This window comes from Paraprevotella xylaniphila YIT 11841, assembly GCF_900683745.1.
Classification (GTDB): Bacteria; Bacteroidota; Bacteroidia; order Bacteroidales; family Bacteroidaceae; genus Paraprevotella; species Paraprevotella xylaniphila.
The window spans coordinates 1,435,675-1,666,360 of sequence record NZ_LR215980.1 but is presented as its reverse complement, the minus strand read 5'-3'; the positions used below and the strand labels follow the sequence as shown (position 1 = coordinate 1,666,360).

The window sequence follows — 230,686 nt, the reverse complement described above, 5'->3', positions numbered from 1 at the left end:
AAGAACCAGCCTTTCACATTGTAGTCCAGTCCGAGACTGTAGGCAGAGAGCGGAGTTCCGCTTTCTTTCATTCCGTCGATATACACGACATCTTGCGTAGTCTCGCTTTCGTTTTCGTAAGTCAGATTGGCGTTCGGGTTGTTCACATATTCGGCGTTATTGAATGTGCCCAACGCTTTCAGGGTCAGGTTTGACGTGAGTTTTACGCTGGCAGCCAGTTCTACTCCCATATATTCTTTCTCGACTCCGGTCATCGACAGGTAAGTGTAGCGCGACTCCTGGTCGTTGTAGAACTGGTCGAGTTCGGTCACATTGTTGAAACGCGTGTAGTAGCCGCTGACTTTGAAAGCGAAGATGGGACCGTTGAACGCATAGCTGGCTTCGGCTGTCATTACTTCTTCGTTGGTGAGGTCCGTGGCGAAGTCGTTCTTCAAACGGGGGGCGATGAATGCATTGTAAGGCAACGGTGCATTTTCTTCATATCCAAGCCCGACGTTGAACACGTGTTTGCCTCCGATACGGAACGTTGCCCCGGCCTTGGCTCCGCTTTCCAAGAATTTGGCTGTGCCGCTCTTGCCTTTTGAGTTGTTGGCCGCACGGCCGTTGCGCATCAAACCTTCGCGTTCCATGGTCGTTCCGCCCAAACGTCCAGCAAAGAACAAGCTGTAGAAACTCTTGTCGAATTGGTAGTTGGCCCAGACGTTGGCTTTGTTGACGAATATATTATAGTCGTAGCCGAACTTGTCGTCTTCACCAATCAGGCGGTTAGGATTGTCCAAATCGTTTTGAATCATGCTGGAGTTGTAGCCATAGTCGCGCACGGAGAATTTGTCTACGTCCGTGTATTTGTTGGCACCCAACAAATCTTTCATGGTTTTGTAGTGCATGCCCTTGGTGGTACTGACATTTACGCCGGCTGTGATATTGCCGTACTTTTCCATGTCGCGTTTCAGGGTGGAACCGAAGTTGAAGGCCATTTGGTCGTTATGACGGTTTTCTACGTAGTATAAGGCTTCGCCCCCTAACGTGTTTTGCTGGGCGTTGGCAAAGTACATGGCATCCCAATCGAGTTGGCGGTGGGACTTTGCGCTCGTCCAATAATTGTATGCGTTCTGCCAAGTTTCCACATCCTCGTCGCTCAACGGTTGGTTGAATACGTTGCCGCTGATTTGTCCGCTCGGTAACTTTTTGTAGTAATCCGGACGCGGGTCGGCGGCATTTCCGCTCCATCCCAAAGCGCTGCTGGCGTACATGCTGTATTTTCCGGAGAACGATGTAGACAGCTTGGTTCGTTCGTTGATGTCGAAATCCCAAGTGACAATCGCCGTCGGTTCGAAAGAATTTACCACACGTGCATTACGCTTTTCACCGTTTTGGTAACCCCAGTTGGGGTTGTAGTAATGGTCGTTGGCCAACCAGTAAGCTTCTTCTGTGGAAGAACCCTGTTGGGCGCGTTCAGTGGGAGAACCCCAGGTCGTGAAACTCAAACTATGCCGGTCGTTGAAGCGTTTCTCGAACCCTAACAAGTAACTGAACGAATTGTAGAACGTGCCTTCTACGAATCCTTCATTAGCCCAACGGTAACCGATAGAACCCGTGAAGGCCCATCCGTTGCTCATCAGCCCCGAAGAGTAGGTGTACATGCCTCGTGCACGATAGTTCCGATTGGTTCCGGACAAAGATAATTTGTGGCCTGCGGCGTATTGTCCGGCCCGTACATTAATATTATCCGCTCCTCCCACCGACGTATAGCCGAATTGGTTCATTAGGAAAAACGGGGAGCCTTCACGATTACGGGTCGCGTCGTTCAGTCCTCCGATAGAACTGTAACTGAATACGCCTCGCTCGGCATCATTGAACTGGATGCCGTTGATGAACATGTCGTTGTTGGAGTTCTGATAGGCCCGCAGGCGGAAACGCATGGGGCTGAATAGATAGCCCACTTCAGACAAATACAGGTCGTTGCCGACCCCTGTGATGGCCGAGACGGTCTGGCCCGCATCGTCATCTTCATTGAGTTGCGATTCTGTGAACGAAAAGTCCGCATTCTCGTTCTGTGCCCGTTGTTGGAGCACGGCCAGAGTATCTGCCTGTTGTGCGTGGAGCAAGGCCGACACGAAGAATGCCGATAGAATCAAAGTTGTCTTTTTCCCCATATCTCGTAGATTTATTGTATTGTTGTTACAAAGAAACACATAATTTTCAAATTAAAGCCATCCCGGACTAACTTTTTGCCATTTTTTTTTGGCTCGGTTGCCGAAAAAAGCCATATTTGTAATAGAGAATTAACAAAACGTTAAAAAAACATCTTATGAAACGAATGTTTATGGTTATGGGCTTGTTCGTGTTGCTGTTTACGGCAGCTCGTGCCCAAGAGAAGAAATTCGGCATGTATGCGGTTGGGTTTTATAATCAGGAAAATCTTTTCGACACCATTCATGACGAGGGGAAAAATGATTTCGAGTATCTGCCGGACGGGGCTATGAAATGGAACGGAATGAAGTATTTCTCCAAATTAAAGAACATGGCCACGGTGTTGTCGGAGATGGGGACGGACAAGTTGCCCAATGTCGGTGCATCTGTCATCGGAGTGTCTGAGGTTGAGAATAGCCGTGTGATGCAGGATTTGGTGGAACAACCGCCTTTGAAGGCACGTGGAATGAAGTTCGTCCATATCGAGGGACCGGACCGACGTGGCGTAGATTGTGCGCTGATATACAATCCCCGTTTCTTTACACCGGAAAAGTCGTTCCTGCAACCTTATATATATGAGGCAAAGGACAGTGCCTATCATACGCGTGGATTCCTGACCGTACAAGGAAAACTGGCGGGAGATGACGTGGCCTTTATCGTATGCCATTGGCCTAGCCGTGCTGCGGTTTCATATTATAGGGAGCGTGCCGGGAAACAGGTCCGTATGTTGAAAGACAGTATCAGCAAGGCAAACCCGGGAATGAAAATCATTGTGATGGGGGATATGAACGACGATCCTTTCAGTCCGAGTATGGCGAAAGCTTTGGGAGCCAAACGCGAAATGAAAGATGTGGGCGAGTCCGATTTGTATAATCCTTGGTGGAATGTGCTAACTAAAGAAGGACGGGGCACGTTGATGTACGACGGCAAGTGGAATCTTTTCGACCAAATCGTAATGACTCCCAATTTATTGAATTTGGACGGCAAGAAGGATTATTCGACCTTGAAGTTCTTTAAGCATGAGATATTCTCGCGTAATTACCTGTTCCAAACCGAAGGGCGATACAAAGGCAATACCAAGCGTACGCATGCCGGTGGAGTGTGGTTGAACGGTTATAGCGACCACCTTCCGGTTGTGGTATATTTGGTGAAAGAGATGAAATGACACTGCAAGCACTCCCTCGAAACGGTAAAATACGCTTCGGGGGATTTTTTTTGCTTAAAAGATACAGGCGGTAGGTATGGATTTGAAGAAAAATGTCTATCTTTGCCCTACCAAAAAGAGTGAAATGAATTGTTCTTTTTATAAATTATAAAGATATGGTTAATTACAAAGACTTAGGCTTGGTGAACACCAGAGAGATGTTCAAAAAAGCCATTAATGGCGGTTATGCCATTCCTGCTTTCAACTTCAACAACATGGAGCAGATGCAGGCTATCATTCAAGCAGCCGTAGAGACCAAGTCTCCGGTGATCCTTCAGGTTTCTAAGGGTGCCCGTCAGTATGCCAACGCTACATTGTTGCGCTATATGGCCCAGGGTGCTGTTGAATATGCAAAGGAATTGGGTTGCGCCAATCCCCAAATCGTGTTGCACCTTGACCACGGTGATTCTTTCGAGACTTGCAAGAGCTGTATCGATTCAGGTTTCTCTTCTGTGATGATCGACGGTTCTCACCTTCCGTATGACGAGAACGTGGCTTTGACGAAGAAAGTTGTTGAATATGCCCATCAGTTCGACGTAACTGTAGAAGGTGAGTTGGGCGTGTTGGCCGGAGTAGAAGACGACGTTGTGGCTGAACATCACACTTACACTCGTCCTGAAGAAGTGGTTGACTTCGTAACCAAGACCGGTTGCGATTCTTTGGCTATTTCTATCGGTACTTCTCACGGTGCATATAAGTTCAAACCCGAACAGTGCCACGTTGACCCCGCTACAGGCCGTTTGGTTCCTCCTCCTTTGGCATTCGATGTATTGGACGGTGTAATGAAGGAACTTCCGGGCTTCCCCATTGTTCTGCACGGTTCTTCATCTGTTCCTCAGGAAGAAGTAGATACCATCAACAAATACGGTGGCAAGTTGGAAGCAGCTATCGGTATCCCCGAAGACGAATTGCGTAAGGCTGCCAAGAGTGCGGTTTGCAAGATCAATATCGACTCAGACTCTCGTCTGGCTATGACGGCTGCCGTTCGCAAGGTATTTGCTGAGAAGCCGGCAGAGTTCGACCCGCGTAAATATTTGGGTCCGGCTCGCGACAACATGAAGAAATTGTACGAGCACAAGATTGTCAACGTTTTGGGTTCTGACAACAAATTGTAATCCGGTCGTACGGCGTATAAAAGTTAAAGGGCTGCTTTCGGGCAGCCCTTTTTCATGTTTATTGCATGTTTAGTAGGTTTTCAATTTTCCTCGCCGTTGTCCGTCAGTTGTTTGATAGCTCCGTTGCTGGGGTAGAAAGTGACTTGTGTGGTGGTCTTTTTGTCGAAGAGCACATTGCTCAGGATTTCTACATTGCCGAATTGGCCCATGGGGAACTCTCCTTTGCAGAACTCTCTGGAAGCATTGAATACGCTGACCGCCACTCGTTCAGGTACATTATAATATACTCCTTCTTCCATCTTACCTTTCTTTTTGGCAGCCTTTTCGTCCACGACGGGTTGGGGGAGGGTATTCATGTTTTTCAAAGAGAGGTAGACCGGTTCTCCGGATAAATCGTCATTGTCCACTACGCCCAGTTTTTCCGAGAAACGGAACAGCACCATACGGTCTGTGAATTCCGCAGGTGTGAGTTCTATGGTGAAAACCTCCGTACTGGTGTCCACTGTGCCTTTGAACAGTTGTGTAAGAGCGGTTTCCTGCATCGTCAATTGGTCGAGCATCAATTTGAGTTGGGCGCCGTCCTTCGGCATGTTGTCCGCTTCGCCCTTAATCAATGCCGTGCGGCTGTCCCGGATATCGTAGATTTCTTCGGCCGTCAGCTCGGCTATTTTGGCATTGCTTCCGGCTGAAAGGATTTCCTGGTTCATGTAATCTCTGGGATTGAGTCTTTTAGGGGCATCATTTCCTTTCGGTATGGCCGGCAACGGTTCCTCTTCCCCGTCGGTATTGATGGACAGGAGGATGCCTTCGGAAGTGAGGCCTACCAACGGGGCTACGGTTCTCTTTTTAAGCTGTATGCTGTAAACTTTTTGAGGATCGGGTACTCCGTAAGGTACCATATCTATACTTTTTATACTCCACTTCGTGTAAGGTTCCTGAATTATTTGGGATAAACGGAGATAGCGGTCAGCATATTTGCTGAATTCTCCGGGGGTATAGACTTGCTTTTCAGCCACGACGACCAAACGAAGGGCTGTACGGGGCAAGTAATAGGTTACGCCCTCCACCGTGGCACCGGGTACGTACGGGCTTACTTCGGTTTGTGCGACGGCACCGAGTGTGCAAAGCGCCAGTCCGCATAACAGGGTTCTTGCTTTCATAAACTTTATTTTTATCAGTGTTTATTCTTTTAATTTCTTAAAGGCTTCGGGGAGTGCGTCGATGATGTCGCTAGCAATCATGCTTTCTTCGCCTAACCTTTCGCGTGCGATGTCGCCGGCCATGCCGTGGAGATAGGTACCCAACTGGCAAGCTTCATTGGCCGTATATCCCCGTGCCAGTAAAGCCGTAAGGATACCGGTCAGCACATCACCGCTTCCGGCCGTGGCCATGCCTGCGTTGCCCGTGGGATTGATGATAACGCGTCCCGTCGGTGTACAAATCATGCTGTTGTGTCCTTTCACGATGACATATAACTGCATTTTGATGGATAGCTCGCGGGCTTTAGCCATACGGTCGTAACTGTCGGTACATGCTCCCACGAGGTTTTCCAATTCTTTTGGATGCGGAGTGAGAATCGTGTCTTGTGGGATTTCCGGAATCCATTCCGGATGGTTGCCTAAGATGTTGAGTGCGTCTGCGTCGAGTACCATTTCGCCCGGATGGTTACGGATGAAAGTACGCAGCGCTTCTGCCGTTTCTTCGTGTGTGCCCAGTCCGGGACCGATGGCCAGAGCGTTGTAGTCGTAGGTACTTATGGCTTTCGACACCCGGATGTCGGACAAATCATGGCTGAGTATGGCTTCGGGCACACTGCATTGCAAGATGTTGTTGTTCATGTCCGGCGTGTGGACGGTCAGTTTGCCCACTCCACTTCTCAGGCAAGCCTTTGCCGCGAGGATGGTTGCGCCTCCCATGCCGTACTGTCCGCTGACGAGCAGGGCATGCCCCATGCTGCCTTTGTGGGCGAAAGGGTTACGCGGTTTGAGTATCTTTTTCACCTCTCCCGGCTCTATTACCGTAATACTACAGTCCATAGCCGCCAATCCCTCGGCGGAAAGCCCGATGTCCACGGGCTTCACTTCACCGAGATATTTCTGGTTCTCGCCGAAAAAGAAGGCCAGTTTAGGAAGCTGGATGGTCAGGGTCAGGTCCGCACGGACGATGGCCGACGGATTATTGTATGTGTTGTCTTCGCTCATCAAGCCGGATGGGATGTCGATGCTCACCACTTTGGCCGGACTGGCGTTGATTCTTTTCACGAGACCGGCATAGCCCCCGTCCAAAGGCTTGTTCAATCCGGTACCGAACAGTCCGTCTATGATGACATCTTTTGCGTCCACTTCAGGGAAGGAGAATTGGGAAGATACTTCGGTGAACATCAGTCCGGCCAGGTTTTCCAGTCTTTTCTTGTTGTTCAGGCAATCGTCGCTGAGACGTCCCGTGATGTTGAACAGATACGTCTGTACCGTATACCCGGCGTTGCAGAGCAGGCGGGATACCGCCAAGGCATCACCGCCGTTGTTACCCGGACCGGCAAACACGATAAAGCGGGTAGCGGTGGTCCAACGGCTTTTCAGTTCGGCTGCAATCGCTTTTGCGGCACGTTCCATCAAATCGATGGATGAGACGGGTTCGTGCCCGATGGTGTATTTATCTAATTCTTTAAACTGGGTCGAGGTGAGTATCTTCATGACAAATAAAACTTCGTTTTCTTTCGTATTCTCTTGGTTTTGCACTATATTTGCACAAAATTAGCAAAAAGATATGGAAACACTTCAGATAAAGGATAAAAAATTTGCCGTATCGATACCTGAATCCGAGATATTGAAACAGGTGAAGCGGGTGGCAGGGGAAATCAACCGTGATCTTGCCGGGACAGAGCCTGTTTTTCTGGCCATATTGAACGGTTCTTTTATCTTTGCGGCCGATTTGATGAGGGAAATCAGGCTTGCTGCACAGATATCGTTTGTCAAGTTGGCTTCTTACGTGGGTACGTCTTCAACCGGTTCCGTCTGTGAGATGATAGGGTTGAATGCCGATATCGCCGGACGGGATGTCGTGGTTGTGGAGGATATAGTGGATTCCGGATTGACGATGAAATACGTGACAGAAATGTTGGCGAAGTACAATCCCCGTTCCATTTCCATTTGCACCTTGTTGCTCAAGCCCGGTAATTTGAAAGTGGATTTGGATATTCCGTACAAGTGTTTCTCCATTCCCAACGATTTCATTTTGGGATATGGGTTGGATTATGACGGTTACGGGAGGAACACCCGTGACATTTACACCGTCGTGGAATAAGTTGGCAGTATCTATTGCCGGGAAAGGAGGAGAAAGATTGTTTCAACCAAATACAAAATAAGAACGATGAAGAATATTATTATTTTCGGTGCCCCGGGATCAGGCAAGGGCACTTACAGTGACGAGATTGTGGCAAAATACGGCATGGGGCACATTTCTACCGGTGACGTGTTGCGCGGAGAAATCAAGAACGGTACGGAGCTAGGCAAGATTGCCAAGGGATATATTGACAACGGCCAGCTTATTCCGGATGAGCTGATGATTGACATCTTGGCTAAGACATACGATGCACAGACGAAAGGCCAAGGGGTGATATTCGACGGTTTCCCCCGTACCATCGCGCAGGCCGAGGCTTTGAAGAAGATGCTGGCCGACCGCAAGGACGACATGGGCATGATGATAGAGTTGGTGGTGGACGAAGAGACGTTGATGGCGCGTTTGCTGAACCGTGCCATCGAACAGGGACGCGCCGACGACAATGAAGAAACCATCAAGAAGCGTTTTGAAGTGTACCGTAACCAGACGGCTCCTTTGGCCGAATGGTTCGAAAAAGAAGGTTTGCGCCATACTTTCAACTGGAAAGGTTCAAAAGAACAGATGTTGGCGGAAATCTTTGAAGCGATAGACGCTGCAAACAAATAATTTATATGGCAGAATCCAATTTTGTAGACTATGTGAAGATATACTGCCGTTCGGGCAAGGGGGGACGCGGTTCGGCTCACATGCGCCGGGCCAAGTACGTGCCCAATGGCGGACCGGACGGTGGAAACGGCGGCCGTGGGGGTAATGTTTACCTTCGCGGCAACCGCAACTATTGGACGTTGCTCCATCTGCGTTATGACCGGCATGTCTTTGCCGGCCATGGCGGGAATGGCTCCAAAGCCCGGTCGTCGGGCAAGGACGGCGAGGACAAGTATATAGACGTGCCGTGCGGAACGGTGGTCTATAATGCCGAGACGGGAGAATACCTTTGCGACGTGACGGAGGACGGACAGGTCGTGTTGTTGCTGAAAGGAGGCCGGGGCGGTTTGGGCAACTGGAATTTCCGTACGGCCACCAATCAGGCGCCCCGGTATGCCCAACCCGGGGAGCCGATGCAGGAGATGATGGTCATCATGGAATTGAAGCTGTTGGCCGATGTCGGTTTGGTGGGGTTTCCCAACGCCGGGAAATCCACTTTGCTCAGTGCCGTGTCATCCGCCCGTCCCAAGATAGCCAATTATCCCTTTACGACGCTCGAACCCAGTTTGGGCATCGTGTCCTACCGCGACAACCAGTCGTTCGTGATGGCCGATATTCCCGGCATCATTGAGGGTGCCAGTGAAGGGAAAGGATTGGGCTTACGTTTCCTGCGTCATATCGAGCGCAACTCTTTGTTGTTGTTCATGGTGCCCGGCGACACGGAGGACATCCGGAAAGAATATGAGATACTGTTGAACGAACTGGCCACATTCAACCCCGAAATGCTCGACAAACAGCGGGTGTTGGCCATTACGAAGAGCGATTTGCTGGACGATGAGCTCATACAGATGCTTTCCGAGAACCTGCCCGACGTGCCCCATGTGTTTATCTCTTCGGTCACGGGGACGGGCATAGCCGAGTTGAAAGACTTGTTATGGAAAGAGCTGAACAGCGAAAGCAATAAACTTCAGGCCATTACCGGCCAAAGCAAGATTGTGCATAAGAACAAGGATTTGAAATTCCTGCAGAATGAGCTGAAAGCCATGGGCGAGGATGAAGATATCCAGTTTGTGGACGAGGAGGAGATAGAAGACCTTGACGATTTCGAATACGAAGAGGATTGGGACGACGAACCTCAAAAATAGTTCCGGAAGATGCGTGGACCGGAATTGCTGACATACGATTTGGGACAGGGCGTCTGTGCTTTTAGTACGAAGCGTCGCGGAGGTTATAGCGAGGGAGCATACGCTTCTTTCAATGCCAATGCCTATTGCGGGGACGACGAACGCATGGTGCGGCTCAACCGTGATTTGTTGTGCGAGTCTTTAGGTTTGGAGGCATCCCGTTTGATTATACCTCATCAGATACATGGCGCACGGGTGCGTCGTATCGATGAGGCTTTTTTTATGCAGGCCGATGCCGTCAAGGCGGCTACGCTCGAAGGAGTGGATGCCGTGATGACGGACGTGCCGAAGGTGTGCGTGTCGGTGTCTACCGCCGATTGCATACCTATATTAATATACGACCGGGTGCATCATGCCGTAGCCGCCGTGCACGCCGGTTGGCGGGGCACGGTGTTGCGCATTGTGGAAGCCGTCCTGCATGCGATGTCAGGCGCGTATGGTACCCGTCCGCAGGATGTGGAGGCGGCCATCGGTCCTGGCATATCCTTGGAAGCTTTCGAGGTGGGTGACGAGGTGTATGAAGCTTTCCGCACGGCCGGTTTCCCGATGGAGGAGATGGCGAGGCGATATCTTGTCGCCGGAGACGGGAGTGACATGATGGAAAAATGGCACCTTGATTTGTGGCAAGCCAACCGGGGCTTGTTGGAGGATTGTGGTGTGCCCTCTGCACGGATTCATTTGGCCGGAGTGTGCACTTACCTCCATTCCGAACGTTTCTTCTCCGCACGCCGCTTGGGCATCCGTTCGGGGCGCATCCTGAACGGTATTTTTCTGACGGACTGATTAAAAATATGGATATATGGTGAAGCGTGTTTCTATTTTGTGCCTCGCTTTGTTGCTGGCACTTTTGTATTCCTTTACGGGCAGCCGCAAGGAGCGGGTGGATTTCTCGCGCGTGGAACGGCGTATGCTTCATATCCCGACAGCCGGATTGTTCGACGGCACCGATTATTTCACCGTGACTTCGGCCGACATGGAACGCGACGGTTGGAGTTTTCCGGTGGAGGGCGGAGTGTTGTTTACTCCCGATTTTCGTCATGAACCCATCGGTTGGTATATCATGTCACTTGAGGTAAAGCACGAAGTCAGGGCGGCCATGCAGGGCGTGGTGCGCTTGGTGCGTAAAACGGATTTAGGAAAGACGGTCGTGGTGCTCCATCCCAACGGGATGGAAACGGTGTATGCCCATCACGCCAAGACGTTGGTGGAGTCCGGCGATTATGTTTCTGCCGGGCAGGCTATCGCATTAGCCGGTGCGGACCATGGCGTGGTCTATACCTATTTCGCCCTGATGGTGAACGGCGTGCCGATGAGCCCGTCCACGTTGGCTCGTCCCGATGGTAGTTTGAAGTTCGATGCCATGCAGTTTCGTCTGGATGAGTCCGGTTATGTCCGTGCTTCTTTCTACCGAACGGGCGAGATTGAAGAACGTCCTCCCCGTTTCGACTGGTTTCGGGTGTCGGAATTGGTGGACTTGGATCGTCCTTTTTCAGCCATGGAAAGGCAACATGTAGGTGTGGCTACACCTGGGTTGTTTGACGGGTTTTCTTCGTTCACGATAGACTTGTCCCGGATAGGGAAGTGGAGTTATCCGCTGCTTGGTGCCAAGGTGATCAGTCCCTACGGTGGGGCACGTAAGAACCATACAGGAACGGATCTGAAGACGAAACCGCACGACAAGATACGGGCGGTGTTCGACGGGATAGTCCGCTTCTCCGGAAAGTACTCTGCATACGGGAATATGGTGGTAGTGCGCCATGCCAACGGTCTGGAGACTTGTTACAGTCATAATGCCAGGAATTTGGTTCGTGTAGGTGATCGGGTGAAAGCCGGTGACGTGATAGCCACCGTGGGGCGCACCGGTAGGGCTACGACGGAGCATTGTCATTTTGAAGTCCGGGTGAATGGCGTGCCGTTTAATAGTGATTACATTTTCGATCACGGGCGGCATGCGTTGAGGAAAGACAAACTCACCTTTACCCGAAAAACGAACGGAACTATCTCTGTACGGAAAAATTAAGTACCTTTTTCCCTCCTTTTGGAAAGCAGAAAATCATCTTGCAGAAAGACTTAAATCGTTTAGCGTTCTCTAAGGGATGAAAAAAAGACCGTAGGGTGATGCCTGCGGTCTTCTCTTTTGAATGAGAAAATATATTACTTTTTATGCCGGTTGGCTCTGCGGCGGCGGATTTCAGCCTTCATTTTTGCCGACCCGGAACCATGCGCTCCCGTGATGTAAGCTTTCTTTTTGGCTTTGGTTTTCACTTTGTTTTTTGAGTTTCCGGAAGTCTTTTTAGCGCCCCCTGAAAACACGATTCCTCCCGTGATTACCTTGTCGATGTCATCTCCTCCAAAGTTTGCCATAAGTGTGCCGTGGGATTAATGGTGGAACAGGCGGACGCCGGTGAAAGCCATCGTGATGCCATACTTGTCGCAAGTCTCGATTACATGGTCGTCGCGTACGCTACCGCCGGCTTGTGCCACGAACTGTACGCCGCTCTTGTGCGCCCGTTCGATGTTGTCGCCGAAGGGGAAGAATGCGTCCGACCCTAAGGCCACTCCGGTGTTTTGTGCAATCCAGGCTCGTTTTTCCTCGCGTGTGAGCGGTTCCGGCTTTTCGGAGAAGAATTTCTGCCATTCTCCGTCGGCCAACACGTCCATATAGTCGTCGCTGATATAAATATCGATGGTATTATCTCGGTCTGCACGGCGGATTTTCTCCACGAACGGCAGGTTCATCACCTTCGGATGTTGGCGCAACCACCAGATGTCGGCCTTGTTGCCCGCCAGACGCGTACAGTGGATACGGCTTTGTTGTCCGGCTCCGATACCGATGGCCTGTCCGTCTTTCACGTAGCATACGGAGTTGCTTTGCGTGTACTTCAGGGTGATGAGGGCGATCATCAAGTCGCGTTTAGCCTCGTCGGTAAACGTCTTGCAGGCCGTGGGGATGTTCTCGAACAAAGCCGGGTCGTTCAATTTGATTTCATTGCGTCCTTGCTCGAATGTGATGCCGAACACCTGTTTATGTTCTATCGGTTCGGGAACATAGTCCGGGTCTATCTTGATGACGTTGTAAGTGCCTTTGCGTTTCTCGCGCAGGATTTGGAGTGCTTCTTCCGTGTAGTCCGGAGCAATCACTCCGTCGCTGACTTCGCGTTTGATGAGGGTGGCGGTAGCGGCATCGCAAGTGTCGCTCAGTGCGATGAAGTCACCGTAGCTTGACATACGGTCGGCACCGCGTGCACGGGCGTATGCGCAAGCGATTGGAGTGAGGGGAATTTGCACGTCATCCACAAAGTATATTCTTTTTAACGTGTCGCTCAACGGGAGGCCGATGGCTGCCCCGGCAGGAGACACGTGTTTGAAAGACGTGGCGGCAGGCATGCCGGTGGCTTCTTTCAGTTCCTTGACCAGTTGCCAACCGTTGAGGGCATCCAAGAAGTTGATATACCCCGGACGGCCGTTGAGTACTTCAATCGGCAGTTCGCCCTCGGTCATGTAAATGCGCGAGGGTTTCTGATTCGGATTGCATCCGTACTTTAAAGCTAATTCTTTCATATCGAGTGATTAATACAGAAGCAGCCCGACACGCATACTGCATGACGGGCTGCTTTCAAATTTGTGGAGCTGGAGGGAATCGAACCCTCGTCCAAACAGGGAAACCATACGCTTTCTACACGCTTATCCCGGCCTTCGGTTTTCGTGCGCAAACAAGACCCGAGCCACCCATTTACGCCTTATCCTTTAAGATTTCACCGTCCGTGCAAGGCCACGGACGACTATCTCCGATTTAGCTGCACCACTTTTCCGGAATGCTTCGGAGCCACAGCTTCCGAGTGATGTCTCGTTTCAGCACCTGGTGCCGAAATAAAGGTAATCTACTATACTTCGATCACGCAGCGAGAGCGTAGTTGTTTTCGCCAGATAAATTCTTGGTAACTGAGATTATAGAGGAAATCACCGACCCTCTGCGTGCTTACGTACCATTCCATCCTGCTGTCAAATCCATGTCAACCCCGGATGTTTGAATTGCAAAGATAAGATATTCTTTTGAATAAAGGCATAAACATGCTGTTATTTTTTCTCCGGTTCTTTATTTTTTCTACACGGTTAAGTCATTACTTGTGAGAGAAAAAAAAATATCGTTATTTTGCAATAATTTCACTCTTGTGGAGTTTTATACTTAGATAAATTAGATTTAATGAATTGGAAAATGAGTCAGATGTCTGTCAATATGGAGATTTGTGATGGGATGAATTGGGTGGAACGAGCCATTAAAAAAGGTCTTGATACCATATTTGCTTTGTTGGGTTTGATAGTGTTGTCTCCAGTTTTTTTATTAGTTTATTTTTTATTAAAAAGGCAAGGTGATGGACCTGTATTGTTTAGACAGGAACGAATAGGGTACAAGGGAAAACCTTTTTATATATTGAAATTCCGGACAATGAGAGTTGATTCAGAGAAGGACGGGAAACCTTGTTTGGCGAAGAAAGGGGATGATAGGTTAACTCCTGTAGGTAGATTTTTGCGTGAACATCATTTGGATGAATTACCTCAGTTGTGGAATGTTTTTCGGGGGGATATGGCGTTTGTGGGTCCTCGTCCTGAACGGCGTTACTTTATTGATTTGATTAGAAAGGAGAATCCTGATTATGATTATATTTATTTGATGCGTCCGGGATTGACTTCCATGGCTACTTTATATAATGGATATACGGATTCGATGCAAAAAATGCTGATTCGTTTGCAAATGGATTTAGAATATTTGCAACAGCGTTCGTTGTTTTTAGATATAAAAATTATTTTGACCACTGTCGTTTTTATTTTAAAAGGAAAGAAATTTTGATGTATATGGCAAGGAGGATATTGCTAGCCTGTTTGGCGTTTTTTTGGTTTCAATTTATTTTTTCTCAATCCATGTCGGACGATCAGGTGGTACGTTATGTCATGGAACAGCAGGAGAAAGGGAAAGACCAACAATATATTGTTTCCCAATTGCTTCAAAAAGGTGTAACGGTAGATCAGTTGCGGCGTATTCGTAAAAAATATGAGGCAGAACAAAAGCAGCCCGGAGCTTTGGACTTGACCGGAACGACACAACCCAAAAGTGGAACGTCCCGCTTGAGGACTAACAAAGAAAAGACACGGGATGAACGCCAGAAACAGAATGGTTATATGGTTCGTTCGCGACGTGAAATAAAGGATGGAGAGGATAAAACGCTGAAGGGCCAACAACTCAACGAAGAGATAGGGTTTATGGATATAGACTCATTGATTTATTATCGTAATTATTTCAAGGAAGACGACCGTCAAGTCTTTGGCCGTAATATCTTCAATAATGAAATGCTGACTTTTGAGCCGAGCATGAATATACCGACTCCGGCAAACTATCGCCTGGGAGCCGGTGATGCTGTAATTATAGACGTATGGGGGGCTTCACAGACTACTTTCGAGGGGACGGTGTCGCCCGACGGAACTGTGACAATAGAGGGGGTTGGGCCTTTGGCATTAGCCGGAATGACTGTAAAAGAGGCTAACGACTATGTTAAAAAGCAATTAGGTCGTTTTTATGCGAATTCCAACATAACCTTGACCGTTGGGGAGACACGATCTATACAAGTACAGGTGATGGGTGAGGTGATGGTACCGGGGACTTATACGTTGAGTGCCTTATCTTCTGCTTTCAATGCGTTGTATGCGGCCGGGGGAATCAGTGAGATCGGGACGTTACGCGATATAAAAGTATTCCGTCAGGGACGTGTGGTTTCAACCATCGATGTCTATGATTACATTCTGAACGGGAATACAAAGGGGGATATCCGTTTGGCGGATAACGATGTGATTGTGGTAGGGCCGTACGAATGCTTGGTGAATATACGGGGCAAGGTGAAGCGTCCTATGTTTTATGAAATGAAAGAAAACGAAAGCGTCTCCCGTATTTTGGATTATGCCGGAGGGTTTGCCGGGGACGCTTATACGGATAATGTGCGTCTGATACGTAAAAGCGGACGAGAGTATTCCGTGTATACGGTGGATGAGTTTGAAATGAACGGTTTTTTATTGAAAGACGGAGATTCTTTATATGTCGATTCGGTTATTCCTCGTTTTTCCAATATGGCAGAAATACGCGGAGCTGTGTTCCATCCCGGACAATATCAGATGGATGGGAGCATCAAGACTGTACGCCAGTTGATTAAAGCGGCCGATGGGTTGCGTGAAGATGCTTTTCTTAAACGGGCTGTAATGCACCGTCAAAAGGAAGACCTGACGATGGAAGCTTTATCCGTGGATGTGGAAGGTATTATGGACGGGACGGTAGCCGATATCCCTTTGCGTAAGAATGATATTTTGTTTATTCCAAGTTCGTTGGATATGAAAGGGGAGCGGACATTGACAATTGATGGTGAGGTTAATTTTCCAGGTATCTATCAGTATGCGGACAATACGACGATAGAAGACCTTGTACTTCAGGCCGGAGGGTTTACGGAGGCAGCCTCCATGGCGAAAGTCGATGTGTTCCGCCGTATCAAGAATCCGGATGCGGTGACCGATGATGAGAAACTGTCAGAGACTTATAGCTTTTCTCTCCGTGACGGCTTGGTGATGGGTGACGGTCAGGACTTTCATCTCCAACCGTACGATGAGGTTTTTGTGCGTAAAAGTCCGGCTTATTCGGAACAGCGCAATGTGAAAGTGAGTGGTGCCGTGAACTTTTCCGGAAGTTATGCCATGGATAATAAAGATTATCGTTTGAGTGATTTGGTAAAGGCGGCTGGAGGCTTGTCTTCTTTGGCTTATGCAAAAGGAGCCCGTCTGCAACGTTTGTTGACAGAAGAAGAAAAAAAGCAACGTGAAAGTGCTATGAAGGCTTCCCAAATACAAGTTTATGAAGAAAGCTTGCGTTCGGAAAAAGAATTTAATATGGCGCAAGCAGATTCAATTTTGAATTTGAAGTTGGATTTGGGGGATACTTATCCTGTTGCCATTAATTTAGAGAAGGCGATGAAGAATCCGGGAAGTTTGGACGATGTGCGTTTGCGTGAAGGGGATGAGTTGGTGGTACCTCAATTTTCGAATACGGTAAAGATCAGTGGGGAAGTGATGTATCCTATTTCCATTAATTATGAGAAAGGAAAACCGCTCAGCTACTATATTAAACGCGCTGGAGGTTATGCCGACCGTGCGCATAAGTCCCGTGTGTATACCATTTATATGAATGGTTCTGTAGAGCAGTTAGGACGTCGTTCAAGCAAATCCATCCAGCCTGGGTGTGAAATTGTGGTTCCGACTAAACCACAGCGTAATAAGATGACACCACAGGAGATGATGACGATAGGGACCTCTACGGCTTCAATTGCTACAATGATTGCAACGTTAGTGAATATACTTAAATAATGCATTATGGACCCAAAAAAGGAACCTCAGCCAATAGATTTGGTAGAAATTTTTCAAGTATTATTCAAACAAAGATTATGTATTGCTAAGATTTGTGGCATAGTCTCAGTTGTGGCTGTTATATATGTATGTAGTATACCACGTGGATATAACGCCACCGTGACTTTGGCACCGGAAATATCGTCGGGTGCATCCTTGTCTGGTAATATAGGCTCTTTAGCGAGTATGGTTGGACTGAATTTGGGTAGTAGTATGAATGGAGATGCTCTTTATCCCGAGATTTATCCAGACGTGTTGAATTCTACGGATTTCCTTGTGTCGCTGTTTGATGTGAAAGTTCAAACAGCGGACGGAGAGATAAAGACTACATTATATGATTATTTTGCTGTGCATCAAGAACGCCCGTGGTGGAGTGCCGGTTTTTCTTATATAAATTCTTTTATTAAGAGTATTTTCCCCAAAAAAGAAGAGCAAGTTAATTCAGAAGGAACAGATTCTTTTTGGTTGACGGAGGATGAATCTAATATCTGTAAAATGATTTCAGATAATATATCTTGTTCTGTAGACAAAAAAACAAGCGTAATCACAATAGGTTTTACGGCACAAGATGCCCTTGTGGCTGCGACGATGACAGATTCGGTCAAACAGAGATTACAAGATTTTATTATTGAGTATAAGACGAGCAAAGCACGTAATGATCTTGTTTATTTTGAAAAAATGCTTAATGAGAGCCAAAAGGATTACGAAGCAGCTCAACGTGTATATTCTGAATATTGTGATACGCATAAGGGTGCCGTATTACAGTCTTACATGTCTCAGCAAGATTTCTTGGAGAATCAATTGCAATTGTCGTATACTTCCTATAGCCAATGGGTCCAGCAAGTTCAAATCGCTAAAGCCAAACTGCAGGAAAAAACTCCATCTTTTACGGTCGTGAATTCTGTGACAGTGCCTTTGCGTCCTTCCTCTCCTAAACGTATGTTAATTGTTGTGGGTTGTGTATTCTTTGCTTTTTTATGTTCCTCTTTATATGTATATGGAAGAGAACAGATGTTAAAGAAAAAAGAATTGAAGATGCCGGAATAAAATGATTTTCATAATACTTTTCCTATTTTGTTTTATAATGTCAGTGGCTTTTATAGAAGAAAGACTCGATTCTTCTATTAAGTTGCTTTTATTGATTTTAATAGGAGGGGGAATGGCTCTTGTGGCAGGATTTCGGCCGAGTGATATAGACCATGATTATTCTAATTATGTGAATCTCTATAACAGTAGTTATGATATTACAACAGAAATATCGTTCGTCTTGTTGTCTTATCTGGTCTATTATGTGTTTGATAATGTCGTCTTTTTATTTCTGATTTATGCTATATTGGCGTTGTCACTTCAGATTCTATCCATAAGAAGATTGACCGATTTATGTTTTCTGTCTCTTTTGGTTTACTTGAGTAATTATTATTTGCTCCATGGTATGAATCAGATAAGGGTAGGGGTTGCGTCTGGTTTCTTTTTATTTGCACTTCAATATTTGAGGACCGGAGACCGATTTAGGTATTTGTTATGCATTTTTTGTGCAACTTGTTTTCATTATACTGCCGGAATTCTTGTGTGTTTTGTTTTTTTTTCTAATGAGATTTTTAAAAAGTGGCAATATATATTTTATGCATCAATCATACCTTTTTGCTATCTGATATATTTTTTGAAGATGGATTTTTTATTGATGCTTCCTATTCCTTATATAGAAGAAAAAATGGAGATTTACCGTTCTTTACAGGAACAAGGATTATGGGATGAGATAAATGTTTTTAATTTAGTCTTTTTGGTAAAAATAGTTATCACTTATTTTTTGCTTTGGAAGTGTGAGTTGATTGCTCGTTTTAATCCGTTTGTGGTTATTCTTCTGAAAGTTGAGATTTTGTCTTTGGCTGCGTTTATACTTTTTTATAATCTGCCTGTTTTTGCATTTCGTTTGAGTGAGTTGTTGGGAGTGGTAGAAGTGATACTATTTCCTCTTTTATATTATACTATAAAACCGGATTATGCATCGAAAGCAATTGTCGGTGTAATTGCTTTAGTGTTTTTGTTTATCGGGGTTTTCTATAATCAAGTCATATACATTTAAATATAGTGCTTTTTGTCAGTGCGGTATGTTTCTAAAGGGTTGGAAATGGTTTTTCTTGAAATCAGATGTTGATAATCAATACTTTTTCGTAACTTTGCCAAAAAGGAGGAAAAAATGGAAGGTGGCAGAGGGTGCTAAGATGAAGGAAATATGTACTTGTGTGTAGCTTCCTTAATGATTATTTATGGATACTAATAAAGAGGCTCAGAATAGTAAACGCATCGCCAAAAACACATTGATGCTTTATATACGCACATTCTTTATCATGATTGTGAATTTATACACTTCCAGGGTAACATTGGATGCCCTTGGGGTAGACGATTTTGGAATCTATAATATAGTCGGTGGCGTAGTAATAATGTTTTCAATCATATCAGCTTCATTATCTAATGCTATTACAAGATATTTGACTTTTGAAATAGGCAATCATAATAAGGCAAAATTAGGGCTTGTTTTTTCTACAAGTGTCAATATACAATTTCTTCTCTCGTTTTTGGTCGTACTTTTGACAGAATTATTAGGGGGATGGTTCTTGTTTAATCGGATGCAGATACCTCCAGAACGTTTGAATGTGGCTTTTTGGGTATTGCAATTCTCATTGTTGACTTTTGTTGTTCAGTTGATAAGTTTACCTTATAACGCCATTATAATAGCTCACGAGAGAATGAATGTTTTTGCCTATGTGGGTATCATTGAGGCTCTACTCAGATTGTCTGCTGCATATGCTATTGTGATTTCATCGTTTGATAAGCTTTTTTTCTATGCCTTATTAGTTGCATTGTCTGCAATAATAGTGAGGTTTATATACGGCTGTTATTGTTCTAAGCATTTTACGGAATGCAAATACCGTTTTGGCATAGATAAAAAATTGCTGAAAGAAATGTTTGGTTTTGCCGGATGGAATTTTCTCGGTACAGGAGCATATATACTCAATACCCAGGGAGTTAATATTGTATCTAATATGTTTTTCGGGGTCGTTGTCAATGCTGCGAGGGGAATTGCAGGGCAGGCGGAGAATGGGGTCAAGCAGTTTATAGGAAATTTTACCACGGCTTTGAATCCTCAAATTATAAAGACCTATGCGGAGAATGATCTTGTAACGTGTTTTAAGATTGTGAGACAGGGGGCGAAGTATTCATATATTTTAATGTTATTCTTTTTTATCCCATTTGTGCTTGAGGCTGATTTTGTGCTTGGAGTTTGGTTGAAGGAGGTACCGGAATATGCTGTGTTATTTTGGCAATTGGCTATGTTGGGGGTCTTGGTAGATTTGCCAGGGGCACCATTGACGACGCTTGCGCAGGCCACCGGAAATATAAAGAAATTCTATATTTATGTCGGTGGGTTAGGATGTGCTGTACTTCCCGCAAGTTATGGATTATTTGAACTCGGATTTCCGCCTGTTGCTGCATACATTACTTATGTTGTAGTTTATACCTATTTGGTTTATGTACGTCTTTTTTTATTGAAAAGACAGATTGGTTTTCCTATACGTCCATTTGTGGTACAGGTTGTAGGAAGAGGGGTTATAGTGACAATTGTTTCGTTTGTTTTGCCTCTTGTTTTGGCTAATACGCTTCAGGAGGGAGGAGAACGGTTTATATATGTTTTTGTCTCAAGTTGTATATCGGTTTGTGTTTCAACTTGGATTATTGGAATGGGCAATAGCGAACGAAAAAAGGTGATTTCATTCGTCAAAAATAAATGTGTTTTATGGATAAGAAAATAAAAATAGCATTAGTGACTTGGCTAGGAACAGGTAATTTTGGTACAAGTTTGCAATCTTATGCTCTACATAAAAAGTTGGAGGATTTGGGCTATGACGTATGTATCCTGCATCCATTTGTTTTTATGAATGGGACATCTTTCTCTTTTTTCCGTTGGTTACTGTATCAGATTAGGAGATATGGCTTGTCGTTGAAGAGAATGTTCCGTGCTCGTACTGTCAAGCAGCAAAAATTGGATGTTTTTAATAAAGAGAATTATAATCATAGGATTGTTCATAATTTATCTGATTACCGCTGTTTGTTGTCAGAAGTAGATGTTTTTATGACGGGAAGTGATCAAATATGGAATTGTTGCCATCGTTTTGATTCTTTTATGTTTTTGGATTTTGTAGGGGGCGGGAAGCGGGTTGCTTATGCTTCAAGTATAGGGACAAATTGTGTTCCCGAAAAATATGAAGACCGGGTGAAAGAATTATTGTTCTCATTCCAACATATTGGAGTCAGGGAAGGGTATACGGCTCGATATCTTTCATCTTTATTGGGGAAGAATGTTTCACGGGTTTTGGATCCTACTTTTTTACTTTCATCTCAACAGTGGTTGGATTTTTCCCGGAAAGCTGATATTCCTTTTCGACTTCCATCAAAATATATTCTATGTTACTTTGTGGGGAATAGAAAAGAATACTTGTCTCAAGTCGTAAAAGTACAAAAAACATTGGGTGTACGAGACATTATTCTTTTACCGTCTTTGGAGAGTGGGAGTTTGGAATTGTACCATGCAATGGTGGATGAAAGTGCAGGACCTTATGAGTTTGTACGGTATGTGGCGGAAGCTGAGGTTGTATGTACAGATTCATTTCATGCTTGTGCCCTGTCTGTTAATTTATCAAAGGACTTTGTGGTGTTTAAAAGATTTAAGGATACAGAGCAAGGCTCTCAGAATGGTAGAATTCACGATTTTCTTGATTTGTTCGGGCTTACAGGACGGCTATATGATGATACGGGTATGGATTGGGCTAAGCCTGTAAATTATGGATTGGTACAAGATCTTTTGCAAAAGGAACGGAAAAAGTCTATGGATTATCTTATTCATTCAATAGAGAAATAATATGGTACGTTGGAAAAAATATCTCAAAAGGTTAGGGCGCTTTCTTATCGGTGGATTTCCTGTTCATCATGTGACCGTAGTTACCTTATCTCCAAATGAACTTCTTGAGGGACGTTGTGCTTTGATTACAGGAGGTGCAAGTGGTATTGGATTGGCTATAACAAAGGCTTTTCTGCAGGCTGGGGCATACGTGGTCATGACCGGTCGTGATGAAAGAAAGCTTAAAAAATGCTTTGAGGAATTGGATGGAAGATTTCCCAATAGGGTTTATTTTTATCGTATGGATAATTTGGATGTAAGCTCTTTTGAAGACAGTTTAAGGGAGATACTCACTTTGTTATCAGGAAAAAAGATAGATATACTGGTGAATAACGCCGGTGTGGAAAGCACGGCTATGCCCCATGTAACGGAAAGTGATTTTGATAAAGTTGTTGATACGAATTTGAAAGGAACATTTTTTCTATCCCAATTGTTCGGGAGATATATGGTTGATAATGAAATAGAAGGAAATATTCTGAATATCTCATCTTCTTCCAGTCTCAGACCGGCTAATTCTCCTTATATTTTGAGTAAATGGGGGATAAGGGCATTAACCATGGGGTTGGCTAAATCTCTGGCACCGCATGGAATTGTGGTGAACAGTATCGCGCCAGGGCCTACGCAAACATCTATGTCGAATTTAGATGACGATTCCGACATTACATTGGTTTCCAGTCCTATCGGACGTTATGCCAAACCTGAAGAAGTGGCACAGATGGCTGTAGTCTTAGTGAGTGGGATGGGACGAACGGTCGTCGGAGATACTGTTTTTATGACCGGGGGATTGGGGAATCTTACAGTAGATGATTATAGTCGACGTTATTCTTTTGAATAATGTGGAATGAAAAAAAGTATAAGAAATATGGAAACTTATTATTCTAGTGAAAAGGGTATACAGATACTTGTCAAGCTGTTAAAAGCTCATCATATAAAGAAGGTGGTGACCTCTCCTGGAGGGACTAATATGATGTTGAATGCTTCATTGATGTATGATGGAGGATTTGAAATGTATTCATCGGTGGACGAAAGATCGGCTGCTTATATGGCTTGCGGAATGGCAGAGGAGAGTGGTGAACCTGTTGTACTTACATGTACCGGTGCCACGGCGGCTCGTAATTATATGCCGGGATTAACAGAAGCCTTTTATAGGAAGTTGCCCGTGTTGGTAATCACCGGTACACAAGACTTGAGACGGTTAGGAAATTTGTACGACCAGGTTACGGATCGTAGTGTACATGCCAAGGATATTCTGACTTTTAGTACTTATATCCCGTCAGTACGTGATACGAAGGATGCGGAAAATGCGGCATTGCGCATTAATCAGGCGATTTCGGCTTTGACACTTCATGGCGGAGGACCGGCTCATGTGAATTTGGAAACTACATATAGCCGGGATTTGTCGGTTAAGCAATTGCCGTATGTTAAAGTTGTCAGACGAATTGATTATGATGGGGATTTCCCTCCTTTGCCCCAGGGTAAGATAGCTATATTTATTGGGGCACATCGTCCATTCACAGCAAGAGAGACGGGTTTGATTGATGCTTTTTGTGAAAATAACAATGCTGTGTGTTTTTGTGACCATACAAGTGGTTATAAGGGGAATTTTAGGCAGGTGGATGCTTTATTGACAGTACAAAATGCACCATGTTTACAGGATATTCGTTTGACGATACATCTGGGGGAAGTTTCTGGTGATCATTTTAATATGGGGGGGAAGGCACAAGAAGTGTGGCGCGTGAATAGGGATGGACAATTGCGTGACAGATATGGTAAGCTTACTTATTTGTTCGACATGGACGAATCCCATTTCTTTGAGAAGTATGGCCAAAAGCGAAATGTAGGCAAGGGTACACTTTCTTTTTTGAAATCATGTAGAAATGATTATGTCAGATGTTATGAGAAAATTCCGGATTTGCCATTTTCAAATATATGGATGGCTAAACAGTTGTCTTGCAGACTTCCAGAGGGGTGTGCCATACATTTCGGTATTCTAACGTCTTTAAGATCGTGGGATTTTTTTGAGATTCCAAAATCCGTGAATTCTGCATGCAATGTGGGAGGTTTCGGTACGGATGGGACTCTTTCCTCTCTTTTGGGGGCAGCTTTGGTTCATCCTGATAAGTTGTATTTTGGAGTTTTGGGAGACTTGGCCTTTTTTTATGATATGAATGCTTTAGGTAACCGGCATTGGGGGAAAAATATCAGAGTTTTATTGGTAAATAACGGTAAAGGTTGTGAGTTTACTCATTATCTGAATCCTGGTCATATATTTAAAGAAGGTGTGAATCCATATATTGCGGCTGCTGGACATTATGGCAATCAGTCGCGTACATTAGTAAGGGATTATGCCAAAAATCTTGGTATAAATTATTTATCTGCTTCTTCTAAAGAGGATTTTTTAGAAAACATGGGTACTTTTCTATCTACTGAAATTAATAAGTCATACCTTTTTGAGGTGTTTACGCGTGATACAGACGAAAATGAGGCTTTACGTTTGATTACAAGTACCGGATTGGTTGGAGACGTCAAGCAAGTTTTGAAAGAAAAAGTAGGGAATGTAATTGGAGAAAAAGGGATGGAGTTTGTAAAACGTATACTGAAATGATTTGTAATGTCTGAAGAAAATAGTGTGGATATTGTTGTTTGGATGACGGTAATAGAGCCAATTAAAAAGGGGAAATGAAAAAGGTATTGGTTTTAATGTCTACTTATAATGGACAAATGTATTTGAAGGAGCAATTGGTTTCTATTTATGCTCAAAAAGGAGTAGATTGTACTTTGTTGGTACGCGATGACGGGTCTTCGGATTGCACAAAACAGATCTTGGCTGAAGAGGAAAAGAACGGTAACTTACGATGGTATGAAGGGCGAAATGTAGGGCCGGCACGGAGTTTTTGGGATTTGTTGTTAAATGCTCCCAAATGTGAATGGTATGCCTTTTCGGATCAAGATGATGTATGGCATGAAGATAAATTGAAGGCCGCATTAGAACAATTTGGAAATTGTGTGGACAGACCTGCTTTGTATTTTGGACAAACTCAGTTGGTTGATGAAAATTTGTGTCCAATGGATAGTGTAAAGATTCATCCTTTGTTGACTTATGGTGAAGCACTCATGTATCAGTTCGTAGGAGGGTGTACGATGGTATTTAACGATAAACTTAGAAATGAGTTACTGAAGTATACTCCTCGCTATATGAGAATGCACGATGTATGGATTTATGATGTTGCAATGGCATTGGGTGCATGGGTTTGTTTTGATGATAAGCCTTATATCCTATATCGCCAACATTCTCGAAATGCGGTTGGACAAGTGAACTCTTCATTATTCCGGTGGAGAGAAAGAATTGGAAGGTTACGGAAAAATGAAAGGATACGTTCTTCTATTGCCAGAGAATTATGGAATGGTTATGCTGAATTGATGGTGGAAGAACACAAGGAGTTAACGTTTAAGGTGATAAACTATAAAAAATGTTTCAACAAAGTTTCTTTGATTTGCGGACATGAACTTGATTGTGCAAACCATTTTGTGTCCATTTTTGGGAGATTGTCTATTCTTTTTAATTTATTTTGAAAATTTAAATTATGAAATATCCTGTAATTTCTGTCGTTACTATATGTTATAATAGTGTGAATACTTTGGAGGAAACGATAAAGAGTGTGGTGGAGCAGAAGTACCCATATATAGATTATGTAATTATAGATGGAGGGTCAACAGATGGGACTTTGGATATTATAGAACAGTACAAAGAACATTTGGGGTATTTCTGTTCCGAGCCAGACAAAGGCATAAGTGATGCGTTCAATAAAGGTATCTTTCATGCTAAAGGAGATTTGATTGTAATCATTAATAGTGATGATATTTTGCTGCCTAATGCATTGGAGGTGGTTGCAAAGTTTTATGAACCGGATGTGGATGTTTACAGGGGAAACGTGATTATCCGCAACAAAGATACGGGATTTACCGGGCGTGACATCCCCTCTATGAAGTTCCCGTTAATGCCGTTTTTTGTGAATGTAGACCATCAGGGTACTTTTGTAACGGCTGCAGCTTATCGCCGTTGGGGAGGATACGATTTGAAATTCCGTTATATGATGGATCATGATTTTTTAACACGGGCTTATCAGGGAGGGGCACGTTTTAAATACATTCCGGCTGATTTGGCAGAATTTAGATTGGGAGGAGTCTCAGTGGCTCCTATATCTGCAAAGAGATATGATATTGAGCACATTGTGTTGAATAATGGGGGAGGAAGGTGGTTAGCCAAGTTCTGTTATTTTTATTTTTGGGCTTTTGATTGCGTAAAAAGATTAATTATTTGTATCTTTGGCATAGATATGCTGAAACGCATGCATTACGCCAAAACAAATAAGGGGTAAGTGTGTATTTATGAATGATTAAGTATGAAAGTTTATTTTATAAACCCGCCTTTTAAGGCAGAATATGGTAAATTCTCAAGGGAATCTAGAAGTCCGGCAATAACAAAAAGTGGTGCTTTATATTATCCGTTATGGCTGATATACGCTGCTGCTTATGTAGAGAAGAATGGGCATGAAGTATATTTTTTGGATGCACCGGCAAAACCTTTAAATGAGGAAGTAACGTTGACCTTGCTTGCGAATAAGGCGGATGATAATACTTTGTTTGTCTTAGATACCAGTACACCTTCCATAAAAAGTGACGTGAGTTTTGCAGGACGTATCAAGCAAATGTATCCACATTCCTTTCTTGTTCTGGTTGGAACCCATCCTTCTGCATGTGCGGAGGAAACATTAGGATATTCCAAGGCGGTAGATGCGGTGGCGATAGGAGAGTATGATGAAACTATAAAAGAATTGGCTGACGCCATTGAGAACCGGGAAGAGCTTCTGCAAGTAAGGGGATTGTGCTTGAGGCAAGGGGAGACTTTTATACGTACGGGGATTATGCCTTCCATAAAGAATTTGGATGAAATCCCGTTTGCTTCCACTTTTATTAAAAACAACCTGAACGAAAGGGATTATTTCTTTGCGGCGGCTACTTATCCTTCTATCCAGATTTTTACGGGAAGGGGATGTCCGTTCCATTGTAATTTTTGTGTGTATCCGCAAACCATGCATGGACATATATTCAGGGCACGTTCTGCAGAGAATGTAGTGAATGAGTTTGAGTATATTGCGGAGAATTTTCCGGATGTCAAAGAAGTCGTGATAGAGGATGATACTTTCACGGTTAATAAAAAACGGGTTCTGGAAATCTGTAATTTATTGATAAACAAAGGGCTTAATAAACGTTTGAAGTGGCTTTGCAATGCACGGGTAAATTTGGACTATGAAACCATGTGTGCGATGAAAAAGGCGGGTTGTCGGTTGATTATTCCCGGAATCGAATCCGGGAGTCAGCAAATATTAGACAATATAAAGAAGGGAACGAAAGTGGAGCAATTCTATCGCTATGTTTCTGATGCAAAAAAGGCAGGTCTGCTTATTCATGCTTGTTACATGGTGGGTAATTGCGGAGAAACGAGAGAAACGATGAACGAGACTTTGAATTTGGCTTTGAAATTGAATACGGATACGGCACAGTTTTTTCCTTTAATACCTTATCCGGGAACAGAGGCATATACATGGGCTAAATCAAATGGTTATATAGAGTTGGACTATGCAAAATATTGTTTAGCAGATGGTACCCATAATACAGTGCTTTCTTTGCCGGGACTTTCGGCACAAGACATGGTGGATTTCTGTAACAAGGCTCGTAAGAAATATTATTTGCGCTTTAGCTATATCCTTCATAGGTTGAGGGTCGGGTTGGCGTATCCTTCTGATTTGAAGAGGTCTATAAAAGCATTTGGTAAGTTAAAACATTACTTGTTTTCTAAGTAACGTGTCTATGGCGATGGATATGGTATCTGTAATCATGCCGGTTTATAATTCCGGGCGTTTTATAGAAGATTCTATACTTTCTGTGATTTCACAGACTTATTCGTGTTGGGAATTGATTGTCGTGGATGATGGTTCAACAGACAATTCCAAAGATATTGTAGAACAATATGTGAAAAAGGACTCCCGTATACATCTGTTGCAGAACTATAAGCCTTTAGGCATTCCTGCTATTCCAAGGAATATAGGAATACAGCAGGCTAAGGGACGCTTCATCGCTTTTTTGGATAGTGATGATATTTGGTTCCCTACTAAATTGGAGCAACAGGTTCGGTTGTTTAATCATAAAAAAACGGCCATTGTTTTTTCTAATTATGAAAAGATGAATGAAGAGGGGTTTCGGGCAGGTCGAATTATAAAGGCTCCGGATACGGCTTCTTATGAATGTTTGCTTAAAGGTAATGTGATTGGAAACCTGACAGGTATTTATGATGTTGCGAAAGTGGGGAAGGTGCTGTTCAGGCCGATTCATCATGAAGACTACGCTTTATGGTTATCTATTTTAAAGAAAGGCTTTATAGCTCGTAATACGAATACGGTAACCGCTTTATACCGTGTGCGGAAAGCTTCCGTGTCTTCACGGAAGTTAGCCGTGCTCTCTTGGCAATGGAATATTTATATGAATGTGGAAAAAATAGGGATTATAAAGTCTGCATATTATTATATTAATTATGCATGTAGGGCTTTGCATAAGAAATTAATTTGATTTCTTATGCAAAGCTTGTTGGTTGGGAAATAGGATTTTCCGCAAATCGGTAAGGTAGGGAAAATATTGTTGGATAATCAAGTTTATCCCTGTTGCAGCCAGTAGGGCAATGGAAGTTACGGTTAAAGTAAGGGCGTATGAGGCATCGGGAGCGAATAGCGAAATGATGCTGCCGAATAAAGCTGGCATTACTCCGGAGAAGAAGTAAAATATAATGGAGTTCTTTCCAATGTATTCCAACCATTTTACCTGAGGGAGCAGGTGTGAGAGGGTAATGATACAAATAATACTGCATAGGATGGTCAGATATTCCCATAAATGCATGTAGATGTCCGGTATTGTTTTTTGAAGATGTGCGGGATTTGTAATCATGATACTGTAAAGGTATACGAAAGCTGCTACTCCGAAAACGTAGGGTTTTGATATTATTTTGTTAATTCGGGATTCGTATCTCAAATATATACCGCCCAAGCTCATCAATAAGGTAGAAGCCATTCCTGTTTGATAGTACCAAGGAAAAGAGGAGGGGAAGATACCTCGGAGGTGTATTCCCAAAAGGGACAAAAGAGTGCATGCGACTACATAGAACGCCATATGACTGCGTTGGCTCAGTAACAAAACTGCCAATAAGATTTGTGCGACGGATAAAGCGGAAGTAAACCAATAACTGGTTCCTCCCCATACATCATGAAGGTATTGCCCGAAAGATAGGGGATTCCCGTGGAATATCATTTTGGGGATGTAGATTAAGGTCGAAAAGGCGAGGGTGGGGATGACTAACCTGAAAATCACGTTGGCTATCAGCTTATGATATTCCTTTTTGGGAAAACAGATTGTTTCGGGAACTTTCATATATTTTTTGAAAAGCAGGTAGCCGCTAATAAAAAAGAATGTGTTGACATAGAACGGTGTCAGAACATAACCGTATGAAAAACCTGCATCTCCATAGTAGAATTCACTATGGAGCAAGTAAACGGAAATCATGCAGAGTGCGCGGGCTGTATTGATCCATTTGATATTTTTGCTTTGCATCCTTTTAAATTCATGCCTGTTTGATAAGTTTCTTTATTCTCATCTTCGCTTCCCAAGGTAGGGCTTGTACAATGAATTGTACGGAATTATAAAAAGTATATTTTAACGAAGATTTCAAAGTATAGCTTATTTTTAATTTACCGGCCACTTCCATGAGTGCGTGGCATATTTGCATGCGGTCATGACCTGAAAGATATTCTTCCGATGGTATTTCGGATAGTTTTTTTATTATGGCTATTATATGTCCGTTTTCGTGGCGGGTTACGGTTATGTCTGCGTGTGCACCAAGTAAACCTTGAATGATAGACCTTTCCGTTTTGTTCCAGATGACGAGTTTGCCATTCTCTTCGTCAATGTTATACTGGTGAAAACCTTTATATTGTTCCGTTTCAGCTTCGTTAGGATGATGGTTGAGATATAATATGCCCCCGGTCTTCAGTGTGGAGAAGGCTTCCTGTATGCCTTTTATGGGCATGGCAGAGTGGTCGAGTGCATTTTGGATGATAATCAGGTCTGCGTCGTGGCGGGGAAAGAAGTCCGACAAGTATTCCACCATGCCGAATTCTATGTCCGGTAGGTTACGGTGGTACCTTTTCTTAATGTCATTGAACACATCCGCCAATGGGTCTACGTAATGGAGGTCAAGTGCCGTTTTAGTACCATTAATCTCTATATAGTTACCGGTTGCATAGCTTAATCCGCATCCCACGTCCAAAACTTTAGGTTTGCAGGAAGTGCAGGATGAGAGGAAACGGTTTGCGTCAAAACATTCCAAATCGATGATTCCGCCATAGTTTGACCATTGCATCATTCCGTTGAATGTCTGTTTCCAACGATACACATTGTTCCAAAAAGCCTTTTCATAAGGGATTCCGTCAATCCATTGGCTTATGCCCTTTATATATTTTTCCATGTCCGGCTTTGAATAAATATGCCTTTCCCCTCGTGGTGAAAGGAAAGGCATCATGTTCATGAAATATTCTCTTATTTCGCATAACTTACCGAGCGGGTTTCTCGGATAACCGTGATCTTTACCTGTCCCGGATAGGTCATTTCATCTTGGATTTTCTTGGCAATCTCTCCGCTCAGGCTTTCCGTTTGCTTGTCGTCAATCTTGTCCGCACCCACTATGACGCGCAACTCGCGTCCGGCTTGGATAGCGTAGGTTTTCGTGACACCCGGATAACTCATGGCGATGTTTTCAAGGTCGTTCAGCCGCTTGATGTAGGCTTCCACGATTTCGCGGCGTGCTCCCGGGCGTGCTCCACTGATGGCATCGCACACTTGTACGATGGGAGCGAGCAATGAAGTCATTTCCATTTCGTCGTGGTGGGCACCGATGGCATTGCAGATATCTGGTTTCTCTTTATATTTCTCGGCCAATTTGGCACCGTAGATGGCGTGCGGCAATTCCGGTTCCTCGTCGGGCACCTTGCCGATGTCGTGCAACAGACCGGCACGCTTGGCTTTTTTCGGATTCAGTCCCAGCTCCGAAGCCATTACGGCACAGAGATTAGCTGTTTCACGGGCATGCTGCAACAGGTTCTGTCCGTAGCTGCTGCGGTATTTCATCTTACCCACGATGCGTACCAGTTCCGGATGCAGGCCGTGGATACCCAAGTCGATGGCCGTACGTTTTCCCGTTTCGATGATTTCTTCTTCCACTTGCTTGGTCACTTTGGCTACCACTTCTTCGATACGTGCCGGATGGATACGTCCGTCGGCTACGAGCTGATGCAGGGCCAGGCGGCAGATTTCCCGACGTACGGGGTCGAATGCCGAAATGACGATGGCTTCGGGAGTGTCGTCCACGACGATTTCCACGCCCGTGGCAGCTTCCAATGCACGGATGTTGCGTCCTTCACGGCCGATGATACGTCCTTTTACTTCATCGTTGTCGATGTGGAATACGGTCACGCTGTTTTCGATGGCCGTTTCCGTCGCTACGCGCTGTATGCTTTGTATGACGATGCGTTTGGCTTCCTTGTTGGCCGTCAACTTGGCTTCATCCATGATTTCGTTGATGTAGCTTGCGGCGTTGGTCTTGGCTTCGTCTTTCAGGGATTCTACCAAACGTTCGCGTGCCTCGTCGGCACTCAGCCCGCTCAGGGCTTCCAGTTTTTCGCGCTCTTTGGCCTCCATCGCTTTCAAGTCTTCTTCGCGGCGTGCCAATCCTTGCTGTTGGTTTTCCAACCGTTTACGGTCGGTTTCTATTTCGCCCTTTTTGCGGTTCAGGTCGTCCTGACGTTGGTTCAGGCTCAGTTCGCGTTGTTTCAGGCGGTTTTCGTGCTGCTGTATTTGTTGGTTGCGTTGCTGCACTTCCTTTTCCAGTTCCGACTTCTTGTTCAGGAACTTTTCTTTCACTTCGAGCAGTTTTTTCTCTTTGATGACTTCGGCTTCTTTGCTCGCTTCTTCGATGATTTGCCGATATTTACCCGTTGCCACATAGCGGAACAAAGCGAATCCTGCTATACATCCGACGATGAGGCAAGCTACGGAGATTATAAATACCATATCTTTTTTTGTTTATAATGAATAATATAAAAATCACGCACCGCTCACCCCGTCCGCATGGTGCGGAGAAAGGGAAACAGTGCGTGTGGTTTTTCCTGTAGAATGAATGTTTTTATTGTGCTTTCGTCCCTAAGGTTTCATCCAAAGTGTCCAACATGCGTTTCATGCTGTCGACGAATGGCTGTGTGTCGTTACGGAATTCGTTTTTTTTCAACGAGAGCGCAATGCTCAACGCTGCCATGCACAAATAAATTTCATTGCCCTGATCCGGATACTGGGCTGCGTAGCTGTTGTATCGTTGGTTAATCAGCTTTTCGGCTGCCCGGTAGGCTTCCTCGTCTTTCCGCCGTATGGTGATGGACAAAGGTTGCTGTCCTAATCTCAGGGTTATGGTAAAGTCCTCGCTTACTTCCATGATGTTTTACACATTTAAAAGTGCGATACACTTGTCTACTTCACGCACTAACTTTGATAATCTCGACTTAGCGTTTTTCATGTCTTCGCTACTGATGTCGATCATCTTGGCCGTTTTCAAGTTGGCATAATCTGTTTGCAGGCGGTCGACTTGCGAATGTAGCGCGGCTATGGTGGCGTTTTTTTCTTCCATGATGCGCGACAACGCGGCATAACGATCTTTCAAGGCTTTGTATTCCAACGCCATTTGAGTGACGCGAGCCTCTAATGTCCGTAATAATGCATCTTCTTCTGCTGTCATTTCTGCCTTCTCGTTACAAAATTAAGAAAAAACGTTTAACGTCCCAAGCGTTTTTTATTTTTTCTCGTCCATGTCTTTGGGTTTAGGCTCTTTCTTGGCCAAAAGGACGATGCGGTGGACATATTCGGTCATCCATGCTTCGCTGTACCCTAAACGCATTTGGTATTGGCGGATGTTGACGCAAGTGCGTCGTATGTTGTCATCGCGCCAGTCGTTCTTGGTCATAATCTGATGTACGGTTTTGGCTGTCATGCCTCGCAGTGCCTTGTGGAACATCGAAGGCATGCGGAATTTCCATTGCATCAGGTTGCCCATGAGCATCATCAGGTCTTGGCTGAATCCCTGGAACATAAGCAGATAGTTCTTGATGTCGTTCACATTGCGGCAGTTACGCTTGATGCTGGCATCTATCTCCTTGAAAAAGTTTTCTTCCATGCCGTAGACATCCATCAGCATGGTGCGGCAACGTTTCCTCTCGCCGATGCCTAGCTTGTTGTTTACCGTGGGGACGTGCAGCGTTTGTTTAAAGATGCGCAGGTCCGGTAGTACGGCCAGATTGCTGATTCCCATTTGCATGGCCATTACGGCTTGGTAATATACACGGATGAGGGTCATGAAGTCCTCCATTCCTCCCACTCGCGAGGTTTCTTCTTGGGGAGCTTTGCCCAATAATTTTGCTATTATACCCATTGTATTTTTTATTCGGTTAAATTCAGGGTACAAATATACAAAAAGGTAGGTGCAGAGGCAAGCGAAAACTCAGTTTTCTGTCATCAGTTTATTCTTGCTCGAAAACCTCCTCGCTCAGTCGCATAAGGTATTGTCCGTATTGGTTCTTCAGCATGGGCTGTGCCACTTCACGCAATTTCTCCGCGCTGATCCAACCCTGACGGTAGGCGATACCTTCCAGGCAGGCCACTTTCAGCCCTTGCCGCTTTTCGATGACTTCGATGAAAGTAGAGGCTTCGGAGAGGCTGTCGTGTGTGCCGGTGTCCAACCAGGCGAATCCCCTTCCGAGGGTTTTTACTTTCAGTTTCCTTTCATTCAGGTAGACTTGGTTCACCGTGGTGATTTCCAGTTCGCCCCGGGCCGATGGTTTGATATGTGCCGCTACGTCCACCACACTGTTGGGGTAGAAATACAAGCCCACCACGGCATAGTTGCTCTTCGGCAAAGCCGGTTTTTCCTCTATGCTCAGACAGTTGCCGGCCTTGTCGAATTCGGCCACGCCGTAGCGTTCCGGGTCGTTCACCCAATAACCGAATACGGTGGCTTTTCCTTCGCGTTCGGCATTGGCCACGGCTTCACGCAGCATACCGGTGAATCCCGCTCCATGGAAAATATTGTCACCCAATACCAGGCAGACACTGTCGCTTCCAATGAACTCGCGGCCGATGAGGAAAGCCTGAGCCAGTCCGTCGGGAGAGGGCTGTTCTGCATACTCGAAGCGTACGCCAAAGTCGCTGCCGTCTCCCAACAGCCGACGGAATCCCGGCAGGTCGTGAGGTGTGGATATGATCAATATGTCGCGGATGCCGGCCAACATCAAGACCGATACGGGATAATAAATCATCGGTTTGTCGAAAATGGGAAGCATTTGTTTGCTTACGCCTTTTGTGATGGGGTAGAGGCGTGTGCCCGACCCGCCGGCTAATACGATACCTTTCATAATATTATATGTATATGTGATTAATAAGCATTTTCCTCATTGTGCTTCAACATGTTCACGAGCGTGCGCCACATGATGCGCAGGTCGAGGCCGAAACTCCAGTTTTCCACGTACCAGATGTCAGCTTTCACCCGGTTCTCCATCTGGTCCAATGTCTTCGTTTCGCCACGGAAACCTTGCACTTGCGCCCATCCCGTGATGCCGGGTTTCACTAAATGGCGCACCATGTAACGTCGGATCAGGCGCGAGTACTCCTGCGTGTGGAGCAGCATGTGCGGGCGCGGTCCTACGAGGCTCATGTCGCCTTTGAACACATTGATGAATTGCGGCAACTCGTCGATGTTGGTTTTGCGCATCAGGTTACCGAATTTGAATTTGCGTGGGTCGTCCTTGGTGGCTTGTAGGCGGTCGCTGTCTTTGTTGACGTGCATGCTTCTGAACTTCAGGCAATAGAACTCCTTTCCGTCCAGTCCGTTCCGTTTTTGTTTGAAGAGAATAGGCCCCGGGCTTTGTATTTTGATGATGATACCCGCAATGAGGTACACAATAGGGAAGACGGTAAATAGGAACACCCCGGACGTCAAAATATCAAAAAGCCGTTTCACTCCACGGTTCACCGGGTCTTGCAGCGGCTCGTTTCGCACGCTCAGTAGCATGGTGCTGCCTAAGTGCGACAATTCCATACGTTTGGTCAGGAACTCCATGAATACGGGCAGGGCGTAGAAACGAATCATGTGGTCTTCGCAGTAACGGAATATCTCGTCCGTTTCTGCCGTATAGTCGGTGTCGGGCACCATGTATAAGTCTGTCACTTCTTGGTGTTGGCGCAAGTAACTCATTACCATCCGCCGGTCTCCCAAATTTTTCAGGTGCATGTCTTCCGGAAGTTCTTTACGGGTGAAGATACCTAAAATCTTGAATCCAAGACTATGGTCGTTCAGTGTATGGTAAATGTCCTCTAAGTTCCACGGATGTCCCACCAATACGACGTAGCGTAAGTTATGCCCTTTCGAACGGCTGTGTTTCAGGATATTGTGCACGATAGTCCGCTCTGCATACAGCAGGCAGAAGAAAAAAGAAGCCCCTATGAGGAGTTCTTCGCCGGCCACGTTCATCCGCCGTATCAGACTGATAGCCGCTATCATGAACAGCGTTTGCAGGCATACGGTGTAAACTGAACGTCCCAAGATGTCATTGCCGTACACCATGTGTTTCAGGAATACGGGTGGGGCTATGTAAAAAGTAGGGAAAATGGTCAGTGCGCCGATGAGCAGTTCTGTTTTCAGGGCGTATGGAAAGCTGAAAGCCAGTGCGAAGCTGTGGGTCAGCGCAAAGGCTAACCAATAACTGGCCATCAGCAATATGATATCGTTGCAGATGATGGCGGATTTTACAATGCCGGATTCTTCCAGATTCTTAATTTTCATATTTTATCTCTTCGAAAGGTTGGTTACGTGACTGCGAATGTATATATTTTTATGGAATCCTACAATAATATATTGTTTTTAAATTGATTGAAAATTAAAAAAGCTCGAAATAAAGAACTATTTCGTTTATTTATTTGGAATGTATGTCAAAGATTTCTAATTTTGTGGCTTGAATGGAAATAATCAGAGAATAATTAAGAATAATATGCCCAACAAAACTTTTCAAACAAACGATGCTGTAGAAGAACAAAGTTCCGATTTTAATTATCGTGAGATATTGGATGCGGTCATTTTGCATTGGCATTGGTTTGCCATATCCATTATCGGTTGTCTTTTCGTCGCTTTTTTATATTTAAGGTACAAGGCTCCGGTTTATTCGACTGGAGCTGAGGTCTTGATTAAGGAAGAAGACCCCTATAAAAGCAGGATGCAAGGGAATGCTTTGGCCGACTTTTCTCAGTTGGGAATCTTGACGAACAGCAACGGTTTCGATAACGAAGTGGAAATTTTGAGCAGTAAGACGTTGGCGCGGCGCGCTGTGACTAACCTGAAGCTTTATGTCCGTTATGCGTTTGACGGTACGGTGCGCGACGAGGAACTTTACCGTACATCTCCCATTTTGGCCGACATGTCTTCGGTGGACTTGGACACGTTGGCCATGCCGGTATTTTTGGAAATCAAACCTTTGCAGGAGGGGGGCTATCACATAGAAGGCGAGGCGTTGGAGGAGCGTTTTGAAGCCAATGTCAAGACGCTTCCGGTAAGGGTGAAGACCTTGTCCGGATGGGTGTCTTTGCGGCCTAACCCCGATCCTACCTGTGTGTTTGATGACCGTTCACTGAAGGTTTACATTTATCGTCCGACGCTTATGGCAGAGGCTTTTCTGGAGGCTACTTCCATTGAACCCATTAGCAAGATGACGACAATAGCCCGTATCACGAAGAACGATACGCAACGTCAGCGGGCGGAAGATTATATGAACGAGTTGATTCGCGTGTATAATGAGGATGCCAATGAGGTGAAGAATGAGGTGGCTCTCAAGACGGAAGCCTTTGTCAACAAACGTATCAAGATTATAGATGCGGAACTGGGTACGACCGAGTCGGATTTGGAAATGTATAAAAAGAGGAACCAGTTGGTAGACTTGATGTCGGATGCCGAGGCTGCCTATAAAGGTATAGAAAACTATCAGACGCGGCAGATAGAGTTGCAGACGCAGATGCTTTTAGTGAAATCCTTGAAAGAGTATGTGGATAATCCGGCCAATAATATGGAGATTATTCCGGCAAACCTTGGCCTGACAGATCAGGGCTTGAATAACATTATTGCCGAGTATAACGCCAAGGTTGTGGAGCGTAAACGTTTGCTGAAAACGGCACCTGAGTCCTCGCCCGTTGTGGTATCGGCGACGAATGCCATTGCTTCCCTTTATCCGGGCATCCGCCATTCTCTTTCTACTGTGTATGACAACTTGCGGGTGCAGAAACGGAATGTGGATGAACAGTACGACTTGTTCGTCGGACGGCTTTCCAATGCGCCTACGCAGGAGCGTGTGCTTTCCGATATAGGCCGTCAGCAGTCTGTAAAGGCGGCACTTTATCAGATATTGTTGCAGAAGCGCGAGGAGAACGCCATTTCTTTGGCCTCCACGGTGGACAAGGCGCAGGTTATCGACGCGCCGGAAAGTACTATCCGTCCTATTTCTCCGAAAAAGAAACTGGTGGCGCTTATCGCTTTGGTGATAGGGATAGCCATTCCGGCCGGACTGATATACTTGCTGAACTTGTTGCGTTATCGCATCGAAGGACGTAATGATATTGAAAAGCTGACCGATTTGGCCGTCTTGAGCGATATTTTCGTGGCCGGGGAATTGAAGGACGGAAAAAGGGCGATTGTCGTGCGGGAGAATACCAACGACATGATGGAGGAAACGTTCCGTAGCCTGCGTACCAATTTAGGCTTTGTCATGAAGAAGAGCGAAAAGGTACTCTTGTGCACGTCGGTGATACCTGGTGAAGGAAAGACTTTCGTGTCAACCAATCTGGCCATGAGTATGGCTTTGATGGGGCGCAAAGTCTTGGTGGTCGGATTGGATATCCGTAAGCCGCGATTGGCCAAGTTGTTCGGTCTGGTCACGGGGCATCATGGGCTGACGACTTATTTGGCCGGGGAAGACAGTTCGGACGGATTTTTGCGTGAGCAGATATTCAATTCCGGCATGCATGCCAATCTGGACGTATTGCCTGCGGGTTTGATTCCGCCTAATCCCGGCGAACTGATTACTTCGGAACGTTTGGATGATGCTTTTGCACGTTTCCGCGAATGGTATGACATGGTGATTGTCGATACTCCGCCTGTCGGTCTGGTGAGCGATACCTTATTGTTAGGGCGTTTGGCTGATGCAACTCTTATTGTGTGCCGGTGTGATTATTCTCTCAAACGTAATTTCAATATCGTGAATACGATTCATCAGGAAGGAAAATTGCCGAAGATGAACTTGGTGCTTAACGGGGTAGACTTGCAACAGCGCAAGTATGGTTATTACTACGGTTACGGTAATTATGGCCGTTACGGCCGTTACGGTTCTTATGGCAGCTATGGCGGTTATGGTTCTTATGGCAGCTATGGCGGTTATGGTAATTATGGCGGTTACGGTAAGGAGTCACACGCTAGTAAATCAAAATCCCGGCACGGAAGCAGTCGTTATCTCCGTGAGGACCATTTTGATGATAAGGATTGATACCTTTTTTATATATAGGGTACGGAAAGAAAAAGGGATGGAGGTTAAAACCACCATCTCTTTTTCTTCTTTTGTGCCACGGGTTGGTCTTCTTCCCATTCTTCCTGTAACAGTTGCGCCATGCTTTTCTTTTCTTTGATCATCCGGTAGATGGTACCCCAGTCCGGAAGTCCGCCCAAGTTGCGGTCGTCGATGAACAAGTCTGCTTTCAGCTTGCGGCTGTAATGTCGGTTTTTGTCGGTGTCCTCTTCCGGAAAGTCCTTGTTTACGGCATAAAACTCTACTCCTCTTTGGCGGCACCATTCTACGGCCTCGTCCAACAAACGCCCTTCCCGTACGCTCCATAAGATGAGTTGGTGGCGGTCTTCGATGAGCTTTTTCAATGTTTCTACTGCAAAGGGAATCTCACGTCCGATTTCAGGGTAACGGTGTTCTACGATGGTTCCGTCGAAGTCTACGGCTATGATCATATTCGTCAATTTAAATTGTTTTTGGTGGCAAAGATAGTTTTTTTCCGGGTAAAACGAAAAAAAGTTTCTTCCCTTTGTGCTTTTTCGCGCCTTTGTTCGTAAACCGTGTAAAGAGTCAAAGGAAGACTATACATTAATCTTTAAAAACGTAGAGAAATGAAGAACAGAATCCTTGCAGCCATGGCATTGTGCTGCGCTACTTCTTCAACGATGCCTCTGTGGGCCGCCGAGTATGGCGACCCCACGATTGTTACAGTGGAACCCAATCTTGCAACCGACGGGACGGGAGGGGGAAAGTATTACATCTATCATGTGGCTACCCGGAAGTTTATTGCAGCCGGTAATGCTTCCGGCACGCAACTGAGCGTGGATTCCATCGGGCAGGAAATAACCATGGCTTACGGGGAAGAACGTCCTCCGTTATTGGTACAGGAACCGAAGGTGCCGGGCAAAGGTTGGATTTTTAACATGTTGGACGGGCCGTCCAACGGCAACCGTTTTCATGAGATTTATGTGACCGGTACTGCAAGTGCATACGTGGATTGCGGGTCGGACGGCCATACCTTGTGGCAAATCCAAAAGCAGGAAAATGGTTATTATGCGATAAAGATTGTGGACCAGGATCCCGATTTCGGGACGGTTTCCGGCAATGCGGTGACGATGAACGGCGTGTGGGGCGTGAATCCCGGTAGCACGGTGGTGTATCCTTTTGCTGATAAGGAACAGGGCGGTTTTGATAAGGTAGAGACCGATTGGGCGTTTGTTACGCCCGAAGCTTATTTTGTTTATCAGGCTAAAAAGGCTTTGCAGGCCCAATTGGAGTTTGCCGGCGAGAACGGTTATACGGATGTGGCAGGATATGTGGCGCTTTACGAAAAAACAGATGCCACAGCTGAAGAGTTGGAAAGTGCGGCGGATGAACTGCAACAGGCCGTGACCGACCGGTTGGGGGCCGGAGCCTCGGAAGAACAGCCCAAATTTACCGATTTGTTGGCCAATCCTTCGTTTGATGCGGGCAATGGAGGTTGGATTGAAGATGGTGGTTCTCCAGCATTAGGGCATCAGAAGAATGACAAATACCAGGACCCGGATGATGAATCTGTGGTAATGGACCAGTTCTGCGAGAAGTGGACCAAACCGGGAGGAACCAGTGCCATACATCTTTATCAGAGGTTTGGGAACATGCCTTCCGGCCGTTACCGTTTGTCGGCCGTGACTTTGGGTTACAATCAAAGTAATTTGAACGATATCCCCCGGGGGCTGTATCTCTTTGCTGATGCGTCGAAATATGACGAGAAGTTCAGGGCCGAGGCGCATACGGTGAAATTTTATGGTATAAAGAATGGTGCACCGGGCGGTGCCGACGTGCCTGCACCGCGTAAGGTCGTATTGGAGTTTTATTCCCGGGGCGGCGATTTGACGCTTGGCTTTATGACCGAAAACACCAATTGTAACTGGTTTGGTATAGACAATGTGAAGCTCGAATATATGGGTAACGAAGGCGGGCTGGCTGCCGAATTGGCCCGTACGGTAAAAAATGCCGAGGCTTATTTGCAAGAACAGACAGGAGCTAATGCGCACTTCTCGGCATCGGGCAAGGCGAAGTATGAAGAAGTCTTGGCCTGCGCCAAGGAAGCTGCGGGAAATGCAGGGTTGGCGGATGACGATTGGGCTGCCGCAATCCGGATGGTGAATGCCCGGAAGGATTCCTTGGCTGTGGATATTGCCGCTTATAAGAAACTGAACGACGTGGTGATTCCTATGTTGGAGGCCAGACTTGACGACAGTCCTTACAGTGAGGTCGGCTTGCCTTCTTATGAGGATTACTTGGACAAACTCTACCGGGCCTATGACGACGGTTCGATGGCTCCGGCGGAGATAGACGGGGCAGAGGCATACGCCGAAGAACTGTTTAGGCAGGACGTGGCCGACATGATGGAGAGCGGGGCTACTGACAATGTGACAGGTCTGTTGGCCAACCCGAGCTTTGCAAAGAGCAATGACGGATGGATCAAGACCGGGAACGGCGACTTTAAGAACGAAGGTACGGAAATTACCGAAGTTTGGAATGGCCGGGATTGGGAAGTTTATCAGGACGTGGCCGGTTTGCCCGAAGGTTTCTATAAAATCACCGTGCAAGGATTCTATAGCCCGAGTTCTCCGACCACGTCCGTATGGCATGAGACTTGGGGACTTGAAGGAGACGAAGTGAACAAGGTGATGGCCTCCGTGTTTGGAAACGAAGCCTCTGCCCCGGTCCACCATATCGCAGATTTGCCGTATGACAATAAGATGGAAGTCGGAGGATGGGAGCAAGTGTCCGGTACGGCAGACGAAAACCTGAACGGGAAATGGCTTCCTACAGACAAGGCGTCATCGCAGGAAGTGTTTAAATCCAATCCGGGGAATTATCTCAACACCGTGACTTGTTACGTGGGCGAAGACGGCAAACTCCGGGTCGGCATGAGGCTTGCCGGTGTGACGCGTAATGAGTCGTGGGTGGCTTTCGATAACTTCCAGGTCATTTATCAGGGGCTTGACAACCAGGAAGGCGCAGTGGCAGCCTTGCAGGCGAAAATCAATGAAGCCAAACAGGTGGGCTCTGACGGGAGCCAGATGCCGTTGGACGTGCAGGAACTTTTGCAGGCTACTGTTTTGGAAGCGGAAGAAGTGGTTAAGGGTGAAGTTTCAGCCCGGTTGTTCAAGGAAACCATGGCTGCGTTGTCAGCCGCCATAGAACAAGGCCGCACATCCATTGAATTGCTGAAGGAAATGGACCGTCAAGTGGTCCGGCATGATCAGGCATATAATGAAGGTTCTTATGATTCGTATGGCCAGGATGATGTAGACGCGCTTTTGAATGTTGTTTATGAAGTCATGGACGTCATCGACGGCGGTTCATTCGAGAGCGTGGGGATGGTTGAACAATACATTGCAGATATGAACAATGCTTACGGCAAGATGAAACAGAGTGCCATCGACTTTTCTGCCGCTTCCAAGGACGAACCGTTGGATGTCACCGTACTGTTGGAGAACCCATCTTTCCAACAGGAAGATGAAGAAGGGAATGTGGTGTTCAATTATGACGGTTGGGACGTGGAGTCGGATGCAGAGGTTACTACAGCTGCCGACTCGGTCTTTGAATTCTTCAATTCCACGAAAGCCGATATCCATCAGGGCTTGTATAATATGAAGCAGGGCTATTACCGCATTCGTCTCAAAGGGTGTTATCGTTACGGGGATAATATTCAGGCCGCGACGGCTCATAGGGACGGAACGGAGAATTTACTGGCTTATGTTTATGCCCAAACGGAAAGTGCGGATTTTAAAGGCGTTCTTCCAAGTTTCATGGAGTGCGTGCATGACGGTTTGCTTTCTCCCAATGATGCAGTGCTGCCTGATTCTTTGTTCCCCGGTTCCGAACGTACATACCATTGTGTGGCCAATGACCGATTGGGTATGCGTGCTGCCATGACATGGGGATATTACGATGCGGATAAGCCTTTCTATGTGAAAAAGGGAGAATCAGTGAAAATCGGTGTGCGCAAGGATGAAGGGGTAGCGGCAGACTGGGTTTGCATCGACGACTTTTCCCTTGAATATCTGGGTGACGGTGATGGCAATAGACCGGACGATTTCGTGGATAATATTGGTGAGGTACTTGTTGGTGGAACGGCTACGGTGGTTGCTTCCGCATGGTACACCGTCAACGGGGTGCGTGTAGCCGAACCGAAGCAGCGCGGCATTTATATCCGTCGGGACAAGATGAGCGACGGAACAGTAAAGGCCGTGAAGGTCATGATGAAGTGATTTGAATCAATAGGATGCTTTATTTGTGTCCCCGCACATTTTTTTGGCTGTGTGGGGACACAAAACTGTTAAAAAATGGAGCTTTTCTGCTTTTTTCTTCCTGAATTATTTTTTTAATTAAATACTTCTTGTAATTTTGCTGTCGTAATAAGTATAGCAAAACATTATAATTAACTTAATTTTCGAGAAGCATGAAAAACAAATTACTTGCTTTGATGGCGCTTTGCGGCGCGACTTCATCTACCATGCCCTTGTGGGCATCCGAGAATTGGCCGGATCCGGTCTTGTCTTTCACCGATCCTAATCTGACGCAGGACGAGACGGGCGGTGGCGTGTATTACATCTACCACGTGGCTACCCAGAAGTTCATGGTGAATGGAAATTGGAAAAATAATTGGGGTACGGAGCTTGTCGTGGGCGACGATGGGCAGGAAGTAACTTTGAGTTATGGTGAAGATTACGAGTTGGCTCGTCGTCCCGAGGGAGATCCGGACAGGACTACAGCCAAAGGATGGCGCCTGAGTATGATGAACGCACCTTCGAATGGTGGTTATCATGAACTTTTCATCCGCGAGGCTTCCATGGCTATTTGTGTGGATCATAATAAGACGGGGCATATCTTGTGGAAAATCGTGCCGCAAGGGAACAGTATGTACCGCATCAAGATTCTTGACGAAGACACTAAGTTCGGTGTGAATGCCAACGGTGGCTTGTATAAGAATGCTTATATGGGCGTGAACGAAGGCGAAACGGGTGTGAATCCTGTACTCGATACGAATATGGCCGGATTTGAGAACGGACAACAGGACTGGAAGTTCGTCACCCCGGACGTTTACGATGCGTTTAATGCCAAGAAGAAGTTGCAGGAACAGTTGGATGCGGCTGACGTGGCCGGATATACGGAGCTTTCGGAATATGCGGCACTCTATAACGACAACGATGCCAAGGCTGAAGACATATTGGAAGCTGTGGAAAAGTTGAAGGCCGCCATCTTGGAATTTAAATACAATTCGGCTACGGCCGACAATCCAATTCCGGTGACGGAATATATTTCCCAACCTTCATTTAATGAAAGTACGGATGGATGGGTAACGAAGAGAGAAGGGTCAAGCGGTAATTTCGTTCGTAAGACGGGCGATAAGATGGTAGCCAGTGATGGTAAGGAATGTGAGAACTTCTTTGAGTATTGGATTGATCCGAAAGAAGGCAACCAACCGAATTGGTCCATTACGCAAGAATTACAGGGGTTGCCGGATGGAAAGTATCGCTTGGGGGCTTATATCATGACCAACGTGTTGGCTCAAGGCGATGTGGCAGGGCCTAAAGGCCGTTTCCTGATGGCCAAGACATTGGCTGGCGAGGTGCGCAAGGAAGCTGACAAACCGGCAATAGAGAATCCAGACAAGGCGAATGGCTATTTTGCCCCGTATACGGTGGACTTCTCCGTCATTGGCGGGACGGCCACAATCGGTATGGTGGTAGAAAACGCAAACTCCAACTGGACGGCAGTGGATAATTTCACGTTGGAATATCTTGGTAAGGCCGATGCCCTTACGGTTCGTGACATGTTGGAGCAGAACATAAAGGATGCGGAAGCCAAATATGCGGAATATACAGGGGCTAATGAGCGTTTCAGTTTGTCCGGCCAACAGAAGTACGAAGAAACCATAAAGGCTGCCAAGGATGCGGTGGCCAATGAACAGTTGGATGACGAGGCTTTGATGGGCCTTATTACTACGGTCCAACTTCGTATGGATTCCTTGGCTATGGATATTTCTGCATATAAGACTTTGGCACAAAAATCCGCAGAACTGGAAGACGCTTACGCCGGAACAGAGTATGAGGAAGCGGGGTTGCTTTTGTATGAGGATTATTTGGATCAGTTAGCTGAAGGGCTTGCGCAACGCACTTTCAATCCCAACGAAGTGGACAGCATCCAACCTCGTGCAGACCGGATTCTGAAACAGGCCGTGTTGGAGTCTTTGCAATCGGAAGACGGTTTGCGTACAGTGACAGGCCTGTTCACCAACATGGACTTCTCGAATGGCATGAATGGTTGGACGAAGGAAGGCAGTGGAGACTTCAAGCATAGTTCTACTGGTGTTTGTGAGCTTTGGAATGCCCGACAGACGGATGGCGAGGTGTATCAGGAAATAAGCAACCTGCCTTCCGGTTCGTATAAGATAACAATGCAGGGGTACTACTCGCCGAGTTCGAGCAACGCTAATTCTTGGCAACAGAATTGGGGGATGGAAGGCGATCAGACTAATGACATATTGGGATATCTTAAGGCTAATGATGCCTCTGCGAAACTTCATCACATAATGGATTATCCGTTGACGGAAGACGAAAAGGGAACGGCAGACCGTTATGAGCAGATTACCTTTACGGATGATCCGCAATATAAAGACAAGTGGTTGGTTCGTTCTGTAGCTGCCGCAGCCGAGACCTTTGGGAATTTTCCGGACCGTTATGTCAATGAGGTGGTTTGCTATGTGGGCGAGGATGGCAAACTCCGTGTGGGGATTAAAGCCGCTATGGCATCTCACGACTGGTTAGGTGCATGGATTGTGATGGACAATTTCAAGGTGGAATACCTCGGAGCCGATGATATGACCGGTGCTACGACTTCCATCAATGCTTTGATTGCGACAGCTACGGACATGATGAATAAGGAAGGGGTTCTCACTACGCAGGAAGCCAAGGAAGGTCTGAATGCAGCTATCGAATCGGCAAACAAGGCCGTGTCCGAAGGCTTGACGTTGGAAGTATACAACGAGCAAGTGGAAGTTTTGAATGCCGCCATCAAGGCCGGTCAGGAAGCCATTGATGCGGCTACCGCATTGGAAAAGAGAAACGACAACCATAATGACAAGCTAACCTCTACGGGTGAAGAAAGTTATGACGCTTATGTTGATACGGACGGTTTTGCGGAACTTGAAGAGGTCGTTTTGGAAATCGAAGGTAAGATAAGCGGTGAGGGCATCTTTGCTTCCATGGCAGAAATCGAAGACTATAATGCCAAGCTTGACAAAGCTTATACCAAGATGGTGAGCGGTATCATTGATTTCTCAGCTGCGACCAAGGATGCACCGGTGGATGCCACAGGTCTGATTATCAATCCGAGTTTCCAGACTCGTAACTATGATGAAAAAACAGGGACGTGGAAAGATGCTTCGTCTGCAGATGGTTGGACGGCTACCGGTGGTACGGCTACGAGTGGATTGAATTATGAAATCTTTAATGATACCACTGGAATTCGCCAGAAGCTTTACAACATGCCCGCTGGTTACTACCGCGTGGTTTACAATGGCTTCTACCGTGCGGGGGATATCACTCCTGCGGCTTTGTCCCGTCGTGACGGTGTGGAACCTTTGAACGCCCAAGTCTATTTGGACGGAAAAGAATCCAAGTGGAACAAAAAACTGGTTTCCCTCTTTGAGAACATAAGCGAATATAAATACACGACAGGCGATAAGATTGTGCCCGATACATTGTTGACTCCAGAAGAAGAAGGCATGTTGTACCACTTCATTATCAATGGCGTAGACGGTGCAAAAACCGTTTTTGAAGAAGGTATATACGAGGACAATTTCAGTTTCCGTGTGGAGGTTGGCGAAGAGCCTGTATTGGGTGTACGCAAGACCGCTAAGATCCAGAACGACTGGACTTGCTTCGATAACTTCCGTCTGTATTATTTGGGAGACGGTGATGCCAACAAGCCGGACGACATCGACGATGCTTTGGATACAAATATAGATGAAGTCGTAACTGACGGTAAGGCAATCGTGGTAAGTTCCGCATGGTACACCATCAACGGCGTGCGTGTGGCTGAACCGAAGCAGCGCGGCATCTACATCCGTCAGGACAAGATGAGCGACGGCACGACTAGGTCCTTGAAAGTAATGGTGCGTTAAACCACCGTTATGATATATCAATAAAAATAGGTTCATAGATTAGATTGGAAGGGGGGACGAAGCGATTTCGTCCTCCCTTTTTCTCTGCTTCCCCCGTGAAATGGGCAAAACACCATTCATCCTTCAGAATATATGTTAAGCCTTTCATAATGTTTGCGTTATAAGCTGAAGGATGTTTCAGGCATCTTTCAGCAAAGTTTCATTTCGTTGAGGAAAGGATGGAAAAGCATTCGGTTGAGAATGAAAAATCAATTGGCGCAGAACGGAAAATCGTTCGGCTGAGAACGGAAAATCATTTGGCGCAGAAATTTTTGTCGCTTTCTGCAAAGAAAGGGGGCTGAAAGATGACCCTTCTATCCTTCATGCCGTAATGTGTTGTATGATAATGGTTTATTGTATAACCTGAAGGATGAAGGGGTATTTTGCAAACTTCTTGGGTGATGGGGGCAGCCGCATGTTCCGGTAGGCACGCTTGTTTTTTTATGGATGTTTTGTCAGGCAAAAAGGCTTGCCATTGAGGTGAAGAATGGCTTAATTACGTTAAAAAACGGCTTGTTTTGGTTTTTTTCTTTCATTTTATTCTTTTTATTGAATACTTGTTGTACCTTTACGGCCATAATAATCCTATTAAAAGCGAAACATTATATTAGTATTAACTTAATTTTCAAGAAACATGAAAAACAGGTTACTTGCAGTGATGGCACTCTGTGGTGCGACTTCATCTACTTTGCCTTTATGGGCAGCAGAGTGGGAGAATCCGATTCCGAATTTTGTAGAACCCAATTTGGCTACCGATGGGACGGGCGGGGGCGTGTATTACGTTTATCACGTGGCTACCCAAAAGTTCATAACGTGTGGCAATTATAATAAAACTTGGGGAACGGAAGTGGTTGTAGCGGATGAAGGAAAGAAGTTGGACCTGACTTATGATACCGATTACGAGCTGAGCAACCGCCCTGAGACAGATAAAGAGTATTCCAATGCCAAAGGATGGCGTTTCACCATGTGGGACGGGAAAAGCAATACAGGCCGTCATGAGCTTTATTATAGCCCGTCGGACAATGCCTTCTGTGTGGACCATAACAAGCAGGGACACATGTTGTGGAAAATATCTCCAGTGGGTGACGGGAATTACCGTATCAAAATCAGTGACGAAGACCCGACTTATGGTTTGAATTCCGAACACGCGGAGGAGTATGTGGGGTTGGTGGATGAGACCCGTACGGGAGTAGATGCCTTTATCAATCCGGAAATGGCCGGGAATGAAAAAGCCCAGTTGGATTGGAGGTTTGTGACTCCCGAGGCTTACGAAGTCCTTTTGGCAAAGCGTGTGTTGAAAAAGTGGTTAGTGAGTGCGGATGAGGCCGGATATAAGGGATATGAAGAATATGAAAAGGTATATTTGGATGCGGCTGCTACTTTGGAGGACGTGGAAGCGGCTTCTGCGGGATTGAAAAAGGCCGTGTTCGACTTTAAGTTCTCCGGGGCTTCGGAAGAACATCCGGCTGATGTGACTGACGTGATAGAGAATCCGGCTTTCGACAATGGGGAAAATGGATGGACTTTGCAACGCGATGCCATCAGTGGGCAAGATAATTTTGGGGTACAGTCTTCTTCTCAAACTACTTCCGACGGAACTGAGTTCAAAGGTTTCTTTGAGCGTTGGACTGCCACTTTTCCGCAAACGAGTTGGTCCATTATGCAGGAAATCAATGATATACCAGATGGGCGTTACCGCCTGAGCGCATATATCCTGACGAATGTGAAGGAGGATAACGGCGGACCGAAAGGACGCTACCTCTATGCCAAGTCGAAGGGGGGAGAAGTGAAGTTGCAGGCCACTGTGCCGTCGCCCGACGGAGGAGGTTATGCCGCACCCTATACGCTTGAGTTTTCTGTCATAGGCGGTTCTGCCACAGTGGGTTTGAAAGTGGAAAATCCTAATTCCGAGTGGACGGGTGTGGACAATTTCAAATTGGAGTATTTGGGAGAGGAAGGTGCCATGACGATGCAGGATTATTTAAAGGAGCACATTGCTGATGCAGAAAAGACCTACGAAGCTTACAAGTCTGCCAATAAAAAAATGAGCCAAAAAGGTGAAGAAGCTTATACGAAGCTTATCGGGCATGCCAAAGAAGTGGCTGCAGATGCGAGCGTGGACATTGAAACCGTGTCGGCTCTGATTGAGACCTTGCAGAAGCAAATGGACGAGATGGCCAAAGACGTGGCTGCGTATGACAAACTGGAACAGTTGTTGGTTGAGGCAGAAAATAAATATTGGGCATCTCCATACGAAGATATGTCGTGGCCTACGTTGGAGGACTATATCGACAACACGCTTAAGGTGGAGCAGGGAGATTGCAGTTTCGACCCGGCTTTGATAGACAGCGTCCAACCGCGTATGGACCGCTATTACATGGAGGACTTCAGGGCTGCCGCCTTAAGCGGGGAAATCGAGGACTTCACGCCCTTGTTGGTCAATGCGGATTTCACCAACAATGCCGACGGATGGCAGGGTGGTTCCGGGCAAGGTGTGGAAACGGGTGAAATGTATGATAAACAGACATTTGATGTCTATCAGGAAATAGAGGGCTTGCCCGAAGGTTCTTATGAGGTCTCCCTGCAAGGATTCCAACGCCCTACGTGGCACGATGCTTGCCAGGCAGCTTGGGGCACGGATGCCAAGGAGGCGCAGGTTACTGCGTATGCTTACGGTAACGACGGTTCCGTAAAGCTCCACCATTGTTACGATGAGGTGTTTGATGAACCGATGCAGGCAGAAGGTTGGGGCAAAGATGTGCAATTGTCATTGCCGAACGATGAGTTGAGGAATGGCAAGTATGCCTTGGATGCTTTGACAGGAACGCATAAGGCTTTTGAAGAAGGTCATTTCGAGAACAAATTCGTTTGTTATGTGAAGGCTGACGGCAAATTACGCGTGGGCGTGCGGATGACTGAGGATGCAGGTCTTTCCGGGGACTGGACTACTTATGACAATTTCAGGTTGAAATATTTGGGCGCGGAGGATATGACCGGGGCCGTTTCTGCATTGGAGGCCCGGATTGCCGATGCGAAGGTACTGCTTGACGATGTGGAAACGCTTACCACCAAGGCCGCGAAAGATGCCTTGCAGAAAGCCATTGCCGATGCTACTGCGGCTTTGGAGGCAGAATTGACCCAGGAGTCGTATGCCGTCAATTCGGAGGCATTGAATGCGGCCATGGAGCTTGAAACCGAATCACGTGCGGCAGCAGCCAAGTTAGAGGCGACGGCTACAGGCCATGACAATAAGTTCAATGGTGCAGGAGGTACTGCCGAGTATGACAAATATGCCGGTACAGACGAATATGACGTTTTGTTGGAACTCGTGTCGGATGAAGTGTTGTTGGCCATCGACGAACGTTCGCTTGTCGATTTGGCCCAGATTGAAAGTTTTATGCAGCGCATGAATGAGGCTTATTGCAAGATGGTGGCCACGCAAGTGGATTTCAAGGGAGCGTCGAAGGATACTCCGCTCGATGTCACGGGCATGATTACCAATCCGAGCTTTGAGGAAATGGATGCCGAGACGCAGGAGAAAGTAAGCTCTAATGCCGGATGGGAATGTAACAAGGTGCATAATGACTTGAAGGCGCAAGATTTGGTTTATGAGATGTTCAATATCGAGGATGTCAAGCTTTACCAGACCGTGTATGCGTTACCTAAGGGGTTCTATCGGATCACTTACAATGGCTTCTATCGTGCCGGGGATGCCGAGCCAGCTGCTTTGGCGCGCCGTGACAATAAGGAAGAGGCACTGAACGTGGATGTGTATGTTGAAACCGCTTCCGAAAAGTTGTCCGTTCCATTGGCTTCCATTTTCGATAATGTGACGCTTTACAGTTACGACAGTTCGGATAAGGTTTTGCCCGATTCTTTGTTCCCTGACATGCCCGATATGATGTATCATACAGTCGTGAATGGCAGGGTCGGTGCCCGCAAGGCTTTTGAGGACAATGCTTACGAAGGGGCATTCAGCTTCGAGGTGAAGGAAGATGGCGAAGGTGTGACCATCGGGGTTGAAAAGGGCGCGGTTATCACCAATGACTGGACGTGTTTCGACAACTTCCACCTGTACTATTTGGGGGCCGGCGAGGCCAATCGTCCAGACGACATCCCGAATGGCGTGGAAGATACTGTGGCCGACGGTAAGGCTACGGTGGTAAGTTCTGCATGGTACACCATCAACGGCGTGCGCGTGGCCGAACCGAAGCAGCGCGGCATTTACGTCCGTCAGGATAAGATGAGCGACGGTACGACTAGGTCCGTGAAAGTAATGGTGCGTTAAACCACCGTTATGATATATCAATAAAATAGGTTCATAGATTAGATTGGAGGGGAGGACGAAGTGATTTCGTCTTCTCCTTTTTGCTTTTGCTGCCTTTGTGTTAAAAATAGGGGCTTATCTTCTTTTTTTTATCCGGATTATTTTTTAGATTGAGTATTTATTGTAAATTTGCCACTTATAAGAAATCCTATTAAAAAGCGAAACATTAGTATTAACTTAATTTCTGTAAGAAGATGAAAAACAGATTACTTGCATTGATGGCTTTGTGCACAGCCACATCGTCCACATTGCCTTTATGGGCGGCCGATTGGGCGGATCCGAAGTTGACATTCGTAGAACCCGACTTGGAGGGAATCAAGGGTGGACAAAAGGAGGTGTATTACGTTTATCATGTGGCCAGTGAGAAGTTCATGTCCAATGGTGCGGATTTTAATACCACTTTCATCGTTTCAAATACGGGGCAAGAAGTGACATTGAGTTATGGACCCGATTACGAGCTGATTACCCATGCGAAAGATGCCAACGATTATTCGGCTGCCGAATCTTATCGTTTGTCGCTGATGAATGCACCGAGTAACGGTGGTTTCCATGAAGTGTTTTTGGATCCCGGTGTAAAATGTTACGTAGACCACAATAAGCAAGGACACATCTTGTGGGATATTGTATCTCAGGGGAACGGCCTTTACCGTATCCGTGTGAATGCGGACGATCCTACTTACGGTACCAATAAAACCGAAAATGCCGCTTATAAGAATACGTGGATGGGAGTAAATCCCAATACGGATGGTACGTGGAATGAGGTTATCAATCCTTTGATAGTGCCCGGAACAAGCGGTTATGAAAAAGCTGAGTTCGACTGGAAGTTCGTAGAGCCGGAAGTGTACGAAGTATATGCTGCCAAGAAGAACGTGCTGAAACCGCAATTGGAAGCTGCCGATGAGGCCGGATATACGGATTATGCGAAGTACAAGGAATTGTATGAGAGTGCTGATGCTACGGTGGAACAGATAGAAGAGGCTGCAGAGGAACTGAAGGATGCCGTGTTGGAATTCAAATACAGTTCGGCTTCAGAGGCTACTCCCGCAGATTTGACGGCTAAGATTACGAACGCTTCGTTTGGCGATGGTTCCAATGGGTGGACTTCTTGGCGGGCCAACAACAATAATAATTTTGGTGTCGTGACAAAGAAAGAGGGGGAGATTGGAACGTCAGACGGTTTCGATTTCCGTACTTTCTTTGAAAGATGGATAGCCACACCTCCTACGGGAGATTATTATATAGAGCAGTCTTTGAGTGAACTGCCTGACGGAAAATATCGTTTGAAGGCTTACATCATGACGCAGCAGACGGCTGAGAACGGTGGTCCGAAAGGTCTTTTCTTGTATGCCAAGACGGTGGCCGGCGAAAGCAAGAAAGAGGCTGATGTACCGTCACCGGACGGCACGCCTTATGCAGCACCTTATACTGTAGACTTTTCTGTAATCGGCGGCACGGCTACTGTCGGTATGCGTTCCGAGGGCAGTAAGGACGGTTGGTCGGCTGTAGGTTATTTCACATTGCAATATATGGGTAAGGCGGGTGCTATTACGATGCGCGATGCTTTGAACCAAAATATCACAGAGGCCGAGAAGCAATATAAGGAAGAAATAAGCCTCAAGAAGCATAGTAAGGAAGGTGATAAGAAATATGAGGAGATGATAGCCTTGGCAAAGGCGGCTGTGGCTAATGACGAGGTCAAAGACGATTCTTTGCAATCCATTGCCAAATCTTTGCAGCTTCGTATGGATAGTTTGGTATCAGATGTTGCTGCTTATCAGACATTGACGACAAAGACAAACGACTTGTCTGTGGCATGGGATGAATCCATATATGCAGACCAAGATTTTCTTGATTATGAGGAGTACTTGGTTGGTTTGGAAGAAGCTTATAACCAAGGTACTTTTGACCCGACGGAAGTAGACAGTATCCAACCGCGTGCCGACCGGATTTGGAAAGCTTGTATTTTGGATGCTTTGGAAACAGGCGATACGGATAACGTAACCGGCCTGTTGACGAATCCGAACTTTACAGGTAATACCAATGGATGGACTTACGAGAAGTTGGGCGGACCAAACAACGATGGTTTGAAATACGGGAACAACGTGGCCGAATGCTACGAGCAGGCTTTCGATGTGTACCAGGAAGTTAACGGCTTGCCGGCGGGTACTTACGAGGTCAGTGTGCAGGGTTTCTATCGTCCGGCGGGAAATGCCACTTGGTCGGCTGCCTGGGGCGTAGAAGGAGATGCCACCAACGACGTGTTGGCATACGTGTATGGAAACGACGGAATGGCCAAGCTTCCGCATGTGGCCGACGGTTTGCAAGATGAAAACATCGGTGAGGATTGTGCACAGTTGACAGCCGGAGGTGCGGACTTGGAAGGCAAATATGTCTGCAACGGCAAGAAGAGTGCTGAGCTGATTATGGCCGATGGTACGAGCTATCTGATGACTGTGAAGTGTTATGTGGGTGAAGACGGAAAACTGCGTTTCGGTGTGAAGATGCCGACGGCTCCGGAGTCTTTGACCGCATATTGGACGTTGTTTGATAACTTCCAGGTTACTTATTTGGGTGCAGATGACATGAGCGGTGCGAAGTCTGCCATGGAAGCTTTGATCGGAAATGCTCAAGAACTGTTGAATAAGGAAGCGTTGACCACCCAAGAAGCCAAGGATGGTTTGAATAAAGCTATCGAGGCGGCTACGGCTGTAGTAGATAACCTGACTCCTGAAACTTATAAGGAACATAGCGAAGCTTTGAATGCGGCTATGGAAGCTGGTCAGGAAGCCATTGATGCAGCTACTGCATTGGAAACGAAAAACGATAATCATGCGGATAAGTTGGGTTCTTCAGGAGAAGGAAGTTATGAAGACTATGCCGATACGGAAGGTTATGCAGAACTTGATGATGTAGTATTGGAAATAGACGAGAAGATAAGTGGTGACGGTATTTTTGCTTCCATGGAAGAAATAGCCGACTATAATGTCAAGCTTGACAAGGCTTATACCAAGATGATGAGTGGTAAGGTTAATTTCTCTGAAGCAACTAAGGATAAGCCGGTGGATGCCACTAACTTGATTATGTGCCCGAGCTTCCAAAGCAAGAAGTTCAATGCCGATAAGAATGAATGGGAAGACGTGCGTGCCGCAGACGGTTGGGTCAATGCAAGTATTGAGGACGGACCTTCCAGCAAGGTGACCAGTGCATTGAATTACGAAATGTTCAATGACAGTAGTGAAATCCACCAGACGCTTTACAACATGCCTGCCGGTTACTACCGTGTGGTTTACAATGGCTTCTATCGTGCGGGCGGCTATATAGATGCAGCAGTGGCTCGCCGGGACAATGAGAGCGAAACGTTGAATGCCGAGGTTTATTTGAAAGGAAAAGAGACCAATTGGACGAATAAGTTGGCTTCTATTTTCGATAATGTAAAGGAATATAAGTACGACAGCGGCGATGTAGTGCTGCCGGATTCTCTGTTCCCGGATATGACGGACTTGCTGTACCATTGCATCGTGAACGGTGTGAACGGCGCAAAGGCAGCCTTTGAAGACGGGGCCTATGAAGGCAACTTCAGCTTCCGTGTAGAGGAGGGCGAGGAGCCTGTATTGGGCGTACGCAAGACCGGTAAGATAACGAATGACTGGACTTGTTTCGATAACTTCAAGCTGTTGTACTATGGTGATGGCGATGCCAACAAGCCGGATGATTTCGTATCTTCTGTAGAAGAGACTGTGGCCGACGGCAAGGCAACCGTGGTAAGTTCCGCATGGTACACCATCAACGGCGTGCGTGTGGCTGAACCGAAGCAGCGCGGCATCTACATCCGTCAGGATAAGATGAGCGACGGCACGACTAAATCCGTGAAAGTAATGGTGCGTTGAGCCACCGTTATGATATATCAATAAAAATAGGTTCATAGATTAGATTGGAAGGGAGGACGAAGTGATTTCGTCTTCCCTTTTTGGTCATTCAGGCTGTACGTTACATCGCCGACCCGCCGATGGCGCCAAGGATGGCACTGGCCACGGCAATGATTACATTAAGCAAGGTGTTCCAAACTGTTTTGTTCATAGGCATTGATGTTTTAGAAGTTAAACTATTGCGGTCAGTCCGTGCCCATATAGAGCGACCAACCTTCTTTTATCTGGCTCATGGAGGGCTTCACCCCGCATTCCACCCGGCTCATGGCCGCCACCAACGGTGCCATGTGCGAAGGGTCGTACGGATTGAGGCATTTGTCCGGAGGGAAGCCGGTCAGCGCACATACCTTACGGGCGTAGTTTTCCGTGTCGTTACCGTCTTCGGGCGGTGCCCATCGGGCAATGATGTCGCGTACCGTGCGCAGGCCGTATTTGTGGCAATAGGTGCGCAGCACGATGAAGGCCGCACGGTATCCCCACGGCATGCTCCTGAACGTGAAGAACTCCGGGTCGGGTTGCCGTTCGGCCAGGCCTTGCCACAGGTCTGCCGTGCGTCGGATATTGAGAGGGTTGCAGTTGCGCAACCCTCTTTGCTTGTTCAGCTTTTCCATTCCTTTACGGATTTAGATGCCGCCTTCTTCCTCGTCGCTGTCCTCTTCGGTCGCGAAGTCCACCCGTTCGAGCGTGAAAGCCTTGTTGTCGAGCGACATGGCTTTTTTGAGCTTGGCGTTAGGCGTGAAGCAGACGCGGAGCTTGGTAATATAGGCCGAGTCGTACTTTTCAGCTGTGTCGCTACCCAAACCGTTGGCCACGGTACGGAAGCTGCCGATGTCGCCCAAATGGACACGCTTGCCTTCTTGCAAGGCATAGATGATCTGTTCCTGCAAGGCCGACAGTACGGCCAGGCAATCGTGCCGCGTGACGGTACAGGAGCTGCTGATGCGTGTGGCAATCTCCTCGATTCCGATTTTGGAGAGGTTGACGATGAAACCGTAATACTTGCCCGGTGCTTCCGGGTTGCGCGGGTCTTTGCGTTCGATGACTTTGTAATTCATAATGTTTTTGTTTTTAAAAGTTTGTTTTTTGATTTTGTAACTCTCTTGTCATCCGGATGACAATGCAAAGGTAGGTATCCCCGAAAACAGGGGTGTGCATTATTGCACGTTCGTGCACGTTTCCGTCGGTTTCCGCTTGAAAATGTGCATTTTCGCCTGTTTTCCAAGGTGCTTCCTGCCTATGGATGGCCGGCCTATTCGTGCGGCCACTCGCGGAAGTCGTCGTCCGTCTCCTCCGGTTTGCCGAGGATGTCGATGACCATTTCGTATTGGCGGGGTGTAAAGCTCCGTTGCCAGACACCGAAGTGCAGTGCCGTGAGGCGTGCCCACAGGTCGCGTTCGGCCCGTAATACTTTGAACAACCTCCGTCTCGCGTTCCGTTCGGTGGAGTCGGGAAAATACAAAGTTGCCAGTCTCGTCACGTCGTACAAATTCTTTTTCATGATACATTTGTATTTGTTAGTTAATAAAATGGTTGTAAAATCCGGCTTGGGAGGCCGGATGTATTTCATGTTTCCGGTTAATGTGTCACTTGCCAGTACGCAAGGCTGAATTTTAAATATTCCTTTTTATTTGCTCGTGTTGTGTGAATTTCGTAATTTTGGACGATTTTTTACAGTTAAGGCATGGAAAATAAATTGTTCCGTTTTACGGATATATTCAAGGAAACCTTGTGGGGAGGGCATCGCATACTCCCGTTCAAGGGCTTGGAGGCCGATGGACGGCTGATAGGAGAGAGTTGGGAACTGTCCGGCATTCCGGGGAACGAGTCGGTGGTGGCAGGAGGTGCGTACGGCGGGTTGACCCTTACGCAGTTGGCCGAAAGAGGCGGGAGCGCTTTGTTGGGCGAGGAGAACTTCAAGCGTTTCGGCACACGTTTTCCCTTGCTCGTCAAATTTATAGATGCGGCCCAACCCCTTTCCGTGCAGGTGCATCCGGATGACGAGTTGGCGCAGCGTCGCCACGGCTGTCCGGGTAAGACGGAGATGTGGTATGTGGTGGACGGGGCACCGGGAGCTTACCTGTTGGATGGGTTCAGCCGGCAGGTGACAGCAGACGAATACGCCGCGAGGGTGGCCGACCAGACCTTGCCCGAAGTGCTCCGGCGCTATGACGTGCGTCCGGGAGACGTGTATTATCTGCCGGCCGGGCGGGTACACAGTATCGGTACGGGCTGTTTTATCTGCGAGATACAGCAAAGCAGCGACGTGACTTACCGGATTTATGATTTCGGACGTGTGGACAGCGAAGGACGGCCGCGCCAACTTCATGTGGAAGAAGCCAAAGAAGCGATAGACTATGCCGTGACGGAGCCTGAGGTGCGCCGCGAAATAGAAGCCAATGTGCCGGCCGAACTGGTAAGAAGCCCGTTTTTCACGACCGGTGCTTACCGGTTGACCGAACCGATGACGTGCGATTACGCCGACTTGGACAGTTTTGTCATCTTGATTTGTACGGAGGGAGCCTGCCGTGTGGCCTGCGGTGAAGAAGAAGTGAAACTCGCGGCCGGGCATACGCTTTTGGTGTCGGCCGAAGCGGAGAGTGTGACGCTTGAGCCTGAAGGCGAGGCTACGATATTGGAATCATACGTGTAATTCAAAACCATTTCTATCTTATATGAATAAAATCAGCATGAAAATTTTCACGGTGTGGGCCGTGGCGGTGGTATGGCTTGCCACATCTTGTACTTCTTATAAGACCGTGCCTTACATGATCAACAGTGCGGAGGCCGACCTCGATTCGAGTGCCGTGCTTTATGAGGCGCGTGTCATGCCTAAGGACGAACTGACTATCACGGTGAATTGTCCGGAAGACGCTGAAGCGGTCATTCCTTTTAACCTGACGGCTACGCCGGCTGTGGGACAGGGACGCGGGACGTTGACTTCCCAACCGACTTTGCAGACTTTCTTGGTGACTAATGACGGTACTATCAACTATCCTATCCTCGGTACCCTGAAAGTTGGGGGTATGACGGTGAACCAGGTGGAAGACCTGATTGCTTCCAAAATCGAGGGTACTTATCTGAAGACCCGGCCGGTGGTGACGGTGCGGTTGAGCAATTACAAGATTTCGGTATTGGGTGAAGTGACCAGTCCGGGTACTTACACCGTGCCTTCCGAGAAGGTTTCGATTTACGGGGCTTTGGCCTTGGCCAAGGACATGACCGTTTACGGACGCCGCGACAATGTGAAACTCATCCGCGAGGATGCCACGGGCAAGAAGACCATCCATGAGTTGGATTTGAACGATGCCAATATCATCAAGTCACCGTACTTCTATTTGCAGCAGAACGACGTTTTGTATGTGACGCCCAATAAGACGAAAGCCAAGAACTCCGATATTGGTTCGAGCACGAGCTATTGGGTAAGCTCCATCAGTATCTTGGTGTCTATCGCCTCGTTGGTGACCAATATTTTGCGATAGCCTTATGTTAGGATAAAATTCGGACACTCTAAAGTCCGTTTTTTAATCTGTGCAGAACTGTGAATCAATCTGCGCCAAATGAAAAATCAATCTCAGGCGAACGATTTTTCGTTTGGCGCAGATTGATTTTTCATTTTGAGGGAATTGTTTAACTGTTTGTTATCAGGCATTTCCATTCTTGTTTTTTTTGATTTTTCGTATGTTGGTACTTGATTTTTTTATAACTTTGCAACATTCACACTAAACACTATAACATTATTTGAATTATCATGAGAAAAGTAGCATTGATTACCGGTATCACGGGGCAGGACGGCTCCTATTTGGCCGAGTTTCTGATTGAAAAGGGATATGAAGTGCATGGCATCATGCGCCGTTCTTCTTCCTTTAACACCGCACGTATCGAACATCTGTATCTGGACGAATGGGTGCGCGACATGAAGAAGAGCCGTCTGGTGAACCTGCATTGGGGCGACATGACGGACAGCAGTTCGCTGATTCGGATTATCAGCGACATCCATCCGACGGAGATTTACAACCTGGCCGCGCAGAGCCACGTGAAGGTGTCGTTCGACGTGCCGGAATACACGGCCGAGGCTGATGCCGTGGGCACGCTCCGCCTCTTGGAGGCCGTGCGCATCTGCGGGTTAGAGAAGACTTGCCGTATCTATCAGGCTTCTACTTCGGAACTCTTCGGTAAGGTGCAGGAAGTGCCGCAACGGGAAACCACGCCTTTCTATCCGCGTTCTCCCTATGGCGTGGCCAAGCAATACGGTTTCTGGATTACGAAAAACTACCGCGAGAGCTACGGCATGTTTGCCGTGAACGGTATCTTGTTCAACCATGAGAGCGAACGTCGGGGCGAGACTTTCGTAACGCGCAAGATTACGTTGGCTGCCGCCCGTATCGTACAGGGTTTCCAGGACAAACTGTATTTGGGTAATCTGGATGCGCGCCGCGACTGGGGATATGCCAAAGATTATGTGGAGTGCATGTGGCTGATTCTGCAACATGAGACACCGGAAGATTTCGTCATCGCCACAGGCGAGATGCACACCGTGCGCGAGTTCTGTACGTTGGCGTTCCAGAACTTGGGTGTGGAACTGAAATGGGAAGGCAGCGGCGTGGACGAAAAAGGTATCGATGCAGCTACGGGCAAGGTGCTCGTGGAAGTCGACCCGAAATATTTCCGTCCGTGCGAGGTGGAACAGCTCCTCGGCGACCCGACGAAGGCCAAGACCCTTTTGGGTTGGAATCCCACGAAGACGACATTCCCCGAACTGGTACGCATCATGGTGGAGCACGACATGAAGTTCGTGAAGAAACTGCACTTGAAAGCTCAGTTGGATAAAGAATAAGACGGCTATGTTGGACAAGAATGCTAAGATATATGTGGCGGGACATCACGGATTGGTGGGTTCCGCCATTTGGAATAACCTGAAGCAGAGAGGCTACACCAATCTGGTGGGCCGTTCGCACCGGGAATTGGATTTGTTGGACGGGGCGGCTGTGAAGGCTTTTTTCGACGAAGAACAGCCGGACGCCGTGGTGTTGGCAGCCGCCCACGTGGGAGGCATCATGGCCAATTTGCAATATCGTGCGGATTTCATCTACCAGAACTTGCAGATACAGCAGAACGTCATCGGCGAGAGTTTCCGCCACGGGGTGAAGAAGTTGCTCTTTTTGGGCAGCACATGCATTTATCCGCGCGAGGCTCCGCAGCCGATGAAAGAAGAGGTGTTGCTCACGTCGCCGTTGGAATATACCAATGAGCCGTATGCCATCGCCAAGATAGCGGGGCTGAAGATGTGTGAGAGTTTCAACCTGCAATACGGGACGAACTACATCGCCGTGATGCCGACAAACCTTTACGGGCCGAACGACAATTTCCATTTGGAGAACAGCCATGTGTTGCCGGCCATGATCCGTAAGGTCCATTTGGCCAAGTGCCTGAACGAAGGGGACTGGGAGGCTGTGCGCAAGGACATCGGCCTGCGTCCCGTGAGCGTGGTGCGCGACGGTGTGAAGCGAGTGGTGGATGCCGCTTCCACAGAAGCGGATATCCTCGACGTGTTGGCGCATTACGGCATCACGCCGGAGGCCGTGACGTTGTGGGGCACCGGCAAACCGTTGCGCGAATTCCTTTGGAGCGAAGAGATGGCGGATGCCAGCGTGCACGTGCTGTTGAACGTGGATTTCAAGGACACGTATGCGCCGGGCGAACGGGACATCCGCAACTGCCACATCAACGTGGGGACGGGCAAGGAACTGACCATCCGCGAAGTGGCAGAGAAGATTATGGCCGAAATCGGTTTCAAGGGTGAGTTGCGTTGGGATGCCTCCAAGCCGGACGGCACGATGCGCAAGCTGACGGACGTGACGAAGCTCCACCGCCTCGGTTGGCACCACACGGTGGAGATAGACGAAGGGGTGCACCGTTTGTATGAATGGTACCTGAAAGGAATCTGTATCAATCATCAGGGACACTAATATATATAATAAGGTATAGGATATGAAAAAGTTGTTGTCGCTTCCGCCGAATCTGGTGGAGTGTTTCCACGAGGTAGAGCGAGCCGACCGGAAAGAGTGGTTTTGTACGTCCGACCCCATCGGGCATAAGTTAGGTTCGGGGGGAGGAACGGCGTGGCTGTTGCAGGCCTGCAAGGCGTCCGAGACGGATGAAGGAGAAACATTTGCTGCATGGCTGTCGCGTGAGAAACGCATCCTGCTGCATGCCGGAGGGCAGAGCCGGCGTTTGCCGGCTTACGCGCCTTCGGGGAAAATACTGACTCCGGTACCGGTGTTCCGGTGGAAGCGGGGACAGCGTCTGGATCAAAACCTTTTGTCGCTTCAGTTGCCCCTTTACGAGCAGGTTATGGAGCGTGCGCCGCAGTCGTTGCACACGTTGGTGGCCAGTGGCGACGTGTATATCCGTACCGACCGGCCTTTGCAGGACATCCCCGAGGCCGACGTGGTGTGCTACGGGCTGTGGGTAGACCCGAGCCTGGCTCAAAACCATGGGGTGTTCGTATCGGACCGCCGGTCGCCGGAGAGGTTGGCTTTCATGTTGCAGAAACCCAGTGTGGCCGAGTTGGGCGCACTGATGAGCAAGCATTTGTTCCTGATGGACATCGGGATTTGGTTGCTGAGCGACCGGGCGGTGGAACTGATGGTGAAGCGTTCTTACCGTGACGGGCAGTTGTCGTTTTACGACATGTACTCCGAGTTCGGTCTGGCACTGGGAGACCGTCCTACGTTGGACGACCCGGAGTTGAACAGCCTGACGGTGGCCATCTTGCCTTTGGAAGGGGGGAACTTCTACCATTACGGGACGAGCCGCGAGATGATTTCTTCCACGTTGGCCGTGCAGAACATCGTGACGGACCAACGGGAAATCATGCACCGCAAGGCTAAGCCCCATCCGGCCATGTTCGTGCAGAATGCCGAAGTGGAAGTGCCTCTGGAGGCCGCGAACTCTGAACTTTGGATAGAGAACAGCTTCGTGGGGCGCGACTGGACATTGGCGTGCCGCAACATCATTACAGGGGTGCCTGAAAACCGTTGGCCGCTGAAGTTGGCCGCCGGTTTGTGCATCGACGTGGTGCCGGTGGGCGAGGAGGATTTTGCCGCCCGTCCTTACGGTTTCAACGATGCCTTCAAGGGCTGCCTGTCGGACAGGGCGGTCCTGTATCAGGGCATGCCTGTGACGGAGTGGTTGGCCGAGCGCGGCCTGAAACCGGAAGACATAGAGGAGAACCATGATTTGCAGGCGGCCCGTTTGTTTCCTTTGTGCGGCAATGTGGAGGACTTGGGATTGGCTATGCGTTGGATGACGACCGAGCCTGAATTGGAGGATGGACGTAAGGTATGGTTCTCGGCCCGCAAAATGTCGGCCGATGAATTGTCGGCATACGCCAACCTGCACCGCCTGACGTGCCAACGTGAGGCGTTCCGGACGAAGAACCTGCCTTTATTGGCAGCCCATTACGAACGTAGCGTGTTCTACCAGTTGAACTTGGATGACGTGGCCCATGAATATGCGGAGGAGGATTTGCCTTTACCGGACGCATTGCCGGAGATGGCGGATGGGTTGACACGTATCAGCGATGCGATGTTCCGTGCCCGTGTGGCCGGCCTGAAAGGTGAAGACGGACGGAAATATGAAGAACAGGCTTTCGGATTGATGCGTAAGATGCTGACCGGCACGGCCTGTGCGGCCCGGCAGTCTCCCCGCTTGTCGGTTTATGCAGACCAGATCGTGTGGGGGCGCAGTCCGGTGCGTATCGACTTGGCCGGAGGATGGACGGACACGCCGCCCTACAGCCTGATGGAGGGAGGGAATGTGGTGAACCTCTCCATCGAACTGAACGGGCAGCCCCCGTTGCAGGTGTACGTGAAGCCTTGCCGGGAACGTCATATCGTGATGCGTTCCATTGACTTGGGCGCGATGGAGGTGGTGCGTACATACGACGAACTTGCGGCCTTCAATAAGGTCGGCTCTCCTTTTTCCATTCCGAAGGCAGCGTTGGTGTTGGCCGGTTTCCATCCGGATTTCTGTGCGGAAGCCCATGCGTCGTTAGAGGCGCAGTTGGAGGCTTTCGGTGCGGGTATCGAAATTACATTGCTGTCTGCCATTCCGGCCGGTTCCGGGTTGGGGACAAGTTCAATCTTAGCTTCTACCGTGCTGGGGGCCGTCAATGACTTCTGCGGGTTGGGATGGGACCGTTATGAGGTGGGCAACCGTACGCTCGTGTTGGAGCAGTTGCTGACCACGGGCGGAGGATGGCAAGACCAATACGGCGGCATCCTGCAAGGCGTGAAATTGCTCCAGACCCAACCGGGGACTTGCCAACAGCCTTTGGTACGTTGGCTGCCCGACCACGTGTTTACCGCACCTGAATACCGGAAATGCCATCTGTTGTATTATACCGGCATTACACGTACGGCCAAGAGCATCCTGGCGGAAATCGTGAAAGGGATGTTCCTGAACGAGACCGGCCGTTTGGAGTTATTGGGGCGGATGAAGGCACATGCCTTGGACATGTACGATGCCATACAGCGGAACAGTTTTGAGGAGACCGGCCGTTTGGTCAGGAGGTCATGGATGCAGAATTGCCGTTTGGACGAGGGGACGAATCCGACGGCTGTCCGTGCGATTATCGGGAAAATAGATGACTTGTGTTTAGGGTATAAGTTGCCCGGTGCGGGTGGCGGTGGCTTCCTTTACATGATGGCCAAGGACGAAGAGGCGGCAGCCCGTATCCGGAAAATCTTGGTACAGGAGGCTGTGAACGACCGTGCCCGTTTTGTAGAGATGAGTTTGTCGGAAAAGGGGTTGGAAGTGAGCCGCAGCTAAGCTTTATCCTTTTTTTCTTGCCGATAGAAAAACGTGCGCCCCCGGAAACAACAAAGGTTTCCGGGGGCGTGTGTCTTCGTGGACAGGATGGCGGATTACCGGTCCTTGTACATGTTTTCGTAATATTTCTGGTAGTCTCCGCTTGTCACGTTGTCCATCCATTCCTGGTTGTCGAGATACCAACGGACGGTTTTCTCGATGCCTTCTTCAAATTGCAGGCTAGGTTCCCATCCCAATTCGTTTTTCAATTTGGTAGAGTCGATGGCATAACGCAAGTCATGTCCCTTGCGGTCGGTCACGTAAGTAATCAGGTCGAGCGAATAGCCTTCCGGGTTGCCGAGCAACCGGTCTACCGTACGGATGACGACTTTGATGATGTCAATGTTCTTCCATTCGTTGAAGCCGCCGATGTTGTACGTCTCTGCCGCCTTTCCCTTGTGGAATATTACGTCGATGGCACGGGCGTGGTCGATGACGTAAAGCCAGTCGCGCACGTTTTCCCCTTTGCCGTAGACCGGGAGGGGCTTGCGGTGGCGGATATTGTTGATGAACAGCGGAATCAACTTTTCCGGGAACTGGTAAGGCCCGTAGTTGTTGGAACAGTTGGTTACGATGGTCGGCATGCCGTAGGTGTCGTGGAAAGCACGGACGAAGTGGTCGCTACTGGCTTTGGAAGCGGAGTAGGGGCTGTGCGGATTGTATTTCGTGGTTTCCAGGAAGAAAGCCTCACCGTATGCCAGGTGATGTTCCGAAGATGAGGCCGTGGTGGTGAAAGGAGGTTCGATGCCTTCGGGGTGAGTCAGCTCCAATGCCCCGTACACTTCGTCGGTCGAAATATGGTAGAAACGTTTGCCCTCGTAGCCTTCCGGCAGGGATTCCCAATACTCTTTGGCTGCTTGGAGCAGGCTGAGCGTTCCCATGACATTGGTGCGTGCGAAAGTGAACGGGTCTTTGATACTGCGGTCCACGTGGCTTTCGGCAGCCAGATGGATAATGCCGTCCACATGGTATTGCCGGAAGAGTTCGCTCATCTTGTCGAAATCGCAAATGTCCGCTTTGACGAAAGTGTAATTCGGTTGGTTTTCGATGTCTTTCAGGTTGGCCAAGTTTCCGGCGTAGGTCAGCTTGTCCAGATTGATAATGTGGTAGTCCGGATATTGGTTGACGAAGAGGCGTACGACGTGGCTGCCGATGAAACCGGCTCCTCCGGTAATGATGATATTTCTTTTAAAATCCATGATGTGCTGTATTATTGGTATAAATCTTCTGAGTAATCAAACAACCATTCGGCATCTTTCAGGCGAGGATGACGCTTGTCCTTTTCCGACAGGAGGATTTTGTCGGAAGGAATGTGCCAGTTGATGCCGAGGTCCGGGTCGTCCCATGCCAATGCCCCCTCGCTTTGCGGTGCATAAAAGTTGTCGCATTTATACTGGAATATAACTTCCGGCGTGAGCACGCTGAAGCCGTGGGCAAAACCGCGGGGGATGAAGAATTGACGATGGTTTTCTTCTGTCAGCTCTACAGCTACATGTTGACCGAAAGTAGGCGACCCTTTCCGGATATCCACGGCCACGTCCAATACGGCGCCTTTGATGACGCGTACTAACTTGCTTTGTGCGTATGGCGGTTTTTGAAAATGAAGACCGCGCAGTACGCCGTAACTGCTCTTGCTTTCATTGTCTTGCACGAAATGTACGGTGCGGACCAACCGGTCGAAATCCCGTTGTGAGAAAGATTCGAAAAAATAGCCTCTTGCATCGTTGAACAACCGAGGTTCGATAATCACTACGCCTTCGATGGCGGTTTGAATGACTTCCATAATAAATAGTAAACTTTATTATGTGCAAAGATAGTTTTTTTTATCGAAAGGTAGCGGGCTTTAGGATAAAATCGTATATTTGCAAGGATGAAAAATATTTAAATGATTGCATCATGGAGACTTGTCATTGGATTTTGGCCGGTTGGTTGGTTTTTGACTTGCTGGTGTTTGTATGGGCGTGGTGGGATGATTTATATTATTCCCATGATATGAAAAATAAGTTCAAACGTCTGAAAGAGACGTTGACAGAAGAATAGAATGATATGCGGTCTGGATATAAATTTCTCGTGAAGATGCTGTTCGGGTTGTATCTGGTCGGAGGATTTGCAACCTGCCAAAAAGTGGATTTACCTTCGGAAGAAGGGGAAGACACGGAACAGCCCGGGCAAACGGGCGATAAGCCGGAAGGCGGAGGCCATGGGGCGGGAGGGACTGGCGGAACGGAAGAAGAGGTGCCTTTGCCGCCTGAATATGAGGGTGCTTGGACTGTAACCGGGATATTGTCGGAGTATGAAGGGGTAGACTTGGATGAGGATTATGAGGAAATGGTCGTGGGGTATATAGTGGGGGCGTGTGACAGGACGATGAAAAATGCCCTGTTCACGGCTGATGAGATACGGGCTGCTGGCGTAAGCACGAACCTTCTGATAGCGGATTCAAAAGATGAAAGGGATGCTTCGCGTTGCATGCCAGTAGAGCTTAAAAAGGGTACGGATGTGAGGGATGAAGCCAATCTTGTGGATCATCCGGAGGTACTGGGATGCCGGATTGGCTTGTTGGGATTGGTGAAGACTTATTTTAACGTGGTCGGATTGAAAAACGTGGCGTATCATGAGTGGCTGACGAATGGCGGGGATGTGGAAGAGCCGGAGCCGGAAGAGCCCGAAGAACCCGAAGAACCTGAAGAGCCGGAAAATCCAGGGAAGCCGGAGGAACCGGAAGATCCTGAACCGGGACCTGTTCAAAAAGATACGATAATAATAGACTTGAAGCCGGGACATATTGAAGGTGGCCGGTCGATTAGAACTAAATGAAAATACCATGGATGCCAGATGTTTTTTATATAGTTGTATTCTCCTGTTGGGTTTATGGGGAGAAGTAGTTTCAGCACAAACTTTCAGGCGTGTAAGGAATGTCCGTGAACTGGAGGAGGGTATGCATTGTGTATTGGCCGGGTATTGTGCGGCACATCCAGACTCGTTGTACGTGATGGCATCGCAGGATAAAACCGGTACGGGGAAGAAAAACCGTGCTGCCCGCAAGCTTCCCTTGGATAAAAACGGGAGAATACATATACATGACGGCGGAACGGCTATTTTTGAATTGCAGGTGGAAGGGAAGGCTTATGCGTTTCGTGACATGGCTTTGGATGCGTGGTTGGCGTATTCTAACGGGCGTGTACAAGAGTATACTTCTTTATTGACTTTGACAGACGAGGAATTGGCCAGTTCTGTAAATCCTAAAAACAAGTATAGTAATAAGTTTGAAATCATATCGTTAGCCTCAGCTCGCTTGTCAAAGACATCTTTGTATACGAAAGAGGATGTTTTTACGTCTGTTTCTTCTAAAAAACAATTTGGTCTGATGCCGGTCGGGGGTATTTCTTTTAAGTTATGCGAACAGGATGTAGGCGATTCCTTATTTATATATAAGGAAATGCAACCGCCTGTATTGGCAGGAAGAGAAGACGGCGACTGGACTTTCAAAGGTGACTGGTTGGCAGACTCTTTGTTTGCACTGGATTATGCTCAAGCCCGGCGGATTGATTTTACCGAAATATCCCTGCCACAAGGAAAAGGTATGGTGGGTGGCGGGAAGATGCCCAAAGGATATGTCTGGACATACGTGCGTAAGGGAGAGTCCGGGCGTTTGCCGGAAGGATGGCCCAATGTGGTTGAAATAGACCGGAAGGATGAGGATGTACAAGGAAGGGCCGTGACTCGGATGGTGGGTTGTGACAGCTGTACTTTAGGGCCTAAGTACTCGTTTACGGTACCGTCGGGAACTGGAATTGTGTGGTACCGGAAAACTGAGGATGACGAAGGATGGTTGACTGTAGGTTTGCCGTATGCCGTGGAGAAAGTTACTTGGGAAAGTCCAGACGGAGAAACCGTAGCATCGGAACGTCTTTGCTTTGAAAAAATAACCGGCGAGGGTGTGGTATTCCACCGAATGGAAACCGATGAGGCTTGGAAAGCCTGTGTTCCCTATTTGTGGAAAGCGACAGAATCCCGTGAATCCGTAGTCTGCTTTTATGGAGACGGGACAGTCGTGCAGGCCCAGGAAAATAGCTTAAAGGAAACAGATGGATTTTATACAATATTCAGCCGGTATGATATTGAAAATGAGAAGGAAAATGTTTTTCTTCTGGATGATAGCGGCACACGGTTTGTGCGTGCTGCGGCGGGAAGTTGGATGGCATCCGGTAGGGGGTATTTGGTGTACACTGGAACCGGTTCTCATACCTTGCGTTTGATTGAAAAAGACTCACCGGACGAGGTGGACTGGATAAAGTTTAGGACGGACGGGCATCCTTTGCCTGTTTATGGGCCGGACGGTGTAAAGAGAGGAGAAATATTGCCCGGTGAAGGTATTCCGGAAGAATGGCCTAAAGGGTTGTATATCATTCCATACGGAAAGATGATGAAAAAGTAGAAAAAGGAAAATCCACTTATTATTTGCTGAACAACTCAAAGGTGAACTTATACCCAAAGCCGATTTGCTTGAAGTTTTCCAAAGAAAGGAACAGTCCCATGTCGAACACGAAGGTCCCTATGCCGTAACCCAATTCGAAATAAGGTCCTAAATGGTCCATGGTGAGCATATTGAGGTATAGGCGTTCGTTCTGTATATGGTTGGTGTATTTGATAAGGTGGCGTAGCACAAGAAACGGGGCTTCGTAAGAGATATGTCCTCTGACGTAGTAGGGAGATGCGTTATACCATCGGCCATTTAAAGCCTGAAACACTCCTCCGATTTCGTCGTTCCATCCTTCGGGGAGGTTGCTTTTGCGGAAGTTGACGAAGTCTACGAAATAAGTTTCTTCCTGATTGGTGAACAGTCCCATTCCGATGCGGTAATACAGGTCGGAGAGTAGACCCGTACGGATGTGGTGCTGCATGTCGAACTCAATACGTTCATAAACGCCTGTACTTTTGAATATGTTCCTGAGACCGCGCTCGTAGTCCACGATGAAAGTCGGGAAACGGGACTTCAGGTTGATTTTCTGTCGGCCGTTCATGTAATAGTATTGGCCGGGAGTCCATTCTACCCGGATGCGCGGAGCGAAACTGTTATACTGCGGGCGTATGTTGGCCTTCAATCCTTCGGTTACGTTTTCCGGAAGTTCTACTTGCCGGAAACTTTCTTCAGGATGTTCGGCCGGTGTACGGCGGTGGAACATGAATCCCAGTCCTACGGACAGGCCGTTGGTGATTTCGAGGTGGTTGCTGATTTCGAAATTCAAGTCTTTGAAAAGGTCCAGGTTCAGTTTGTCGAAGTCGATGATGCTGTCTGATGGAATCTTTTTGAGTTCATCAATAATGCGGCTGTTCCCGATGCGGTTGCCGTTCCCGACGTTGACTCTTACCGTTCCCATGTGTTCCGGCCAATATTGGTATTCGGCCCCTGCATTCCAATAGAATTCGTTATGGGTGAAGTTATATCCCAAGCGTGTCCCGACGTGAAGGGACTGGCTGTTTCGGAATGTGGTGTTGAAATTCAAATCTTGCCGGTAGGCGATACCGGTCGTTTTGCTGTAACTGAACATCAGCGGATTGATGAAGGGAGAGTTTTGCAACGTGGCATTGTTGCTTAGTTTCCAGTCGCTATCGGTCAGAAAAAAGTCGCCCACCGAGCCCCAGATGTTTTTCTTGAAAGGCTTGGTCGTTTCCTTTTGTATATAATTCATGGAATCCGTCCGTGCCTTATACCTTTTATATATATACAGTTCGGAGTTGTCCAAAGGAGTAGGCCGCAGGGAGTCGAAACGGGCAAAGTCCTTTGTATAGGCCTGCCGGTCGCATTGCAGGGAAAAAGATGCGGTAAGGTTGTAGTTCGGTTTGGAAATGCTGTCTTCCGGTGTATTACGACGGTGATGTATTTCCTTATAAGTCAGGCTAGATTCGTAATATCCTTCCATGATATTGAAAGCAAAGGCAAACGATGCGTTGATGTCGTTTTTCACCGGCAGGTATTCCGTGTCGGTGCCGATGTCTCCCATGATGATGCGGCAATCGAAAAGCAACAAATCGGCTTGCCCTTTGAATGAAATCTCGCGCACGCTCCATGCCCCTTCCGTAATCGTCATTTTTCCGTCCAATAACTGGAAGCTTTTGTTGCGAGGGATAAATCGGATGTGGTATTCGATACGTTGTTGCCGGTCGCACGACACGGAGTCGATAGTATAGCGGTAGTATTTGTTGCTGTTGGGAGCCAAAGGGGAGAGCAGGCGTTGCCCCATCAGGTAAGGGGCATAGATGTTGACATTGAAATAATCCGTAATGCCCGGTATTTCACGGGCTTCGCCCAACGTTCCGGTATAAGCCTTGATTTTCTGGTCGTATATGTTGGGAGCGGTGTAGTGTAGGTCGCTGTATGTCTCTACGATAAAGCGGTTGGCGTCTTTTGGGGTTCTGAACAATCCCGGAATGAAACGGAATCCCCGGTTTTTCTTGATGATATCCAGTTGGGCTTTGATGTATAGCTCTGCGCGGTATTCGTGGATGAAGTCCATATATTGTGAAGCGGCATGGTGCATCCGGCTGATGATAGAGTCGGCGGCTTCCAAGCGCGCTTGCATCACCAGTGGAAAGGACAACATGCATCCCCACAATATATATCGTATGAAACTCACGTTTATCGGTTTTAAATGAATCGCCCCGGCTCGGTATGGCCCGAGCAAGCTCGGCTCTGCTCTTGCTTAATCGCGATTTTCAGAGTGACGCAGGCAAAGATAATAATAAAAATGGATATAGTGTATCGTTGTTTTTTCTTAATTTTGTGCCCAAATTCACATACACGATATTTATGGGAGGTTTTTTCGGCGTCATCTCAAAGACGCAGTGCGTGGCCGATTTGTTTTACGGCACAGATTATAATTCTCATTTAGGTACACGGCGTGGCGGGTTGGCCACTTATAGTAAAGAGCATGGTTTCATCCGCTCGATACATAATTTGGAGAGTACTTATTTCCGGACGAAGTTTGAGGACGAGTTGGGGCAGTTTAAAGGGAATGCCGGTGTCGGTATCATCAGTGATACGGATGCACAGCCTTTGTTGATGAATTCGCATTTGGGGCGTTTTGCGATTGTGACGGTAGCGAAAATCAATAATGCGGAAGACTTGGCCGCAAAGCTTCTGGAGCAGGGCATGCATTTCTCAGAGTTCAGCTCAGGTAAGATAAACCCTACCGAACTGATAGCTTTGCTTATTAACCAAGGACAGACTTTTGTGGAAGGTATCGAACACATGTATAAGGAAATCAAAGGGTCTTGTTCCTTGTTGTTGCTGACGGAAGATGGCATTATAGCTGCAAGAGACAGTTGGGGACGTACACCAGTCGTAGTAGGTAAGAAAGAAGGAGCGTATGCCGTAACCGGGGAGTCTACGGCATTTCCCAATCTGGATTACGAGACCGTGTATTACCTCGGTCCCGGTGAGATTGTCCGGTTGCAGGCCGAGGGGATGGAGTGTTTGCGCCGTCCGCATAAGCGCATGCAAGTCTGTTCCTTCCTTTGGGTGTATTACGGTTTCCCTACTTCCTGCTATGAGGGTAAGAACGTGGAAGAGTTCCGCTTTGCTTGCGGCAAGAAGATGGGGGAGAGGGACCAGGCCGAAGTGGATTGTGCCTGTGGCATACCGGATTCCGGTATCGGCATGGCTTTGGGGTATGCGGCAGGAAAGGGAGTGCCCTACCAACGTGCCATTTCCAAGTACACTCCTACATGGCCCCGGAGCTTCACTCCGAGCAATCAGGAGATGCGTTCCTTGGTGGCCAAGATGAAGCTGATAGCCAACCGCGACATGCTGAAAGATAAGCGTGTACTTTTCTGCGATGATTCCATCGTGAGGGGAACGCAACTGCGCGACAATACGAAAATCTTATTCGACTATGGGGCCAAAGAGGTGCACATGCGTATTGCTTGCCCTCCGTTGATTTACGGTTGCCCGTTTATCAATTTCACGTCATCGAAAAGCGATATGGAGTTGATTACGCGTCGGCTGATTAAGGAGTTCGAGGGAGATGAGAACAAAAACTTGGAGAAATACGCGCAGACAGGTTCGCCCGAATACCAGCGAATGGTGGATACGATAGCAGAACGCCTGAATCTTTCTTCCTTGAAGTTCAATACGTTGGAAGACCTTATAGAAGCCATCGGCTTGCCTAAATGTCAGGTGTGCACGCATTGTTTCGACGGAAGCAGCCGCTTTACCTTGGAAGAGGAGAACACGGATGAATAGTGTTTGCTCCTGGGGCCGACGGATGGACGTGGCACCGTAAACAGAAGGGCTGTATGAGTGCATTTTATATCATACTGACAACGGTTCTTTATTTCCTTCTGCTGTTTGCCGTCTCCCGTAAGGCCGGTGGGATGGGGGACAACGATACGTTTTTCCGGGGAGGCAGACGGTCGCCATGGTGGGCGGTGGCGTTCGGCATGATAGGGGCTTCCTTGTCTGGGGTGAGTTTCGTGTCGGTGCCGGGTATGGTAAGGGACGCGGATATGACCTACATGCAGATGTGTGTAGGTTTCTTTTTTGGGTATCTCGTAGTGGCTTTTGTATTGTTGCCTTTGTATTATAAGCTGAACCTGACCTCCATTTATGCTTATCTGGATGTCCGGTTCGGCAAGGCGGCCTATCGGACCGGAGCTTCTTTTTTCTTGTTATCTAAAATGTTGGGGGCAGCCGCACGGTTGTATTTAGTGTGCCTGATTTTGCAGAATTACGTGTTCGGAAGCTTGGGGGTTCCGTTCGAGGTCACGGCGTCCGGAACGGTTTTCCTGATTTGGCTATACACCTTCAGGGGAGGCATAAAATCGTTGGTGTGGACCGACGCTTTGCAAACTTTATGTCTGGTAACGGCACTGGTGTTGATTTTGTACCAACTGTGCCGTTTGAACGATTTTACGGTGGTTGAGGCAGTGCGGCATGTGGTGGAAAGTCCTTACGGTCGTTGGATAGAATGGGACGATTGGACTTCACGGCAACATTTCGTGAAGCAGTTCCTGAGCGGCATTTTTATTGTGATTGTCATGACGGGGTTGGATCAGGATATGATGCAGAAGAATCTCACGTGCAAGAACCTGCATGATGCGCAGAAAGACATGTGCTCGTACGGCTTTTCGTTCATACCCTTGAATATGCTGTTTCTGGGAGTGGGCGTCCTGCTGTTGGCTTTGGCATCGCGCGAGGGTATAGGCTTGCCCGTGAAGGGAGATGACATTTTGCCCTTGTTTTGTGCGGAAGGCCATTTAGGGAATGGAGTGTTGGTACTGTTTACTATCGGTATTATCGCTGCGGCGTTCAGCAGTGCGGATTCCGCACTGACGGCCTTGACCACCAGTTTTTGTGTGGACATTCTGGACGTGGAGCGGAGGTTTACCCGTCCGGAAGCAGTAAGAAAGAAGGTACACGGAGTAATAGCTTTGCTCTTTGTCGGTTTTATCTTGTGTTTTGAGGCCGTAAACGATTCCAGTGTCATCGATGCCATTTATGTGGTGGCTTCTTACACTTACGGGCCGTTGTTGGGCTTGTTTGCTTTCGGCATGTTTACCCGGCGCAAACTCTGGCTTGCGGCTGTCCCGTGGATTTGTGTCGCGTCACCCATGGGGTGCTACTTGTTAGACGCCTGGACCGTTTCGACCTATGGTTATCGTTTCGGATACGAATTGCTGATGTTGAACGGATTGTTCACGTTCGTGGGGTTGTATGCGTTTTCCAAGGCTTATTCTCCGGATATGGATAAACGGTAGTAAAAATCCCCTTTCCGTGTACAAACGGAAAGGGAAAAAGGCTGTTTCATGAGAGCTCAAGATTCTGTTGAAAGTCTGAGATAGGAAGAAGTGAAGGCATTTTGGGTATATGTTTTTTAGAAGTATCCGTATAGATGCTAATTGAAAATAGCACCATATTTTATTTTAACCGAGCTTCACCCTTGGCTTTTACAAAAGTACTTTATTGTTTTAAATAGTAGACATTATATAGATTAATTTGTTATATGACTCATTTTGTGACTGATTCTGATGTTGTGTAATCCACAAGCAATAAGAATCACCATATCTTCGAAACCGAATTTATGGCATCTGAATCGTTCTTTGACAATACGGCATTTTTTCATACCACCTATGGCATGCTCCACTTTAATCCTGATTCCGGAAATCCGCTTGTTCTCTTGTTTTTCAACAGCAGTAAGCTCTTTTCCTTTTGGTTTCTTCCTGGGCATGCATATTTCAACTCCATCCGGTCTGTGTCCGATGAAACCTGTATCTTGCCAGATTCTAATACCTCTGGGGAGTAGAAGAGGTTCTTCATCACAAATCTTCTTATCATGGACATGACCTTCGTATGTGGAGCTCAGCCATACAATCTTAAGATCGTTGGTACACAACAGGTTATTCTTTATGCTATGAGTTTTTTTTACCACTATAGCATGCAGACTACCTGTCTTCATCCAAAGGGCGTTGAATAGGTCGCTTGGTTCCGTCCAGCAAGACTTCTTCTCATCCTTGAAGAATGTGTATCAGACGTTTGGAGTTACGGTCGGGTAATTCACCAAGCGTTTTCAATGTACGACGGAGAATCTCAGAAAGAAGGTGAATCCACCTGTTGGCCTGGGGTTGGGTCATCTCAAACTGAATGGCATGGAGTTCCTGAAGGGGATTGGTCTTCAGATATACTAATATGAAGAACATTTTGTCCTGAATCAGAGGCAACACACTGGTCTTCCTGTTGTAAGATATACGTTGACGCACTTTGCCTTCCAAGGTAAAATGGCTGTAATATTCATCCCAATGGTACTTGAAAGTTACTAGCAAGGCATCAAACTCAACAGGAGTTAATCCTGTCGTTGCAAGCACTTGGCTATGACGGTGGCGAATCTTGTCGTAATACATCAATTGAACTTTTTAGACCACAAAGATAAGTCAAAGAACGCTTTAATCAATTATTCGATATAAACTCTAGTTTTTATATTTTCGTTGTTTTTTGTGTTTCTTTGAGTCTATATGATTGTCCGCTCATATTGACAAGAAACGCCTTATGCGTCAACTTGTCCACCATGGCCGCGACCAGTACCTTGTCCTTGATGATTTCATTCCACCTGTTAAAAAACAGGTTTGTGGTAATGATTGTGGCTTTCTTTCCTGGCCTGGGTGACAGGTGATTGAAGTGCATTTTTCCTCACTTTTTGTCCGCAACAGACATGTCCGAACTCGTCACTGATAATCAGGTTGTATTTCCGATGCAGTATGTGTTATAAACTTGTAATCAATTGATAATCAGATATTGTTTTAGTAATTTTTCATGTTGGGGGACAAACGAGGGACAAAAAAATGGAGACAATATGCAAAGAAAACACTAATACAATTTCATTTTTGAAAAACGTGATTAAGGAGCCTGTTAAATCTCCTTTGTCCCTCGTGTCCCTCATGTTTTGAAGCGATGTATTTGCTCTTTATACCTCTTTTCTTTCGCCGCCTCTTATAGATATAAGTTTAGTCTTGTTTATTGTATATCTATCAAAGTTCTAAACCAAACTATTTTGCTTGCCAAAAAAAGATAGATACTTGTATATTTTGGTTGGAAACTGATATCAACCTTAGAGGTTAGTAATCTTTCTGTATGCCAATATTTTCTTTTGACTTATTCTCTTTTCGCCAGCCATAATTAATTTTTGTAATTCCTTCTGAGTTTTCAGTTGACTGCGTAAAAATACGCACTCCACTGCGTAAAATGTATAAAATACTTGTAACTAATAGAATATCAAATACTTTGAATATACCTTTTTAGATAATGTTTATTCAAGTATGGATTGTAGTAATTTATATCAGAAGAATTACTTTTGAATTTAATATTTATCCATCAATATATCATAAAGTAAGATATAATTGCTGTATTTGCATATTATATTATATATTAAGCAGTATCGAAAAAAACAACAGGTACAAAGTCGCCAAGAAAGTTGGATCAGAAGATGCAGATTGTTGGAGGCAGGCCTGTCTGCGCAGAAAATCTCAGTATTGCTCACTAATAGGGCAGATGTTTTGCCGATATAGCGATAAAGCTAAGGCATTGTATCCTCGGATTATTAATGTGATACTTCTGTCTTCCAATGAATAGGAACTTCGTACAAGTATGTAGTAACTAAGGCAGAAGACTAACCTAGATGAATTTTTCATATACTGTCTTGATATACTCAAAAAGAAAATCCGCCTGTTTCTTACGGTCATTCGCAAAATGCTGGCGGAATAATGGAACATATATGTTCAGTCTATGGGGCTATTCTTTCCACAGCGGTTCTTCTTGTCAGCTCGTAGGTAAACCATAACATTGATGTCTATCATCGGAAAATCTGCCAATTGCTGTTGCAAGTGACCTTTCATATACTCTTTTGAAGTGCAGGATGGACTCCTCCTTTGAGCTTTTCAGTTCCTTGTCAACCAATGTCATGGTTCGGTTGAAATTGTCAGCATTCACAAACAAGCTGCCATCTGTCATCCGGAAGATATTGCCAGTTTCCTCGTCACGATGTTTGTCAATGCGCTGCGCAAGACAATCTCTACTTTCTCTATATCGTTAAAGAGAAACAATCGCAATTTCTTATCGAAACGATATGAGTTAAGTGCGTCTTGAAAGGAGCTGTCTGCCTTGTATTGATGAACCTCCTTGGGTATCTGCAGCATGGGATACAGATAGGTGCCAAGTCTGTAATAGCCGATGTTTTGGATATAATGCTCCAGCCGTTGGGAGTCCCTAACGTCCCAACTTCTGTTTTTCAGCAGGGTGGCAATCTCAATGGGGCATGTATAGACCTTGTCAGATTAAATGCCCATAGGGTATAAAAATAAAACGCTCCCCCAGATTTGAGCATCGTTGAGAGGCTTTTTGGGGGTCTAATGTTGTAAAAGTACAACAACCATTTCATTCCGACAAATTTTTGCAGATGTTTCTGCTGCATGGTTTGTCGTTATCAGTTTCCGCAGAGGCTGGATTTTCCAGCTTTAGGGTCGGCAAAATAAGACAAAGTGCAAATCGCCAAGTGACATTGCATTCGGATGGCGGAAACAGAACCATTCGGCCGGTTCCCCGTCCGCGCTTGTTTTATTAACAGGGCAGCCTTGCATAGTCAGTGGCAGAGGGCGATATTTGCTGTAAGAAATGAAATAATGATACGCACTTATATTTTATGAACAGGAGAGTTTAGGAAACTATTTTTAAGCATTTTAACGAAAATTTTATGGATAGGAAGGATGAGGAAGGAATAAAATAGGGTTAAATTATTACAGTAAATTATATGATACTGCTATAGTTCATTCTAGCTAGTATGTAAAGTTAGTGTTTTCTAAAGATGTATTATTAACTCTATGTATACTGGCTGTTTTGCTCACTAAAAGACAATATATTTTTCTCGGAACAGATGGAAAAGGGACGATGCAATATGTGTTATAAACTCATAAAATATTGATAATAAGGTATAGTTTTGGCAATTTGTCATGCTGGAGGACAAACGGGGGACAAAAAATCAGTCACAATCTGCAAAGAAAACACTAATACTATTTCATTTTTGAGATTTATGGTTTTGGAGCAATATGTCCCTTTGTCCCTCGTGATTTAGAATTCTATATTTTCTCTTTGTCCCTCTTTTTTCCTTCACCATATAACTTAAAGTTTAGTTTGTTTTTTGTATATCTAATCAAGTTCTAATCTAAACCTAATTATTATCTTTTTGGTCGGCAACGCTTTTATACTAAACCAAGTATGATTACTGTTTCATTAAGTTTTTGTAAATTGACATTTGGGCTTTATGAATAAAATTGTGGTGCAAAGGTTTATTGCATCGCAAGTTCAGGTCCTTTTGATTTCTGAACAAATCTCCACACTCCATTGTAATCTGACTACTTTTTTATATTTCATTTTGCATATTCAAATAAAAGTCGGACATTTGTATCGTAATGCTTGGTAAAGCCTCTGTTATCAAAATACGTAACCAAGTTAAGGGTATACCCGTTCATCAAGAACGGGTTTTTTCGTTTATGACCATCCCTTTGTTTTACCATACCAACACATAAAAGATGAAAACAATCATTCTGAATCAACGTAAAGAACGTGATGAACTGATGTCTCCGCCCTTATTTGAAACGTAAGAATAGAGATTTGCTATTGAGCAGCCATCTTATCAAGTTGATAACAGGTCCCCGACGAGTGGGTAGATCCATTCAGGCATTATTGATGCTGCGGGACAAGAATTTTGCATACTTGAACTTCGACAACCATCAATTGTTAGAAGCCTGGGATGCTGATTTGGTCATGCGGTGTATGGTAAACAGCATCTGGTCTGTTTTTAAAATGCAGAATTTCATGTTTGAAGAGGTTGTCTGTTGTCTTTCCGCTTTTTATAGATAGCGGAACTAAACAGCAGGATAATTTAAAATATAGGGTGCTATTTTGCTTGCCAGTTTGCCTGTTCCTAGAGTAGTACAGTACGATTTAAATAAGATAATGAATTGTTGGAGCCGGCACTAATTCAAATTCTGGCTTTTTATTTGTTCTCATTTGGCACATCATGTTCAATGCGGGTCATTACAGACTTCTTGTTGTTTTTTGCAAGTGGACGTTAGTTGTTTTACTTTGTTGAAGATTCATCATTCCTAGAGAAAAGGCTGATTCTATCTGACTATTAGCAATCCATAGATGGAACTCTTTCCGTAGTGAGGCCGATAAATGATGGAATATCTACTAATTCGACTTCAGGCTTTTCAAGCCTACTGATTCAGTCGTCCATGCAATTTTAAGATAAAGCGTTTCTTACAATTTGTTTTTTGCGGATATAATCTACCATTTCCTTATTGGCTTTCCCAGCCCTTGCTATATCCATGATAGTAAGCAAATTCTTTTGCGGATCATCCTTAATACGTGTCATAAATTCTTTCCATGCCGAGTCATTTGACAGGTCTGATTGGTCATAAGGGTCTGTATCCCTATATTTGGTAATGGCAGCATCCAGACAACGCTTGTCTGAGCCTGAAATGTAGTCCATATCAGGTTTGGCAGAAGCATAAATTTTCTTTTCATGTACCTCTATTCCGGTAAGGAAATCATTAAATCCTTCTTCCGTAGGCTTTCTTCCTGCTGTTTGTAGGGCCTTATAAATATAAGTCGGTACCGGACCATACTTCAATGCCATGAAAGAGTCTTCTATAAGTACCTTCCCATATTTGACAAGATAATCCTGTTGTGCGAAATAAAGTATTCCAAATAGCTTTGTATATTCAACTCCTTGGGGGAAACTCTGCATAATATAGAGTAATACTGTCTTTATTTTAGTAATCTGTATAGAGGTTTTCATTTTTATCCATTATAACCGATATATACCCCAAATATAAGTATTTATTTGAAAACAATGATCTTTTGTTATAGCTTTTATTGTTGTAATACCTCTTAACAAGTCGGATATTTTCAGGTCCCAATTTGACCATCTTATGCCTCGTTGGAGTGGTGCTTTGTCTGACCTTTACCCCACGAGTCGTATATTTATGGTTTTTGAGCAATATGTCCCTTTGTCCCTCTTTTTTTCTTCAGCATAAGGCTTAAGTTTAGTTTGTTTTTTTGTATATCTAATCAAGTTCTAATCTAAACCTAATGATTATTTTTTTGGGCAGTCAGAGCTTTTATACTAAACCAAGTATGATTATCGTTTCTTTAAGTTTTTGTAAATCGACATTCGGGCTTTATGAATAAAATTGTGGTGCAAGGTATTTGTTATGACATTATTGCATCGCAAGTTCAGGTATTTTTGATTCCTGGATAAATCTCCACACTTAGACATTTTAGGGAGATGGCTTGAAAAATGAAAGACAGAAAAAGTAATTAAAAAGCCAAGTCACGACATCACAATGTTACCAATTCATGACCACAGTGTGTAGAGTCATTAAAAAAATGCTATCTGTATACCTTTCTGTTAGCATGGCAGTTCTTACACTCAATAATACTAAATATCATTCAATAATAATCTTATACTGCATAAATTAATGCATATTTTGTGCAATATGCATTGCTATTTGAATAAAAAATAGTAATATTGTATTCGAATAACAACATATAAAAGATGAAAACAATCATTCTGAATCAACGCAAAGAACGTGATGAACTGATGTCTCGTCCTTATTTAATACGTAAGAGTAGTCAAAATACAGAATTGCTATTGAGCAGCCATCTTATCAAGTTGATAACAGGCCCTCGGCGAGTGGGTAAATCCACTCAGGCATTACTAATGCTACGGGACAAGAATTTTGCATACTTAAACTTCGATAACTATCAATTATTAGAAGCCTGGGATGCTGATTTGGTCATGCGGATGCTGGATGATGTCTATCCTGGATATGAATATATTCTGTTGGACGAGGTCCAGAATCTTGATGCATGGGACCTGTGGGTCAGTGAACTGTATAGAATGGGAAAGAATCTCGTAATAACGGGCAGTAATGCCAGAATGTTAAGCAGCGAAATGGCTACAGTATTAACAGGTAAGTATCTTCAGGTAGAGATGTTACCTTTCAGTCTTGAAGAGTTTTTTGATTGGAATGGGCTTGATCTGCATCTACTGAAAGCCGAGCACAAAACAGAATCCCTTGTATTGTCAGATGATTATTTAAGGAATGGCGGTTATCCAGAAGTAGTTGCTTCACGCCAATTGACCCGGAGTTATCTTGATACGTTATTTGATTCTATTATATGGAAAGATGTTGCTAAGCGTCATAATGTTCGGAATGTGACAGATTTAAATAACTTGGCCATGTATCTTGTATCGAATTTCTGTAATCCTATCAGTGCTAATGAATTGACATCAGAACTTGACTTCTCCAGTGTCAATACGACCAAGAAATATATGGACTATCTCCATGAACCATACCTTTTCTATTATTTGTCGCGCTACAATAATAAACTTAAGTTGATGAAAAAAGCTCCAAGGAAAGTGTATGTAGTTGACAATGGTTTTGTGGTGTCCAAGGCTTTTTCCTTAAGTGACAATTTAGGACGGTTGCTTGAAAATCAAGTCTTCATAGAACTTATACGCCGAGGTTATGATGTTGAAAAGACCATGTTCTATTATCGTTCACGAAACGATAAGGAAGTTGATTTTGTACTTCGTGAAGGAACTCGCATATTACGTCTTGTCCAGGTCTGTTATGATATTAGCAGTCCTAAAACGGAAAAGCGTGAAGTGGATAGTATTGTTGAATGTGCCGGAGAATTAAAGTGTGATAATCTCGTTATTGTGACTTATAATTACAAATGCACAATCGAGAAAGACGGTTATAAGATAGATGTAGTGCCAATCACAGAGTTTTAAATATATGGATGTCCTGACGCATTTTAGAAGTATAGAAGAATTGACCAAGACGCTCTCACATGAGCAAGGATTGCTAAGTGAGATGTTTGAAAAACGAAAACTTATGAAGTTTCCGGTTGGGCTTGCCATTGATCTTGTCGGAGGGAATGAAGCAAGGTTGAGGAAGCTGATAGAATATGGTGTACTGGTAGAAACTGGCAATATGGTTGAGATAGAGAGTGACTATTTGAACTTCTTCGAAGAAGTGCTGAATGTCAATGAGGAAATCAGTGTGTTGAGTGTGCAGGAATGTATCAACACATTGAAAGAGTATATAGGATATTTCCTACAAGAAACTAATATAAATCGTAAAACCGGATATCAGGATAGTGTGCGCCAGCTTTTAAAGAAGACCGGATTCAGGACTTTGAAGAATGTTGTTGATTTGAAGCGTAATATGGATAATGCATATAAGCAGGAGCCCAATTATATTATCAAAAAAAAGAAACTGGAGAACTTGGATGAGAAGAGTCGTAGCATTCGTTCTATGATACGTGAATGTGAAAAACTGATGGATAATGAGCATGCCTTTTTCATTATGGCCAATGATCCGCACATGGCCAAGACTTGTAGCGATGTGAAACATGATTTTGTAGAAGCCTATCATGCGTTAATGGAGATTGACAGACAAATAATTTCCTATATTAATCAGATTGACCAGCAGAATAAACTTTACAAAAAAATACGAAAACTGAAGTATCTGCAAGATCAGCTGCTTATCAAGGCTAACACGAATGTTATAAATGTGTTGGAGGAAAGAAATCCTCTTTGGATGGAATCACGTCAATACAACAAGATTCGTCTGTCTTTAGAAATGCTGAGGGAAAACGAACTGGTGGTAAAGATGCTTAGACGGATTGCCGAGCGTAATGGAATACAAAAAACACTAAGAACGGAAGCCGACCCGTTGACTGAAGAAGAACTGCAAAATCATGTCCGATTATTGAGGGATGTGGATTCTGCTGAAGTCTGGAATTCATTTTTGGCATCAAGCTATAATTTGTTTGAATTCATTTTGAGATATGACTATAAGGTAAAACGTAATATTGAAGAACACGTTACACTTTTCTGTCAGTTGGTCATCCTGCATCCGGATGAATGCCGAATGACTGGAAAATATGCAATTTATCAAAACATTGAATATCCTATAATTTATGCGAAATAATACTCGAAGAATATACGATAAGTTAAGCCGGGGAGAATTCCTTTCGGTGGATAGTTCAGACGCTTCTGTACGTCATCTGTATGAGGATGTCGAAGAAAATCTGGAAGATTATACGGAATATTTCAAGGAAATTGGTCTGCAAATGGAATCTGGTAATGGTTACTTCTATTTTTCAAGAATGGGAGAGGCTAAACAGACTATAGAACAGAAATTGGATAGCTTTTCAAAATGGCTTGACTATCTGGATTTTCTCAAATGCTATAATCCGTCATTTACCGCTGGTTATCAGTTCCGAAAAAGCCATTTAATAGAACAAATCAGCCTGGATATTGAGTTGAAGGAAAAGGCACACCATCTGTTCAAAAAATACGGGGTTGGATCAAATGGTGAAATAGTAAGCAAGCTGTTACAGGAAATGCAGAATATGGGCTTTGCAGAATGTATCAGTGAACTTGAGGAAACATATAAGGTTACTTCAGCATTCCGTTATGCCGAAGAATTAGTTGATATAATTCAAATAGCAAATGAAGATGAAATACCTGAATAAGATAATTTTTATCAATAGTGCTAATATCCCTTATGCAGAGATATCTGTAGATGGAAATGTGCATTTTACAGGAACCCAAGGGGTTGGTAAAAGTACTGTATTGAGAGCATTGCTGTTTTTCTACAATGCGGATAAGCATCGTTTAGGTATTCAGCAGGGACAGAAATCGTTTGATGATTTCTATTTCAGTCAGTCAAACTCTTATATACTTTATGAGGTGATGCGTGATAATGGGGCTTATACGATAGTTGTATGCAGGTATCAGGGGCGTGCTTCATGGAGGTTTGTTGATGCTCCTTATCAGCGTGAATGGTTAATTGATGGCAGTAACCACGTATTGAGTGATTGGGTAAAGATTCGAGAACGTATAGACAAAAATGTAGCTGTTTCTGCCAGGATAGAATCCGGTGTTATGTTTAAGGATATAATTTTCGGTAATACCCATGACCATAAATATACACGTTATGCGCTGATTCAGAGTCCACATTATCAGAATATTCCACGAAGTATTCAAAATGTTTTTCTGAATACAAAGCTTGATGCAGATTTTGTAAAGGATACTATCATACAATCCATGACAGATGAAGATTTACCGATTGATTTACAGTCCTACAGACGACTTGTTACAGATTTTGAGCGAGAGTATGACGAGATAGACTGTTGGTTCCGACAATCACGTGATGGTAGTTATCCAGTTCGGCAGCAGGCATTGAAAATAGCTGAACAGGGGCGTACAATCGTTGCACTTGACCAGCAGCTGGCAGATATATGGTATATGCTCAATTATGCTGTGGCTTATAGTGAGGAACACATTCCTCTTTGGGAAGCTAAAGCTGTTGAAGTTGGGACTGAAATAGATAAAGAGCATAACCGTGAAAAAGAACTCACATCAGAATATGAAAAAGAAAAGGACTCTCTAAATCAAGATCTTGGTGCCAAGAAGGGTAAACTAAAGGATATAACACAAGCCAGAAAAGAATTTGAGGCTATAGGTATAGATGAAAAACTGATTCTCGCCAGCCGTGAATCTGCTATCAGACAGGAAGTTACTGAAAAACAAACCCTATTGGATGATTTATTGAAAACTCATGCATCTATAGAAGAAAAGTACAACATCGCAAGGGATAAATTGGAAAATTCACGTCAGACGTTCGAGAACATTCAGAAAGAGGCGTATTATCATAAGCAAGACGAACTTCAGATAAAGCGTAAGAATCTGGAAGAAGAACGTACCAAAAGCAGGAATCAGATTATGGATGCTTTCAATAGCTGGCGACATGATTCGGATGAACGTTTGCAAATTCTGCTGTTTGAACAAAACAGGGCTGATAATGCACTGAAGGAACTTCGTCAGTGGCATCCAATGGCTGATGAAATAAAGCAGGTGGATGGTGAACTGCAGCAATTGAATTTTACGGAGAAGGAGAATACAGTCCAGCAGGCAGCGGTAAAAAGTCAGATAGATCGGATTACTGCCGAGTATGGGATGAAAGAAACGGAAGTAAAACAGGAATCGCAGCGTGAGCAGGAACATCTTGAAACTGAGCGTACAATCCTTCGTGAACAGATTGCGAAGATTGATGATATATTGGCTCGTTTAGACGGTTCTCTGTATAGGTGGCTTTGTGAAAATTCGGAAGGCTGGGAGAACACTATAGGCAAAGTCGTTGACGAAGAAAGAATTCTATATGCTCAAGGACTTGAACCTCAGTTGGAAACAAAATCCAATGGACTGTTTGGTATAAGATTGAACTTGGAAAATATTGCTTCTGTACACCGTACGCCTGACGACTATAGATTGGAGAAGAACAGCCTGGAGGATCAGGTGAAGCAGATTAACCGTAGGCTCGAACAGTTACCAGTTGCCCTTCAGGAAGAAATTACTAAACTTGGTAAGAAATATGCCGCTCATTTAAATCCGCTTCGTCAGAAAATGACATCGTTGAAGGTTGAAGAAAGACAGATTCCTGTCAAACGTCAAAACCTACAAACCCGAAGGCATAAGTTTCAGATGGAGGAGCAAGAGTTGATTAATCAAGAAAAAGATATTCGCGAACGTTCCTTTAATGAAGTTGTATTGCAAGTGAATTCTGAGAAGGAAACTCGTAATAAGAATGACATAAAGATTAAAAAAGACCTTAAGGAACTTGATTCATCGTTTAATAAGGCAGCAAAAATTCTCGAAGATGAATTACGCTTTTTTTTTGAAAAAATCGGCATAAGGCGCAAAGAAAAGCAAAGTTCTACATAAATAAATGCAGGTCAGCATCTTGTATGCAGAGCGGGTTGAAGCAGGCTTCGGCATAAAAAGCCTGAAAACACCCCTTTCGGACAAAGTTCGGCTACTAAACAGCTACCGGTTCCGAAAGGGAGTATATACGGCATAATGAGTTCTGTTTCATTGCTTTGCCTTGTTTTGCATAGCTCTTGGTAAGAAATAAGTAACTACCTTTAGAAACGAAAATTTTAGAGTTATGGAAACAAAGAGAAGTACGTTTGCGACCTCGTTCTACATCAAGAGATCCGCAGTGAGAAACCGGGACGGGAAAGCCCCCATCATGGTGAAAATCTCCGTTGACGGGGATGACAAGGCGGTGGGAACCAAGCTGTTTGTCACTCCCGACCTCTGGGAGAACGGCAAGGCGAAAGGCAAGTCCGCCGAGGCAAACGAGATAAACGGGCAACTGAAGGAGGTCTCCGCCCGGCTCACCAACCACTACCACCGCATCCTCCGGGAAGAGGATTTCGTCACCGCCGAGAAATTGCGCAACGCCTTCCTCGGTGTCGGCGTGATGGAGAACTGCATCCTCAAAGATTTCGGGAACATGAACCGGGAATTTGAGGCGATGGTGGAGAAAGGGCAGCGAGCCAAGTCCACCTACAACAAGTATCTGGCTGTTTACAACCATTTCAAGACCTTCCTTTGGGAGAAGAAGAAGCGCACCGACATGGCTTACAAGGAACTGACCAAGGAGATCATCACCGATTTCGACAAGTACCTGCGGGTAGAGAAAGGGCTGAGTGCCAACACCCTCTGGATATACACCATGCCCCTGCTCAGCCTGACCGACAAGGCGTGGCGGCGTGGAATCGTCCGCACCGACCCCTTCGGAGAGTACAGCCTTGAGATGCAGGAGACCGACCGGGGCTATCTCACGGAAGAGGAGCTGCGCACCTTGGCTAATGCCGTGTTCGTCAAGAAACAGACCAACCTTGTGCGGGATATGTTCCTCTTCGGGTGTTTCACCGGGCTTAGCTACATTGACATAAAGACGCTCACCCATGACAAGATACAGCGCATGGACTTCGACGGCGAGGAATGGATCATCACCCGACGCACCAAGACCCGTGTATCGAGCAACGTTCCCCTCATGGAGATTGCCAAGGAGCTGATAGAGAGGTACAGGGGGCTTGCCGGGGGCGACCTTGTCTTCCCCATACCCAGCAACAGCGTGTGCAACACCCACCTCAAACAGATAGCCAAAGCCTGCGGCATCCACAAGGAGATCGGCTTCCACCTGAGCCGCCACACCTTCGCCACGACCGTCTATCTCTGCAACGGCGGCACCATCGAGGCGCTCTCCAAGATACTCGGACACAAGCACATTTCCACCACCCAGATCTACGCCGAGGTGACCAACAGGATGGTAAGCTCCGATTTCCGGGCAATCTCCGGCAACCTCGCCGCCATGCAGCGGAGCGTGCTGGAGAAGAAGGACAGGAAACAGGACGGGAAGCGGGTGCGCCGCTCCCTCCGGGAAACGGCTTGACGCCTTTCCCCGGTGCAGAATGCGGCAAAGGCAGGAACTTCCGATACGGTGTCCCTGCCTTTGCTGCATTTCCCGATGCACACCCCCGTGCGTTTATGTTGGACTTTTCCCCCGTTTGCGCTTTGGGCGCATGTCCACGTAGTTCTCCTCCAGCATACGCAGCAGATCCGACTGGCGGTAGAGCGTCTTGCCCGGCAGCGATATGTACGGGATCAGCCGTTGCGTGCGGTAGTCCTGCAACGTTCTCGGCGTGATGTGCAGCAGCCTGCACACGTCCTCGCCCGTGAGATAGACCTCGCCGTTCATCGCCGGGCGGAAGTGCGCCGTTACCGTGTCGAGGTACCTCATGCCTTCCTCCAGTGCCTCGAAGTATGCCCGTACCTCTTCCGTGTCCCTTGTGATCACTTCCATCTCACTCGTCCTCCGTCATTTCCCGGCTCATGGCTTCCACGAACGCCTCCACGTCCTCCGTCCGGTAGTAAATCTTGTGGTTGATCTGGCTGTACGGCAGCAGCCCCCGGTCACGGTAGGTCTGCAATGTCCGCTTGCTGATGCCCAGTTTCTCGCACACGTCCGCCCCGTCCATCCAGTTCATCTTTTCGGGCGGGCGGTAGCGGGCGCAAAGCTCCCTCACGTGCTGCGAGAAGCTGCCGAACCGTTCCTTCATCTCCTCGAAGGTCTTTCTCTCGATGCTTACTATTTCCATTGTCCCAATACGTTTTTATTGTTATACTTCCCTGCAAATATACCGGTCTGTATATGTCCGTGTATCAAAACCGTATCGCTTGTCCTCGTTTTGCTTCACGCTTGTAGCCTTGTCACGTTCCGGGCGGTGAAAAGTAGGGAGAAGCTCTACATATCCGCACGCCCTTCCGCATATTTTCCGCCCTTTCCGCTTGCCGTGTGCCGGACATTTCGCATATTTGTAACCGACCAAACATCATTACTATGGACGAGGCTGTCTTTATCGCACAATATACCTTCCTTGCCACTCCTGCGGTCATCGAGGAGGAGAGCCGCATCTTGGGCAAGATCGCACGCCGCCTGCGCTGCGAGTACGTCATCCGTTTCGAGGACGACGGCAAGTTCTATTTCCTGCTGGAGACCCGTTCCGGCTACCGAGGAGCATTTCGCCCGGTGCGGCTGGTACATCGTCAGCCAGACCGACTTCAACAGCCGCCTGACCATCGGCATGGGCTTGTACGAGAGCGGGAACTTGGCGGGATTCATGTACAGGCTCGATTCCGGCAGCGAGGACGAGGCACGTTTCTGGAACAATATCCTTGTATTCACTTTCTTCAACGGATTCCGCAAGGCGTTCTTTCCGCTCGACAACCGCTTTCAGGGTTTCTTCCGCTTGGACGGCAGCTTGTGTTTATACCTTTATGACTACTGCCCCGTCCGCCGGAACGACAAGATCACCTTCGAGGGGAAGAAGGTGTCGAACGCCGTTTGGCGTTTCAAGAGCGGCGAGCAGACCGACCTTTTCGTCAAGCTCTTCTCCATCGCCGCCAGCCACATCCGGGCGATTCAGGAGAACAGGCACCGTGCCGTGCTGGTTCCCGTCCCGGCATCCACACGGGAGAAGCACCGCACCCGGTACGAGGCGTTCTGCCGCAAGCTCTCGGCGGACATGGGAATAGCCGACGGGTACGGGGCGATAACCGTCGCTTATGACCGGGCGCAATTCAAGGGCACGCACGGGAACGGAGACCGCACCGCCAATCTGGAGTTCCACCCCGAACGGTTCAGGGGGAAGTGCGTCTTGCTCGTGGACGACGTGCTTACTACCGGGGCTACTTTCATAGCGCTGCGGCGCAAGCTGATAGCGCATGGGGCGAAGTTCGTCATCGGCATGTTCCTTGCCAAGACCATCGCTTTCGAGGACGAGCGGAAGGATCTATCCATAAATGACTATACAAATCCAACAACATCGGAGTAGTGTCAGTACAAAATGTACCAGCAGTATTTTTCCGCTATACTTGAAACGATAGCAGGCAGATGCGACAAAGCCGATGGCACTCCAACCAATCGCCACCCAGCCCGTAAGGATATAGTTTTCGGAAGATTCATAGCTCCAACTTAATCCTTCACAACCTATCGGGTAAAGTTCCGGATGCTTTGAGAATTGTATAGAATCAGCGACAGCCACCCACAGCAACAGCAGATAGCATAACCCCCATAATATCCTTAATGCCAATCTTAATTTCATCTTGTTTGGTTCATCATTTCAGGTTATCGTGAATGGTCTAACTTGATGTACCAGCCTTCCTTGACGGGCTTGTACAGCGTGGTGTCGTTGTATGTCCTTCGGTAAATCTCGTTCAGGTCGCCGTGTTCGGTGATACGGATATTCCGGCGGCTTCTCAATCCGGGATCATAAACGAAACTCTTGGATGTTCCTGCGTCCACGATGCCGTGGGAATAGTACGGCATAACGAGGCTCACATATACCGAATCCGCCGTTTCCCATTCCCTGCGGTCAACAAGGACAAGACCGCATCCAATCTCTGACAACAAGGAATCGAGCTGTATTCGGTCTGGCTTCAGCAGCCCATATACCGGGAGGTCTTCTTCGTCATTCGTTTCATGGGATGTATCGCTTTGCTCTGTTGAATCAAGTATAATGACCTCTTCCGGATAAAGTGGCGGGTAGTGGAAACTGCCTTCTGAACTCTCTGCCATGATTTCGTACACCTTGCGGAACGCCGCCTCGTGCGTGGCAAAGTGGCGTATCATTTCCTCGTCGCTCGGCGGCATAGGCGGCTTTCCGCAACTTGCGGCAAACAGGCTTGCTAAAAGCAGGATTGTGATGGGTATTTTCATTTTTGCTCCCAATGTTTTTCAAATTACTGATATATATCTGACAGCAATGCCTTTGAGTTCTTCTACATTGACTTTTCGGCATGTTTCTAAATTCAATCTCTCTAAATTATACAAATTTGCGATTGTTGGTTTTAGGTTTGTGAGAGCCGTACACCTTTGTAGAAAAAGAGTTTTTAGATTGACACACTTTTCCAAACCTTCGATCGAAGTAAATGAACCTCCGATAATACGCAAATACTGTAAACTAATGGTCTTTTCTAAAAATGAAAGGTTATCTGTCCTAACTTTACTTAGCTGAAGCCAATTTAATTGATGCAGCATTTCCCAACCACTGATTTTTGCATCATAACTGATATTGACTTTCTCTAATACTGGAAAAAGAGATAAATCCAAGTCAAAATTATTATCTACTCCCCAACGGAAATCTTTCAGTTTTGAAAGATGATATAATCCAGTAATGTTCGACCTTTTAGAAAGAGAAACGATCCAATGAAATGTTTGTATAAAATCCCGCCTATTTAGAAAATCAAAGTTTACAACTCTTTTTATATCATTCTTTTCAGAGCGGACTAAAACATCTTTGATATTATGTCTTTGGGCATAATCAAGACCTTCTTCTAAAGAATCAAAATCTATCGTTATGCCTTTAAAATAAGAAAACTCACTATAATCTACTTTGTATTTTTCCATAAATGCAATTCTTTTCAAAAATAGGTAGTGATTTGCTTTTTCGCTGTAATCTTCGCTTCAAGCCTTGATATGCAGCTATTTTTTCCGTTCAATTACAAATATATATCATAAGGACGAAACTTCGGAATATTCGGTCTTCCTTTTTTCAAGGTATGCTTAAAAGCAGTTTTTGCGGATGGTTGTTTGGGCGTTCCCCTTCGGGTCGGGCTTTCCGTTGCAAGTCCTCGCTATGCTGTGGGCTTTTCCCTGCAATCCCTAACGTGGGTGAAAGGGCTTTCACTGTCTTGCGCTTAAACCTTGGGCACGGGCTGTCCCGTCCCGGCGTCCGTTTCCGACCATTTCGGCAGGCTGCATGGCCGAAGCCGGACATCGGGCGGAAGGACAAACGGAACACATCCGTCCGTGCCGTCACACGGGGCTTCGGCTGTTCGCCGAAACTTCCCGTGCCCCGTCCCGCCCGAAAGAGTTCCCCGGTGTTTGTCCGGCAGCCGGAAGCTGACCGTGCTCCCATATACTTCTCCCGTCCGTATCTCCTTGCCTTGGGAAACGGGCGTTCCCGGCTCTCCGGAAGACTTCTTCTTCCCGCACCCGGCAAGTAACTTACCATTGACTGGAATGACTGACAGGGCATTTTTTCCCTAAGCTGATTGGGAAAACATTGACGAAGGTAGGCGGAGGTGAAAGCAAATCCGTAAAAAATGCCAAATCTCCACCCTGCGGGTAGTATTTACCATTTTTTCAGATGGTTGCAATTCACCTTTTCCGCTATCAATGATGGTCAATGTTCTTCCCAATCAGCCAAGGGAAAAAAATTGGTTGGGGCGACAAGCGATGAAAACAGAGTAATAACGATTAAAATTTGTGAGTTATGGCAACAACGAACAGCACCATCGAAAAGATTGCACCGATGTTCACCGATTTGTTAATCAAGAAAATCGAGTGCTTGAAAACGGATTGGCAAAAGCCGTGGATAGCGAGCCTTGAACAAGGTTTGCCCCGCAACATCAGAGGGACGCTCTATAACGGCGGAAATGTCTTGATGTTATTGTTCTACACCGAGTTCATGAAATTCACTTTGCCCGTGTTCCTCACGTTCAACCAAGCGAAGGAAGAGGATTTAAGTGTTTGCAAGGGCGCACGCTCGTTTCCCGTCTATTATTGGTTTAAGTTCGTGGTACACAAGGAGACGAAAAAGACAATCAAGTACGAGGAATACCGCAAGCTGACCGCAACCGAACAGGAAAATTACAAGGTCATCCCGCAGATGAAGTATTACAATGTCTTCAACATCGACCAGACCGATTTTGCAGGGAAATACCCCGAACGCTACGAGCGCATGAAAAAGGGAGAGCAGCCCGAAGACTATTCGGACGGGATGATTTACGAGGCGTTGGACGAGCTTGTCTGTCTGCAAAATTGGTATTGCCCCATCAAGGTGCAGTATTCGGACAGTGCCTACTATTCGCCCTCTTCCGACCATATCGTTTGCCCGCAGCGTGAGCAGTTCCCGCAGGGAGCGGAATATTACGGCACGCTTCTGCACGAGATGGCGCACAGCACGGGAAGCCCCCAACGGCTGAACCGCACGTTCGGCAGCTTCTTCGGGGATGCGCTCTACGCCCGTGAGGAACTTGTCGCCGAACTTACCGCCGCCCTTTGCGGTGCGTTCTTCGGCTACGCAGCCGCACCGCAGGAGAACAACGCCGCCTATCTGAAACACTGGCTCACCAAGCTAAAGGAAGAACCCGCCTTTTTGGTGGAGATATTGGGGGACGTGAACAAGGCGGCGAAGATGATTGCCGACAAGGTGACCGAACCGGTAAACGAACCCGCAGCAGCCTAAGCGAAACAACAAAGGAACAAGAGTATCAACCAACGGGCGGAGCAGTCCGCCCCACTAAAGACATAAGACGATGAAAACATTATCGGAAAAGGAATTTAACGGGTTAAACATAAAAGTTATGTTTACCGAGAAGGTGGAACAGGCAAAAAAAGAGCTGTCTCCACTCATGCAGGAGATAAGGAAGTACATGCCCCAAGCGGAATACGGCTACCACGTGGTAAGCGGTGAATACCCCGCATTTTACGGCGTGCGCATAGAGTTCACGTACAACGGCATCCGTTTTCATGTGTACAAGATAAACAAAGAGAACAAATACAAGATAGCCGCCGACATGGAACACTTTGAATATGTCAACCGCTACGACATCGAAAGGGCGGGCAGCCAATACGAAAAGCCGTGCAATATTGGCGTGTTCACCGCCAAGAAAATAAACGATTGGATAAACTACTGCACGCAGATATACAGGCAGGTGGAGCAGGAAAATGCGGAGAACGCCCGAAAGGTAGCCGACTTCTTGAAAAGTATCGAGAACGAACCCGTAAGCTGGGAACGTAGAAACTATGCGAAAGGGACGATAACCCGCAACGGCTTGCGCTTCACTTTCTACATAGAGAAAGGACACCTCTCCTTTGAACTGTCCCTAAGTTATCGGGGAACGGCTGATTACGACACGTTCCGGCTGTTGGCTGATAACCGCTATATCCCGTAAGGGAACTGTTAAAGAACCACGGGCGGAGCAATCCGCCCGACAATACCCAAGAACATGAAAACGGCATTTGTTTACAAACTGATATACCGCCTAATCCTTTGGGCTTCGGCGGCTTATTTCCTTACCACCGCCGCAGGGCAGCTTTTCGCCTTGTTGCTTGTCGTGGCTCTGTTTTACTTCGTGGCACGGCTTGTTTTCGCCCTTGCGTGGCGGCTGTTTGTCGGCTTCGTGTTCGTACTGATAATCATTCTTTTAATATTCTAATATTTACCGATATGGAAACAAGGACATGGACAGAAAACGGAACACCCGTTACCAAAGAAAAGACGGTAGCCTTTTCGGGACACCGCACCAACCGTATAGCCAAGTTCACGGCAGACCGTGAGAAACTCTTCAGGGAGGTGGCGTTCGACACGTTCGCAGCCATCGAAAGTTATTGTATCAAAAAAGGCTACGACACCTTTTTGTCGGGAATGTGCGAGGGCTTCGACCTTATCGCAGCAGAGGAAGTATTGAACCTCAAAAAGAGATACCCGCATATCCGTCTGAAATGCGTTGTCCCCTTCAAGGGACAAGCCGAACGGTACACCCAAGCCGACAAGCAGCGTTACGACACCATTTTGGCGCAAGCCGATGAAGTGGTAACCTTGCAGGACGGATATACCGAGGGCTGTTTCCTGCGCCGTAACGACTACCTTTTGGAAAACTCCGCTTTTCTGATGGTCTATTACGATGCGGTAGCCATAGGCGGCACGTTCTACACCCTCAAACGGGCAGTAGAGCAGAAAAAGAAGTTCGCGAACGTATGCTATAACCGCAGGTAGCCCGCAAGGGCGGATTTTCCGCCCGCTACTTTCTTTCGTGAGCCGGAGCGGGGAAAGAAAGATAGCAAAGAAACCGATTTCCCGAACGGAACGGTTTGTCAAAAATCAAAAAGAACAACTATAAACAATCAACTTAAAAATAACAGATTATGAAGACAAAAGCAAATCAATCAGCAGCAGAGAAAAACATCACGATGGTAGCATTGGCAGACATTCAGCCGAGCGGTTTCAACCCACGCAAACACTTCGATGAAGCAGCCCTTTACGAACTTGCCGAGAGCATCAAACGGCAGGGCGTGTTGCAGCCCATCACCGTGCGCCCCGTTGACGGGACAGACCGTTACGGGATTGTTTTCGGGGAACGCCGTTACCGTGCGTCCGTCATTGCGGGCAGGGACGAAATTCCCGCAATCGTAACCAAGTTGTCGGACGAGGAAGCCGAGGAAATGGCGATTACCGAGAACTTGCAGCGCAAGGACGTGACACCCGTGGAGGAAGCCGCAGCCTATCAACGGCTTATCGAGAGCGGACGCCATACCGTGCAGACCTTGGCGCAACTCTTCGGAAAGAACGAGAACTACATCCGCACACGGCTGAAATTCACCGCCCTTATCCCCGAAATCGCCGCCCTTTTGGAAGCGGACGAGCTGACCATCAGCGTGGCGGCTGAAATCTGCCGATACGGGGAGGACATTCAGCGTGAGGTGTACGAGAAGCATTTGCAGGACGAGGGAACGTACAACAGTTGGCGGGGACTGAAAGCCGCCGATGTCGCAAGGCGCATCGAGCAGAACTTCACCACCGACCTGCAATACTACCGCTTCGACAAGACCGAGTGCGCTACGTGCGCACACAACACCAACAACCTGCTGCTGTTCCGTGATGGCGGGTGCGGGCATTGCGCCAACCGCACGTGCCTTGCCGAAATGAACGCATCCTACCTCATGGAGCGGGCTGTGCAAATCATGCAGACCCAGCCGGGCGTGTCGCTCTGCCGTGACCGCTACTGCACCAACGAAACGGTGGCAGAACGGCTAATCGCTTCGGGCTACGAGGTGGAGACCCTTGACAGGTACACCGCCTTTCCAAGCTGCCCGAAAGAACCCAAAGCCGAAAATTTCAACGACCCCGAACGCTACGGGGAAGCCCGCACCCGCTACGAGCAGCAATGGGCGGACTACATGGAGCAGGAGGAGGAAATCACCCGCAGGAGCGAAGCGGGGGAAATCACCGTCTATGCCAAAATCGGGCAGAAGGAGATTGACTTCTGCTATGTGGAGAACGTGACCGAAGCGCAGACAGCGGACGGAAAGCCCGCATCCGCACCGCTCTCACCCGTGGAGAAATTGGAGAAGCAGGACGAGCGCAACAAGGAAATCGCACTCGAACGCACGGTGGAGGACACCAAGAAACAAATCCTCGAAGCCGACATCACGGGCGGCAAGTTCAGTGCGGACGAAGATACCATGTTGTACTTCTTCCTTCTCTCTTCACTCCGTAAGGAACACTTCGCAGCCGTGGGGATTACGGAAGACAAGCAGTATATCACGGACGAGGACAAGATGGGGATTATCGGCAACCTCACCGTGAGGATGAAGACCATCATCCGCAGGGACTTCCTTGTAGCCAATTTCAAGGGAGCATACGGCAACAACACCGTGGCGACCCTCTTGCTTGACTTCGCACGCAGGCACATGCCGGAGGAACTCGCCAACATCGAAAGGGAGTACAACGGGGTGTACGAGAAGCGACACCAGCGCATCGAGGAAAAGAAAGCCGTCCTCTTGGTGCAGGAACGGGCAAGGGAGCGCAAGGTAACGCAACCCGAAGAAGAACCGCAAACCGAAGAGATTGCAGCCTAAGGACAAAGGGCAGGGCGGAGAAATCCGCCCGCTACTTTCTTTCGTGAGCCGTAGCGAAAAAGAAAGATAGCAAAGAAACCGATTTTTCAACTTTTAAATTTTGATAACAATGAAGCAGGAAATCAGACAGAACGGGAAAACCGTCCTTTACAGCGAGGACGGTTGCAGCATCCCCATGATATTCAACAACCTTGTCGGGAAGAACCTCAAAGGCAGGGAGTATTCGGACTATATCGCTCTCGTAGCCATTCCCGACATGGGATTTACCTACGGGAAGATAGCGTATTATTCGGACGGGAATTTAATCGCAACGGGGGAAATCAAGCCATAACATTCCCCTCTATGTTTCATCGCCGCAGGTCCGGGACGGGTAGCGATCCGCCCGGACTTCTATTTTTACCCACCCGTGGGAAAGGATTGACCCGGCATTTCGGACGCACTTCTTTTTCTTTCGGTGAGCCGGATGCGGACAAAGACAAAGAAGCAAAAAGAAACCCCTTGACCCACCGGATTTTTAGCCAAGCTCCACACTCATTTTTTTAGCAAATCTACGGGAAAAAACGGACAAGTAGCAAGGCTGAACCTGACGGTTTTGCGCACAATCTCCACACCTTCGGGTCGTATTCCACGCAAAAGCCTTGCATGAAGTCCGCTCTTTCCCCGTGCCCCAAAGCAAAAAATAAATGTTTCACTTTTAATTTTTGCATTATGAATACACTGTCTTTTCCTCAAATCACCGTAAGTTACAAGGACGCTGACGCATCCAAGAGAGTTAAAATCCACTCTTCCAAGGAGTCTTACGACATCCTCAAGACCTTCTACGAGAACTGTATGCAGCACCACGAGGAGTGCTGGGCGATGTATCTGAACCGGGCAGGCAAGCTGCTGGGCGTTTCGTGCATCTCACGCAGCGGGATAGACTGTACGGTCGTGGACATACGCATCGTCCTTCAGACGGCTCTCGTTTCCCATGCTTCGGGAATCATCCTCTCGCACAACCACCCGTCCGGCTCGACGGTGGCAAGCACACAGGACAACAACCTGACCAGCCAGTTGAAGAAAGGCTGCGAGGCAATCGGCATCCGCCTTTTGGACCACATCATACTGACCGAGGACACCTACCTCAGCTACACCGACGAGGGGATGCTTTAAGCACCCCCTTTTTTGTTCGCTATCCGTTTTGCACTTCTTTTCTTTCATGAGCGGGGCGGAAAAAGAACAAGAAGCAAAAGAAACCGGAAGACGATAGGGCGGATATGAAAAAAGCATCCCGAAGGATGCTTTCCATTTCGTCCGGCTCACGCTACATCTTCAATCCCCGTTTCCGCTCCTGCCGGATGTCGGAGAAGGAGAACTTCCCCGTCTCCTTGTCGAACTTCACCGCCTTGTCCTTCTGCACGCCGTCCGGCGTCTCCATCCGTTTCACCTCCAGCGGCTTCCCGTTGTAGAAGTCCGTCATTTGCCGGTAGCTGAACTTTTCCCCCGTCAGGCTTTCCATCAGGCTGTTCAGCGTATATACGCTGTCTTGATTATGCACGCTCTCCGGCACGAACTCCGGATGGTTCCTCACCCAGTCCGGGTACTTCGTTGTCGCCATCAGGCAGACCTCCGGCGAGCGTTCCGCCCACGGGATCATCATCAGCGACTCCCGGCTGTGGGCGGCGCACCTGACATACACCTCGGGCGTGAGCAGGCTTTTCGGCACTCCGCCACGCCCGACGGCGGACATCCCCGACGTTTCAGCCGCCACCAGCACCCGTTTCTGCGTTTGCAGGTGCACGGGCAGGACGCTGATGCACCTGCCGTCCAGCGGCAGCAGGAAGTCCGCCATTTCGCCGTTCATCACCTCCGGGCGGATGCTTGCCGCCACCCCGTAGAGTTCCTCCGGGCAAACCTTGCTACACTCCTTCAGCACCTCCATGCACACCTCCGGGGACGGGATATGCTGAACCAGCCGGAAGCAGTCGTTCCCGAACCCCGCTTCCGTTTCCAGCGCCTTCCGGCACAGTTCCGGTGTCTTCACCTCTTCGGGCACGTTCTCCAACTGCCAGCCGTCCTCTTCAACGGCGGCACGGCACACCTCCGCCGTGCGGTCGTGCCTGCATATCATCTCCAAAGGCACCTGATACATTCTTTCTTCTTGTTCCATGTTTCTGTTTTTTTAGATAGGTTGTTTCATATTTTCATTCCGTTGCGCCTCTTGGGTGCGTCGTTCCGTTCCGGCTCTTGCCGTTCCTTCTGCTCCTGCCGCTGGCTGAGAGGGGCAATGCGGAACGTCTCTTTCTGCCGGTCGAAAGTCACCTCACGGTCTTTCAGGAAACCATCGGGCACCTCGATACACTTGACCGCCATCGGCTTTCCCCCGTAGAAGTCCGCCATCTGACCGTAGGTGAATTTCCCGCCCGTCATCTGCTCCATCAGGCGGCACAGCGAGTACACGTTGCAATAGCTGTCCACCGGTTGCGGCACGACATGGGGATGGGCATGGATCATCCCGGGATAGTTCAGGTACGCCGTCAGGCACGCTTCCGGCGACCGTTCCCTCCACGGAATCATCACGAATGACATCCAGCTATGTTCGGCGCATTTCCGCCACAGCTCCGGCGTTTTCAATCCCGGCTTCACCCGGTCGGAAAGGAGGGCAGACGCCCCCGACACCTCCACCGCCTTCGCCGCCCGCTCCGGCGTTTGCAGGTGGACGGGCAGCAGGGACAGGCACCTGCCGTCCTCCGCCACCAGAAAATCCGCCATCTTCCCGTCGAACACCTCCGGTCGGATTGCCGAAGCCACCTCGTAAAGATCGGCTCTGCCCTCGCCGTACCAGTCCCGTATGGCTTCCATGCAGACCTCTGCGAACGGGATATGGTGCAGCAATGCCAGATGCCCGTAACCGAGTTCCGCACTCGCTGCCAACGCACGGCGGCACATCTCCGGGGTTTTCATGTCCTCCGGCACATGCTCCAGCGACCATCCGAACTCCCTGACGGCATCGGCGCACCGCTCTGCGGTACACTCGTGCCGGCACAGGTCTTTCAGTTCCGCCAAAGCCGGTACCTCACTCTTCCTCAGTTCCACTTCCATCCCCGTCCTCCTTGTCGTTGTCCGCATTGAAGTCGTATTCCAGCTCGACCGCCTGACCGTCCGAGTCCTCCACCCAGACGGTGAAGCTGCTCTGCTCGTCCGACAGCGGGGTGTAATAGAGCCGGAACGTCTCTTTCTCCAGCGGGTAGCGGTCATTGGGCAGCAACGCCGTGCCGTCTTCCAGTTTGAGCGTGCCTTCCCCGTCGAAGAGGAACCAGCGGATCGTGTACCGGGTGTCCTCCCAGCGTCCTTCCCGTTTCAGTTCGCACCGTATCTTCGCCGTCTCGTTCACTTTCAGCTCCTTCGGGACGGGCATCGTCTCCACCGTAAACGGGTATTTCGTCTGAATGTCCAGCCCGTCATTACAGGCTGCGACCAGCACGAGGGCGGCCACGATGTAGCAGCCCGTGAATATTTTATAAATCATTGTCCTCATATACATTATATATTATATAGCAGTTATCGAATCATAAAACGTATTCCCACGCCGACCTGCGTGTGGAACTTCCCGCAGTCGCCGCCGAACAGCACCCGTTGGCGACCGTTTACCAGCAGGACAATCTTGTCCGTCACGTAGGCGGACAGCTCCAGCGTCAGCGCACCCCCGTAGATGAAATTGTCTTCATCCGTGAGCCGGGAGCCGTCCGGCAGCAGGCTCTCGCCCCAGTTCACCGTCTCGTACCCGGCAAGGGCGGACAGCCCCAGTGCGGCGAAGAACGTCTTCTTCCGGTCGGAAAGGAAGTTCAGGTAATAGCCGCCCTCGCCCGTGAACTGGCTCGCCGGATAGAGGCAGTCCCGGTAGCCGTACCGCTTCTCCAAGTATTCCGCACCGACCACCCAATGGTGGGCGTTCTTCGTGTAGGTGCTCACCGCTATCCCGGCGTGGTAGCCGAAGCCGTCGCCGTTTTTCCAGCGCATGTTGTCCGACAGCCCGCCCGTGAGCTGTATGCCCCTCATTCCGGGCAGGCACCGTTGGGCGTGTGCCCGGTTGAAAGTCAGGCACACCCCGAAAAGCAGGATAATGAACAGTAACCTTTTCATCGCTTACTTGATTTTCAGTTCGTTAATCTGTTTTGCCGCCACAAGGTCGGCGTTCTCCACCCGGATGGTCTGGTGCCTGCCGCCGTCCTTCTCGAACAGCTCGATGACCAGCAGCTTGTCGTCCGGTATGGTGAACTGCGGGACGGCATACACCGTGCGTACGTCGCTTTTCCCCTCCGTCACCAGCACCTCGTTGTAGCTGCGCACCGGGTCGATCACCCGTTCCTGAATGGCGGTGCGCTTCGGCACTTTCTTGTCGACGATCTTGAACCGGATAAAGTCCGTCCGGAAAGCCACGTTCGACCTGTTCCTCGTTTCCGTGTGGAAATAGAACAGCCCGTTGTGCGAGTGGACGGATTTCAGGAGGAACTGCACCCCGAAGCGTTTGCAGCCCAAGTGCCGGATTTCCCGCCTGTCCTCTTTGTAGATGCTCTGCATGATCAGCTTCACCAAGAGCGGGCTTTCGTTACCCAGTTCCCTGAAATAGATATTCATCCGGGTGTGGGAAAAGTCCGTCGTGTCCCCGTTCTCCAAAAAATCCTTCATCTCGATGTTCAGCATCTCCGGCTCATGCGCATACCGGGCATTGAACGAATAGAAACTTCCGTCCTCGCAGATAACGGAAAAGTTCGTTTCCCCCGGAAACCCCTCGGTGGTCGCCTTCACCCGGATCACGTTCTCCGCACCGTCAGCTTTCCCGGCGATAATCCAATTGCTCCCCAAGTCCACGTACCGTACCGCCGAGGGGAAGATGATATGCACTGTCTTGGCGAACGTCACCTGCACCCCGTGGGGCGTAACCATCTGCCGGTAGGGTAGCTTCCGTGTAATCCCCTGATACAGATCGTTGCCCGCAGCCTGCTGTATCGTATCATTCACTTGTGCGTTCGCACCCGTCACCATGCCCATAAGCAGGGCGACCCATCCAAAAATCTTTTTCATTTGTCCTTTCTTTTTAATTATTGTTCTAAATTATTATCGCTAATTATCATATCCTCTGGCTACCTCTTCCCATACAAAAAATTACCTACTGCATAGCAGACCGACCTCATTTTCGCAGCGTAAAGCGAACGACCGAAGTGCAGCGTTAAAAAGAAAAAGCTGTTTGAGCGTTAGCGAGTTCTTTTTCTTTAGCGGAACGCAGGAAGAGAGTAGCGAGAAAATGCAGTCTTGACTTTTTCTTTTTGGTATCTTTTTCTTTTGCGTCAAGGCAAAAGAAAAAGTACGCTACTCCTTGGCATAAAGCATCACCTCATACCCCGCTTTCAGGTGCACCTTTACCGTGCGGAACTTCTTGGCAAGGTACTGGCTGCCGCCCTGCATCAGCCCACGGGTGATGTCCATCGCCACCTGCTGTCCGGCGCTCCGTGCGAACGAGATGCTCGTTCCCAACCCGCCGCCGATGTTCGCCATCGCCTCCTTTGCCGCTTCCTGTTCCAGTGATGAAGGGACAGACAAGCCTTTCTGCCCGTCGCTGTCATACACCGCCAGCTCCACGGGCAGCAAGTTCCCCCGGTATTCGACGGACGACACCACGATATCCAGCCGTTCCCCCTGTACCTTTCCCGTACCCGCAACGAGCGTGTTCTGCGGAATCACAAGGTTTCCCGCTTGCAGCGGTTCGAGCAGACGGAGCTTCACCGTCTGTCCGTCCATAATCGTCTGATCCCCGTGGATGCACGCCCGTATCGTGTTCTTCCCCATAGCGTACCCGCTGCCTACTGCCGTGTTGAAGCCGTAGTTCCTCGGCTGGCTGTACTGCCGCATGAACTCCGCATCGCTCAAGGGCTGTTGCAGCCCCGATACCGTCCGCTCCCGTGCCGCCTGCACCGCCACGGCGGGCTGTCCCAAACCGTTGCCGTCCTGCCCGGTGGCGGGCACCTGCACGGCTGCGCCGTCCCGCCCGTTCTGTCCCATGTACTTGGCGGCAAGCTCGTAGCTCTTCTCCATCAGCGCCACCTGATCGTCGATTCCGCCCGCCTGCCGTTCCCTTTCTTCCAGCTTGGCGGTCAGCTCCTCCACCTGCCTTTTCAGCTCCTCCTTTTCCCCGTCCACCTTCGGCTCCTCGTAGAACGAGCCGAGCTGACGGTTGATGTCCCGGTAGGCGGTAACGGAGGAACGGCTGCCGCCGCTATTGTCCGAATAGTCCCGGAACGGTTCCCGTTCCGGCTCGCTGTCCGGCAGTTCCATTTCCACCCCGTCCGTATCGCTCTCTTCGGAGAAGGCGAAGTCCTCCAGCGAGCGCACCTTCTCCGCCTGCTGTTTCTCCGCCTGCGCCTGCTCGTAGGCTTTCCGCTTGTCGCCGATGATCCCGTCGTTCTCCGGCAGGGGGATGTCGGCGTTGAACGCCCCCACAGTGTCCCGGTTCACCTCCCGCTCCTCCGAAGGTGCGAATATCAGCCACATCGAGCCGAGGAACAGCAAACCCATCAGCGGATATACCATCAGCTTCTTCCGTTGCTGCAACTGTTTCGGCGTGAGCGGCTTGGCTGTCTTCTTCTCCTTTTTCCCGCCGCCCTTGTCCTCCTTCTTTCCGTTCCCCGTCTCCGGGGCTGCGGCATCCGCCACCGTCACGTGCTGCGTTGCCGTTGCTTTTTCTTGGTTCTGTTCTTCCATCATGTCAAAAATTTATGGTTGTCCTACATTCTGATTCTTCTCCCCGGAGGCTTCCTTCTGCCTGTCTCCCCGGTTTGCCGCTTGCCGGGCGGCTCCTTCCGTTCCCGTTTGAGCGATGCCGTGGGGCTTGCCCGGTTGTCCGCCCGCAGGTGCGCAGCCTTCCGTTCCCGGCTTGCCGCCTTTTCGGGGAACAGCCTCGTTTCCAGACCTGCCAGTTCTTTCGCCGCACGCTCCCGGATGGCACGGTTGTGGCGTCCGATGGCGGCTTCCGGGTAGTCCCGGGAGAAGTCCCCGTTGTCCTCGCTCAGGTGGTAGTCCCACCTCAGCCGGGCAATACCGGCAAAGTCCTCCGTCAGCCCGTACTTCTCCACCGTCTCCTTCGGTACTTCCCGCTGACCGTCCCAGCCGTGGCGGGCGAGCCCGTGGAGCAGCGCCCGTTCCGCCTTCACCGCTTCCAGATAGTCGCCGGGCAGTTTGCCGCCCGTCTTCCTCTCGTAAAGGGCGGCGGCTTGCCGCATCAGCTTTCCCCTCTCGTCCGCCTCCCGCAACTCGATCTGTTCCATGACGGTGTGGTTGTCGCCCCGCATCTCCTCGCTCCATTCCCGGCTCAGTTCTTCGAGCCTGCGGTAGCCTTCCGCCAGCCCGTGGCGGATGGCCACCGAGTCGTCCGGTTTCTCGCCTTTCAGGGCAAGCCTTTTCAGTGCGTCGAGGTCTCCCTCCCTCATGCAGCAGTTCAGCAGCCGGTGCGCCGCATCCCTTTCCGCCTGCGCTTCGGGGGATAACGGCTGCGGGGCGTTACGCCTCGTGTTCTCATACTCCAGCACCTTGTATTGCGCCGCCAGACGCAGCATCGGGCTTTCCGCCGCCTCCCTCACGCTTCGGGGGATTGCCGCCCCCTCACGCATCCCGTAACGGGTCTCTTTCAGGGCGTCCATGACCGCCCGCAATTCGGGATAGCCCGTCTGGTACACGTACCGGAAGAACCTGTGTTCCAGCAGCAGCTCCGCCTGTTTCCTTGTTACCTCCGGGCAGTCCCGGTAGTCCCTGACGGACTGGAGGATTGCACCGGCATCCGCACGCCTCTTATTCAGCAGGCTCCCGAAATACGCCGCCACCTGCCTCATGTTCCGCTCCTCCTGCCGCTCCCGGCGGCGGAGCAGCCACTCACTCAACCTCTCCACCAGTCCCATGCCGTCCGCTTTCAAAAGGGTTGATAATACTGTCATTGGGCAATTGCAGGTGCCTGATATGCTCTATCCCCAGTTCCTTCCCGTCGTTCCTTCCGATGCGGTAGATGGAGGAGACGGTCATATAGACCGACAGTGCGCCGAACGCCGCCAGCATCACGAGGATGATTGCCACACGCATGTCGGGCGAGATACGCCCGGCGAGGCGGCGGAGCTTCCCGTCCGCCCAATCCTGCGCCTTTGTGATGAATTTCCTTATCATAGCCGTCAGCGTTTGAGGGTCTGCAAATCCTTGTTCTCCGTGATCTCGAACCCCTCGATGATGAAGCCCTGCGGATTGTTGTCACTCCTGACCGCATCCAGCAGGCGGCAGCGGGTCACAAGGCTGCGCTCCGTAACGGAGCTTTCCCGCAGGATGATCTGCCGGGCGAATGTCCGCACGCTGTACGGATACTTGTCGAAGTCGCACCGCAGGCTGTCTATCTCTATCATCTGGTTGATGTTCCCCGAGATTATCCGGTTGTAATACCCCTTTTCCGAGAGGTCCTTGTAGTAGTTGAAGGCGCTCTTGTCCGCCAGCAGCAGCGAGCGTTTGATATTGCCCTCGATAGCCGACTTGTCGGGCGAGAGCGTGAAGAACAGCTCGTGGAAGCGGCGCACGTGCTCCCGTGCCTCCACCGGGCGGTTCTGCCGCACGTCCTGCGAGAGTGCCAGCATCAGGCTCTTGCCGTTGTCCAGCACGTAGATCTTCTGCCGCTGCGCCTCGGCGAAGCTGTACGACTTCCACAGGGCGAAGCCCGTCACCACGGCGCACAGGCAGGCGAATACCAGCGTGAAGAGCCGTATCTGCCTGAAGCTCGTTTCGATATTTTTCAAACTTTTAAATTCCATGTTTCCGGTTTTTTATTCGTTATGACTCATTTTCTTGGGGCATCCGCCGCTACTTGATGATTTTTCCGGCGATGTTCCCCACGGCGGCGCCCGCACCCGCTGCGGCGACGTTGCCGACCCTGTTTGCGGTCTGGTTCATCGCACGGTTGGCTTGGCTCACCCCGCCCGCCATGATGATCCAGTTGGCGACCGTCGGGATGGTGAAGTACCCGAATATCCCGATGATTAAAAAGATGATGTACACCGTGTTCGAGCTGTCCGGGATGAAGGTCGGGTCGCTCATCGCCTCGATGTCACGGGTGAGCATCAGCACTTGGATGCGTGCCAGCACCGAGCTGAACAGGTCGCTCACGGGCAGCCACATGTAGATGGAGATGTATCTCGTTATCCACTGCGTGAGCGTGCTCTGGAACCCGTCATAGACCGAGAGGGCGAACGCTATCGGACCGAGGATGGAGAGGGCGATCAGGAAGAACGTCCGTATCGTGTCGATCACCAGCGCAGCCGACTGGAACAGCAGTTCGAGCAGTTCTTGGAACCACAGCCGGATGTTCCGCTTCATGTTGTATTCCGTCCGGTCGATGTACATCACCGCCATCGTCTTCAAGTCCTTGGGCGACCAGCCCAGCTCGTCGAGCTTCTTGTCGAAGTCCTCCTTGCTCGCCAGATACGCCTTCTCCGGGTCACGGCGGAACGCCTCCCTCTCCAGCGTCTCCTTCTGCTCCCGGTATCGGTTCATGTCGAAGGTCTGTGATTCGAGCATCCCGTGGCAGCCCTTCACCACGGGCGAGAGCACAGCGTTGATCGTGCCGATGACGAAGGTGGGGAAGAAGAGGATGCACAGCCCGATGGCGAACGGGCGGAGCAACGGGTACACGTCGATAGGTTCGGCACGGGCGAGCGCCTGCCACACCTTGGCGGCTACGTAGAACAGCGCACCCAGCCCGGCAATTCCCTTGGCTACACCCGTCAGCTTCTCGCAGAGCGGCATCATGTCCTGATACAATACCTGCAATATCTCGTGCAGGTTCGTGAAGTCTATCGCTAACAACATAGTCCTATATTATATTTATGTACGTGAACATTATTGTATATTGCCACTCTCACCAGTAACGGTCTTCCGCATCCCCGTAGAGAGCCACCACCCGGTCGGCGTCCTTTTTCTTCTTCGCCCGCAGGTAGCTCACCGAGATGTTCTTGTCCGTGTAATACTGCACGAGGTTGCGGTACTCCAGCAGCCGCTTGTAGCTCTGGTCGATGATCGCCAGCCGTTCGGCGTCCGAGAGCGACATCCCCGTCACGTTCACCACGTTCTTCAGGTCTTGCAGGATGTCCGCACTCTCGCTCAGCAGCTTGGCGTACCCGAACGAGATGGTTTCCAGCTCGTCCGGCGTGTAGTTCGGGTCGCCCAGCATCTTCTGGTAGTTGCGCACGTAGATTTCCGAGATGTCCGCCACCAGCCCGATGGACTTCTTCACCTTCACGCCGCCTTTCACCACGTCGTGCACCGCCTTGAGCGCATCGTAATACTTCCGCCCCTGCTCGAATATCTTCGCCGTCTCCCTGAAGCCATCCAGCGTGTGCTGTGCGGTGGCGGAGGTCTCCACCATCTCCTTAGCCGTGTTGATGATGCCCTGCGCCAGATTGCCGGGGTCGTGTACGACCCATTGGGCGTTGGCCGCACCTGCCGTCAGGCACGCCACGCCCAGAATGATTGCCTTTATCGTTCTCATGTCCTTACTGTTTTAGGGTTCCGTCACTCTTTCTCCTGTACTCTCCGCCCGGCGACAGCCGGATGCGGTCTTTCTCCCGGTCATAGTCCATCATCACGGCGAAGCCCGTCTCGATGAACAGCACCCCTTCCGTTTCCCGGACGAGGTAGGTCTCCGCTTCACTGCCGCCCTTGTGGTTTCTGTGCATGACCGTTACACGGTACTTGCCGTCCTCTTCCCAGAGGGTGAAGGGCGGCTTGCCGCCCGTGCTGACCCACTCGCCGCACATCTTTTCCAACCGTTCCGCATTTGTCTCCTTGCAGGAAATGACAAACGCCAGCGCCACTGTTACCGCCGACAGCAGCAGGATTAAATTCAATCGTCTCATCTTGATTCTGTTTTTTAAAGTTTTACAAAATTTTATTCTCTCCATTCCGTTTAGCCGTTTGTACATCCAGCCGTTTAGCCAGCCAACCGTTTAACTGTTTAACCGTTTAGCCGTTTGGTCAGTCATCCGACCCTTCAGCCGTTCGTCCGGTCAATCAACCACCCGTCCGGCAGCCTGTCCGCCGCTCCCAGTTAGCACATCGGTACATTATTTATACTTCGTCTCCGCCAGCCGCTTGATGGCAAGCTCCAAATCCCCGCCCAGCTCTTCCGCCAGTGCGAACACCTCCGTCTTCTCGCTCTCCTCGGTGGTATAGGTCAGGTACTCGGCAGCCGATACCTCCGTGGCATACACCGCCGACTGCACCCCGTTCAGACCGATCCAGACCTCCTTGTACTTCCGTCCGGGATGGTTGGCGAGGTTGATGGAGAGTATCTGCGACTTCTCCTTGTCCGTCAGACCGAGCATCGACTGGATGCCGTCGAACTTGTTCATGTACTTCTTCTGGTCGAGCAGGATCTTGCAGTCCGAGTTGGTGATGATAGCCTCCTTCACGATGGGGGACGAGATGATGTCGTCCACCTCCTGCGTGACGACAATCGCCTCGCCGAAATATTTCCTGACGGTCTTGTACATGTACTTCAAATATTCTGACATACTCGGCGAGGAAAGGGCTTTCCAAGCCTCCTCGCAGATCAGCATCTTCCGCACCCCTTTCAGGCGGCGCAGCTTGTTGATGAAGGCTTCCATGATGATGATCGTAACCACGGGAAACAGCTCGGCATTATCTTTTATACTGTCAATTTCAAATACGATGAACCGCTTGTGCAGCAGGTCGATGTTCTCGTTCGAGTTCAGCAGGAAGTCGTAGCGTCCGCCCTTGTAATACTGCCTGAGCGTGGTCAGGAAGTTGTCGATGTTGAAGTCCTTCCGGCTCACCTTGATGTCCCTTGCAGCCAGCTCCTTCCGGTAATCGTTCAGCATGTACTCGTAGAAGGTGTCGAACGAGGGGACGATGTCCCGGTTCTGCTGTATCCGGCGGATGTACGCCGATACCGCACTGCCCAGCTCGCCGCTCTCCGTCTTCGTGATTTTCTCGTCCTCGCCCTTCCACAGTGCCAGCAGCAGCGTCTTGATGCTGTCCTTCTTCTCCACGCTGAACTTGTAGTCGTCCGTGAAGAAGGGGTTGAAGCTGATGGGCTTCTCCTCCGTGTACGTGTAGTAAATCCCGTCCTCGCCCTTGGTCTTGCGGTGGATCAGCTCGCACAGCCCTTGGTACGAGTTGCCCGTGTCGATCAGCACGATGTGGCTGTTTTGCTCGTAATACTGGCGCACGAGGTGGTTCATGAAGAACGACTTGCCGCTTCCGCTCGGACCGAGGACAAACTTGTTGCGGTTCGAGATCACCCCTTTCTTCATCGGCAGGTCGCTGATGTCCAAATGCAGCGGTCTGCCCGTCATCCTGTCCGCCATCTTGATGCCGAAGGGCGAGAGCGAGTCCTTGTAGTTCGTCTCCTCGGTGAAGAAGCACAGGGCTTGCGGGATGAACGTGTAGAAGCTCTCCTCGAAGGGGAAGTCCCCCTCGTTGCCCGGTATCGCCGCCCAAAAGAGCGTGGGCACGTCCACCGTGTTGTGCCTCGGCTTGCACTCCATCAGGGCGAGCTGGCTGCCCACCTCGTTCTTGATGCGCCTGAGTTCCTCCCGGTCGTCGCTCCATGCCATCACGTTGCAGTGGCAGCGCACCGAGGTCAGCCCTTTCGAGTGCGCCTCGTTCAGGTATTCCTCGATCCAAGCCTTGTTGATCTGGTTGGAGCGGGAGTAGCGGGAGAGCGAGTGCATGTTCCGGGCGGTCTGCTCGAAGCGTTTCAGGTTCTCCCCGTGGTCGTCGATGAAGATGTACTGGTTGTAGCAGTGGTTGCAGTCCAGCAGCAAGCCCACCGGGGCGGCGAACGACAGGCGGCAGTCCGAGCGGTCGGTCGAGAGCCGCTCGTAGCGGCTGTCAGTCGCCACCTTGCCCGGCAGGTCTTCCGTGTCCGAGAGGGTGTGCAGGCAGAGGATGTCGTCGCCGATGCGCATCTCCTCCGGGTTCAACTGGATGTCCTTCAGCACCGTCGTGTCGTGCTGCGAGAGCGAGAGGTACTTCTCCACGATGCCCGCCGCCGTTTCCGTCCCGGTGATCTCGTCCGTCGTGAGGCGGCGCAGCGTAACGAAACCGCTGTCGTTCATGATCTTCTCGAACTGCCCGACGGCTTCGAGGAACCTCGTAACCGTCTCCCGGTCCTCTATCTCCTTGGGGACAAGCCTGCCCTTGCAGAGGGTGGAGAACGTGCTTTCCTGACGGCTCCGCACCTTCGTGGTCTTGGTCAGGAACAGATAGCAGGTGTGCGAGAGGAACGGGCGTTCGTTGAAGTGCCTCTCAAAGCTCCGGCTCAGGAAGCTCAGGTCGTCCCTGTCCGTTTCCGGCCGGTACTTCTCTTCGATGAAGAAGTCCTGCTTGTGTACGATGGAATACTCCGGCAGCACCTTCACCGCCTTGTGCCAAGCCGAGTGGATCGCCTCGTACTCGCTCCCCGTAACGGAGAATAGTTCCGGCAGTTCCACCCTGAAGGCGACCGTCACGTCCGCCTCCTTGCTCACGATGCAGCCGTTCTCCACCGCCAGCAGCGGGAACTTGCTTTCGAGCGTCGCCGCTTTCATTACGTTTTTCATTCTTGCCAGTGTTTAAAGATAAATAATCGGGGGATTTTCAGCCGGTTCACCACGTACCTCGGATGCCGCCTGCGGGCGGCTGCCTTCATCAGCCCGTGCGTGCCGTACCGGGCGTTCAGCCGGAAGGTCAGCCATACCAGCAGCGTAGCCGAAGCCACGCCGAAGCCGATGCACACCCACTGGTTCACGCCCGCCATGTACAGGATGACGAACACCACGAACACGGCGAGCAGACCGCCGCAGAAGATGAAGAGGTACTGGCTTTCCAGCCCCTTGAACTCCACGTTCCTGCCGATCCCCTTATTGATTTCCATGTCCATAGTCCGCTGTTTTACAGGAAGAACGAACGCAGGATGGTAGCCGCCACGATCAGGAAGATGCAGGCTCCGAACCAGCTCGCCGCCGTCTTCGACGTGTCGGGGTCGCCGGAGCTGAACTTCCCATATACTTTCACCCCGCCGATCAAGCCGACCACCGCACCGATGGCGTAAATCAGTTTCGTCCCCGGCTCGAAATACGAGGTGACCATCTGCGTGGCTTCGGTGATGCCCGCCTGCCCGTTTCCCTGCGCCATTGCGCCCACGGCAGCCAGTATGCAGGCCGCCGTGAATAAGATTCTCTTTTGTCTCATTTGTCTTTAAAATTTTAATTAAACATTATGGTTGTCCATCAGCCGGGCGACACGCTCACGTGCGCCCTCGAACTCGTCCAGCATCGCCTCCCAGATGTCCGACCCCATCACGGACGGCAGCACCTCACGGGCTTCCCGCTCCGCCTTTTCGTCCGCATTGTCCGACACCAGTACCCGGCGCACCTTTTTCAGGTCATCGAAGGAGTACCCCGTGGCGAAGTCGGGGTTGCCGTCCGGGTAATAAGCCCCTAATTCCTCTTCCTCCTCCAGTTCCCGGATCTCCTCCGGCGTGGGTTCATAGTCCGTCTCCTCCTCGTCCTCCTCCGGCTCGATGTCGGAGTAGTCCGCCCCGTCGTCCTCCGCTGCGGGTTCGTCCACGGCTCCGGCTGCCGCTTCCTCCCCGTCCTCCGCTCCGAAGGGCAGGTAGGTGCTTTCGCCCATGACCGTGTACGGCTCGCCCGGTTGCCCCGGTTCCTTTCCCGTTCCCTCCGTGTCTTCGTCCGTCTCCGCTGTCCCGAATATCCCGGCGATGTCCTGCCGGTAGTATTTCCACAGCACGGCGAGGTAATAGAGCAGCAGGACGGTGAGTGATAATTTCAGTATCATGCCGTTTCCTCCTTCCTTTTTAAAAGAGGTTCTCCAGTTTCCCGGCGTATGCCGCCTCGATCTCCTCCCGGTATTGCTCGAAGTGCTGCGCCAGCACGTTGTCGATGTATGCCGAGAGCGACACCTTGCCGCCCGTCAGCATCACCGAGATTTTGGCGATGCGCTCGTGGTATTCACGGCGCACATAGACCGGCTTGCCGTAACGGGCGGGGATGTCCATGCCTTTGAGGAAGGTCGTCTCGTAGTCCGCCTGCCTTCCCTTGCGCCGTCTTGTCTCCGCCGCCTTCCCTTCCTGCGCCTTCTCCACCGGCACGGCGGTTTCCTCCTTTCCGGTTCCCGGTTCTCCCGTTCCTGCCGCCTCGCCCGCCATCATCCGCATCAGCAGCTCCTCGTCGATGGGCTTCTCATTCCGCTGCTTCTTCATAGCCTTCCAGTTTGAGGATGGTCGCTATCTCACGGGTCAGTTCGGGGATGCCGCTGCCTGCCAGCATCCGCCTGTCGGGAGCCAGCAGCGTGGAGCGGAACACCGTCCGTCCCGTGCCGTCCGCCTCCTTGCGGAAGCGTTTCGTGTCGGGGATGCGGGTTTGCAGCATCGGCAGCCCCATGTCGGCGACCACCTGCCCGTACTTCTCGTACAGCCCGCTCGTTTCCCGCTTGTCCACTTGGTTCCAGAAAAGGTAAAGCCCCTTCAGGCGGCTCGTCTCCTTGCCCAGCATCATCCGTTGCAGCACGTCGAGGAAGGAGAGCGTGCTCTCCAGTACCGCCTTGTCCGCACTCACCGGGGCGAAGATGTAGTCCATCTGTGCGATCGTGCGCAGGATGCCCGCCGAGTTCACCGTGCCCGGCAGGTCGAAGAAGAGCAGGTCGTAGCAGCCTTCCGCCGCCAGCTCCCTTGCCGTGTCGGGAGCTTGCTCCACCCGGCACTTGCGCACCGGATAGGCGGCACGCCCCGGCTGCCGCATCTGTTCGTAAGCCGCCCGTTTCAGGTATTCGTTCTCCAGTACCGCCCGGCTGTCCCGTTCCCGCATCTCGTACAGGCTGTACTGCGGGAAGTCGCAGTCGATCACCGCTAACGGACACCCCAAGCGGTAGTGCAGGTAGCCCGCCACCAGCACCGTGATAGCCGTCTTGCCGCTGCCGCCTTTCTGTGTGGCGAAAGCCACGTTCAATGTCTGTCTGTCCATATCGTCATTCTGTTGGTTATTCATCCGGCTGCCCGTGCAGCCGCTTCTCTGTTCACTCAATCGGTCAGCTTTTCAGCCACTCTGCCGTTCATCCGTCCGTTCATCCGTTCAGGCATCCGGTCATACATTCAGCCCGGCATCCATCCAATCATCCGCCTGCCCGCTTGTCCGGCTGTCCAGCCGTTTGACCGTTTAGCCGTTTAGTCATTTAGCCGTTTGGCTGTTTAGCCAATCATCCGTCCGTTTATCCGGCAAGACCGTCAGCCGTTCGGCTGTCCGTCCGTTCGGCTGTCCGGTTGTTTCCTTGTCTATCCGGGCAGTCGTTTCACCGCTTCCACGGCGCAAAGGAATATCAAAATACCGGTAGTTTATCCGTTTGATTATCAGTGTGTCGTGCATTGTCTTTCCACCCGTAGGTTTGTCGCATCCGGGCATGGTGTCCGGACGGGAAAAGGGCTGTTACTTTGCAGGCGGAAACCAAAATGGAGTAAGAATGGAGAAGAGCGGCAACCGCCCGAGGGAGTGCCCCGGCACTCCGCAGCAGGCAAGGGCATCCCCAATCTGTCCGGCAGGACGGATTTTATTTTCAAACGAAAATGGCAAGTTGTGTGCTGCGGCACTCGAAATGAATTTCGTGCCTCACCACCACCTTGCCCCCTCGATGTGGCATCCCCCTCCGGAGTCGGGGGCTGCTCACGGGGGAGAGCCGTAGGCATACGGCGTTTTCAGACCATGTTTCACTTAAAATTTTACAGGATGATGGACAATCAGAAGAAGTATGCGGGCAACCACGGGCGAAAGCCCAAGCCCGACAAGATGCGCCACCGCTACGTGTTCCGTCTGGACGACGGGGACAACGCCCGTTTCCTCGCGCTTTTCGACGAGTCGGGCAAGGCGACCAAGGCGGAGTTTATCGTTTCCGCACTTTTCGGCAGGGAGATTAAGGTCATTAAACTGGATAAGGGGACGCAGGATTTCTACATGCGCCTGACCACTTTCCACTCGCAGTTCCGTGCCATAGGCACGAACTACAACCAATGCGTGCGTGCGCTCAAATCCAATTTCTCGGAGAAGAAAGCCCTCGCTTTCCTCTACAAGCTGGAGCGGCACACCCTCGAACTGGTCGAGTTGAGCAAGCGGATTTCCGCACTGGTGGAGGAGTTCCGGAGCAAATACCCCGTCCGATGATAGCCAAGATCTCGCACGGCAGCAGCCTGTACGGGGTGCTTGCCTACAACCAGATGAAGGTGGACGAACGGCACGCCGACGTGCTTTTCACCAGCCGGATTATCGAGCCGCAGGGCGATAACCCCTACACGATAGGGCATCTTTCCCGCTCGTTCGGTGACTACCTCACAGCCAACCGCAAGACCGAGAAACCCGTCCTGCACATCTCCCTCAATCCCGACCCGAAGGATTGCTTGAGCGAGGAGCGGTTTGTCAGCTTGGCGGAGGAGTATATGCGGCGCATGGGCTTCGGCGACCAGCCCTATATCGTCTATCGCCACAACGACATCGGGCGGGAGCACCTGCACATCGTCTCCGTCCGGGTGGACGAAACCGGGCGTGCCATTTCCGACAGCTACGAGCACGGGCGTTCGATGAAGGTCTGCCGGGAGCTGGAACGGCAGTTCGGTCTTGTCCCGGCTACGCCCAAGCAGTGGAAGGAGGGGCTGCCCTTGTCGCCCGTCGGTTACGGGGACGGCAACCTCAAGGGACAGTTGGCGGGAGTCATCCGCCCGCTTGCCCGGGAGTGGCGTTTCCGTACATTGGGCGAATACCGTGCCGTCCTTTCCCTTTACGGCATCACGGTGGACGAGGTGAAGGGGGAATACGGCGGGCGGGAGTATCACGGCTTGACCTATTCGGCAACCGACAGGGAGGGCAACAAGGTCGGCAAGCCCTTCAAGTCCTCCGTGTTCGGCAAGGAGGCGGGCGTCGCAGCCCTCGAAAGGCGGATGCACAACGCTGTCGCATGGGAAAAGACCCACAAGGAGGTCGCCGCCGCCACCGCCGGAAAGGTTGCAGCCGCCATGCAGAGCGCAGGGCATGACCGGGCGCAGTTCGAGCGGGAACTCATGCGGCAGGGCATCGGCGTGGTATTCCGTACCAACGATGCCGGGCGCATCTATGGGGCGACCTTCATCGACCATGCCGCCAAAGCCGTCTTCAACGGCTCCCGTCTGGGCAAGGAGTTTTCCGCAGGCGTGTTCAACGACCTTTTCGCCGGACAGGAAGGTATTCATCTGCCGCAACTCTCCGCCGGAGTGGAACATCCCACCCGGCAGCAGGAGCATACGGGCGCATCCCAATGGGACGGACACGATACCGGCTACCGTCCCGACCACAAGGACGGCACCACCCAGAACGTGGCGGCCGCCTTCAACCTCTTTGCCCCCGTACCCTGCGGAGCGTCCGACGACCAGCCCGTACCGCCCCGAAAAAGAAAGAAAAAACGCAAGTACGGCAGGCAACAATAAAGAACAAAAAGATAGCATTAACCAAGCAACCATCCGCATGGCACACCGACCTCATTTTCGCAGCGTAAAGCGAACGACCGGAGTGTAGCGTTAAAAAGAAAAAGCTGTTTGAGCGAAGCGAAAAGTCCGTTTAAGTGAGAGCAGAGCCAAACTTGTTTGGGCTATGCCGAACGTAGGACTTTCGCCGTAGGCAATTCTTTTTCTTTAGCGAAACGCAGGAAGAGAGTAGCGGAGAAAATGCAGTCTTGACTTTTTCTTTTTGGTATCTTTTTCTTTTGTCTTGACACAAAAGAAAAAGTACATGTACATAATAAAACGAAGTTTTATCATTAATTTTCAACGAATTATGCAAAACGAAGACGATTTGCGTGGACTCGCCAAAGTCATGGAGTTCATGCGTGCGATAAGCATTTTATTTGTAGTCATCAACATTTATTGGTTCTGTTACCAGTCCGTCCGGGAGTGGGGCATCGACATCGGCGTTGTCGATAGGATATTGCTCGGCTTCCAGCGTACCGCCGGGCTGTTCTCCAATATCCTCTGGACGAAGCTCTTCGCCGTGCTGTTCCTCGCCCTTAGTTGCCTCGGCACAAAGGGCGTGAAGGAACAGAAAATCACGTGGCGCAGGATCATCCTTTGCGGCGTGTCCGGCTTGCTGCTCTTTTTCGGCAACTGGTGGTTGCTCGCCCTTCCTCTGCCGCTTCCGGCGGACACCGTGCTGTATATCGCCACCCTTACCGCCGGGTATATCTGCCTGCTCATGGCGGGGCTGTGGATGTCCCGCCTGTTGAAGACCGACCTGCTCGAAGACGTGTTCAACGTCGAGAACGAATCCTTCATGCAGGAGACCGAGCTGAAGGAGAACGAGTATTCCGTCAACCTCCGCACCCGCTTCTGGTTCAGGAGCAGGGCGTATGACGGATGGATCAACCTTGTCAACCCCTTCCGTGCGACGATGGTCTTGGGCACGCCCGGTTCGGGCAAGTCCTATGCAATTATCAACCAGTACATAAAACAGACCATTGAGAAGGGCTATTCGCTTTTCCTGTATGATTTCAAGTACCCCGACCTCTCCGAGATAGCCTACAACCACCTGCTCGCCCACTTGGACGGCTACAAGGTCAAGCCCAAGTTCTACGTGATAAACTTCGACAATCCGAGGGAGAGCCACCGCTGCAACCCCATCCACCCGGACTTCATGACCGACATATCCGATGCCTACGAGAGTGCCTACACGATTATGTTAAATTTGAACCGAACGTGGGTGTGACCTGTAAAGTCACGTAATTGATTGTTAGACAGTGATATTAATTGCATGATTTAACCCGCTGTTCCGTCAGCGGTAGCCTACTATAAGGTGCATCTCCAGTGATGGGTTGTGCCAAGCTTATAGGACAAAGTACACTTTCCGAAAGGACAAGACTGAACCGTGAGGGAATGTCAAGGACGGTTAGTATCATACCGTTGAGTGGCGAGGCTGGATAGCATGGTTAACGTAAGTGAACTGACTTTAGCCGTCGTAAGGTTTGAAGGAGCGCAAGATACTTTAGCTCTCACCAAAAGGTAAGCAGTCGGATAACCCTTGCCCATGTTGGGGTTACACGGACACAGCACTGCCGGCGGACTTGGCAGAACCTAAACTATCCGTTTGTCAATTACGTGGAACAGGGCAAGCCTGTATCTCTCTCGTAAGAATGCGAGTAAGCGAACCGCAAGGCAAGCCGAATGGGGTGCAGGTATGAGATAACGGAAAAAGCGAATGCCACCCTGTAATGGGGTGGATACGGATTGAATCAACATCACGGGTTGTTATTGGTGACATCATCCGACACGAAAGTGGGCAGACTTCCGTATATGGTAACTCTTTACAAGATAACTTTTAGAACTTTCAAAAGGAGGAAAGCAAATGAACGAAACTAAAACATCGTGTGCGCCTGCTGATAGTAGGAATCTAACTTGGGACGGCATGGACTGGTCCAAGTGTGAAGCCTATGTCCGAAAGCTACAAGCGCGTATTGTAAAGGCTCAAAAGGAAGGCAGACATAACAAGGTGAAAGCCTTGCAGTGGATGCTGACCCACTCTTTTTACGCCAAGGCATTGGCGGTAAAGAGGGTTACTTCCAACAAAGGGAAGAAAACGTCTGGAGTAGATAAACAGCTTTGGGATTCTCCCAAGCGCAAGTACAAAGCAATCGGTGAACTGAAACGTCGTGGTTACAATCCGCAGCCGCTTCGTAGGGTTCACATCAAGAAAAAGAACGGTAAACTCCGACCGTTGGGAATACCGACAATGAAAGACAGGGCGATGCAGGCATTATATCTCATGGCATTGGAACCGATAGCCGAAACGACAGGCGACCGCTTTTCTTATGGTTTCCGCAAGAAACGCAGGACAATGGACGCTATCCGTCAGATTGATACGGTTCTAAACCGCCAGCATTCCCCCGAATGGATTTTGGAGGGAGACATTAAAGGCTGCTTCGACCATATCAGCCACGACTGGCTTCTTAATCATATCCCTATGGATAAGACGATACTCAGAAAATGGCTGAAATGTGGAGCTGTATTCAATGGCAAACTATTCCCGACAGAAGAGGGTACACCACAAGGAGGTATCATATCACCGACACTTGCAAATATAGCACTTGACGGACTTCAACCACTCTTGGCTGAAAGATTCAAAAGATTATGGCGCAACAATAAGACATTCCACTACAAGGTAAACCTTATTCGTTATGCGGATGACTTTATAATCACAGGTCGAGATAAGGAGCTATTGGAAAACGAAGTCAAACCTATCGTGATAGAATTTCTCAAAGAAAGAGGGCTGACCTTATCCGAAGAGAAAACTACCATTACGAACATATACGACGGTTTTGATTTCTTAGGTTTCAATGTGAGGAAGTTTGGCAAAAGGCTATACACATCCCCGTCCAAAGATGCACAGAAACGCTTCAGGGCAAAAATCGGTGACATCGTTAAAGGACATAAAATGTGTAAGCAGGAATCGCTGATACGAATGCTTAATCCTGTAATCACAGGTTGGGGCAACTATTACCGATATGGTGCATCAACCGATGCTTTTCATGGTTGTGACAATCACATTTACAATCTCACGAAGAAATGGGCTTTACGTCGCCATCCAAAGAAACGCAAGTCTTGGGTTGCAGACAAATATTGGCATGAAATTCGGGGGCGTAAATGGACGTTTGCATGGAAATATGAAACCAAGAGCAAGAAAGTGAACTACCTGACCCTTAAAAGGTTGTCGGATATACATTATACCCCGTACAAGCAAATCAAAGGTGAGGCAAACCCTTTCGACCCGGAATACGATGATTATTTCTTTCAGCGAAAGGAGCAACAAATGCTGGAATCTCTCAAGGGACGTAAGTCTCTCTTATATTTATGGAACAAGCAGAACCGGATTTGTCCGTTATGTGGCAAGGAAATAGATTGTACAAAAGCATGGAACGTCAACGAAATATCTGTTGGTGGTTCGATTGTACGGCAACTTGTCCACAACAACTGCTACAAGCGAAATAAACGAAAATGTTGAAAGTATGAGCCGATTTCTAACAACAAATAGAAATATTGAGTTGCTTGAGCCGTATGAGGGGAAACTCTCATGTACGGTTCTTAGGGGAGAAGGGGGCAGCAATGCCCTTGACTTACCCGATATTTCCAAGCAGGGCGATTTCTTCGTAGAATCGCCTATCATTCTGTTAGCCAGTATTATATGGTATCTCAAAATCTACAAGAACGGCAAGTATTGCACCTTTCCCCATGCCATCGAGTTCCTGAACCGCAAGTACGCCGACATTTTCCCCATCCTCACCTCGTACCCGGAGCTGGAGAATTACCTTTCTCCCTTCATGGACGCATGGGAATCCTCGGCGGTGGAGCAGTTGCAGGGGCAGATTGCCAGTGCCAAGATACCGCTTTCCCGCATGATTTCCCCGGCGCTCTACTGGGTGATGACGGCGGACGATTTCACCCTCGACATCAACAATCCCGAAGAGCCGAAAGTGCTCGTAGTCGGTAACAATCCCGACAGGCAGGGTATCTACGGGGCGGCATTGGGACTGTACAACTCCCGCATCGTGAAGCTCATCAACAAGAAGAAACGGCTCAAATCCGCCGTGATTATCGACGAGCTGCCCACCATCTATATGCGTGGGCTGGATAATCTCATTGCCACCGCCCGAAGCAACAAGGTAGCCGTCATGCTCGGCTTTCAGGATTTCAGCCAGTTGAAGCGTGATTATGGAGACAAAGAGTCCGCTGTAATCTGCAATACCGTCGGCAATGTCTTTGCAGGACAGGTAGTTGCCGAAACTGCCAAGACGCTCTCCGAGCGTTTCGGCAAGGTCTTACAGAAACGGCAGAACATGACTATCAACAGGAACGAGACCTCCGTCTCCATCAATACCCAGATGGACAGCCTCATTCCGGCAAGCAAGATTTCCAACCTCACGCAGGGTATGTTCGTCGGGGCGGTAGCCGACAACTTCGACGAGCGTATCGAGCAGAAGATTTTCCATGCCGAGATTGTCGTGGACAACGAGCAGGTCAAGCGGGAGACCGCCCGCTACGTGAAGATTCCGCAGATCATCGACTTCACCGACAAGGACGGCAACGACACCATGCAGCAGCAGATCGACGCCAACTACTACCGCATCAAGAACGAGGTCAGGCAGATTGTCGCCGACGAGATCGGGCGTATCAAGGCAGACCCGGAGCTGTCGCACCTGATTAAGGACAAGTGAGGATAAAAATACCCCGTCGGCTTGTTCTTGCCGACGGGGTATTTTTTATTTTGCGTGGTGTTTTTCGGTATGAAGTAATGATTAAGTGAGCAAAATACATTATTTTTGTAATGATATGGATAAGGATAATCGCAAATACCGGATCTGCTTCATCGACTATATGTGGTATGTAGCCGAGATATGGCACGAAAGGGAGCATACCAACCTTAACGGGCGTATGCTGTTGTTCTTTTGCTGGCTCTTTGCCATACTCGTACCGCTTGGAACACCGTTGATGTTTCGCTATTTCAGTTGGATTGTTGCTTTTGCCGTAGTGATGATGCTCTGCTTTCTTCCCGACTTGTTCTGCCAGCTCCGCTACACAGCCGGGCGGCGTGAAGCGCTCCGTGAATATTACGGAAAACTGAAACATCCCGGCAGGAAGCTCGCAAAAATAGTCCTTATCGCTATCACCCTGACCGTGGTGAATGTCGCACTGATGTTTCACTTCGGGTTTATACATTGGGCATGATAAACGGTAAGAGAATAAGCATCGGTTCTATCATACCTTAATATAAATATAAATCATAATCAATAAACAGATAGTTATAAATACCCCTAACCAAAAACGGAAAGTAGTAGGACCTAATTCTTCGAGTAACTTGTTCCATCCATAAGAACCGTTCCCCTTATACGTCCACTTCCAATTGAATATAAGCCCGATGAGCCAAATTGACAATAAAAATATACCAATTAAATGACCTACTTTAGGATTTGATTGAATATATTGGGCTAAATTTGATAGTAGCCCTTCAAAATTCTGATATATGTTGTTCAGCCATTCCATTTACTTATAATATTATATTTACACAGAAATACTCATGGGATTCTTTAGATGCAGTCACCGTTTTTTTATTAGCTGACAATCAATCTTTCAGAGAGATTTATCTGCTTATTATAACCTTATTTGAAATTTGTCAGTATATCGTTCTTTTCATTGGAAGACAACATTTCCAATAAATGATTAAAGCTATCGCAAACAAATTCTGCCGAATCTTCAAATTCAGGTTCAACTCCATAATAGATTTTACCGTAATTTTCCGGAGATAAATCTATGCACAAATATTGGTATCCATCTTTTACTGACATAAGAATAGGAATATGGCTATCCCAAAACAGGCGTATCATATCACAGGATTCCTTATCATCTGCCAACGCCTCAAGTCCCATCAGCTCAAATTCATTCCAACGGAATCCGCTATCGCTTTCTCCGTTAAAGTCCTCTATGGAATTAAACCAAACATTATCACTTTCATTCGTGATTGTCTGAAACCGTTGTAAAAACTCCTGATAGTCCGCAGGAAGTTCGGAGTACCGATTTTGTAAATCAGAGCTTAAATCTTTTCTTTCCAATCGTTCTGTAACGATGAATCCTATATTTTTCAGTGCTTCAATCATATTTTTATTTTACGAGTTTATAATGGTTTGCAGCGTTCCGCCTTATTCAGTCGGTAGTGCTGTTTGTTATAAACTTTTTTTCTTTATTCTTTTGCCGTTACATGTAAAGCCATAAGTAAAAGCTGCATCTATGGCTTGTTTTGCACTCTCAAGAATATAATGATACAAATTATCATATTTACTAAAGCATGGAGAAAGAATGTAGAAGTTTTTAATATTTAAAGGAATATAAATCCCCGTCATATCGGATATTCCATAGCGTGCTTCCTCCAAATTTGGTACTGGTATAGAAATAGATATTTCAAACTCTTTATTAGATGGGAAACGTTTTGCCCGTTTGAAAATCCCAATCCCATTAGTATTTCGAAGATTTATCTGTATGAGAAGTTTCCAATCTCCCAAATTATCTAAGTTGATTTGGTTATTGTAATCTTCCATATAACCATTCAACTCTCGGCAAATTGAGCGCAGTAAGTCCAATTCTCCAAGTTCTGGGATTTCACTACTTATTAAAACTGCATATTGATTATTCATACATTCATCTTTATATCCAGAGTTTATAATGTTCGGTGGATAATCATCATTAAAGGAGATTGATCCGCTTGTTATCTGCCCGCTTTATTCCTCTTCTTCGATAAAATGATTTATAAAGTAATTGAATGACTGGGCGATGTAACGAGTATTTGTTTCAAAGTTGTATTCTCTTGAAGCGTTTTCGTCCCACTCGTCAGTCAAGTAATAGTAAATCTTTTTATTCTTCAAGTTCAACGCATAATAGTTTCCACCCGAATCCATAGCAAAAGGCAACAGATTGCATGGCATTAAATTCCTACTCCATATATCTTTGGCTATGACTTCAATTGTTTCAAAAGCATTGGTGCGTTCCTTTATCGGAAAGAACGCATTTATCTCCACCCGATCCAAATCCTCGTCCTGCGGTTGATAACAATATGGTGATGGCATACCACCGTTGAACTTGAGGTAAAAGTTCTTCATGCCTGCCGGAATCTTTACATTCAACTCAACCTCAAAATTCTTTATATCTTCTTTTGTTAGCGAAGCCGAACAGTCCGAAAGTTCAGGCATTACACCTGCTGTCTCCGTTTGTCCCTCTTCGATTTCTTCTATTGCTGGAATTGCTTTGTGCCCGTCCAAAACAACGAGATTGTCAAAGAAATCATCTATTGAATTTGCAACAAGTCGTGGCTCTCCAAAATTGAAGATTACATCTTGCATCCCCACAATAGGGTAAAGATAGATCTTTCCATTAACCAAGTCTATGGTAATCCGACCTTCATCGGTAGATTCCATAGCAAAAATAAGAATGCTATCAGATATAGCTCCAGCTTTTCTTAACTCTAATGTTTCGCCTTCTGCCGTATATCTGGGGTCATTCTTAAAATCCTTGTTATATTTGAATGGGAAGAAATCTTCAATTTCCACCTCTTGATATTTATTTATGCTTGCGGTCTGTTTCGTAGAACCTCCATTATATTGTAAATAGAACTCTTTCAGTCTTTCCGGCAAGGCATAACCCAATTTACTCTCTATTTCTTCAAAATCTTTGAGAGTAAGACTTTTTTGGCAATTTTCTAATTCTATTTTCATATTCATTCTTTTTATGGGCAGATAATGTTTGGCAGCGTTCCGCTTATTCAGTCGGTCTGCTGTTTGTTATCAATGCCTTACCGATTATAAAGTTGATTTAGCATTTTGAAATAATCATTTCCAAACCGTTCAACATAATCATCCATTACGCCGTATATGTTGTTTTTACTATCAACAAGCAAGACCATATATCCATGTTCGTATTCCCCAAAAGGACAAATATCCGAAACATGGAGTAGTTCACAAAATTGGTCGTAGAATAAGTAATGCGGATTATCGTTTAATGTTTTCTTTAGATTAAAATGCACATCCACTTTTGGAAACTGAAATTCCTGATTGTAGAAATAAATAAGGAAATCTATCAACTTTGGAGTCGGTTGGTAGTTTGCTTTAGAATAAATTGCCATAAGCTCATTCGGGCTTATGATTACCCGATTTTCCCAGTGGCAATTTGTTTTAAGATATTGCTTCAGTTCCATACTACTTTTATTTTTTATTTTGCACATTGATAATGTTTGGTGGATAATCAACCTTTCAAGGGAGATTTATCCGCTTGTTATGGTAGTTTATTCATATTGTTCACACTCTCGCTCTATGTCAGCAATTATCTCTTGAACAGTACGAATTATACCTTTCCCCTTTGACAATGGGAATACAGCCAACATCACATTGTCTTTTTCTAACTTCGGTAATAACTTCTCAATGAAGTCATCAAGAGGAATAGAATTGGGTTGATAGTTATCCCATTTACACAATTCTGCAAATTCCTTTTCGCTCCATACAGGAAATAAAACTTGCTCATTATTTCCCATTAAAGCCCAACCTTCTTTATCCTTTAACCCCCAAACTTCTTCAAAGTCTGAAACTTTACGAATAAAGTAGCCATATCTTTCTGCTGCTGAAAGATTTACTATATTTTTAATCCTGCTATTGTTCATTTTTCTACCATAATGTTCGGCGGATAAACCACCTTACCTTAAAAGTTTCATCTGCTTGTTAGCAACCGCTTTTACCATTCATGAAAATTATCTTCTATATATTGTTCTAACGATAAAGCGATGATTTCTCTTTCGGCGTCACTATCATGATAGTATATTTCAATCTCCCCTTTAGAATTTATCATTATGGGATTGCCAGAACCATCATCTGAAATCACATAAGTGTCTGTAACTTCAGGATGAACTTCTCTTAATGATTTAGTTTCATCGACCACATTTTCATTGCCGTCTAAAGCATTAATCATCATTCCAGCGTAGGCTGTTCCGAAACTTTTGATAAAGTCTATATAGTCAGAACTAAATTTTACACCTAATTCTTGTTCCGCGCATAATATCTGGTCATCAGATGCTGGTGTCCCAATCATATCATGTGCCGTTAGAAATCTTCTCAATCGTTCTATAAGTTCCTTTTTCATTTTTATTTCTCGGTTGCTAATGTCCGGCAGCGTTCCGCTTATTCAGTCGGTCTGCTGTTTGTTATCAACTTATATTTTGTCTGACAACACCATGTTCATAAGCCAAACTATCACATTCTTTTTGCATATTGGTCAGAACATCTTCGACCACTTTTAAGGAAACTTCTTGTGGTACATTTATGGATACGAATGAAGGGAGATTAGAAATCTCTACCTTGCATCCCATATCAAGTAGTTTGTCTCTGACCATCTGCATACGTTTATCGTTAAAATGTACCCTCAATGTGCTATTTCCAGAGGGATTCACTATGGATTGAAAATGATATTCGCCATCTTCTTCTGTAACACATATCTCATCCCCCAAACTGATTCCATAGGTATAGAATGGCACATTATCGACAATATAAGTATCATTACTTGCCTTTTTGCACCACAAACCTTCAATAGAAAATGGTGGATAGCCATCTTCATCTTGTTCCAAGTGAAATAGCACTTTTATATGTTTGTCTTTTTTCATTTTATTCATTAATAAGTTGATAATGTTATGTGAATAACTGACCGTTAGGGCTGTTTATTCGTTTGTTATATGCTGTTTCTAAATCACTGAAAATATGAAAACCTATATATGATTTAAGATTAGGGCATTCTTCTCTATAATAACAATCCCAATAGCTAATCATCTGACTTCTTGTTCTATTATAAAACACGTTATTTTCAGATATAAAGTCAAGGTAATTTTCAATATTATTTTCTAAGTGAATTTTTATGTCAATTAATATATCTTTTACATATTCACCTAATAACCTAAAACTGAACGGAATTACCCAATACTCTGTACAAAATAATAGATTGTGCAAATGCTTCTGTCTGATAAAACCATTATCATGTCTTGTGAAAATGCAATCTAAAATATGTTTCTGTATAGTAGTCAAATTTCCAGATACAGGTTCACTAAAGTATATCCGTTCCGGTATTGTTAAGAGTATATCATTAATTTTGACACTATACGACCTTTCATGAATATCTTTGTCCTTGATTTTCAAATTATCAATAACTACTTGAACATCCTCTTTTAAATTTAGAGGGAAACACATTATTAGTTCTTCTTTTCTATTCATTCGCATATAATGCCCGGTGGATAATCGCCATTAAAGGAGATTGATCCGCTTGTTATCTTTTTTGCTACATTCCTTTTAAGTTCTCTTTTATTTCCTCTACTCTTGCCTCAATCTTCTCAAGGGGATATTTTTCACTTCCACCGAGAGCATATATCAATACTAACTCTCTCATTTCAGCGTAAAGAGCCTCTCTTATATCTGTTTTATTCCCAAGTTGGATACTTTCTTGAACATTTTGCTCTCGTCCTTCTAATAGCGAACCGTTGCATCGACTCTTTATATTTTCAACATCCGTCTCTGCCTGCATGATTCCCGCCAATGCCTTAGATTCATGCAGAACATCTTTACTTTTTCTTGAAGCATAATAGACTAAAGCCAACACCAGTTCGACTTGTGTCCATGTATTCCAGTTGCCAGTAAACGATACAGAAAGAAGTATTGAATACAGTTGAGTAAACTGATTAGTATAACCATAAATATACAGCCAAAAACACAGGTCTTTCAGATTTTCCAAATCTTTTGAAGACTTGAAGTTCATCTTTTTCAGAACCTTCTTGCTCAAACTCTCGATACGTTTATTCCCGAGAGAAGATAGGCTCAATACAATATTTGTTAGTTCTTCGTTCATCGCTTATTATTTATTCAAAAAGATAATTTGTGAATAACTGACCGTTAAGGCAGTTCATTCTCTTGTTACCAATATTTCAATCTCCACTTACCCAAATTGTGTTTTTATCTATTATCATAGGACGCAAATTCTTAATAAACTCTATTACAATTTTCATTGATTGTTTATCTAACGTCTTTATATAATCATTTGCCAAATTAATAAGTAATTCAAGATTTTGAGGTATCAATCTTGTATCTCCATATTCATCAATACTCAATCCTGTCTTTGCATGAAACTCCAAAAAGACAGGTTGTAATATTCTCAATTCAACATCATTCAAAGCGAAGTGATGATTATTCATTGTATTGCTAAAATCTAACATTTCAATTATTTGTTTATTGGTAATGTTTGGTGGATAATCATCATTAAAGGAGATTGATCCGCTTGTTATCTGCCCGCTTTATTCCTCTTCTTCGATAAAATGATTTATAAAGTAATTGAATGACTGGGCGATGTAACGAGTATTTGTTTCAAAGTTGTATTCTCTTGAAGCGTTTTCGTCCCACTCGTCAGTCAAGTAATAGTAAATCTTTTTATTCTTCAAGTTCAACGCATAATAGTTTCCACCCGAATCCATAGCAAAAGGCAACAGGTTGCTTGGCATTAGATTTCTGCTCCACATGTCTTTGGCTATGACTTCAATTGTTTCAAAAGCATTGGTGCGTTCCTTTATCGGAAAGAACGCATTTATCTCCACCCAATCCAAATCCTCGTCCTGCGGTTGAAAACAATATGGTGATGGCATACCACCGTTGAACTTGAGGTAAAAGTTCTTCATGCCTGCCGGAATCTTTACATTCAACTCAACCTCAAAATTCTTTATATCTTCTTTTGTTAGCGAAGCCGAACAGTCCGAAAGTTCAGGCATTACACCTTCTATTTCTATAATCTCCGTTTGTTGTTCCTCTTCGATTTTTGGGAAAGCAACGAGATTATTGAAAAAATCATCTATTGAATCCGCTATCAATTGAGGTTCATCAAAAATAAATGCATCGCTATTTTTTACAAAACCAATAATTTTATAAAAATATACAGCTCTGTTTTTTATATTGATTGCAATTACACCAATATTTCTCAAATTGTTATGTCCACTGGCAAATAGCAGAATATTGTCAGAAATCGAATTAGAACTACGATGCTCCAAGGTTTCTCCTTCAACAGTATGAAAAAGAGCATTCTTAAAACTCTTATTATATTTGAACGGTTGGAAAATTCTAATTTCCACTTCGTAATATTTGTTTATGGAGATGGTTTGCTGTTTAGGTTCTCCTCCATTATATTGTAAATAGAACTCTTTCAGTCTTTCCGGCAAAACATGACCCAACTTGCTCTCAACTTCTTCAAAATCTTTGAGAGTAAGACTTTTTTGACAATTTTCTAATTCTATTTTCATATTCATTCTTTTTATGGGCAGATAACATGTAATTATCAGCGGTTTTCGCTGTTATTTTCTTATTTAACTATCTCATTATCACTTTCAAGAATATCATCCAATGGAGTGCGGATGCTGCTCTTGAAAGTGTCGGCTATATGCACGTACATTTCCGTCGTTTTCAGTTGGTTGTGTCCCAACAGCTCTTTCACGATTTTCAAGTCCGTGCCTTGCTCGATCAGATGCGTGGCAAACGAGTGCCGCAACAGGTGGGGGTACACCCGCTTGGTTATTCCGGCTTCCTTCGCCGCCTCTTTCAGCTTCTTCGACACGATGCTCTCCGTGAACGGCTCGCCCTTGTACCGCTCGAACAGCCATTCCTGCGGCTTGTACAGCTTGGTGTACTCGGTCAGCTTCCTGACAAGGGGCTTCGACAGCAGCGTGTAGCGGTCTTTCCTCCCTTTGCCCTGCCGTACCCGTATCAGCGAACGGCTCACGTTGATGTCGTGGGGCTTCAAGTCCAGCAGCTCGCTGATTCTCAACCCGGCGGAGTAGAGCAACGAGAACATGCAGAACAGCCGGATGTCCGGACCGGTTGCGTCAAGGATGGATTTTATCTCCTCCTTGCTCAGCACGTCGGGCAGCGTCCGTTCCCGTTTGGCTCGCTTTACCTCGTAACATTTCCGTTCCTGTCCCAGCACCTTCTCGAAATAAAACTTGATCGAGTTGATGCGCAAGTTCTGTTGGCACGACGAGATCCTCCGTGTGTCAATCAGGTGTACGATGTAGGCGTTGATTTCTTCCGGTCGGATGTAGCGAAGGTTTCTTCCCGCAAAGTATTGCTGGAACTCCCTGAAATAGACAGTGTACGCACGGACGGTATGCTCGCTGTACCGCAGTTGCCGCAGCGTCTCGGCATAGCCGGGCGGGATGGCGGGGCTGGTTTTCCCGCTCTTCTTGGGCAAGGTGTTTTTCAGGGCGGAGTAATTGATATACGCCGTTTCCACATGGCGGTCGAAAAAGCCGGACAGGTCGAAGCCTTCTTCCGGCAGGTAGGCTCTGTCCCCCTCGAACCGCACGCCCTTCTCTTTCGACAGCGACAGCCGGATGGCATCGTCCTCGTCGAACTCCACTTCCACGTATTTCTGCCCGTCACGGATGGCAGGTGAAAGCGTTATTCTCGGTTTGCTCTGATAAACTTTCATACGCATCGCATGGGTGGCAATGACAGACCGTGTCCCTCATTACCCATATTTTACAAATATAGAGAAAACAACGAATTATCGCCGTTTTCCGGAGGAGAAAAATGCGTGTGGGGCATGATTTTTTTGTATTTTTCACAGGAAAGGGCTGCGACAAACCTACGAACCGGACGACAAGTGCGGACAGCCCGCCCCGGACTTGCACGTTCCCCGTGTTTCTCCCTCTATATTTACGCCCGGTTTCACTTGAGAACCAATAGTATTCACCATTTAAAAACATTAGATTATGGACGAACGACCGGACAGCAGCCAGCAGTTGATGGACATCCTGCTCGTCATGGACGAGAAAGGCACGCTCCAAGCCGTCAGCGGAGTAAAGGACGGCGAGTTACAGACCAAGAACCCGCTGGAGGACAACAACGACCTCCTGCGGGTGGATCGCCACGGCGATATGTTTTCGAATTTCTTTTCCAACCTCTGGAACCAGTTGAAAGACCCGACCCGCTTCCACTTCTTCCGTGTGCCGGAAGAGGAGGTGCAGCGGGTAGCCGCCGATTTCCGGCAACGGGAGAGCCAGTCCGTCAAGACGGGCGAGCCGCTCGTTGCGCAGTACGAGGTGCAGCCGCCCGTGCAGGCGCAGCAGCAGACCCAAGCCGGGCAGCAGCAACAGCCGGAGGGTGCGCCGCAGCAGTCCGCCGGGCAGACCGAACAGAACCCGCAGTACAAGTACCGCCCGGAGGACATCGACTGGAACAGCCTCGCCGCCCTCGGCGTGCAGCGGGAGCAGATCGAGGGCAACGGGATGCTCGACCAGATGCTCCGGGGCTTCCAGACCGACAAGACCGTCCGGGTGCATTTCCACTTCGACGGCATCTCGCACAGCAACGACAGCCAGCTCTCGCTCAAGCCCGGCACGGACGGCAGGCTGACCGTGTGCAGCCACGGCATCCTCGACCCGGAGAAGATGCAGAAGCAGTTCTTCGGCTACGACATCACCGACTCCGACAAGCAGGTGCTCCGGCAGACGGGCAACATGGGGCATCCGGCGACTGTCACCAACCGGGCGGGCGAGCAGGTCGAAGCCCTTGTCAGCCGCAACCTCAAGACCAACGAGCTGGTCGCCTTCCCGCTCTCCAAGGTCAATATCCCGGCGGAGAAGAACGGGCATACCTTCACCCCGGACGAGATAGCCCGGCTCAAACAGGGCGAGGCGGTGGTCTGCCAGTTCCTTTCCAGAGCCAAGGAGGGGGAGCAGCCCAAGCTCTACCCGGCACCCGTGCAGTTCAGCGCAGCCAAGATGCAGCTCGAATTTCTCTTCGGCGACCGGGGCAGGCTGGCGATGGATGCGTACAAGGCGAACCTGAAACAGACCGCCAATCAGGAGGTACCGAAGACCTTCCGCAAGCAGGAGCTTACCGAGAAGTCCCGCCTCGAACTCGAAGCCGGGGGAACGGTCAAGGTCTCCGGCTTGGTGGACAAGAAAGGAAAAGCCTACCAAGGCTACATCACATGGAGGCCCGGCGAGAAGCCCGCCTTCATGTTCCCCAAGGACTACAAGGCGGCGCTCGAAGAGGGGCGTGTCAAGCCCGCCGTGGAGAACGAGGTGCAGGTGGCGGTCAATTCCGAGGGCAAGACCGTCGAGGCGACCCGCAACCTGAAAGAAGCCCTGCAATCCGCACAGCAGCGACCCACCGGGGAGCAGAAACAGCAGCAGGAGCGCAGGCAGGAGCAGAAAGAGGACCGGAAACAGGCACAGAAGCAGGAACAGCCCGACAAGCCCAAGCGCAGCCGGGGTGTCCGTCGATGATTTCCCCCGCCATTCTGTAAATGAATTACCCGGTTATCCCGTCCGAGCGGCGGGATAACTTTTGTCAAACCGTTAAATTTTAAAGAAATATGATTACAGCAGTCATCGCTGAAAAGCCTTCCGTAGCGAAGGATATAGCAAACGTGTTGAATGTCCGGGAGCGGCACGATGGCTACCTCTCAGGTAACGGCTACCTCGTTACCTGGGCGTTCGGCCATCTCGTCCAGCTCGCCATGCCCGAAGCATACGGCTACACGGGCTTCCGGCGTGAGAACCTGCCCATTCTGCCGCAGGAGTTCAAGTACATCCCCCGCCAGATACGGGAGGGCAAGGAGTACAAGCCCGACCCCGGCGTGCTCAAACAGTTGAAGGTCATCAGGGAGGTTTTCGACCGTTCCGACCGTATCGTCGTGGCGACCGACGCCGGGCGTGAGGGCGAAGCCATTCATCGGTACATCTACAATTACCTTGGCTGCCGCAAACCCTGCCTGCGCCTCTGGATCTCCTCGCTGACCGACCGTGCCATCCGGGAAGGGCTGGACAACCTCAGACCCGGCAGCGACTACGACAACCTCTACCGTGCCGCCGAAGCCCGTGCCATCGCCGACTGGGAGATTGGATTGAATGCGACTCAAGCGCTTTCCATCGCCGCCGGGCAGGGCATCTACTCCCTCGGACGGGTGCAGACGCCCACCTTGATGATGATTTGCTCCCGTTATCTGGAGAACAGGGATTTCACCCCGCAGACCTATTTCCGGCTGAAGGTTACGGCGGAAAAGGACGGCACGCCCTTCGCCGCCATCTCTGAATTGCGTTACGAAACCCTTCCGGCGGCAAACGCCGCCCTCGCCGCTGTTACCGCAACGGGGACGGTGCAGGTTGCCGACGTGCAGCGCAGGGAAGTGAGCCAAGAGCCTCCCTTGCTCTACGATCTGACCGCCTTGCAGAAAGAGGCGAACGGCAGGTACGGCTTCTCGGCGGACAAGACCCTCTCCGTCGCCCAGTCGCTTTACGAGAAGAAGGTGTTGAGCTATCCCCGTACCGGCTCCCGCTACCTCTCGGACGATGTGTTCGACGAGATACCCGACCGCATCGCACTGCTGAAGCGGTACCCGGCTTTCGCCGCCCATGCCGCCGCCCTGAAAGGAGCTTCGCTCAACCGCCGCAGCGTGGATGCGGGGAAAGTTACCGACCACCATGCGCTCATCATCACCGAGTGTCTGCCCGGCGAGCTGTCCGCCGACGAGCGCACGGTGTACGACATGGTAGCCGCCCGCCTGCTCGAAGCCTTCTCCGCCCGTTGCCTCAAGGATGTTACCACCGTCTCCTTCACGGCGGGAAACAGCGTGTTCACCGCCAAGGGAACGGTCGTCAGGTCTGCCGGATGGCGTGCCGTGCGTGGCGAGCGGGACGAGGACGACGAGGGTACAGCCGCTTTGCCGCCCTTGCAGCCCGGCGAGGCTTTCCCCCTGCAATCGGCGGAGTGCGTGGAGAAACAGACCAAGCCCCGTCCCCTGCACACCGAGAGCAGCCTCCTTTCGGCGATGGAGCATTGCGGCAGGGAGTTGCGAGACGACGAGCTGCGGGACAGCCTGAAAGGGAACGGCATCGGCACGCCCGCCACCCGTGCCTCCATCATCGAGACCCTCTTTGCCCGGGACTACGTGCGCCGGGAGAAGAAGAGCCTCGTACCGACCGGCAAGGGGCTTGCCGTGTACCAGATAGTGAAGGACAAGCGCATCGCCGATGTCGAGATGACCGGGCAGTGGGAGACCGCCCTCGCCAAGATCGAGAGCGGGGAGATGAATCCCGACACCTTCCGCAAGGGCATCGAGGTCTATGCCGCCCAGATTACCGAAGAACTCCTGCAAGTGCAGGTATCGGTGGCGGACGGCGGACATATCCCGTGTCCCAAGTGCCGTTCCGGTCGCATCCTCCTTTACCCGAAGGTCGCCAAGTGCAGCAACGTCGATTGTGGGCTTACCGTCTTCCGCAACAAGGGGGAGAAGCAGCTCACCGACAGCCAGATTGCCGACCTCGTGACCAAAGGCAAAACATCCCTTATCAAAGGCTTCAGGAGCAGGGACGGCAAGCCCTTCGATGCGTACCTCACCTTCGACAAGGACTTCCGCACCGTGTACGGGTTCCCGCCCCGCACGGACAAGCCCAAAGGAAAGGAGCGCAGGCGATGAACGGCATCGGTTGGATCACCGTGGCGGAAGCCGCCCGGCTCTGCGGCACGGACGAGCTGCGCATCACCCTCTGGATGAACGGCAACCACATCGCCTACGCCCGTTTCGACGGCATCCTGATGATCGACGGCGCATCCCTTGCCGCCCTGTTCAGCCGCAACCGGGTCGCCACCATCTACGAAGACGTGGCGCAACAGCGGGGCAAGCCCGGCAGACCGGGCAGGCTCCGCCGCCTGCTCGATACCCCGCTCGACACCTTCGGCTTGTCGCAGCGCATCGTCCGGGCGTGCCGGGAGTTGGGCGTCTTCACCGTGGAGCACCTGCTCGTCCACCTCCGCCGCTTCCGCTTCTCCCGCCTGTACTGTGTCCGCAACTTCGGCAGCGGATCGGCAGCCGAGACCCTCCGGCGGCTCCGGCAGGACGGCTTGACAGACGGCGGCAGCCCACGGGATTTCAAGGTCTTGTACCCGTAAAGGCTTTTAAGCACAATTGTTAAAAAACAACCATGTAGTTCTCTTGTAAATTAATAATATAGTTAATAATATACTGATCTACATTGTAATATAAATAAAATGTATAACTTTGCAGACCAATTTGAATGTAATGGCGACTAAAAAATACTCTCTGGCTATTGAGAAAATAGATGAAGTAGCAAAAGAATTTATTGCTGCCCGCCCTGCTTATACGCTTCACATAAAGGAATGTAACCAAGGAAAGCAAAAGCAGATAGAGATTATCAATATAAAAAATCAGGAAAAAAGCACATTAAATTGTTTTATTACTGGTGGACAAGTTTCTCATAATATACAAGGCAAAAATGGAACTTTGAATGGAATTTGCAAGGATTGTTGGGAGTATATTGTGGAACAGACTGCGATACCGGATATGGATCAAAAATGCTTCAAATTGAAAGGTGTAAGGAGCGATGATTTTGATACATTGATTTCAGCGGTAAAAGAATATAATAATGTTGTTGTTTCCGAAGTAAACACGGATAAGAGTCCGAACATCCGGAACCAATATCATCTGAAAGGGAAATACGATGCTAAGGTTTCTGTTATCTTTTATAATAACGGAACATTAATGGTACAAGGATGTATCACATCATTTTATGTGGAATTTATAACCGAAGTGTTGCAAGCTATATCTTCCATTCCTTCCGAAGCTATAGAAGAAGTGTTTGCTATCCAAGCACGTGCTGGCTATGCATTAGACAACGATCTTAGCAAGTATATTGGAAACAGAGAGCATATTGATGGAAGTGTGATAGAAAACTTTATCAATACTTCAATCAATTTGGCTAACTCTGCGGTTAAGGTGGATGATTATGGATGTTATACTTTTGGCATTTTGAAAGCGTTAGATGCGGTATTGCGCACTCGTCTTTTGGAAGATGCGCCTGATTTTGACGAATACGGGACATATTTTCAGAAAAATAATAGTGGGGCGTATTGCTTTAAAAGTGGTATCGGAACGTATGACAACAATCTACATTTGAAGCAGGCTTTGGAACAAGGATATTCATTCTTCAATCAACATAGGCACTCGACATTCCATGTGGACAGTTTTAATGTGGAAACAAGTAGAACCCTTGAATACGATGAAGCCGTAAACATTATTAAGGACTGCCTTGTTATTATTAATAATATATGTAATAATTGGTAAAATGGAAAATAAAGAATTTCAAATAATCCCCTTGCAAGGACGGAGCTTGTTAGTGGTTATTTTATCGTCAGAAATGACGAACTACTACTGGAAAGAGCTTCAGACTGAATTGGCAAATCTCAACATTGCCGATGCAGAGGTCTATTTTGATTTTCTGTACCGCAATGGATTAAAAAATAGATTCTTTAAGTCTAAACTTAAAGGGATGATGTTAATTTCCAATTCATTAAGAAAATGTGAGGCACCCAAAGAATATATCAAGGTTGCCGATACTTTTTTTGCTTCACATTCTAAATGGATTGACAGTAGTGTATTGTCTTCTTTCCAAAAAATCTTTTATAAAAAGAGAATTATTGACACTCAGTCATTGCCAACGGCATTGTAATGTTTGTCAGTTACATATTATACAACAAAGGTGCATCATTGATGCACCTTTGTTATTTTGTACCTCAAATTTAGGCAACGGTATTACCTAAATTTAATATTCTTTTGTCTTTCAAAGAATTTACCTTATCTTTGCACCAATAGAACCCGCCAAGCCTCTTGATAATGCTCAAATCGGCGGGTCGTTTTTTTATAACCCGTCATCCTTTCCTGAATGACCCAAGCCACTTTTCAGTGGCTTTTTGCATTTCATGGGCATACCCTTCCGTACACCGTCCGGATTTTCCCGTCCTCCAATACCTTGCTCGACCGCACGACCCACGTCCTGTCGTCATTCAGCCCGCACTCCAGTGCCTTCTCACCGCCGCCGACCAGTACCGGCACGGTTATCACCACGATTTCGTCCGCCAGCCCGTTATCCAAGAGCAAAGCCCCGGTTTCCGCTCCGTAAGCCGTTACCGTACCTTCGCCGTCCGCTTTTATTCCCCGCAGTTCCGCTGCCGCATCCCCTGTAACAAACCGCACCCGTTCCTTCTCCGTCAAATCAATACAGCCGTCCGTCACGACCAAAGTTTCTTTTGCCGTGAGCGGCCAGCCCAGATGGTTCAGGTAAATGCGCAGGTAGGTTTCCTCGTCGATCAGCACGCAGCCGGAGGCGTCCACCGCCGCATCGAAATACTTGTCCGATCTGACCGGACAACCGTCAATGGATTGGTACACGTGCAAGGTAATCTGTTTCATATCAATGTGTTTTTAAGGATTATGTCCGCCTCGCACCCAAAAGAACGGCGTGAACTCACGCTATTCCGGAATAGAGGCACTGGTATACCCGACAAACAGAATAGGTAAGCGCACGCCGTATAAGCATACAGCATGTGCATTACACCATCCGTCCTGTTTGTCAAAAATTACCAGTTTTCTATTCCAAGACGTTCAGCGAACGTACAATATGTATATCAATCCCTGCCTGTTTCCAAGCCGGGCATGAATCTTCTATGTCACGACAGCGGGCGTGCCCGAAAGCACCGCCTTCTGTCTTCGTGGAGCAAAGATAGCGAAACTTCCCGAATAACAAAACAATAGCCCCGCCTAATCTCACGATCCGGCAGGGCTTCATCCACCAAAAGCACCGTCAGAAAAATGTCATTTTCACGGGAACAACCCCCTTTTCCTGCGCCTTTCCTCTTTCCGGGCTTCCTTCTCCTTGCGTTTCGCAGCCCGTTCCTCCACGTCGGCGAAACGGGTGCGGATGAACTCGTGCACGTCCTTCGTGCGGTAGAACACCTTGCCGCTGATGGTGAAGTACGGCAACACCCCGATGGCACGGTAGCGTTGCAGCGTGCGGATGCCCACCTTCAGCAGCAGGCACAGGTCTTGGTTGTCCAGCACCTCCTCGCCGTCGAGCGTGTTGTTCTTCTTCAGCACCCTTTCCAGCAATTTCTCCGTCCGGTCGAAGCGTTCCATGATGCGCTCCATCCAGCCCTCAAACTCTTCCCTGTCCGTGTACATAGCAGTCGCCCTCCTTTTCGATGATTTCCTTTTCCCGCATATAGCGGATGTAGCCTTTCGCCGTCCGTTCCTTCACTTCCAGCATCTCCTGTATCAGCTCGCACAGTTCGATGTAGCCGTACTTCTCCTGCCGGGCGAACGCCTCCCGTGCCATCTCCGCCAGCTCCTTCTCCTTGCGCTTCTCTTTCTCCGCCCTCGGCTTCTCGCCCACATAGACGGGCATCCCGGCTTGCTTGTCCCATCTGAACTGCATCAGCGGAATGTCCAGCGGGCTGCCGTCCCTGACCTTCAACGCCTTCACCACCGACACCTCCGGGTTCTCGTCCTTCTCGATGGAGAGGATGGCGGCGGACTTGCGTTGCAGCTCGCTGCCGAGGTGTCCCCGCAGCTTCAGTCCGTTCGGCACGAAATGCACCACGGCGGCGATACACGTGCGGTAGATTCCCGCCAGCCGGTAGATCTCGTCAATCAGCGCCACGCTCTCCGCCTCGTCGTTGGCGCAGCGGATCAGGTCCGCCACCCCGTCGATGACGACCAGATGGATGCCCCCGTGCAGGTAGTAGTACCGGTCCATGCTCTGCACGATGGCGGTCAGCCGCTCGCTTCTCGACATCCCCGTCAGGCAGTACACGTGCAGATACTCCGGCATCCGCTCACGCCCGGCACGGCGCAGCAGCCGCCCCGTGTTCTTGTGGAGCTGTTGCTCGCTCTGTTCCGTGTCGTAGAGCAGCACCGCACGCCCCTTGCGGTTCGGTTCCACCCGCACCCCCAAGAGATCGGCGTCCGTCTCCCGTTCCATGATCGCCCCGGCGACCAGTGCGGCGGTGTAGTTGCTCTTGCCCGTCCCTTCACCGCCCGTGATGCAGAGGATGTTCTCTTCCGAGCCTAACGGCACGTCCCCGGCGGTAACGATGGCGACCGCCTGTTCGGGCGGGTGGTCATAGTCGATCTCGCACGATTTCAGCATCGCCAGCGTGTCCCCGTACAGCGTGTCGAGCAGTTTCAGGAACAGCCCCATCAGCTCCTCCCTCGTGTGCCCGGCTTTGAAGTAGTCCGTCACGTCCTTCTCCGCCTTCGTCCCCGACAATGGCAGCACCAGCCGTTTCACCCCGTACTCCGCCAGTTGCGCACGGTGCTTCTCCGAGCATTCCAGCCCCGTCTTGTCCGTGTCGTACAGCAGCACGATGTGCTTGAAGCGATAGACCAGCTTGCGCACGGTCTTCGCCGGGATGACCGAGGTCTCCGAGTTGAAGCAGATGGCGTGGAAGCCGTGCGCCGCCAGCGTCAGCACGTCCTTCTCGCCGCCCGTGAGGAAGAGCAGGTCGCCCTTCGAGGGCAGTTGCTCCAGCCCGAAGCAGTAGTTGTCGCCCGTGTGCCCGCCATAGACGAAGCGCACCTCCGACATCGGGCGATAGACCTTCACGCCCCATTTCCCCCTGTACCCGAACATCGGTTCCGCCGGGGTGGAACTGAAGCCGAACGCCTTGCCCTCCCTCGTCTCGCCCCGGTACTCGGCGAGCGATACCGTCCCGTAGCGGCGCAGCACCTCCACGGTGATGCCCGATGCGCCCCAGTAGACAAGCTCCCCCTCGGTGAAGGGCTTCTCCGCCGCCCGGTAGGGCTTCGGTTCGGGACGGTCGGCGGACACAGCCGCCTCTTCCGTGTCCGTTCCGGCTTCCCCGGCACCGCCGCCCCTTGCGCCCGGCACGAGCCGCAATCTCCGGCAGCCCCCGGTTCCCACCGTCCCGTCGGTCGGGCTGTCCCCGTCCAGTCCGAGGCACAGCTCCCGGTCGATGGTGTGCAGCACCTCCACGAAGTCGGCGGCGTTCCGGCAGTCCAGCCCTTTCAGCTTCGCCACGAGGAAGAAGCAGTCTCCCGAATAGTCCCCGTTGCCGAAGTCCTTCATCCGGTACGTACCGCTCCGGCGGTCGTAATACACGTTGCACGAAGCCTTGCTGTCGGCGTACAGCGGGTTCAGGAAGTTCCTGCCCACCCGCCACTTCACGGGCAGGTAGTGGCGGAACACGTCCAGCCCGTTACTGGTTCTTGCCAGCACTTCTTCCTTTCTTACCATAGCTTCCGTTTTTTCGGTTATGCAGGGGATGTTCCGCTATCATCCGGTCGATCTTGGCGGCGGGCGTCTCCACCATCCACCGCTCACGCAGGCTCTCGACAGCCTGCCGGGGATAGCGTATCTGCCGCCCGATCATCGAATAGGGGACGATGTTCTTCTGGCGGTAGCGTTGCAGGGTGCGGTGGCTGATGTCCAGCGCCTCGCACACCTCCTTGTGCGTCATCCACTTCGGGTCGGCTTTCCGTCCCTTGGTCACAGGGCTTTCCGCTTCCTCTTTCCGTTTGCGCTCCGTTTCCTCCCGGTTCCGGGATTCCTCCACGTAGGCGGTTATCTTCTCGATCTTCTCCACGAGCAGGCGGTAGGCGTTGCTCTCGATGGTCATTATTTCCATTGTCGTACTCATTTTTAGGTTTCTGCCGCAAATGTCGCCCGATTCGCCGGTTTTTCCTGCCACTATACCAGCACCTTGGCAAAGATTTTTTTTCGGGGCGCATTTTCGCCCTTGCCGCCGTTCCGGGCGGTAAAAAGGACCGAGACGGGGTAAAAAAGAGCGTCCGGAAGGCTCTTTCCAGCCCTTCGGACGCTCCCTTCCCGTGTCCTGCCGTCTCTGCCGCCCCGTTGCCAACTTGCTACCGGCTATCCATGTCCCGCATCTTTTTCAGCAGCCTCTCCTTCATCTCGTCCAAGAACGCCGTCGGGTTCTGTTGCCCCCGCAGCCTGCCGAAAGCGTGGTACACGTTGCCCAGATCCACGTGGAAATGCTTCTCGAACAGCGCAGCCAGCTCGCCGATCTCGGCGTTGCCCTCGTCCACGCTTCCCGTCACGTGTATGCCATAGACGAGCAGTATGGCGGCAACCTTCGTGTTCGTCCAGCGGTGTTCCTTCTCCGGCACGGCTTCCGTCTCCGTCCCCTGCGCCGCACGCTCCATCCGGCGGCTCAAGTGTACCAGCAGCATCTCCACCGAGATCAGCCGTGCCGCCAGTATGTCGTAGCCCGTGGAGAACTCCGCCTCCTCGTCCAGCACGAAGCTGCCGCTCTCGGGGCTTAGCTCGCCCTTCGCCCGCAGGAAATAGTAGCTGTCCCGGTACGTCGCCCCGCTGTGATAATACTGGTAAAAGGGCAGGTAGCGTTCCATCATCCGCTCGGCACGCTCCATCGCCTTGCGGTAGTACGGTTCGGCGACACGCAGGCAGGCGGGGCAGCCGCTCTCTATCTGGTACACCCGGTAATAGTACAGCAGCCTGCCCGTCAGGGCGGGTTTGTAATACTTGAAGTAGAGGATCTCCTTCGCGTCCCCGGCGAACGGATGGGCGAGGGCGTACTCCTTCAGTTCCCGGTTCTTGCCTTTCAGGTACGAGACCATCTCACGGCAGACGCCTATCACCTCCTTGCCGTCCATGCCGGGGGCTGTGGTCGCCATGCGCTGATCCACCTCCTTCAGCAGCCCGTTAAAATATTCTTCCATATAAATCTTGTTTCATGTTGTTTATAAGGGCGCAAAGTTAGCGGACGGCAGGGAAACGGACGTTCTGAATCCTCACCGCCGGATTCGGATTGTCCGCCAATCGGTCCCGGACGGTCGGTTTTTCACGGCAGGGCTGGAAAAGGGAGGCTAAACTGTACGGGCGCACCGGGCGATTTCACGGATTTCGGCAGGAGTAGCCTTCAGGTGCTTCTTGCAGAAGTCCCACAGGTAGCTCGGAGTGGCGAAGCCGCACACGTCGGCAATCTCTTGAAGGGGCATGTCCGTGTCCGCCAGCAGGGAGGTTACGTGCGCTTTCCGCTGTTCCGTCAGCCAGCGGTGCGGAGTGGTGTTCAGCTCCTCCTTGAAACGCCGTCCCAGCGTATTGACCGACATGGCGCATTCCCGTGCCAGTTCCTCCACGTTCTTCACCTTGGGCAGAGCCAGTGCGATTTCTTCCCGGAACGAGCAGCCCCGCAGGTGCGGCAGGTACTTTTCCACCTCCTGCAAGTCCGCCTTGCCGAACATCGGCGGTATGCCCTTGCGGTACTCGGACGCCCGTTCACGGCGGAAGCGGAACAGCAGTCCCGCCAGACGGTTGCAGAGCACGTTCAGGTGCGGGTATTCGTCGTAGGCGTTGATGCTTGCCTGCATCCGGCAGAGGAACAGGAATCCTCTGCAGTCCTTCTCCCGGAAATACGCCTCCGCCGTTTCCAGCAGGAAGTCTGACGAGCTTCCGTGGCGGTGATAGGCGACCAGTATCAGCAGCCCGGCTTCCTCCTTTACCCGGCACGAAAGTACGGGGCGGTGTTCCCGCAGCAGCTCCACCAGCCGCACCATCCGTCCGTTCTCCCGTGCGAGCCGTTCCGCCGCAATCCATGTCACCGGACGCTCCGCATCCGTTTGCGGCAATACCCTGCGTACCTTTTCCATCCATTCCCGCCATCCCTCCCGGACGGCTTCATTCATTAGAATTAGTGTAAGATTCTGTTTCATTTTGTTTCAACACGATATTAAATAATACAAATCTTACACGAAATTACAAATTGTTTGCAATAGATGTCCTGCCGACACCCCGTATCGGTCACGATATTTCCTTGAATTACAGATTCGGATTTTGCTCCATAGGTTCGGATATTCAGTCGTGAAAAAACAGAAAGGCTGTACCGGTTCCACCCGCAGAACGGCATGACAGTAAGCAGGGGGAGCCGGAAGAAAGTCATTCGCCGGTTGGTGAGTGCGTCTTTTCAACGGGATATTTGCCGTCCCGTATCTCCTGCAACCTTTCGATCAGTGGTTGCTCCTTGGAATGGTTCTTTTGTTCGGCTATAATGAAGAACGATGCAAAACTGCCGATAACATACAGCCAGAACAGGCATTGACCGAGCAATTTCCGGTATTCGCCCACTGTCTCGTACTTCGCCTGCATCGCTTTCAGCTTCGCAGGACGGTAATACAACTTTCTGGCAATCCAGATAAAAGGAGCGAGCGTCGCTGCGGCGAACAGATAGGCAACCGGGTTGAACCTGCTCCATTCCACCTTGTCCGTCAGGGAAGAGAACCAGCCCGTCAGCATATCCCATCCCCATGCCTCGAACAAAAGATGGAGAGCCATCAGGTTAAGAAGCCACAGGATTGCCATCGTCCACGTGGCATTGGAGATAACCGCCTTGTCTTTCCTTGCACGTTTGTTCTTGCTCCAGAAGTAATACATCCAGTATGCCGGTTCCTTGAACATAGCTTCCTCCTTTCCTTGTTTTCCGCTTGCTTATCCCGTTACGAAGAACAGCAACAGGGCGCATCCCGTTGCGGCGGCAACGATCAGCCCCAGCCAGAAACGGTAACTCCTTTCACCCAGCGTACCCAGCCAGAAATTCCCTTCCCAACTTCCCGGACGGGAGTACGTCCACCGCCATCCGCAGACAATCCCCACAAGCCACAGCAGCAGGATTCCCGCCACGATCAGGTAGCCGTACCTCGGATGCGCCTGCAACCACTCCGGCAGACCCTCCATAAACTCGCTTATCTTATCGAACCATTCCATAGCAATAACAGAAAAAGCCAAATTCATACCTTACGGACGAACCGTTATACATCAAAGCAAAAATAGTGAAAAGTCCAATCACTCAAAAAGTTTCACCGCAAAAATCTTTTCCGTTTGGAAGAAATACGTTTTATTTGCACCTATATAGCCGCAACGTATGAAGAAAGCCTCCCCACATAAAAGAACCAGTCGGCCGAAGCTCCCCGGATTCTTCGACCACCTCTTTTATTGGACGTGGCGCAGTTGTCGGCACGGCTTCCCGGATCGTAGTTTTGCGGTCATCAGTGTGGTCCAGTTCGCCTGCCTCCTGTTTCCTGTCGCCATCGCTTTACAGTTCTTGGGCACTCCGGCTGTCCGCTTCCTTTACGAAACAGACGACCGCCTTACGCTTTTCCCGCTGATACTGCCGTTCCCCGTATTGCTCTGGAGGAATATGCGCATCTATACCGAGGAGCGTTACCGCATGATGCACGACTATTACGGGGCGTTCCATGTATCGGTACGGCAACGCTATCGCCTCCGTTTCCTTGTCTGCACGGTGCTTGCAGTCCTTGCCATCCTGCTTGAAATACGGCTGTTCACCCTTTATCATGACCGCTGCACGGCCATATCCTCCGGCAACAGCCATCCCGCAAGCCTCTATGTCCCGTACCGGTATGACAACGGCAACGACCCCGTGCAGGAAGGCGTTTACCGCATCGTCGATGAAAAAGGGCGTATCGGATATGCGGACGAGCATGGCAATACCCTCGTAGAACCACGCTTCGCTTTTGGCTTTCCTTTCGAGAACGGGAAGGCGAAAGTAACCGACACGGGAGAACTGGAAGAAGCTCCCGGTTCGGATGGGGAATACCACTATTGGGAAAGCGATGATTGGTATTACATCGACCGCAAAGGGCAAAGGATTGAATAAAAGCCCCAAGACTGCCCTAAGCCCGACATTCCAGCCACCCCACCTGCCAAGCCCTTGCAGGGCAAACACGAAGCCGCCAAGCCCTATCGGAACATCCCGTTCATCCCACCTTTCCCCCGAAACAAACACCAAAACTCAAAACCAACTCATTTACAGAAACTTAAAAGAATATCGGTGCAAGCCGCAAAACAGCCCTGTGTGGCTGGTGCAAGGTGCAGCTATATATATAAATATAGCTGCACCTTGCACCACAGAAATACACACTGAAAATCAACATTTTACACTTCGAGTAAAACCACGGGTGCAACCTCGTTTTTTGCACCGCCTCCTGATTTTATGCTTTTCCTGTAATCCGGTAATCCCGAAAAATAAAAAATCCCCGAAACATTTCCCTTTTTCGGTCAAAATTCCTATATTTGCATCAGTTCCAAGAGCAGAGCGAAGCAATGCAGCGAAACCCGCACAGCTACCAAATCGCTACCGGCTACCGAACTTTCTACTCTTTAAGTCTTATCTACCAACCGATTACAAAAAAACGATTGTTTTTCAAAGAGAAACAAGAGGCTGAAGCGAAAGAGCGTGATCTGGAGTTTGCTGAACAGAAGAAACAACTTGACGAACAGCAGATAGCTGAACTTGCCGGCAGAGGTGTTGACACTAACTTGCTTGAGAAATATCGTTTAAGTTTAAATGGTTTAAAGGCTCTATTGATGAGAATCGAAGATGAACGTTCAATAGTTTTCAGATTTCGTGACATTGAGCAAAATCTTTTTGCCAAAGAATCGGAAATAAAAAAGACTGTTAAAACTATTGAACAGAGACTCGCCATGATACGTCAACGTTATGAAGATAAAAGAAAACGTATCGAGAAAAAATGTAAAGAAATGGAAGAACACCAGAAAAAGCTCCTTAATGAATTATCGCATAGGAGAGAGGGGTTGGAACTTTACCGTCAGATGGTGGATAACGAACATTTGATACCTGATGTTTTCCTCTCTGATGACAATACGAGGAAGACTGAGCAGGATTGTCAACAACTTTTGAGTCTATTTAGGGGTACTATAAATCAAAAGCATGAATCAATTGACAAACTTAAGTTATTGGTTCTCAATTTTAATCGTAACTTTAAACCTCAAAATGCTTTCCATTTCAATACGATGCCTGTAACAGATAATGATTATTTGCAGATTGCCATTGATTTACAGGACTTCATGGACAATAACAAAATTGAGGATTTCCGCAGACGCACAAGCGAACACTATAAGGATATTTTGGGACGTATATCGACTGAGATCGGGGTCTTGATGAAACGCAGATCAGATGTAGATGGGGTTATACAAGACATAAATCGTGATTTTATAGAAAAGAATTTTGCCGGTGTAATCAAGAGTATTGAGCTCAAGTCAGATGAATCATCTGACAAGCTTATGAAATTGCTTATATCCATTCATGATTATACTATAGAGAATGCTCTCTCAATCGGTGAATTGAATCTTTTCTCGGGTAATGATCGCGATGAGGTGAACCGTAAGGTCGTGGATTATCTGAAGAGTCTATCTCATCAGCTACATAATGAACCCAATCGTTCTACTGTATCGTTAGGTGATGCTTTCCGTTTACAGTTTCGGGTGAAAGAGAACGACAATGATACAGGCTGGACAGTGCGTATTAATAATGTAGGGTCGGATGGAACGGATATTCTTGTAAAAGCAATGGTCAATATCATGCTCATTAATGTTTTTAAGAAAAAGGCAGCCAAAAAAAATGGTGATTTCATTGTACACTGTATGATGGATGAGATAGGACGCTTGCACCCTAATAATATAAAAGGCATTCTTCAGTTTGCCAATACGCGCAATATATATATTATTAACAGTTCACCAACATCGTATAATGCTTACGATTATCGCTATACATATATGTTAAGTAAGCACGGGGTGAGGACGAGAGTAGAAAAATTATTAAAACGAATAAATTAGTCTATAATATGGCTATAAATACATCCATACAGGCATTGCTGGCCGGTGAGCAAGTTGCCGGTTCAAGGTTAAGCAGTAAGTTACTTAATGAACTGTTGGCAGAAGGTATGCTATTGGTGATATCACATGGTTCAAGAAAATCATATCTTGCCCGTGATACTGAGGCTCTTAAAAGATTTCTTATAGATAGGGATGAGAGTTATCGAATTCTTGAAGTGAATCTTCCTGATTCCCGTGCGTCAATGGCAACGGAAACAGGGAATTCCAAACTTGTTACTGTTCGTTCCTGTCCTGGGTTTCCTGTAAATAGTTACGAACCTATTGAATGCTTTCTTCGTGGGGAGTCATTTTGGGTAAATCCCCAGGAAGGAAGTTTTCTGTTTGTTTCTGACTGGGAGAAATTTACAATTCCTGAAGACGTTGTAATAATTGGTATTGAGAATATGGAAAACTTTAGGATGATTCGTAAACAAAGATTATTATTTGAAAAGTACCTCAAGGTACATGAGTTTTCAAACAGAGTACTCTTTGTATCCAGATATCCACAATCTTCTGATCTTAGAAGATGGTTGTGTTCTATTCCCAATTATTATCTCCATTTCGGAGACTTTGATTTGGCGGGAATCAATATATTTCTCTTTGAGTTTCATCAGTATCTAGGCAAGGAACGTTCTTCATATTTAATTCCTGATGATATTGAGTTCAGATTGCAGTCAGGTTCCAGAAATAGATATGATGAACAGTATAGCCATTTCAAAGATGTCAAGTCAGATGTGTTCGAGTTGCAGCAATTGATAGCTTTAATTCATCGTGAGCGAAAAGCATATGATCAGGAAGGTTACATATGTTGTAATTCGTGACATAGAAAATAAAAGACTCACCCTGAGCGCGCTGTTCTTATGAGAAGCGGGGTGAGTATGTTATTGCAAATTTAATTAAAAAACTTCATATATCAATGTTTTTCTTGAATCTATTGTGAGATTATATGGTCATAGGTCCATGTGCTATTACATTCTTTATAGAGAATGCAATATGTAGACGTAATCGATAATCAAAGAACTATATTCTAAATGGTAGAAAAGTATTTTTTAGACCATAATGGGTTGTTTTTTACCTGAATCTACTGTTCCTACGTTTATTCTTTTACATAAAATTAGAACCGTGGAAAATCTATATTTTTCCACGCCTGAAGTTCACCAGTTTTCTATCTATTTACAAATAGTATAAACAATACGTAAGTTTTTCGCCAAGTATGTCTACTAAATGTAAGAGAGTTTCACGTATATTGTTTTGCTTAATAAAGGGAAGAAAAATATGAACTATTGCCCATTTTCCCTTTATTTTAATAGACGTATATATGAATACAGCAATAAAGTAAAGGTAGAACAGAATATTAGATTATGATTGTTTCCTGTTTTGGAAACATTGTTGTATATTTGTTAGCGTATAAATATATATGGTATGAAAAATAGGTTAGAAAATATAGGTCTGATGATTCGTAATGAACGTATTCGTAAAGGACTTACCCAGGAAGAACTCGGTAAACGGGTAGGAGTCGGCAAAGCTCAGATTTCCAAGATAGAGAGTGGGAAAGGCCTTACGATAAAGACTGTTACAAAGGTGCTTGATGCCCTTAGTATATCTGCTTCTATTGTTTTAAAAAATGAGCAGGAAATTGATAAAAATGTGATTGCATATATTATTGCTGCCATTAGTGAATTTGCCGAAAGCCATCATCTTTCTGTTCGTGAGGCAAGTAATTATCTAATACGTTTTAAAGGTATTGATTTCCTTACGGAACATTATGATGCTGAGCATTTGCTTTCATTCGATGACAGTGTGCAGGATCTTACACAAGTTTGTCTAAATAATGGAGGAGGTATTCAATGAAACTATATCATGGCTCGAATATAATAATTGAGCAGATAGATCTTTCAAAATGCAAACCTTACAAGGATTTCGGACAGGGATTTTATCTGACAGAAATAGAGGAGCAGGCAGAACAAATGGCAAGACGTACGTCGGCTATTTATGGTGGAGAAACCGTTGTTACAGAGTTTGAATTTGACGAAATAGCATTAAAGACTCTTTCAGTCAAGACATTTGAAGAGCCAAGTGAAGAATGGGCTTTATTTGTTATGGCTAACCGTAGTAGGAAAAAAATACAGCCGACACATTCTTTTGACATCGTTATAGGTCCTGTTACCGATGATACTATAGCAACATTGTTTCGTAATTTTGATGACGGAATTATTGACTTGCAAATGCTCGTGAATGGTTTAAAATACAAAAAGGTTTCATCACAATATTTATTTCATTCGGCAGGAGCCGTTAAATACTTACACAGAATATGAATAAACAAATGCAATATCTGGTAGAAGGTATTACTAAAGATGTAATAGCTTATCTTATAGAAGATAACGGGTATGATTTGCCAACTGCTCTCAAAGAATTCTATAATTCAGAGACTTATGCAAAACTTTCAGATGAAGCAACCGGACTATATATTGAAAGTTCGGCTTATGTTTATGAAATATTGAAGAATGAATTAAACATGGGACGTTTATTATAAATTGCAATTTAAAATGAAATTTGAAAATTGGGAATTACAACTATTAGATGCTGGCTATGGTGATAGTATTTTTATATCGATAAAATTAGCTGTTCGTGAATATAATATTTTGATTGATGGTGGATTGAAGTCTACATATTTTAATGCAAAAAATAGGAGGAGTCCAAGTGGTCCTTTAAAATTATTACTTGATGATTTAAAAGATAAAGAACGATGTATTGATTTGCTAGTTGTCACTCATATTGACGATGACCATATAGGTGGTATATGTAAGTGGTTTGAAATGGATTTTCCTGAAAATAACTTTGTAAAGCAGGTATGGTTGAATAATGATATGTATATCAATAATAATAACGATTTGAACAATTCTGTCGATCAAGCAATATCTGTATTAAAGAAATTGCAAAAGAATCAGATTTACCATAGATATGACATTGTTGAGGGAATGACAATGTCAAATGATTTTTGTACAATACGTGTCATAGCTCCAAAGGTTGATTCTCGTAACATTGTGGCAAAAAAGCTAAAAGCATCTTTGGATAATACGACTAAAAATGCTAGTTTACCAAGTATTAATGAATTATTACAGCAAGATTGGATCATGAAACCAAATTCTGATGAAAATAAAGCTTCAATAGCATTTGAATTAGAGATTTGGGACGGAACTAAATTACTGCTACTTGGAGATGCTGAGTATGAAGATATAATGGATGGTCTGAATAGATTCTATAAGAATTGTAAAGAAAAATTAGAATATAACTATGTAAAGTTGTCTCATCATGGAAGTAGGAACAATTTTAATCCTTTATTCTTGGATAGAATATTAGCTAAAGCTTATATTGTTTCTACTAATGGATCCCAATATGGGCATCCTGACAAAGAAGTTTTAGCACAAATTATAAGTAAAAGTGATTCATCTATAATTTTTAATAATGAATCAGTTATGAAATCTATTTTTTGTGAGCAAGACTTTATTGATTATCCTAATTTACATAAGAGAATTTGCATTTTTTGAGAATTATGGATATAGATGTAATACGAAAATATCATTCGGTTAAGGTATGTGGAGGAAGTGGTGTTATAGTTAGAGCATTAGATAAATCTGTTCTTTACATTTTAACTAATTATCATGTAGTCGTTGGAGAAGATGGCAGGATAAAGAATTTACAATTTGAATTTGAAGCCAATAGTCCATTAAAAGCAGATAACATAAAACCTATAGACAAAATTCTTTGCGAGGATGATGATATTGCGATTATTAAAATAAATGCTCAAGGCTTAGATGAAATACATTTTTTACGTTTAGGAACTCAAAGTACTAAAGCTGATTCACATGTTGGATTTCCAGGTGCAAGAATTGAGAATGCAGTAGATAAAATTATGGTATTACATATTTGTCAACATGATGGAAGTGTTAATGATCATTTAGTAGAATATGAGTATAATCAACAAATTCGTAATGATGAAATTAAAGGAATGTCTGGAGGAGGTATCTTTGATAAAGAATTTCATCTTATAGGTATTCACAAACAGTCATCTAATATTGACGCAAAAGAATGTTTGGGAAAAGCCACCTATATTCCAATTTCACTTTATAAAGATTTTATAAAAAAAGAAGGCTGGTCACCAATACAGGAATTTAATTTGGATAGCTTTTCTATTTTTACTTGTATAGCTTTTAACATAGATGATGCTTATGCTAAAGATATCGCAGAATCGTTGTTGGATAGCTTGGACATTTATAAAGAACGACTTGAATCTTTGTCTCCGGAAAAAGTGATAGATATATTAAAAACAAGGGGTAGGATAAGAGATGATATCGTTGTTGAAGAATTGAAAGAGGAGCTGTGGGTTGATTTCACTGAATTTTTAATCGGTATAATGGTTATACTTAATATTGATGAAATGCAGGATGATTTTATACTTTCAGTCTATGATAAGTTCCATTTTATTTTTTGTCAAGATAATTTTGATTTCTATGAAGTACGAGAAAGGCTTGACCCTAATACATTGATTGGTATGCAAAAGAATGCTAAATTGTTTATTGGAGGATTAAATAATTCTGGAACTTTTAAAGGGTGCGTATTAGATAGTAAAATTCCCAATATTGCAAAAGCTGGAATTTATAATATACAAGATATAACTCGATCTAAGAGAGATTTATTAAAACGTATGACAATTATAAATGCTAAAATCTTTAAGAAGGGAGTAATGCATTGTATAGATTGTTGCGATGAAATAAACATTGATACTTATAAACAATTGTTGAAAGCCCGTATATTAAATAATAACGCTTAAATATGCAAGTAGAAAAATTTGATGTGTTTGGAGTTAATGCAAATATTTTTATTTGTGTTACTGATTGTATGAGTGAGGAAGATTTACGCATTAATTGGAGAAAAATACGTAATGAATTTGCTGAAACTTATCAATTGGATAATATTGATGATTTCGAGCGATGGAACTTCTATTTATTTTATGTTGTGAACGACAAAAGAGAGCTGAATCGTTCTTTAAAATATGAGATAGAGCATGATACGATATCTTCACGTAAAATTATCGTTAGTGCAAACGAATATAAGGAAAAGGATATTAAAAATTTAATTTCTTCATATATAAAATATGATATCAACATAGTAAAAGAGGTTACAAAACCTGTTGATTTTTGTTTAAATGAAGTTGCGATAAAAATAGTAGGTTATGAAGATTAAAAAAGTTAATATACAAGCATTTAGGCTGTTTGATAATGTGACTGTAGATCTTACAGCAACAAAGAACTCTAATAAAGCCGCAAATCTTGTGGCGATATATGCGCCAAATGGATTTGGAAAAACTTCATTTTTTGATGCTATGGAGTTTTGCATTACCAAATCTATACATCGGGTCAGAAGTAATTTTAAGGAAAATTTCACAGTAGATCAAAAACAAGGAGTTACAACATTTATACATAATAAAGAATTACCACAGAGACCAATAAAAATATCTATGTCTTTCGAAGATATGGAAGACATTAAGACGACTTGTTTCCCCGAAGAGGAATGTTCATTATTGTTATCAGAATCTAATATTGAGCATAAATATTTTAGAGATGCAATACTGTCACAAGATTGGCTTTCTGATTTTTTATCTACAAAAAGTGCAGTTGATAGGTTCAAAATTTTTATGGAAAATTTTGAGGAGACTAATCGACTGTTAGACTATTATAGGTCTTTAAGTAAAGCTTCAAGATCTATAGGCATAGAATTGAATAAGAAAAAAAGTGAACTTAAAAAATTGCAAGGCCGAATAGATAAATCATTAAGCATTGATATCCTAAAAACTATAAACACAGAGTCAGATAAAATGCATTTGCTTGGATTGGATATAGATTTGAAGAAAGATGATGAGCAATCATTTATGGCTGAAAAAATTAAGTGTGAAACGACTATCGGGAATTTATCTATAGAATATGAAAATACAAATCAGCTTGAGCTAATGTTAGAGAAATCTAAGAATGGAGAAGATGGATATTTAAATATTGGAGAATTAGAAAAATTTAAGCAAGAATATGATAAATGTAAAACAGAATTAGAGAAAGTTTCAAAAAGACTGAAAGAAATAAAAACATATAAGGAACTTAATTCAAAAATTGCTCAATATCAATTAAAAATCAATGATTTGAAAAAGCAAATAGAGTCTTACATGTTTTTGATTAATGGATATAATAATTATTGCAAATTACAAAATGAGAGAATTACAGTTCTTAATGATAAAAAAAATCTAATATTACAGCAGAAGAAAAAATTATCTGAGATTAACGAACTGAATTTGTCATTAGAACGATTGGTTAATGATATTGTAAGACTCAATGAACAAAAGAAGATAAATGAAACTGCTTTATTAAATCTTCATGAACAATATAAGAAAATAAATAAACTTCAAGATCTTTTAATGCATATTTCTGATAAGCTGTTTAATGATGAAAAAAATTAGAGAATAGGCGTAAGGAATTTAAAGTTAAAGTTGAGGAGTTAGATAAATTAGCAAATCTTCGCAACGAACTTAGCAAAAATAGAGCATATTTTATTGTAGGTGTTTTTGAAGATGAGACAAAACAACTTATTGAATTGTCAGAAATACTTAACAATAAAAAAACGGAATTAGAAGAGATAAAACGCCATATTTCTGATAAAATAGAATTTGAGGATGTTTTGCAAAAGTTACTATCTTCGTCTCAAAATGTTATGAAGCATTTGGAAGGAGGTATATGTCCCTTATGCGGTTTTGACTATAAAGATTATAAAGAGCTGTTGATACATGTAAATAATAATTCAATATTAAATGCTTCAATAAAAAAGGATGAAGAAATAAAACAAAAAATAGAATCAGAAATAATATATATTGAACAAAAACAAAAACATGTTATTTCTAGTTTAATTAAGAAAATAGATGAACGATTTGAAACTATAAATAATGAAAAAGAAGAAATTTTGAATGTTATAAAGTTACAGGAAGCGTCTTTAAATAAACTAAAAAAAGAGAAATTGGATAATGAAGAATATTTAAATAAAAATTTTTCTGCTTTATTAAATGTTTCAGAAAGTGAAAAACGCCAATTCTACAAAGAACTAGTTTATAAATATGCAATATCTCTTGAGCAATTAAACACAGAAAATAAAGATAAAAAGAATCGAAAATATAATTTAGAAAAAGAAATCGAAGTTATTTCTAGAGATATACTATCACTCTCTGAAAAACTACTCAAAATAGAAGAAGATGAGTTTTATCACAATTATTCAGTATCTATATCAGATAGAGAATTAACAAATGAAACATTAGATATATGGAATGCAGAACTTCAGAAAGTGTCATTAGAAAAAAAAGAATTAACGGAAATAATAATTAAAGCAAACAAAGAGCTGGATGCTTTCGCTGAAAAAAAAGTAAATAGTATAGAAGAGCTTATATGTAATCAAACTTATGATTCATTAACTTCCCAATATAATGCAATGAATGACCGTTATTTTAAGACCATTCATTTTCTTGTTACTAAGTGTAATATTAGGGAGCTAGAAAAAGAAGTAAACATTAATTCTATTATAGATGCTTATAATAAAGTTTCATATAATATAAGGAATAGTAAAAAAGAAATTGAATATAAGATTCGTTGTATTCAAGAGTTTTTAAAACTACTTGAAGTGGGAGAAAGATATATTAAAAATGAGAAGAGTAAAAAGGAGTACGATGTATTATTAAAGAATTTAGAAAATGTACAAACTAATAAAGGAATAGTTGATACTGAAAAAAATAGGCTACAAAAATATCTTGAAGATTTTGTATATGGATTTTTTCAACTTGACATTATAAATAAATTGTATAATACAATAGACCCTCATCCTGAATACAAAAAAATCGACTTCGAATGTGATTTTACATATAAAGACCCTAGATTGAATGTTTTAATGTATTCAGAGAATCAAAAAAAGGAAAGTATTGTCCCCAATTTATATTTTAGTACAGCACAGATAAATATCCTTGCATTTTGTATTTTCATGGCAAAAGCATTGTTTATAAAGACTGATACAGGCAAAAACTTAGATTGTATTTTCATTGATGATCCAATTCAAGCACTTGACGATATTAATATTCTGTCAATGATAGATCTTTTAAGAAATATTGCGTTTACTCTTGATAAACAAATTATTTTGACAACACATGATAAAGATTTCTTTGAATTACTGAAAATGAAAGTACCAGATAGATTATTTAATTCTAGATTTATAGAATTTAAAGAAAGAGGCGTATTGGAGTAAATTCTTAAAAATATATAGATGGTTATGTGATTTGATTTCTTAAGTGGTATTATGAACAGTGTCAAGTACATTTTCAGGATTGTTTTTGAGAGTAGATGTGATTTCTTAATGAACATATAGAGTATTTTGTGTAAATGGAAAATACGGGGCTCAAAGTGGGTTCCGTATTTTATTTTCTCATTTGCGAAATGAAGAAGATTATGAAGGAAGATACTGGATATTGTCTCAAAAAGTGTGTCTAAATTAGGATAATAAACAAGTCTGCAGATTTTTTAGATATTATGAAGATTATTGATTCCAATGGATATTTCGGAAATATGAAATTCAGAATCTAATTTTTTTGTATTAAACCAACCTATATTTTCTTCAGCAAAAGAAAATCAGCCTGCGCTTCATATTCAGTTAATTCGCATTGATGCCAACCTGTAGAAATACTAAGATTAATATTTTAATAGAATGTTTTTGATATATACATTGGAATATCATTTGTAGTTATTTTCGCTCCTAACATTTCAATGTATATAGCTGTTTATCAATGTTATAGTGTTTGAATATATTCGGAAACAAGTAACAAAAAATATTATTCAGACATTAAATATCTGCTATTTCAATAGATTTTATAGATAAAAGTATTAAAATTATATCAAGGGACAAAATTTTGTCCCCCGAATCCACATTGGGGGACAAACGGGGGACAAAAATGTTGAAAAAATAGGCATAACAAAAGAAAATACCTTTCCAAAAACTTTTATTTTGCTATATTTAAGTCGTTTTTAGTCAGTATTTTAAGTCGTCTACAACTATAACTATCTGATAGTCAAGCAGTTAGCTATTTACCGATGCAATATGTGTTATAAGCTTGTAACCCATTGATAATCAGATATTATTTTGGTGTTTATTCATGCTCGGGGACAAAAGAGGGACAAAAAAATGGAGACAATCTGCAAAGAAAACACTAATACAATTTCATTTTTGAAAAACGTGATTAAGGAGCCTATTAAATCTCCTTTATCCCTTGTGTCCCTCAAGTTTTGAACAGGTGTATTTGCTCTTTATACCTCTTTTCTTTCGCCGCCTCTTATAGATATAAGTTTAGTCTTGTTTATTGTATATCTATCAAAGTTCTAAACCAAACTATTTTGCTTGCCAAAAGAGACAGAAACTTTTCTTTTTTTGGCAGGCAATACATTTAAAACTCGAGAAATAAGGGGGATAGTCTTACGTGAAGAAATAGTTGGAAAATCAGACTGGATAGAAAGGTCGTTATCTGATCAAGTATGTTGTTATTTATTTTTAAGTGGTAAGCAACTGCGCTGATTTTCTCATTTGCCTAGAACTCTTAATATTCTTACTAAACTTACCCTATTTTAGAGGGATCATAGTTTGTCTAAATAAAATAAAATACTTACTTTTGTAGAACATAAATGCGTAAATACGCAAGTATGACATTATGGTATATATAATATGGAGATAAAGCGTAATATTCATCTTGAAAGGCTCATTAAGAGCAAGCATAATGGAATGATTAAAGTCGTGACTGGCATCAGAAGGTGTGGCAAGTCGTACCTTCTGATGAATCTATTCAGACAACACTTACTTGATGGTGGCGTGAATGAGAGTCATATAATTATGCTAGATCTAGAGAATCGGAGAAATAAAAAATTAAGAGATCCAGATGCTTTGTTGGAGTGGATTGACTCCCAAATTATCGAATATAAGGCTTTCGGTGATGTTCCACAAGAGGAATGGTACTATGTGATGTTGGACGAGGTGCAGTTGGTACCAGAGTTTGAGGATGTGCTGAACTCATACCTAAGCATTAAGAATGTGGATATATATGTGACTGGAAGTAATTCACGGTTTCTGTCGAAGGATGTGATTACGGAGTTCCGTGGTCGTGGTCATGAAATTCATATTACACCTTTATCAATGAGTGAGTTTGTCGATGCTCATCCCGAAATGACTTTTGAGGAAGCTTTGGATCAATATATGACATACGGAGGTTTGCCCATGGTTTGCCTACAACCTGATGTAAAGGAAAAGGAAGCATATTTGAAAGGTCTATTCGAGAAGACATACCTGACGGATATCAAGGAACGCTACCACATAAGAGGCAGTGATGTAATGGGAGAACTAATTGACGTCGTTGCTTCCGGCATAGGGGGACTTACAAACCCAACGAAGATAGAGAATACGTTTAAAACAGTTAAAGGTATAGGAGTTGGAAAGAATACTATCAAGCAGTATTTGGAGATGTTGGAGGAATCGTTTTTGATTAGAAAAGCGGTACGATATGATGTAAAGGGACGAAAGTATATTGATACACCTCAGAAATACTATTTTGAAGATTTGGGGCTCAGGAATGCACGCATTGGCTTTCGTCAAGTAGAGAAGACTCATTTGATGGAAAATATGGTGTATAATGAACTTTGTCTTCAAGGATACACTGTGGACGTAGGAGTTGTGATACACAACACAAAAGATGCTGAAGGTAATAGCCAGAGGAAGCAACTTGAAGTAGATTTTGTGTGCAACCGTGGGTCAGAGAGAATATATGTTCAGTCAGCCTATGCCTTGCCCGATAGAGAAAAGGTGGAGCAGGAACAGGCCTCGCTATTACACATTAAAGATGGATTTCGCAAAATAATAATTGTGGCAGACAGATATTTATCTGGATACAGCGAAAATGGTATTAGGATTCTTAGTTTGAAAGACTTTCTTATGGATGGAATGTCATTGGATTAATTTAATTATAGTGTTATGAGAATTAATGTATTTCCTGCATTAAATGGTGATTGTATCCTTGTTGAATATGTGGCATCTCATTATATTTTAATAGATGGTGGATATGTTAACACCTATAATAATTACCTTTTACCAAAACTTGTAGAAATTGCAAATAATGGTGGGACGGTTGATGTGGTAGTGGTTACCCATATAGATGAAGACCATATTTCAGGAATTATTAAGCTACTTGAAGAAGATGTACTTCCAATTTCCATAAAAGAAATATGGTACAATGGATATAAGCATGTTCAGTCGGTAGCAATAGTTTCTGAAGAAGATGAAATATTTGCCCATAAAAATATATGTAAAGAAACAAATGTGATAAATCCTAAGTCAATTAGTGCTAAGCAAGGTTGTACATTGTCAACACTTATTGCTAGAAAAGGACTTTTATGGAACGGTCCAACTAAAGGTAATGCTATGAAAGGGTTAATTTCGTATTTGTTAGGGGGTGCTACTATTCATATTCTTTCTCCCAATAATGATGATATTAGTAATGTTGAGCTTTTTTGGAAGAAAAGATTAATTAAAGATGGACTGTTGTCAAAAGCACACAGCAATGAATATTGGGACGATGCTTTTGAGTTTTGCCTGAGCAAAGAAAAACCTGGTTTTCATTTTCACAAAAAGAAAGTATCTAAAAGCTACGATTTGATTAAAATAAAAGAAGAGGCATATGTACCTGATGATTCTGCAACAAATGGAAGTTCTATAGCATTCGTATTAGAGGTTGAAGGCAAAAGAATATTATTTTTGGGAGACGCTCATGCCGAGACCATAGTTGAATCATTAATAACACTATATGGTGAGAAGAATGCTCCTTTCAGATTTGATGCGGTAAAATTGTCACATCATGGAAGCTTTAACAATAACTCTCCCAAACTGTTGGACATTATAACTTGCGATAACTGGCTTATTTCAACTAATGGTGATAAGTATGATCACCCTGATTTACCAACATTAGCTCACATTATAACTAATGAAAATAATAATGCACCTAAATTATATTTTAACTATAATCTGGCCGTTAGTGAAGAATTAATGAAACAAGACTATCATAGAGACAACAATTTTGAGATAATATACCCAGATGATGATGGTATAACGATAACACTTTAATGATATGAATGAAACACTTATAGTTCAAATTATTTGTGATAAAGAAATTGGAACCGCATTCTATGTAGCTCCAGATCTTTTATTAACAGCATACCATACTGTCTCTTCATTTAATGAAGATGGTAATAATATTATAAAGGATACCCAAGATGGTGATTTGCGATTTAAGGTAGTAAATAACTACGATGATATTGATGTTTCAGTATTGAAAGTGACGGGACGTACTTCTAAGGGTTATTATAAGTTGCAAGCTCATCATAACAGAATAGGTGAAGAATTTGCATCTTTTGGGTATCCAGATAAGTCAATTAATAGTGGTCTAAGACTTTGTGGAATAATATCACAAAAGATATTTAATTCTGTAGCAGACTACAGACTATATGCTAAAGATGTTGAAGATTCATATGATTATCAAGGAATGTCTGGAGCACCAATTCTACTTGATAATAAGGTGGTCGGAGTTGTTATAGAACAGGAGGGAAATCAATTGTCTATTGTTAGCGTAGAAAAGATTGGTATGAAATTGACCGATGTTGAGATAGAACAAGACGTTAGAATAGACACAATGCCTAATTCAATCGCAAAAGATGTTGAAACAGCCAGTCCTAACTATTCTGTTTTTGAATTACTTGAATCTGTTCTTGTAGCGGATAAGAGTCATTGGATTTTACTATATGGTTCTCCAGGCTGCGGTAAGACAACAGCTGTTGCTGGTTTTGAGCCAGAAAATAAAAAGTTGGAAATTGTAGGAAGGTTCTTTTTTAAAGTACCCAATGACGAAATGAGTCGTGCTATTAGATGTTCTGAAAGTTTCTTTGTAGATTGGATCGAGACCATTTTTATTACCAAATTAGGTGTTGATATAGAAAAACTTACACTTGAAGAAAAACGAAAGAAAATACCTGATTGGTTCAAATATATGAATGATGATCTTTCTGGCGAAGGAAAGGAAGGGGTCATTATTATTGATGGATTAGACGAACTAGCAACGGATGAAAGTAATCGTGTAGATGATATCCTGTCTTTGTTGCCAGAGAATTTGCCTAGTAATATTAAGGTTGTATTATCATGTATTACTGAAGAAATACTTCCAACCAATATTGTTAGAAAGCTATCTACAGAAAGTAAAATAGAAGTAATACCCCTAAACATGGCAGCATGTGAATCTTATATACATGATAATAGTGGTGAATGGGAGAAACCTTATTCATTTATACAGGCAGTTGCCAATAAAACAGAGGGACATCCTCTGTATATGAATTACTTATGCCGTTATATTGCAGAAACTTTTGATGAAAAAACAAGGGAAGAATGGTTAAATGAGTGGGTCGAGGGTTTGCCGACAATAGATGGTGATATACGTTCCTATTATGAAGCAATATGGAAAAAGGCTAACCCCAAAGGCTGTGTTTTTGAAGTATTGGCATTACTATCACAAATTCGTGGTTCCATAGAGGAAAATCAATTAATAGCCATGATGAGAGAACCCAATCCTTATGAATTCAAGTCATCAACAAGGGAGTTTAGTCATTTACTAAAAGATAAAGATGAAAATAATTACGAAATATATCATAGTTCATTCAGACTTTTCGTTACAAATAAATTGGCATCCATAATAACTTATACTAATGATCAGATTGCTAAATATTGTGAAACAAATAAGAATCTGACATATTCTATAGAAAATATTTTGCATCATGTTGTGAATGGCAGTGATGCTATAAAAGGGTTGACAATGTGTAACCAACAGTGGGCGGACAATTGTGCCTTACACGATGTGTCGCCCGATTTGATAATGCATGATATCAGAGAATGTCTGTCTGTAGCTGTAGATCGTGGTTTGGCTGTAGAGGTAATAAGATTGATGTTACTTGCCCAACGTATTGAGAACCGATGTGATTCAATAATGGTTGATAATGTGAACGCATTCGTTGATTTGAATATATTACAAGGAAAGCCTGATGTAGCATTAAAGTATATTGTAAGAGATAATGTTTTGTTGGTTAATCTTCAGAATGCTATGATATATCTTCGACTTATGCTAGAATTAGGCTATAACGAGCAGGCATTCAATCTGTCTAACTCAATTGATGCAGTAATCAGAAAAGCACTTAGGGATACATCAGAAAAAGGTATTGATCCGTATATATTTGTTGTAAAAGGCTTTTTGATAGTTGAAAATATATTGGCTGGTGTAGAGAATCCCAACGATATAATTCGCTATCTTAATCATACACTTAGTCATTTGAAGTCAGATAATAATGAATCTTTTGATACTGTAATTATGTCAATCCGAAATATAATTATTGCATATCAACTTTCCATTCAAGTAAGAGCTGGCAAACGGATAAACATAGACAGATACCTTAAAAAATTTAACCAGACGTGGGATGAGAGTGTAGTGATGCTATTAATAAATGTGATGGCCCTATATGAAGAACAAGAAACCGGATTACACAATATTGGTTACAATGAGGCTTTTAAAGATTGTTTAAAGCAGGTTGAACAAGTTTTGTTACACAATAATTTTTCATTTTTGGGTGAAAATTTGAAGGTTATCCTAAATGTACTTATAGATAAGCCTATACATGCAGAGATTCTAAAGAAATTGCTTGTAAGTTATAATCCTATTCCTGAAACATTTGTATTCAGAGACACTAATGGTGTTGATATAGATGTAGAATCTCTATTGAATTTTTATCAAGAATGTCTTTATAAAGCATATATTGACGAAGTAATATCCTTGCCATCTTTGAATAAAAAATATTATGATGAGCTTTCCTGGGAGGAATATATTGAGGCCTTAATTCGCCGTACCGCATATATGAATGGTATTCTCTACCGGAAACAAGCAATGGATGAAGACTATTCTGAATTATATACTCATATTAAAGAGATATTTGATTATATCGACTTTTCTTTTGAAAGAAGAATCCAATGGAAAAGAAGTTATCTTCTTCCAGAAGAGTTATTTCCATTTCTTTATGACAAATTGGCAGAGATATACCGAGACTTTTTTGTAGATAAGATAGATGATTTTATGAAACATCTAAAGAACCGGATGCCAAACCAGTTGTGTTTGTACAGAGAGGGCTATTGTGCAACTCTAATAAGGATGACTGGTATATTAGGTAAAAAGAGCAATACGCGGCAACAAGCTGTATTCTTAGCTGACGAAATTGTTAAATATATACTTTATGCTGTACAGAATAGAAGTGAACGGTGTTATTATTTACTTCAGATCTGCCGGGAATATGCTATGATGGGTGAAAAAACAAAAACTCAAAACACTTATATTGAAGTATTGAACAGTTCTATGGGACCAGATTGGTATAAAGAAGCTCAACTAGATCTGATTAATGAATTTCGTAAAACAGATACATTTTTTGACGCTGTTCAAGTCGCACATATGGCGGCAATATTTGAAGAAGCATCTGGCGAAATGACATTTCAAAGATATGTTCAGCAAGAGAAAAATGAATTTGTTGCAACTATAGCTAAAGCATCTTCACTATCGGATGCCATTACCTATTATAAATTTGAGACTATTCCATCTTCTGAAAGAATTATCAGTAATGCAGAGGACTGGAAAGTAGACATGCCGGCTCCTGGCAAAGGCTATGATCTTGGCGCTAACCATTTAATAGAAGCTAGTGCAATTTGTCAGCTGTTAAGCGAATGCAAGGAAGTGTCACCTTATATAAAATATGCTATAAGTGAATTATTCTGGGAAAATTGGGACAAAATGCATAATGACTATCAATATGCAAACCTTCATTCTGAAATAATAGCAGAACTAGGAGAGAAGAAATCTATAGAAATTCTCGCCCCTAGAATGGCAGATTATATAGCTCATATATATGATACAAAGAACGGTATTTATTTAAAAGACTTTGAGGAAAAGGTTATATTCGACAGTTTTTTGGATTACCTAAATCGTTTTTTGGAGGAAAGGGGAATTGAGTGGAAACGAAGTTTGAAGGAAGAAAAACACTCAGAAAAAAGAGAAAATCTAAAAGAAAAGCTCGATTCTCTTCCTTCAAGTAAAGCACTTCTTGATTCTATGAGAAAGAATATCGTTTCACCATTAGGAAGCTATTGGTACTCTCTCAGTGAATTTATTACACCGCTTATTAATAAGTCAGATTTTGATAAAACAAAACTTTTTGATATTATATCTGGACATTATGACATTAATGTGCGTCCTTCAAAGCAACAATACGAGAAATTTATTGGTATGTCTGGTTATCATGAAGAACATAATCAGGATGAGCAAATGATTCATTTTCTGATATGGTTTCTTGTTCATCCAGATAGAAATGTTTCGATGAGAGCAGAAGAAGCCCTAAAATGGCTATGTGAATATGATCATAGAGTAATAGAATGTTTAATAGAAGAGATTAAACAATATGTTGAAATAGGTCTGAATACAATAGCTTCAGAGGTTTTACTTGAAATTGCTATTGAGAAACCTTCTATAGTATTAGAATGCATTCAATCTGACTATGAGCAAAAGGAATTACTTAGTGTTCGTAATTTTTCAGTCTCAAGGAATCTTTACGAAATTGCATTAGTATTGTCAGAGAAATGTGGGTATAATAGTTTACTAGAAAAAATGAAAACCATATTTCCTAATACAATGACTGATAGAGGTGATGTATTGATAGATTTTGAGGATATGATGTTTATTGAACATAAAATTGATAAACTCAATAACTTGCAGGTTACTGGCGGAAAAGAGTTTGCACAACCTTATTTGGACGCTGTACATTCATTGAAAGATGACGGTACGATAACAAGACTGTTAAAAACAGATGAATACATACGAAGAAGCTTCTACTTGAACGGATTATTCAAAGGTAGGTATATAAGGACAATGGAAGATGTACTCAATAGAGTTCTCTATAACAAAGTGGATTATGAGAGGGTTGGAAGAGTGTATTATGCAATTAATAATTAATGTATATGACTAAATATTTAGGTTCATCATATCCAGGTAGAAGAGAGTTTGAGAGAGGTGCAAATCTGCTCAAAGAGAGTATTGATAATGAACGTATTTTATTTGCTCGTGGTATTGATGCTCATTTATTTGATTCATTATCAAGAGTTAGAACACTACCTAACGGTAGAATAAATCTTGATACTATAGACGAATTGGTACGTTCTACTTTCCATATATTGGCGTCTAATAATTTTAAAGAAATGTATGAAAGAGAAAAGTAAATATGGTATGCCACCGCCAACTTCGCGGGCAGAATTTGAACACAATGTTTTCCTTCTAGTTGAAGATTTTGAAAGACATAAGAACAACCAATCTTACTTGGAAAATCGTTTATGGGCTTTGGGGGAATCTTTAGAGCATTCAAGATATTTGCCCAATAGACGAATAGAGTTATCCACTATAGATGAGCGGATGAGACTTCTTTCAAATATGATGGATTGGGAAAAATATCTGCCACCTGTGTCGTTAAGAGAGAAAAATAGTGAATGATCACCAAGGATATATTTTATATTAGGAAGAAACGGAATGATTATCCCGTTGTTTTTTGATCCTTCTCATGAAATTAACCTTGAGAATAACTCGAAGAAAGATTGGATACTTTATCGACACAGTGATATACTGCGACCGATAACTACTAACAGACTCAGTAGATACCTTAGATGAATGCCGTATGCTTGCGGGAAGTCCCAAGAGTGCGGCATTTCTATATTGAACACAACCGACACATTTGAACAGTCATCAACCTTGTGACAGATAATTTCTCACCTTACCTGGATGCTTACCCTTGCCAGGCTTCACCACTTGGATCTTGAACAGCACGCGATACTTTGTGATATCCTCGTGAATTTAGCAATAGTTTGAAGTTCATCTTTGTCCATCAACAACTCTCACACCTTTACAAAAGCAGTATTGAAGACCGGGGAGGAAGCAAATGCATGAGGCTCTGGCACACGATCATTTCCAAACTACGTGTGGCCGTGATAGGCCGACACGAAGAGATTGTAGCTACTTGTATGGTTGCCGTCGTTATACGGTAATCTATATCAGCAAACCTATTCCAAACAGCTTGAACTTCAGGATTGAAATTCTTCCATACAGCGATTGCTTGGCGGTGTAGATCAAGATGAATAAGTCGTCTCTGTTTGCCGGAAAACTCATACCTAGACTTGGATTTGAAATAGCAGATGTCATCCCTAATGTAAATTCTAGCCGTAAACTAAATTCAGGTAAAAGTCTAACATCGTCACTAAACCAATATCACTAGAAAATAAAAGACTCACCCTGAGCGCGCTGTTCTTATGGGAAGCGGGGTGAGTATGTTATTGCAACATTTAATTAATAAACTTCATATACCGATGTTTTTCTTAAATATATTGCAAGAATGAATTATATGGTAATAGGTCCTTGCGTTAATTTTTCTAGGTACTTTAACAAACCTTCCGATGCATGAAGGAATAAGATAAAATACTTTTTAAACATTTCGAACAAAATTTCATCTGATGTAATTCTAATTCCGTATTAGTTTATATGTATGTATTTGTTTATCAGTGGTTATGGCATTTGATATTTTAGAAACTAAGAGATTGAGGGTATCTGTATAAAGCAATAATTATCTATGATTTAGATAGATTTTATAGTGAAAAGTACTCAAATTACATAGAGGGACGTAAATTTGTCCCCCGTATATGGCTTGGGGGACAAACGGGGGACAAAAAATCAGTCACAATCTGCAAAGAAAACACTAATACTATTTCATTTTTGAGATTTATGGTTTTGGAGCAATATGTCCCTTTGTCCCTCGTGATTTAGAATTCTATATTTTCTCTTTGTCCCTCTTTTTTCCTTCACCATATAACTTAAAGTTTAGTTTGTTTTTTGTATATCTAATCAAGTTCTAATCTAAACCTAATTATTATCTTTTTGGTCGGCAACGCTTTTATACTAAACCAAGTATGATTACTGTTTCATTAAGTTTTTGTAAATTGACATTTGGGCTTTATGAATAAAATTGTGGTGCAAAGGTTTATTGCATCGCAAGTTCAGGTCCTTTTGATTTCTGAACAAATCTCCACACTCCATTGTAATCTGACTACTTTTTTATATTTCATTTTGCATATTCAAATAAAAGTCGGACATTTGTATCGTAATGCTTGGTAAAGCCTCTGTTATCAAAATACGTAACCAAGTTAAGGGTATACCCGTTCATCAAGAACGGGTTTTTTCGTTTATGACCATCCCTTTGTTTTACCATACCAACACATAAAAGATGAAAACAATCATTCTGAATCAACGTAAAGAACGTGATGAACTGATGTCTCCGCCCTTATTTGAAACGTAAGAATAGAGATTTGCTATTGAGCAGCCATCTTATCAAGTTGATAACAGGTCCCCGACGAGTGGGTAGATCCATTCAGGCATTATTGATGCTGCGGGACAAGAATTTTGCATACTTGAACTTCGACAACCATCAATTGTTAGAAGCCTGGGATGCTGATTTGGTCATGCGGTGTATGGTAAACAGCATCTGGTCTGTTTTTAAAATGCAGAATTTCATGTTTGAAGAGGTTGTCTGTTGTCTTTCCGCTTTTTATAGATAGCGGAACTAAACAGCAGGATAATTTAAAATATAGGGTGCTATTTTGCTTGCCAGTTTGCCTGTTCCTAGAGTAGTACAGTACGATTTAAATAAGATAATGAATTGTTGGAGCCGGCACTAATTCAAATTCTGGCTTTTTATTTGTTCTCATTTGGCACATCATGTTCAATGCGGGTCATTACAGACTTCTTGTTGTTTTTTGCAAGTGGACGTTAGTTGTTTTACTTTGTTGAAGATTCATCATTCCTAGAGAAAAGGCTGATTCTATCTGACTATTAGCAATCCATAGATGGAACTCTTTCCGTAGTGAGGCCGATAAATGATGGAATATCTACTAATTCGACTTCAGGCTTTTCAAGCCTACTGATTCAGTCGTCCATGCAATTTTAAGATAAAGCGTTTCTTACAATTTGTTTTTTGCGGATATAATCTACCATTTCCTTATTGGCTTTCCCAGCCCTTGCTATATCCATGATAGTAAGCAAATTCTTTTGCGGATCATCCTTAATACGTGTCATAAATTCTTTCCATGCCGAGTCATTTGACAGGTCTGATTGGTCATAAGGGTCTGTATCCCTATATTTGGTAATGGCAGCATCCAGACAACGCTTGTCTGAGCCTGAAATGTAGTCCATATCAGGTTTGGCAGAAGCATAAATTTTCTTTTCATGTACCTCTATTCCGGTAAGGAAATCATTAAATCCTTCTTCCGTAGGCTTTCTTCCTGCTGTTTGTAGGGCCTTATAAATATAAGTCGGTACCGGACCATACTTCAATGCCATGAAAGAGTCTTCTATAAGTACCTTCCCATATTTGACAAGATAATCCTGTTGTGCGAAATAAAGTATTCCAAATAGCTTTGTATATTCAACTCCTTGGGGGAAACTCTGCATAATATAGAGTAATACTGTCTTTATTTTAGATTTTTCTCGGTTTGACTTAACCGATTGATAAATAAACTATTAGCGAATTATTTTAAAAATAGAGGTAACGAGTTAGCAACCGTGCGATTTTCAGCGATTTGCGGTACTATGCTGTCAAATAACTCTTTCAAGAAACAAAGTTACATAAAAAACTACAATAGCAAGCACATACAATCTTATTTTTTGCGGTATCCTATCAGTCGTCCGTTATCATTCCATTCTCCAAACATTATATTGTTACGGGTATTCTCAATGAATTTGGATAACCTGTTGGCAAACATAACGGAATTAGTCTTCTTAATTTGAATCGTATCTATGCGTACACGTTGATAAAGAGGGGGAAAATTGCTAAAATTACTCCATACTGTTTCATCCTCTTTAAGTGCTTTTAATATTTCATTGTCTATTAGAAAGGAATCCATATTTTTAGGATACGCAATTCTTCCTGCATCGGTCATTCTTCCTAAATATTCCATTCTTCTACACCGTTCCTTATTCAATTCAGACCATACGCTACCTTTTCGTCTCGGTGCAAATCTTTGATAAGCGATTCCATCAATGCGTTTTAATGTACTATCTATCCATCCGAAACACAAGGCTTCCTCCACGGCATCAATATACCAAAAGATTGTGTCATCAGATGGCTTACCACGTTTTACATTCACCCAACATTCAGATGCTATTGTGTGATTAATGATAAGCCATTGGCGAAATTCATCCTTACTGCAAACATTCAACAGATTATCCATATATCATTTAATCAAACAAATTACAGAACCCTTGTTTGTTGAACTGGTAGTACATTTCAATACGTTCCAGAGTATCGTTCTCCAATAATAGTAATAGTTCTTTTGCAAATTCAAGAGTTGCTGAACCGTTGGCTGTTACTATATTCTTATCACTTACAGATTGAGCATGAATATACCCGTCAGAATTTGTGTAATTTCCACCTCCCCATTGCTTGAGTTGGTCTAAACCATTTCCTGTATGCTTGACAGTATTAAGGAATCCATGTTTTGCCATAAACGAAGCTGCATTGCAGATTGCTCCTACAATCTTTCTTTTTTCAATAGCTTGTTGGACAATAGGTGCGACTTGTTCAGCAACAAATGTACTCCATCCAAAACCGCCTATCAGCACCAATGCGGCATAATCATCGGGCATAGTTTCAAACGAGTAATCGGGCAAAGTGCGAAATCCACCGATGGATTTAACTTCCTCCAAAGTAGGAGCAACCACTTTATTAATATACTTGGGATTTTCTTTCAAAGCATATTCGTCTGATGCAATAGCTTCAGAAAGATATACTATTTCATGCGCTGCATAATTTGGCAAAAGGATATATAAGACTTCGTTACTCATATTAAATTTATATTGAGATGTAAATGAGGACACAAAAGTACAAAATAATTGCAATGTAACATTCTACTATCACGGACATTATAATAATTTACAGCTTAATACCTCGATTTTGTTTCCTTGTAGATACTTTCAGTTTCTTTATAAACTCATCTTTCTTGCGTCTGAACCAACTGACGTGTGAAACGCCGTCTATATTGAGTTCAAATTTTCCCTCCATGTCCTGTCTGAGAGAGCAAACTGCACCGTCCGCCTTGAAGAGTTGGTTAAACTCGCGTGAATAGAGTTCTCCTTTAATGGAAACATCTTTGAACATGCACAGCTTCTTAATGACGGTATCGCCAAAGTTCAGAGTATCACGTAAGAACTTAATAGTTGGCATTAGCTTTTCCACATAAGGGAAATAGTGTTTGACTAAATCCACGAACTCGGACAGCTTACCATTCTGTTGCTCATATGTGCTTTTCATTTCCTGCATCTGTTTGGCTTGTTGTCGTTCCCGTTGTCGGGCTTCTTCTTCAAGTTCAATGATGCGGTTTTGCAGGGCGGTGTTCTCCCTTTCCAGCGTCTTGACCTTGTTGCTACCGAAAAGAGAACCGACGCTCTCGGCGATGTTGGCGGCTGCGGTGGTTGCCGCCCCTTTCAGCTTCTCGGTCTGTATTTCTTTTTTCGCCTGTCTTAGTTCTTCCCGTGCCGTTTCTTTCTGCTGTTGCAAATCCACCACTTCCGCTTTGAGGTCGTCGGCGAGTTTCTGTATATCCCGATAATACTGCTGCGTGGACTTGTGGCGAGCCTTCGAGCCGTCTATGCCCCTTTGCAACCCGTATTTCGCCATAGCTTCGGCATAGGTATCTTGATAGGATTTCAATTTCAGCCGTGTCATAATATCGTCTGCGCACAGCCTCACGGTGTCGGTCGGCTTCTTGCGGTATCGCTTCTTCGTCTGTTCCTCCCTTTTCCTGCGCTTTCGCTCTCCCTTGACGATGGGAACGAGCGTAACGTGTATATGCGGTGTTTCCTCGTCCCTGTGCAGGTGAGCCGCCACGATGTTCTCCTTTCCGAACGTGTCGGCGAAGTATTTCAGATTGTCGGCGCACCACTCGTCCAAACGTCCCTCTTCCTCTATCCGCTTCATGTCCTCGTGCGTTCCCGACACATTGATGCGGATTGCCCGTACTTGGTTGCTTCCGATTTTGCGTGTCAGCCCCGCTTCTTCCAATCTTCTTTGGATAGCCGCCGAACGGTCTTTTATCCCGTCGGGGTAGCCGATGAGCCTGCGGTTTAGGTGCGTGCGTGTGGGGTCGGCGTTCTTCGGTATGATGAAGCGCTCGATATGTGCGGTCGTTCCGCTGTCGCTGCCGTGCGCCTTTTCCATGTGTAAAACTACGAAACCCATATATTCTTCCTTTCTTTTTTGGCTTGTGAAACAATAAACTTGACTATCTTTGAGGGCGGTGAAATGCCGTTCTCGATGGGGGTGTGCAGAGGGGCTTGCCCCTTGCCTTATTGGGGAATTTTCAGCGATACGGAGTATTGCGGCTCGGAAAATTCCCTAATAAGCTACGGTATTTTCTCCGTAAATACCCTGCGGCGTGCCGTTCGTCTGCCTTTCGGCGGTGGCTGTCCCTGCCGTCTGCTTACCCGTATAACCCCACCTTATTATTTTTCCCTTTCGGTCGGTGGAGGGCGGCGGGGCGGTCGTTTCCGTTTTCAAAGGCTCTTTTGCACGGGGCGGTCGGATACAAGGTTTTCCCGATAAATACGCTCGCAGCGAAGCGAGAGGAAGATTTATCGGGAAACGGCGCAGCCGCCTGACCTTTTAGCCGACATAAAGCCCCGTGCTTGCTTTGCCTTTGTAAACGGAAATGATTGCTCCGCTTTCCTCTGAAAAAGGAATAGAACCTGCAATATATATCACCATAGTGATAGGTTTGCATGTTGGCATGCTGGTATGCTGATACGTTTGCATGTTGGTATGTTGATATATCATCATGCTTTCCAACGGCTGTTGGGCTTGCCGTCCGAAACAACCGACACGAATACCATCGTTTTCTCTTTTCGCCCGTGTATAATCCTTTCCAATAATGCCCTGCGGACTTTCGCCGCCCCGAACGATTCGACACGGAAAGCAAGGGCGGCTATCGTTTCGAGGTTGTAAACCTCCGCGCTGTATCTGTCCGATATGTGGATAATGCGCTTTATGTCATATACGCTCAAAACTCCGCTTTTGCAGAGTGCCTTTATCCCTGCCCGAACCGTCGGGGCGATAACCCCGAACAGTTCGCAGATTTCCCACTCGGTCATGGCGGTTGCACCTATATCGTTCGGCAGGAAGATATTGCCCTGCCCGTCCATCGTGATAATGTTCCTTTCTTCTTTCATCGGTATTCTGTTTTTAATTAGATGGCTCGGCAGATATTCTTCTCCATATCCTCCAACTTGTGCGACAGGGTTTCCATGTCTTGGCTTATCTTCTGGGCGGTGATTTTGGCGTAAATTTGGGTTGTCTTTATGTTGGTATGCCCCAAAAGGCGGCTCACCGTTTCAATGGGTACACCGTGCGACAGAAGTACGGTCGTGGCGTTCGTGTGGCGTGCCACGTGGTAGGTCAAACGTACCTTGAAGCCGCATTGTCTGCCTATCTCTTTAAGTATCTTGTTGCAACTTCCGTTACTCGGAACGGGGAAAACATGACCGTTCCTTGCCAGTCCCTTGTACTTTTCGATGATACGTTTGGGAACGTCCAAAAGGCGGATGTTCGATTCGGTGTTGGTTTTCTTTCTTCGGGTGATTATCCACAGGTTGCCATCGAAGAATGTTTGCAGGCGGTCGGCGGTGAGGTTCTTCACGTCCGAATACGCCAAACCCGTGAAAACAGAAAAGACGAACAAGTCCCGTACAAGCTCGTGGGTGGCGTTCTTCATGGGTGCGTCCATGAGCGTCTGTATCTCCGTTTGCGTGAGGTAGCCCCTGTCCACGCTTTCGGGAGAGTTGATATATCCGGCAAAGGGATTGAACGGCAAACGCTCGTCGTTCCTCGCAATGGAAACGATGTGTTTCAACACAATCATGTAGCCCCACACGGTATTGGTGCGGCATTTTTTCTCCGTGCGCAAAAAATACTCGAAATCGTTGATGAACGTGAGGTTGAGTTCCTTTAACGGAATATCCTCACGCTTGTAGGTATGGGGCAAAAACTCCCGAATATGGTTGCAGACCGTCCGATAACGGTTAAATGTACCTTGCGCCCTGCTGTGCCCGACTTTCTTCTCGAATTCGGCATTGTGCTGCTCGAACAGTTTTAGCAAGGTTTCCTGCTTGATGCCGATACCGAGATAGGCGTCTTTTAGTTTGGCGGCGGTAACATAACCGTCCGTCTGCATTAACTCTTGATAGCGACGGTTTACCTCCACACGGATTTTATCTACCGCAAGGTTGATTCTCTGCGCTTCGACGCTCTTGCCCGAAGCACGGCTGTTCTTCACGTCCCACAGCCGTGGGGGAACGTCCATCTTGCAACTGAACTGTTTAATCTCGCCGTCCACCGTGATACGGCACATCAGAGGCAGGTTGCCGTTCGGCTTCTCGCTGCCTTTTTTCACGTAAAATAATACCTTGAATGTACTACGCATAACTCACTCCTTTTTTTGGTTACAAAATTAGTTATTAGTGAGTTACCGACAGCTATGTAAATCGACGCAAAACGCAGAAAAAGAGCCTTTTAGCAAGAAATCTGCACCCGTTACGGGAGTAACGAGGTGGTAACTGAACTTCTGCACCGTTTGGCTTCAAGGTGGTATTTCGTTGGCTCTGCCCCATAGAAAAACAAAGCGTAACGAACGCTCTATCAGCTAATTCGCTACGCTTTGCCCAAATTTACTTTTTCGCTATGTGTTTATTTTAGTAATCTGTATAGAGGTTTTCATTTTTATCCATTATAACCGATATATACCCCAAATATAAGCATTGATTTGAAAACAATGATCTTTTGTTATAGCTTTTATTGTTGTAATACCTCTTAACAAGTCGGATATTTTCGGGTCTCAATTTGACCATCTTATGCCTCGTTGGAGTGGTGCTTTGTCTGACCTTTACCCCCCCCCCCGAGTCATTTATAAGTTTTGCAGCTAGAAGAAAAACAGGTTGGAGCCATTTGCCATGGCGCAGCTATCTCTTTTCTTCCCTTATTTTGACTTTACTTTAATGAACGTATATATGAATACAGGGATAAAGTAAAGTGGTGCTGCACCTTGCAATTCGTCGTGTCGTACCAATGAGAAAAATACCGTAATTTGGCCAGATCTCCTCAATCATTTTTTGAAATTGTTGCTGATTTCAAGGAAAAGTGTAGACTTCAAACCTCAATTTTGATGGAAAAGTGTTTAAAGGGACTCTGATTCGTTGGAAAAAGTGGTGCTATCCATTTGAAAAAATGTAAAGTTCATAGCCGTCAACTAAATTCAGGAAAAATATCTAACATCGTCACTAAACCAATATCACTAGAAAATAAAAGACTCACCCTAACCGCGCTGTTCTTATGGGAAGCTGGGTGAATATGTTATTGCAACATTTAATTAATAAACTTCATATACCAATGTTTTTCTTAAATATATTGCAAGAATGAATTATATGGTAATAGGTCCTTGCGTTAATTTTTCTAGGTACTTTAACAAACCTTCCGATGCATGAAGGAATAAGATAAAATACTTTTTAAACATTTCGAACAAAATTTCATCTGATGTAATTCTAATTCCGTATTAGTTTATATGTATGTATTTGTTTATCAGTGGTTATGGCATTTGATATTTTAGAAACTAAGAGATTGAGGGTATCTGTATAAAGCAATAATTATCTATGATTTAGATAGATTTTATAGTGAAAAGTACTCAAATTACATAGAGGGACGTAAATTTGTCCCCCGTATATGGCTTGGGGGACAAACGGGGGACAAAAATGTTGAAAAAATAGGAATAACAAAAGAAAATACCTTCCATAAAACTATTATTTTGCCATATTTAAGTCGTTTTTAGTCAGTATTTTAGATTGTTTATGTATATAACTATATGACAATCAATCATTTAGCTATTTACCGATGCAGAATTTCTTAAAAATATTCCCCAATACTTCATCTGTAGTAATTTCACCGCCTACAATTTCGGCCAGATGTAAAAGGCATTCACGTAAATCCTGACTGATGAAATCACCGGAAAGGTGAGTTTGAAGTCCGTTTTGTATGCGGTGGATATCTTCGAGAGCCAGAGATAATGCCTCGTAGTGTCTCACATTCGTGACGATGAGGTCGGAAGAAGTCAGTTCAGGGACAGAGGCTACCTTTACAAGGAGATTTTGCAGTTCTTGGATACCTGTTTTTTCTTTGGCAGAAATAGATAGCGTGACAGTGTTTTCTGGCAAGCCGGATAGCTTTGTCGGGATAGGCGATGCTTGGTCTGATTTGTTCAACAAGATGATGAGTTGTTTGTTGGAACAGAGAGGGAGGATACGGGGCGAAAGTTGTCGGATTTGGGCTTCCGCACAAGTATTGTCTACGACCCATAGGACAATTTCCGCTTGTTCCATCTTGTGGAAACTGCGTGCAATCCCCATGTTTTCTATTGTGTCGTGGGTGTCGCGTATACCGGCGGTGTCGATAAATCTGAACGTGATGCCGCTGAGGTTTACCGTGTCTTCAATCACATCGCGCGTTGTGCCGTGTATGTCGCTCACAATAGCCTTTTCTTCGTTGAGCAGCGTGTTCAGGAGTGTGGACTTTCCTGCATTGGTTTCACCGACAATCGCTACGGGTATTCCATTTTTGAGGACGTTTCCCACGCTGAATGAGTGGACCAATCCACTGATGACTTTTTCTATATCTCCGGCAATGGTTTCCAATTCGCTACGGTCGGCAAACTCCAGTTCCTCATGGTCACTGAAATCCAATTCCAGTTCCATCAGGGAGGTGAGGTGGAGCAAGCGTTCGCGCAAGGCAGACAGTTCGCGGCTGAAACCGCCCCTCATCTGGTTCATGGCCATCCGGTGGGTGGCAGCGGACGAAGAGGCTATCAGGTCTGCCACGGCCTCTGCCTGGCTCAAATCCATCTTTCCGTTCAGGAAGGCACGTTGTGTGAACTCACCCGGACCGGCCGCCCTGCATCCTTTCCGGATGAGCAGTTGCATGACTTGTTGCAAGATGAAAGACGAACCGTGGCATGAGATTTCCACGCAATCTTCGCCCGTGTAAGAATGAGGTGACTTGAACAAACCGATCAATACTTCATCAATGATCTCCCCATCGTCTTGTCGGATATGTCCGAATGCCATGGTGTAAGCCTTGCGTTCGGAAAGGGGGAGGGGGTGTTTACCTACGGGAGTAAAAATACGGTCGGTTATGGCGATGGCATCTTTTCCTGAGATGCGGATTACGCCAATGGCACCTCCTTGTGCAGTGGCAATGGCACAAATTGTATCTTGCGTGTTCATGAGAGCTGTTTGCTATTTCAGAAACTCCCCGTCGCGTCTGTAGTGCAGACGGACGGAGAGGGATATGAATGTTTAATAGGTCATCGGTACAGTGTGGCAGCCATCAGGTTGACCATTTCTTCCAACCCCTTACGGTCGGTTTCGTCGAAACTGTCCGCTTTGTCACTATCTATGTCCAATACTCCTTTTATTACCTTATTATATATGATTGGAATCACGATTTCAGAACGGGATTCGCTGCTGCATGCGATATGTCCGGGAAAAAGATTCACATCGGGCACTATCAGAGGGCATGCCTTCTCCCATGCCGTACCGCAGACACCACGTCCTTTCCGGATACGGTAGCAGGCAATGCTCCCTTGGAACGGCCCGAGTGTGAGTTCTTGTTCGGATTTCACCAGATAAAATCCTACCCAGAAGAACCCGAACGCTTCTTTCAGTGCAGCCACCGTGTTGGCCATTACGCTTATCTCGTCCCGTTCCCCTTCGATAAGCGTGGCGTAATGTTTGAGAAATTGGCGGTAGCGTTCGCTTTTGTCTGAATCCTCAGAGGGTTTGAAATCGATATTCATGCTTGTATAATCGTTTAAATCCGGTCGATGACCAACTGAATCAGATCGTCGATTTTGTTTTTGTAACTTGGATCGGCTTCTCCGGCCACCCGGTTGGCTATCACCATGCAACATGTCGTGGCCTTGTGTCCCATCAGACGGGCCAATCCGGCCAGTGCGGAACTCTCCATTTCGAAATTGGTGATTTGAAGTCCGTTGTAAGAAAAGCTTTCAATCTTCTCATTCTGGCGGGGGTCCGCCAAAGGAATGCGGAGCTGACGGCCTTGCGGGCCGAAGAATCCACCGCAGGCTACGGTGATGCCCCGTACCATATCGTCGGCAGCTATGCGTTCTATCAGTTCCGGATGTGCGTCGATGACGTAAGGAGCAGGGGCGCACAGGTTTCCGCTCCATCCCAAATGATTAAGCAACGCGCGTTCTAACGGCAGGTCGCATACGGCATTGCGCCCTTCATAGAAGTTCAGCAAACCGTCGAAACCGACTGATTTTACGGAACAAATGAATGTGCCGACCGGCGTATAAGGCTGAAGCCCGCCGCATGTACCGATGCGCACCAGTTCCAAGCTGCGGAGCTTTTCTTTTTCCCTGCGGCTGTTGAAGTCGATGTTGGCCAAGGCGTCCAGTTCGTTCATGACAATGTCGATGTTGTCGCAGCCGATACCGGTGGATACGACCGTGATACGTTTCCCTTTATACGTACCCGTAATCGTTCGGAACTCGCGGCTGGAGATGTCGCATTCCTGGGTGTCGAAATGGGCTGCCACTACGGGGACACGCCCCGGGTCGCCTACGAGGATGACCTTGTCTGCCAGTTGTTCCGGTTTTACGTGAAGATGGAATATGCTCCCGTCTTCGTTGATGATAAGCTCTGATGGTGCAAAATACTTGTTCATAAGCGTTATGGTTTTAAAAGATAAACATGATCATTTTTTGTGTGATTGTATTTCTATATTGCGGATGGTTTTGGCTTCCGCACGCAGTGCCGTTTCAGCCTTTTCGCATTGTGCTTCAAGCTGAAGGATTTGTTGGCTCAACGTTTGACGTTGCGCGTCGTTGCCGTTGGCATACCGGTCGCGCAGGGTTTGCAGTTGTTGGCGGTCTTTGTCCAGTTGCATACGGTTCTTCTGCCATGCAGCCATTTTTTTGCGTGCTTCCGGAGATTTGAAGTCGTCCAACAAGGTGTAAGTGTTGCGGTTGTCTATGACAAACTCGAAGTCCTTCTGCTTCTTGACCACCTTGGGTGCACTCAGTGCGGCTTGCAGCCTTTGCCGTGCCTGTGCCACGGCTTCCTTGTCCCCCCATGTCTCCGCGATACTGTGGATAAGGGCCAGGCGGCATAGTTCATCCTCCTCGTATATATTGGCATCATACACCTTGCGGACATCGTTCGGGATGAAGATGTAGATACACACCTTGTCCTCCGGTTGGTTCCGGTCGGACACGAACCATCCCAGTTGGTTGAACTCGTCAATGGCCAACATGTAGTCATTGGCAGGCGAGTTGAAAGGCATGCCAAGGTTTTCCGGATAGAGGAATTTCTTCTCATCCATGTCATAGCGTGTCACGAAGATGTCATATCCTCCGATGCTTTCCTCTCCTTGGGCGGCATAGTAAAGCGTGATGCCATCGGATAGCATGAACGGATAGTTCTGCGCGTCATCTCCGTCCAACTCATCCAATTTATGGGGATTGGTCCATTGGCCTCCCACAAGGTCGCTGGTAAACAACCGGAGGTATTTGTTCTCGTCCGGTTGTGCGAAATATATCTTATTGCCCAATTCGGACAGGTAGACTGTGCAATTGTTTTCGTCCGGACGGTTGAAGAATGTGCCGTACGGACTGATTTCCCCGCTTTCCGGACTGAGTTTGATGTGGTTCAGGAACGTATTCTTGTCCACGACCAGGCTGTCTATGACCGTCACCCGTTCCGTAGCTCTCATCATGGAGCGCAACCGGGCTATTTTCTGCAATTTTCCTTCTTCCACGTCGGTCGGTTGCCGTTTGCGTTTCAGCTTCTTGATGTCCTGATTAAGGAGTTCTTCCGCCTCGTCAAACTGGTAATGATTCATATAATATTCAGCCGTCGGGGTTGGTATGGCCTGTCCGTTCTTCTGCGCTTGCGAAGGCAAGGAAAGCAAAAGGGAACAAAATACCGGCAATATATATTTCTTCATGTTCAAACTGATGGTTATACCTTATTTATTCAAAGGTAGGGATTTATTCTTTATCCTGTATCCTTTTCTAATAATATTTAACGTGGAAAGGGCACTCCACGCGGTCTTTTAGGTCGGTGTAAAGGAATCCTCTTTCTTCCTAAAGCGTTACATTTTTCCTGTCGCTGAAAGGCTCGTTTCATTTGCCGCAGAACGGAAAATCAATCTAAGCCAAACGATTTTTCATTCTGCGCCAAATGATTTTTCGTTCTGCGGAGATTGATTTTTCTATTGTATGTTATTGATTCTCAGTGTGCAATAAAACGGTGCGGCGGTGGTAAAAAACCTGTATACAAGCATTCGTCCTGTGCGTTTCAAGTTTGGGGCGCACGCAGGCCGTTGCGCGGCAGGCAGAGGGTGAACAGGCTGCCTTTCCCCACAGCGGAATGCAGGGTGATGTAGCCGTGGTGTTGGTTGACGATTTGCTTGCATAGGGCCAGACCGATGCCCGAACCGTTCGGTTTGGTGGTGTAGAACGGGACGAAGATGCGCTCCTGCGCCTCCACGGGGATGCCTTGCCCGTAGTCCTGCACGCTGATTTGCACTTCGTCCTCGGCCGTGTTCCGGCGCAAATGGATTTTTATTTCGCTTTCGGGGCTTGGGGACGCGTCGCGTGCGTTGGTAATCAGGTTAATCAAGACCTGTTCGATTTGGGAGCGGTCGGCCTGGAACGTGAAACCGGGATAAGGTTGGTCGAAGGTGAGGTGCGTGCCCTCGAACAGCTTTTTCAAGTCGTCGAAAAGCTCGTCCACACGGATGGCTGCGTATTGCGGAGGGGGCACACGGGTCAGTTTGCGGTAGTTCTCCGTGAAGTGGAGCAGGCCCTTGCTGCGGCGGTAGATGGCCTGCAAGGCTTGCTGCATCTGGCCGTACTGTTGGGCGGAAGGTTCTGCCGTGGGGGCTTGCCGGGTGAGCGTCTCGCTCAGTGACAGGATGGGGGTGAGGGAGTTCATGATTTCGTGGGTCAGTACCCGGGTGAGCGTCTTCCACGATTCCAGTTGCTGTTCTTCCAACACGTGGTGTATGTCTTTGAGCGTGAGGAGTATCCGTGGGCGGTTGTCCAAAGTGAAGCGTGTGGACGAGAGCAAGAGCTCTTTCGTTTGCCCGTGGCGTTCCACCGGCACTACGCACGCCTCCGGTCCGGACCGCCGCAACCATTCCTCCGGCACGCGCCGACACGTGCCGACTTGTGCCGTGGCCGCCCGGTTCATCCATTCCACGTGCCCTTCGCCGTCGCACGAGACGATGCCGGTGTCCACGTGGTCGAGCAGGAGTTGGTAATATTTCTGCCGTGTGGCCTCGTCGAACAGCTGTTGCCGGTATGCGGCGAGCGTGTGTTCGATTTCCCGTTCCAGGCCGAGGGCGTGGCCGGATTCCTCCGGGGCGAAACGGGGAATCTCTTTCAACCCGCTGTGGCGGATGCCCCGTATGAAAGAGCGCAACAGCCGGATTTGGCGTGTCTGCCGGTGGTGGAGGGAAGCATACAGGCCGATGAAGGCCGCGACGCACACGGCAGCGGTGAGCCACAGTTGCTCCGCAGCGCAGAAACAGGCGGCTGAGGCCGTCAGGAACAACCCTGCGCCGCAGGCGGCTGCCTGCCAATGAGGGGGTATTTTCATAAGCCTAATTTTTCGAGTTTGCGATAGAGCGAGTAGCGCGTGATGCCCAACATCTGGGCGGCGCGGCTCATGTTGCCTTCGCACAGGCGGACGGCTTTCTCCACGGCGTTGCGTTCCAATGCTTCCAAGTTGAGTGTCCCGCCGTCGGCCACGGGCGATGCCGGGGCGTGCAGCAGGAAGTCGTCGGCATGGAGGGTGTCGGCGTTGCAGAGCACGACGGCGCGTTCGATGGCATGTTGCAGTTCGCGCACGTTGCCCGGCCAAGCATACCGTTGCAGCTTGCCCCTCGCGTCGCGTGCGATTTGCCGGATGTCTTTCTTGTATTTCCGTGCGTACGTCCGCAGGAAATGGTCGGCTAGCAGTTGGATGTCCTCGCCGCGTTCGCGCAGGGGCGGGATGTGGATTTCCACCGTGTTGATGCGGTAGAACAGGTCTTGCCGGAACGTGCCCTCCGTCACCTGCGCGTGCAAGTCGGCGTTGGTGGCGCATATCAGGCGCACGTCTATCGGAATCTCGTGCGTGCCGCCGAGACGCACAATGCGCCTTTTCTCCAAGGCCGTGAGCAGCTTGCTTTGGGCGGCGGGGGAGAGGTTGCCCACCTCGTCGAGGAAGAGCGTGCCCCCGTGGGCCAGTTCTAGCCGTCCTTTCTTTTCTTTGCGGGCATCGGTGAAGGCTCCTTTCTCGTATCCGAACAGTTCGCTCTCGAACAAGGTTTCCGGCACGGCACCCACGTCGATGGTCACGAACGGTTCTGCCGCACGCGACGAATGGGCGAGAAGGTAGCGGGCCACTACGTCCTTCCCTGTGCCGTTCTCGCCCAACAAGAGCACGTTCACGTCGGCCTCGCGCAAGCGTCCGATGGTGGAGACGATGTTCCTCATGCCCTCCGATTCGCCGATGAGCAGGGGCTGAGGCGTTGCCCGTTCGGCACTGAGGGCTTCCACGCGCTCTTCCAACCGTCCCACCTCCGTCTGCGAGCGGCGCAACTTCATGGCGGCGTGGAGCGTGGCCAGCAGCTTATCGTTTTCCCAAGGTTTCGACACGAAATCCGTAGCCCCGGCCTTGATGGCCTGCACGGCTTTGTCCGTGTCGGCATAGGCCGTCATCATGACCACCACGGCATGGCGGTCCAGTTTCAGGATTTCCTGCAGGCAGTCCATGCCTTCTTGTCCGCTCACGGTGTCGCGGGTGAAGTTCATGTCCAACAGCACGATGTCCGGCCGGAAGTCGGTGATGAAATGCACGATGCGGTCGGGCGAGCGCATGACCTTGACTTTCTCCGCGTAGGGTTCAAGCAGGAGATGGAGGGCGAAGAGCACGTCTTCGTTGTCGTCTATGATGAGTATTTTTCCTAATGCAGGCATAGAATATGGTATTTGGTACGGGGCAAAGTTACGCAAAAATGTGTGCGGATGTGCATTTCCGCACATAAAAAGTGCAAATCCGCACAACTCGTTTTCAGGTGTGGATGGGGTACACGTCTGGAATACAGTTGTTTGTGTTTTTGGCACGCAATTTGGATGTGATTAGTTGTAACCGAATGATAAAAAGACTTATGGACATCAGAATGCGGATAGGATGCGCGGCATGCGCGGTGTGTTGGGGGATGGGGACGGCGGCACAGCCTCTTCTGCCTGCGGGCGGCTGGGGATTGGACGATGTGGTGCTCCGGGCCTGCCAGTCTTCGCCCGACGCGTTGGCCGCACGCCATACATTCCGCTCGGCTTATTGGGACTATCGCTCGTTTCGGGCTGATTACTTGCCTTCGCTCACGTTGACTTCCGTCCCGAACCTCGACCGTTCCATCAACCAAATCACGATGGAAGACGGGTCGGTGCGTTTCGTCGAGCAAAACCTGTTGAACACCGACCTGTCCCTGCGCGTGCAGCAGAATGTCATTTGGACGGGCGGCACGTTGTCCTTGGAATCCTCCCTCTTGCGTACGGATTTGCTGAGCGACCGCACTTTTTCTTGGAAGAGCGTGCCGGTCAACATCGGCTACAGCCAGTCGCTTTTCGGGTACAACAGCCTGAAGTGGAGGCGGCGCATCGAACCGGTGCGCTACGAGGAGGCGCAGCGGTCTTATCTGGAGACGATGGAGTTGGTAGCCGCACGGGCCGTGGACAAGTTCTTCGCGCTGGCCATGGCACAGAGCAACTATGCCACGGCGTGCCAGAATTTCGCCCATGCCGACACGCTCTACCGTTTCGCGCAGGGGCGTTACCAGATTGGCACGACCACCGAGAATGAGATGCTCCAACTCGAAATCAACCGCCTGAACGAGGAGACCAACCGGCTGAATGCCCGTATCGAGATGGACGAGTGCGCCCTGGACTTGCGTTCCTATCTGGGTTTGCATGAAGGCGACACCTTGCCCGCGATACGGATGGTCACGGAAGTGCCCGACGTGATGGTGGAGGAGGGGGCGGCCTTGCAGTGGGCGCATCTCCACAGTCCCGACATCCTCTACATGAAGCGGCGCAAGTTGGAGGCGGAAAGCAACGTGGCGCAGGCCAAGGCCAACGCCGGCCTGAAAGCCGACCTCTATCTCCGTTTCGGCCTGACGCAGACGGCAGAGAAATTCTCTTCCACCTACCGCCATCCGCTCGACCAACAGGCGGTGAGCATCGGCATCACCTTGCCCATCCTGGACTGGGGAAAGGGGCGCGGACAAGTGCGCGTGGCCCGTTCGCAGCGGGACTTGGTGGAGACGCAAGTGGAGCAGAGCCGCACGGACTTCGACCAGAACATCCGCAAGTTGGTGGGGCAGTTCAACCTGCAGGGGCTACGTGTGCGCGTGGCGGCCCGCACGGACAGCACGGCCTTGCGCCGCAGCGAGGTGGCGCGCCGCCTGTACGTGTTGGGAAAATCCAGTGTGCTCGACCTCAACGCCTCTATCGAGGAGAAAGATGCCGCACGCCGGAATTACCTGAACGCCTTGCACACTTACTGGAGCCTCTACTACACCCTGCGCAGCCTGACGCTCTACGACTTCTTCGAAGGCCGCCCGTTGCAGGTGGATTACGGGCAACTGGTGAAAGACTGAACCTGAATGTGTAACGTTTATACCTTATTATATATATGGACATACAACTCAAGAAAAAACCGTGGTTCGTGCGCCACAAATATTATGTGTCGGGAGGCATCGTGTTCCTCTCCTTGGCTGCCTATACGGTGGTCTTGCTGTTCTCGCCCGAGAAACAACGCGTGTCGGCCGATACGTTGGGACTTGCCGAAGCCGTAGAGGCCGACTTTTTGGAATACGTGGAGCAGGAGGGGGTGGTGCAACCCATGCTGTCCTTGCGCGTGAACAGCCGGATAAGCGGCTACGTGGAGCGCATCGTGGCCGAAGAGGGCGCACGGGTGCGGCAGGGCGACACGTTGCTGGTGCTGTCCAATCCCGAGTTGTTGGACGAGATGGAGGTGCAGGAGAATGCCCTGCACAAGCAACTCATGTCCTACCGTGAGCAGGAAATCGAGATGGAACAGAAGACTTTGCTCTTGCGCAAACAGGTGTTGCAGAACCGTTATGAGCTGCAACGCATTTCGGACAGCTATGCCCTGAGCCAAGAGGAGTTCCGCATGGGCATCAAGAGCAAGGCGGAACTGGAGGTGGCGCGGCAGGAGTACGAGTACAAGACCCGTGCGGCGGAACTGGAACAGGAGAGCCTGCAGCACGATTCGGCGGCCACCATCGTGCGCCGCTCGCTCATCCGCAACGACAGGGAGCAGGAAATCCGGAAATTCGAGCGGGTGAAGGCCAAGCAGGAGTGGCTCGTGGTGCGTGCGCCCCTCACGGGGCAGTTGAGCAACCTCACGGTCGTGCCCGGCCAACAGGTGCAGGCCGGAGGGGAAATCGGCGAAGTCAAGGTGCTCGACCGCTATAAGGTGCGGGTCACTCCCGGGGAGTATTACATCGACCGTATCGTAAGCGGGCTTCCAGCCAAGGGCACTTACAAGGGCAAGCCGTATGCCATGTCGGTGCGGCGCGTCGTACCGGAGGTCAAGGACCGCATGTTTACCGTGGACTTGGCTTTTACGGGCGAGGTGCCTCCGTCCTTGCGCCTCGGGCAGGCTCTGCGCGTGCAGATAGAATTGGGTAACCCGGAACGGGTGCTGACCATCCCTCGTGGCGATTTCTATTCCGTGACGGGCGGACAGTGGATTTATAAGGTGGTGCCGGGCGAGAGCCGTGCCGTGCGCACGTTCATCCGTTTGGGGAGGCAAAACCCCAAGCAATATGAAGTGTTGGAAGGCCTGCAACCCGGCGACCGTGTCATTACGTCCGGCTACAGCCGTTATGGCGACGTGGAGGAATTGGCATGGGACGAATGAAACCAAGGAAACAGTTTGAAGCTATGGGAACAATAAGTTTGTGGGTGCAGAACCTGAAACAGGCCTTGCGTAATCTGCGCAGCCACGGTTGGCAGGCTGGGATTTCTGCCATGGGATTGGCCGTGGGCATCGTGTGCCTGACGTTCAGCCTGAACTGGCTGTGGATGGAAACGAACTACGATTACTTTCGTCCGGATTACAAGAATTTGTATCTGATGCAGTATAATGATTCTACCCGTTGGACAGTCAGTGTCGTTTACAATGTGGCTGTGCAGATGGACAGTTTGTTGGAGGGAAAAGCTGAAGTAGGAGTGGTAGGGATGACATCGGGTATCCAAGTGTATCCTTCCGGTCGGAAAGAGGACTATTTTCGAGCCAGTAGCTTGGCTGCTTCTTCTGGGATGGTGCGTGCTTTGGGGCTTACGGTACTGTCCGGCGACCCTGAAAAGGCATTGGCCATGCCCGGGCATGTGGTTCTGACAGAAAGTCTGGCCCGGAAGATTTTCGGAAGGACGGATGCCGTGGGGCAAACCTTTGAGACCTCCGGTTATGGTGTGGATGGGACGCAGGCCGTGGGGGCGGTAGTAGCCGATAACGAAGGTAGGACGTTTAGGGAGTACGATATGTTGTCGCCGCTGAATGTGCAGGAAAGTGAACGGGAGTGGAATGCTTTCGGTCTTTACATGGTCTATGTCCGGACCGAAGAACCCAGGGTTGTGGAGGAAGCGTTCAGCCGGATTTACTTGCCGCAGGAGAAGAGTTACTGGAAGTTCCGGCTTATCCCTTTGCGCACGGCTCATAAGGTGGGTTACGGCGAATCTTTCCTGCACGCTTATTTTTACCCTTTGGCGTTCACGCTGATTTCCGTCTTGTTGTTGTGTAGTGCCGTAGTCAACCTCTTGGCGGTGTACACTTCCGTTTTTTTAGGACGGGTGCGCGAATACGCCTTGCGCCGCAGTATGGGAGCGTCGGCATGGCAGAATGCCGTTTGGATGCTGACGGAGGTCATGCCCGTTGCCTTGTCGGGCATTTTGTTGGGCTGCGTGGCCTTGGAGTGGTTGGCGCACGAAGGCCAAGTGCCTGGCAATCTTTCGCATGTGTATGTCTGTTTCGCACAAGTCGTGGGGGCAGTGCTCGTGTTGGTGGTGGCCGGGACGGGTTATCCCGTACACAAGGTGCGCCGGGCTTATCGGTTTACGTTGGGCGGAGGGGCTTCCGCAGGCCGTTCCCACGCTTGGCTGTTGGTGGTGCAATGTTTCGCGTCGGCTTTCTTGCTGTTCATCTCTTTAGGCATGCAACGCCAGTTGTCGGGGATGATGAACCAAGACCTTGGCTTTGAACGTGAGGACATATTGCGTTTGCACGCCGGGCGGAAATACTGGCCCGGCGAAGAAGATCCTTTTGATTTCAAATCCATATTTTACGACTTGCCTCAGGAGTTCCGGAAGGAGGCGGCAGCCGGTATCACGGATGCCATAGCCTTGCCTGCGGATATTTTCAACCGTTTTTCGCGGAGGCGCATCAATTTGTTGACCGAAGAAGAATGGAACGGGAAGAAGGATGACAGGTTGACACCCGAAAACGAAATAGATTATATGGAGGTTCCTTATGCGGCTTTCGACTTTTTCCACCTGCACATTCTGAGAGGTGCGCGGTTGGAAGGACAGCCGGAACAGGACGGTGTGGAGCCGGTCATGTTCAACGAGGCGGCTTGCAGGAAGTTCCGGGCGGGAGACTTCAGGAAGGTGAACCTTTATGTCGGCTCCGATGATACCGGGCATAATATAATGATGTATACTACGTGGACTAACCATATTGCCGGAAAGTTGGAAGTGAAAGGCATCATGGACGTGCGCTTGAGCGATTTCCACGAAGAAGAACGGCCATTGATGTGGGTCGGTATCCCCGACCGTCACGAATGCCGTTTCGTGGAACACGATGCGGTGTATGTCAAACATGCGCCGGGACGACGCGAGGACGCAGAGGCTGCCATACGCCGCGTGTTGCGGAGGTTCGACGTCCCCGAGGATAAGATTCACCTGATGCCGTTAGAGCAATATATGGCAGACAGCTACAAGGAAGAGACTTATTACGCCGGTTTGCTTTCGGTGTTGACGGTGTTCAGCGTGTTGATAACGTTTTCCGGCGTGTTCTCCATGCTGCTTTACTCCTTGCGCTTGCGGCGGAGGAGCATGGCCATCCGCCGGGTGATGGGCGCGGGTTTCCGGGATGTTTTCCGACCCCAACTCCGGTCTTATTTGCTTTATGTCGTGGCGGGCGGTGTGTTGGCCTACTTCCCGGCGGCATTGCTCATGCACAAATGGATGGAATATTTCCACTACGGTGAGACACCGGGCGTGGGACTGATGGCGGCCATCGTATGCGGCATGTGCGTGGTGGTGTCGCTCATCGTCTACGGACAGGTGCGCCGCTGCATGAACGACAAGCCGATGGAAGTGCTCCGGCCGGAAGCTTAAACATAAATATTAATTGATAAATGAGAATAATGTATGGAAACGATGATTCAAGTGAATGAATTGACAAAAGTGTTCAAGACAGACGAAGTGGAAACTTGGGCTTTGGACAAAGTGAATATCGAGATAGGTCAGGGTGAGTTTGTGGCCGTCATGGGGCCTTCGGGCTGTGGCAAGTCCACGTTGCTTCACATTCTCGGCCTGTTGGACAGCCCGTCTTCGGGGCAATATATGCTCGACGGGAAAGACGTGTCCTCCTGTAGCGAGTCGAAACGGAACGAATTGCGCAAAGGCATGTTGGGGTTCGTGTTCCAGAGTTTCAACCTCATCGACGAGCTGACGGTGCAGGAGAACATCGCCTTGCCGTTGCTCTACATGGGTGTGCCGAAGCAGGAACGCCAGCGCAGGGTGGAGGAGGCCATGGCCCGCATGGACATCATGCACCGTTCACGCCATTATCCCCGTCAGATTTCCGGAGGACAGCAGCAGCGCACAGCCATCGCCCGTGCCATCGTGACCCGTCCGAAGTTGATTCTGGCCGACGAGCCGACGGGAAACTTGGATTCCAAGAACGGCAAGGAGGTGATGGGCTTGCTCAGCGAACTGCACCGCGAAGGGACGACCATCGTCATGGTGACCCATTCGCAGCATGATGCGGGCTATGCCGACCGCATCATCCATCTGTTCGACGGGCATGTGTTGGGTGAGGAAGAAGCTAGATTGCAGAACCTTTAGAAGCGGAGGTTGCCATGGGTTTATGGATTCAGAATTTCAAGCAGGCCCTTCGCGGCCTGCGCCACCAAGGGTGGCAGGCCGTGGTCTCTGTGTCCGGTTTGGCGGTGAGCATCGTGTGCCTGACGTTCAGCGTGAACTGGCTGTGGACGGAGACGCATTATGACAGTTTCCGGCCGGGGTATAAGGATTTGTATGTGGTGGAAAGAATGGACGACAGTACCAGTACGCAGTTATCACATTGGCTATGGTACGGACTGGGAGAGAAAATTGACAGCGTGTTGGGTGAAAACGCGCAAGTGGGGCTGTGGCGTATGCAAAGCGGTCGGGCGAAGATTGCCCGAACAGATAATCTAGAACATGGGTTATACGCCCAAAACCTTTCTGCCTCAGTTGCAACAGTGCGTACCTTGGGCTGTCGTGTCCTTTACGGAAGCTTGGACGAAATAGAGAAATCGGGTGACCGGTTTATTCTCACGGAAAGTTTGGCACGGAGGCTGTTTGGCCGTGTGGACGTAGTTGGCGAGTCCGTGGCTCGTTTTCGGGGACGTGAAAACCGCACTTATACCGTTGGTGCGGTGGTGGAGGACTGTGGTAGTAAGAGCAACATCTATTATGACTTCGTCGAACCTCTTGAGCCTTCTGACTTTGAAATCAATGGAGAATATGCCAGAAACTTCACCATCCTGCTCCGTACGGGCGATGCGGAGAGAGCGGAATGCGAACTCTTGCGTGTGGATTGGGATGGGGAGGGTGGAATGAAATTAATGCTCACTCCTCTTCGTATGTTTCACAAGATGGGCGACGGGTTACCGTTTCTGGAAGCATATTTCTATCCTTTGGCTTTCGTGGTACTTTCATTATTGTTGGTGTTGAGCGCGGTGGTGAACCTGACGATGGCTTACACGTCTATCTTCCTCGGTCGGACGCGGGAGTATGCTTTGCGCCGTAGTCTGGGTGCGTCCGATGGGCAGAACGCCTATTGGATGTTGACCGGTGTGGCACCGGTCGTGTTGTCGGGGCTGCTGCTTGCCGTGATAGGGATAGAGTGGTTGAGGTATAGCGGTGGGGTACCCGGAGATGCCGGCCTTCTTTATACAGTGTCTGCATGGGTTGCCGGTAGTGTGGTTGTGTTGTGCTTGTTGGCTATGGTTTATCCCGTTTGGAAGATGCGTTGTGTTTATCACCGTTCATTTCTCGGACAGGACGGCGCGGGGAGTTCCCATTCGTGGCTGCTCGTGGTACAATGTTTTACCTGTGCCTTCCTGCTTTTCCTTTCGTTGGGGATGCACCGGCAGTTGGCGGACATGATGTATTCTGACTTGGGTTTTGACCGTGAGAATATCCTGCGGCTTTACACGGGTTGGCGGGTTGCTGAAGGGGCGGATGAAAACTACAATTACGAGTCCATCTTCAATGACCTTCCGCAAGAATTCCGTAAGGAGTCCGGAGCGGGTATCACAGATGCCATCGCGATGCGAAGCGATATTTTCAACCGTGTGACGACTAACTACATAGGAGTCATTCCGGAAGCCTTTTGGTTGCAAGGTAACGCGTGGAAGGATGAGGCCGATGCCGTCAAAGACGTCGTTTACATGGAGATTCCCTATCGCGCCATGGACTTTTTCCATATCCGCACGGTGCACGGCGGTACCTTGTCGGCGGAGAACGAACAACCCGGCAGGCTTCAAGTACTGTTCAACCGGGCGGCCATGCGGGAATTCGGTCTGACGTATCCCAAGCAAGCCAAGCTTTATACCTGGATGATGACAAGGCATGAATATATGGCCTATCAGGGAGATTACGTTCACGGGCATTATATCCGGCAGGCGTTGTCGGTAGAGGATGGGGCGGACATTTACCTGAACGACTTCCATCAGCAGGAACGTCCATTGATGTTGGTCGGCGTGCCAGAGAATCATGAATGTCCATTTGTCGAGCTTGATGCGGTGTATGTCAAGTATGCTCCCGGGCGTCGGGAGGATGCCGAGGCGGCAATGCGCCGCGTGTTGCAGAAGTTCGACGTGCCTGAGGAACAAATCTATATTTCCACATTGGACGAATACATATCAGGAAATTACAAAGAGGAGACGTATTACGCCAATCTTCTGAGTGCTTTGACGGTGTTCAGCGTACTGATAACGTTCTCCGGTGTGTTCTCCATGCTGCTCTATTCCTTACGCCTGCGGCGAAGGAGCATGGCCATCCGCCGGGTGATGGGTGCAGGTTTCCGTGATGTTTTCCGGCCGCAGCTCCGTTCTTATCTGCTTTATGTCGTGGCGGGTGGCGTGTTGGCCTACTTCCCGGCAGCATTGCTCATGCGCAAATGGATGGAGTATTTCCACTACGGTGAGACACCGGGCGTGGGACTGATGGCGGCCATCGTGTGCGGCCTATGCGTGGTGGTGTCGCTCATCGTTTACGGACAGGTGCGCCGATGCATGAACGACAAGCCGGTGGAAGTGCTCCGGCCGGAATCGTGATAAGATATAACTGTTTTTCATTTTCCGGGACTGTCCCTGTACGGATGCTTTCTGTGCAGGGACGGTCTTTTTGGTACAGTAGCCGGAGCGGCCGTCACAGGATTTTTAGGGCAATCCGGGCGCATGCTTCCGCGTCGGCCAAGGCATGATGGTGCTGCGTCAGGTCGTATCCGCAGCGGAGGGCTACTGTTTGCAGTTGATGGTTGGGCAAGTCCCGGCCGAATGCAAGACGGGAAGCGCGGAGGGTGCAATGGAACGAGTAACCGGGGTATTCCATGCCGTAGGCTTGGAAGGCGGCTTTCAGGCATCCTTCGTCAAACGGACGGTTGTGGGCCACTAAGGGCAAACCTTCAATCAAGGGTATGATTTCGCGCCACACCTCTGGGAAAGGGGCGGCATGGGCCGTATCCTGAAAGGACATCCCGTGAACCTGCGTGTTCCAGTAATTATAGTAATTGGGATAGGGGCGTACCAGACGGTAATGCCGGATGGTTATTTCCCCGTCGCGGACTACCACGAGGCCTACGCTGCAAATGCTGGAGCGTTGCCCGTTGGCGGTTTCAAAGTCTATGGCGGCAAAGTCGTTCATGTCGTAGTGCGCGGAAGTGTACGTTTGATTGCAAAAATAGCAATAATGCGTCAATTTACGGTAGGGGATGCCATAAATCCTTGCGGAAACTTGGCAGGGCAGCCTTGTTTCGATAAATTTGTTTTGAAAAATCCCTAACGGGCATCCTTGCTTGGGATAAGAGCAGGATAAGATTTTTGTTTTAACAACCTAACAAACCACATTTATGAAAAAATGCGTTTATGCAGTATGCGCTTTGCTGTGGGCGGGCTGTACCGCCTCCCGTCCCGCATCGGACGGCAGCAAAGACCGCGAACAAAAGGAGACTGTGCAGATCGACAGCCTCGCTCCCAATCCGTTTATCCGCCATATCTATACGGCCGATCCTTCTGCCCATGTCTGGACCGACGGACGTTTGTATGTGTATGCCTCCCATGACATCGACCCGCCGCGTGGTTGCGACCTGATGGACCAGTACCATGTGTTTTCCACCGACGACATGGTGCACTGGACCGACCACGGCGAGATTCTCCGCGCCTCGCAAGTGCCTTGGGGACGCAAGGAGGGCGGCTTCATGTGGGCACCGGACTGTGCCTACAAGGACGGCACGTATTATTTCTATTTTCCCCATCCCAGCGGCACGTATACCAATGACAGTTGGAAAATAGGGGTGGCTACGAGTAAGGAACCGGCTGCCAATTTCACCGTGCGGGGCTATATCGAGGGCTTGGATCCGCTCATCGATCCCTGTGTGTTTGTGGACGATGACGGACAGGCCTACCTGTATCAAGGTGGGGGCGGTACGTGCAAGGGTGGCCGGCTGAAGGACAACATGATGGAGATAGACGGCACGATGCAGACCATGGAGGGACTGGTGGATTTCCATGAGGCTACATGGGTGCATAAATACAACGGAAAGTATTATCTTTCGTATTCCGACAATCACAATCCTGGACAAGAAGGCGAGGAGGGATATAACCGCATGCGCTATGCCGTGAGTGACCATCCGCTCGGGCCGTGGAAGTACATGGGCATTTACATGGGCGGTTCAGACTGTTTCACCAACCATGGTTCCATCGTGGAATACAAGGGCGAATGGTTTGCTTTTTACCATTCCATAGCCTTGTCCGGCAATCCCGCGCTGCGTTCCGTCTGCGTGGACCGTTTGTATTACAATCCCGACGGCACCATCCGCATGGTAGAGCGGCGCAAGTGAGACGGACACTTGTGGAGTCCGGTGGCTTTTTGGGAAATAAAGTTTTACTGTAACCAAAGATGAATGTATGAAAAAGAGTATATGGGGCGTATGTGCCCTTTTGTTGACGGCGTGCGTGGCGCAACGCCACTCCACCGTCACAAGTGAAGCCGGGAAAGGAAAAGAGAAGATAGACAGCCTGGCACCGAATCCGTTTATCCGCCATATCTATACGGCTGATCCTTCAGCCCATGTCTGGGCCGACGGGCGTTTGTATGTGTACGCCTCCCATGACATCGCACCGGCCCGAGGTTGCGACCTGATGGACCAGTACCATGTGTTTTCCACCGACGACATGGTGCACTGGACCGACCACGGAGAAATCCTCCGTGCCTCGCAGGTGCCTTGGGGGCGTAAGGAGGGCGGCTTCATGTGGGCACCGGATTGTGCCTACAAGGACGGCACGTATTATTTCTATTTTCCCCATCCCAGCGAGACCGATTGGAACGGAAGTTGGAAAATAGGGGTGGCCACGAGCAAGGAACCGGCTGCCAACTTCACCGTGCAGGGGTACATTGAGGGGATGGATCCTCTCATCGACCCTTGCGTGTTTGTGGACGACGACGGACAGGCTTACATCTATAACGGTGGAGGCGGCACGTGCAAGGGCGGACGGCTGAAGGATAACATGATGGAACTGGACGGCGCGATGCAGACCATGGAAGGGTTGGTGGATTTTCACGAGGCTGCGTGGATTCACAAATACAATGGCAAGTATTACCTTTCCTATTCCGATAACCATGAACCGGGTCAGGAGGGCGTGCCCGGATATAACCGCATGCGTTACGCCATCAGTGACCATCCGCTCGGGCCGTGGAAACATATTGGCATTTACATGCAGCCCACCCGTCCGGAAACGGGGGTTACCAACCATGGTTCCATCGTGCAGTACAAAGGCCAGTGGTTTGCCTTTTACCACAATAGTGCGCTATCCGGAGACCCATGGTTGCGTTCCGTTTGTGTGGACCGGCTCTACCACAATGCAGACGGTACCATCCGTATGGTGGAACAGCGTTGACGTGGAGGATTTGTCCTGTTTTTCGATGATGGCTTTTGCGGAAAACGCAGGGTGGGATGAGGTGGAAAACGGGATGGAAAATCGTTCGCCTTAGATTTGAAAATCGTTTGGCGCAGAACGGAAAATCAATCTCAGGAGATTGAAAAATCATTTGGCGCAGAATGAAACAGCCATCTCCGGTTAGTCGGGGGTGGCTGTTTATCATATTGTATGTCAGTGATTTATTCCATGAGCTTGCCTTCTTGCTCCATAGCGTTCCACATTGAGTAACGGGCCTCCGGGTTCAGTAGTTCTATTTGTCCGAATATTTGTTTGATGTCAGAGCGATGTGAATCGGTCTCGTAGGGGCAGAGCTTCTTTTGCTTGCGGTAGCCTTGCAGTTCCGCCCATGCTGCGAGGTCTTTTTCCTGCACCATGCACAGCGGGCGGATGATGGTCATGGGGAACTTGCGCATTTGCAACCGTACGGGCATCGTGCCGAACTGGCCTTGGAAAGAAAGGTTGAGCAGCAGCGTGTGCAGTATGTCATCCTGATGGTGGCCCAACGCAATCTTGTGGCAACTCAGTTCCTGCGCCACGGTGAAGAGCATCTTCCGGCGGTTCCAAGAGCAAAGGAAGCAGGGGCTTTTGCGCGTGTCGGTGCTTGGGTCGAACGAGGTCTCGCGCACGATAAGGCGTACGCCGCGTGCGGCAGCGAAGTCCTCTAGGTAGGCCGTGTCGCTTTCGTAGGCAATGTTCGTCATGCGTACGTGTAGGGCTGTGAGGGTGAGTTTCGGCCGGTGGATGCGGGCGCGGCGTGCCATGAAGTCGAGCAGGGCGAGCGAGTCTTTGCCACCGGACAAACCGAGCAGGATGTGGTCGTCGTCGTCTAGTAAATGGTATTGGGTCAGTCCTTTGCTGAAATGCCGCCAGATACGGCGTTCCAAGAGTTGTGCTTCCGTGAGTTGCATGCTTTTACGGGGGCTTGTGGTTAAAGGAATACGAAATATACGGCCAACACGAGGCAGAAGAAGGCGGCCAGATGGTTCCAGTGCAGAGCTTGCCCTTGGAACATCACGGTGGCGATGACCGTGAAGACGATGAGCGAGATGACTTCCTGAATCACTTTAAGTTGCATCAGGTTGAAAGGGCCACCGTTACCTTCAAAGCCAAGTCGGTTGGCCGGTACTTGGCAACAGTATTCCGCGAAGGCAATCATCCACGAGAAAAGGATGACACCGATAAGCGGCCAATGGGACGATACGCCCGTTTGCTGCAACTTCAGATGGCCGTACCAGGCCAACGTCATGAAAATGTTGCTGCTGATGAGCAGCAAGATGGTGTAGACTGCGTTCATTTTACGTTTCTTTTTTTCCGGGCGCAAAGTTACGAAAATATAGGGCTGCTTGTGCCGCGTGGGCGGAAAAAAGGAGGTTGAAGCTGCCGGTTGTGCAATTTGTAATAAGGTTGTTAGTAATAAAGTTGTTACTAAACGGGAAAATCATTATCTTCGCGATGGGTTAAACAGAGGATGATTATGGAAAATAAGCCATTTGTTTTTGGTGTGGCCACTTCGGGTGACAATTTTACCGACCGCAAGAAGGAAACAGCTCGTTTGTTGTCCAACTTCCGGCATGGTGTGAATACGGTGTTGATTTCTCCGCGCCGTTGGGGGAAGACATCTTTGGTCCGTAAAGTGTGCCGTTTGGCTCAGTCTGATACGTTGAAAGTAGTCTATTTGGATATTTTTTCTTGTCGTAGCGAACGGGAATTTTACGATGCTTTCGCGTCGGCTGTGCTCAAACAGACTTCTTCCAAACTGGAGGAGTGGATGGAAAATGCCCGGTTGTTCCTTTCGCGGATCAGCCCTAAGATTTCGTTGGGCACGGAGCCTATGACGGATTTTTCCATCTCGTTGGAACTCAATCCCAAGGCAGACGATGTGGACGATATCCTGCAACTTCCGGAAAAAATTGCGCACAAAAAAGGTATCGATGTAGTCGTGTGCATCGACGAGTTCCAACAGATAGCCGAGTTTAAAGATTCAAAGGCTTTTCAGAAACGCTTGCGTTCGGTTTGGCAATTACAGAAATCGGTGTCGTATTGCCTGTTCGGCAGCAAGAAACATCTTATGAATGAACTTTTTGAGAAAAAGAGCCTTCCTTTTTACAAGTTCGGCGATACGATATATTTGCCCAAAATCGGGACGGAGGATTGGGTCGATTATATTTGCGGACGCTTTGAGGCTACGGGCAAACATATTTCCGCCGAGTTGGCCGGGAAGATATGCCGGGCCGTAGACAACCATTCTTCGTATGTGCAGCAGTTGGCGTGGTTGGTGTGGATTCATACAGACGAGACGGCCACGGAACAGGATTTCGAGGGGGCATATCAGGATATCATCGACCAGAATACGCCGCTGTTCGAAAAGCAGACAGAGAGCCTCACTGCATATCAGATGAATTTTTTGCGGGCCGTACTGGAGGGTGTGCACAGGGAATTCACTACGCGTGCCGTTTTGCAGAAGTACAAATTGGGCTCGTCGGCCAATGTGAGCATCGTAAAACGGGCATTATTGAAGAAAGAACTTATCGAGATGGAAAAACGTCAGGTTGTCATTCCGGATCCGGTGATGGAGGAATGGTTGAGGCGGGAACTGGGTTTGTAATGCCAAAATGGGGAAGGATGGCGTTGTGTACGGTACGCTAACGAATCAGCCCGTATGAACCACACGGTCCATACGGGCTGATGTATGTGATGTGATGCAGGTTATTTCTGCAAATACTCATGCATGCTGCTGGCTGCATGACGACCGTCGCCCATGGCGAGGATGACGGTGGCACCGCCGCGCACGATATCCCCTCCGGCAAAGATGCAGGGAATGTTGGTCTGCATGCCCTCGTTCACCACTATGGTATTCTTGCGTCCCAACTCCAAACCTTGGATGGAAGTGGGGACAATCGGGTTGGGGGATACGCCCACGGCTACGATGGCCATGTCGATGTCCAACGTTTCCGTGGCGCCCGGTATCGGTTCCGGACTGCGACGTCCGCTAGCATCCGGTTCGCCCAGTTGCATCTTTTGCAAGACCACCTGCTTCACCGCGCCCTTTTCGTCGGCTATGTATTCCAACGGGTTGTGCAGGGTGAGGAACTCGATACCCTCTTCTTTGGCGTGCTTCACTTCTTCGAGGCGGGCCGGCATCTCGGCTTCCGAACGGCGGTAGACAATCATCACCCGTTCCGCACCCAGGCGTTTGGCCGTACGGCAAGAGTCCATGGCTGTGTTGCCACCGCCCACTACCATGACGTTCTTGGCCAAATGGATGGGAGTGTCCGTATCCGGGTTGGAGGCGTCCATAAGGTTGACGCGCGTCAGGTATTCGTTGCTCGACATGATGTTGATGCTGTTCTCGCCCGGAATGCCCATGAAGTTAGGCAGTCCTGCGCCGGAACCTACGAAGATGCCTTTGAAGCCCTCGTTTTCCAATTCCTGTACGCTGATGGTTTTGCCTACGAGACAGTCCTTTTCGAACTTCACACCGATTTTTTCCAGATTCTGAATCTCCACGTCCACAATCTTGTTGGGCAAGCGGAACTCAGGAATACCGTATTTCAGTACGCCGCCGATTTCATGCAAGGCTTCGAACACCGTCACGTCATACCCGTATTTGGCCATGTCGCCGGCGAATGAAAGTCCGGCAGGTCCCGAACCGATGACGGCCACCTTGATACCGTTGGCCGGAGCACATTCGGGGACGGACATCATGCCGCTCTCACGCTCGAAGTCGGCAGCGAAGCGTTCCAGATAACCGATGGCCACGGCCGGTTCGTTCATCTTCAGGTGGATGCACTGGCTTTCGCATTGTTTTTCTTGCGGACAAACCCGTCCGCAGACAGCCGGGAGCGCGGAAGTACTCTTCAACACGCGGGCGGCGTTGAGGAATTCGCCCCGTTCGATGTTCTTGATGAACGACGGGATGTTGATGCTTACCGGGCATCCTTGCATACATGTCGGGTTGGCGCAGTCCAGACAGCGTCGGGCTTCGGTCATGGCCTGCTCGGCGCTGAGTCCGATATTCACTTCTTCCGTGCGCGTGGTAGCGCGGTACACGGGATCGAGTTCCGGCATGACGACACGCGAGATGGCCGTGCGTTCTTTCGGCTTCATGGCCTTCCGGATTTCTTGCCGCCACGGTGCATTACGGTCGGTCAGCTCGCTGAGCGAAGTCGTGGTATCCATTTGGGAAGCATCGGCCGCACAGGCTTTTTCTGCTTGGCAGTCCGTACTTTCGGGCGTGCTTCCGGATGCTTGTGAAAACCGTTGCATCTCTTCCGTCTCTTCCTTTTTAAAGGCACCCATACGCTTGAGCATCTCGTCGAAATCGACCTGATGGCCGTCGAATTCGGGGCCGTCCACGCAGACAAAGCGTGTCTTTCCACCCACGGAGATGCGGCAGGCGCCGCACATGCCCGTGCCGTCTACCATGATGGTATTTAGGGACACATCAGTCGGGATTCCATATTTTTTAGTGAGCAGACAGCAGAACTTCATCATGACCGCCGGACCGATGGCGAAACATTTGTCCACCTTTTCACGTTGGATGACGCTTTCTATGCCTTCGGTCACCAGTCCTTTGCGGCCATAACTGCCGTCGTCGGTCATGATGATGACCTCGTCCGAACTCTTGCGTACTTCGTCTTCCAGGATAATCAGCTCTTTGCTCCGTCCGGCCAACACGGAAATCACGCGGTTGCCCGCTGCCTTCAGGGCTTCGATGATGGGAAGCATGGGGGCTACGCCTACTCCTCCTCCTGCACATACCACCGTGCCGAAATTCTCGATATGCGTGGCTTTGCCCAACGGACCGACCACGTCGGTGATATAGTCCCCCTCATTCAGGTGGCACAGACGGGTGGAAGAAAGTCCCACTTCTTGTACCACCAGTGTGATAGTGCCTTTGACCGGATCGGCACCGGCTATGGTCAGAGGCATACGTTCCCCCTTTTCTCCCACGCGGACGATGACGAAATGGCCGGCTTTACGGGCTTTGGCAATCAGCGGGGCTTCTATCTCGAACTTGAAGACCTTTTCGGAGAAGCGGGTCTTGGATACGATTCTGTTCATAACTCTATTCGTTTGGATTTATAATAATAGGTATGGCTCAGCACGGTTGGTCGTCCAACATTTCAAAGCCGCAATAAGGCACGAGGCATTTCGGCACGCGGATGCCTTCGGGTGTCTGGTTGTTCTCCATGATGGCGGCCACGATGCGCGGCAAGGCCAACGCCGATCCGTTGAGTGTGTGGCATAATTCCGTTTTTTTGTCTTCCGCACGACGATAACGGCATTTCAGCCGGTTGGCTTGGTAAGTGTCGAAGTTGGACACGGAGCTGACCTCCAACCAACGTTTTTGGGCTTCGGAATAGACTTCGAAATCGTAACAGATGGAAGACGTGAAGCTCATGTCGCCTCCGCAAAGGCGCAGGATGCGGTAGGGGAGTTCCAGTTTTTGCAACAGGCCTTCCACATGGGCCAACATTTCCTGATGTGACTGTTCCGAGTGCTCAGGCTTGTCGATGCGCACGATTTCCACTTTCGAGAATTCATGCAGGCGGTTCAGGCCGCGCACATCCTTACCGTAGGAACCGGCTTCACGGCGGAAGCATTGCGTGTAGGCGCAATTCTTGACGGGCAGGTCCTTTTCGTCGAGGATGACATCGCGGTAGATGTTCGTCACGGGTACTTCGGCGGTGGGGATGAGATAGAAGTTGTCGAGGTTGCAGTGGTACATCTGCCCTTCCTTGTCGGGCAACTGTCCGGTGCCGTAACCGGAAGCCTCGTTGACCACTGTGGGAGGCATGATTTCCTCATAGCCCGATTTACGCGCCTCGTCGAGAAAGAAGTTGATGAGGGCACGTTGGAGCCGTGCGCCTTTGCCGCGATATACGGGGAAGCCCGCCCCGGTGATTTTCACGCCGAGGTCGAAATCAATCAGGTTATACTTCTTGGCCAGTTCCCAATGTGGGAGCGCGTCTTTGGGCAGTTCCGTTTCCATTCCGCCCATTTTCACCACCACGTTGTCTTCCGCGCCGCTACCTTCGGGCACGATGTCGTACGGGATGTTGGGAATGGCGCAGAGTTGCGCCGTGAGCTCTTCCTGTGCCTGCTCCATGGCTTCCTGCAATGCCTTGTTGGTATCTTTGAGCCGTGCCACTTCTGTCTTGATGGATTCAGCCTCTTCTTTCTTGCCTTGTTTCATCAACGCGCCGATTTGTGCGGCCAGTTTCTTGCTTTCCGACAAATTGATATCCAACTGGGTTTGTGCCTCCCGGCGTTTCTTGTCGGTGGCCAACACGTTGTCAATAGCTTCTTTGGCTCCGGGGAAATGTTTTTTCTCCAGACCTTTGATGACCCATTCGGTCCGTTCGTTGATGAGTTTTAATGTAAGCATACTGTTATTTGTTTTATAATCCTATTTTCCTGAACTTGCAAAATTAATTAAAAAAAAGGTAGGGAGCGCAAGAAAAGCCTGAAAAACTCCTTATTTCTTTGTCAAAAGGCGAAAAGAACCGTCGTAGGACGAGAAAAGTGATACGGTAAGAAACGCCTGGTAGCTCCGTTTGCTAACATATTGTAACTGTTTTGACATAAAAGACAAACGAATGAACGGGATTTCTTGATATAGGTCAATATTATTTCTCCGAGCGTGTTAAAAGAGGTCTTTTTGCTTGCATTCGGGAGGAAACCTCCGTACCTTTGTATTGTTTTTAGGAGAGGCCATGGAGGCCAAGTATATATTAAAGGTAAAAAGATTGAAATTATGAAGAAGTTAATGACAATGGTTAGCGCCATAATGATGGTGGCAGCCGTAAATGCAAGTGAAGTGGTGACAGTGGCGTTCAACGAGGCTCGTGTCAGCGTTCCGGCTCGTGTACGTTTCGTGAAGGGGGAAAACTATGGCTTCAGTGTGGAGGCTAAGGATTCCGTGATAGCAAGAGCCGTGCGTTGCAGCGTGAAGGACGGCGTGTTGAGACTCAGTTTCGGTAATGCGTTGCAGCCGGGCGAATCCAAATTCGATGCCAAGAAGGGCGTGTACTATTATGGTGTTAATCCGACCAACCAGGTCTTTGCCGATGAGAATGGAGAAGATGACATGGTGATTACGGTCGTAGCTCCGGACATGCCTAAGTTCAAGACATCTTCCGACTACGTAGCGGTGACTGTGAAGGCCGTGGAAGAGGTTGGTAATAGCCGGGCAGCACTGACGATGAATGAGTAATGGATGAAAGTCGCTTTCGGGCGGCATCATATAATAATAAAGTCCTCTGAAAGTTTTTAATGAAACTTTTGGAGGACTTTCGTTTTTATCCCTATCTTTGCAAAGCGCATTCATGATTATAATTCTATGTGGACAGAACTATTGAATTCTTCTTATTTTGCCTTGTTTCTTATTGTGGCCTTGGGCTTTATGTTGGGGCGTGTTAAAATTCGCGGAGTTTCCCTTGATGTTTCGGCTGTTATTTTCATTGCTTTGCTCTTCGGGCATTTCGGGGTTTCTATTCCTAAGGAATTAGGCAACTTCGGATTGGTGTTGTTCATCTTTACCATAGGTATTCAGGCGGGCCCGGGGTTCTTTGATTCTTTTCGCACGAAGGGCAAGACGTTGATTCTGATTACTATGTTGATAGTGGCTTCGGCTTCGTTGACCGCCGTAGGATTGAAATATGCTTTGGGTATCGATACTCCCAGTGTGGTAGGGTTGATAGCCGGTGCGTTGACCAGTACGCCGGGGCTTGCTGTGGCCATCGACAGTACGAACTCTCCTTTGGCTTCTATTGCATACGGTATTGCCTATCCGTTCGGAGTCATCGGTGTGATACTTTTTGTCAAACTGTTGCCGAAGATGTTGCGTGTGGACCTTGAGCAGGAGGCCCGTAGGTTGGAAGCAGAACGGCGGAGCAAGTATCCGGAGTTGCAGACTTGTATTTTCAAGGTGACTAATCCTCAGGTGTTCGGACATACCTTGGCGCAGCTGAATGTAGGGCGCATGACGGGTGCCGTGGTGTCGCGTGTCAAATCAGGTGGAGAAATTCTAATCCCGATGGGGCATACGCCTTTGCATGCCGAAGATTGGGTGCAGGCCGTGGGGAGCGAAGATGCCCTTTCTCAATTAGGTGTATTATTGGGCGAACGTAAGGAAGGCGAATTGCCGTTGGTAGAGAGTCAGGACATCCAGTCTTTGCTGTTGACCAACAAGAATATGATTAACAAGCAACTGGGGGACTTGAATTTGCACCAGAACTTCGGCTGTACTGTGACGCGGGTAAGGCGGAGCGGTATAGACCTTTCCCCTTCACCCGATTTGGCCCTGAAGTTCGGAGACAAACTGATGGTGGTGGGCGAAAAAGACGGATTGAGTGGTTTGGCTTGCATGTTGGGCAATAATGCCAAATTGTTGTCCGATACCGATTTTTTCCCCATTGCCATGGGAATCGTATTGGGCGTATTGTTCGGTAAGCTGAATATATCGTTCGGTGACGGAATGTCTTTTTCTCCCGGGTTGACAGGCGGAGTGCTTATCGTGGCTTTGGTGTTGAGTGCTATAGGAAAGACCGGCCCCATATTATGGTCCATGTCAGGACCTTCCAATCATTTGCTCCGGCAGTTAGGGCTACTTCTGTTTTTGGCGGAAGTGGGAACCTCGGCCGGGAAGACTTTGGTGGCGACATTTCAGAGCAGCGGTTGGGTGCTGTTCGGAGTGGGAGCGGCTATTACGATAGTACCCATGCTGATATCGGTTTTGGTGGGGCGTTTGATTTTTAAGGTTTCGGTGTTAGATCTCTTAGGAACGATTACCGGAGGGATGACGAGTACACCGGGACTGGCTGCAGTAGATTCTATGGTGGACAGTAACATTCCCGGTGTGGCATATGCTACGGTCTATCCCATTGCAATGGTTTTTCTTATCTTGTTTATTCAAGTGATAGCCATGACATTCTAAGAATGCCGAATTCCATTTTTATGGGACTGTTGAAAGAAATAAATAATTATAGATTATAGACGGAAAAAGTAGGATGAGTGAGATTTTAATTATTATCGGATTGATTTTGTTGAACGGAGTATTTTCGATGTCGGAAGTGGCCATGATTTCAGCGCGGAAGTCTCGTCTGTCCACGGATGCGAAGAAGGGGAGCAAGGCGGCAAAGAAAGCTTTGGACCTGTCTGGCAATCCCGACAGATTTTTGTCTACCGTACAGATTGGCATTACGCTGATTGGCATTTTGACCGGTATTTATTCCGGTAATAAGATAGCTACGGACTTGACGGATTTTATGCTTTCATGTGGTGTCTCTTCTGCCTATGCTGCCGTATTGGCGCAAGGTACGATTGTGGTGGTGGTGACTTACCTCACGATTATTTTCGGTGAGTTGGTCCCGAAGCGTATCGGCTTGAGCGTGGCGGAAGCCGTGGCCAAGTTGATGGCACGACCTATGAATGTGTTGGCGATGATAGCCTCTCCTTTCGTTTGGTTGCTTTCCAAGAGTACGGAACTCATCTTTAATCTGCTGGGAATAAAGGGAGATGACGGAAAAGTGACCGAGGAAGAAATCAAATCTATCATTAAGGAAGGGGCGGAAGAAGGGGCTGTAGAACCCGTGGAACAGAACATCATGCAACGCGTTTTCATGTTGGGAGATTTGAAGATTGGTTCTATCATGACGCATAAAAGCGACGTGGTATGGTTGGATACAGCAATGTCGGCCCGGGAGATACAGGAGGTGCTGAAACGGGATTTATATGAATCTTATCCGGTGGCAGACGGTGATTTGGATCATGTGAAGGGAATGATTTGGCTGAAGGATTTGGTGATGAAGTTAAGTGAAGAAGACTTCAAAGTCGGTGATTTGGCACGGGAGGCTGTATATTTCCATGAGGGAATGAGCATCTATAAAGTTCTGGAGCAAATGAAGCTGAAAAAAATCAGCCGAGCATTGATTTGCGATGAGTTCGGTGACTTTGTGGGGTTGGTTACTTTGAAGGATATATTTGAAGGACTTGTGGGAAGTATGGATAATGAAGAAGATGAGCCGGAAATTATCAAACGTGCAGACAACGGAGGTTGGTTGGTAGATGGCCAATGTTCTTTATACGACCTGTTGTGTTACTTCGACTGCGGTGATTTGTATGAAGCTTCCGGCTATCATACGTTGGCCGGTCTGATACTTGACCGTTTGCAGCGTATTCCGCGTAGTGGAGAGAAGTTGGAATGGAATAGTTTCGTATTTGAGATTATGGATATGGACGGAGCGCGCATCGACAAAGTACTGGTGACAAGGTCGGTCGGTTGAGACAGACTTTGTACAAAGGGCAAAATAAAAGCCATTCTTTTCAGAATGGCTTTTATTTATGCTGTTTGCAATAACTCGTTATTATGCTTCAGCTTTAACTTCTACAGAAACAACGCTTCTGTCTTGACGACCTTTGTAAGCACCTTTCTTGAAAGTGACTACGCCGTCTACCAATGCGTAAAGAGTATGATCCTTACCCATACCTACGTTTGTACCGGGATAGTGAACTGTGCCGCGTTGGCGAACAATGATGTTACCGGCTACACACTTCTGTCCGCCGAAAATCTTTACGCCTAATCTTTTTGATTCCGATTCACGGCCGTTCTTAGAACTACCCACACCTTTTTTATGTGCCATTTTCTTCTAACTTTTAAGGATTAAGCAATAACTTGTTTGATGGTCAATTCCGTGAACTGTTGGCGATGGCCATTCAATTTACGGTAACCTTTTCTTCTCTTCTTGTGGAACACTAATACCTTGTCGCCCTTTACCAACGGAGATACAACTTCGCAAACCACTTTTGCACCTTCTACGGTGGGAGCGCCTACGGTTACGTTACCATTGTTGTCTACCAACAACACTTTCTCAAATTCAACAGTCTGGTTGGTCTCGGCGTTCTGGATGTGGTGAACAAACAGCTTTTTGCCTTCTTCTGCCTTGAACTGCTGACCGTTAATTTCTACAATTACGTACATTTTAATGGATTAAACGGGTTTTTCCATGAGGCGGATGCCATTGTGGCCTCGCTTTTTTGAGCCTCTTTGGACTAAATCGGCTGCAAAGTTACGAATAACAGTGCATTCTGCCAAACTTTTCAACGTTTTTCTCCGTATAAAAATGGAAGAATGCACTGTTTCTACTTATATGTGTTGCCTTTTATAACTTGTGTTCTGCCAGATAGCGTTCGGCCTCAATGGCCGCTTTGCAGCCGCTTCCGGCTGCCGTGATGGCTTGCCGGTAATGTGGATCGGCTACGTCTCCGGCCGCAAAAACACCGGGTACACCGGTGCGTGGAGAGTCTCCCTCTGTAAGGATATAGCCGGTTTCGTCGGTCTTTATCCACGGTTTGAAGATATCGGAGTTGGGCTTATGTCCGATAGCCAAAAAGAACCCGTCGATGGCAATGTCGTAATGTTGCTCGTCGGCTTCTCCTTTGCGTTTTACCACGTGTACGCCTTCCACTCCGTTTTCGCCGAACAAGCCTTCTGCGTTATGTTCGAATAGTACCTCTATTTTAGGATTTTCCAGTACGCGTTCCTGCATGATTTTGGAAGCGCGGAGGAAAGGTTTGCGCACGAGCAGATAAACCTTGGCTGCCAGTCCGGCCAAATAGGTGGCTTCTTCGCAGGCCGTATCTCCACCGCCCACTACGGCTACAGTTTTTTTACGGTAAAAGAACCCGTCGCAGGTGGCGCAGGCACTGACCCCCATACCGGCATATTTCTTTTCATCATCCAGGCCCAAGTATTTGGCGGTGGCACCGGTGGCAATGATGAGCGCATCGGTTTCCACTGTACAGTTGTTATCGAATGTGATTTTATAGGGACGTCCGCTTAGATCCGCTTTAATGGCAATGGCGTTACGGATGTCCGTTCCGAAGCGTTCGGCCTGCTTGCGTAAGTCCTCCATCAGGTCCGGACCGGCTATGCCTTCGGGATAACCCGGGAAATTTTCAACTTCTGTCGTGGTGGTCAACTGGCCGCCGGGCTGTATGCCCTCGTACAATACGGGGTTAAGGTTGGCACGGCCAGCATAGATGGCCGCTGTATATCCGGCAGGGCCGGAACCGATAATCAAACAACGGATATGTTCCATAATCTTTTGGGGTTTGTATGTATATATAATTAATGTATAAGCAGGCTTATCTCAGGTCTATGATTTCAGCCTGCGGGTAATCCTTCGGGTTGAATTCGAAGTCTGTAGCTGCGAACGATTGCCCGGTATGGAGCTGTTGGATGGAGATACGTGTCCATTGTCCTTTTTTACGCTGTTGCATACGGATGCACATCAAGCTATGGTTATCTTTGTTGATATCCAAGATGATCGTGTGCGGGTTTTTCTGTTTGTTGCGGGCGGTCAGCGTAATCTCATAACAGCTTTTTCCGCGCAGGGTCGTTTCCTTGAGTTGGTAATTATATCCTTCTTTGTACAAGTTGACGAACGTGTAGGGGTTCATGCTTTGCTGTTCTTCCGGAGTAGGTACGCTTACATTGACTTCGTCGTTGGCTTTCATGTAACTCCATTGCGTTTCACCGTTGTACCAGGTAATCATGTCCGGTGTGGTCATTTGGAATTTGTTGCCTTGAATGCACATCGTGCCCGTGGCACTTCCTTGTAGGTTGCCTTCGGTGAAATTGTCGGCTTTAAAAGTAGCTTTGACACCGCCTTTGCTCGTAAACAGGGAGGCTGTTTCGTCCAGTATCTTTCGTGCATCGGGCGTTTGCTGCGCCTTTGCCGGGATAAGGGAAAGGCACAAAGCCGCAGGCCATAATATCTTTTTCATCTTTTCAGTTTCTTTATCAGGTTATCTTAAATTGTTCAGTCTCATCTCCAAGTCGGTATCGTCTATACACAGCACTTCCCGGGGCTTGCTGCCTTGTGCCGCTCCTACGATACCGGCTTTTTCCAGTTGGTCCATCAGTCGTCCCGCACGGTTGTATCCGATGGCGAATTTACGTTGTATCATGGACGTGGAACCTTGTTGAGTAGCCACGATAAGGCGTGCGGCCTCTTCGAACAGTGGGTCAAGATGGGTCATGTCTACAGCACCTGCGTTACTTTCTTCCCCTTCCATTTCCACTTTGGGTAGTTCGAACGGGCCGAGGTAACTTTGTTGTTTGGCGATATAGGTCGTGATTCGCTCCACTTCCGGTGTATCGACGAAAGCGCATTGTACCCGTACCGGTTCGCTGCCGCTCAGGAAAAGCATGTCGCCTCGTCCGATAAGTTGGTTGGCTCCGGGGCGGTCTAGAATCGTACGGGAGTCGATCATGGCACTTACTTTAAAGGCCATGCGTGCCGGGAAGTTTGCCTTGATGGTACCCGTAATGATATTGGTGGTCGGGCGTTGGGTAGCGATGATCATGTGGATTCCCACGGCCCGGGCCAATTGTGCGATGCGGGCGATAGGCAGTTCTATTTCTTTTCCGGCCGTCATAATCAAATCTCCGAACTCGTCGATGACGACTACGATGTATGGCATGAAACGATGCCCGTTTTCCGGATTGAGCTGACGGTTTTTGAATTTGGCGTTATACTCTTTGATATTACGGGCACGGGCCTTTTTCAGCAAGTCGTAGCGCGTGTCCATTTCACAGCATAGGCTTTTCAGTGTGGCCACCACCTTTTGTACGTCCGTAATGATAGGCTCGTCGTCTCCGTCGGCAATTTTCGCCAGGAAGTGGTTCTCGATGGGTGAGTAGATGCTGAATTCCACCTTTTTCGGGTCTACCATGACGAACTTCAGTTCCGCCGGATGCTTCTTATATAATAAGGAAGTAATGATGGCATTCAGTCCGACGGATTTACCCTGTCCGGTGGCACCGGCTACCAAAAGGTGAGGCATTTTGGCCAAATCCACCATAAAGACCTCGTTCGTGATGGTCTTGCCTAATGCGATGGGCAGTTCGTAGTCCGATTCGCGGAATTTCCGGCTGTTCAGGATGCTTTCCATCGACACCATGCGAGGCCGTGCGTTCGGCACTTCTATACCGATAGTTCCTTTGCCCGGTATGGGGGCGATGATACGGATGCCCAGTGCGCTCAGGCTCAGTGCGATGTCATCCTCTAAGTTTTTGATACGCGAGATGCGTACGCCTTTTGCCGGAGTGATTTCATACAACGTGATGGTTGGTCCTACTGTGGCCTTTATGGAAGAGATGCCTACGCCGAAGTTCTGGAGCACTTCAATGATTTGATCTTTGTTTTTATTTTGCTCTTCCATGTCGATGGGCGCATCTTCATCGTTACGTTTGTCCAACAGTTCGAGCGTAGGGTAATGGTAATTTTCCAAGTCCAACTTCGGATCGTAAGGTTCCAAGGCACCCTTGCCGCTTGCATCGGCAAGTTCTTCTTTTTCTGTTTCTACGATGTCCAATTTTGGAGGGAGGGTAGGGGATTCAGCCCGTTTGCCTACGACGTCAGCCTCTTCCTCTTCGTCCGTATTTTCTTTATCTTCTTCCCGGGTAGGAACATTCATGTCGAAATCAATGGTTTGAACCAAATGTTCTTCTTCGTCTTCCTCTATGATGCCGTCAGCTTCATCGGTCGTTTTAGGAATGGCAGTATTTCCTGTCGGTTCGTTCTCGTTGGTGGCTGTTTTCGATGGAAGTTTCGATTTGATATAGTCCACAGGGTTTAATATTCTCCGTACCAACTGTATCGTTTCACTGCTTAAATAGGCCAAATAGGCGATGGCCGTCAGAAGCAATGCCATGAATGTCCCCACCTTGCCGATACGTTGGTTGAGCCAGTTGCTGATGAACAGGCCATGGTCACCGCCCGGGTTGATGAAGTTCCAGTCATTTAAGTTTTCAAATGTTTGTTGAAAAAAATAAGAACAGGTGACGGAGAACCAGATGATGAGTATGGAACAGTTCAGAAACCACTTCCACAGCCTGACCTTATAGGCGCGGGTAAGTTTCATGGCTGCAATAATCAGAAATACGGGAAGTATGAAGGCCGAGAATCCGAAACAGCGGTTTATCCAATAATTGGCACAGTAGGCTCCCACGGCTCCGGCATAATTCAGGAATCCTTCCATCGCTCCTTGTTCTATCAGGCATTGGTCTTCCGCGCCCGTAAACAGGTGAGAGGTGAAAGACAACAGCATGAAAAGAGCCAGGATTAAGAGTACCAGTCCGAAAAAAAAGCGCAGGGTTTCCTTATGTCCCACCGGTTCTTCTCCGGCATTCAGCACATTTCCTTCCGTATCTGTCTTTCTTTCGGGCTTTTTTCCTTTTCCTCTCTGTACTTTGTTTCCTAATTTGGTAGTTTGTATCGTCGGATTTTTTTTACTCATCTTGGCTTGTCGGTATGAAAACAACTACAAAAGTAAATGAAAATCATCAATTTTGCTATTTTTTCGCTCAAATTTTTGTAGCTTTGCGGTTTTTAGAAAATGATGAGAGAGCACCATGAATGTGAATGATAAGAAAACGATAGTATATTCTCGGAATACTGTGGAATTTGTAACCGTGGCAGCCGAATTTTGTGCCTATTTGGAACAATCGGAAGGGAGGAAGTGCCGGGATTTCACGGATACCGTATTAAAACTCTTGCCTTTACTCTATTTGAAGGCTGCCTTGTTGGAGGATATTGAGGGGGCGGAGGACTTTCTTCCCGAAGCTTTCGTTTCGGAGCAGGATTATGAATTTGTCCGTCTGACGCTTTCTTCCTTATTGGACGGGAAGGACGATTACCTGGATTTTTGCAACGAGGGAGTGAAATTCAGCGACGAGCCGGCCGTAAAAACAATTTCAGAGGATTTGGCGGATATTTATCAGGCGCTGAAGAATTTTGTGGAGACCTACCGTATCGGATTGGAGGAAAACATGTACGAGGCTGTGGCCAAAGTGCGGAATGCGTTCGTGCTGTATTGGGGGCAGACGCTGACGAATGCCATGCGTGCCCTTCATCGTGTCAGGTACAGCCCGGAAGACGATGAAGATGAGGAATTAGATGTAGATTAACCTTTCCAAAATAAGATGAAAACACTGTATAGTAAGTTTGACAAGAAACTTATAGCGGCTTTGCCGCGTGCCCTGTTCGAGGGGCGTATTTTTGTGATTCAGACGGAGGCGGAAGCGTCTCGGGCGGTAGATTATTTGTTGGCTTCGGCCGTTTTGGGAGTGGATACCGAAACACGCCCTTCCTTCCGTAAGGGATGTGTGAACAAAGTGGCTTTGTTACAGGTTTCTACCGATGATACATGTTTCCTGTTTCGACTGAATTATATCGGAGTGACCGATAGTGTGAAACGTTTGTTACAGGACGAAAATGTCTTGAAAGTAGGTTTGTCGTTGCGCGACGACTTTGCCTCGCTCCACAAGCGTGGCGAGTTCGAGCCTCGGGCCTTCCTGGATTTGCAGGATTATGTCCGTGCTTTTGGTATCGAGGACATGAGCCTGCAGAAGCTGTATGCCAATATCTTCGGGCAGAAGATCAGTAAAGGGCAGCGTCTCACCAACTGGGAGGCGGACGTGCTGACCGAGGGGCAGAAACTGTATGCGGCTACTGATGCTTGGGCGTGCATACGGTTGTATCGGGAACTGGAAACATTGAAAGAAAATAACGACTATGAACTTGCCGTAGTGCAGGAATCATAAATAAATGAGGGTAAAGACTATGTATAAGAACTTATATTTAAAAAAAGGAAAAGAAGAAAGTCTGGAGCGTTTTCATCCCTGGATTTTTTCCGGAGCCGTCCATCATATAGAGGGAGAACCTGAAGAAGGGGAGGTGGTACGCGTGTTGACGTCCGAGGGCGATTTTATAGCCGTGGGGCATTGGCAAATCGGTTCCATTGCCGTCAGGGTGCTGGATTTCGAGGACAAAGCGGTGGACGGAGCCTATTGGGAAGACCGCCTGCGAGTGGCTTACGACTTGCGATGCGCCATCGGAGTGGCCGGACATGAAAAGGAAAATGATACCTATCGTTTGGTGCATGGCGAAGGAGACTGTTTGCCCGGACTGGTGGTGGATGTGTATGGAAAGACAGCCGTCATGCAGGCTCATAGCGTGGGCATGCACGTGGCGCGTCACGAAATAGCACGGGCACTTGTGGCCGTGACGGGCGGAACAGTGGAAAACGTGTATTATAAGAGCGAAACCACCCTGCCTTTCAAGGCGGAACTGGGGCAGGAAAACGGTTTTATCGTGGGCGGAAGCACGGAAAACGTGGCGGTAGAGAACGGCTTGAAGTTTCATATAGATTGGTTGAAAGGCCAGAAGACAGGATTCTTCGTAGACCAACGTGATAATCGTTCGCTGTTGGAACATTATGCCCACGGGCGTGCCGTGCTGAATATGTTCTGTTATACCGGAGGATTCAGCGTGTACGCCATGCGTGGCGGAGCCACGTTGGTGCATTCCGTGGATAGTTCGGCCAAGGCGATAGACCTGACCCGTGCCAACGTGGAACTGAACTTTCCGGGCGACGGCCGCCACGAGGCGTATGCCGAAGACGCTTTCAAGTATTTGGATGCGATGGGAGACCAATATGATTTGATTATTCTCGACCCTCCGGCTTTTGCCAAACATAAGGATGCGCTTCGGCAGGCTCTGAAAGGCTATGCGCGTTTGAACGCCAAGGCTTTCAGTAAAATCAAGCCGGGCGGCATCCTGTTCACGTTCAGTTGTTCGCAAGTGGTAAGCAAGGACCACTTCCGTACCGCCGTGTTCACTGCCGCCGCGCAGAGCGGACGCCGTGTGCGTATCCTTCATCAGTTGCATCAACCGGCCGACCATCCCGTCAATATCTACCATCCTGAAGGGGAATATTTGAAGGGGTTGGTGCTCTATGTAGAGTGATGAAAAAGGCTCTTATTTGTAAAATAAGGTTAAATACAAGAAGTTTTTTAGCAAAACACTTGCAATATATACGGGAAACCCATACCTTTGTACTGTGTTTTTCATGGTATTAGATTTAAGGTTAATGAAAGATTGGTTGTCGAGATGACAACCTTCTTTTTTTTAAGGGGGCGCATCCGTCGGGATGTGCCCCCTTTTCAATGAAAGGCAGGCTGTCGGCCCGGTGCAAAAGAAAGTAGTCCGATTCTTTGCTTGCAGACGGAATTTTCCGTAAGTTTGTCCCGTTAAATATTGGATATCATGAGAAAGACTTGTATGTTGGCACTTTTGTCGGCTTTGTTCTACGGGTGCAATGAAACGAACCCTAATTTCCGGCTTGCATCGGATTCGGTGGCCGATGTCGAGGTGTCTGTAGTGGACGTGGATACCTTGTGGTTGGACACGGTGCCCACTTCTTATATGATTGAGTCGGGCGTATGCGACGATTACCTCTATGTGGTGGACAAGAAACTTTGTGTGGTGTACCGTTACGATTCCACGGGGCGGTTGCGTGACAAGAAGTTGGGGAAAGGGCATGCCCGTAATGAGACGGAAGCGGGAGATGTCTACGGATGCTGCATGCTTGATGGTGGAGGAATCCTGCTCAATAATGCGAGCGGATGGTATTATGTCTATGACAAGGATTTCCTTTTCAAAGATCAGTTTTTTATCTCCTACAACGGGCGCAAGGACAAGGATAAGGTGGACGAGACGGCCTTTTCCGACCCTGTGTATTACGTCCACGGGTCGGACATGCACTTCCGTTCCCATGGTGATAAGATATATAGCACGGTGCACGAATTATGGGGGTATAATTATTTGGAAGACACGGAACTTTATCTTGATAAAACGGCTCACATACGGGAAGTGGACTTGGGCAAACATGGTTTCGGCCGGTTGTTGGCATTCGGGTATCCTGAGAGTTATTATGACAAGCCCCTCACCAAAACGCTTTTTTCACAACTGGCTTTCGATATTGCGGACAATGGGGATTTTTACGTGTCCTTCGAGGCCGATTCTTTGGTGTACCGTTACGACCATGATTATAACCAGTTGGCCTGTTTCGGCTTTGCCGGACGGGACATGGATTTGAACTACCTTCGTTGGGACAGTTATGACCAGCCCTGGAAGGAAAGGTGGGCCGAACGTATGTCGAGGGGCTTTTATAATGCTGTGGAATATGTGGACGAGACGGGATTGTTGTTCCGTTCTTACCGGAAAGGCGGCGGTTCGATTACAGACGGATTGCAGGTCTACCGCGATGGGGTATTGGTAGGTGATGTGGACGTACCCTTGGGATTCCGGATGGCCGGTTATGTGGAGCCTTATTATTATTCCTATGTGGTGCCCGACGAGGAGGGGGAGCGGCTGTATATGTTCCGTTTCAAATGGCCTTCCGCACCGGAAGAATAAGTTCCGTGCCCTTGCCCGGTGCTTTTCGCTCTTCTTTTTTTACATGAATCAATCTGCTGAGAACGGAAAATCAATCTCAGGAGATTGAAAAATCGTTCGGCTGAGAACGGAAAATCATTTGGCGCAGATTGATTTTATGGGTTGTGGAGGATGCCCGATGATATTCTTTAAGGGTTTGCTTCTGATTCATTTTGAGAGGGTTAGTCGCACTGTGCAGGTGGAGGTATTGTACCTTTCTTGGGGTTGATTTATATTTACATCCGATGGTCTATGATAGAGTGTATGTCGATGAAACAAGTTTGGATGGGAATAGCAGTTTGCCTGTGCCTGTCGTGCACGCGGATGCGAGGCGGGCAGGAGGGCGTGGTGCTCGATTTGACGGAGACGGGGACGGATACGTTAGGATTCGGCGACGTTTTCGATGTGGTAGGCGTTGTCCCGTTGGAGACGAAAAACGAATGCCTTTTGGGGCATGTGAGTAAGGTGGAAGTCGTGGATGGGAACTATTATGTGTTGGACGGCCAACGGAAGGCAGTGTTCGTCTTCGACGGGCAAGGGGCGTTTTTACGCCGCATCGGAATCATGGGGCATGGGCACGGCGAATATGAGCGTGCCTCGGATTTTACGGTAGACCGCGACCGCAGACGTGTAGTCATTCTCTGCGGCCCCCGGGAGGTATATATGTATGATTTGCAGGGACAGTTTGTCGGCAAGAAGGATGTCGGTCCTTGGTGGGTCTGGAAAATAGCCTCTTGTCCGGAAGGCTTTGTCGGTTCGACGGAAGACGCCACCTACTCCGAAGGCGAGATGGCTTATTTGTTTTATGCATTCGACCCCGAATTTCATGTACGGGGCAAGTGGGTCGGAGTGCGTCGGGACTATGCCATGCCGATGGCCTATCCGCCCTTGCAAAAGGCCGGCTGCAAGGTGTTCGGCTTCGACGGCGCGAGGAATGCCGTCCACGTGTGGGACGGACAGGCCGACAGCGTGAGGACGGCATACACCGTCCGTTTCGCTTCTCCCATGCCCGAAGGCATGAAAAGTCAGGAGGAATATATGCGGAACATGTTTCTTTACGACGTGCTGATGGGAGGTGCGTGGGGCGGTGACGGTCTGGTGTTGTTTTATTTGCACGAGGCCCGTCAGCACGTTGCCGTGTTTGCCCCGGACGGGGAGCGGCGTGTGTCAGGGCCGTACCGGGATGTCTTTCCGGACTTGTACGTCGGGCGTGAGGGAGAAGTGCTGATCGTGCTTTCTGCTGCGCGGTTCCTGGAACTTGTACGTCGGCATCCGGATGCAGTGCCTGGTGTGCCGGTGACGGAAGACGGCAACCACGTGGTGCTGCGTTGCAGGTTGGAGTAATCTGCGGTTTGGGATTTTTTAATGGATATTTGTGTCGCTTTTTTGTCCGTACCGGCATGGAAACGGATTTTTTTGTGTAAGTTTGCATATTATAATAGACTGTGGAATACATAAAACGTGAGAGCTATGAGATTAAAGATGCGCTTGACGGTGATGAACTTCCTGGAATACGCCGTGTGGGGGGCTTATCTGACCTCTATGGGAAGTTATTTGGTGAAAATCGGTATGGCCGAGAACATCGGTTGGTTTTATTCGGTCCAGGGCATCGTGTCTTTGTTCATGCCCGCGCTGATAGGTATTATTGCAGACCGTTGGATGCAGGGGCAAAAGGTGTTGAGCCTCTGCCATTTTCTGGCGGGCGTTTTCATGTTGGGGGCTTCGCTTTATGGGTTTGAAGCCGGTGCGGAAGCCTCGTTTTCCACCTTGTTCACCCTTTATTCGCTGAGCGTGGCTTTCTTCATGCCCACCATAGCATTGGCCAATTCCGTGGCTTATTCCGCCTTGGAGGGGGCCGGTCTGGACACGGTGAAAGATTTCCCTCCGATACGTGTGTTCGGTACGGTCGGTTTCATTTGTTCCATGTGGGCGGTCGATTTGGGCGGCATGCAGGAGAATGCGGGACAGTTCGCCTTTTCCGGTGTCCTGAGCATGTTGTTGGCCGCTTACGCTTTGACGCTTCCGGCATGCCCGGTAAGCCATGCGGCGGAACGCAAGAGCGTGGTGGAAGCCTTAGGGCTTCGTGCCTTCACGCTGTTCCGTCAAAAGCGTATGGCTTTGTTTTTCATCTTTTCCATGTGTCTGGGCATCTGTTTGCAGATCACCAATGGTTTTGCCAGTCCTTTCATCTTCTCTTTCGGGGGCATTCCCGAATATGCGGACACGTTCGGGGTACAGCATGCCAATATCCTGATTTCCATATCGCAAATCAGTGAGACGTTTTGCATTTTGTTGATACCGTTCTTTTTGGGCCGTTTCGGCATCAAGCGGGTGATGCTCATAGCGATGTTGGCGTGGGTGTTCCGTTTCGGATTTTTTGCGTTGGGCAATCCTGGGCCGGGCGTGTGGTTGTTCGTCCTGTCCATGTTGGTTTACGGGGTGGCTTTCGACTTTTTCAATGTGTCGGGTTCCTTGTTTGTCGACAAGGAGACGGACATCAGCATACGCAGCAGTGCGCAGGGGTTGTTCATGATGATGACCAACGGTTTGGGCGCTACCATAGGGACGTTGTCGGCTCAGGCCGTCATCAACCGTTTTGTGTACGCTTTGCCGGAAACGGCCTCCGGACAAGAGGTCATAGCCGGGTGGAATACCTGTTGGTATATATTTGCAGCCTACGCTTTGGTTGTGGCTGTCTTGTTTGCCATATTTTTTAAGTATAAACATGTAGTTAAAGATTGATGAGTAAGATGAACGAGGCGGTAAAAGAACTGAAAGTGCTGACCGTGTCCAAATGTACGGAAGACGGTGCCGCATACATGGCCGTTCTGAAAGAAAAGGACGGTGAACGTATTTTGCCGGTCCTGATAGAGAGGAGCGAGGCTTTCCTCTTGTTGATGAAGATGAAGGGGAATAAAAAGAATACTTTGCCCTCTTCCATGGCCGACATTATGCGGACAGCTTTCACGCAATGCAATATGGACATAGAAGAAGTGCGCATTGCCGCCGTGGAGGGAGGCGTAACCTACTGTCACGTCCTTTACCGAGAAGGGAGCGTTTTTCACATGATTCGTTATTGCAAGGCATCCGATTGCCTGATTCTGGCCTATACATTCGATTGCCCGATAACCATTGGCGAAGCGTTATTGGAGCACCAGTACATGCGTGAAATAGGAGAGGGGATGTATTCCATTCCGGTAAATTCGGTGAGCGTGGAGGCATTGAAGGAGGCATTGAAAAGGGCTGTGGAAGACGAAAACTATGAATTGGCCTCGCAGTTGCGTGACGAAATAGAACGAAGGAAATGAAGGAAATCCGTTTTTTTTATGCGCCGGACGTCGCGGTGGATGACGAATTGCCGGCAGATGAGGCTGCACATTGCTTGCGGGTCTTGCGCTTGCAGGCGGGAGATGAGATTCGCCTGACCGACGGGAAAGGAATGTTTTATAAAGCCGAGATTACAACGGCCACCGGAAAACGATGCCTCTTTAAGGTCTTGGAAGCCGTTCCGCATCCCAAGGAGTGGAGCGGGCACCTGCATCTGGCCTTGGCTCCTACCAAGAATATGGACCGGATAGAGTGGTTGGCGGAGAAGGCCACCGAAATCGGCTTCGACGAGCTGACGTTCTTGGATTGCCGTTACTCGGAGCGCAAGGTGGTCAAGACGGAGCGCATAGACAAGATTTTGGTGTCGGCCATGAAGCAGAGCCATAAGGCTCGTAAGCCGCTGTTGAACGGGATGGAGGATTTCAAGCGTTTTGTGGCTCGTCCGTTCGCCGGGCAGAAGTTCATCGCGCATTGTTATGACGAAGCCGATGTGGCCGGTGTGGCCAAGGCATCCGAAGACAAGGCCATGGACGGCGGAAAGCCTTTTTTGTTGGACGAATTGGATACCGGACAAGACGCTTTGGTGTTGGTAGGGCCTGAAGGGGATTTCAGCATCGACGAAGTGCGGTTGGCGCAGGCCCACGGTTTCCGTTCCGTAAGTTTGGGCCGGAGCCGCCTGCGTACGGAGACGGCGGGGTTGGTGGCCGTCCATTTGATGCACATCCGCCACGCCTGCGTATAAAAGGTTGCAAGATTAACACAATACAGAGATAGGATGAAAAAGAAATGGATATGGGGCGTGGCCGTGGTGTTGGCTTTGGCCCTTTCAATAGGGCTTTACAAGTTTCTTACGGCAGACGATTACCGCCGTACCTTGCCATCGCGTCCCTTGGCTTTGGCAGCCGTAGACTGGGTGCGCTTGTCGGAAGAAAACGACATGGGCATGCAGGATTGGAAGAAACTGTTGCCGGAAGGGTTGGAACCCGGACAGACCGGAATCGACTGGTCGAAGAAAATGTATGCCTTTGTTTCTTCCAAAGAATACGTTGGCTTGTTGGCTGCTGTCAGAGACGAGGCGGACTTGCGGTGTTTGTTGGACGAGGCCGCAAAGAAAGGCCGGTGCACGCCTGTGGAAGACTATCGGGGCTACTCTTGGACGGTATGGGACGGCAGTTGGATGGTGGGTTTCGGTGGCGGTGCGTTGCTTATGATGGGGCCGGGCCTGAAAGCCGACATGGATGCGTTGCGCTATGACATGTTGGCTTGTTTCAGGCAGAAAGAGGCGGAAAGCGGGATGTCTTCGCCCCTCTTTGCTGAGTTGGACCGTAAGGATGCTTCTTTCCGCGTCGTGTCGCGGTTGGACGTGTTGCCCAACTTCCGTGGTGTGGGATTTTTGGAGGGCTTGCCCGAGCATGCGAACCTGGGCGATGTGTATCTCTGTGCCGGTTTGAATCTCTCTTCGCACGGGGTGACCGTGGAAGCAGAAATCAGTTCGAGGAACAGCGACATCAACAAGTATTATGAGCGTTTGGCTTTCTTGGGCAAACCGTTGGACGGCGAATTTGCCGGACGGGTGCCGGAGGATGCTTTGGCGTGGGCTTGCGTGAATGTGGACGGTGGTTCTTTGTTGGAGATGCTGCGGCAGAATCCCGTGGCGCGCACCTTCCTGATTGGATTGAACTTGGGCGTGGATGCAGACTTGATGATCCGCAGCATCAAGGGGGACGTGGCTGTTACCGTTCCGGCTTCCGCCTTGCAGAATCCCGGTAATGTCCTCGTGACGGCCCATCTGGCGGAGAAAGACTTTTTGAAAGAAGCCGCATATTGGAAGGAAAGTGCTGCGCGGAGCGGCGCATGGACTTTCCGGGATTTCGGGAACGACCGTTTTTATTGGGCTGCCAATGGCGTACAGGCCTATTTCGGGGTAGAAGGGGAGACGCTCTACGTCACGCCCGAAGAGGAAATGACAGGTTGGGTAAGCGGCCCGGAAACAAAGACCCTTTCGGAATGGAACAGCCGGATAAAGGACAGCCGTTTCTTCTTGTGGGTGAATTTGGAACAGGTCAAACGTGCCCCGATGGTGGATGCGTTGTGGCAGGAAAGCGGCGTGGACGGAGGCCGGAAAATGTTGGATTTGTTCGATGCGATAGTGTTGCGCTCATCCGATGCCTGCCGTCTGACATTGGAGCTGCATACGCGTGGGAATCGGAATCTATTGAAGGATTTATTGAAATAATGGACAAGATAGAATTGAAGAATGCATTGCCGGAGGTGTTTGCCTTACGGGATGACATCCGGAGCGAGATTTGGCATCAAGAAGTGACGTTCGAGCGGGGACATTTGTATTTGGTCGAGGCTGGTTCCGGCACCGGCAAATCATCCCTTTGCAGTTATATCATCGGTTATCGTAACGACTATCAGGGTATCATCAGCTTTGACCGGAGGAACATCCGCAATTATAAAGTGAAGGATTGGGTGGAGCTGCGGAAACGTTCGTTGAGTCATTTGTTTCAGGAACTCCGTTTGTTTCCCGAGTTGACAGCTTACGAGAACGTGGCGATTAAAAACAACTTGACGGGATTCAAGAAGAAAAAACAGATAGAAGCTTGGTTCGACGCGTTGGGCATCGGTGACAAGTTGCATGTCCCGATAAGCCGCATGAGTTTCGGTCAACAGCAGCGTGTAGCCATGATCCGGGCTTTGGTGCAGCCGTTCGACTTCTTGTTGGCCGACGAACCGATAAGCCATCTGGACGAGGAGAACGGCAGGACGATGGGAGAAATCATGATGGAGGAAGCCCGCTCGCAGGGAGCGGGTGTCATCGTGACCAGTATCGGTAAGCATATCGCATTAGACTACGAAAAGACATTCAGGTTATGAGTTTGGTTTGGAAATTATTGCGTCGGCACGTCAGCGTGCCTCAGTTTGCCGGGTTCTTCTTTGCCAATTTGTTGGGTATGCTCATTGTCTTGTTGAGTGTACAATTTTATTATGACGTCCTGCCTGTTTTCACGCAGGGCGACAGTTTCATCAAGAAAGATTATCTGATTGTCTCCAAGCGGATCAGCATGGTCAGTTCCTTCAGTGGCCGGAGTAATGCGTTTTCTGCGGCGGACATCGATGAAATCAAGGCACAGAAGTTTTGCAAGAGCGTGGGGGCTTTCACTTCAAGCCGATACAAGGTGAGTGCGAGCATGGGCGTGGAAGGCATGGCATATATGAGCACGGAGATGTTCTTTGAATCCGTGCCCGACCGTTTCGTGGACGCAGACCTGAAAGACTGGCACTTCGCGGAGGGCGATCCCGTGGTGCCCATCATTTTGCCGCGCAGTTACCTGACGATTTACAATTTCGGCTTTGCCCAAAGCCGTTCGCTGCCCAAGCTTTCGGAAGGAGTGGTCAGCATGTTGGACTTGAACGTGCGTTTGCGGGGCAATGGCCGGGAGGACGTGATGAAAGGACGGGTCATTGGTTTCAGTAACCGGCTGAACACTATCTTGGTACCCGAGAGTTTCATGAAGTGGAGCAACAGGCTATATGCCCCGGACGGGGATGCCGGACCCACGCGGCTTATCGTTGAAGTGTACAACCCGGCAGACGATGCCATAGCCCGTTTCTTGCAGGAAAAAGGATATGATACGGAAGAAGACAAGCTGGATGCCGGAAAGACCACTTATTTCCTGAAAATCGTGTCGGGTGTGGTGATGAGCGTAGGGCTGCTCATCAGCGTCTTGTCATTCTACATCCTGATGCTGAGCATTTATCTGTTGGTGCAGAAGAATACGACGAAGTTGGAGAACCTGCTGCTCATAGGTTACAGCCCTTGGCGGGTCGGTCTGCCTTATCAGATTCTGACGGTAGGGATGAACGTGTTGGTATTGTTGTTGGCCATCGGCCTGCTGACGTGGCTTCGCGGTTATTATCTGGATATGATCCTATTGTTGTTCCCCCAGATGGAGGAGGCAAGCCTTTGGCCCGCGTGCGCCTTGGGTGTGGTGCTCTGCGTGGCGGTCAGCGTGTTGAACGTATGCGCCATACAGCGTAAGGTGATGGCCATTTGGAAACATAAAGACTGAGAGACATGGAAGAGTTGTTGCGATTATACGAAGACTGGCGGGGCTGTGCGCCGCAAAGTGTGGAACAGTTGCCCGGAGCCGGAAGCAACCGTACGTATTACCGGTTCTGGGATGCCGAAGGGGATTCCCTGATAGGCGTGGTGGGCACGTCACGGGAGGAGAACGAGGCTTTCATTTATTTGGCCAGGCATTTCGGGCAGAAACGGTTGCCTATACCCCGGGTTGTGGCCGTTTCGACGAGCCGTTTGTGCTATTTGCAGGCCGATTTGGGGCATCGTAGCCTGTTCGACGCGCTGTCGGACGGCCGCGAAAAAGGCGGACGTTACGCTCCTGAAGAGAAGGAACTGTTGCGGCGGACGATAGCGGAACTGCCACGCATCCAGTTTGTCGGGGCAGAAGGCTTGGATTTCGGACGGTGTTACCCGATGGCTTCCATGGACAGGACGGCTGTTTTCTTTGATTTGAACTATTTTAAATATTGCTTCCTGAAGACTACGGGACTGGACTTTAACGAGGTAAGGTTGGAAGAGGCGTTTTCGGAGATGGCCAAGGATTTGGTGGGAGACCCGGACAGGCACGCGTTCCAATACCGGGATTTCCAGGCGCGCAACGTCATGTTGGACAGGGGCGGGCAGCCCCACTTCATCGACTTCCAAGGCGGGCGGCGCGGGCCGGTGGAGTATGACGTGGCCAGTTTCCTGTGGCAGGCTTCGGCGCATTACGCCCCGGAGCTGCGCCACGAGCTGATGGCGGCGTACCTCGATGCTGCACGGCTGTATACGGACGTGGACGAAGGACGATTCCGCGAACGCATGCGGTTGTTCGTCCTGTTCCGCACGTTGCAGGTGTTGGGGGCATACGGTTTCCGGGGGTATTTCGAGAGGAAGAAGCATTTCTTGGACAGCATAGCCCCGGCCATACGGAACTTGCGAGAGTGGCTTTCGGAGGGCAAGTGTCCTTATCCTTATTTATATGACGTGTTGAGCCGGATGGTGGAATTGCCCGCTTTCCAGACAGAAGTTCCCGCACAGCCGGACGAACCGTGCGGAAAGGACGCAGGAATGGAGCGTGTAGCCGATAGGCTCCGTGCGGACATCGGGCTGGCTTCGCTTTCCCGGTACGATGGCCGGGGACTGTTGGTCGTGCGCGTGTTCAGTTTCTCCTATAAGAAAGGGATTCCCGAAGACACTAGCGGGAACGGAGGTGGTTATGTGTTCGATTGCCGCAGTACGCACAATCCCGGAAGGTATGAACCGTACAAATCCCTGACGGGCTTGGACGAACCCGTTATCCGTTTTTTGGAAGAGGACGGAGAGATTCTGATGTTCTTGGACAGCGTTTGCAAATTGGCAGATGCCCATGTGGCGCGTTATCTCCGGCGCGGTTTTACTGACTTGATGTTTGCTTTCGGATGTACGGGCGGCCGTCACCGCAGCGTCTATTCCGCCCAACATCTGGCCGAGCATCTGCATGAGAAGTTCGGCATTGAAGTACGGATATGTCATCGTGAGCAAAATATCACGCAAGTACTGCCTGCTGTCAAGGGGTAAGTCGGGCATGGGGTTTTATATTTCGTAGGTATAGATAAAATTAGACCGTCCGACAGGCCTTCAAGCCAAGCCTGTCGGACGGTCATCCTCCTTTTTCTCTTCTCTTCGGAAGTCGGAGATGCTTTTCCTGTTCATTTTCTTGAAAAAACGGCTGAACGTGGCCAAATCTTCAAATCCAAGTATCTCACTGATTTCCTTGGCGCTCTTCGAGGTATAGAGCAACAGCCGGCGTGCCTCGGCATCGATGCGTTCGTGGATGATGTGCAACGGTGAATCCAGCCCGTAGAGCGAGAAGAGGTTGGAAAGGGTCTTGGGAGAGCGGTAGAGCATTTCCGCATAGTCCTGCACCTGTTTCTTTTCTTTGAAATGGTTATCCACGAGCACGTAAAACTGACGGATGATGTCGAAGCCGTTTTCCCTGCCTTTGCCGGTTTCCAACCGTAGGCGTGCCATACGGGTGCATACGATGATGAGCCGTTTGAGCAGCAGGCGGAGCATTTCCTCTTGCAGGTTGTCGGCCACGGCGCATTCTTCGGCCAACGTGTCGGTGATATGGGACAGGCGTTCCGTCTCCGTAGCGTCCAATGAGAGGTGCAGGATGTTTGATGAACCGTGGAACAGGAAGCCGTGGCAGGAGGATTCGCCCCCGTGACCGTAAATGCAGTAGAAATTGCTGTTGAAAAGCACTGAAAGATAGTGCCCTTCTGCGCGGAGCATGTCCACATGGTGCAGGGGAGAGAGGGTGACAAGCTCGCCTTTTCGCAGGTGCATGACCACGTGGTCCACTTCGATGTCCAGTTTTCCGTCCCTCACCCAAATGAACTTATAGAACCCCTTTCCGCCTTGCAACGCCCTGTCCTCGTGCAGGCGCGTCGTCAGGGCGAAAAAACCGTCCATGCGTGTGTTGAATTTGAAGTCCATGTTTTCGGTTTTGCGTTAGATGGGTAAATATAGTCCAAATTGCCGGAATAGGAAAGGGATGGGAGTAATTTCTTTTCCCATCCCTTTGTTTCCATGCCGTTCGTTTATAGTCGGACGGATGTGTGCGCGTGGCATTAGGGTTTCGCTTTGAGAAGCGTCTCTTCTATCATCCTCTTCAGTTCCGTTTTGGGCATGGCGCCTTGTGTGACGATCGGCTTGCTGTCTTTCGGAATCCACAACAGGGTGGGGATGCTGCGTATGCCGAATGTGGCAGCTAGTTCCTCTTCCTTGTCCACGTCTACTTTGTAGATGTAGATTTTGCCGTCGTATTCCTTAGCCAACTCTTCCAACACCGGTGCAAGGGCCTTGCACGGGCCGCACCACGTGGCGTAGAAATCCACAAGGCACGGTTTGTCACCTTCATATTTCCAATCGTTAGGGTTGGTCTCATAGTTATATACCTTGTTTAAGAACTCTGTTTTGGTTAAATGAACGATTTCCATATTTGCTCCTTTCTTGTTTTGTTTTTTACTTTCTTTGTTGTTGGCGCATGCGTTGAGGCCTAAGGCCAGGCACAGCGCGGCGATAATGGGCTTTACCAGTTTCATAATTCTACGTTTTGTGAATACTTTTATTGAACATTGCAAATATCCGATAAAAATCCGGATAATCGCATGGCAATTCTGCCGGAAAAGTTGGCAAAATATCCCGTTTGGGATTTTTGGCTTATTTTTCCGCTTTTGTATATTCTTTTGCTACATCTTGCCCGTCAATATCTCCTTGCGCAAGAATCCGTAAACGTAAACGGGACTTTGGAAATAAAGACCGGACCTTGTGTCCTTTAGTTTGGCGTAGGTTTCGGATTGGTATAGAGCGTCTAACGTTCCGTGCAGTGACATTTTCTGTTCGTCCACAAACATGACGACTAAGTCACGTGCCATACATTCTTTCATATATTCAATCTCGCTCATATTTTTTCTAAAAGGTCTATGGCACGTTGCATGCCGAAAAAGTATTGGAAAGTGATGCCTTTCATGAAAGCCAATTTTTTGAGAAAGGTGCCGAAATCTATGTTGTTCCGTGATACAAAATCATACTAAAGCCCCTCCGTGGCGTTGGCAAAGGGTGGTCAGACCTTCGATGATGTCATCGAAGCTTTGTGTGTGTGTGCCACGTCGTACTGGCTTTCCAAGAAGTCGATGGCTTTATAATGATTCAGGAGCGGTAGGCTTGCTCTTCTTCCAACTGATGTCGCTTGGCAAATTCGTGGATGGCGATAACGATATATTCGGCTATGTCTTTCAACTTTGCATCCATAGTGTGTCGTTTTTACAAAAATACGGATTATTCCGTGGAACGCCAATGTTTTTATTCTTTTTTTGTTCGGAAGGATAAAACGTGTGAAATGTGATGTCTTGAACGAGATTATATCAGTATATTTGCAAATATGAAAGCCATGATTTTTGCAGCGGGGTTGGGAACCCGCCTGAAGCCTTTGACGGACACGATGCCGAAAGCGCTTGTCCCGGTGGGAGGAAAACCCTTGTTGGAGATATTGATTCGTAAACTGGTGGCTTCCGGATTTACGGAGATTGTGATTAATGTGCACCATTTTGCCGACCAGATTATCCGGTTTGTGGAGGAACATGACGCTTTCGGTGCGGATGTCCGTTTCAGCGACGAGAGCGGGAAACTTCTGGAAACAGGAGGAGGTATCAAGAAGGCCATACCTCTTTTATTAGAGAGCGGTGTCGCGGAACGCCCGTTTCTGGTACACAACGTGGATATATTGAGCAATGTGGATTTGCGGGATTTTTATCGGCACGGGGTAGGAGCGGCGGCTTTATTGCTAGTGAGCGAACGGCAGACGCAACGTTATCTGTTGTTCGATGAGGAAAAACGTCTGGTGGGGTGGACAAACGTCAAGACCGGGGAGGTGAAGTCGCCCTACAAAGGGTTGGACGTGGAGGCTTGCCGGAAGTATGCTTTTGCTGGTGTACATTTGTTTTCTCCGCAGTTGTTCCCTTATTTCGATGCTTGGCCGGACAAGTTTTCCGTGATAGACTTTTACCTTTCGGTGTGCGACCGCGAACCGATTTATGCTTATCCTTTTCCTGGGCTTAAAATACTGGACGTGGGGAAGCAGGATACTTTGAAGAAGGCTGAGGATTTCTTGTCGGCAGAATGTTGCCCGTCTCGATAAATTGTTGTACTTTTGCGTACAAAATCAGATAAAAATCTTTTTATGCAACAGAAAATCATCATTCTTGATTTCGGGTCACAGACAACGCAGCTTATCGGACGCCGTGTCCGTGAGTTGGACACGTTCTGTGAGATATTGCCTTATAACAAGTTCCCGAAAGAAGATCCGTCGGTTATCGGTGTGATTTTAAGCGGTTCGCCTTTCAGCGTATATGATAAGGAGGCGTTTAAAATCGACTTGGACGAAATTCGCGGGAAATACCCTGTGTTGGGCATTTGTTATGGCGCACAGTTCATGAGTTATACTTTAGGCGGCAATGTGGAACCGGCCGGGACGCGTGAATACGGGCGTGCCAATTTGGCTTCGTTCGACAAAGAGAATCCTCTGTTCAAAGGATTTGAGGAAAATTCGCAAGTGTGGATGAGCCATGGTGACACCATCACGAAATTGCCAGAGGGTTTTAAGGTGATTGCTTCCACCGACAAAGTAGTGAACGCCGCTTATCAAGCTGTGGGTGAGCAGTTGTGGGGTGTGCAGTTCCATCCGGAAGTGTTCCATTCCGTGCAAGGAACGCTGTTGTTGAAAAACTTTGTAGTGGACATTTGCGGTAGCAAACAGGATTGGAGTGCGGCTTCGTTTGTGGACACCACGGTTGCGGAACTGAAGGAACAGTTGGGAGACGACCGTGTGATTCTCGGGTTGAGCGGAGGTGTGGATTCTTCCGTGGCCGCCGTGTTGCTGAACAAGGCTATTGGTAAGAACCTGACCTGTATCTTCGTAGACCACGGGATGTTGCGTAAGAACGAGTTCAAGAATGTGTTGCACGACTACGAGTGTCTGGGGCTGAACGTGATTGGCGTGGACGCCAGTGCGAAGTTCTTCAAGGATTTGGAAGGAGTGACCGATCCGGAGCAGAAGCGTAAGATTATCGGCCGCGACTTCGTGGAGGTGTTCGATGCAGAGGCTCGGAAAATAACCGATGCCAAGTGGCTAGCGCAGGGAACGATTTATCCCGACCGTATCGAGAGCCTGAATATTACGGGAAAAACAATCAAGAGCCACCACAATGTGGGCGGTTTGCCTGAGGAGATGAACCTGCAACTTTGTGAACCGTTGAAATGGTTGTTTAAAGACGAGGTGCGCCGCGTAGGGCGTCAGATGGGAATGCCGGAACATTTGATTACCCGTCATCCTTTCCCCGGACCGGGACTGGCCGTGCGTATCTTGGGTGACATTACGCCGGAGAAGGTACGTGTGTTGCAGGATGCCGACGATATTTTTATCCAAGGGTTGAGAGACTGGGGGTTGTACGATCAAGTCTGGCAGGCCGGTGTAATCCTGTTGCCCGTGAAAAGCGTGGGCGTGATGGGTGACGAGCGTACGTATGAACGCGCTGTAGCCTTGCGTGCCGTGACCAGTACGGATGCAATGACGGCCGATTGGGCACATTTGCCTTACGATTTCATGGCGAAGGTGAGCAATGATATAATAAATAAGGTGAAAGGAGTGAACCGTGTATGTTACGACATCTCTTCCAAACCGCCTTCGACGATAGAATGGGAATGACAATCGTATACCCACTATGAGGTAGCCGTGCGTGATATGCGCAGCTACCTTTTCTTTTATAAGGAGATATATGGTGAATGGTAGCATTGGTAGCAGCATCGGATTACCGAAAGTTTCGGTAGTCATTCCGGTGTATAATGCAGAGGACACGGTTGTAGACTGTATTGACAGTGTACTTGGGCAGGATTTTCCGGATTTGGAAATAATAGTGGTGGATGATGGAAGTAATGATGGTAGTGGAGTTTTATGTGACAACTGTGCTAGAAGAGATAGTCGTGTCAAGGTTATCCATCAAAAAAATAAGGGACGTTCTGCTGCGCGTGGCGTGGGGACGATAATGTCTCAGGCTAAATGGATTGGGTATGTCGATTCGGATGATACGCTTCCAAAGGATGCTATTTCCCGTTTGTATGCCAAGGCTATTGACGACGTGGATGTTGTTTTGGGGAATGGCTATAAATTTTCGAAGGGAAGGCGGTGCCCTAAGATTTCCATAGAAGAATTCCGTCATATGGTGGTAAGGGCGGAAGGGCCTATCGGTGTGCCATGGGGATGCTTGTTCCGTCGTTCTGTCTTGACATCTTGGGTGTGGGATATTCCTCGTGAAATCAACATGGGAGAAGACTACGTGTTTTGGTTAAGGGTCATTTTTCAAACACGTAAGCCCGTGAATGTAATATATGAGAAAGTGTATGACAAAGGGGCGGACACGACTTGTGCGAATTTTAAATGGAACGCGGGTTATGCCTTAGCCATCCATGAATTACGTAAAGGCGCTATTCCCGAGCATTTGTGGGCTACATACATGTCGGATACGATAAGCGACAGGTTGGTCAACCTCTTGGATGTGGCTTGTTGTCAGCCGTGCCGCTTGTGGAGGCATAGTCGTTTCTACATGGAATTGAAGGAGGATATTGGCAAGTATGGTTATGACGTGCCATTGAAAACGAAATTATATTTGTTATTACCTTCCTTATGGATGAGGAGGATGTATTCCAAGCTTAGCGATTTAAAAAATAAGTGGATTTAGGTTAGAGGAGATGCTGTCTCTTTTTAGGGGGAGGCGGATTATATAAAAGTAATATAAAAATGGTGAAAAAAGTAGGGGCGGTTTTCGGATTGGCTGTAGTGTTTTCTTCTATTGTTTGTGCACAAAATGACTCTACATTGGTGTACAATGTGGAAATGTCTGCGAATGCCAGTTCCGGAGATTATGCACCGTTGTGGTTTACAGCCAACCGGAACGGCCTGTCAAGCCAGGAATCGAACAGTGCTTATTTGCGTGCGGGACTTGCTTACCGTAAATATTTTAATCATGGTTGGCGGATTGGAGCCGGATTGGATTTGGCTGCGGCCGTGAACTGCCCTTCCGAATTTATCGTGCAACAGGCTTATGCGGACTTTTCGTGGAGAGTTCTTAATTTGAGCATCGGGAACAAGGAACGCAATCCGTTGGGGAAGAACCCGCTGTTGAGCAGTGGCGGAATGGTGGAAGGAAATAATGCGCGGCCTGTTCCTCAGGTTAGGGCAGAGATTGCGGATTATTATACGGTACCGGGAACAAAAGGGTGGTTTGCTTTTAAAGGCTATATCGCTTACGGGCGTTTTACGGATGACCGTTGGCTACGTGATTTTGCGGGGGCAAACCACCAAGCCTACGTGGAAGACATTCTTTATCACAGTAAGGAGTTGATGTTCAAGGTGGGAAACAAGGAAAGGTTTCCTTTGGAAGCAGAACTCGGTATGCTGATGTCGGCGCAGTTCGGAGGAACGCAGCATACCTTCTCTTTGAAAGACGGTGAGTGGAAAGAGACTGTGTACGAGATGCCTCATGGATTGAAGAATTATGCCAAAGTTTTCTTGGCCCAAGCCGGGGGAGACGGCACTACCGGGGGAGATCAGGTGAATGTGGAAGGCAATCATGTGGGCAGTTGGAACTTTGCGTTGAATTATTATTGGCGCGATTGGAAGTTCCGTGCATATTATGAACATTTCTTTGACGACCATTCACAAATGTTCCTCCAATACGGACGTTGGAAAGACGGGCACTTAGGATTTGAGATTACTTTGCCCCGGAACCGTTGGGTCAATACTTTGCTTTGGGAAGGATTGGCTACGAAAGACCAGTCGGGTCCTATTTTGTATGACGGAGACGAACGTTTTCCGGGAGCGGCTTTTCCGGGTATGCAAGTAAGTGCTTGTGACGATTACTATAATAATTTCTTTTACCAGTCTTGGCAACATTATGGTATGGGAATCGGTAACCCATTGTTGCCCGGACCAATCTACAACCGTGATGGCAGCCTTAAGTTCCGGAGCAACCGTGTGCGTGCCAACCATTGGGCTTTCAGCGGGACACCGTCAGACGAGTGGGCCTATCGCGTACTGATGTCATACGCGCTTCATTGGGGAACATACGTCAATCCTTTGGATAAGATATGCAAACAGTTCAGTTCGCTGTATGAAGTGACGTATTCGCCCAAGGCATTGGCCGGATGGCATTTTTCCGTTTCGGCGGCCGTGGATCACGGTAATTATCTTGGTAATAGCGTCGGTGGTATGATAACCATAAGAAAGGAGGGAATATGTATAAAATAAATAGTTTGATTTTTAAATGGATTTGTGTATGCCTGACCGTCTCATTCTGTTTGTCTTGTACGGACAAGGCACCGGAATATCCTGATTTGGAAGGATATTGGAAACAGGAGAGTATAGAGGATGAGGCTACGGACGGGCATTCGGAATGTAATCGTCTGTTTTGGGCATTTCAGCTCGGTGTGTCCGAGATTCGGGATTTGGGTGGTAACGGTTATGGGACGTACGTGTGTAGGTATGATTATAATGAAGGTTCCGCAACTTTGCGTATGTATAATTTCAGGGTAAAAGGGAATCCGTCTCAAGAGGCGGATGTAGATAAGCTGAAGCTTTTTGGCATACCTTCCGGAGATGTGACTTTTGAGGTCGTGCGGCTCGATGGTGACCGTATGGTGCTTCGCTCATCAGGGACTTCCTTGTATTTCCGTTCCTTTTAATTTTTTCCTTTTTTATATGCTCTATTTCAAAAGAAATTCATAAATTTGCAGTGCGCAAGCCGAGAGAAGGCTGACTTCAAAATATTCGTGCTGCAAAATATTAGAAAAGAGTTAGATAACTTATATTAGAACCTTTAATTTTAAAGATTAAGTAAAATGATTAAAGTAGGTATTAATGGTTTCGGTCGTATCGGCCGTTTCGTATTCCGTGCTGCTCAGAACAGAAGTGACATCCAGATTGTAGGTATCAATGACTTGTGTCCGGTAGATTACTTGGCTTACATGCTGAAGTATGATACTATGCACGGTGCTTTCGAAGGTACAATCGAAGCTGATGTTGAAAACAGCAAGTTGGTTGTAAACGGTAAAGAGATTCGTGTAACGGCAGAACGTAATCCGGCTGATTTGAAGTGGAACGAAGTTGAGGCTGAATATGTAGTTGAATCTACAGGTTTGTTCCTGACTCAGGAGAAGGCCCAGGCTCATATCGATGCAGGTGCTAAGTACGTAGTTATGTCGGCTCCTTCTAAGGACGCTACTCCGATGTTTGTTTGTGGTGTAAACTTCGACAAATACGTAAAGGGTACTCAGTTCGTTTCTAACGCTTCTTGTACGACAAACTGTTTGGCTCCTATCGCTAAGGTTTTGAATGACAACTGGGGTATCACAGACGGTTTGATGACAACTGTTCACTCTACTACTGCAACTCAGAAGACTGTAGACGGTCCTTCTATGAAGGATTGGCGTGGTGGTCGTGCTGCTTCTGGCAACATCATCCCGTCTTCTACAGGTGCTGCTAAGGCTGTAGGTAAGGTTATTCCTGAATTGAACGGTAAGTTGACCGGTATGTCTATGCGTGTTCCGACTTTGGACGTTTCTGTAGTAGACCTGACTGTAAACTTGGCAAAACCGGCTAAGTACGAAGAGATTTGCGCTGCAATGAAGGCTGCTTCTGAAGGCGAATTGAAGGGTGTTCTGGGTTATACTGAAGATGCAGTGGTTTCTTCTGACTTCTTGGGTGACACTCGTACTTCTATCTTCGATGCTAAGGCAGGTATCGCTTTGACAGATACTTTTGTTAAGGTGGTTTCTTGGTATGACAATGAAATCGGTTATTCTAACAAGGTATTGGAATTGATCGCTCACATGAAGAAAGTTAACGGTTAATTCCGTTTGCTACGATAAAAATGAAGCCATCCTCCTTTTGAGAGGGTGGCTTTTTTCGTATCTTTGCTTTCATTATTATAATATGGTAAACGATGATACGATGAACTATGACCTTATTACGATATTAGGGCCTACGGCGTCGGGAAAGACTGCATTAGCTGTGGCTTTGGCCTGCGAACTGAAGACGGAGATAATCAGTGGTGACAGTCGGCAGGTGTACAGGCGTATGGATTTGGGAACCGGAAAAGACTTGAAAGACTATGTCGTCAATGGTTGTTCTGTTCCTTATCATTTGATTGATATAGTAGAACCGGGTACGAAATATAATTTGTTTGAGTATCAGCGGGACTTCTTGAAAGTTTATGAAGCGTTGAAAGCACGTCGTATGCTTCCTATATTATGTGGAGGTACAGGCTTATATATCGAGTCCGTGTTGAAAGGATATAACCTGATGCCCGTACCGGAAAATCCGGATTTGCGTGCAAACTTGGCTCGAAAGAGCCTCCCCGAACTGACAAAGATACTGGGTTCATATAAGGTGCTTCATAATACGACGGATGTCGATACCGTGAAACGTGCGATACGCGCGATAGAAATAGAGGAGTATTATCGTTTGCATCCTACGGAGGCGAGGGCTTTTCCCGAAATCCGTTCCTTGGTCATAGGGGTGGACATAGAGCGGGATTTGAGACGTAAAAAAATAACAGAACGTCTAAGGCAACGTTTGGATGAGGGGATGGTTGATGAGATAAAAAGGCTGTTAGACGAGGGGATACCGGCGGAAGACCTGATATATTATGGCTTGGAGTATAAGTATCTGACACGATACGTACTCGGAGAGCTGACGTATGAGGAGATGTTCCGTGGTTTGGAAACCGCTATCCATCAGTTTGCCAAGCGACAGATGACTTGGTTCCGCGGAATGGAGCGCCGTGGCATTAAGATAAACTGGTTGGACGCAGGTTGGCCTATGGAAAAGAAAATCGGTCAGATTCAAGATTGGCTGTGTCCGTGAAGATTTAGAAGAATATTCAAGTAGAGAATAAATAGTTTTGCGTATATTTGTGCGTTTTTAGTAAATAGGATTATGGAACCATCAAGATGGGGGATTATATACTGTCCGAAAGACGGTGTCCGTCACATACATAAAGAGTGGGAGGCTATACGCTCATATTTGACGGAGAAAGGCGTACTTTATGATTTCGTGCAGAGCGAAGGGCCGAAATCCGTAGAACGCCTGGCGGGTATGCTTGCTTCAAATGGCTATACAACGATTGTCATTGTGGGAGGCGACGCTGCATTAAACCGTGCGTTAAACGGAGTACTATCGCAAGGAGAGGAGGTTCGTCGAAACGTTGCTTTCGGGGTTATTCCTAACGGTTGGGGAAATGATTTTGCACATTTCTGGGGATTTGAGGAAGATAATTACAAGCAAACGATAGATTGGCTGATAAAGCGAAGGGTCCGTAAAGTGGACGTTGGGTATTGTGTGCCGGAGCGGATAGGGGATGCCCATCCCCGTTTCTTTTTAAATTGTGTGAATGTCGGTTTGGTGGCGAACATTATGAATATCAAGCACAAGACGCGCCGTTTTTGGGGTATGCTGACCCTTTCTCATTTATCGTCTATGTTTTTGTTGCTGTTTCAGCGTATGGAACACAAGATGCATTTCAAAGTGAATTTGGATGACATCGAGAAAAGTGTAATGACGGTATGTATCAGTAGTGCCAGAGGGTATGGCCAGACTCCGAGCGGAGTTCCGTACAATGGATTATTGGATGTTTCAGTCGTGTCGCATCCGGAAATCAGCCAGATGGTGGAAGCTTTATGGATGCTTTTCCGAGGTCGCTTCTTGAATCATAAAGCCGTAAAGTCGTATAGGACTAAAGAAGTGGACTTTTTTGATAACGGAAAGGCTATGATCAGCTTGGATGGAGCGGTATGGGAGAACGGTTCTACGCCCATGAAGATAGGTATACATCAAGAATGGGTGAATTTCATCATACCGGGTTGAACGGCTCGGAAACAATAATCATGAGACCTATCCTATTTTAGATATCTTTTCCAATCTGTCTTCCGATATGATTTTGATTTTCCGGCCGTCTATCGCGATGATTTTCTCAGAGGCGAAATTAGTCAATGTACGAATCGCGTTGGAAGTTGTCATGTTGGAGAGGCTGGCCAAGTCTTCACGGGACAGATAGATGCTGAGTGTGCAGCCATCTTCTTCCAACCCGTAACTCTCCTTTAAAAACAGAATTGATTCGGCCAACCGTCCCCGTATGTGTTTTTGAGTCAAGTTGACTGTACGTTCGTCGGCTATACCCAAATCTACAGATAATTGTTTGATGAAAAACCATGCCAAGTCATTATTGCTACTTACCAACTTCGTGATGGTAGACATGGGAATCATGGCTATCGTTGAGGCTTCGAATGCGGCAGCGGCAGTCAGAAACTCCTGATGGGCAAAGTACGCACGATAGGCAAAGTATTCTACGGGCTTGATTACGCGGATGATTTGATTACGCCCGCTGACACCGTTCTTGAATATTTTTACCTTCCCGGATAAAAGACACATGAGTTGAGTCGGGAATTCACCTTCACTGTAAATCGCTTCGTTCTTTCTAAATGTATAAACTGTGAGGTTTTCTGTTAAATATTCGCGTTGTCCTGGGGTGAGTGGTTTGCATAAGTCTGAGATTTTTTCTAAAACCTCTTCCTTGTCCATGTCCTGCTTGACCATAAATCAAATCTGCTTCAAATTATGTTTTACAACACAAAATTAGTAATTCTTGATAGATTCATGAAATCTTAAGGTTATAAAAATATGTTTTGCAGCATTTTTTTATGAATCCTTAAAAAAAACTTATTCCTTATGTTCGTGGATAGCCGGATTTTTATTATTTTTGGGTTGCATAAATAAAAACAGAGACAAAATAAACAGTAAAGTGAAAACCTTATATATAATTTCTAGACTATGAGTTACATTCATTTTGATAAGACTCTGATGACCAATTTGGAGGAAGCGTTACCCAAAGAGATTTTGAGGTCTAATCGCTCGGGTGCTTATTCTTGTTCTACGATTGTGGATTGTAATACAAGAAAATATCATGGTTTGTTGGTTGTCCCGATACCGGAATTGGGCGACGAGAATTATGTGTTGTTGTCTTCATTGGATGAGACGGTGGTACAACACGGGGCTGAGTTTAACTTGGGGCTTCACAAGTATCAAGGGAACAATTTCAGCCCGAATGGCCATAAGTACATTCGGGAATTTAATTGCGACCAGGTGCCTACTACAATCTATCGTGTAGGAGGAGTGGTCCTGAAGAAAGAAAAGGTGTTCCAGCATTATGAAAACCGCATTATCATCCGTTATACGCTCTTGGACGCCCATTCCGAAACGACTTTGAAGCTCCGTCCTTTTCTGGCATTCCGTTGTGTGAGGGAGTACACGCATGAGAACACAAGGGTGAACCGGGACTATCAAGAAGTGCCGAATGGTATCAAGACTTGCATGTATGAGGGTTATCCCGAGCTTTACATGCAGTTGAACAAGAAAAACGATTTTGTTTTTCAGCCGGATTGGTATCGAGGCGTGGAGTATCCGAAAGAATTGGAGAGAGGATATGCCTTTAATGAGGACCTCTATGTGCCCGGTTATTTTGAACTGAAGATAAAAAA

202 protein-coding genes, 1 other RNA gene and 4 pseudogenes (2 of these 207 running past the window's edge) are annotated in these 230,686 nt (G+C 47.5%); 107 read left to right on the top strand and 100 right to left on the bottom strand.

The window, feature by feature from the left end:
* Positions 1-2,156, bottom strand: the 5' portion of a protein-coding gene (locus E0E47_RS07215; RefSeq protein ID WP_008630202.1) for a TonB-dependent receptor. Its footprint begins 403 nt before the window's first position; only the first 2,156 of its 2,559 coding nucleotides appear in the window; it begins with the start codon at positions 2,154-2,156; its stop codon lies off the left edge, out of view.
* A gap of 155 nt (positions 2,157-2,311) precedes the next feature.
* Between E0E47_RS07215 and E0E47_RS07210 the strand changes: the two genes are divergently transcribed.
* Together E0E47_RS07210 and E0E47_RS07205 are read left to right on the top strand one after the other, a co-directional pair.
* Positions 2,312-3,358: an endonuclease/exonuclease/phosphatase family protein gene (locus E0E47_RS07210; protein ID WP_021980891.1), complete on the top strand. Its 1,047-nt coding sequence runs from the start codon at positions 2,312-2,314 to the stop codon at positions 3,356-3,358.
* Positions 3,359-3,513: 155 nt separating this feature from the next.
* Positions 3,514-4,512 carry a class II fructose-bisphosphate aldolase gene (locus E0E47_RS07205; protein WP_008630200.1) on the top strand — a complete coding sequence of 333 codons (999 nt, stop codon included), beginning with the start codon at positions 3,514-3,516 and terminating at the stop codon, positions 4,510-4,512.
* Positions 4,513-4,592: 80 nt separating this feature from the next.
* Here E0E47_RS07205 and E0E47_RS07200 read toward each other — a convergent pair whose 3' ends face one another.
* Together E0E47_RS07200 and E0E47_RS07195 are read right to left on the bottom strand one after the other, a co-directional pair.
* Entirely contained in the window at positions 4,593-5,672 is a 1,080-nt protein-coding gene (locus E0E47_RS07200) for a DUF4831 family protein (protein ID WP_008630199.1), read from the bottom strand.
* Between the two features lie 21 nt (positions 5,673-5,693).
* Positions 5,694-7,205, bottom strand: a complete 1,512-nt coding sequence (locus tag E0E47_RS07195; protein WP_040603249.1) for a bifunctional ADP-dependent NAD(P)H-hydrate dehydratase/NAD(P)H-hydrate epimerase — start codon at positions 7,203-7,205, stop codon at positions 5,694-5,696.
* Between the two features lie 73 nt (positions 7,206-7,278).
* Here E0E47_RS07195 and hpt point away from each other — a divergent pair, with 73 nt between their 5' ends.
* The 5 genes from hpt (at position 7,279) to E0E47_RS07170 (ending at position 11,700) form a co-directional block, all read left to right on the top strand.
* Positions 7,279-7,815: a hypoxanthine phosphoribosyltransferase gene (gene hpt / locus E0E47_RS07190; RefSeq protein ID WP_008630197.1), complete on the top strand. Its 537-nt coding sequence runs from the start codon at positions 7,279-7,281 to the stop codon at positions 7,813-7,815.
* A 66-nt stretch (positions 7,816-7,881) separates the two neighbouring features.
* On the top strand, positions 7,882-8,457 hold the full coding sequence (locus E0E47_RS07185; RefSeq protein ID WP_008630196.1) for an adenylate kinase: 576 nt from the start codon (positions 7,882-7,884) through the stop codon (positions 8,455-8,457).
* Between the two features lie 5 nt (positions 8,458-8,462).
* Entirely contained in the window at positions 8,463-9,641 is a 1,179-nt protein-coding gene (gene obgE, locus E0E47_RS07180) for a GTPase ObgE (protein ID WP_130893312.1), read from the top strand.
* A 9-nt stretch (positions 9,642-9,650) separates the two neighbouring features.
* Positions 9,651-10,463 (top strand): peptidoglycan editing factor PgeF, encoded by an 813-nt coding sequence (pgeF, locus tag E0E47_RS07175; RefSeq protein WP_130893311.1) that lies wholly within the window; start codon positions 9,651-9,653, stop codon positions 10,461-10,463.
* 16 nt (positions 10,464-10,479) lie between these two features.
* Positions 10,480-11,700, top strand: a complete 1,221-nt coding sequence (locus E0E47_RS07170) for a M23 family metallopeptidase (RefSeq protein ID WP_130893310.1) — start codon at positions 10,480-10,482, stop codon at positions 11,698-11,700.
* 134 nt (positions 11,701-11,834) lie between these two features.
* On the opposite strand, the gene E0E47_RS07165 is transcribed toward E0E47_RS07170, so the two are convergent.
* From E0E47_RS07165 to ssrA, 3 genes are all read right to left on the bottom strand, one after another.
* A complete protein-coding gene (locus E0E47_RS07165) occupies positions 11,835-12,044 on the bottom strand; it encodes a hypothetical protein (protein ID WP_008630192.1) in 210 nt (69 codons plus the stop codon).
* A gap of 15 nt (positions 12,045-12,059) precedes the next feature.
* Positions 12,060-13,241, bottom strand: coding sequence for a phosphoribosylaminoimidazolecarboxamide formyltransferase (locus tag E0E47_RS07160; RefSeq protein ID WP_008630191.1), 1,182 nt, complete (start codon positions 13,239-13,241; stop codon positions 12,060-12,062).
* Positions 13,242-13,302: 61 nt separating this feature from the next.
* Positions 13,303-13,701, bottom strand: a transfer-messenger RNA (tmRNA) gene (gene ssrA / locus E0E47_RS07155).
* Positions 13,702-13,896: 195 nt separating this feature from the next.
* Here ssrA and E0E47_RS07150 point away from each other — a divergent pair.
* The 12 genes from E0E47_RS07150 to E0E47_RS07095 all read left to right on the top strand — a co-directional run bounded on the left by E0E47_RS07150 (position 13,897) and on the right by E0E47_RS07095 (position 28,701).
* Positions 13,897-14,529 (top strand): sugar transferase, encoded by a 633-nt coding sequence (locus E0E47_RS07150; protein WP_130894337.1) that lies wholly within the window; start codon positions 13,897-13,899, stop codon positions 14,527-14,529.
* Positions 14,529-17,078, top strand: coding sequence for an SLBB domain-containing protein (locus E0E47_RS07145; RefSeq protein ID WP_130894336.1), 2,550 nt, complete (start codon positions 14,529-14,531; stop codon positions 17,076-17,078). Before E0E47_RS07150 ends, E0E47_RS07145 begins: the two co-directional genes overlap by 1 nt.
* Before the next feature lie 6 nt (positions 17,079-17,084).
* Positions 17,085-18,164 (top strand): Wzz/FepE/Etk N-terminal domain-containing protein, encoded by a 1,080-nt coding sequence (locus E0E47_RS07140; protein WP_008630188.1) that lies wholly within the window; start codon positions 17,085-17,087, stop codon positions 18,162-18,164.
* 1 nt (position 18,165) lies between these two features.
* Positions 18,166-19,200: an EpsG family protein gene (locus tag E0E47_RS07135; RefSeq protein ID WP_130893309.1), complete on the top strand. Its 1,035-nt coding sequence runs from the start codon at positions 18,166-18,168 to the stop codon at positions 19,198-19,200.
* A gap of 184 nt (positions 19,201-19,384) precedes the next feature.
* A complete protein-coding gene (locus tag E0E47_RS07130; protein WP_008630185.1) occupies positions 19,385-20,929 on the top strand; it encodes an MATE family efflux transporter in 1,545 nt (514 codons plus the stop codon).
* Positions 20,914-22,035 carry a polysaccharide pyruvyl transferase family protein gene (locus tag E0E47_RS07125; RefSeq protein WP_172604671.1) on the top strand — a complete coding sequence of 374 codons (1,122 nt, stop codon included), beginning with the start codon at positions 20,914-20,916 and terminating at the stop codon, positions 22,033-22,035. Before E0E47_RS07130 ends, E0E47_RS07125 begins: the two co-directional genes overlap by 16 nt.
* A 1-nt stretch (position 22,036) precedes the next feature.
* Positions 22,037-22,909, top strand: a complete 873-nt coding sequence (locus tag E0E47_RS07120; protein WP_008630183.1) for an SDR family NAD(P)-dependent oxidoreductase — start codon at positions 22,037-22,039, stop codon at positions 22,907-22,909.
* 27 nt (positions 22,910-22,936) lie between these two features.
* Entirely contained in the window at positions 22,937-24,679 is a 1,743-nt protein-coding gene (locus E0E47_RS07115) for a thiamine pyrophosphate-binding protein (protein WP_232038365.1), read from the top strand.
* 74 nt (positions 24,680-24,753) lie between these two features.
* Positions 24,754-25,647, top strand: coding sequence for a glycosyltransferase family 2 protein (locus tag E0E47_RS07110; protein ID WP_008630181.1), 894 nt, complete (start codon positions 24,754-24,756; stop codon positions 25,645-25,647).
* 11 nt (positions 25,648-25,658) lie between these two features.
* A complete protein-coding gene (locus tag E0E47_RS07105) occupies positions 25,659-26,453 on the top strand; it encodes a glycosyltransferase family 2 protein (protein WP_008630180.1) in 795 nt (264 codons plus the stop codon).
* A 24-nt stretch (positions 26,454-26,477) separates the two neighbouring features.
* Complete coding sequence (locus tag E0E47_RS07100) at positions 26,478-27,938, top strand: B12-binding domain-containing radical SAM protein (RefSeq protein WP_008630179.1); 1,461 nt, start codon at positions 26,478-26,480, stop codon at positions 27,936-27,938.
* 7 nt (positions 27,939-27,945) lie between these two features.
* Entirely contained in the window at positions 27,946-28,701 is a 756-nt protein-coding gene (locus tag E0E47_RS07095) for a glycosyltransferase family 2 protein (protein WP_008630178.1), read from the top strand.
* On the opposite strand, the gene E0E47_RS07090 is transcribed toward E0E47_RS07095, so the two are convergent.
* From E0E47_RS07090 to E0E47_RS07055, 8 genes are all read right to left on the bottom strand, one after another.
* On the bottom strand, positions 28,693-29,733 hold the full coding sequence (locus tag E0E47_RS07090) for an acyltransferase family protein (RefSeq protein WP_130893306.1): 1,041 nt from the start codon (positions 29,731-29,733) through the stop codon (positions 28,693-28,695). The two genes, E0E47_RS07095 and E0E47_RS07090, sit on opposite strands and share 9 nt — an antisense overlap.
* A 10-nt stretch (positions 29,734-29,743) precedes the next feature.
* The gene (locus E0E47_RS07085; RefSeq protein WP_172604670.1) at positions 29,744-30,646 is read right to left on the bottom strand and encodes a class I SAM-dependent methyltransferase; all 903 of its coding nucleotides are present in this window, start codon (positions 30,644-30,646) and stop codon (positions 29,744-29,746) included.
* 71 nt (positions 30,647-30,717) lie between these two features.
* On the bottom strand, positions 30,718-32,247 hold the full coding sequence (rny, locus tag E0E47_RS07080; RefSeq protein ID WP_130893304.1) for a ribonuclease Y: 1,530 nt from the start codon (positions 32,245-32,247) through the stop codon (positions 30,718-30,720).
* Positions 32,248-32,359: 112 nt separating this feature from the next.
* Positions 32,360-32,662 (bottom strand): cell division protein ZapA, encoded by a 303-nt coding sequence (locus E0E47_RS07075; RefSeq protein ID WP_008630175.1) that lies wholly within the window; start codon positions 32,660-32,662, stop codon positions 32,360-32,362.
* 6 nt (positions 32,663-32,668) lie between these two features.
* Positions 32,669-32,962: a hypothetical protein gene (locus tag E0E47_RS07070; RefSeq protein WP_008630174.1), complete on the bottom strand. Its 294-nt coding sequence runs from the start codon at positions 32,960-32,962 to the stop codon at positions 32,669-32,671.
* Between the two features lie 54 nt (positions 32,963-33,016).
* Positions 33,017-33,652 carry a hypothetical protein gene (locus E0E47_RS07065; protein WP_130893303.1) on the bottom strand — a complete coding sequence of 212 codons (636 nt, stop codon included), beginning with the start codon at positions 33,650-33,652 and terminating at the stop codon, positions 33,017-33,019.
* A gap of 88 nt (positions 33,653-33,740) precedes the next feature.
* On the bottom strand, positions 33,741-34,631 hold the full coding sequence (gene rfbA / locus E0E47_RS07060; protein WP_118146889.1) for a glucose-1-phosphate thymidylyltransferase RfbA: 891 nt from the start codon (positions 34,629-34,631) through the stop codon (positions 33,741-33,743).
* Positions 34,632-34,651: 20 nt separating this feature from the next.
* A complete protein-coding gene (locus E0E47_RS07055) occupies positions 34,652-36,058 on the bottom strand; it encodes an undecaprenyl-phosphate glucose phosphotransferase (protein ID WP_130893302.1) in 1,407 nt (468 codons plus the stop codon).
* Between the two features lie 205 nt (positions 36,059-36,263).
* Here E0E47_RS07055 and E0E47_RS07050 point away from each other — a divergent pair, with 205 nt between their 5' ends.
* Positions 36,264-38,798, top strand: a complete 2,535-nt coding sequence (locus E0E47_RS07050) for a GumC family protein (RefSeq protein WP_130893301.1) — start codon at positions 36,264-36,266, stop codon at positions 38,796-38,798.
* A 44-nt stretch (positions 38,799-38,842) separates the two neighbouring features.
* On the opposite strand, the gene E0E47_RS07045 is transcribed toward E0E47_RS07050, so the two are convergent.
* Positions 38,843-39,268 (bottom strand): BT0820 family HAD-type phosphatase, encoded by a 426-nt coding sequence (locus E0E47_RS07045; protein ID WP_008630162.1) that lies wholly within the window; start codon positions 39,266-39,268, stop codon positions 38,843-38,845.
* A 156-nt stretch (positions 39,269-39,424) separates the two neighbouring features.
* Between E0E47_RS07045 and E0E47_RS17285 the strand changes: the two genes are divergently transcribed.
* From E0E47_RS17285 to E0E47_RS07020, 4 genes are all read left to right on the top strand, one after another.
* On the top strand, positions 39,425-43,078 hold the full coding sequence (locus tag E0E47_RS17285) for a hypothetical protein (protein ID WP_232038364.1): 3,654 nt from the start codon (positions 39,425-39,427) through the stop codon (positions 43,076-43,078).
* A 191-nt stretch (positions 43,079-43,269) separates the two neighbouring features.
* On the top strand, positions 43,270-46,995 hold the full coding sequence (locus E0E47_RS07035) for a hypothetical protein (protein ID WP_130893300.1): 3,726 nt from the start codon (positions 43,270-43,272) through the stop codon (positions 46,993-46,995).
* A gap of 673 nt (positions 46,996-47,668) precedes the next feature.
* Positions 47,669-51,322 (top strand): hypothetical protein, encoded by a 3,654-nt coding sequence (locus E0E47_RS07025; RefSeq protein WP_130893298.1) that lies wholly within the window; start codon positions 47,669-47,671, stop codon positions 51,320-51,322.
* Positions 51,323-51,555: 233 nt separating this feature from the next.
* Complete coding sequence (locus E0E47_RS07020) at positions 51,556-55,248, top strand: hypothetical protein (protein ID WP_130893297.1); 3,693 nt, start codon at positions 51,556-51,558, stop codon at positions 55,246-55,248.
* A 100-nt stretch (positions 55,249-55,348) separates the two neighbouring features.
* Here E0E47_RS07020 and E0E47_RS17280 read toward each other — a convergent pair whose 3' ends face one another.
* The 4 genes from E0E47_RS17280 to E0E47_RS07005 form a co-directional block, all read right to left on the bottom strand.
* Complete coding sequence (locus tag E0E47_RS17280) at positions 55,349-55,438, bottom strand: smalltalk protein (RefSeq protein WP_021980856.1); 90 nt, start codon at positions 55,436-55,438, stop codon at positions 55,349-55,351.
* Positions 55,439-55,472: 34 nt separating this feature from the next.
* The gene (locus tag E0E47_RS07015) at positions 55,473-55,898 is read right to left on the bottom strand and encodes a hypothetical protein (RefSeq protein WP_008630152.1); all 426 of its coding nucleotides are present in this window, start codon (positions 55,896-55,898) and stop codon (positions 55,473-55,475) included.
* 12 nt (positions 55,899-55,910) lie between these two features.
* A complete protein-coding gene (locus tag E0E47_RS07010; protein WP_008630150.1) occupies positions 55,911-56,342 on the bottom strand; it encodes an HU family DNA-binding protein in 432 nt (143 codons plus the stop codon).
* A 194-nt stretch (positions 56,343-56,536) separates the two neighbouring features.
* A complete protein-coding gene (locus tag E0E47_RS07005; protein ID WP_040603243.1) occupies positions 56,537-56,785 on the bottom strand; it encodes a DUF4248 domain-containing protein in 249 nt (82 codons plus the stop codon).
* Between the two features lie 183 nt (positions 56,786-56,968).
* On the opposite strand from E0E47_RS07005, the gene E0E47_RS07000 reads away from it, so the two are divergent.
* From E0E47_RS07000 to E0E47_RS06980, 5 genes are all read left to right on the top strand, one after another.
* Positions 56,969-57,937, top strand: coding sequence for a type I phosphomannose isomerase catalytic subunit (locus tag E0E47_RS07000; RefSeq protein WP_130893296.1), 969 nt, complete (start codon positions 56,969-56,971; stop codon positions 57,935-57,937).
* Positions 57,938-57,959: 22 nt separating this feature from the next.
* Positions 57,960-58,766, top strand: coding sequence for a polysaccharide biosynthesis/export family protein (locus E0E47_RS06995; RefSeq protein WP_008630144.1), 807 nt, complete (start codon positions 57,960-57,962; stop codon positions 58,764-58,766).
* A gap of 269 nt (positions 58,767-59,035) precedes the next feature.
* Entirely contained in the window at positions 59,036-60,121 is a 1,086-nt protein-coding gene (gene gmd, locus E0E47_RS06990; RefSeq protein WP_008630142.1) for a GDP-mannose 4,6-dehydratase, read from the top strand.
* Positions 60,122-60,128: 7 nt separating this feature from the next.
* Positions 60,129-61,253, top strand: a complete 1,125-nt coding sequence (locus E0E47_RS06985; RefSeq protein ID WP_008630140.1) for a GDP-L-fucose synthase family protein — start codon at positions 60,129-60,131, stop codon at positions 61,251-61,253.
* Positions 61,254-61,275: 22 nt separating this feature from the next.
* The gene (locus tag E0E47_RS06980) at positions 61,276-64,119 is read left to right on the top strand and encodes a bifunctional fucokinase/fucose-1-phosphate guanylyltransferase (protein ID WP_130893295.1); all 2,844 of its coding nucleotides are present in this window, start codon (positions 61,276-61,278) and stop codon (positions 64,117-64,119) included.
* A gap of 95 nt (positions 64,120-64,214) precedes the next feature.
* Here the strand turns inward: E0E47_RS06980 and E0E47_RS06975 are convergent, their stop codons facing one another.
* Together E0E47_RS06975 and rfbC are read right to left on the bottom strand one after the other, a co-directional pair.
* A complete protein-coding gene (locus tag E0E47_RS06975; protein WP_008630136.1) occupies positions 64,215-65,357 on the bottom strand; it encodes a dTDP-glucose 4,6-dehydratase in 1,143 nt (380 codons plus the stop codon).
* An 11-nt stretch (positions 65,358-65,368) separates the two neighbouring features.
* Positions 65,369-65,941 carry a dTDP-4-dehydrorhamnose 3,5-epimerase gene (rfbC, locus tag E0E47_RS06970; protein ID WP_008630134.1) on the bottom strand — a complete coding sequence of 191 codons (573 nt, stop codon included), beginning with the start codon at positions 65,939-65,941 and terminating at the stop codon, positions 65,369-65,371.
* A 113-nt stretch (positions 65,942-66,054) separates the two neighbouring features.
* Here rfbC and E0E47_RS17545 point away from each other — a divergent pair, with 113 nt between their 5' ends.
* From E0E47_RS17545 to E0E47_RS06955, 3 genes are read left to right on the top strand one after another with little or no spacing between them, the layout of a single operon-like run.
* Complete coding sequence (locus E0E47_RS17545; RefSeq protein ID WP_232038363.1) at positions 66,055-66,198, top strand: hypothetical protein; 144 nt, start codon at positions 66,055-66,057, stop codon at positions 66,196-66,198.
* A 6-nt stretch (positions 66,199-66,204) separates the two neighbouring features.
* Positions 66,205-66,975, top strand: a complete 771-nt coding sequence (locus E0E47_RS06960) for a DUF6359 domain-containing protein (RefSeq protein ID WP_008630131.1) — start codon at positions 66,205-66,207, stop codon at positions 66,973-66,975.
* Between the two features lie 7 nt (positions 66,976-66,982).
* The gene (locus tag E0E47_RS06955) at positions 66,983-68,596 is read left to right on the top strand and encodes a hypothetical protein (protein ID WP_130893294.1); all 1,614 of its coding nucleotides are present in this window, start codon (positions 66,983-66,985) and stop codon (positions 68,594-68,596) included.
* A 19-nt stretch (positions 68,597-68,615) separates the two neighbouring features.
* On the opposite strand, the gene E0E47_RS06950 is transcribed toward E0E47_RS06955, so the two are convergent.
* Positions 68,616-70,796, bottom strand: coding sequence for a DUF5686 family protein (locus tag E0E47_RS06950; RefSeq protein WP_232038362.1), 2,181 nt, complete (start codon positions 70,794-70,796; stop codon positions 68,616-68,618).
* A gap of 173 nt (positions 70,797-70,969) precedes the next feature.
* On the opposite strand from E0E47_RS06950, the gene E0E47_RS06945 reads away from it, so the two are divergent.
* Together E0E47_RS06945 and E0E47_RS06940 are read left to right on the top strand one after the other, a co-directional pair.
* Positions 70,970-72,403, top strand: a complete 1,434-nt coding sequence (locus E0E47_RS06945) for an amidophosphoribosyltransferase (RefSeq protein ID WP_130893293.1) — start codon at positions 70,970-70,972, stop codon at positions 72,401-72,403.
* A gap of 53 nt (positions 72,404-72,456) precedes the next feature.
* The gene (locus E0E47_RS06940) at positions 72,457-73,917 is read left to right on the top strand and encodes a sodium:solute symporter (protein ID WP_130893292.1); all 1,461 of its coding nucleotides are present in this window, start codon (positions 72,457-72,459) and stop codon (positions 73,915-73,917) included.
* Between the two features lie 233 nt (positions 73,918-74,150).
* Here E0E47_RS06940 and E0E47_RS06935 read toward each other — a convergent pair whose 3' ends face one another.
* From E0E47_RS06935 to E0E47_RS06910, 5 genes and pseudogenes are all read right to left on the bottom strand, one after another.
* Positions 74,151-74,615, bottom strand: coding sequence for a transposase family protein (locus tag E0E47_RS06935; protein WP_130893291.1), 465 nt, complete (start codon positions 74,613-74,615; stop codon positions 74,151-74,153).
* A gap of 49 nt (positions 74,616-74,664) precedes the next feature.
* Positions 74,665-75,057, bottom strand: coding sequence for a helix-turn-helix domain-containing protein (locus E0E47_RS06930; protein ID WP_232038361.1), 393 nt, complete (start codon positions 75,055-75,057; stop codon positions 74,665-74,667).
* 73 nt (positions 75,058-75,130) lie between these two features.
* A pseudogene (locus tag E0E47_RS06925) lies at positions 75,131-75,401 on the bottom strand (ATP-binding protein); the annotation flags it as partial.
* Positions 75,402-76,656: 1,255 nt separating this feature from the next.
* A complete protein-coding gene (locus E0E47_RS17845; protein ID WP_420873302.1) occupies positions 76,657-76,845 on the bottom strand; it encodes an Abi family protein in 189 nt (62 codons plus the stop codon).
* A 2,105-nt stretch (positions 76,846-78,950) separates the two neighbouring features.
* On the bottom strand, positions 78,951-79,508 hold the full coding sequence (locus E0E47_RS06910; protein ID WP_130893290.1) for a Panacea domain-containing protein: 558 nt from the start codon (positions 79,506-79,508) through the stop codon (positions 78,951-78,953).
* 759 nt (positions 79,509-80,267) lie between these two features.
* Here E0E47_RS06910 and E0E47_RS06905 point away from each other — a divergent pair.
* The 5 genes from E0E47_RS06905 to E0E47_RS06885 all read left to right on the top strand — a co-directional run bounded on the left by E0E47_RS06905 (position 80,268) and on the right by E0E47_RS06885 (position 87,033).
* On the top strand, positions 80,268-81,512 hold the full coding sequence (locus E0E47_RS06905; RefSeq protein ID WP_071149331.1) for an ATP-binding protein: 1,245 nt from the start codon (positions 80,268-80,270) through the stop codon (positions 81,510-81,512).
* 4 nt (positions 81,513-81,516) lie between these two features.
* On the top strand, positions 81,517-82,716 hold the full coding sequence (locus E0E47_RS06900; RefSeq protein ID WP_130893289.1) for a hypothetical protein: 1,200 nt from the start codon (positions 81,517-81,519) through the stop codon (positions 82,714-82,716).
* The gene (locus E0E47_RS06895; RefSeq protein WP_130893288.1) at positions 82,706-83,263 is read left to right on the top strand and encodes a condensin complex protein MksE; all 558 of its coding nucleotides are present in this window, start codon (positions 82,706-82,708) and stop codon (positions 83,261-83,263) included. The genes E0E47_RS06900 and E0E47_RS06895 overlap by 11 nt, the downstream gene beginning before the upstream one ends.
* Positions 83,247-85,514, top strand: a complete 2,268-nt coding sequence (locus E0E47_RS06890; protein WP_232038360.1) for an ATP-binding protein — start codon at positions 83,247-83,249, stop codon at positions 85,512-85,514. Before E0E47_RS06895 ends, E0E47_RS06890 begins: the two co-directional genes overlap by 17 nt.
* 223 nt (positions 85,515-85,737) lie before the next feature.
* Complete coding sequence (locus E0E47_RS06885) at positions 85,738-87,033, top strand: site-specific integrase (RefSeq protein WP_008629218.1); 1,296 nt, start codon at positions 85,738-85,740, stop codon at positions 87,031-87,033.
* Positions 87,034-87,126: 93 nt separating this feature from the next.
* On the opposite strand, the gene E0E47_RS06880 is transcribed toward E0E47_RS06885, so the two are convergent.
* Both E0E47_RS06880 and E0E47_RS06875 read right to left on the bottom strand, forming a co-directional pair.
* Positions 87,127-87,444, bottom strand: a complete 318-nt coding sequence (locus E0E47_RS06880; RefSeq protein ID WP_005858007.1) for a helix-turn-helix domain-containing protein — start codon at positions 87,442-87,444, stop codon at positions 87,127-87,129.
* A 1-nt stretch (position 87,445) separates the two neighbouring features.
* Complete coding sequence (locus E0E47_RS06875) at positions 87,446-87,739, bottom strand: helix-turn-helix domain-containing protein (protein ID WP_008629224.1); 294 nt, start codon at positions 87,737-87,739, stop codon at positions 87,446-87,448.
* Between the two features lie 279 nt (positions 87,740-88,018).
* Between E0E47_RS06875 and E0E47_RS06865 the strand changes: the two genes are divergently transcribed.
* Complete coding sequence (locus E0E47_RS06865) at positions 88,019-88,975, top strand: ComF family protein (RefSeq protein ID WP_232038359.1); 957 nt, start codon at positions 88,019-88,021, stop codon at positions 88,973-88,975.
* On the opposite strand, the gene E0E47_RS06860 is transcribed toward E0E47_RS06865, so the two are convergent.
* The 4 genes from E0E47_RS06860 to E0E47_RS06845 all read right to left on the bottom strand — a co-directional run bounded on the left by E0E47_RS06860 (position 88,934) and on the right by E0E47_RS06845 (position 91,156).
* Positions 88,934-89,245, bottom strand: a complete 312-nt coding sequence (locus tag E0E47_RS06860; protein WP_087944121.1) for a hypothetical protein — start codon at positions 89,243-89,245, stop codon at positions 88,934-88,936. The two genes, E0E47_RS06865 and E0E47_RS06860, sit on opposite strands and share 42 nt — an antisense overlap.
* Positions 89,246-89,268: 23 nt before the next feature.
* The gene (locus tag E0E47_RS06855; RefSeq protein WP_008629230.1) at positions 89,269-89,859 is read right to left on the bottom strand and encodes a DUF4948 family protein; all 591 of its coding nucleotides are present in this window, start codon (positions 89,857-89,859) and stop codon (positions 89,269-89,271) included.
* A gap of 18 nt (positions 89,860-89,877) precedes the next feature.
* Positions 89,878-90,549, bottom strand: a complete 672-nt coding sequence (locus E0E47_RS06850; RefSeq protein ID WP_008629231.1) for a leucine-rich repeat domain-containing protein — start codon at positions 90,547-90,549, stop codon at positions 89,878-89,880.
* A gap of 145 nt (positions 90,550-90,694) precedes the next feature.
* Positions 90,695-91,156: a hypothetical protein gene (locus tag E0E47_RS06845; RefSeq protein ID WP_232038358.1), complete on the bottom strand. Its 462-nt coding sequence runs from the start codon at positions 91,154-91,156 to the stop codon at positions 90,695-90,697.
* A gap of 261 nt (positions 91,157-91,417) precedes the next feature.
* On the opposite strand from E0E47_RS06845, the gene E0E47_RS06840 reads away from it, so the two are divergent.
* From E0E47_RS06840 to E0E47_RS06805, 7 genes are all read left to right on the top strand, one after another.
* A complete protein-coding gene (locus tag E0E47_RS06840; protein ID WP_008629234.1) occupies positions 91,418-92,392 on the top strand; it encodes an ArdC family protein in 975 nt (324 codons plus the stop codon).
* Between the two features lie 70 nt (positions 92,393-92,462).
* Entirely contained in the window at positions 92,463-93,101 is a 639-nt protein-coding gene (locus tag E0E47_RS06835; RefSeq protein WP_008629235.1) for a hypothetical protein, read from the top strand.
* A gap of 54 nt (positions 93,102-93,155) precedes the next feature.
* The gene (locus tag E0E47_RS06830) at positions 93,156-93,365 is read left to right on the top strand and encodes a hypothetical protein (RefSeq protein ID WP_008629237.1); all 210 of its coding nucleotides are present in this window, start codon (positions 93,156-93,158) and stop codon (positions 93,363-93,365) included.
* A gap of 11 nt (positions 93,366-93,376) precedes the next feature.
* Positions 93,377-93,925 (top strand): SLOG family protein, encoded by a 549-nt coding sequence (locus tag E0E47_RS06825; RefSeq protein ID WP_008629239.1) that lies wholly within the window; start codon positions 93,377-93,379, stop codon positions 93,923-93,925.
* A 149-nt stretch (positions 93,926-94,074) separates the two neighbouring features.
* Complete coding sequence (locus E0E47_RS06820; RefSeq protein ID WP_008629240.1) at positions 94,075-95,787, top strand: ParB/RepB/Spo0J family partition protein; 1,713 nt, start codon at positions 94,075-94,077, stop codon at positions 95,785-95,787.
* Positions 95,788-95,896: 109 nt separating this feature from the next.
* A complete protein-coding gene (locus E0E47_RS06815; RefSeq protein ID WP_008629243.1) occupies positions 95,897-96,118 on the top strand; it encodes a DUF7688 family protein in 222 nt (73 codons plus the stop codon).
* 377 nt (positions 96,119-96,495) lie between these two features.
* A complete protein-coding gene (locus E0E47_RS06805) occupies positions 96,496-96,939 on the top strand; it encodes a JAB domain-containing protein (RefSeq protein ID WP_008629249.1) in 444 nt (147 codons plus the stop codon).
* 151 nt (positions 96,940-97,090) lie between these two features.
* Here E0E47_RS06805 and E0E47_RS06800 read toward each other — a convergent pair whose 3' ends face one another.
* From E0E47_RS06800 to E0E47_RS06705, 19 genes are all read right to left on the bottom strand, one after another.
* Positions 97,091-97,936, bottom strand: a complete 846-nt coding sequence (locus tag E0E47_RS06800) for a hypothetical protein (RefSeq protein WP_008629250.1) — start codon at positions 97,934-97,936, stop codon at positions 97,091-97,093.
* Positions 97,937-97,962: 26 nt separating this feature from the next.
* Positions 97,963-98,868, bottom strand: coding sequence for a hypothetical protein (locus E0E47_RS06795; protein ID WP_008629251.1), 906 nt, complete (start codon positions 98,866-98,868; stop codon positions 97,963-97,965).
* Positions 98,843-99,304, bottom strand: coding sequence for a DUF3872 domain-containing protein (locus E0E47_RS06790; protein WP_040603133.1), 462 nt, complete (start codon positions 99,302-99,304; stop codon positions 98,843-98,845). Before E0E47_RS06790 ends, E0E47_RS06795 begins: the two co-directional genes overlap by 26 nt.
* Positions 99,305-99,327: 23 nt before the next feature.
* Entirely contained in the window at positions 99,328-99,909 is a 582-nt protein-coding gene (locus E0E47_RS06785; protein ID WP_008629254.1) for a conjugal transfer protein TraO, read from the bottom strand.
* 3 nt (positions 99,910-99,912) lie between these two features.
* Complete coding sequence (traN, locus tag E0E47_RS06780) at positions 99,913-100,851, bottom strand: conjugative transposon protein TraN (RefSeq protein WP_008629256.1); 939 nt, start codon at positions 100,849-100,851, stop codon at positions 99,913-99,915.
* Positions 100,852-101,136: 285 nt separating this feature from the next.
* Positions 101,137-102,528 (bottom strand): conjugative transposon protein TraM, encoded by a 1,392-nt coding sequence (gene traM, locus E0E47_RS06775; protein ID WP_130893287.1) that lies wholly within the window; start codon positions 102,526-102,528, stop codon positions 101,137-101,139.
* A 20-nt stretch (positions 102,529-102,548) separates the two neighbouring features.
* Positions 102,549-103,715 (bottom strand): hypothetical protein, encoded by a 1,167-nt coding sequence (locus E0E47_RS06770; RefSeq protein WP_008629259.1) that lies wholly within the window; start codon positions 103,713-103,715, stop codon positions 102,549-102,551.
* Positions 103,690-103,974: a TraL conjugative transposon family protein gene (locus E0E47_RS06765; RefSeq protein WP_008629260.1), complete on the bottom strand. Its 285-nt coding sequence runs from the start codon at positions 103,972-103,974 to the stop codon at positions 103,690-103,692. The genes E0E47_RS06770 and E0E47_RS06765 overlap by 26 nt, the downstream gene beginning before the upstream one ends.
* 5 nt (positions 103,975-103,979) lie before the next feature.
* Entirely contained in the window at positions 103,980-104,603 is a 624-nt protein-coding gene (gene traK / locus E0E47_RS06760; protein ID WP_005647497.1) for a conjugative transposon protein TraK, read from the bottom strand.
* Between the two features lie 49 nt (positions 104,604-104,652).
* The gene (gene traJ, locus E0E47_RS06755; protein WP_005647499.1) at positions 104,653-105,657 is read right to left on the bottom strand and encodes a conjugative transposon protein TraJ; all 1,005 of its coding nucleotides are present in this window, start codon (positions 105,655-105,657) and stop codon (positions 104,653-104,655) included.
* A 49-nt stretch (positions 105,658-105,706) separates the two neighbouring features.
* Complete coding sequence (locus E0E47_RS06750; protein ID WP_005829892.1) at positions 105,707-106,336, bottom strand: DUF4141 domain-containing protein; 630 nt, start codon at positions 106,334-106,336, stop codon at positions 105,707-105,709.
* A 4-nt stretch (positions 106,337-106,340) separates the two neighbouring features.
* Entirely contained in the window at positions 106,341-106,703 is a 363-nt protein-coding gene (locus E0E47_RS06745; protein WP_040603106.1) for a DUF3876 domain-containing protein, read from the bottom strand.
* A gap of 207 nt (positions 106,704-106,910) precedes the next feature.
* Entirely contained in the window at positions 106,911-109,412 is a 2,502-nt protein-coding gene (locus E0E47_RS06740) for a TraG family conjugative transposon ATPase (protein WP_005840604.1), read from the bottom strand.
* Positions 109,409-109,732: a DUF4133 domain-containing protein gene (locus E0E47_RS06735; protein WP_008629275.1), complete on the bottom strand. Its 324-nt coding sequence runs from the start codon at positions 109,730-109,732 to the stop codon at positions 109,409-109,411. The genes E0E47_RS06740 and E0E47_RS06735 overlap by 4 nt, the downstream gene beginning before the upstream one ends.
* 11 nt (positions 109,733-109,743) lie before the next feature.
* On the bottom strand, positions 109,744-110,043 hold the full coding sequence (locus E0E47_RS06730) for a DUF4134 domain-containing protein (RefSeq protein WP_005647510.1): 300 nt from the start codon (positions 110,041-110,043) through the stop codon (positions 109,744-109,746).
* Positions 110,044-110,061: 18 nt separating this feature from the next.
* A complete protein-coding gene (locus tag E0E47_RS06725) occupies positions 110,062-110,649 on the bottom strand; it encodes a DUF4122 family protein (RefSeq protein ID WP_008629279.1) in 588 nt (195 codons plus the stop codon).
* Between the two features lie 19 nt (positions 110,650-110,668).
* Complete coding sequence (locus E0E47_RS06720; protein ID WP_008629290.1) at positions 110,669-111,073, bottom strand: DUF3408 domain-containing protein; 405 nt, start codon at positions 111,071-111,073, stop codon at positions 110,669-110,671.
* Positions 111,054-111,833 carry a ParA family protein gene (locus E0E47_RS06715; protein WP_005840599.1) on the bottom strand — a complete coding sequence of 260 codons (780 nt, stop codon included), beginning with the start codon at positions 111,831-111,833 and terminating at the stop codon, positions 111,054-111,056. Before E0E47_RS06715 ends, E0E47_RS06720 begins: the two co-directional genes overlap by 20 nt.
* 204 nt (positions 111,834-112,037) lie before the next feature.
* The gene (locus tag E0E47_RS06705) at positions 112,038-112,232 is read right to left on the bottom strand and encodes a hypothetical protein (RefSeq protein ID WP_087944122.1); all 195 of its coding nucleotides are present in this window, start codon (positions 112,230-112,232) and stop codon (positions 112,038-112,040) included.
* 94 nt (positions 112,233-112,326) lie between these two features.
* On the opposite strand from E0E47_RS06705, the gene E0E47_RS06700 reads away from it, so the two are divergent.
* The 7 genes and pseudogenes from E0E47_RS06700 to E0E47_RS06670 all read left to right on the top strand — a co-directional run bounded on the left by E0E47_RS06700 (position 112,327) and on the right by E0E47_RS06670 (position 119,593).
* On the top strand, positions 112,327-112,545 hold the full coding sequence (locus E0E47_RS06700; RefSeq protein ID WP_232038356.1) for a hypothetical protein: 219 nt from the start codon (positions 112,327-112,329) through the stop codon (positions 112,543-112,545).
* A gap of 47 nt (positions 112,546-112,592) precedes the next feature.
* Positions 112,593-113,021, top strand: a complete 429-nt coding sequence (gene mobA / locus E0E47_RS06695; RefSeq protein ID WP_028728881.1) for a conjugal transfer protein MobA — start codon at positions 112,593-112,595, stop codon at positions 113,019-113,021.
* Positions 113,018-114,313 carry a conjugal transfer protein MobB gene (gene mobB / locus E0E47_RS06690; protein WP_008629298.1) on the top strand — a complete coding sequence of 432 codons (1,296 nt, stop codon included), beginning with the start codon at positions 113,018-113,020 and terminating at the stop codon, positions 114,311-114,313. The genes mobA and mobB overlap by 4 nt, the downstream gene beginning before the upstream one ends.
* Before the next feature lie 346 nt (positions 114,314-114,659).
* Positions 114,660-115,580 (top strand): annotated as a pseudogene (locus E0E47_RS06685) (YWFCY domain-containing protein); the annotation flags it as partial.
* A 639-nt stretch (positions 115,581-116,219) separates the two neighbouring features.
* The gene (ltrA, locus tag E0E47_RS06680; protein ID WP_004308488.1) at positions 116,220-117,872 is read left to right on the top strand and encodes a group II intron reverse transcriptase/maturase; all 1,653 of its coding nucleotides are present in this window, start codon (positions 116,220-116,222) and stop codon (positions 117,870-117,872) included.
* A gap of 121 nt (positions 117,873-117,993) precedes the next feature.
* A pseudogene (locus E0E47_RS06675) lies at positions 117,994-119,082 on the top strand (TraM recognition domain-containing protein); the annotation flags it as partial.
* Positions 119,083-119,197: 115 nt separating this feature from the next.
* Positions 119,198-119,593, top strand: a complete 396-nt coding sequence (locus E0E47_RS06670; protein WP_008627685.1) for a hypothetical protein — start codon at positions 119,198-119,200, stop codon at positions 119,591-119,593.
* Between the two features lie 30 nt (positions 119,594-119,623).
* Here E0E47_RS06670 and E0E47_RS06665 read toward each other — a convergent pair whose 3' ends face one another.
* The 13 genes from E0E47_RS06665 to E0E47_RS06605 all read right to left on the bottom strand — a co-directional run bounded on the left by E0E47_RS06665 (position 119,624) and on the right by E0E47_RS06605 (position 127,912).
* Positions 119,624-119,908 carry an immunity 17 family protein gene (locus E0E47_RS06665; protein ID WP_008627683.1) on the bottom strand — a complete coding sequence of 95 codons (285 nt, stop codon included), beginning with the start codon at positions 119,906-119,908 and terminating at the stop codon, positions 119,624-119,626.
* Between the two features lie 116 nt (positions 119,909-120,024).
* Complete coding sequence (locus E0E47_RS06660) at positions 120,025-120,519, bottom strand: SMI1/KNR4 family protein (RefSeq protein ID WP_008627682.1); 495 nt, start codon at positions 120,517-120,519, stop codon at positions 120,025-120,027.
* A 66-nt stretch (positions 120,520-120,585) separates the two neighbouring features.
* Positions 120,586-121,053, bottom strand: a complete 468-nt coding sequence (imm9, locus tag E0E47_RS06655) for an Imm9 family immunity protein (protein ID WP_008627674.1) — start codon at positions 121,051-121,053, stop codon at positions 120,586-120,588.
* Positions 121,054-121,137: 84 nt separating this feature from the next.
* On the bottom strand, positions 121,138-122,133 hold the full coding sequence (locus tag E0E47_RS06650; RefSeq protein ID WP_007558975.1) for an SMI1/KNR4 family protein: 996 nt from the start codon (positions 122,131-122,133) through the stop codon (positions 121,138-121,140).
* A gap of 71 nt (positions 122,134-122,204) precedes the next feature.
* Positions 122,205-122,606: an SUKH-3 domain-containing protein gene (locus E0E47_RS06645; RefSeq protein WP_032851350.1), complete on the bottom strand. Its 402-nt coding sequence runs from the start codon at positions 122,604-122,606 to the stop codon at positions 122,205-122,207.
* An 87-nt stretch (positions 122,607-122,693) separates the two neighbouring features.
* The gene (locus E0E47_RS06640) at positions 122,694-123,065 is read right to left on the bottom strand and encodes a DUF2750 domain-containing protein (protein WP_008627669.1); all 372 of its coding nucleotides are present in this window, start codon (positions 123,063-123,065) and stop codon (positions 122,694-122,696) included.
* 71 nt (positions 123,066-123,136) lie between these two features.
* Positions 123,137-123,541, bottom strand: a complete 405-nt coding sequence (locus E0E47_RS06635) for an SMI1/KNR4 family protein (RefSeq protein ID WP_008627667.1) — start codon at positions 123,539-123,541, stop codon at positions 123,137-123,139.
* 64 nt (positions 123,542-123,605) lie between these two features.
* Positions 123,606-124,058, bottom strand: coding sequence for a DUF4265 domain-containing protein (locus E0E47_RS06630; RefSeq protein ID WP_224262761.1), 453 nt, complete (start codon positions 124,056-124,058; stop codon positions 123,606-123,608).
* 25 nt (positions 124,059-124,083) lie between these two features.
* Positions 124,084-124,659 carry a hypothetical protein gene (locus E0E47_RS06625; RefSeq protein WP_008627650.1) on the bottom strand — a complete coding sequence of 192 codons (576 nt, stop codon included), beginning with the start codon at positions 124,657-124,659 and terminating at the stop codon, positions 124,084-124,086.
* Between the two features lie 64 nt (positions 124,660-124,723).
* A complete protein-coding gene (locus E0E47_RS06620; protein WP_008627649.1) occupies positions 124,724-125,287 on the bottom strand; it encodes a DUF6707 family protein in 564 nt (187 codons plus the stop codon).
* Between the two features lie 76 nt (positions 125,288-125,363).
* Positions 125,364-125,651, bottom strand: coding sequence for a hypothetical protein (locus E0E47_RS06615; RefSeq protein ID WP_004328533.1), 288 nt, complete (start codon positions 125,649-125,651; stop codon positions 125,364-125,366).
* A gap of 78 nt (positions 125,652-125,729) precedes the next feature.
* Positions 125,730-126,728, bottom strand: coding sequence for an SMI1/KNR4 family protein (locus E0E47_RS06610; protein WP_004328534.1), 999 nt, complete (start codon positions 126,726-126,728; stop codon positions 125,730-125,732).
* Positions 126,729-126,781: 53 nt separating this feature from the next.
* Complete coding sequence (locus E0E47_RS06605; protein ID WP_008627645.1) at positions 126,782-127,912, bottom strand: tyrosine-type recombinase/integrase; 1,131 nt, start codon at positions 127,910-127,912, stop codon at positions 126,782-126,784.
* 277 nt (positions 127,913-128,189) lie between these two features.
* Between E0E47_RS06605 and E0E47_RS06600 the strand changes: the two genes are divergently transcribed.
* The 5 genes from E0E47_RS06600 to E0E47_RS06580 all read left to right on the top strand — a co-directional run bounded on the left by E0E47_RS06600 (position 128,190) and on the right by E0E47_RS06580 (position 133,952).
* On the top strand, positions 128,190-129,710 hold the full coding sequence (locus E0E47_RS06600) for a DUF4099 domain-containing protein (protein WP_130893285.1): 1,521 nt from the start codon (positions 128,190-128,192) through the stop codon (positions 129,708-129,710).
* A gap of 89 nt (positions 129,711-129,799) precedes the next feature.
* Entirely contained in the window at positions 129,800-131,902 is a 2,103-nt protein-coding gene (locus E0E47_RS06595; protein WP_008627642.1) for a type IA DNA topoisomerase, read from the top strand.
* Positions 131,899-132,375, top strand: a complete 477-nt coding sequence (locus E0E47_RS06590) for a hypothetical protein (RefSeq protein WP_008627641.1) — start codon at positions 131,899-131,901, stop codon at positions 132,373-132,375. Before E0E47_RS06595 ends, E0E47_RS06590 begins: the two co-directional genes overlap by 4 nt.
* Before the next feature lie 130 nt (positions 132,376-132,505).
* Positions 132,506-133,567 carry a type II toxin-antitoxin system RnlA family toxin gene (locus E0E47_RS06585; RefSeq protein WP_008627639.1) on the top strand — a complete coding sequence of 354 codons (1,062 nt, stop codon included), beginning with the start codon at positions 132,506-132,508 and terminating at the stop codon, positions 133,565-133,567.
* A gap of 1 nt (position 133,568) precedes the next feature.
* A complete protein-coding gene (locus E0E47_RS06580; protein WP_005647599.1) occupies positions 133,569-133,952 on the top strand; it encodes a type II toxin-antitoxin system RnlB family antitoxin in 384 nt (127 codons plus the stop codon).
* Positions 133,953-134,200: 248 nt separating this feature from the next.
* Here E0E47_RS06580 and E0E47_RS06575 read toward each other — a convergent pair whose 3' ends face one another.
* From E0E47_RS06575 to E0E47_RS06535, 8 genes are all read right to left on the bottom strand, one after another.
* Complete coding sequence (locus tag E0E47_RS06575) at positions 134,201-134,692, bottom strand: dihydrofolate reductase family protein (protein ID WP_008627633.1); 492 nt, start codon at positions 134,690-134,692, stop codon at positions 134,201-134,203.
* A 408-nt stretch (positions 134,693-135,100) separates the two neighbouring features.
* The gene (locus E0E47_RS06565) at positions 135,101-135,460 is read right to left on the bottom strand and encodes a helix-turn-helix domain-containing protein (protein ID WP_004327328.1); all 360 of its coding nucleotides are present in this window, start codon (positions 135,458-135,460) and stop codon (positions 135,101-135,103) included.
* Positions 135,435-137,534 carry a bifunctional DNA primase/helicase gene (locus E0E47_RS06560; RefSeq protein WP_009040054.1) on the bottom strand — a complete coding sequence of 700 codons (2,100 nt, stop codon included), beginning with the start codon at positions 137,532-137,534 and terminating at the stop codon, positions 135,435-135,437. Before E0E47_RS06560 ends, E0E47_RS06565 begins: the two co-directional genes overlap by 26 nt.
* Entirely contained in the window at positions 137,497-137,925 is a 429-nt protein-coding gene (locus tag E0E47_RS06555; protein ID WP_032581435.1) for a helix-turn-helix domain-containing protein, read from the bottom strand. The genes E0E47_RS06560 and E0E47_RS06555 overlap by 38 nt, the downstream gene beginning before the upstream one ends.
* A 238-nt stretch (positions 137,926-138,163) precedes the next feature.
* Positions 138,164-139,000, bottom strand: a complete 837-nt coding sequence (locus tag E0E47_RS06550) for an RteC domain-containing protein (protein ID WP_004327325.1) — start codon at positions 138,998-139,000, stop codon at positions 138,164-138,166.
* Positions 139,001-139,147: 147 nt separating this feature from the next.
* Positions 139,148-139,993: a helix-turn-helix domain-containing protein gene (locus E0E47_RS06545; RefSeq protein WP_008627616.1), complete on the bottom strand. Its 846-nt coding sequence runs from the start codon at positions 139,991-139,993 to the stop codon at positions 139,148-139,150.
* Positions 139,994-140,216: 223 nt separating this feature from the next.
* Positions 140,217-140,735, bottom strand: coding sequence for a hypothetical protein (locus E0E47_RS06540; protein WP_008627612.1), 519 nt, complete (start codon positions 140,733-140,735; stop codon positions 140,217-140,219).
* Positions 140,736-140,765: 30 nt separating this feature from the next.
* Positions 140,766-141,068, bottom strand: coding sequence for an immunity 17 family protein (locus tag E0E47_RS06535; RefSeq protein ID WP_008627610.1), 303 nt, complete (start codon positions 141,066-141,068; stop codon positions 140,766-140,768).
* Between the two features lie 130 nt (positions 141,069-141,198).
* Here E0E47_RS06535 and E0E47_RS06530 point away from each other — a divergent pair, with 130 nt between their 5' ends.
* From E0E47_RS06530 to E0E47_RS06450, 16 genes and pseudogenes are all read left to right on the top strand, one after another.
* Positions 141,199-141,954 carry a WG repeat-containing protein gene (locus E0E47_RS06530; protein WP_008627608.1) on the top strand — a complete coding sequence of 252 codons (756 nt, stop codon included), beginning with the start codon at positions 141,199-141,201 and terminating at the stop codon, positions 141,952-141,954.
* Between the two features lie 1,391 nt (positions 141,955-143,345).
* Positions 143,346-143,933 (top strand): annotated as a pseudogene (locus E0E47_RS17875) (ATP-binding protein); the annotation flags it as partial.
* 8 nt (positions 143,934-143,941) lie between these two features.
* The gene (locus E0E47_RS06515; RefSeq protein WP_130893283.1) at positions 143,942-144,793 is read left to right on the top strand and encodes a DUF7281 domain-containing protein; all 852 of its coding nucleotides are present in this window, start codon (positions 143,942-143,944) and stop codon (positions 144,791-144,793) included.
* Between the two features lie 601 nt (positions 144,794-145,394).
* Complete coding sequence (locus E0E47_RS06510) at positions 145,395-145,823, top strand: DUF3791 domain-containing protein (RefSeq protein WP_130893282.1); 429 nt, start codon at positions 145,395-145,397, stop codon at positions 145,821-145,823.
* Positions 145,820-146,287: a DUF3990 domain-containing protein gene (locus tag E0E47_RS06505; protein ID WP_130893281.1), complete on the top strand. Its 468-nt coding sequence runs from the start codon at positions 145,820-145,822 to the stop codon at positions 146,285-146,287. Before E0E47_RS06510 ends, E0E47_RS06505 begins: the two co-directional genes overlap by 4 nt.
* Positions 146,284-146,505, top strand: a complete 222-nt coding sequence (locus E0E47_RS06500) for a hypothetical protein (RefSeq protein WP_130893280.1) — start codon at positions 146,284-146,286, stop codon at positions 146,503-146,505. Before E0E47_RS06505 ends, E0E47_RS06500 begins: the two co-directional genes overlap by 4 nt.
* Positions 146,506-146,518: 13 nt before the next feature.
* Complete coding sequence (locus E0E47_RS06495; protein ID WP_130893279.1) at positions 146,519-147,520, top strand: ComEC/Rec2 family competence protein; 1,002 nt, start codon at positions 146,519-146,521, stop codon at positions 147,518-147,520.
* A 5-nt stretch (positions 147,521-147,525) separates the two neighbouring features.
* Positions 147,526-148,803 carry an ABC-three component system protein gene (locus E0E47_RS06490; protein ID WP_130893278.1) on the top strand — a complete coding sequence of 426 codons (1,278 nt, stop codon included), beginning with the start codon at positions 147,526-147,528 and terminating at the stop codon, positions 148,801-148,803.
* Positions 148,804-148,805: 2 nt separating this feature from the next.
* On the top strand, positions 148,806-149,216 hold the full coding sequence (locus tag E0E47_RS06485; RefSeq protein WP_130893277.1) for an ABC-three component system middle component 1: 411 nt from the start codon (positions 148,806-148,808) through the stop codon (positions 149,214-149,216).
* Positions 149,206-150,477 (top strand): AAA family ATPase, encoded by a 1,272-nt coding sequence (locus E0E47_RS06480; protein WP_130893276.1) that lies wholly within the window; start codon positions 149,206-149,208, stop codon positions 150,475-150,477. Before E0E47_RS06485 ends, E0E47_RS06480 begins: the two co-directional genes overlap by 11 nt.
* 134 nt (positions 150,478-150,611) lie before the next feature.
* Positions 150,612-152,297, top strand: coding sequence for a hypothetical protein (locus tag E0E47_RS06475; RefSeq protein WP_130893275.1), 1,686 nt, complete (start codon positions 150,612-150,614; stop codon positions 152,295-152,297).
* A gap of 1,464 nt (positions 152,298-153,761) precedes the next feature.
* On the top strand, positions 153,762-155,042 hold the full coding sequence (locus E0E47_RS06470) for an ATP-binding protein (protein WP_130893274.1): 1,281 nt from the start codon (positions 153,762-153,764) through the stop codon (positions 155,040-155,042).
* Between the two features lie 15 nt (positions 155,043-155,057).
* Positions 155,058-156,203: an MBL fold metallo-hydrolase gene (locus E0E47_RS06465; RefSeq protein ID WP_130893273.1), complete on the top strand. Its 1,146-nt coding sequence runs from the start codon at positions 155,058-155,060 to the stop codon at positions 156,201-156,203.
* Positions 156,204-156,207: 4 nt separating this feature from the next.
* Positions 156,208-161,163 carry a serine protease gene (locus tag E0E47_RS06460; RefSeq protein WP_130893272.1) on the top strand — a complete coding sequence of 1,652 codons (4,956 nt, stop codon included), beginning with the start codon at positions 156,208-156,210 and terminating at the stop codon, positions 161,161-161,163.
* A gap of 5 nt (positions 161,164-161,168) precedes the next feature.
* Entirely contained in the window at positions 161,169-161,426 is a 258-nt protein-coding gene (locus E0E47_RS06455; protein ID WP_130893271.1) for a hypothetical protein, read from the top strand.
* Complete coding sequence (locus E0E47_RS06450) at positions 161,410-161,694, top strand: hypothetical protein (RefSeq protein WP_130893270.1); 285 nt, start codon at positions 161,410-161,412, stop codon at positions 161,692-161,694. The genes E0E47_RS06455 and E0E47_RS06450 overlap by 17 nt, the downstream gene beginning before the upstream one ends.
* Before the next feature lie 2,493 nt (positions 161,695-164,187).
* On the opposite strand, the gene E0E47_RS06440 is transcribed toward E0E47_RS06450, so the two are convergent.
* The 13 genes from E0E47_RS06440 to E0E47_RS06380 all read right to left on the bottom strand — a co-directional run bounded on the left by E0E47_RS06440 (position 164,188) and on the right by E0E47_RS06380 (position 178,328).
* A complete protein-coding gene (locus tag E0E47_RS06440) occupies positions 164,188-164,694 on the bottom strand; it encodes a Panacea domain-containing protein (RefSeq protein WP_130893269.1) in 507 nt (168 codons plus the stop codon).
* A gap of 206 nt (positions 164,695-164,900) precedes the next feature.
* On the bottom strand, positions 164,901-165,473 hold the full coding sequence (locus E0E47_RS06435; RefSeq protein ID WP_130893268.1) for a YdeI/OmpD-associated family protein: 573 nt from the start codon (positions 165,471-165,473) through the stop codon (positions 164,901-164,903).
* A gap of 7 nt (positions 165,474-165,480) precedes the next feature.
* The gene (locus E0E47_RS06430) at positions 165,481-166,086 is read right to left on the bottom strand and encodes a DJ-1/PfpI family protein (protein WP_130893267.1); all 606 of its coding nucleotides are present in this window, start codon (positions 166,084-166,086) and stop codon (positions 165,481-165,483) included.
* 88 nt (positions 166,087-166,174) lie between these two features.
* Entirely contained in the window at positions 166,175-167,479 is a 1,305-nt protein-coding gene (gene mobV / locus E0E47_RS06425; RefSeq protein WP_130893266.1) for a MobV family relaxase, read from the bottom strand.
* A gap of 156 nt (positions 167,480-167,635) precedes the next feature.
* Positions 167,636-167,797, bottom strand: coding sequence for a hypothetical protein (locus E0E47_RS17275; RefSeq protein ID WP_172604610.1), 162 nt, complete (start codon positions 167,795-167,797; stop codon positions 167,636-167,638).
* A 275-nt stretch (positions 167,798-168,072) separates the two neighbouring features.
* Positions 168,073-168,465: a hypothetical protein gene (locus E0E47_RS06415; protein WP_128857460.1), complete on the bottom strand. Its 393-nt coding sequence runs from the start codon at positions 168,463-168,465 to the stop codon at positions 168,073-168,075.
* A gap of 17 nt (positions 168,466-168,482) precedes the next feature.
* Positions 168,483-169,715: a site-specific integrase gene (locus E0E47_RS06410; protein ID WP_130893265.1), complete on the bottom strand. Its 1,233-nt coding sequence runs from the start codon at positions 169,713-169,715 to the stop codon at positions 168,483-168,485.
* Positions 169,716-171,165: 1,450 nt separating this feature from the next.
* On the bottom strand, positions 171,166-172,560 hold the full coding sequence (mnmE, locus tag E0E47_RS06405) for a tRNA uridine-5-carboxymethylaminomethyl(34) synthesis GTPase MnmE (RefSeq protein WP_130893264.1): 1,395 nt from the start codon (positions 172,558-172,560) through the stop codon (positions 171,166-171,168).
* Between the two features lie 80 nt (positions 172,561-172,640).
* Positions 172,641-173,132, bottom strand: coding sequence for a GAF domain-containing protein (locus E0E47_RS06400; protein WP_130893263.1), 492 nt, complete (start codon positions 173,130-173,132; stop codon positions 172,641-172,643).
* A gap of 14 nt (positions 173,133-173,146) precedes the next feature.
* Complete coding sequence (locus E0E47_RS06395; protein ID WP_130893262.1) at positions 173,147-174,025, bottom strand: nucleoside phosphorylase; 879 nt, start codon at positions 174,023-174,025, stop codon at positions 173,147-173,149.
* 30 nt (positions 174,026-174,055) lie between these two features.
* A complete protein-coding gene (locus E0E47_RS06390; protein WP_130893261.1) occupies positions 174,056-175,306 on the bottom strand; it encodes a hypothetical protein in 1,251 nt (416 codons plus the stop codon).
* 353 nt (positions 175,307-175,659) lie between these two features.
* Complete coding sequence (locus tag E0E47_RS06385) at positions 175,660-176,964, bottom strand: sensor histidine kinase (RefSeq protein WP_130893260.1); 1,305 nt, start codon at positions 176,962-176,964, stop codon at positions 175,660-175,662.
* On the bottom strand, positions 176,961-178,328 hold the full coding sequence (locus E0E47_RS06380; protein ID WP_130893259.1) for a sigma-54-dependent transcriptional regulator: 1,368 nt from the start codon (positions 178,326-178,328) through the stop codon (positions 176,961-176,963). Before E0E47_RS06380 ends, E0E47_RS06385 begins: the two co-directional genes overlap by 4 nt.
* A gap of 242 nt (positions 178,329-178,570) precedes the next feature.
* Between E0E47_RS06380 and E0E47_RS06375 the strand changes: the two genes are divergently transcribed.
* Genes E0E47_RS06375 through E0E47_RS06355 form a run of 5 tightly spaced genes read left to right on the top strand, consistent with a single transcriptional unit; the run spans position 178,571 to position 186,988 of the window.
* The gene (locus E0E47_RS06375) at positions 178,571-180,010 is read left to right on the top strand and encodes a TolC family protein (protein ID WP_420873307.1); all 1,440 of its coding nucleotides are present in this window, start codon (positions 178,571-178,573) and stop codon (positions 180,008-180,010) included.
* Positions 180,011-180,045: 35 nt separating this feature from the next.
* A complete protein-coding gene (locus tag E0E47_RS06370) occupies positions 180,046-181,299 on the top strand; it encodes an efflux RND transporter periplasmic adaptor subunit (protein ID WP_130893258.1) in 1,254 nt (417 codons plus the stop codon).
* Positions 181,300-181,322: 23 nt separating this feature from the next.
* On the top strand, positions 181,323-183,776 hold the full coding sequence (locus tag E0E47_RS06365; RefSeq protein WP_172604667.1) for an FtsX-like permease family protein: 2,454 nt from the start codon (positions 181,323-181,325) through the stop codon (positions 183,774-183,776).
* 42 nt (positions 183,777-183,818) lie between these two features.
* The gene (locus E0E47_RS06360) at positions 183,819-184,508 is read left to right on the top strand and encodes an ABC transporter ATP-binding protein (protein WP_172604761.1); all 690 of its coding nucleotides are present in this window, start codon (positions 183,819-183,821) and stop codon (positions 184,506-184,508) included.
* Between the two features lie 14 nt (positions 184,509-184,522).
* Complete coding sequence (locus tag E0E47_RS06355; RefSeq protein ID WP_130893256.1) at positions 184,523-186,988, top strand: ABC transporter permease; 2,466 nt, start codon at positions 184,523-184,525, stop codon at positions 186,986-186,988.
* 94 nt (positions 186,989-187,082) lie between these two features.
* Here the strand turns inward: E0E47_RS06355 and E0E47_RS06350 are convergent, their stop codons facing one another.
* Positions 187,083-187,577: a 3'-5' exonuclease gene (locus E0E47_RS06350; protein ID WP_172604666.1), complete on the bottom strand. Its 495-nt coding sequence runs from the start codon at positions 187,575-187,577 to the stop codon at positions 187,083-187,085.
* A 205-nt stretch (positions 187,578-187,782) separates the two neighbouring features.
* Here E0E47_RS06350 and E0E47_RS06345 point away from each other — a divergent pair, with 205 nt between their 5' ends.
* Both E0E47_RS06345 and E0E47_RS06340 read left to right on the top strand, forming a co-directional pair.
* Positions 187,783-188,772, top strand: coding sequence for a family 43 glycosylhydrolase (locus tag E0E47_RS06345; RefSeq protein ID WP_130893254.1), 990 nt, complete (start codon positions 187,783-187,785; stop codon positions 188,770-188,772).
* A 67-nt stretch (positions 188,773-188,839) separates the two neighbouring features.
* Positions 188,840-189,829, top strand: a complete 990-nt coding sequence (locus tag E0E47_RS06340) for a family 43 glycosylhydrolase (RefSeq protein WP_130893253.1) — start codon at positions 188,840-188,842, stop codon at positions 189,827-189,829.
* Positions 189,830-190,050: 221 nt separating this feature from the next.
* Here E0E47_RS06340 and E0E47_RS06335 read toward each other — a convergent pair whose 3' ends face one another.
* Positions 190,051-190,779, bottom strand: coding sequence for a tRNA 2-thiocytidine biosynthesis TtcA family protein (locus E0E47_RS06335; RefSeq protein WP_130893252.1), 729 nt, complete (start codon positions 190,777-190,779; stop codon positions 190,051-190,053).
* Between the two features lie 20 nt (positions 190,780-190,799).
* On the bottom strand, positions 190,800-191,165 hold the full coding sequence (locus E0E47_RS06330) for a DMT family protein (RefSeq protein ID WP_040603217.1): 366 nt from the start codon (positions 191,163-191,165) through the stop codon (positions 190,800-190,802).
* A gap of 180 nt (positions 191,166-191,345) precedes the next feature.
* Between E0E47_RS06330 and E0E47_RS06325 the strand changes: the two genes are divergently transcribed.
* Positions 191,346-192,476, top strand: a complete 1,131-nt coding sequence (locus tag E0E47_RS06325) for an AAA family ATPase (RefSeq protein WP_172604665.1) — start codon at positions 191,346-191,348, stop codon at positions 192,474-192,476.
* A 101-nt stretch (positions 192,477-192,577) separates the two neighbouring features.
* Here the strand turns inward: E0E47_RS06325 and E0E47_RS06320 are convergent, their stop codons facing one another.
* The gene (locus E0E47_RS06320) at positions 192,578-194,935 is read right to left on the bottom strand and encodes a bifunctional dihydroorotate dehydrogenase B NAD binding subunit/NADPH-dependent glutamate synthase (protein ID WP_130893250.1); all 2,358 of its coding nucleotides are present in this window, start codon (positions 194,933-194,935) and stop codon (positions 192,578-192,580) included.
* A 37-nt stretch (positions 194,936-194,972) separates the two neighbouring features.
* Positions 194,973-196,262: a serine--tRNA ligase gene (gene serS / locus E0E47_RS06315; protein WP_130893249.1), complete on the bottom strand. Its 1,290-nt coding sequence runs from the start codon at positions 196,260-196,262 to the stop codon at positions 194,973-194,975.
* 369 nt (positions 196,263-196,631) lie between these two features.
* On the opposite strand from serS, the gene E0E47_RS06310 reads away from it, so the two are divergent.
* From E0E47_RS06310 to E0E47_RS06300, 3 genes are all read left to right on the top strand, one after another.
* A complete protein-coding gene (locus E0E47_RS06310; RefSeq protein ID WP_232038354.1) occupies positions 196,632-197,090 on the top strand; it encodes a hypothetical protein in 459 nt (152 codons plus the stop codon).
* Positions 197,091-197,216: 126 nt separating this feature from the next.
* The gene (locus tag E0E47_RS06305) at positions 197,217-198,812 is read left to right on the top strand and encodes an aspartate:alanine exchanger family transporter (protein ID WP_130893247.1); all 1,596 of its coding nucleotides are present in this window, start codon (positions 197,217-197,219) and stop codon (positions 198,810-198,812) included.
* Positions 198,813-198,885: 73 nt separating this feature from the next.
* The gene (locus E0E47_RS06300; protein WP_130893246.1) at positions 198,886-200,160 is read left to right on the top strand and encodes a hemolysin family protein; all 1,275 of its coding nucleotides are present in this window, start codon (positions 198,886-198,888) and stop codon (positions 200,158-200,160) included.
* 81 nt (positions 200,161-200,241) lie between these two features.
* Here the strand turns inward: E0E47_RS06300 and rpmA are convergent, their stop codons facing one another.
* The 5 genes from rpmA to E0E47_RS06275 all read right to left on the bottom strand — a co-directional run bounded on the left by rpmA (position 200,242) and on the right by E0E47_RS06275 (position 205,180).
* Entirely contained in the window at positions 200,242-200,517 is a 276-nt protein-coding gene (rpmA, locus tag E0E47_RS06295) for a 50S ribosomal protein L27 (RefSeq protein WP_130893245.1), read from the bottom strand.
* 20 nt (positions 200,518-200,537) lie between these two features.
* A complete protein-coding gene (gene rplU / locus E0E47_RS06290; protein WP_008629981.1) occupies positions 200,538-200,855 on the bottom strand; it encodes a 50S ribosomal protein L21 in 318 nt (105 codons plus the stop codon).
* Between the two features lie 181 nt (positions 200,856-201,036).
* Positions 201,037-201,975, bottom strand: coding sequence for a thioredoxin-disulfide reductase (trxB, locus tag E0E47_RS06285; protein WP_130893244.1), 939 nt, complete (start codon positions 201,973-201,975; stop codon positions 201,037-201,039).
* 46 nt (positions 201,976-202,021) lie between these two features.
* Positions 202,022-202,663: an outer membrane lipoprotein periplasmic chaperone LolA1 gene (gene lolA1, locus E0E47_RS06280; protein ID WP_130893243.1), complete on the bottom strand. Its 642-nt coding sequence runs from the start codon at positions 202,661-202,663 to the stop codon at positions 202,022-202,024.
* 21 nt (positions 202,664-202,684) lie between these two features.
* Positions 202,685-205,180: an FtsK/SpoIIIE family DNA translocase gene (locus tag E0E47_RS06275; protein WP_130893242.1), complete on the bottom strand. Its 2,496-nt coding sequence runs from the start codon at positions 205,178-205,180 to the stop codon at positions 202,685-202,687.
* A gap of 115 nt (positions 205,181-205,295) precedes the next feature.
* On the opposite strand from E0E47_RS06275, the gene E0E47_RS06270 reads away from it, so the two are divergent.
* From E0E47_RS06270 to E0E47_RS06215, 12 genes are all read left to right on the top strand, one after another.
* On the top strand, positions 205,296-205,850 hold the full coding sequence (locus E0E47_RS06270) for a DUF5063 domain-containing protein (protein WP_130893241.1): 555 nt from the start codon (positions 205,296-205,298) through the stop codon (positions 205,848-205,850).
* Positions 205,851-205,865: 15 nt separating this feature from the next.
* Positions 205,866-206,486 (top strand): 3'-5' exonuclease, encoded by a 621-nt coding sequence (locus E0E47_RS06265; RefSeq protein ID WP_130893240.1) that lies wholly within the window; start codon positions 205,866-205,868, stop codon positions 206,484-206,486.
* 19 nt (positions 206,487-206,505) lie between these two features.
* Positions 206,506-207,690 carry a class I SAM-dependent rRNA methyltransferase gene (locus tag E0E47_RS06260; protein WP_130893239.1) on the top strand — a complete coding sequence of 395 codons (1,185 nt, stop codon included), beginning with the start codon at positions 206,506-206,508 and terminating at the stop codon, positions 207,688-207,690.
* A gap of 300 nt (positions 207,691-207,990) precedes the next feature.
* Positions 207,991-209,142 (top strand): hypothetical protein, encoded by a 1,152-nt coding sequence (locus E0E47_RS06255; RefSeq protein ID WP_130893238.1) that lies wholly within the window; start codon positions 207,991-207,993, stop codon positions 209,140-209,142.
* Between the two features lie 303 nt (positions 209,143-209,445).
* Positions 209,446-210,504: a 6-bladed beta-propeller gene (locus E0E47_RS06250; protein WP_130893237.1), complete on the top strand. Its 1,059-nt coding sequence runs from the start codon at positions 209,446-209,448 to the stop codon at positions 210,502-210,504.
* A 126-nt stretch (positions 210,505-210,630) separates the two neighbouring features.
* Complete coding sequence (locus E0E47_RS06245; RefSeq protein ID WP_008629966.1) at positions 210,631-211,902, top strand: nucleoside permease; 1,272 nt, start codon at positions 210,631-210,633, stop codon at positions 211,900-211,902.
* The gene (locus E0E47_RS06240) at positions 211,902-212,468 is read left to right on the top strand and encodes a bifunctional nuclease family protein (protein ID WP_008629965.1); all 567 of its coding nucleotides are present in this window, start codon (positions 211,902-211,904) and stop codon (positions 212,466-212,468) included. The genes E0E47_RS06245 and E0E47_RS06240 overlap by 1 nt, the downstream gene beginning before the upstream one ends.
* Positions 212,469-212,473: 5 nt before the next feature.
* Positions 212,474-213,229, top strand: coding sequence for a 16S rRNA (uracil(1498)-N(3))-methyltransferase (locus tag E0E47_RS06235; protein ID WP_428388650.1), 756 nt, complete (start codon positions 212,474-212,476; stop codon positions 213,227-213,229).
* A 33-nt stretch (positions 213,230-213,262) separates the two neighbouring features.
* On the top strand, positions 213,263-214,723 hold the full coding sequence (locus E0E47_RS06230) for a DUF4836 family protein (RefSeq protein ID WP_008629963.1): 1,461 nt from the start codon (positions 213,263-213,265) through the stop codon (positions 214,721-214,723).
* Entirely contained in the window at positions 214,723-215,367 is a 645-nt protein-coding gene (locus tag E0E47_RS06225; RefSeq protein ID WP_130893235.1) for an ATP-binding cassette domain-containing protein, read from the top strand. The genes E0E47_RS06230 and E0E47_RS06225 overlap by 1 nt, the downstream gene beginning before the upstream one ends.
* Positions 215,364-216,563 carry an ABC transporter permease gene (locus E0E47_RS06220; RefSeq protein WP_130893234.1) on the top strand — a complete coding sequence of 400 codons (1,200 nt, stop codon included), beginning with the start codon at positions 215,364-215,366 and terminating at the stop codon, positions 216,561-216,563. Before E0E47_RS06225 ends, E0E47_RS06220 begins: the two co-directional genes overlap by 4 nt.
* Before the next feature lie 5 nt (positions 216,564-216,568).
* Entirely contained in the window at positions 216,569-218,113 is a 1,545-nt protein-coding gene (locus E0E47_RS06215; RefSeq protein ID WP_130893233.1) for a RapZ C-terminal domain-containing protein, read from the top strand.
* A 60-nt stretch (positions 218,114-218,173) separates the two neighbouring features.
* Here the strand turns inward: E0E47_RS06215 and E0E47_RS06210 are convergent, their stop codons facing one another.
* The 3 genes from E0E47_RS06210 to E0E47_RS06200 form a co-directional block, all read right to left on the bottom strand.
* A complete protein-coding gene (locus tag E0E47_RS06210) occupies positions 218,174-219,034 on the bottom strand; it encodes an AraC family transcriptional regulator (RefSeq protein ID WP_008629959.1) in 861 nt (286 codons plus the stop codon).
* Positions 219,035-219,168: 134 nt separating this feature from the next.
* Complete coding sequence (trxA, locus tag E0E47_RS06205) at positions 219,169-219,642, bottom strand: thioredoxin (protein WP_130893232.1); 474 nt, start codon at positions 219,640-219,642, stop codon at positions 219,169-219,171.
* A 147-nt stretch (positions 219,643-219,789) separates the two neighbouring features.
* Positions 219,790-220,005: a hypothetical protein gene (locus E0E47_RS06200; RefSeq protein ID WP_130893231.1), complete on the bottom strand. Its 216-nt coding sequence runs from the start codon at positions 220,003-220,005 to the stop codon at positions 219,790-219,792.
* 476 nt (positions 220,006-220,481) lie between these two features.
* On the opposite strand from E0E47_RS06200, the gene E0E47_RS06190 reads away from it, so the two are divergent.
* The 8 genes from E0E47_RS06190 (at position 220,482) to E0E47_RS06155 (ending at position 229,016) form a co-directional block, all read left to right on the top strand.
* Entirely contained in the window at positions 220,482-221,237 is a 756-nt protein-coding gene (locus E0E47_RS06190) for a nucleotidyltransferase family protein (protein ID WP_130893230.1), read from the top strand.
* Positions 221,238-221,279: 42 nt separating this feature from the next.
* The gene (gene guaA, locus E0E47_RS06185) at positions 221,280-222,803 is read left to right on the top strand and encodes a glutamine-hydrolyzing GMP synthase (RefSeq protein ID WP_130893229.1); all 1,524 of its coding nucleotides are present in this window, start codon (positions 221,280-221,282) and stop codon (positions 222,801-222,803) included.
* A 70-nt stretch (positions 222,804-222,873) separates the two neighbouring features.
* Positions 222,874-223,833 (top strand): glycosyltransferase family 2 protein, encoded by a 960-nt coding sequence (locus E0E47_RS06180; RefSeq protein WP_130893228.1) that lies wholly within the window; start codon positions 222,874-222,876, stop codon positions 223,831-223,833.
* A gap of 59 nt (positions 223,834-223,892) precedes the next feature.
* Positions 223,893-225,401 (top strand): capsule assembly Wzi family protein, encoded by a 1,509-nt coding sequence (locus E0E47_RS06175; protein WP_130893227.1) that lies wholly within the window; start codon positions 223,893-223,895, stop codon positions 225,399-225,401.
* Entirely contained in the window at positions 225,389-225,835 is a 447-nt protein-coding gene (locus E0E47_RS06170) for a lipocalin-like domain-containing protein (RefSeq protein ID WP_008624394.1), read from the top strand. Before E0E47_RS06175 ends, E0E47_RS06170 begins: the two co-directional genes overlap by 13 nt.
* Before the next feature lie 156 nt (positions 225,836-225,991).
* Positions 225,992-227,002, top strand: a complete 1,011-nt coding sequence (gene gap, locus E0E47_RS06165) for a type I glyceraldehyde-3-phosphate dehydrogenase (protein ID WP_130893226.1) — start codon at positions 225,992-225,994, stop codon at positions 227,000-227,002.
* 82 nt (positions 227,003-227,084) lie between these two features.
* Positions 227,085-228,017 carry a tRNA (adenosine(37)-N6)-dimethylallyltransferase MiaA gene (gene miaA, locus E0E47_RS06160; RefSeq protein WP_130893225.1) on the top strand — a complete coding sequence of 311 codons (933 nt, stop codon included), beginning with the start codon at positions 227,085-227,087 and terminating at the stop codon, positions 228,015-228,017.
* Between the two features lie 72 nt (positions 228,018-228,089).
* On the top strand, positions 228,090-229,016 hold the full coding sequence (locus E0E47_RS06155; RefSeq protein ID WP_008624400.1) for a diacylglycerol/lipid kinase family protein: 927 nt from the start codon (positions 228,090-228,092) through the stop codon (positions 229,014-229,016).
* 27 nt (positions 229,017-229,043) lie between these two features.
* Here E0E47_RS06155 and E0E47_RS06150 read toward each other — a convergent pair whose 3' ends face one another.
* Positions 229,044-229,745: a Crp/Fnr family transcriptional regulator gene (locus E0E47_RS06150; protein WP_008624402.1), complete on the bottom strand. Its 702-nt coding sequence runs from the start codon at positions 229,743-229,745 to the stop codon at positions 229,044-229,046.
* Between the two features lie 234 nt (positions 229,746-229,979).
* Here E0E47_RS06150 and E0E47_RS06145 point away from each other — a divergent pair, with 234 nt between their 5' ends.
* Positions 229,980-230,686, top strand: the start of a protein-coding gene (locus tag E0E47_RS06145; protein ID WP_130893224.1) for a glycogen debranching enzyme N-terminal domain-containing protein. It continues 1,240 nt past the right edge of the window; only the first 707 of its 1,947 coding nucleotides appear in the window; it begins with the start codon at positions 229,980-229,982; its stop codon lies beyond the right edge, outside the window.

Bases quoted from the DNA above. Each gene is read 5' to 3' on its own strand.
- E0E47_RS07210 (WP_021980891.1), top strand. From the start codon at position 2,312: ATGAAACGAATGTTTATGGTTATGGGCTTGTTCGTGTTGCTGTTTACG.
- E0E47_RS07205 (WP_008630200.1), top strand. From the start codon at position 3,514: ATGGTTAATTACAAAGACTTAGGCTTGGTGAACACCAGAGAGATGTTC.
- E0E47_RS07200 (WP_008630199.1), bottom strand. From the start codon at position 5,672: ATGAAAGCAAGAACCCTGTTATGCGGACTGGCGCTTTGCACACTCGGT.
- E0E47_RS07195 (WP_040603249.1), bottom strand. From the start codon at position 7,205: ATGAAGATACTCACCTCGACCCAGTTTAAAGAATTAGATAAATACACC.
- hpt (WP_008630197.1), top strand. From the start codon at position 7,279: ATGGAAACACTTCAGATAAAGGATAAAAAATTTGCCGTATCGATACCT.
- E0E47_RS07185 (WP_008630196.1), top strand. From the start codon at position 7,882: ATGAAGAATATTATTATTTTCGGTGCCCCGGGATCAGGCAAGGGCACT.
- obgE (WP_130893312.1), top strand. From the start codon at position 8,463: ATGGCAGAATCCAATTTTGTAGACTATGTGAAGATATACTGCCGTTCG.
- pgeF (WP_130893311.1), top strand. From the start codon at position 9,651: ATGCGTGGACCGGAATTGCTGACATACGATTTGGGACAGGGCGTCTGT.
- E0E47_RS07170 (WP_130893310.1), top strand. From the start codon at position 10,480: ATGGTGAAGCGTGTTTCTATTTTGTGCCTCGCTTTGTTGCTGGCACTT.
- E0E47_RS07165 (WP_008630192.1), bottom strand. From the start codon at position 12,044: ATGGCAAACTTTGGAGGAGATGACATCGACAAGGTAATCACGGGAGGA.
- E0E47_RS07160 (WP_008630191.1), bottom strand. From the start codon at position 13,241: ATGAAAGAATTAGCTTTAAAGTACGGATGCAATCCGAATCAGAAACCC.
- E0E47_RS07150 (WP_130894337.1), top strand. From the start codon at position 13,897: ATGAGTCAGATGTCTGTCAATATGGAGATTTGTGATGGGATGAATTGG.
- E0E47_RS07145 (WP_130894336.1), top strand. From the start codon at position 14,529: ATGTATATGGCAAGGAGGATATTGCTAGCCTGTTTGGCGTTTTTTTGG.
- E0E47_RS07140 (WP_008630188.1), top strand. From the start codon at position 17,085: ATGGACCCAAAAAAGGAACCTCAGCCAATAGATTTGGTAGAAATTTTT.
- E0E47_RS07135 (WP_130893309.1), top strand. From the start codon at position 18,166: ATGATTTTCATAATACTTTTCCTATTTTGTTTTATAATGTCAGTGGCT.
- E0E47_RS07130 (WP_008630185.1), top strand. From the start codon at position 19,385: ATGGATACTAATAAAGAGGCTCAGAATAGTAAACGCATCGCCAAAAAC.
- E0E47_RS07125 (WP_172604671.1), top strand. From the start codon at position 20,914: ATGGATAAGAAAATAAAAATAGCATTAGTGACTTGGCTAGGAACAGGT.
- E0E47_RS07120 (WP_008630183.1), top strand. From the start codon at position 22,037: ATGGTACGTTGGAAAAAATATCTCAAAAGGTTAGGGCGCTTTCTTATC.
- E0E47_RS07115 (WP_232038365.1), top strand. From the start codon at position 22,937: ATGGAAACTTATTATTCTAGTGAAAAGGGTATACAGATACTTGTCAAG.
- E0E47_RS07110 (WP_008630181.1), top strand. From the start codon at position 24,754: ATGAAAAAGGTATTGGTTTTAATGTCTACTTATAATGGACAAATGTAT.
- E0E47_RS07105 (WP_008630180.1), top strand. From the start codon at position 25,659: ATGAAATATCCTGTAATTTCTGTCGTTACTATATGTTATAATAGTGTG.
- E0E47_RS07100 (WP_008630179.1), top strand. From the start codon at position 26,478: ATGAAAGTTTATTTTATAAACCCGCCTTTTAAGGCAGAATATGGTAAA.
- E0E47_RS07095 (WP_008630178.1), top strand. From the start codon at position 27,946: ATGGCGATGGATATGGTATCTGTAATCATGCCGGTTTATAATTCCGGG.
- E0E47_RS07090 (WP_130893306.1), bottom strand. From the start codon at position 29,733: ATGCAAAGCAAAAATATCAAATGGATCAATACAGCCCGCGCACTCTGC.
- E0E47_RS07085 (WP_172604670.1), bottom strand. From the start codon at position 30,646: ATGGAAAAATATATAAAGGGCATAAGCCAATGGATTGACGGAATCCCT.
- rny (WP_130893304.1), bottom strand. From the start codon at position 32,247: ATGGTATTTATAATCTCCGTAGCTTGCCTCATCGTCGGATGTATAGCA.
- E0E47_RS07075 (WP_008630175.1), bottom strand. From the start codon at position 32,662: ATGGAAGTAAGCGAGGACTTTACCATAACCCTGAGATTAGGACAGCAA.
- E0E47_RS07070 (WP_008630174.1), bottom strand. From the start codon at position 32,962: ATGACAGCAGAAGAAGATGCATTATTACGGACATTAGAGGCTCGCGTC.
- E0E47_RS07065 (WP_130893303.1), bottom strand. From the start codon at position 33,652: ATGGGTATAATAGCAAAATTATTGGGCAAAGCTCCCCAAGAAGAAACC.
- rfbA (WP_118146889.1), bottom strand. From the start codon at position 34,631: ATGAAAGGTATCGTATTAGCCGGCGGGTCGGGCACACGCCTCTACCCC.
- E0E47_RS07055 (WP_130893302.1), bottom strand. From the start codon at position 36,058: ATGAAAATTAAGAATCTGGAAGAATCCGGCATTGTAAAATCCGCCATC.
- E0E47_RS07050 (WP_130893301.1), top strand. From the start codon at position 36,264: ATGCCCAACAAAACTTTTCAAACAAACGATGCTGTAGAAGAACAAAGT.
- E0E47_RS07045 (WP_008630162.1), bottom strand. From the start codon at position 39,268: ATGATCATAGCCGTAGACTTCGACGGAACCATCGTAGAACACCGTTAC.
- E0E47_RS17285 (WP_232038364.1), top strand. From the start codon at position 39,425: ATGAAGAACAGAATCCTTGCAGCCATGGCATTGTGCTGCGCTACTTCT.
- E0E47_RS07035 (WP_130893300.1), top strand. From the start codon at position 43,270: ATGAAAAACAAATTACTTGCTTTGATGGCGCTTTGCGGCGCGACTTCA.
- E0E47_RS07025 (WP_130893298.1), top strand. From the start codon at position 47,669: ATGAAAAACAGGTTACTTGCAGTGATGGCACTCTGTGGTGCGACTTCA.
- E0E47_RS07020 (WP_130893297.1), top strand. From the start codon at position 51,556: ATGAAAAACAGATTACTTGCATTGATGGCTTTGTGCACAGCCACATCG.
- E0E47_RS17280 (WP_021980856.1), bottom strand. From the start codon at position 55,438: ATGAACAAAACAGTTTGGAACACCTTGCTTAATGTAATCATTGCCGTG.
- E0E47_RS07015 (WP_008630152.1), bottom strand. From the start codon at position 55,898: ATGGAAAAGCTGAACAAGCAAAGAGGGTTGCGCAACTGCAACCCTCTC.
- E0E47_RS07010 (WP_008630150.1), bottom strand. From the start codon at position 56,342: ATGAATTACAAAGTCATCGAACGCAAAGACCCGCGCAACCCGGAAGCA.
- E0E47_RS07005 (WP_040603243.1), bottom strand. From the start codon at position 56,785: ATGAAAAAGAATTTGTACGACGTGACGAGACTGGCAACTTTGTATTTT.
- E0E47_RS07000 (WP_130893296.1), top strand. From the start codon at position 56,969: ATGGAAAATAAATTGTTCCGTTTTACGGATATATTCAAGGAAACCTTG.
- E0E47_RS06995 (WP_008630144.1), top strand. From the start codon at position 57,960: ATGAATAAAATCAGCATGAAAATTTTCACGGTGTGGGCCGTGGCGGTG.
- gmd (WP_008630142.1), top strand. From the start codon at position 59,036: ATGAGAAAAGTAGCATTGATTACCGGTATCACGGGGCAGGACGGCTCC.
- E0E47_RS06985 (WP_008630140.1), top strand. From the start codon at position 60,129: ATGTTGGACAAGAATGCTAAGATATATGTGGCGGGACATCACGGATTG.
- E0E47_RS06980 (WP_130893295.1), top strand. From the start codon at position 61,276: ATGAAAAAGTTGTTGTCGCTTCCGCCGAATCTGGTGGAGTGTTTCCAC.
- E0E47_RS06975 (WP_008630136.1), bottom strand. From the start codon at position 65,357: ATGGATTTTAAAAGAAATATCATCATTACCGGAGGAGCCGGTTTCATC.
- rfbC (WP_008630134.1), bottom strand. From the start codon at position 65,941: ATGGAAGTCATTCAAACCGCCATCGAAGGCGTAGTGATTATCGAACCT.
- E0E47_RS17545 (WP_232038363.1), top strand. From the start codon at position 66,055: ATGGAGACTTGTCATTGGATTTTGGCCGGTTGGTTGGTTTTTGACTTG.
- E0E47_RS06960 (WP_008630131.1), top strand. From the start codon at position 66,205: ATGCGGTCTGGATATAAATTTCTCGTGAAGATGCTGTTCGGGTTGTAT.
- E0E47_RS06955 (WP_130893294.1), top strand. From the start codon at position 66,983: ATGGATGCCAGATGTTTTTTATATAGTTGTATTCTCCTGTTGGGTTTA.
- E0E47_RS06945 (WP_130893293.1), top strand. From the start codon at position 70,970: ATGGGAGGTTTTTTCGGCGTCATCTCAAAGACGCAGTGCGTGGCCGAT.
- E0E47_RS06940 (WP_130893292.1), top strand. From the start codon at position 72,457: ATGAGTGCATTTTATATCATACTGACAACGGTTCTTTATTTCCTTCTG.
- E0E47_RS06935 (WP_130893291.1), bottom strand. From the start codon at position 74,615: ATGAAGACAGGTAGTCTGCATGCTATAGTGGTAAAAAAAACTCATAGC.
- E0E47_RS06930 (WP_232038361.1), bottom strand. From the start codon at position 75,057: ATGTATTACGACAAGATTCGCCACCGTCATAGCCAAGTGCTTGCAACG.
- E0E47_RS17845 (WP_420873302.1), bottom strand. From the start codon at position 76,845: ATGCTGCAGATACCCAAGGAGGTTCATCAATACAAGGCAGACAGCTCC.
- E0E47_RS06910 (WP_130893290.1), bottom strand. From the start codon at position 79,508: ATGAAAACCTCTATACAGATTACTAAAATAAAGACAGTATTACTCTAT.
- E0E47_RS06905 (WP_071149331.1), top strand. From the start codon at position 80,268: ATGAAAACAATCATTCTGAATCAACGCAAAGAACGTGATGAACTGATG.
- E0E47_RS06900 (WP_130893289.1), top strand. From the start codon at position 81,517: ATGGATGTCCTGACGCATTTTAGAAGTATAGAAGAATTGACCAAGACG.
- E0E47_RS06895 (WP_130893288.1), top strand. From the start codon at position 82,706: ATGCGAAATAATACTCGAAGAATATACGATAAGTTAAGCCGGGGAGAA.
- E0E47_RS06890 (WP_232038360.1), top strand. From the start codon at position 83,247: ATGAAATACCTGAATAAGATAATTTTTATCAATAGTGCTAATATCCCT.
- E0E47_RS06885 (WP_008629218.1), top strand. From the start codon at position 85,738: ATGGAAACAAAGAGAAGTACGTTTGCGACCTCGTTCTACATCAAGAGA.
- E0E47_RS06880 (WP_005858007.1), bottom strand. From the start codon at position 87,444: ATGGAAGTGATCACAAGGGACACGGAAGAGGTACGGGCATACTTCGAG.
- E0E47_RS06875 (WP_008629224.1), bottom strand. From the start codon at position 87,739: ATGGAAATAGTAAGCATCGAGAGAAAGACCTTCGAGGAGATGAAGGAA.
- E0E47_RS06860 (WP_087944121.1), bottom strand. From the start codon at position 89,245: ATGAAATTAAGATTGGCATTAAGGATATTATGGGGGTTATGCTATCTG.
- E0E47_RS06855 (WP_008629230.1), bottom strand. From the start codon at position 89,859: ATGAAAATACCCATCACAATCCTGCTTTTAGCAAGCCTGTTTGCCGCA.
- E0E47_RS06850 (WP_008629231.1), bottom strand. From the start codon at position 90,549: ATGGAAAAATACAAAGTAGATTATAGTGAGTTTTCTTATTTTAAAGGC.
- E0E47_RS06845 (WP_232038358.1), bottom strand. From the start codon at position 91,156: ATGGTAAGTTACTTGCCGGGTGCGGGAAGAAGAAGTCTTCCGGAGAGC.
- E0E47_RS06840 (WP_008629234.1), top strand. From the start codon at position 91,418: ATGGCAACAACGAACAGCACCATCGAAAAGATTGCACCGATGTTCACC.
- E0E47_RS06835 (WP_008629235.1), top strand. From the start codon at position 92,463: ATGAAAACATTATCGGAAAAGGAATTTAACGGGTTAAACATAAAAGTT.
- E0E47_RS06830 (WP_008629237.1), top strand. From the start codon at position 93,156: ATGAAAACGGCATTTGTTTACAAACTGATATACCGCCTAATCCTTTGG.
- E0E47_RS06825 (WP_008629239.1), top strand. From the start codon at position 93,377: ATGGAAACAAGGACATGGACAGAAAACGGAACACCCGTTACCAAAGAA.
- E0E47_RS06820 (WP_008629240.1), top strand. From the start codon at position 94,075: ATGAAGACAAAAGCAAATCAATCAGCAGCAGAGAAAAACATCACGATG.
- E0E47_RS06815 (WP_008629243.1), top strand. From the start codon at position 95,897: ATGAAGCAGGAAATCAGACAGAACGGGAAAACCGTCCTTTACAGCGAG.
- E0E47_RS06805 (WP_008629249.1), top strand. From the start codon at position 96,496: ATGAATACACTGTCTTTTCCTCAAATCACCGTAAGTTACAAGGACGCT.
- E0E47_RS06800 (WP_008629250.1), bottom strand. From the start codon at position 97,936: ATGGAACAAGAAGAAAGAATGTATCAGGTGCCTTTGGAGATGATATGC.
- E0E47_RS06795 (WP_008629251.1), bottom strand. From the start codon at position 98,868: ATGGAAGTGGAACTGAGGAAGAGTGAGGTACCGGCTTTGGCGGAACTG.
- E0E47_RS06790 (WP_040603133.1), bottom strand. From the start codon at position 99,304: ATGAGGACAATGATTTATAAAATATTCACGGGCTGCTACATCGTGGCC.
- E0E47_RS06785 (WP_008629254.1), bottom strand. From the start codon at position 99,909: ATGAAAAGGTTACTGTTCATTATCCTGCTTTTCGGGGTGTGCCTGACT.
- traN (WP_008629256.1), bottom strand. From the start codon at position 100,851: ATGAAAAAGATTTTTGGATGGGTCGCCCTGCTTATGGGCATGGTGACG.
- traM (WP_130893287.1), bottom strand. From the start codon at position 102,528: ATGATGGAAGAACAGAACCAAGAAAAAGCAACGGCAACGCAGCACGTG.
- E0E47_RS06770 (WP_008629259.1), bottom strand. From the start codon at position 103,715: ATGGGACTGGTGGAGAGGTTGAGTGAGTGGCTGCTCCGCCGCCGGGAG.
- E0E47_RS06765 (WP_008629260.1), bottom strand. From the start codon at position 103,974: ATGATAAGGAAATTCATCACAAAGGCGCAGGATTGGGCGGACGGGAAG.
- traK (WP_005647497.1), bottom strand. From the start codon at position 104,603: ATGGAATTTAAAAGTTTGAAAAATATCGAAACGAGCTTCAGGCAGATA.
- traJ (WP_005647499.1), bottom strand. From the start codon at position 105,657: ATGTTGTTAGCGATAGACTTCACGAACCTGCACGAGATATTGCAGGTA.
- E0E47_RS06750 (WP_005829892.1), bottom strand. From the start codon at position 106,336: ATGAGAACGATAAAGGCAATCATTCTGGGCGTGGCGTGCCTGACGGCA.
- E0E47_RS06745 (WP_040603106.1), bottom strand. From the start codon at position 106,703: ATGAGACGATTGAATTTAATCCTGCTGCTGTCGGCGGTAACAGTGGCG.
- E0E47_RS06740 (WP_005840604.1), bottom strand. From the start codon at position 109,412: ATGAAAAACGTAATGAAAGCGGCGACGCTCGAAAGCAAGTTCCCGCTG.
- E0E47_RS06735 (WP_008629275.1), bottom strand. From the start codon at position 109,732: ATGGACATGGAAATCAATAAGGGGATCGGCAGGAACGTGGAGTTCAAG.
- E0E47_RS06730 (WP_005647510.1), bottom strand. From the start codon at position 110,043: ATGAGACAAAAGAGAATCTTATTCACGGCGGCCTGCATACTGGCTGCC.
- E0E47_RS06725 (WP_008629279.1), bottom strand. From the start codon at position 110,649: ATGATACTGAAATTATCACTCACCGTCCTGCTGCTCTATTACCTCGCC.
- E0E47_RS06720 (WP_008629290.1), bottom strand. From the start codon at position 111,073: ATGAAGAAGCAGCGGAATGAGAAGCCCATCGACGAGGAGCTGCTGATG.
- E0E47_RS06715 (WP_005840599.1), bottom strand. From the start codon at position 111,833: ATGGACAGACAGACATTGAACGTGGCTTTCGCCACACAGAAAGGCGGC.
- E0E47_RS06705 (WP_087944122.1), bottom strand. From the start codon at position 112,232: ATGCACGACACACTGATAATCAAACGGATAAACTACCGGTATTTTGAT.
- E0E47_RS06700 (WP_232038356.1), top strand. From the start codon at position 112,327: ATGGAGAAGAGCGGCAACCGCCCGAGGGAGTGCCCCGGCACTCCGCAG.
- mobA (WP_028728881.1), top strand. From the start codon at position 112,593: ATGGACAATCAGAAGAAGTATGCGGGCAACCACGGGCGAAAGCCCAAG.
- mobB (WP_008629298.1), top strand. From the start codon at position 113,018: ATGATAGCCAAGATCTCGCACGGCAGCAGCCTGTACGGGGTGCTTGCC.
- ltrA (WP_004308488.1), top strand. From the start codon at position 116,220: ATGAACGAAACTAAAACATCGTGTGCGCCTGCTGATAGTAGGAATCTA.
- E0E47_RS06670 (WP_008627685.1), top strand. From the start codon at position 119,198: ATGGATAAGGATAATCGCAAATACCGGATCTGCTTCATCGACTATATG.
- E0E47_RS06665 (WP_008627683.1), bottom strand. From the start codon at position 119,908: ATGGAATGGCTGAACAACATATATCAGAATTTTGAAGGGCTACTATCA.
- E0E47_RS06660 (WP_008627682.1), bottom strand. From the start codon at position 120,519: ATGATTGAAGCACTGAAAAATATAGGATTCATCGTTACAGAACGATTG.
- imm9 (WP_008627674.1), bottom strand. From the start codon at position 121,053: ATGAATAATCAATATGCAGTTTTAATAAGTAGTGAAATCCCAGAACTT.
- E0E47_RS06650 (WP_007558975.1), bottom strand. From the start codon at position 122,133: ATGAATATGAAAATAGAATTAGAAAATTGCCAAAAAAGTCTTACTCTC.
- E0E47_RS06645 (WP_032851350.1), bottom strand. From the start codon at position 122,606: ATGGAACTGAAGCAATATCTTAAAACAAATTGCCACTGGGAAAATCGG.
- E0E47_RS06640 (WP_008627669.1), bottom strand. From the start codon at position 123,065: ATGAACAATAGCAGGATTAAAAATATAGTAAATCTTTCAGCAGCAGAA.
- E0E47_RS06635 (WP_008627667.1), bottom strand. From the start codon at position 123,541: ATGAAAAAGGAACTTATAGAACGATTGAGAAGATTTCTAACGGCACAT.
- E0E47_RS06630 (WP_224262761.1), bottom strand. From the start codon at position 124,058: ATGAAAAAAGACAAACATATAAAAGTGCTATTTCACTTGGAACAAGAT.
- E0E47_RS06625 (WP_008627650.1), bottom strand. From the start codon at position 124,659: ATGAATAGAAAAGAAGAACTAATAATGTGTTTCCCTCTAAATTTAAAA.
- E0E47_RS06620 (WP_008627649.1), bottom strand. From the start codon at position 125,287: ATGAACGAAGAACTAACAAATATTGTATTGAGCCTATCTTCTCTCGGG.
- E0E47_RS06615 (WP_004328533.1), bottom strand. From the start codon at position 125,651: ATGTTAGATTTTAGCAATACAATGAATAATCATCACTTCGCTTTGAAT.
- E0E47_RS06610 (WP_004328534.1), bottom strand. From the start codon at position 126,728: ATGAATATGAAAATAGAATTAGAAAATTGTCAAAAAAGTCTTACTCTC.
- E0E47_RS06605 (WP_008627645.1), bottom strand. From the start codon at position 127,912: ATGCGTATGAAAGTTTATCAGAGCAAACCGAGAATAACGCTTTCACCT.
- E0E47_RS06600 (WP_130893285.1), top strand. From the start codon at position 128,190: ATGGACGAACGACCGGACAGCAGCCAGCAGTTGATGGACATCCTGCTC.
- E0E47_RS06595 (WP_008627642.1), top strand. From the start codon at position 129,800: ATGATTACAGCAGTCATCGCTGAAAAGCCTTCCGTAGCGAAGGATATA.
- E0E47_RS06590 (WP_008627641.1), top strand. From the start codon at position 131,899: ATGAACGGCATCGGTTGGATCACCGTGGCGGAAGCCGCCCGGCTCTGC.
- E0E47_RS06585 (WP_008627639.1), top strand. From the start codon at position 132,506: ATGGCGACTAAAAAATACTCTCTGGCTATTGAGAAAATAGATGAAGTA.
- E0E47_RS06580 (WP_005647599.1), top strand. From the start codon at position 133,569: ATGGAAAATAAAGAATTTCAAATAATCCCCTTGCAAGGACGGAGCTTG.
- E0E47_RS06575 (WP_008627633.1), bottom strand. From the start codon at position 134,692: ATGAAACAGATTACCTTGCACGTGTACCAATCCATTGACGGTTGTCCG.
- E0E47_RS06565 (WP_004327328.1), bottom strand. From the start codon at position 135,460: ATGTACACGGACAGGGAAGAGTTTGAGGGCTGGATGGAGCGCATCATG.
- E0E47_RS06560 (WP_009040054.1), bottom strand. From the start codon at position 137,534: ATGGTAAGAAAGGAAGAAGTGCTGGCAAGAACCAGTAACGGGCTGGAC.
- E0E47_RS06555 (WP_032581435.1), bottom strand. From the start codon at position 137,925: ATGGAAATAATGACCATCGAGAGCAACGCCTACCGCCTGCTCGTGGAG.
- E0E47_RS06550 (WP_004327325.1), bottom strand. From the start codon at position 139,000: ATGGAAGAATATTTTAACGGGCTGCTGAAGGAGGTGGATCAGCGCATG.
- E0E47_RS06545 (WP_008627616.1), bottom strand. From the start codon at position 139,993: ATGAAACAGAATCTTACACTAATTCTAATGAATGAAGCCGTCCGGGAG.
- E0E47_RS06540 (WP_008627612.1), bottom strand. From the start codon at position 140,735: ATGTTCAAGGAACCGGCATACTGGATGTATTACTTCTGGAGCAAGAAC.
- E0E47_RS06535 (WP_008627610.1), bottom strand. From the start codon at position 141,068: ATGAATTTGGCTTTTTCTGTTATTGCTATGGAATGGTTCGATAAGATA.
- E0E47_RS06530 (WP_008627608.1), top strand. From the start codon at position 141,199: ATGAAGAAAGCCTCCCCACATAAAAGAACCAGTCGGCCGAAGCTCCCC.
- E0E47_RS06515 (WP_130893283.1), top strand. From the start codon at position 143,942: ATGGCTATAAATACATCCATACAGGCATTGCTGGCCGGTGAGCAAGTT.
- E0E47_RS06510 (WP_130893282.1), top strand. From the start codon at position 145,395: ATGAAAAATAGGTTAGAAAATATAGGTCTGATGATTCGTAATGAACGT.
- E0E47_RS06505 (WP_130893281.1), top strand. From the start codon at position 145,820: ATGAAACTATATCATGGCTCGAATATAATAATTGAGCAGATAGATCTT.
- E0E47_RS06500 (WP_130893280.1), top strand. From the start codon at position 146,284: ATGAATAAACAAATGCAATATCTGGTAGAAGGTATTACTAAAGATGTA.
- E0E47_RS06495 (WP_130893279.1), top strand. From the start codon at position 146,519: ATGAAATTTGAAAATTGGGAATTACAACTATTAGATGCTGGCTATGGT.
- E0E47_RS06490 (WP_130893278.1), top strand. From the start codon at position 147,526: ATGGATATAGATGTAATACGAAAATATCATTCGGTTAAGGTATGTGGA.
- E0E47_RS06485 (WP_130893277.1), top strand. From the start codon at position 148,806: ATGCAAGTAGAAAAATTTGATGTGTTTGGAGTTAATGCAAATATTTTT.
- E0E47_RS06480 (WP_130893276.1), top strand. From the start codon at position 149,206: ATGAAGATTAAAAAAGTTAATATACAAGCATTTAGGCTGTTTGATAAT.
- E0E47_RS06470 (WP_130893274.1), top strand. From the start codon at position 153,762: ATGGAGATAAAGCGTAATATTCATCTTGAAAGGCTCATTAAGAGCAAG.
- E0E47_RS06465 (WP_130893273.1), top strand. From the start codon at position 155,058: ATGAGAATTAATGTATTTCCTGCATTAAATGGTGATTGTATCCTTGTT.
- E0E47_RS06460 (WP_130893272.1), top strand. From the start codon at position 156,208: ATGAATGAAACACTTATAGTTCAAATTATTTGTGATAAAGAAATTGGA.
- E0E47_RS06455 (WP_130893271.1), top strand. From the start codon at position 161,169: ATGACTAAATATTTAGGTTCATCATATCCAGGTAGAAGAGAGTTTGAG.
- E0E47_RS06450 (WP_130893270.1), top strand. From the start codon at position 161,410: ATGAAAGAGAAAAGTAAATATGGTATGCCACCGCCAACTTCGCGGGCA.
- E0E47_RS06440 (WP_130893269.1), bottom strand. From the start codon at position 164,694: ATGCAGAGTTTCCCCCAAGGAGTTGAATATACAAAGCTATTTGGAATA.
- E0E47_RS06435 (WP_130893268.1), bottom strand. From the start codon at position 165,473: ATGGATAATCTGTTGAATGTTTGCAGTAAGGATGAATTTCGCCAATGG.
- E0E47_RS06430 (WP_130893267.1), bottom strand. From the start codon at position 166,086: ATGAGTAACGAAGTCTTATATATCCTTTTGCCAAATTATGCAGCGCAT.
- mobV (WP_130893266.1), bottom strand. From the start codon at position 167,479: ATGGGTTTCGTAGTTTTACACATGGAAAAGGCGCACGGCAGCGACAGC.
- E0E47_RS06415 (WP_128857460.1), bottom strand. From the start codon at position 168,465: ATGAAAGAAGAAAGGAACATTATCACGATGGACGGGCAGGGCAATATC.
- E0E47_RS06410 (WP_130893265.1), bottom strand. From the start codon at position 169,715: ATGCGTAGTACATTCAAGGTATTATTTTACGTGAAAAAAGGCAGCGAG.
- mnmE (WP_130893264.1), bottom strand. From the start codon at position 172,560: ATGAACACGCAAGATACAATTTGTGCCATTGCCACTGCACAAGGAGGT.
- E0E47_RS06400 (WP_130893263.1), bottom strand. From the start codon at position 173,132: ATGAATATCGATTTCAAACCCTCTGAGGATTCAGACAAAAGCGAACGC.
- E0E47_RS06395 (WP_130893262.1), bottom strand. From the start codon at position 174,025: ATGAACAAGTATTTTGCACCATCAGAGCTTATCATCAACGAAGACGGG.
- E0E47_RS06390 (WP_130893261.1), bottom strand. From the start codon at position 175,306: ATGAAGAAATATATATTGCCGGTATTTTGTTCCCTTTTGCTTTCCTTG.
- E0E47_RS06385 (WP_130893260.1), bottom strand. From the start codon at position 176,964: ATGAAAATACCCCCTCATTGGCAGGCAGCCGCCTGCGGCGCAGGGTTG.
- E0E47_RS06380 (WP_130893259.1), bottom strand. From the start codon at position 178,328: ATGCCTGCATTAGGAAAAATACTCATCATAGACGACAACGAAGACGTG.
- E0E47_RS06375 (WP_420873307.1), top strand. From the start codon at position 178,571: ATGGGGACGGCGGCACAGCCTCTTCTGCCTGCGGGCGGCTGGGGATTG.
- E0E47_RS06370 (WP_130893258.1), top strand. From the start codon at position 180,046: ATGGACATACAACTCAAGAAAAAACCGTGGTTCGTGCGCCACAAATAT.
- E0E47_RS06365 (WP_172604667.1), top strand. From the start codon at position 181,323: ATGGGAACAATAAGTTTGTGGGTGCAGAACCTGAAACAGGCCTTGCGT.
- E0E47_RS06360 (WP_172604761.1), top strand. From the start codon at position 183,819: ATGATTCAAGTGAATGAATTGACAAAAGTGTTCAAGACAGACGAAGTG.
- E0E47_RS06355 (WP_130893256.1), top strand. From the start codon at position 184,523: ATGGGTTTATGGATTCAGAATTTCAAGCAGGCCCTTCGCGGCCTGCGC.
- E0E47_RS06350 (WP_172604666.1), bottom strand. From the start codon at position 187,577: ATGAACGACTTTGCCGCCATAGACTTTGAAACCGCCAACGGGCAACGC.
- E0E47_RS06345 (WP_130893254.1), top strand. From the start codon at position 187,783: ATGAAAAAATGCGTTTATGCAGTATGCGCTTTGCTGTGGGCGGGCTGT.
- E0E47_RS06340 (WP_130893253.1), top strand. From the start codon at position 188,840: ATGAAAAAGAGTATATGGGGCGTATGTGCCCTTTTGTTGACGGCGTGC.
- E0E47_RS06335 (WP_130893252.1), bottom strand. From the start codon at position 190,779: ATGCAACTCACGGAAGCACAACTCTTGGAACGCCGTATCTGGCGGCAT.
- E0E47_RS06330 (WP_040603217.1), bottom strand. From the start codon at position 191,165: ATGAACGCAGTCTACACCATCTTGCTGCTCATCAGCAGCAACATTTTC.
- E0E47_RS06325 (WP_172604665.1), top strand. From the start codon at position 191,346: ATGGAAAATAAGCCATTTGTTTTTGGTGTGGCCACTTCGGGTGACAAT.
- E0E47_RS06320 (WP_130893250.1), bottom strand. From the start codon at position 194,935: ATGAACAGAATCGTATCCAAGACCCGCTTCTCCGAAAAGGTCTTCAAG.
- serS (WP_130893249.1), bottom strand. From the start codon at position 196,262: ATGCTTACATTAAAACTCATCAACGAACGGACCGAATGGGTCATCAAA.
- E0E47_RS06310 (WP_232038354.1), top strand. From the start codon at position 196,632: ATGAAGAAGTTAATGACAATGGTTAGCGCCATAATGATGGTGGCAGCC.
- E0E47_RS06305 (WP_130893247.1), top strand. From the start codon at position 197,217: ATGTGGACAGAACTATTGAATTCTTCTTATTTTGCCTTGTTTCTTATT.
- E0E47_RS06300 (WP_130893246.1), top strand. From the start codon at position 198,886: ATGAGTGAGATTTTAATTATTATCGGATTGATTTTGTTGAACGGAGTA.
- rpmA (WP_130893245.1), bottom strand. From the start codon at position 200,517: ATGGCACATAAAAAAGGTGTGGGTAGTTCTAAGAACGGCCGTGAATCG.
- rplU (WP_008629981.1), bottom strand. From the start codon at position 200,855: ATGTACGTAATTGTAGAAATTAACGGTCAGCAGTTCAAGGCAGAAGAA.
- trxB (WP_130893244.1), bottom strand. From the start codon at position 201,975: ATGGAACATATCCGTTGTTTGATTATCGGTTCCGGCCCTGCCGGATAT.
- lolA1 (WP_130893243.1), bottom strand. From the start codon at position 202,663: ATGAAAAAGATATTATGGCCTGCGGCTTTGTGCCTTTCCCTTATCCCG.
- E0E47_RS06275 (WP_130893242.1), bottom strand. From the start codon at position 205,180: ATGAGTAAAAAAAATCCGACGATACAAACTACCAAATTAGGAAACAAA.
- E0E47_RS06270 (WP_130893241.1), top strand. From the start codon at position 205,296: ATGAATGTGAATGATAAGAAAACGATAGTATATTCTCGGAATACTGTG.
- E0E47_RS06265 (WP_130893240.1), top strand. From the start codon at position 205,866: ATGAAAACACTGTATAGTAAGTTTGACAAGAAACTTATAGCGGCTTTG.
- E0E47_RS06260 (WP_130893239.1), top strand. From the start codon at position 206,506: ATGTATAAGAACTTATATTTAAAAAAAGGAAAAGAAGAAAGTCTGGAG.
- E0E47_RS06255 (WP_130893238.1), top strand. From the start codon at position 207,991: ATGAGAAAGACTTGTATGTTGGCACTTTTGTCGGCTTTGTTCTACGGG.
- E0E47_RS06250 (WP_130893237.1), top strand. From the start codon at position 209,446: ATGGGAATAGCAGTTTGCCTGTGCCTGTCGTGCACGCGGATGCGAGGC.
- E0E47_RS06245 (WP_008629966.1), top strand. From the start codon at position 210,631: ATGAGATTAAAGATGCGCTTGACGGTGATGAACTTCCTGGAATACGCC.
- E0E47_RS06240 (WP_008629965.1), top strand. From the start codon at position 211,902: ATGAGTAAGATGAACGAGGCGGTAAAAGAACTGAAAGTGCTGACCGTG.
- E0E47_RS06230 (WP_008629963.1), top strand. From the start codon at position 213,263: ATGAAAAAGAAATGGATATGGGGCGTGGCCGTGGTGTTGGCTTTGGCC.
- E0E47_RS06225 (WP_130893235.1), top strand. From the start codon at position 214,723: ATGGACAAGATAGAATTGAAGAATGCATTGCCGGAGGTGTTTGCCTTA.
- E0E47_RS06220 (WP_130893234.1), top strand. From the start codon at position 215,364: ATGAGTTTGGTTTGGAAATTATTGCGTCGGCACGTCAGCGTGCCTCAG.
- E0E47_RS06215 (WP_130893233.1), top strand. From the start codon at position 216,569: ATGGAAGAGTTGTTGCGATTATACGAAGACTGGCGGGGCTGTGCGCCG.
- E0E47_RS06210 (WP_008629959.1), bottom strand. From the start codon at position 219,034: ATGGACTTCAAATTCAACACACGCATGGACGGTTTTTTCGCCCTGACG.
- trxA (WP_130893232.1), bottom strand. From the start codon at position 219,642: ATGAAACTGGTAAAGCCCATTATCGCCGCGCTGTGCCTGGCCTTAGGC.
- E0E47_RS06200 (WP_130893231.1), bottom strand. From the start codon at position 220,005: ATGAGCGAGATTGAATATATGAAAGAATGTATGGCACGTGACTTAGTC.
- E0E47_RS06190 (WP_130893230.1), top strand. From the start codon at position 220,482: ATGAAAGCCATGATTTTTGCAGCGGGGTTGGGAACCCGCCTGAAGCCT.
- guaA (WP_130893229.1), top strand. From the start codon at position 221,280: ATGCAACAGAAAATCATCATTCTTGATTTCGGGTCACAGACAACGCAG.
- E0E47_RS06180 (WP_130893228.1), top strand. From the start codon at position 222,874: ATGGTGAATGGTAGCATTGGTAGCAGCATCGGATTACCGAAAGTTTCG.
- E0E47_RS06175 (WP_130893227.1), top strand. From the start codon at position 223,893: ATGGTGAAAAAAGTAGGGGCGGTTTTCGGATTGGCTGTAGTGTTTTCT.
- E0E47_RS06170 (WP_008624394.1), top strand. From the start codon at position 225,389: ATGTATAAAATAAATAGTTTGATTTTTAAATGGATTTGTGTATGCCTG.
- gap (WP_130893226.1), top strand. From the start codon at position 225,992: ATGATTAAAGTAGGTATTAATGGTTTCGGTCGTATCGGCCGTTTCGTA.
- miaA (WP_130893225.1), top strand. From the start codon at position 227,085: ATGGTAAACGATGATACGATGAACTATGACCTTATTACGATATTAGGG.
- E0E47_RS06155 (WP_008624400.1), top strand. From the start codon at position 228,090: ATGGAACCATCAAGATGGGGGATTATATACTGTCCGAAAGACGGTGTC.
- E0E47_RS06150 (WP_008624402.1), bottom strand. From the start codon at position 229,745: ATGGTCAAGCAGGACATGGACAAGGAAGAGGTTTTAGAAAAAATCTCA.